At 73.1% G+C, this 230,686-nt stretch carries 178 protein-coding genes, 4 tRNA genes, 2 pseudogenes and 1 riboswitch (1 of these 185 cut by a window edge); of the genes and pseudogenes, 57 read left to right on the top strand and 127 right to left on the bottom strand.

What is annotated here, in order from left to right; genetic code table 11:
* From ACFQBR_RS10220 to ACFQBR_RS10210, 3 genes are all read right to left on the bottom strand, one after another.
* Positions 1–125 carry the 5' end (the start) of an ABC transporter ATP-binding protein gene (locus tag ACFQBR_RS10220; protein ID WP_267950505.1) on the bottom strand. 1,372 nt of this gene lie to the left of the window's left edge, so 125 of the gene's 1,497 nt are visible here — the first part of the coding sequence; it begins with the start codon at positions 123–125; its stop codon lies off the left edge, out of view.
* Positions 126–230: 105 nt separating this feature from the next.
* Positions 231–842: an ECF transporter S component gene (locus ACFQBR_RS10215; RefSeq protein WP_267946427.1), complete on the bottom strand. Its 612-nt coding sequence runs from the start codon at positions 840–842 to the stop codon at positions 231–233.
* Positions 843–952: 110 nt separating this feature from the next.
* Positions 953–1,060, bottom strand: a riboswitch (TPP riboswitch).
* Positions 1,061–1,154: 94 nt separating this feature from the next.
* Positions 1,155–3,281 (bottom strand): transglycosylase domain-containing protein, encoded by a 2,127-nt coding sequence (locus tag ACFQBR_RS10210; protein WP_344176509.1) that lies wholly within the window; start codon positions 3,279–3,281, stop codon positions 1,155–1,157.
* Between the two features lie 974 nt (positions 3,282–4,255).
* On the opposite strand from ACFQBR_RS10210, the gene ACFQBR_RS10205 reads away from it, so the two are divergent.
* The 5 genes from ACFQBR_RS10205 to ACFQBR_RS10185 all read left to right on the top strand — a co-directional run bounded on the left by ACFQBR_RS10205 (position 4,256) and on the right by ACFQBR_RS10185 (position 14,181).
* Positions 4,256–6,226 carry an alpha-1,4-glucan--maltose-1-phosphate maltosyltransferase gene (locus tag ACFQBR_RS10205; protein ID WP_344176427.1) on the top strand — a complete coding sequence of 657 codons (1,971 nt, stop codon included), beginning with the start codon at positions 4,256–4,258 and terminating at the stop codon, positions 6,224–6,226.
* A gap of 107 nt (positions 6,227–6,333) precedes the next feature.
* A complete protein-coding gene (treS, locus tag ACFQBR_RS10200) occupies positions 6,334–8,376 on the top strand; it encodes a maltose alpha-D-glucosyltransferase (protein WP_267946429.1) in 2,043 nt (680 codons plus the stop codon).
* A gap of 1 nt (position 8,377) precedes the next feature.
* Positions 8,378–9,769: a maltokinase N-terminal cap-like domain-containing protein gene (locus ACFQBR_RS10195; protein ID WP_267946430.1), complete on the top strand. Its 1,392-nt coding sequence runs from the start codon at positions 8,378–8,380 to the stop codon at positions 9,767–9,769.
* A gap of 428 nt (positions 9,770–10,197) precedes the next feature.
* Positions 10,198–12,381, top strand: coding sequence for a 1,4-alpha-glucan branching protein GlgB (gene glgB, locus ACFQBR_RS10190; RefSeq protein WP_378552968.1), 2,184 nt, complete (start codon positions 10,198–10,200; stop codon positions 12,379–12,381).
* Positions 12,382–12,756: 375 nt separating this feature from the next.
* Positions 12,757–14,181: an APC family permease gene (locus ACFQBR_RS10185; protein ID WP_344176434.1), complete on the top strand. Its 1,425-nt coding sequence runs from the start codon at positions 12,757–12,759 to the stop codon at positions 14,179–14,181.
* Positions 14,182–14,241: 60 nt separating this feature from the next.
* On the opposite strand, the gene ACFQBR_RS10180 is transcribed toward ACFQBR_RS10185, so the two are convergent.
* The 6 genes from ACFQBR_RS10180 to rpsB all read right to left on the bottom strand — a co-directional run bounded on the left by ACFQBR_RS10180 (position 14,242) and on the right by rpsB (position 19,917).
* Positions 14,242–15,423 carry a pyridoxal phosphate-dependent aminotransferase gene (locus ACFQBR_RS10180; RefSeq protein WP_267946433.1) on the bottom strand — a complete coding sequence of 394 codons (1,182 nt, stop codon included), beginning with the start codon at positions 15,421–15,423 and terminating at the stop codon, positions 14,242–14,244.
* Between the two features lie 106 nt (positions 15,424–15,529).
* Positions 15,530–16,462 (bottom strand): phosphatidate cytidylyltransferase, encoded by a 933-nt coding sequence (locus ACFQBR_RS10175; protein ID WP_267946434.1) that lies wholly within the window; start codon positions 16,460–16,462, stop codon positions 15,530–15,532.
* A 3-nt stretch (positions 16,463–16,465) separates the two neighbouring features.
* Positions 16,466–17,023, bottom strand: a complete 558-nt coding sequence (gene frr / locus ACFQBR_RS10170) for a ribosome recycling factor (RefSeq protein ID WP_267946435.1) — start codon at positions 17,021–17,023, stop codon at positions 16,466–16,468.
* Between the two features lie 60 nt (positions 17,024–17,083).
* Positions 17,084–17,809, bottom strand: a complete 726-nt coding sequence (gene pyrH, locus ACFQBR_RS10165; protein WP_267950507.1) for a UMP kinase — start codon at positions 17,807–17,809, stop codon at positions 17,084–17,086.
* A 183-nt stretch (positions 17,810–17,992) separates the two neighbouring features.
* Positions 17,993–18,829: a translation elongation factor Ts gene (gene tsf, locus ACFQBR_RS10160; RefSeq protein ID WP_267946436.1), complete on the bottom strand. Its 837-nt coding sequence runs from the start codon at positions 18,827–18,829 to the stop codon at positions 17,993–17,995.
* 134 nt (positions 18,830–18,963) lie between these two features.
* A complete protein-coding gene (gene rpsB, locus ACFQBR_RS10155) occupies positions 18,964–19,917 on the bottom strand; it encodes a 30S ribosomal protein S2 (protein WP_267946437.1) in 954 nt (317 codons plus the stop codon).
* 311 nt (positions 19,918–20,228) lie between these two features.
* Between rpsB and ACFQBR_RS10150 the strand changes: the two genes are divergently transcribed.
* Positions 20,229–21,041, top strand: coding sequence for a peptidoglycan DD-metalloendopeptidase family protein (locus ACFQBR_RS10150; RefSeq protein ID WP_378552962.1), 813 nt, complete (start codon positions 20,229–20,231; stop codon positions 21,039–21,041).
* 70 nt (positions 21,042–21,111) lie between these two features.
* Here the strand turns inward: ACFQBR_RS10150 and ACFQBR_RS10145 are convergent, their stop codons facing one another.
* The 18 genes from ACFQBR_RS10145 to ACFQBR_RS10060 form a co-directional block, all read right to left on the bottom strand.
* A complete protein-coding gene (locus tag ACFQBR_RS10145; RefSeq protein ID WP_344176442.1) occupies positions 21,112–21,981 on the bottom strand; it encodes a tyrosine recombinase XerC in 870 nt (289 codons plus the stop codon).
* A 2-nt stretch (positions 21,982–21,983) separates the two neighbouring features.
* Positions 21,984–22,337, bottom strand: coding sequence for a RidA family protein (locus ACFQBR_RS10140; RefSeq protein ID WP_267946440.1), 354 nt, complete (start codon positions 22,335–22,337; stop codon positions 21,984–21,986).
* A gap of 284 nt (positions 22,338–22,621) precedes the next feature.
* Entirely contained in the window at positions 22,622–23,791 is a 1,170-nt protein-coding gene (locus ACFQBR_RS10135) for a DNA-processing protein DprA (RefSeq protein WP_267946441.1), read from the bottom strand.
* An 82-nt stretch (positions 23,792–23,873) separates the two neighbouring features.
* On the bottom strand, positions 23,874–25,397 hold the full coding sequence (locus tag ACFQBR_RS10130) for a YifB family Mg chelatase-like AAA ATPase (protein WP_344176445.1): 1,524 nt from the start codon (positions 25,395–25,397) through the stop codon (positions 23,874–23,876).
* The gene (locus ACFQBR_RS10125) at positions 25,397–25,762 is read right to left on the bottom strand and encodes a YraN family protein (protein ID WP_330158512.1); all 366 of its coding nucleotides are present in this window, start codon (positions 25,760–25,762) and stop codon (positions 25,397–25,399) included. Before ACFQBR_RS10125 ends, ACFQBR_RS10130 begins: the two co-directional genes overlap by 1 nt.
* A gap of 152 nt (positions 25,763–25,914) precedes the next feature.
* The gene (locus ACFQBR_RS10120; RefSeq protein WP_267946444.1) at positions 25,915–26,256 is read right to left on the bottom strand and encodes a DUF2469 domain-containing protein; all 342 of its coding nucleotides are present in this window, start codon (positions 26,254–26,256) and stop codon (positions 25,915–25,917) included.
* A 252-nt stretch (positions 26,257–26,508) separates the two neighbouring features.
* Entirely contained in the window at positions 26,509–27,384 is an 876-nt protein-coding gene (gene lepB / locus ACFQBR_RS10115) for a signal peptidase I (RefSeq protein ID WP_344176447.1), read from the bottom strand.
* A gap of 67 nt (positions 27,385–27,451) precedes the next feature.
* A complete protein-coding gene (gene rplS / locus ACFQBR_RS10110) occupies positions 27,452–27,811 on the bottom strand; it encodes a 50S ribosomal protein L19 (protein WP_267950508.1) in 360 nt (119 codons plus the stop codon).
* 189 nt (positions 27,812–28,000) lie between these two features.
* A complete protein-coding gene (gene trmD, locus ACFQBR_RS10105) occupies positions 28,001–28,765 on the bottom strand; it encodes a tRNA (guanosine(37)-N1)-methyltransferase TrmD (RefSeq protein ID WP_267946446.1) in 765 nt (254 codons plus the stop codon).
* A gap of 11 nt (positions 28,766–28,776) precedes the next feature.
* Positions 28,777–29,289 (bottom strand): ribosome maturation factor RimM, encoded by a 513-nt coding sequence (gene rimM / locus ACFQBR_RS10100; RefSeq protein ID WP_267946447.1) that lies wholly within the window; start codon positions 29,287–29,289, stop codon positions 28,777–28,779.
* 119 nt (positions 29,290–29,408) lie between these two features.
* Positions 29,409–29,651, bottom strand: coding sequence for an RNA-binding protein (locus tag ACFQBR_RS10095; protein WP_073704564.1), 243 nt, complete (start codon positions 29,649–29,651; stop codon positions 29,409–29,411).
* A 1-nt stretch (position 29,652) separates the two neighbouring features.
* Complete coding sequence (gene rpsP / locus ACFQBR_RS10090) at positions 29,653–30,111, bottom strand: 30S ribosomal protein S16 (RefSeq protein ID WP_267946448.1); 459 nt, start codon at positions 30,109–30,111, stop codon at positions 29,653–29,655.
* Positions 30,112–30,355: 244 nt separating this feature from the next.
* Positions 30,356–31,954: a signal recognition particle protein gene (gene ffh, locus ACFQBR_RS10085; RefSeq protein WP_267946449.1), complete on the bottom strand. Its 1,599-nt coding sequence runs from the start codon at positions 31,952–31,954 to the stop codon at positions 30,356–30,358.
* A 197-nt stretch (positions 31,955–32,151) separates the two neighbouring features.
* Positions 32,152–33,357 carry a hypothetical protein gene (locus tag ACFQBR_RS10080; RefSeq protein ID WP_344176449.1) on the bottom strand — a complete coding sequence of 402 codons (1,206 nt, stop codon included), beginning with the start codon at positions 33,355–33,357 and terminating at the stop codon, positions 32,152–32,154.
* Between the two features lie 393 nt (positions 33,358–33,750).
* Complete coding sequence (locus ACFQBR_RS10075; protein WP_267946451.1) at positions 33,751–35,079, bottom strand: ammonium transporter; 1,329 nt, start codon at positions 35,077–35,079, stop codon at positions 33,751–33,753.
* Positions 35,080–35,552: 473 nt separating this feature from the next.
* A complete protein-coding gene (gene ftsY, locus ACFQBR_RS10070) occupies positions 35,553–36,728 on the bottom strand; it encodes a signal recognition particle-docking protein FtsY (protein WP_344176451.1) in 1,176 nt (391 codons plus the stop codon).
* Between the two features lie 119 nt (positions 36,729–36,847).
* Positions 36,848–37,882 (bottom strand): FecCD family ABC transporter permease, encoded by a 1,035-nt coding sequence (locus ACFQBR_RS10065; RefSeq protein WP_330158519.1) that lies wholly within the window; start codon positions 37,880–37,882, stop codon positions 36,848–36,850.
* Position 37,883: 1 nt separating this feature from the next.
* Positions 37,884–38,885, bottom strand: coding sequence for an ABC transporter substrate-binding protein (locus ACFQBR_RS10060; protein WP_344176453.1), 1,002 nt, complete (start codon positions 38,883–38,885; stop codon positions 37,884–37,886).
* Between the two features lie 635 nt (positions 38,886–39,520).
* On the opposite strand from ACFQBR_RS10060, the gene ACFQBR_RS10055 reads away from it, so the two are divergent.
* Positions 39,521–42,169 (top strand): S8 family serine peptidase, encoded by a 2,649-nt coding sequence (locus ACFQBR_RS10055; RefSeq protein WP_267946455.1) that lies wholly within the window; start codon positions 39,521–39,523, stop codon positions 42,167–42,169.
* 190 nt (positions 42,170–42,359) lie between these two features.
* Here ACFQBR_RS10055 and smc read toward each other — a convergent pair whose 3' ends face one another.
* The 10 genes from smc to recG all read right to left on the bottom strand — a co-directional run bounded on the left by smc (position 42,360) and on the right by recG (position 54,632).
* Positions 42,360–45,905: a chromosome segregation protein SMC gene (smc, locus tag ACFQBR_RS10050; protein WP_344176456.1), complete on the bottom strand. Its 3,546-nt coding sequence runs from the start codon at positions 45,903–45,905 to the stop codon at positions 42,360–42,362.
* 366 nt (positions 45,906–46,271) lie between these two features.
* Entirely contained in the window at positions 46,272–46,463 is a 192-nt protein-coding gene (locus ACFQBR_RS10045; protein WP_267946457.1) for a hypothetical protein, read from the bottom strand.
* Between the two features lie 366 nt (positions 46,464–46,829).
* Positions 46,830–47,090: an acylphosphatase gene (locus tag ACFQBR_RS10040; RefSeq protein WP_267950509.1), complete on the bottom strand. Its 261-nt coding sequence runs from the start codon at positions 47,088–47,090 to the stop codon at positions 46,830–46,832.
* Positions 47,091–47,274: 184 nt separating this feature from the next.
* Positions 47,275–48,129, bottom strand: a complete 855-nt coding sequence (gene mutM / locus ACFQBR_RS10035; protein ID WP_267946458.1) for a bifunctional DNA-formamidopyrimidine glycosylase/DNA-(apurinic or apyrimidinic site) lyase — start codon at positions 48,127–48,129, stop codon at positions 47,275–47,277.
* Positions 48,130–48,136: 7 nt separating this feature from the next.
* Positions 48,137–48,892, bottom strand: coding sequence for a ribonuclease III (gene rnc, locus ACFQBR_RS10030; RefSeq protein ID WP_344176459.1), 756 nt, complete (start codon positions 48,890–48,892; stop codon positions 48,137–48,139).
* A 387-nt stretch (positions 48,893–49,279) separates the two neighbouring features.
* Positions 49,280–49,456 (bottom strand): 50S ribosomal protein L32, encoded by a 177-nt coding sequence (rpmF, locus tag ACFQBR_RS10025; RefSeq protein ID WP_121187691.1) that lies wholly within the window; start codon positions 49,454–49,456, stop codon positions 49,280–49,282.
* A gap of 133 nt (positions 49,457–49,589) precedes the next feature.
* Positions 49,590–50,138 carry a YceD family protein gene (locus tag ACFQBR_RS10020; RefSeq protein WP_267946460.1) on the bottom strand — a complete coding sequence of 183 codons (549 nt, stop codon included), beginning with the start codon at positions 50,136–50,138 and terminating at the stop codon, positions 49,590–49,592.
* 349 nt (positions 50,139–50,487) lie between these two features.
* Positions 50,488–50,979, bottom strand: coding sequence for a pantetheine-phosphate adenylyltransferase (gene coaD, locus ACFQBR_RS10015; protein ID WP_267946461.1), 492 nt, complete (start codon positions 50,977–50,979; stop codon positions 50,488–50,490).
* A gap of 479 nt (positions 50,980–51,458) precedes the next feature.
* The gene (gene rsmD / locus ACFQBR_RS10010; protein WP_344176461.1) at positions 51,459–52,040 is read right to left on the bottom strand and encodes a 16S rRNA (guanine(966)-N(2))-methyltransferase RsmD; all 582 of its coding nucleotides are present in this window, start codon (positions 52,038–52,040) and stop codon (positions 51,459–51,461) included.
* Between the two features lie 384 nt (positions 52,041–52,424).
* Complete coding sequence (gene recG / locus ACFQBR_RS10005; RefSeq protein ID WP_344176463.1) at positions 52,425–54,632, bottom strand: ATP-dependent DNA helicase RecG; 2,208 nt, start codon at positions 54,630–54,632, stop codon at positions 52,425–52,427.
* A gap of 425 nt (positions 54,633–55,057) precedes the next feature.
* Here recG and rpmB point away from each other — a divergent pair, with 425 nt between their 5' ends.
* Complete coding sequence (rpmB, locus tag ACFQBR_RS10000; protein ID WP_013151263.1) at positions 55,058–55,243, top strand: 50S ribosomal protein L28; 186 nt, start codon at positions 55,058–55,060, stop codon at positions 55,241–55,243.
* A gap of 138 nt (positions 55,244–55,381) precedes the next feature.
* Here the strand turns inward: rpmB and ACFQBR_RS09995 are convergent, their stop codons facing one another.
* On the bottom strand, positions 55,382–56,041 hold the full coding sequence (locus ACFQBR_RS09995) for a cellulose binding domain-containing protein (RefSeq protein ID WP_267946464.1): 660 nt from the start codon (positions 56,039–56,041) through the stop codon (positions 55,382–55,384).
* A gap of 201 nt (positions 56,042–56,242) precedes the next feature.
* Positions 56,243–57,253 carry a thiamine-phosphate kinase gene (locus ACFQBR_RS09990; RefSeq protein ID WP_344176466.1) on the bottom strand — a complete coding sequence of 337 codons (1,011 nt, stop codon included), beginning with the start codon at positions 57,251–57,253 and terminating at the stop codon, positions 56,243–56,245.
* 140 nt (positions 57,254–57,393) lie between these two features.
* Between ACFQBR_RS09990 and ACFQBR_RS09985 the strand changes: the two genes are divergently transcribed.
* Together ACFQBR_RS09985 and ACFQBR_RS09980 are read left to right on the top strand one after the other, a co-directional pair.
* The gene (locus ACFQBR_RS09985) at positions 57,394–57,627 is read left to right on the top strand and encodes an Lrp/AsnC family transcriptional regulator (protein WP_267946466.1); all 234 of its coding nucleotides are present in this window, start codon (positions 57,394–57,396) and stop codon (positions 57,625–57,627) included.
* A 38-nt stretch (positions 57,628–57,665) separates the two neighbouring features.
* Positions 57,666–58,127, top strand: a complete 462-nt coding sequence (locus ACFQBR_RS09980; RefSeq protein ID WP_267946467.1) for a DUF3515 domain-containing protein — start codon at positions 57,666–57,668, stop codon at positions 58,125–58,127.
* 116 nt (positions 58,128–58,243) lie between these two features.
* Here the strand turns inward: ACFQBR_RS09980 and ACFQBR_RS09975 are convergent, their stop codons facing one another.
* Positions 58,244–58,981, bottom strand: coding sequence for a DUF3105 domain-containing protein (locus ACFQBR_RS09975; RefSeq protein WP_267946468.1), 738 nt, complete (start codon positions 58,979–58,981; stop codon positions 58,244–58,246).
* Positions 58,982–59,070: 89 nt separating this feature from the next.
* Here ACFQBR_RS09975 and ACFQBR_RS09970 point away from each other — a divergent pair, with 89 nt between their 5' ends.
* From ACFQBR_RS09970 to ACFQBR_RS09945, 6 genes are all read left to right on the top strand, one after another.
* A complete protein-coding gene (locus tag ACFQBR_RS09970; RefSeq protein ID WP_344176470.1) occupies positions 59,071–59,808 on the top strand; it encodes a DUF305 domain-containing protein in 738 nt (245 codons plus the stop codon).
* Between the two features lie 353 nt (positions 59,809–60,161).
* The gene (locus tag ACFQBR_RS09965; protein WP_344176472.1) at positions 60,162–61,607 is read left to right on the top strand and encodes a cytochrome ubiquinol oxidase subunit I; all 1,446 of its coding nucleotides are present in this window, start codon (positions 60,162–60,164) and stop codon (positions 61,605–61,607) included.
* Between the two features lie 12 nt (positions 61,608–61,619).
* Positions 61,620–62,690 (top strand): cytochrome d ubiquinol oxidase subunit II, encoded by a 1,071-nt coding sequence (gene cydB / locus ACFQBR_RS09960; RefSeq protein WP_344176474.1) that lies wholly within the window; start codon positions 61,620–61,622, stop codon positions 62,688–62,690.
* 170 nt (positions 62,691–62,860) lie between these two features.
* Positions 62,861–64,600: a thiol reductant ABC exporter subunit CydD gene (gene cydD / locus ACFQBR_RS09955; RefSeq protein WP_344176476.1), complete on the top strand. Its 1,740-nt coding sequence runs from the start codon at positions 62,861–62,863 to the stop codon at positions 64,598–64,600.
* A 122-nt stretch (positions 64,601–64,722) separates the two neighbouring features.
* Complete coding sequence (gene cydC, locus ACFQBR_RS09950; protein WP_355012576.1) at positions 64,723–66,414, top strand: thiol reductant ABC exporter subunit CydC; 1,692 nt, start codon at positions 64,723–64,725, stop codon at positions 66,412–66,414.
* Between the two features lie 88 nt (positions 66,415–66,502).
* A complete protein-coding gene (locus ACFQBR_RS09945) occupies positions 66,503–67,459 on the top strand; it encodes an EI24 domain-containing protein (protein WP_344176478.1) in 957 nt (318 codons plus the stop codon).
* Positions 67,460–67,715: 256 nt separating this feature from the next.
* Here ACFQBR_RS09945 and ACFQBR_RS09940 read toward each other — a convergent pair whose 3' ends face one another.
* The 4 genes from ACFQBR_RS09940 to ACFQBR_RS09925 form a co-directional block, all read right to left on the bottom strand.
* Positions 67,716–68,840 carry a D-alanine--D-alanine ligase family protein gene (locus ACFQBR_RS09940; protein WP_267946474.1) on the bottom strand — a complete coding sequence of 375 codons (1,125 nt, stop codon included), beginning with the start codon at positions 68,838–68,840 and terminating at the stop codon, positions 67,716–67,718.
* A 61-nt stretch (positions 68,841–68,901) separates the two neighbouring features.
* Positions 68,902–70,116 carry a trans-sulfuration enzyme family protein gene (locus ACFQBR_RS09935; protein ID WP_267946475.1) on the bottom strand — a complete coding sequence of 405 codons (1,215 nt, stop codon included), beginning with the start codon at positions 70,114–70,116 and terminating at the stop codon, positions 68,902–68,904.
* An 11-nt stretch (positions 70,117–70,127) separates the two neighbouring features.
* Positions 70,128–71,183, bottom strand: coding sequence for an NAD(P)H-dependent glycerol-3-phosphate dehydrogenase (locus ACFQBR_RS09930; RefSeq protein WP_344176514.1), 1,056 nt, complete (start codon positions 71,181–71,183; stop codon positions 70,128–70,130).
* An 8-nt stretch (positions 71,184–71,191) separates the two neighbouring features.
* The gene (locus ACFQBR_RS09925) at positions 71,192–72,022 is read right to left on the bottom strand and encodes a lysophospholipid acyltransferase family protein (protein WP_267946477.1); all 831 of its coding nucleotides are present in this window, start codon (positions 72,020–72,022) and stop codon (positions 71,192–71,194) included.
* A 217-nt stretch (positions 72,023–72,239) separates the two neighbouring features.
* On the opposite strand from ACFQBR_RS09925, the gene cofC reads away from it, so the two are divergent.
* Complete coding sequence (gene cofC / locus ACFQBR_RS09920) at positions 72,240–72,935, top strand: 2-phospho-L-lactate guanylyltransferase (protein ID WP_352984086.1); 696 nt, start codon at positions 72,240–72,242, stop codon at positions 72,933–72,935.
* A 207-nt stretch (positions 72,936–73,142) separates the two neighbouring features.
* Here cofC and ACFQBR_RS09915 read toward each other — a convergent pair whose 3' ends face one another.
* From ACFQBR_RS09915 to leuC, 3 genes are all read right to left on the bottom strand, one after another.
* Positions 73,143–73,427, bottom strand: a complete 285-nt coding sequence (locus tag ACFQBR_RS09915; protein WP_267946479.1) for an HU family DNA-binding protein — start codon at positions 73,425–73,427, stop codon at positions 73,143–73,145.
* Between the two features lie 350 nt (positions 73,428–73,777).
* Complete coding sequence (leuD, locus tag ACFQBR_RS09910) at positions 73,778–74,374, bottom strand: 3-isopropylmalate dehydratase small subunit (protein ID WP_267946480.1); 597 nt, start codon at positions 74,372–74,374, stop codon at positions 73,778–73,780.
* A 28-nt stretch (positions 74,375–74,402) separates the two neighbouring features.
* Entirely contained in the window at positions 74,403–75,809 is a 1,407-nt protein-coding gene (gene leuC, locus ACFQBR_RS09905) for a 3-isopropylmalate dehydratase large subunit (RefSeq protein ID WP_267946481.1), read from the bottom strand.
* Positions 75,810–75,963: 154 nt separating this feature from the next.
* Between leuC and ACFQBR_RS09900 the strand changes: the two genes are divergently transcribed.
* Positions 75,964–76,647 (top strand): IclR family transcriptional regulator, encoded by a 684-nt coding sequence (locus ACFQBR_RS09900; protein ID WP_276567193.1) that lies wholly within the window; start codon positions 75,964–75,966, stop codon positions 76,645–76,647.
* Positions 76,648–76,893: 246 nt separating this feature from the next.
* On the opposite strand, the gene ACFQBR_RS09895 is transcribed toward ACFQBR_RS09900, so the two are convergent.
* From ACFQBR_RS09895 to ACFQBR_RS09860, 8 genes are all read right to left on the bottom strand, one after another.
* Positions 76,894–77,811 carry a helix-turn-helix transcriptional regulator gene (locus ACFQBR_RS09895; RefSeq protein ID WP_267946483.1) on the bottom strand — a complete coding sequence of 306 codons (918 nt, stop codon included), beginning with the start codon at positions 77,809–77,811 and terminating at the stop codon, positions 76,894–76,896.
* A gap of 249 nt (positions 77,812–78,060) precedes the next feature.
* Positions 78,061–78,324, bottom strand: coding sequence for a hypothetical protein (locus ACFQBR_RS09890; RefSeq protein WP_267946484.1), 264 nt, complete (start codon positions 78,322–78,324; stop codon positions 78,061–78,063).
* 416 nt (positions 78,325–78,740) lie between these two features.
* Positions 78,741–78,816 (bottom strand) — tRNA-Glu (locus ACFQBR_RS09885).
* A gap of 109 nt (positions 78,817–78,925) precedes the next feature.
* Positions 78,926–79,001: transfer RNA gene (locus ACFQBR_RS09880), tRNA-Glu, on the bottom strand.
* Between the two features lie 47 nt (positions 79,002–79,048).
* Positions 79,049–79,120 (bottom strand) — tRNA-Gln (locus ACFQBR_RS09875).
* A 142-nt stretch (positions 79,121–79,262) separates the two neighbouring features.
* Positions 79,263–80,708, bottom strand: a complete 1,446-nt coding sequence (gltX, locus tag ACFQBR_RS09870) for a glutamate--tRNA ligase (RefSeq protein WP_344176483.1) — start codon at positions 80,706–80,708, stop codon at positions 79,263–79,265.
* Positions 80,709–80,770: 62 nt separating this feature from the next.
* Positions 80,771–81,799 carry a GDSL-type esterase/lipase family protein gene (locus ACFQBR_RS09865; protein WP_344176485.1) on the bottom strand — a complete coding sequence of 343 codons (1,029 nt, stop codon included), beginning with the start codon at positions 81,797–81,799 and terminating at the stop codon, positions 80,771–80,773.
* Positions 81,800–81,895: 96 nt separating this feature from the next.
* A complete protein-coding gene (locus tag ACFQBR_RS09860) occupies positions 81,896–82,696 on the bottom strand; it encodes a fumarylacetoacetate hydrolase family protein (RefSeq protein WP_267946487.1) in 801 nt (266 codons plus the stop codon).
* A 320-nt stretch (positions 82,697–83,016) separates the two neighbouring features.
* On the opposite strand from ACFQBR_RS09860, the gene ACFQBR_RS09855 reads away from it, so the two are divergent.
* Positions 83,017–83,856, top strand: coding sequence for a DUF3152 domain-containing protein (locus ACFQBR_RS09855; RefSeq protein ID WP_344176488.1), 840 nt, complete (start codon positions 83,017–83,019; stop codon positions 83,854–83,856).
* Positions 83,857–83,889: 33 nt separating this feature from the next.
* On the opposite strand, the gene cimA is transcribed toward ACFQBR_RS09855, so the two are convergent.
* The 13 genes and pseudogenes from cimA to gatB form a co-directional block, all read right to left on the bottom strand.
* A complete protein-coding gene (cimA, locus tag ACFQBR_RS09850) occupies positions 83,890–85,500 on the bottom strand; it encodes a citramalate synthase (RefSeq protein ID WP_267946488.1) in 1,611 nt (536 codons plus the stop codon).
* Between the two features lie 340 nt (positions 85,501–85,840).
* On the bottom strand, positions 85,841–86,971 hold the full coding sequence (locus tag ACFQBR_RS09845) for a branched-chain amino acid aminotransferase (RefSeq protein WP_267946489.1): 1,131 nt from the start codon (positions 86,969–86,971) through the stop codon (positions 85,841–85,843).
* A gap of 241 nt (positions 86,972–87,212) precedes the next feature.
* Entirely contained in the window at positions 87,213–88,277 is a 1,065-nt protein-coding gene (locus ACFQBR_RS09840; RefSeq protein ID WP_267946490.1) for a 3-isopropylmalate dehydrogenase, read from the bottom strand.
* Between the two features lie 721 nt (positions 88,278–88,998).
* Positions 88,999–90,549, bottom strand: coding sequence for a glycosyltransferase family 2 protein (locus tag ACFQBR_RS09835; protein WP_378552927.1), 1,551 nt, complete (start codon positions 90,547–90,549; stop codon positions 88,999–89,001).
* Positions 90,550–90,563: 14 nt separating this feature from the next.
* Complete coding sequence (locus tag ACFQBR_RS09830) at positions 90,564–92,168, bottom strand: glycosyltransferase family 2 protein (protein WP_344176493.1); 1,605 nt, start codon at positions 92,166–92,168, stop codon at positions 90,564–90,566.
* The gene (locus ACFQBR_RS09825; RefSeq protein WP_344176495.1) at positions 92,165–94,150 is read right to left on the bottom strand and encodes a glycosyltransferase family A protein; all 1,986 of its coding nucleotides are present in this window, start codon (positions 94,148–94,150) and stop codon (positions 92,165–92,167) included. The genes ACFQBR_RS09830 and ACFQBR_RS09825 overlap by 4 nt, the downstream gene beginning before the upstream one ends.
* Positions 94,147–95,088, bottom strand: a complete 942-nt coding sequence (locus ACFQBR_RS09820) for a class I SAM-dependent methyltransferase (protein WP_344176497.1) — start codon at positions 95,086–95,088, stop codon at positions 94,147–94,149. Before ACFQBR_RS09820 ends, ACFQBR_RS09825 begins: the two co-directional genes overlap by 4 nt.
* A gap of 421 nt (positions 95,089–95,509) precedes the next feature.
* Positions 95,510–97,099: a phosphoglycerate dehydrogenase gene (gene serA, locus ACFQBR_RS09815; protein ID WP_344176499.1), complete on the bottom strand. Its 1,590-nt coding sequence runs from the start codon at positions 97,097–97,099 to the stop codon at positions 95,510–95,512.
* Positions 97,100–97,263: 164 nt separating this feature from the next.
* Positions 97,264–98,259 carry a ketol-acid reductoisomerase gene (gene ilvC / locus ACFQBR_RS09810; RefSeq protein WP_267946496.1) on the bottom strand — a complete coding sequence of 332 codons (996 nt, stop codon included), beginning with the start codon at positions 98,257–98,259 and terminating at the stop codon, positions 97,264–97,266.
* A gap of 115 nt (positions 98,260–98,374) precedes the next feature.
* Positions 98,375–98,899, bottom strand: coding sequence for an acetolactate synthase small subunit (gene ilvN / locus ACFQBR_RS09805; RefSeq protein ID WP_267946497.1), 525 nt, complete (start codon positions 98,897–98,899; stop codon positions 98,375–98,377).
* A 20-nt stretch (positions 98,900–98,919) separates the two neighbouring features.
* A pseudogene (locus ACFQBR_RS09800) lies at positions 98,920–100,701 on the bottom strand (acetolactate synthase large subunit); the annotation flags it as partial.
* A gap of 368 nt (positions 100,702–101,069) precedes the next feature.
* Positions 101,070–103,775, bottom strand: coding sequence for a putative bifunctional diguanylate cyclase/phosphodiesterase (locus tag ACFQBR_RS09795; RefSeq protein ID WP_344176502.1), 2,706 nt, complete (start codon positions 103,773–103,775; stop codon positions 101,070–101,072).
* 439 nt (positions 103,776–104,214) lie between these two features.
* Positions 104,215–105,711, bottom strand: coding sequence for an Asp-tRNA(Asn)/Glu-tRNA(Gln) amidotransferase subunit GatB (gatB, locus tag ACFQBR_RS09790; RefSeq protein ID WP_267946499.1), 1,497 nt, complete (start codon positions 105,709–105,711; stop codon positions 104,215–104,217).
* 318 nt (positions 105,712–106,029) lie between these two features.
* On the opposite strand from gatB, the gene ACFQBR_RS09785 reads away from it, so the two are divergent.
* The 4 genes from ACFQBR_RS09785 to ACFQBR_RS09770 all read left to right on the top strand — a co-directional run bounded on the left by ACFQBR_RS09785 (position 106,030) and on the right by ACFQBR_RS09770 (position 112,142).
* Positions 106,030–107,205, top strand: coding sequence for a Cys-Gln thioester bond-forming surface protein (locus ACFQBR_RS09785; protein WP_344182473.1), 1,176 nt, complete (start codon positions 106,030–106,032; stop codon positions 107,203–107,205).
* 410 nt (positions 107,206–107,615) lie between these two features.
* Positions 107,616–108,827 (top strand): thioester domain-containing protein, encoded by a 1,212-nt coding sequence (locus ACFQBR_RS09780; RefSeq protein ID WP_344182475.1) that lies wholly within the window; start codon positions 107,616–107,618, stop codon positions 108,825–108,827.
* Positions 108,828–109,444: 617 nt separating this feature from the next.
* Positions 109,445–110,659: a thioester domain-containing protein gene (locus tag ACFQBR_RS09775; protein WP_344182477.1), complete on the top strand. Its 1,215-nt coding sequence runs from the start codon at positions 109,445–109,447 to the stop codon at positions 110,657–110,659.
* A gap of 298 nt (positions 110,660–110,957) precedes the next feature.
* A complete protein-coding gene (locus tag ACFQBR_RS09770) occupies positions 110,958–112,142 on the top strand; it encodes a thioester domain-containing protein (RefSeq protein WP_344182478.1) in 1,185 nt (394 codons plus the stop codon).
* 83 nt (positions 112,143–112,225) lie between these two features.
* Here the strand turns inward: ACFQBR_RS09770 and gatA are convergent, their stop codons facing one another.
* The 7 genes from gatA to mnmA all read right to left on the bottom strand — a co-directional run bounded on the left by gatA (position 112,226) and on the right by mnmA (position 122,237).
* Positions 112,226–113,722 (bottom strand): Asp-tRNA(Asn)/Glu-tRNA(Gln) amidotransferase subunit GatA, encoded by a 1,497-nt coding sequence (gene gatA, locus ACFQBR_RS09765; RefSeq protein WP_267946503.1) that lies wholly within the window; start codon positions 113,720–113,722, stop codon positions 112,226–112,228.
* Between the two features lie 3 nt (positions 113,723–113,725).
* The gene (gene gatC, locus ACFQBR_RS09760) at positions 113,726–114,025 is read right to left on the bottom strand and encodes an Asp-tRNA(Asn)/Glu-tRNA(Gln) amidotransferase subunit GatC (RefSeq protein WP_267946504.1); all 300 of its coding nucleotides are present in this window, start codon (positions 114,023–114,025) and stop codon (positions 113,726–113,728) included.
* A gap of 76 nt (positions 114,026–114,101) precedes the next feature.
* On the bottom strand, positions 114,102–116,150 hold the full coding sequence (locus ACFQBR_RS09755; RefSeq protein WP_344182480.1) for a putative bifunctional diguanylate cyclase/phosphodiesterase: 2,049 nt from the start codon (positions 116,148–116,150) through the stop codon (positions 114,102–114,104).
* 374 nt (positions 116,151–116,524) lie between these two features.
* Positions 116,525–118,777 carry an NAD-dependent DNA ligase LigA gene (gene ligA / locus ACFQBR_RS09750; protein WP_378552916.1) on the bottom strand — a complete coding sequence of 751 codons (2,253 nt, stop codon included), beginning with the start codon at positions 118,775–118,777 and terminating at the stop codon, positions 116,525–116,527.
* 49 nt (positions 118,778–118,826) lie between these two features.
* Positions 118,827–119,876 (bottom strand): methionine synthase, encoded by a 1,050-nt coding sequence (locus tag ACFQBR_RS09745; RefSeq protein ID WP_267946507.1) that lies wholly within the window; start codon positions 119,874–119,876, stop codon positions 118,827–118,829.
* Between the two features lie 549 nt (positions 119,877–120,425).
* Positions 120,426–121,025 carry a DedA family protein gene (locus tag ACFQBR_RS09740; RefSeq protein WP_344182485.1) on the bottom strand — a complete coding sequence of 200 codons (600 nt, stop codon included), beginning with the start codon at positions 121,023–121,025 and terminating at the stop codon, positions 120,426–120,428.
* Positions 121,026–121,148: 123 nt separating this feature from the next.
* Entirely contained in the window at positions 121,149–122,237 is a 1,089-nt protein-coding gene (gene mnmA / locus ACFQBR_RS09735) for a tRNA 2-thiouridine(34) synthase MnmA (protein ID WP_344182487.1), read from the bottom strand.
* 180 nt (positions 122,238–122,417) lie between these two features.
* Here mnmA and ACFQBR_RS09730 point away from each other — a divergent pair, with 180 nt between their 5' ends.
* Positions 122,418–123,584, top strand: a complete 1,167-nt coding sequence (locus ACFQBR_RS09730; protein WP_267946510.1) for a DUF695 domain-containing protein — start codon at positions 122,418–122,420, stop codon at positions 123,582–123,584.
* Between the two features lie 133 nt (positions 123,585–123,717).
* Complete coding sequence (locus ACFQBR_RS09725) at positions 123,718–125,379, top strand: hypothetical protein (protein WP_344182489.1); 1,662 nt, start codon at positions 123,718–123,720, stop codon at positions 125,377–125,379.
* A 40-nt stretch (positions 125,380–125,419) separates the two neighbouring features.
* Here ACFQBR_RS09725 and ACFQBR_RS09720 read toward each other — a convergent pair whose 3' ends face one another.
* Together ACFQBR_RS09720 and ACFQBR_RS09715 are read right to left on the bottom strand one after the other, a co-directional pair.
* Positions 125,420–127,564, bottom strand: a complete 2,145-nt coding sequence (locus ACFQBR_RS09720) for a hypothetical protein (RefSeq protein ID WP_344182491.1) — start codon at positions 127,562–127,564, stop codon at positions 125,420–125,422.
* A 153-nt stretch (positions 127,565–127,717) separates the two neighbouring features.
* The gene (locus ACFQBR_RS09715; RefSeq protein ID WP_267946513.1) at positions 127,718–128,551 is read right to left on the bottom strand and encodes an ion transporter; all 834 of its coding nucleotides are present in this window, start codon (positions 128,549–128,551) and stop codon (positions 127,718–127,720) included.
* A gap of 425 nt (positions 128,552–128,976) precedes the next feature.
* On the opposite strand from ACFQBR_RS09715, the gene ACFQBR_RS09710 reads away from it, so the two are divergent.
* Positions 128,977–129,528, top strand: a complete 552-nt coding sequence (locus ACFQBR_RS09710; RefSeq protein WP_267946514.1) for a thymidine kinase — start codon at positions 128,977–128,979, stop codon at positions 129,526–129,528.
* Between the two features lie 31 nt (positions 129,529–129,559).
* Here ACFQBR_RS09710 and ACFQBR_RS09705 read toward each other — a convergent pair whose 3' ends face one another.
* The 4 genes from ACFQBR_RS09705 to ACFQBR_RS09690 form a co-directional block, all read right to left on the bottom strand.
* Positions 129,560–130,330 carry a hypothetical protein gene (locus ACFQBR_RS09705; protein WP_344182493.1) on the bottom strand — a complete coding sequence of 257 codons (771 nt, stop codon included), beginning with the start codon at positions 130,328–130,330 and terminating at the stop codon, positions 129,560–129,562.
* Entirely contained in the window at positions 130,323–131,408 is a 1,086-nt protein-coding gene (locus ACFQBR_RS09700) for a C40 family peptidase (RefSeq protein WP_344182512.1), read from the bottom strand. The genes ACFQBR_RS09705 and ACFQBR_RS09700 overlap by 8 nt, the downstream gene beginning before the upstream one ends.
* A gap of 107 nt (positions 131,409–131,515) precedes the next feature.
* Positions 131,516–132,187, bottom strand: coding sequence for a hypothetical protein (locus ACFQBR_RS09695; protein ID WP_344182495.1), 672 nt, complete (start codon positions 132,185–132,187; stop codon positions 131,516–131,518).
* A gap of 19 nt (positions 132,188–132,206) precedes the next feature.
* The gene (locus tag ACFQBR_RS09690) at positions 132,207–134,540 is read right to left on the bottom strand and encodes a TrbL/VirB6 family protein (RefSeq protein ID WP_344182497.1); all 2,334 of its coding nucleotides are present in this window, start codon (positions 134,538–134,540) and stop codon (positions 132,207–132,209) included.
* 534 nt (positions 134,541–135,074) lie between these two features.
* On the opposite strand from ACFQBR_RS09690, the gene ACFQBR_RS09685 reads away from it, so the two are divergent.
* Positions 135,075–135,701, top strand: a complete 627-nt coding sequence (locus ACFQBR_RS09685) for a hypothetical protein (protein WP_378552906.1) — start codon at positions 135,075–135,077, stop codon at positions 135,699–135,701.
* A 431-nt stretch (positions 135,702–136,132) separates the two neighbouring features.
* Positions 136,133–137,956: a serine/threonine-protein kinase gene (locus ACFQBR_RS09680; RefSeq protein WP_344182501.1), complete on the top strand. Its 1,824-nt coding sequence runs from the start codon at positions 136,133–136,135 to the stop codon at positions 137,954–137,956.
* A 24-nt stretch (positions 137,957–137,980) separates the two neighbouring features.
* Here the strand turns inward: ACFQBR_RS09680 and ACFQBR_RS09675 are convergent, their stop codons facing one another.
* The 3 genes from ACFQBR_RS09675 to ACFQBR_RS09665 all read right to left on the bottom strand — a co-directional run bounded on the left by ACFQBR_RS09675 (position 137,981) and on the right by ACFQBR_RS09665 (position 142,584).
* Complete coding sequence (locus ACFQBR_RS09675; RefSeq protein WP_344182503.1) at positions 137,981–139,021, bottom strand: hypothetical protein; 1,041 nt, start codon at positions 139,019–139,021, stop codon at positions 137,981–137,983.
* Between the two features lie 195 nt (positions 139,022–139,216).
* Positions 139,217–141,685 (bottom strand): ATP-binding protein, encoded by a 2,469-nt coding sequence (locus ACFQBR_RS09670; protein ID WP_267946521.1) that lies wholly within the window; start codon positions 141,683–141,685, stop codon positions 139,217–139,219.
* A gap of 239 nt (positions 141,686–141,924) precedes the next feature.
* On the bottom strand, positions 141,925–142,584 hold the full coding sequence (locus tag ACFQBR_RS09665) for a GmrSD restriction endonuclease domain-containing protein (protein WP_267946522.1): 660 nt from the start codon (positions 142,582–142,584) through the stop codon (positions 141,925–141,927).
* A 509-nt stretch (positions 142,585–143,093) separates the two neighbouring features.
* Here ACFQBR_RS09665 and thpD point away from each other — a divergent pair.
* Positions 143,094–143,999 carry an ectoine hydroxylase gene (thpD, locus tag ACFQBR_RS09660; RefSeq protein ID WP_344182506.1) on the top strand — a complete coding sequence of 302 codons (906 nt, stop codon included), beginning with the start codon at positions 143,094–143,096 and terminating at the stop codon, positions 143,997–143,999.
* 161 nt (positions 144,000–144,160) lie between these two features.
* Here thpD and ACFQBR_RS09655 read toward each other — a convergent pair whose 3' ends face one another.
* The 3 genes from ACFQBR_RS09655 to ACFQBR_RS09645 all read right to left on the bottom strand — a co-directional run bounded on the left by ACFQBR_RS09655 (position 144,161) and on the right by ACFQBR_RS09645 (position 149,650).
* Positions 144,161–148,285 (bottom strand): TcpE family conjugal transfer membrane protein, encoded by a 4,125-nt coding sequence (locus ACFQBR_RS09655; protein WP_378552900.1) that lies wholly within the window; start codon positions 148,283–148,285, stop codon positions 144,161–144,163.
* A gap of 18 nt (positions 148,286–148,303) precedes the next feature.
* Entirely contained in the window at positions 148,304–148,627 is a 324-nt protein-coding gene (locus ACFQBR_RS09650) for a hypothetical protein (protein ID WP_267946525.1), read from the bottom strand.
* Positions 148,628–148,699: 72 nt separating this feature from the next.
* Positions 148,700–149,650 (bottom strand): conjugal transfer protein, encoded by a 951-nt coding sequence (locus ACFQBR_RS09645; RefSeq protein ID WP_267946526.1) that lies wholly within the window; start codon positions 149,648–149,650, stop codon positions 148,700–148,702.
* A gap of 453 nt (positions 149,651–150,103) precedes the next feature.
* Between ACFQBR_RS09645 and ACFQBR_RS09640 the strand changes: the two genes are divergently transcribed.
* A complete protein-coding gene (locus tag ACFQBR_RS09640; protein WP_267946527.1) occupies positions 150,104–150,814 on the top strand; it encodes a lysoplasmalogenase in 711 nt (236 codons plus the stop codon).
* Positions 150,815–150,883: 69 nt separating this feature from the next.
* Here the strand turns inward: ACFQBR_RS09640 and ychF are convergent, their stop codons facing one another.
* On the bottom strand, positions 150,884–151,969 hold the full coding sequence (gene ychF, locus ACFQBR_RS09635; protein WP_267946528.1) for a redox-regulated ATPase YchF: 1,086 nt from the start codon (positions 151,967–151,969) through the stop codon (positions 150,884–150,886).
* A gap of 422 nt (positions 151,970–152,391) precedes the next feature.
* Here ychF and ACFQBR_RS09630 point away from each other — a divergent pair, with 422 nt between their 5' ends.
* A complete protein-coding gene (locus tag ACFQBR_RS09630; RefSeq protein WP_344185333.1) occupies positions 152,392–153,363 on the top strand; it encodes an FkbM family methyltransferase in 972 nt (323 codons plus the stop codon).
* 79 nt (positions 153,364–153,442) lie between these two features.
* Here ACFQBR_RS09630 and ACFQBR_RS09625 read toward each other — a convergent pair whose 3' ends face one another.
* Entirely contained in the window at positions 153,443–154,198 is a 756-nt protein-coding gene (locus ACFQBR_RS09625; protein ID WP_267946530.1) for an alpha/beta fold hydrolase, read from the bottom strand.
* A gap of 311 nt (positions 154,199–154,509) precedes the next feature.
* Here ACFQBR_RS09625 and ACFQBR_RS09620 point away from each other — a divergent pair, with 311 nt between their 5' ends.
* Both ACFQBR_RS09620 and ACFQBR_RS09615 read left to right on the top strand, forming a co-directional pair.
* A complete protein-coding gene (locus tag ACFQBR_RS09620; RefSeq protein ID WP_344185331.1) occupies positions 154,510–155,922 on the top strand; it encodes a DNA recombination protein RmuC in 1,413 nt (470 codons plus the stop codon).
* Between the two features lie 231 nt (positions 155,923–156,153).
* The gene (locus ACFQBR_RS09615) at positions 156,154–156,696 is read left to right on the top strand and encodes a DUF6542 domain-containing protein (protein ID WP_267946532.1); all 543 of its coding nucleotides are present in this window, start codon (positions 156,154–156,156) and stop codon (positions 156,694–156,696) included.
* 95 nt (positions 156,697–156,791) lie between these two features.
* On the opposite strand, the gene ACFQBR_RS09610 is transcribed toward ACFQBR_RS09615, so the two are convergent.
* The 4 genes from ACFQBR_RS09610 to ACFQBR_RS09595 form a co-directional block, all read right to left on the bottom strand.
* The gene (locus ACFQBR_RS09610; RefSeq protein ID WP_267946533.1) at positions 156,792–157,067 is read right to left on the bottom strand and encodes an exodeoxyribonuclease VII small subunit; all 276 of its coding nucleotides are present in this window, start codon (positions 157,065–157,067) and stop codon (positions 156,792–156,794) included.
* A 2-nt stretch (positions 157,068–157,069) separates the two neighbouring features.
* Positions 157,070–158,302, bottom strand: a complete 1,233-nt coding sequence (gene xseA / locus ACFQBR_RS09605; protein ID WP_344185330.1) for an exodeoxyribonuclease VII large subunit — start codon at positions 158,300–158,302, stop codon at positions 157,070–157,072.
* A gap of 91 nt (positions 158,303–158,393) precedes the next feature.
* The gene (locus ACFQBR_RS09600) at positions 158,394–158,906 is read right to left on the bottom strand and encodes a DUF3060 domain-containing protein (RefSeq protein WP_267946535.1); all 513 of its coding nucleotides are present in this window, start codon (positions 158,904–158,906) and stop codon (positions 158,394–158,396) included.
* Positions 158,907–159,019: 113 nt separating this feature from the next.
* Positions 159,020–159,772, bottom strand: coding sequence for a DUF8129 domain-containing protein (locus ACFQBR_RS09595; protein WP_378552893.1), 753 nt, complete (start codon positions 159,770–159,772; stop codon positions 159,020–159,022).
* A 294-nt stretch (positions 159,773–160,066) separates the two neighbouring features.
* Here ACFQBR_RS09595 and ACFQBR_RS09590 point away from each other — a divergent pair, with 294 nt between their 5' ends.
* Positions 160,067–161,038: a 4-hydroxy-3-methylbut-2-enyl diphosphate reductase gene (locus ACFQBR_RS09590; RefSeq protein ID WP_267946537.1), complete on the top strand. Its 972-nt coding sequence runs from the start codon at positions 160,067–160,069 to the stop codon at positions 161,036–161,038.
* A gap of 87 nt (positions 161,039–161,125) precedes the next feature.
* On the opposite strand, the gene ACFQBR_RS09585 is transcribed toward ACFQBR_RS09590, so the two are convergent.
* Both ACFQBR_RS09585 and ACFQBR_RS09580 read right to left on the bottom strand, forming a co-directional pair.
* Positions 161,126–161,698: a DUF4245 domain-containing protein gene (locus ACFQBR_RS09585; protein WP_344184955.1), complete on the bottom strand. Its 573-nt coding sequence runs from the start codon at positions 161,696–161,698 to the stop codon at positions 161,126–161,128.
* 178 nt (positions 161,699–161,876) lie between these two features.
* Positions 161,877–162,515 carry a TetR/AcrR family transcriptional regulator gene (locus ACFQBR_RS09580; protein ID WP_267950514.1) on the bottom strand — a complete coding sequence of 213 codons (639 nt, stop codon included), beginning with the start codon at positions 162,513–162,515 and terminating at the stop codon, positions 161,877–161,879.
* Between the two features lie 182 nt (positions 162,516–162,697).
* On the opposite strand from ACFQBR_RS09580, the gene glpX reads away from it, so the two are divergent.
* Positions 162,698–163,720: a class II fructose-bisphosphatase gene (glpX, locus tag ACFQBR_RS09575; protein ID WP_267946539.1), complete on the top strand. Its 1,023-nt coding sequence runs from the start codon at positions 162,698–162,700 to the stop codon at positions 163,718–163,720.
* Between the two features lie 221 nt (positions 163,721–163,941).
* Positions 163,942–165,663, top strand: a complete 1,722-nt coding sequence (locus tag ACFQBR_RS09570) for a hypothetical protein (RefSeq protein ID WP_378552888.1) — start codon at positions 163,942–163,944, stop codon at positions 165,661–165,663.
* 131 nt (positions 165,664–165,794) lie between these two features.
* Here ACFQBR_RS09570 and ACFQBR_RS09565 read toward each other — a convergent pair whose 3' ends face one another.
* Positions 165,795–166,622 (bottom strand): ABC transporter permease, encoded by an 828-nt coding sequence (locus ACFQBR_RS09565; RefSeq protein WP_344184957.1) that lies wholly within the window; start codon positions 166,620–166,622, stop codon positions 165,795–165,797.
* Complete coding sequence (locus tag ACFQBR_RS09560) at positions 166,619–167,596, bottom strand: ABC transporter ATP-binding protein (protein ID WP_344184958.1); 978 nt, start codon at positions 167,594–167,596, stop codon at positions 166,619–166,621. The genes ACFQBR_RS09565 and ACFQBR_RS09560 overlap by 4 nt, the downstream gene beginning before the upstream one ends.
* A 403-nt stretch (positions 167,597–167,999) precedes the next feature.
* Here ACFQBR_RS09560 and ACFQBR_RS09555 point away from each other — a divergent pair, with 403 nt between their 5' ends.
* Positions 168,000–168,377 (top strand): RNHCP domain-containing protein, encoded by a 378-nt coding sequence (locus ACFQBR_RS09555; RefSeq protein WP_267946543.1) that lies wholly within the window; start codon positions 168,000–168,002, stop codon positions 168,375–168,377.
* Positions 168,374–168,790: an RNHCP domain-containing protein gene (locus ACFQBR_RS09550; protein ID WP_267946544.1), complete on the top strand. Its 417-nt coding sequence runs from the start codon at positions 168,374–168,376 to the stop codon at positions 168,788–168,790. Before ACFQBR_RS09555 ends, ACFQBR_RS09550 begins: the two co-directional genes overlap by 4 nt.
* A 114-nt stretch (positions 168,791–168,904) precedes the next feature.
* Here the strand turns inward: ACFQBR_RS09550 and ACFQBR_RS09545 are convergent, their stop codons facing one another.
* The gene (locus tag ACFQBR_RS09545) at positions 168,905–170,101 is read right to left on the bottom strand and encodes a hypothetical protein (protein ID WP_352984023.1); all 1,197 of its coding nucleotides are present in this window, start codon (positions 170,099–170,101) and stop codon (positions 168,905–168,907) included.
* Between the two features lie 164 nt (positions 170,102–170,265).
* Here ACFQBR_RS09545 and ACFQBR_RS09540 point away from each other — a divergent pair, with 164 nt between their 5' ends.
* The 3 genes from ACFQBR_RS09540 to ACFQBR_RS09530 all read left to right on the top strand — a co-directional run bounded on the left by ACFQBR_RS09540 (position 170,266) and on the right by ACFQBR_RS09530 (position 174,546).
* On the top strand, positions 170,266–170,856 hold the full coding sequence (locus ACFQBR_RS09540; protein ID WP_267950515.1) for a DUF1707 SHOCT-like domain-containing protein: 591 nt from the start codon (positions 170,266–170,268) through the stop codon (positions 170,854–170,856).
* A 133-nt stretch (positions 170,857–170,989) separates the two neighbouring features.
* On the top strand, positions 170,990–172,378 hold the full coding sequence (locus ACFQBR_RS09535) for a class II fumarate hydratase (RefSeq protein ID WP_267946546.1): 1,389 nt from the start codon (positions 170,990–170,992) through the stop codon (positions 172,376–172,378).
* A 215-nt stretch (positions 172,379–172,593) separates the two neighbouring features.
* Complete coding sequence (locus ACFQBR_RS09530; RefSeq protein ID WP_378552882.1) at positions 172,594–174,546, top strand: serine/threonine-protein kinase; 1,953 nt, start codon at positions 172,594–172,596, stop codon at positions 174,544–174,546.
* Between the two features lie 61 nt (positions 174,547–174,607).
* On the opposite strand, the gene ACFQBR_RS09525 is transcribed toward ACFQBR_RS09530, so the two are convergent.
* A complete protein-coding gene (locus ACFQBR_RS09525; protein ID WP_378552879.1) occupies positions 174,608–175,264 on the bottom strand; it encodes an aggregation-promoting factor C-terminal-like domain-containing protein in 657 nt (218 codons plus the stop codon).
* Positions 175,265–175,307: 43 nt separating this feature from the next.
* On the bottom strand, positions 175,308–175,997 hold the full coding sequence (locus ACFQBR_RS09520; protein ID WP_344186230.1) for an aggregation-promoting factor C-terminal-like domain-containing protein: 690 nt from the start codon (positions 175,995–175,997) through the stop codon (positions 175,308–175,310).
* 412 nt (positions 175,998–176,409) lie between these two features.
* On the opposite strand from ACFQBR_RS09520, the gene ACFQBR_RS09515 reads away from it, so the two are divergent.
* Positions 176,410–180,534, top strand: a complete 4,125-nt coding sequence (locus tag ACFQBR_RS09515) for an SCO7613 C-terminal domain-containing membrane protein (protein WP_378552876.1) — start codon at positions 176,410–176,412, stop codon at positions 180,532–180,534.
* Between the two features lie 72 nt (positions 180,535–180,606).
* On the opposite strand, the gene ACFQBR_RS09510 is transcribed toward ACFQBR_RS09515, so the two are convergent.
* From ACFQBR_RS09510 to ACFQBR_RS09500, 3 genes are all read right to left on the bottom strand, one after another.
* On the bottom strand, positions 180,607–181,872 hold the full coding sequence (locus ACFQBR_RS09510; RefSeq protein WP_267946550.1) for a PhoH family protein: 1,266 nt from the start codon (positions 181,870–181,872) through the stop codon (positions 180,607–180,609).
* Between the two features lie 351 nt (positions 181,873–182,223).
* Positions 182,224–182,985, bottom strand: a complete 762-nt coding sequence (locus ACFQBR_RS09505; RefSeq protein ID WP_267946551.1) for an isoprenyl transferase — start codon at positions 182,983–182,985, stop codon at positions 182,224–182,226.
* Between the two features lie 92 nt (positions 182,986–183,077).
* Positions 183,078–183,689, bottom strand: a complete 612-nt coding sequence (locus tag ACFQBR_RS09500) for an RNA polymerase sigma factor (RefSeq protein WP_267946552.1) — start codon at positions 183,687–183,689, stop codon at positions 183,078–183,080.
* 317 nt (positions 183,690–184,006) lie between these two features.
* Here ACFQBR_RS09500 and ACFQBR_RS09495 point away from each other — a divergent pair, with 317 nt between their 5' ends.
* Positions 184,007–185,374, top strand: a complete 1,368-nt coding sequence (locus tag ACFQBR_RS09495) for a serine/threonine-protein kinase (RefSeq protein ID WP_267946553.1) — start codon at positions 184,007–184,009, stop codon at positions 185,372–185,374.
* A gap of 31 nt (positions 185,375–185,405) precedes the next feature.
* Here ACFQBR_RS09495 and ACFQBR_RS09490 read toward each other — a convergent pair whose 3' ends face one another.
* The 3 genes from ACFQBR_RS09490 to mca form a co-directional block, all read right to left on the bottom strand.
* Complete coding sequence (locus ACFQBR_RS09490; RefSeq protein ID WP_344184707.1) at positions 185,406–187,484, bottom strand: thioredoxin domain-containing protein; 2,079 nt, start codon at positions 187,482–187,484, stop codon at positions 185,406–185,408.
* 162 nt (positions 187,485–187,646) lie between these two features.
* Positions 187,647–187,922 (bottom strand): hypothetical protein, encoded by a 276-nt coding sequence (locus ACFQBR_RS09485; RefSeq protein ID WP_267946555.1) that lies wholly within the window; start codon positions 187,920–187,922, stop codon positions 187,647–187,649.
* Positions 187,923–187,927: 5 nt separating this feature from the next.
* A complete protein-coding gene (gene mca, locus ACFQBR_RS09480; RefSeq protein WP_267946556.1) occupies positions 187,928–188,806 on the bottom strand; it encodes a mycothiol conjugate amidase Mca in 879 nt (292 codons plus the stop codon).
* A 156-nt stretch (positions 188,807–188,962) separates the two neighbouring features.
* On the opposite strand from mca, the gene ACFQBR_RS09475 reads away from it, so the two are divergent.
* The 3 genes from ACFQBR_RS09475 (at position 188,963) to ACFQBR_RS09465 (ending at position 190,834) form a co-directional block, all read left to right on the top strand.
* Positions 188,963–189,403: a DUF4307 domain-containing protein gene (locus tag ACFQBR_RS09475; protein ID WP_267946557.1), complete on the top strand. Its 441-nt coding sequence runs from the start codon at positions 188,963–188,965 to the stop codon at positions 189,401–189,403.
* Between the two features lie 141 nt (positions 189,404–189,544).
* Positions 189,545–190,045 carry a transcription elongation factor GreA gene (gene greA / locus ACFQBR_RS09470; RefSeq protein ID WP_267946558.1) on the top strand — a complete coding sequence of 167 codons (501 nt, stop codon included), beginning with the start codon at positions 189,545–189,547 and terminating at the stop codon, positions 190,043–190,045.
* Between the two features lie 228 nt (positions 190,046–190,273).
* A complete protein-coding gene (locus tag ACFQBR_RS09465; protein WP_267946559.1) occupies positions 190,274–190,834 on the top strand; it encodes an RDD family protein in 561 nt (186 codons plus the stop codon).
* An 83-nt stretch (positions 190,835–190,917) separates the two neighbouring features.
* Here ACFQBR_RS09465 and ACFQBR_RS09460 read toward each other — a convergent pair whose 3' ends face one another.
* Both ACFQBR_RS09460 and ACFQBR_RS09455 read right to left on the bottom strand, forming a co-directional pair.
* Complete coding sequence (locus ACFQBR_RS09460; protein ID WP_344184706.1) at positions 190,918–192,225, bottom strand: hypothetical protein; 1,308 nt, start codon at positions 192,223–192,225, stop codon at positions 190,918–190,920.
* Positions 192,226–192,465: 240 nt separating this feature from the next.
* Entirely contained in the window at positions 192,466–193,617 is a 1,152-nt protein-coding gene (locus ACFQBR_RS09455; RefSeq protein WP_267946561.1) for an FIST signal transduction protein, read from the bottom strand.
* Between the two features lie 244 nt (positions 193,618–193,861).
* Here ACFQBR_RS09455 and ACFQBR_RS09450 point away from each other — a divergent pair, with 244 nt between their 5' ends.
* Positions 193,862–195,271: a sigma 54-interacting transcriptional regulator gene (locus ACFQBR_RS09450; RefSeq protein WP_344184705.1), complete on the top strand. Its 1,410-nt coding sequence runs from the start codon at positions 193,862–193,864 to the stop codon at positions 195,269–195,271.
* A gap of 301 nt (positions 195,272–195,572) precedes the next feature.
* The gene (locus ACFQBR_RS09445) at positions 195,573–196,745 is read left to right on the top strand and encodes a vWA domain-containing protein (RefSeq protein ID WP_378552866.1); all 1,173 of its coding nucleotides are present in this window, start codon (positions 195,573–195,575) and stop codon (positions 196,743–196,745) included.
* A gap of 188 nt (positions 196,746–196,933) precedes the next feature.
* Here the strand turns inward: ACFQBR_RS09445 and ACFQBR_RS09440 are convergent, their stop codons facing one another.
* Together ACFQBR_RS09440 and ACFQBR_RS09435 are read right to left on the bottom strand one after the other, a co-directional pair.
* Entirely contained in the window at positions 196,934–197,746 is an 813-nt protein-coding gene (locus ACFQBR_RS09440; RefSeq protein ID WP_344183439.1) for a GntR family transcriptional regulator, read from the bottom strand.
* 8 nt (positions 197,747–197,754) lie between these two features.
* Positions 197,755–198,486: a GntR family transcriptional regulator gene (locus ACFQBR_RS09435; RefSeq protein WP_267946565.1), complete on the bottom strand. Its 732-nt coding sequence runs from the start codon at positions 198,484–198,486 to the stop codon at positions 197,755–197,757.
* A 304-nt stretch (positions 198,487–198,790) separates the two neighbouring features.
* Between ACFQBR_RS09435 and ACFQBR_RS09430 the strand changes: the two genes are divergently transcribed.
* A complete protein-coding gene (locus tag ACFQBR_RS09430) occupies positions 198,791–199,030 on the top strand; it encodes a hypothetical protein (RefSeq protein ID WP_344183441.1) in 240 nt (79 codons plus the stop codon).
* Positions 199,031–199,232: 202 nt separating this feature from the next.
* Here ACFQBR_RS09430 and ACFQBR_RS09425 read toward each other — a convergent pair whose 3' ends face one another.
* The 3 genes from ACFQBR_RS09425 to ACFQBR_RS09415 all read right to left on the bottom strand — a co-directional run bounded on the left by ACFQBR_RS09425 (position 199,233) and on the right by ACFQBR_RS09415 (position 202,762).
* A complete protein-coding gene (locus ACFQBR_RS09425) occupies positions 199,233–200,378 on the bottom strand; it encodes a cystathionine gamma-synthase (RefSeq protein WP_344183443.1) in 1,146 nt (381 codons plus the stop codon).
* A 100-nt stretch (positions 200,379–200,478) separates the two neighbouring features.
* Positions 200,479–201,219 (bottom strand): acyltransferase, encoded by a 741-nt coding sequence (locus ACFQBR_RS09420; RefSeq protein ID WP_344183445.1) that lies wholly within the window; start codon positions 201,217–201,219, stop codon positions 200,479–200,481.
* Between the two features lie 175 nt (positions 201,220–201,394).
* Entirely contained in the window at positions 201,395–202,762 is a 1,368-nt protein-coding gene (locus ACFQBR_RS09415) for a cystathionine beta-synthase (protein ID WP_267946569.1), read from the bottom strand.
* Between the two features lie 375 nt (positions 202,763–203,137).
* Here ACFQBR_RS09415 and ACFQBR_RS09410 point away from each other — a divergent pair, with 375 nt between their 5' ends.
* The 3 genes from ACFQBR_RS09410 to ACFQBR_RS09400 all read left to right on the top strand — a co-directional run bounded on the left by ACFQBR_RS09410 (position 203,138) and on the right by ACFQBR_RS09400 (position 206,118).
* On the top strand, positions 203,138–204,190 hold the full coding sequence (locus ACFQBR_RS09410; protein WP_344183447.1) for an SGNH/GDSL hydrolase family protein: 1,053 nt from the start codon (positions 203,138–203,140) through the stop codon (positions 204,188–204,190).
* Positions 204,191–204,333: 143 nt separating this feature from the next.
* Positions 204,334–205,554, top strand: coding sequence for an acetyl-CoA C-acetyltransferase (locus tag ACFQBR_RS09405; RefSeq protein ID WP_344183449.1), 1,221 nt, complete (start codon positions 204,334–204,336; stop codon positions 205,552–205,554).
* Positions 205,555–205,866: 312 nt separating this feature from the next.
* Positions 205,867–206,118, top strand: coding sequence for a DUF4287 domain-containing protein (locus tag ACFQBR_RS09400; protein WP_267946572.1), 252 nt, complete (start codon positions 205,867–205,869; stop codon positions 206,116–206,118).
* Between the two features lie 118 nt (positions 206,119–206,236).
* On the opposite strand, the gene ACFQBR_RS09395 is transcribed toward ACFQBR_RS09400, so the two are convergent.
* The 3 genes from ACFQBR_RS09395 to pruA form a co-directional block, all read right to left on the bottom strand.
* A complete protein-coding gene (locus ACFQBR_RS09395) occupies positions 206,237–207,169 on the bottom strand; it encodes a Bax inhibitor-1/YccA family protein (protein ID WP_344183452.1) in 933 nt (310 codons plus the stop codon).
* Between the two features lie 327 nt (positions 207,170–207,496).
* On the bottom strand, positions 207,497–208,423 hold the full coding sequence (locus ACFQBR_RS09390) for a proline dehydrogenase family protein (protein WP_267946574.1): 927 nt from the start codon (positions 208,421–208,423) through the stop codon (positions 207,497–207,499).
* Between the two features lie 146 nt (positions 208,424–208,569).
* Entirely contained in the window at positions 208,570–210,195 is a 1,626-nt protein-coding gene (gene pruA, locus ACFQBR_RS09385) for an L-glutamate gamma-semialdehyde dehydrogenase (RefSeq protein WP_267946575.1), read from the bottom strand.
* A 142-nt stretch (positions 210,196–210,337) separates the two neighbouring features.
* On the opposite strand from pruA, the gene ACFQBR_RS09380 reads away from it, so the two are divergent.
* Positions 210,338–212,161: a helix-turn-helix domain-containing protein gene (locus ACFQBR_RS09380; RefSeq protein WP_344183454.1), complete on the top strand. Its 1,824-nt coding sequence runs from the start codon at positions 210,338–210,340 to the stop codon at positions 212,159–212,161.
* 316 nt (positions 212,162–212,477) lie between these two features.
* Here the strand turns inward: ACFQBR_RS09380 and ACFQBR_RS09375 are convergent.
* The 7 genes from ACFQBR_RS09375 to ACFQBR_RS09345 form a co-directional block, all read right to left on the bottom strand.
* Positions 212,478–212,554, bottom strand: a tRNA-Leu gene (locus ACFQBR_RS09375).
* A gap of 147 nt (positions 212,555–212,701) precedes the next feature.
* On the bottom strand, positions 212,702–214,078 hold the full coding sequence (locus ACFQBR_RS09370) for an NAD(P)/FAD-dependent oxidoreductase (protein WP_267946577.1): 1,377 nt from the start codon (positions 214,076–214,078) through the stop codon (positions 212,702–212,704).
* A 328-nt stretch (positions 214,079–214,406) separates the two neighbouring features.
* Positions 214,407–215,405, bottom strand: a complete 999-nt coding sequence (locus ACFQBR_RS09365) for a Ppx/GppA phosphatase family protein (protein ID WP_267946578.1) — start codon at positions 215,403–215,405, stop codon at positions 214,407–214,409.
* Positions 215,402–216,016, bottom strand: a complete 615-nt coding sequence (locus ACFQBR_RS09360) for a DUF501 domain-containing protein (RefSeq protein ID WP_267946579.1) — start codon at positions 216,014–216,016, stop codon at positions 215,402–215,404. Before ACFQBR_RS09360 ends, ACFQBR_RS09365 begins: the two co-directional genes overlap by 4 nt.
* An 88-nt stretch (positions 216,017–216,104) precedes the next feature.
* On the bottom strand, positions 216,105–216,476 hold the full coding sequence (locus ACFQBR_RS09355; RefSeq protein ID WP_267946580.1) for an FtsB family cell division protein: 372 nt from the start codon (positions 216,474–216,476) through the stop codon (positions 216,105–216,107).
* 183 nt (positions 216,477–216,659) lie between these two features.
* Positions 216,660–217,943, bottom strand: a complete 1,284-nt coding sequence (gene eno / locus ACFQBR_RS09350) for a phosphopyruvate hydratase (RefSeq protein WP_344183457.1) — start codon at positions 217,941–217,943, stop codon at positions 216,660–216,662.
* 104 nt (positions 217,944–218,047) lie between these two features.
* Positions 218,048–218,623, bottom strand: coding sequence for a TetR/AcrR family transcriptional regulator (locus ACFQBR_RS09345; protein ID WP_344183459.1), 576 nt, complete (start codon positions 218,621–218,623; stop codon positions 218,048–218,050).
* A 133-nt stretch (positions 218,624–218,756) separates the two neighbouring features.
* Between ACFQBR_RS09345 and ACFQBR_RS09340 the strand changes: the two genes are divergently transcribed.
* Positions 218,757–219,965: an FAD-dependent monooxygenase gene (locus tag ACFQBR_RS09340; RefSeq protein ID WP_344183461.1), complete on the top strand. Its 1,209-nt coding sequence runs from the start codon at positions 218,757–218,759 to the stop codon at positions 219,963–219,965.
* Positions 219,966–220,116: 151 nt separating this feature from the next.
* On the top strand, positions 220,117–221,571 hold the full coding sequence (locus ACFQBR_RS09335) for an FtsW/RodA/SpoVE family cell cycle protein (protein ID WP_344183463.1): 1,455 nt from the start codon (positions 220,117–220,119) through the stop codon (positions 221,569–221,571).
* Between the two features lie 10 nt (positions 221,572–221,581).
* Here the strand turns inward: ACFQBR_RS09335 and ACFQBR_RS09330 are convergent, their stop codons facing one another.
* Together ACFQBR_RS09330 and cysC are read right to left on the bottom strand one after the other, a co-directional pair.
* Entirely contained in the window at positions 221,582–222,328 is a 747-nt protein-coding gene (locus tag ACFQBR_RS09330) for a nucleoside triphosphate pyrophosphohydrolase (RefSeq protein ID WP_267946585.1), read from the bottom strand.
* A 53-nt stretch (positions 222,329–222,381) separates the two neighbouring features.
* On the bottom strand, positions 222,382–223,950 hold the full coding sequence (gene cysC, locus ACFQBR_RS09325) for an adenylyl-sulfate kinase (protein WP_344183465.1): 1,569 nt from the start codon (positions 223,948–223,950) through the stop codon (positions 222,382–222,384).
* A gap of 346 nt (positions 223,951–224,296) precedes the next feature.
* Between cysC and mfd the strand changes: the two genes are divergently transcribed.
* Positions 224,297–227,905 (top strand): transcription-repair coupling factor, encoded by a 3,609-nt coding sequence (mfd, locus tag ACFQBR_RS09320; protein WP_344183467.1) that lies wholly within the window; start codon positions 224,297–224,299, stop codon positions 227,903–227,905.
* 123 nt (positions 227,906–228,028) lie between these two features.
* On the opposite strand, the gene ACFQBR_RS09315 is transcribed toward mfd, so the two are convergent.
* Positions 228,029–229,771 carry a cell division protein PerM gene (locus tag ACFQBR_RS09315; protein WP_465264164.1) on the bottom strand — a complete coding sequence of 581 codons (1,743 nt, stop codon included), beginning with the start codon at positions 229,769–229,771 and terminating at the stop codon, positions 228,029–228,031.
* A gap of 150 nt (positions 229,772–229,921) precedes the next feature.
* Between ACFQBR_RS09315 and ACFQBR_RS09310 the strand changes: the two genes are divergently transcribed.
* Positions 229,922–230,485 carry a DUF1707 SHOCT-like domain-containing protein gene (locus ACFQBR_RS09310; RefSeq protein WP_344183469.1) on the top strand — a complete coding sequence of 188 codons (564 nt, stop codon included), beginning with the start codon at positions 229,922–229,924 and terminating at the stop codon, positions 230,483–230,485.
* Positions 230,486–230,546: 61 nt separating this feature from the next.
* Here the strand turns inward: ACFQBR_RS09310 and ACFQBR_RS09305 are convergent.
* A pseudogene (locus ACFQBR_RS09305) lies at positions 230,547–230,686 on the bottom strand (succinate--CoA ligase subunit alpha); the annotation flags it as partial.

Raw genomic sequence — 230,686 nt, 5'->3', positions numbered from 1 at the left:
AGGGTGGACTTGCCCGCCCCGGAGGCGCCGAGCAGCAGCACGCGCTCACCGGGCTCGACCGTGAGGTCCACCCCGCGCAGGGCGTACGACTCGCGGCCCGCGTGGCGCCACCCCCAGCCGGACAGCTCGACGCGTGCGCCGCCCCCTCCGGGGGGCCGGAGGGGGGACGGTGCCGCGGGGTGCTCCGCGGTCGCCCCCGAGGGGCCGCGGCGGTCGTGGTCGGCCACGGGTCAGCCCCTGGCCGACGGGAAGGGGGCCAGCGCGCCCGACCTGGCGAGCGCGGTGGTGAGGAGGCGGGCGCCGACGCCCGCGATGACCGCCGAGCTGATCACGACGATGACGCCGTAGACGAGCTGGAAGTGCAGGGGCCAGGTCACGTTGTAGACGAGGTTGTCGCGGACGGCCGGGGAGAGGCCGGCGGCGGCCGCCGCGAGCACGGCCGCGCCCATGCCCCAGCGCCGGTAGCCGAAGGCGAGGAAGACCAGCTCGGGGAGGAGGCCCTGGAGCGTCCCGTCGATGATCACCATGACCCCCCACTGCGTCCCCAGCACCGCCGACACCAGGGAGGCCGCGATCGAGGTGAGCAGTGCCGCGCCGGGCTTGCGGACGACCAGTCCGCCGAGGACGCCGGAGATCAGCCACATTCCGTAGACCGCCGCCTGCGCGGGGGGAAAGCCCACGAAGAGCGGGGTCGTGACCGACCAGACGATGTTCCAGAGCCAGAAGACGACGCCGACGGCGACGCCGATCACGGCCGCAACGACGATGTCGACGGTGCGCCAGCCGCGCAGCCGTCCGAGGACGTCGCGCCAGAATCCGGTACGCCCGGTCTCGGTGCTCATCAGGTGGTGTCCCTTCGTCGGGGTGGACGAGGGCCCATGTGGCCAAGAGCGACGCCGGAGGACGTGCCGCGCGCCGGGTCCGTCCCGGGTGCGCGGGAGCACGCCGCCGGAGACGGGTTCCTACGACTTCCTTCGCTGGCATGACCCAGATCAGGTGTGTAAGGGTCTGCGGCCGGGTGCCGCACTCTCAGCGCTCACGCGCTCCCCTGTCGGTTTCCCTCCATTATGCGTCAACAACGGGGGCCGCGGGGTGTTCCCTCCCCACGGCCCCCGTTTCCGACCCCGTCCGACCGCGCCCGCCGGCGGGCGCGGTCAGGCGTCGCCCTCGTCGTCCCCGCCCTTGGGAGGCGTCGCCGACGGGTTGCCGAACGCCTTCGGCGAGGGGGCGAAGCCCTCGGCCGGCAGGTCGGCCGTGGCCCCGCGCATGGTGGCCTGCCAGATGGGGCCCGGCAGCGTGCCGCCGTAGACGATGCCGTAGTAGCGCCCGCCGATCGTCACGCCCTGGAGCGGGTTCTCCTCGCCTCCGCGCATGTCGCCGACGACCACGGCCGACGCGAGGTTCGGGGTGTAGCCGGCGAACCAGGCGTAGGCGGCGTTGTCGGTGGTGCCGGTCTTGCCCGCGGCGGGGCGGTCGAGGCCGAGGCCGTTGGCGGTGCCGCCCTTGAACGTCTGCTGGAGCAGGTGGTTGACCCCGTCCGCGACGTCGCGCTCGACCCTGCCCTCCTCGCAGTCGGTGCGCGCCTCGACTTCCCGGGTGCCCTCGGCGCCCTCGCGGCCGATCCGCACGGAGACCACCGGGACGGGCTCGCAGTAGGTGCCGCGGGCGGCGAACGTGGCGTACGCGTTGGCGACGGTCAGCGGGGACACCTCCTGGTCCCCCAGGGTGAAGGAGCTCCAGACCCCCAGCGGTTGGCCGTCGGCGCGGTGGATGCCGACCCGCTCGGCCATCTCCGAGGTCTCGCAGAGGCCGACGCGCTTCTGGAGCTGCGCGAAGTAGGTGTTCACGGACCCCTTGGTCGCGCTGATCATGTTGTGCCGGCCGCCGTCGCTCTCCCCGGCGTTGCTCACGCTCCACCCGGACATCACGCCGCCGTCGCAGTTCTCGAGCCCTCCGACCGAGACGCTCTCGGGCGAGGAGAAGCTGGTGCCGTAGCCCAGTCCGGAGTGCAGGGCGGCGGCCAGGGTGAACGTCTTGAACGTCGACCCCGCCTGGTAGCCGAGCGAACCGCCGGCCTCGCTGTCCACCGCCAGGTTGATGGAGGTCGTGCCGAGCGCCTCGTCGTCGAACCCGTAGCGCAGGTTCTGCGCCATGCCCCGGATCCGGCCGGTGCCGGGCTCGACGACGGCCTGGGCGGAGAACTTGGTGGACTCCTCCGCCGGGACGTACCGCTCGATGGCCTCCTCCGCGGCCCGCTGCGTCTCCCCGTCGAGCGTGGTCCGCACGGTGATGCCGCCCTTGGTGAGCGCCTCGTCGCGCTCCCCCTGGAGCTCCCCGAGGATGTCGGAGCCGCGCAGCCAGCGCATGACGAAGTCGCAGAAGAACGGCTGCTCCGAGTGGTAGCAGCTGCCTCCGCGCGGGGTCGGGTCCAGTGCGAGCCCCCGGCTCGCGTACTCCTCGACCTGCGCCGCGTCCAGGTGCCCGGTCGCGCCCATCCGCTCCAGCACCAGGTCGCGGCGCTCGCGCGCGGCCTCGCGGTTGTTGAGCGGGTCGTAGAACGAGGGGCTGCGCACGAGCCCGACGATGGTGGCGGCCTGCGCCGGGTCCAGGTCGGCGGCGGAGACGGAGAAGTACCGCTGGGCCGCCACCTCGATGCCGTACGCCCCCGCCCCGAAGTAGGCGAGGTTGAGGTAGCCCTCCATGATCTCGTCCTTGGTGAGGCGGTCCTCGATGTCGATGGCGTGGCGCAGCTCCAGCAGCTTGCGGCCCAGGGTCTGCTCGCTGGCGCGCTCCACCTCCTCCTCGGTGGAGGCCTGCTCGATGAGCAGGTTCTTGACGTACTGCTGGGTGATGGTGGACCCGCCCTGGGTGTCCCCCTGCGCGGTGCGCATGGCGGCCCTGATCACGCCGCGCAGGTCCAGTCCGGAGTGCTCGTAGAACCGGTCGTCCTCGATCGCCATGAGAGCGGCGGGCACCCACGGGCTGACCGCGTCCAGGGACACCACCTCGCGCTCGCGGTCGGCGACCTCCGCGATCGGGTTGTGGTCGACGTCGGTGAGGAGCACGCGCTCCGCCAGCGGGGAGATCTCCAGGTCGCTGGGGAGGGCCATGAAGGCGGCGGCCGTGTCCCTTCCGATCAGCCCCAGCCCGCCCACCCACGGCATGACCAGCGCGGCGGTCAGGAGACCGGCGACCGCTCCCGTGCCCGTGAGGCGCAGGACGGCGTCCTTGCGGCCTCCGTCCGGGCGGTCGCCGTCACCGGCGCCCCTCCCGTGCTCCACCGCGTCGCCGAGTGCGGTCACGCGCTCCCGGAGCCGGTCCACCAGGGGGAGAACGGCCCGGTCGGCCCACCTCCTCCAGCGCGGCGCCCCGGAGGCGCCTCCGGCGGCCGCGCCGGGCCCGCCGGCCCCCCGGCCACGGCGGCCGGGGCTTCCCGCCTCCCGCGCGTGCCGCGGGGCCCGGCCCCCGTCCTGGCCCCGCTCCCCCTGCGGAGGACCGTCCTGGTTCGGCTCCGTCACGTCGCCCCCCTCGGCCGTGTGACGCCCCGTCCGCGTCGCGCGCGCGGAGACAGGGCACTGCGACCTCCACGCTCGCAGGGGTACCGCAAAGCCCGGGAGGCCGAATCGGGCGTGTCATCGAAAAGCTTGCCCAATCCGCGGCAAAGCGCCCGGCCCCGAAGCACCCGCGGGAGGCCGCGAAACGGGTGCGCGGTCCACTCGTCATCCGGGCGAAACAACCTCGGCGGACGGCGCCCGAGGCGAGCATGCCCGAATTCGCGACAAAAGGGCCCCGGGCGATCATTCCGACACACCCGGATGTCCGGAATACAGCCCGGCGAACCCCGGGTGCATTCGGTGATCCCTACCCAGGACGGCCCGCCACCCAACACGACCGACGAATTTTCCGTCCTTTCACCACAGACCATCAGAAAACAACCACAGAGGCACCTGAATCCCCCGGTTGCTTATGACTGATATGTACGGTTTACCCAGGTGAAACCCGACAAATACCAGGCCCCAAGCCTTCCGGCCAGTGTGATGAGGAACACACAAATTATCCGGCCCCGACACTCCGCCAAACACCACAAGAGGGCAGACGATAGACAGCAGAGGGAACCGAAGCCGTAATCCGGACAGTTTCCGTTCCGGATCTTCGTTAACTCCGTCTTGCGTCGGATTAACAACAGGTTATTTTTACCTGCCATAAACCGCTCGCGCCCAGAAACGCCCGAACCACGACAATTACGGTGTAGCCAGTGATCGGACGCCTGCCCATCCTCGACATCTCTCCAGACAACGACCTCGGTCCGGTGAAAGCAGTTCCCGGGGAACGCTTCACCGTGGGGGCGACGGTCATCCGGGAGGGCCACGACTCCCTCGCCGCAGGGGTCGTCGTGTACTCCCCCCGGGGCCGCCGCGAACGCCTCGTGCCCATGCGCGAGCACGCGCCCGGCACCGACCGCTACGAGGCCGAGATCAGCCTCCCCTCCGAGGGGACGTGGTCCTTCTCGGTCGAGGCGTGGACCGATCCCTTCACCACCTGGCACCGCGTCGCCCGGGTCAAACTCCCCCTGGGCCAGGACACCGGGCCCGTACTGGAGGAGGGGGCCCGGCTGCTCGCACGCGCCGGCCGGCGCGTGCCCCGCAACCCCGCCCTCACCAGGGCGGCCGAGGTCCTGAGGGACGCCTCGGCGGACCCGCTGGACCGCTTCGCCGCGGCGATCACCCCCGAGGTCCTGGACGGGATGGAACGCCACCCGATCCGCGAGCTGGTCACCAGGTCCGGGCGCACCGGGGTCGTCGTCCACCGCGAGCGGGCGCTCTTCGGCTCCTGGTACGAGTTCTTCCCCAGGTCCGAGGGAGCCCAGGTCGACACGGCCCCCGGGCAGGAGCGCTCGGGGACCTTCGCCTCCGCCGCCAAACGCCTGCCCGCCATCGCCGGCATGGGCTTCGACGTCGTCTACCTGCCCCCCGTCCACCCGATCGGCACGAGCCACCGCAAGGGCGCCAACAACGCCCTGTCCGCCGGTCCCGGCGAGCCCGGCTCGGTGTGGGCGGTCGGGTCCGCCGCGGGGGGCCACGACGCCGTCCACCCGGACCTGGGCACGCTCGCCGACTTCGACGCGTTCGTCGGCGAGGCCGCCGAGCACGGCCTGGAGATCGCCCTCGACCTGGCCCTCCAGTGCTCCCCCGACCACCCGTGGGTCACCGAGCACCCCGAGTGGTTCACCACCCGGGCCGACGGCTCCATCGCCTACGCGGAGAACCCGCCCAAGAAGTACCAGGACATCTACCCCCTCGACTTCGACAACGACTTCGAGGGCCTGTACACGGAGATCCGGCGCGTCGTCCAGCACTGGATCGACCACGGGGTCCGGATCTTCCGGGTCGACAACCCCCACACCAAACCGGTCGCCTTCTGGGAGCGGCTGCTCGCCGACGTGGCCCGGGAGCACCCCGACGTGCTCTTCCTCGCCGAGGCCTTCACCCGCCCCGCCATGATGCGCACCCTGGCCAAGGTCGGGTTCCACCAGTCCTACACCTACTTCACCTGGCGCAACGGCAAGGAAGAGATCACCGACTACCTCACCGAGCTCACCGGGGAGACCGCCCACTACCTGCGCCCCAACCTCTTCCCCTGCACCCCGGACATCCTCAACGCCTACCTCCAGCACGGCGGACGGCCCGCCTTCGAGGTCCGCGCGGTGCTGGCGGCGCTGCTCTCCCCCTCCTGGGGCGTCTACTCCGGCTTCGAGCTGTGCGAGAACACCCCGGCGGCCCCGGGCAGCGAGGAGTACCTGGACTCGGAGAAGTTCCAGTACCGGCCCCGCGACTGGGCCGCGGCCGAGGCCGCCGGGGAGTCCATCAGCGGGCTCATCACGCGGCTCAACGGGCTGCGCCGCTCGCATCCGGCCCTGCGGGAGCTGCGCAACCTGCGCTTCCACCACGTCGACCGGCCCGAGCTGATCTGTTTCTCCAAGCACCGGCCCGGAGCGGGGCCCGGCGACCCCGACGACGCCGTCATCGCCGTCGTCAACCTCGACCCGCACCACGCCCACGAGGCGACCGTGCACCTGGATCTGCCGTCCATCGGCCACACGTGGGAGGAGGAACTCGAGGTGACCGACGAACTGACCGGTCGTTCCTACACCTGGGGCGCGGACAACTACGTCCGCCTCGACCCCGCGACCGGGCCGGCGCACGTGTTCACCGTCAACGGCAGATAGCGGCCCCGGACCACGGACCGGGGCCGGCGGGCCACCCCCGCCGGCCCCCGCCCGTGCCCGGAACGCCCGTTGACCCGATGTCGAACATTCTTGGTGGGGAGCAGCAGATGAGCAAAGACGAGCACGGCCCCGGCGGACGCGTACACGCCGAACACGGTCCGCTCGCCCCGGCCACCGGGGCCGCCACCGGCCCGCTCATGTCCTCCGGCGGCACCGGTGACCCCTACTGGTACAAGCACGCCGTCTTCTACGAGGTACTCGCCCGGGGGTTCTTCGACTCCAACGGCGACGGCACCGGCGACCTCGCGGGGCTGGTGCAGAAACTGGACTACCTCCAGTGGCTCGGCATCGACTGCCTCTGGCTGCTGCCGATGTACGAGTCCCCTCTGCGCGACGGCGGATACGACATCTCGGACTACTTCAAGATCCTCCCCGAGTTCGGCCGCACCGCCGACTTCGTGGAACTCCTCGACGAGGCGCACCGCCGCGGCATCCGCGTCATCACCGACCTCGTCATGAACCACACCAGCGACCAGCACCCGTGGTTCAAGGCCTCCCGGGAGGACCCCGACGGTCCGTACGGGGACTTCTACGTGTGGTCGGACACCGACGACCGCTACGACGGGGCCCGCGTCATCTTCGTCGACACCGAGACCTCCAACTGGTCCTACGACGAGGTGCGGGGCCAGTACTACTGGCACCGCTTCTTCTCCCACCAGCCGGACCTCAACTTCGAGAACCCCGCCGTCCAGGAGGCCATCCTGGAGGTTCTGCGCTACTGGCTGGACCTGGGCATCGACGGGTTCCGCCTGGACGCCGTGCCCTACCTGTACGAGCGCGAGGGCACCAACTGCGAGAACCTCAAGGAGACGCACGAGTTCCTCAAGCGCGTGCGCGCCGAGGTGGACCGGCTCTACCCCGACCGCGTGCTGCTGAGCGAGGCCAACCAGTGGCCCTCCGAGGTCGTCGACTACTTCGGCGACTTCGGGTCCGGCGGCGACGAGTGCCACATGAACTTCCACTTCCCGCTGATGCCGCGCATGTTCATGGCGGTCAGGCAGGAGCAGCGGTTCCCGATCTCGGAGATCCTCGCCCAGACCCCGCCCATCCCGCGGAACTGCCAGTGGGCGATCTTCCTGCGCAACCACGACGAGCTGACCCTGGAGATGGTCACCGACGAGGAACGCGACTACATGTACGCCGAATACGCCAGGGAACCCCGCATGCGCGCCAACGTGGGGATCCGGCGGCGGCTCGCGCCCCTCCTGGACAACGACCGCAACCAGATCGAGCTGTTCACCGCGCTGCTGCTGTCCCTGCCGGGCTCGCCCGTCCTCTACTACGGCGACGAGATCGGCATGGGCGACAACATCTGGCTGGGCGACCGCGACGCCGTGCGCACGCCCATGCAGTGGAGCTCGGACCGCAACGCCGGGTTCTCCAAGGGCGACCCGGCCCGCCTGTACCTGCCGTTGATCATGGATCCGGTCTACGGCTACCAGGCGCTCAACGTGGAGGCCCAGCGCGACAACCCCGGCTCGCTGCTCCACTGGACCCGCCGGATGATCCAGATCCGCAAGCGCCACCCCGTGTTCGGCACCGGGGAGTTCACCGAGCTGAACGCCACCAACCCCGGCGTCCTGGCGTTCATCCGCGAGCACGGCGACGACCGCATGCTCTGTGTGAACAACCTGTCGAGGTTCCCGCAGCCCGTCGAGCTGGACCTGTCCCGCTACGCCGGGGTCAGCCCGGTGGAGTGCGTGGGGGGCGTGCGCTTCCCCGAGATCGGGGAACTGCCGTACCTGCTCACCCTGCCCGGCCACGGCTTCTACTGGTTCCAGCTCCCCGCGGACCACGAGCCGGCGGGAACGGACGGTGAACGGGACGGGCTGCCCTCCTACGGCCTTCCGGCCGCCGGGGTCAGCGTGCGCACCGCCTTCGACGCCGCCGGACGCCCGGCGGACCCGCCCGGCGCGGAGCGCCGCGCCACAGCCACCACGACGTCCAGCGCCCCGGCCGGTACCGTGCCCGCGCTCCGCGACGGCGCGCCCGGGACCCCCGCCCGGCCCGCCGCCGAACCGGCCGCCCCCGGCCCGGTACCGGAGCCGACGGACCGGGGCGGTGGCGGGAAGGGAAACGGTCCTCTCTGACATGTCCCAACTCGAAGAGCTCCTGGCAGCCTGGCTGCCCCGGCAGCGCTGGTTCTCCGGCAAGGGGATCCCCATCCAGCAGATCCGGATCGAGAGCAGACACACCCTGGTGACCACGGGACCGGACGGCCCCGGCCTCGACGTCCTCGTCGTGCGGACCGGCCAGCGCGGGCGCAGCTCCCGCTACCAGGTGCTCCTGGGCTCGCGTCCGCCGGGCTCCCTGCCGCCGGACCTGGCCCGTGCAGCCATCGGCGTGTGCCGGGCCGCCTGCGGGAGGCCGAAGGCGGTCTACGACGCGGCCCACGACGCACAGCTGACCGGTCTCCTCCTGGAGCGGTTCGCGCTGCCCGCGGCCCCCGGCCTCTCCGGGCAGGTCCGGTTCCGGACCCTGCCCGGGGAGCGGATCCGCACCGGTTCGCCCGGGCGGATGCTCACGGGGGAGCAGTCCAACACGTCGCTGGTCTTCGGACAGGACTACGTCCTGAAGACCTTCCGCAGACTCTGGCCGGGCCCCAACCCGGACCTGGAGCTCAACATGGCGCTGTCCGGGTCCCCGTACGCGGCCCGGCCGTGCGGGTGGATCGAGGCCGACCTGCCCGGGTACGCGACGCCCACGACCCTGGCCATGCTGCAGACGTTCATCCCGCAGGCCGCGGACGGGTGGGTGCTCGCCACCGCCGGCGCGCGCGCCCTGCTGGAGGGGGCGGGAACCGACCGCGAGAGCGCCTTCGCGGGGGAGGCGGCGCGGCTGGGACGCACCACCGCCCGGGTCCACCGGTCGCTCGCGGGGGCCCTGCCCACGGACGTGCTCTCCCCGGCGGGGGCCGGGGAGCTGGCGCAGGCCATGGTGGAGCGGCTGGCGACGGCCGGCGCCGAGGTACCGGAGCTGGCCGAGCACGCTCCCCGTGTGATGGCGGCCTACGCCGACTTCGCCGAGGTGGACGAGCCCCTGCCGATCCAGCGCATCCACGGCGACTACCACCTCGGCCAGGTCGTCCGCACCGGGGAGGGGTGGGTGCTCCTCGACTTCGAGGGCGAGCCCACCATGCCGGTCCGGGACCGCCGGCGCCTGTCCAGCCCCCTGAGGGACGTGGCGGGGATGCTCCGCTCCTTCGACTACGCGGCCGGGTTCCTGCTGGTGGGGCACCCGGACGACCCCGAACTGGAGTGGGCCGCCCGCGCCTGGGCCCGGAACAACCGGGAGGCCTTCTGCCGCGGCTACGCGGACGGGGGCGGACCTGACCCGGACAAGCACCTGGCGGTGCTGCGGGCGTTCGAGTTCGACAAGGCCGTGTACGAGGTCCTGTACGAGGCCCGGAACCGGCCGAACTGGCTGCGGGTGCCGCTGGAGTCCATCGCCGCCGCGGCCGCGGCGCCGCCCGTGCCCGGATAGCCCGGGGCGGCCCCTCCCGTTCGGGGGGACCGCCCGCACACACGACCACGACCCGTGACGACCGACCGCAACGAGCACTACGGAGCCGTATGACCTCGGCCGACAGCACACCCGCCGCCGCGAAGACGGGGACCTCCGCGAAGACCGCGGGGACCGCCGCCCCGAAGGGGACCGCGGCGGCGAGGACCACCACAGGGAAGGCCGGAAAGGCCGCGTCCGGGACGGGGAGGACTGCGGGGGCGGCGAAGGCCGCCGCGCGCGTCCCCGCGGCCGGGGCCCCCTCCTCCGCGGGGCCGGAGCCCTCCGGCGGGAGGCCCGCACCGGGGAACCGGGGGACGAAGGCCGCCGGGAAGGGCACGGGGAGGGTCCCCGCGAAGGCGGCCCGCGGGCCCGGGACCGGGGCTCCCGCCGCCCGGCGGAGGGCCGCCGTGCCGGACCCCGCACTCCCGTCGGCCCTGGACCGGCTGGTCGAGGGCCGCCACCACGACCCGCACTCCCTGCTCGGCCCGCACGCCGAGGGCCGCGGGACCGTGCTGCGGGCCCTGCGCCCCGGCGCGCTGGACGTGCACGCCGTGCTCCGGGACGGCTCCCGGGTGCGCCTCGAACACCTGCACCGCGGGGTCTTCTCCGGCGAGGTGTCCGGGAAGGGGCTCGGGTCCCCGCCCGACTACCGGATCGCGGCCCGCTACGCCGAGGGGGCCGCCGAGCACGTGGCCGCCGACCCGTACCGGTTCGCCCCGACCCTGGGCGAGCTCGACCTGCACCTGATCGGCGAGGGCCGCCACGAGGAGCTGTGGAACGCCCTCGGCGCGCACACCCGGGTCGAGGACACCCCCATCGGCGAGGTGCCCGGCACGGGGTTCGCCGTGTGGGCGCCGGACGCGCGCGGCGTCCGCGTGATCGGCGACTTCAACCACTGGGACGGCGTCGGATCCCCGATGCGCAGCCTGGGCTCCTCCGGTGTGTGGGAGCTGTTCCTGCCCGGGGTGGGCGACGGAGCCCTGTACAAGTTCCAGGTCCTCGGCTCGGACGGGCACTGGCGGGACAAGGCCGACCCGATGGCGCGCCGCACGCAGGTGCCGCCGGCCACCGCGTCGGTGGTCACCACGTCGTCGTACTCCTGGGGGGACCAGGCGTGGACGGCCGAGCGCAAGGGGGTGGAGCAGCACCGGGCCCCGATGAGCGTGTACGAGGTGCACCTGGGCTCCTGGCGCCCGGGCCTGGGCTACGTCGAGCTGGCCGAGCAGCTGGTCGCGTACGTGACCGACCTGGGGTTCACGCACGTGGAGTTCCTACCGGTCACGGCGCACCCGTTCGACGGCTCCTGGGGCTACCAGGTGACGTCGTACTACGCGCCCACGCCGCGCTTCGGGTCGCCGGACGAGTTCCGGTACCTGGTGGACTCCCTGCACCGGGCCGGGGTGGGCGTGCTCCTGGACTGGGTGCCCGCGCACTTCCCCAAGGACGACTGGGCTCTCGCCCGGTTCGACGGGACCGCGCTGTACGAGCACCCGGACCCGCGGCGGGGCGAGCACCCCGACTGGGGCACGCTGATCTTCAACTACGGGCGGACCGAGGTGCGCAACTTCCTCGTCGCCAACGCCCTGTACTGGCTGGAGGAGTTCCACGTCGACGGCCTCCGCGTGGACGCGGTGGCCTCGATGATCTACCTGGACTACTCCCGCGACTCCGGCGCCTGGGAGCCCAACGTGTTCGGCGGGCGGGAGAACCTGGAGGCGATCGGGTTCCTCAAGGAGCTCAACACCACGGTGTACCGGCGCAACCCGCACGTCGCGATGATCGCCGAGGAGTCCACGGCGTACACGGGCGTGACGACCCCGGTGGACCGCGGAGGGCTCGGCTTCGGGTTCAAGTGGAACATGGGGTGGATGCACGACACCCTGGAGTACGTCAAGAAGGAACCGGTCCACCGCAAGTACCACCACGGCGACGTCACGTTCGCGATGGTCTACGCGTACAGCGAGAACTACGTGCTGCCCCTGTCCCACGACGAGGTGGTGCACGGCAAGCGTTCGCTGTTCAACAAGCCGCCCGGCGACGAGTGGCAGCGCTCGGCGACCCTGAGGGCGCTCCTCGCCTTCATGTGGTCGCACCCCGGCAAGCAGCTCCTGTTCATGGGCGGGGAGATCGCCCAGGGGGACGAGTGGTCGCACGAGGAGGGCGTGCCGTGGTGGCTCCTCCAGTTCGAGCACCACGCGGGCGTCCAGCGCCTGGTCAAGACCCTGAACGACCTCTACCGGCCCAGGGCGGCGCTGTGGTCCCGGGACACCGACCCCGCGGGGTTCCGGTGGCTGGACGGCGGCGACCACGAGGGCAACACGCTCTCGTACCTGCGCCACGGGGACGACGGCTCGGTGCTGGCCTGCGCGGTCAACTTCTCGCCCGTGCCCCGTGGGGACCGGCGGATCGGCCTGCCGTCCGGCGGCCGCTGGAACGCGGTCCTCAACACCGACGAGACGAGGTTCGGCGGCTCCGGGCACGCCGCCCCGGCGCACGTCGACGCCGAGCCGACCCCGTGGCACGGCCAGCCGCACTCGGCGCCGATCACCCTCCCGCCCCTGGGAGCGGTCTGGTTCGAGCCCGAGCGGTAGGCGCGCGCCGGCTCCGCCGAACGGCCCCGGCCGCCCGTGGGGGCGGCCGGGGCCCGGCCTCGCCCGCCACACGGGTCCGACACGTCGCGGCGGCCGTCCGGGGCCGCCGACGACCGCCCTTCCGCGCACACCCGCCGTGACCCGCACGGCCCCGCCCCCGAGCGCCCCGCGACCGACCAGGCGCGACACCCGAACCTCCGGCCACTGTGCGTGACTCCATGGCCGCCCTCTCCCGTCCGGCATGACAGAGGATCATCGGATCTTGCGACTGCCTGGACAACAGGGCGGGAGAATATGTCCGGAACGACACCTTCACTCTGATCCGCCGACGTGCTTTTGTGTCCCCCATCACAGGCACGAGCGTTGGGATCGCCCATGACCGACAAGCGCCAGAACTTCGTCCGGGTCCTGGGAAGGGGTGACGTGCTCGCGCTCGGCTTCGGCGCGATGATCGGCTTCGGCTGGATCGTGCTCGTCGGCGACTTCATCGGCGCGGCGGGCAGCCTCGGCGCCGCCCTCGCCTTCGTCATCGGCGGCGTCGTCATGGCCTTCGTCGGCCTCACCTACGCCGAACTCGTCTCCGCGATGCCCCACGCGGGCGGCGAGCACCACTACGCCATGCGCGCCATCGGTCCCAGGGGCGCCTTCGCCGCCTCCTGGGCCATGGTCCTGGGCTACGTGTCCGTGGTCGCCTTCGAGGCCGTCGCCGTCCCCCAGACCCTCGTCTACCTCTTCCCCGGCATGGGCGTCGGGCACCTGTGGACCGTCGCGGGATACGACGTGCACGCCGACCTCGTCGCCGTGGGCGTCGTCGTCGCCGTGCTGATGACGGCGGTCAACTACGTCGGCATCAGGCCGGCCAGCGCCTTCCAGGTCGTGGCCGTGCTGTTCCTGGTCGCCGTCGGCGCGGTCATGCTCACCGGGTCGTTCGTCGGCGGCTCCGCCGAGAACATGGAACCCCTGTTCACCGGCGGCGTCCCCGGCGTGTTCGTGGTGCTGGTGGCGGTCCCGTTCCTGTTCGTCGGCTTCGACGTCATCCCCCAGTCCGCCTCCGAGATCAGGATCCCGCACCGCATGGTCGGCACGCTGCTGGTGGTCTCCGTGTTCTGCGCGACCGCCTGGTACGTGATGGTCGTGCTCACCGCCGGCGCCGGGCTGTCCGCCGCCGAGCTCTCCGCGTCCGAACTGGCCTCCGCCGACTCCGTCGCCGCCCTGTGGGGCAGTGACGCCATGGGCGACCTGCTCGTCCTCGGCGGCATCGCCGGACTGCTGACCAGCTGGAACGCCTTCCTCATCGGGGGCAGCCGCCTCGTCTTCGCCATGGCGGGGGCCCGGATGCTCCCGGCCTGGTTCGGCCACCTGCACCCGCGCTTCCGCACGCCCTCCAACGCCGTCCTGTTCATCGGGGCGCTGTCCCTGGCGGCCCCGTTCTTCGGCCGCCCGATGCTCGTCTGGCTCACCAACGCGGGCGGCATGAACATCGTCGCCGCCTACATGCTGGTGGTCGTGAGCTTCCTGGTGCTGCGCCGTCGCGACCCCGCCATGGAGCGGCCCTTCACCGTCCCGGCCGGTGTGCCGGTCGGCGTGACCGCCCTCGTCCTGTCCTTCGGGCTGTTCCTGCTGTACCTGCCCGGCATGCCCGCCGCTCTGGGCTGGCCCCACGAGTGGCTCATGGTCGCCCTGTGGTGGGCGGCGGGCGCCGCGCTCCTGTGGCGCCTCCCCCGGATCGCCCCCGGCGCGGACGCCGAGCGCCGCCTGGTCGAGGCGATGGACGCCCGCGCCGGCGCTCCCCGCACATGAGGACGCGGTCCTCCCGGCCGGGAGGACCGCGTGCCGGGTCCGGCGGCGCCCCGTCGCGGTTCAGGCCCCGCGCCCGTGCCACGCGGTCAGCCGGGAGACGGCCTCGTCCAGGACCTCGTCCCTCTTGCAGAACGCGAAGCGGAGCAGGTGCGCCCCCTCCTCCTGGTGGTCGTAGAACACCTGGGCGGGCACCGCCGCGACACCGGCCCCGGCGGGCAGGGCCCTCGCCACGTCGAGCCCGCTGCCGAACCCGAGGGGGCGGATGTCGGCCATCACGAAGTAGGTGCCCTCGGACACGTTCACCTCGAACCCGGCGGCGGCCAGGCCCGACGCGAGGCGGTCGCGCTTGCCCTGGAGGGCCGCGCGCTGGGCCGCCACCCACTCCCACTCGCCGTCGATCGCGTCCGCCACCGCCAGCTGCAGCGCGCCGTTGGCGGAGAAGGTCAAGAACTGGTTGACCGTGCGCACCGCGCTGACCAGCGGCTCCGGTCCCATCACCCAGCCGGTCTTCCAGCCGGTGACGGCGAACATCTTGCCCACCGAGGACACCGACACCGTGCGCTCCCGCATACCCGGGAGGGTCGCCAGCGGCACGTGCGGCCTGCCGTCGAAGGTCAGGAACTCGTACACCTCGTCGGTGAACGCGATCAGGTCGTGCTCCCGGCACACCCGCGCGATCTCCTCCAGCTCGTCGGGGGTGAAGACCGTGCCGGTGGGGTTGTGCGGCGAGTTCACCAGCACCATGCGGGTACGGGGCCCCACGGCGGCGCGCAGCTCCTCCGGGTCGAAGGTGAACCGCCCCGAGACGGCGTCGGGGCGCAGCGTCACCGACCTGCGCACACCCCCGGCCAGGGTGATCATCGCGGCGTAGGAGTCGTACATCGGCTCGAAGACGATCACCTCGTCGCCGCGCTCCACCAGGGCGAGCATCGCGGCGGCGATGCCGGCTGTAGCCCCGACCGTGATGTAGACCTCGCTGTCGGGATCCAGTTCGATGCCGTAGTGGCGGGCCCGGTACCGGCTCACCGCCTGCCGCAGCTCCGGCCTCCCCGGCCCCGGGGGGTACTGGTTCACCCCCTCCAGGACACGGCGGGAGGCGCCCTCCAGCAGGGAGCGGGGACCGTCGGTGTCGGGGAAACCCTGTCCCAGGTTGACCGACCCGGTCTCCATGGCCAGGCGCGTCATCTCGGCGAAGATCGTCTCGCCGTACACGCGCATTCGTTCGATCAGCGGTTCTTCCACCCGACGAGCGTATCCACACGCCCCGCCACCGGCCACTCCCGACCGGGGACGCCGAGGGGGCGGACCCCCCGGGTCCGCCCCCTCGACACGGTCCTCCGTGCCTCCCCTAGAGGAGGAGGCTGAGCACGATCCACACCACGGGACCCGCGATGAGGAGCGAGTCCAGCCGGTCCATCAGTCCGCCGTGGCCCGGCATGAACCGGCCCATGTCCTTGACCCCCAGGTCGCGCTTGAACAGCGACTCGATGAGGTCCCCGACCGTCGCGGCGAGCACGACGGCCAGACCCAGGACCGCGCCGACCCACCAGGGGCCGTCCAGCATCAGCGTCACGCACAGGGCGCCGGCGACCGCGCACCCCACCACGGAGCCGCCGAAGCCCTCCCAGGTCTTGTTCGGGCTGATCACCGGCGCCATCTTGTGCCGGCCCAGCATGATCCCTGCGAAGTAGCCGCCGATGTCGCTGGAGATCGTCACCACGATGAACGTCACCAGCCGGTACTGGCCGTCCTCGGGATGCGAGACGAGCAGCAGCCACGTGCCCAGGAGGAACGGCAGGTACACCAGGGTGAACAGGTTCGCCGAGGCGTCGGCGACGAACCCGTCCGCCCCGCCGCGCAGCCGCCACACCAGCACGATGATCGCGGTCAGGGCGGTGGTCCCCGCCAGCCACTCGGTCCCCCCGAAGTAGGCGGCCACCTGCATGGCGACGCCGCCCACGGCCAGGGGTACGAGGGCGAGGGTCGTGCCCTTGCCCGCGAACGCCCGGTTGAGCTCCCGCAGCCCGATCAGCACCCCCAGGGAGGTGATGATCGTGAACAGCTGGGGCAGGGGGAAGATGGAGAAGAAGACGAGAGCGCCCAGGACGCACCCGCTCGCGATGGCCACCGGGAGGTTGCGGCCGGTCTTGACCGGCTCGCCCCCCGGCTTGTGCAGCACGAAGCGCTGGCCGGCCCTGTCGGGATCGTCCTGCGGTCCCGCGTCGGGTCTGTGCTCCGGTGAGTGGTCATCGCCTCCGGAGCCGCTGGAAGAAGTCGTCACCGGCTAGACCTCGAGCAGTTCGGCTTCCTTGTGCTTCAGCACCTCGTCGATGGCCGCGACGTACTTCTGGGAGAGCTCGTCCAGCTCGGCCTGGGCGCGGTGCGCCTCGTCCTCGCCCAGCTCGCCCGACTTCACGGCCTTCTCGAAGGTGTCCTTGGCACGGCGGCGGACGTTGCGGATCGAGACCTTGGAGTCCTCGGCCTTGGTCCGCGCGACCTTCACGTACTCCTTGCGGCGCTCCTCGGACAGGTCCGGGAACACCACGCGGATGACCTGGCCGTCGTCGGACGGGTTCACCCCGAGGTCGCTGTTGCGGATGGCGTTGATGATGTCGGTGCGCGAGTTGACGTCGAACGGGGAGATGACCACCATGCGCGGCTCCGGAACCGAGAAGGAGGCCAGCTGGTTGATCGGCGTCCGGGCACCGTAGTAGTCGACGGTGATCTTGTTGAACGTGGCCGGGGTGGGACGGCCCGTGCGGATCGTCGCGAAGTCCTCCTTCGCGACGGTCACGGCCTTCTCCATCTTCTCCTCGGCCTCGAGGAGGGTCTCTTCGGTCATGTGGCGCTCCCGGTTCTCGGCTGTGGTGTTCGTGGCTTCTTGGCGGCCCTGGGGCCGGTGTCAGGCGGTGGTCGGCCCCACGATGGTGCCGATCTTCTCACCCCGGACCGCGCGCAGGATGTTGCCCTGGCTCATCAGGTCGAACACCACGATGGGCATCCCGTTGTCCATGCAGAGGCTGACCGCCGTGGCGTCCATGACCTTGAGGCCCTTCGTGAGGACCTCGTTGTAGTTCAGCTTGTCGAACTTGACCGCGTCCGGGTTGCGCTGCGGGTCGGAGTCGTAGACCCCGTCGACCTGGGTGCCCTTGAGGACGGCCTGCGCGCCGATCTCCAGTGCGCGCTGGGCGGCGGTGGTGTCGGTGGAGAAGAACGGGGCGCCGAGACCGGCGCCGAAGATGACCACGCGGCCCTTCTCCAGGTGGCGGATGGCGCGGCGCGGGATGTAGGCCTCCGCGACCTGGCTCATGTGGATGGCGGTCTGCACCCGGGTGTCCACACCGAGCCGCTCCAGGAAGTCCTGGAGGGCGAGGCAGTTGATGACGGTGCCGAGCATGCCCATGTAGTCGGCGCGTCCGCGCTCGATGCCGCCCTCGGTGAGCTGCGCGCCGCGGAACATGTTGCCGCCGCCGACGACCACGGCGACCTGGATGCCCTCGGAGACCGCCTCGGCGATGGACTCCGCCACGTACTGCACGACCTCGGGATCGATGCCCAGTCCGCCCCCGCCGGCGAACGCCTCCCCGGAGAGTTTGAGCATCACGCGCTTCCAACCGGAATCGTGCATCGCCGGTTCGGTGATCGTCGCTTCGTTCACGGCCTGTGGCCTCCCTTGTCGTCCCCGAGTGGCACAGGGTCCCCCGAGTGTTCCTGCTGAGGGCGGACAGGGAGCGCGTGCTCCGAAATCCGCCCATATCCACCGAAGGTGCCGGGGAGTAGTCTCCCCGGCACCTCCATCATCTCAAAGCTCTTAGGCCTGGCCGACCTTGAAGCGGACGAAGCGCTTGACGGTCACGCCGGCCTCGTCGACGACCTTCTGGACGGACTTCTTGTTCTCCTTGACGAACGGCTGGCCGAGCAGCGTCACGTCCTTGAAGAAACCGTTGAGGCGGCCTTCCACGATCTTGGGGATGGCCTGCTCGGGCTTCCCCTCCTCGCGGGTGGTCTGCTCGGCGATGCGGCGCTCGTTCTCCACGACCTCGGCGGGGACGTCGTCCTTGCCGATGTACTGCGGGGCGAGGGCGGCGATCTGCTGGGCGAGGTCCTTGCCGACCTCGGCGTCGGCCTTGTCCAGCTCGACCAGGACGCCCATGGTCGGGGGCAGGTCCGGGTCGGACTTGTGCAGGTAGCTGGCGACGTAGACGCCGTCGAACTTGGCGAAGCGGCGGAACTCCAGCTTCTCACCGATCACGGCGCCCTTGCCCTCGATGAAGGTCTGGAGGCTCGTGCCCGGCTCGATCTCGGAGGCGGCCACGGTCGCGAGGTCGTCGCTCTCGTGCGCGGCGACGAAGTCCGCGACCTGGTTGGCCAGCGCGATGAACTGGTCGTTCTTCGCGACGAAGTCGGTCTCGCAGTTGAGCTCGATGAGGGTCGCCTTGCCCTCGGAGTCCTGCTTGAGGACGACCATGCCCTGGGCGGCAGTGCGCTCCGCGCGCTTGCCGACGTCCTTGGCACCCTTGACGCGCAGGGCCTCGACGGCCTTGTCGATGTCGCCGTCGGCCTCGGTCAGGGCCTTCTTGCAGGCCATCATGCCCGCGCCGGTCATGTCGCGCAGCTTCTTGACGTCCGCGGCGGTGAAGTTCGCCATGACTGTTCTCGGATTCCCTTGGAGTGGAGAGTCTGTTCGGAAAGAGGAGCGGAGCCTGGACGTGCACCCCCGGTGCCGCCCCGCCCGGAGGCGGGGCGGCACCGGGGGTGTTCCGTCGTCCCTGGGACCGCTGACTACTCGGCGGAGCCCTCGGTGGACTCCTGCGCCGGGGCCTCGGCCGGGGCCTCAGCCGGAGCCTCGGACTCGATCGCGGCCTCGACCTCGGGCTTCGGGGTCTCGACCGGGGCCTCGGTCAGCTCCTTGTCGACCTCGGGGGCGTCCGCGTCCGCGGCCGGGGCGGCCTCGGTCTCGGTCTTGCCCTCCAGGAGCTCGCGCTCCCACTCGGCCAGGGGCTCCTCGGCGGCCTTCTGCTCGCCCGTGCCCTCGGAGGCGCCGGAACGGGCCATGAGGCCGTCGGCCACGGCGTCGGCGATCACGCGGGTCAGCAGGCTGACCGAGCGGATGGCGTCGTCGTTGCCCGGGATCGGGTAGTCGACCTCGTCCGGGTCGCAGTTGGTGTCGAGGATCGCGACGACCGGGATGTTCAGCTTGCGAGCCTCGCTGATCGCGATGTGCTCCTTCTTGGTGTCCACGATCCAGACCGCGCTGGGCACGCGGGACATGTCGCGGATACCGCCGAGGGTGCGCTCCAGCTTCTCCTTCTCACGGCGAAGGTTGAGGAGCTCCTTCTTCGTGAGCGCGGAGCCGGCGACGTCGTCGAAGTCGATCTCCTCCAGCTCCTTGAGGCGCTGGAGCCGCTTGTGGACGGTGGAGAAGTTGGTGAGCATGCCGCCCAGCCAGCGCTGGTTGACGAAGGGCATGCCGACACGACGAGCCTGCTCGTCGATGGCCTCCTGCGCCTGCTTCTTGGTACCGACGAACAGGACGGTGCCGCCGTGGGCGACCGTCTGCTTGACGAACTCGTAGGCGCGGTCGATGTGCGCCAGCGACTTCTGGAGGTCGATGATGTAGATGCCGTTGCGCTCCGTGAGGATGAAGCGCTTCATCTTCGGGTTCCAGCGACGGGTCTGGTGCCCGAAGTGGACGCCGCTCTCCAGGAGCTGGCGAGTCGTCACGACTGTGGCCATGACTGGTCCTCCTTGCGGTGGCGGAGAGAGTCTCTCCGCCGTCGGTTGTGCCTGACGCCCCGGCCGCACCGCCATCCCGCCGAAGCGGGGTGGACCGTAGGTACGACCCCTCCGTGAGGAGGCGCGTGGACGTGCGTATTGTGATCGGCCCGACGGGCCACGGACGATTCTATCCTCAGCCGGGCACACACCGGACCTGTGCTGCGCCTACGAGTGACCCCGCGCCCCCGTCCGGCGCCCCGGGGCCGGGGTTGTCCACAGTTGCCGGCAAGCCCCTGGCGGCCCCCGTCCCCCTCCCCGACCCTGGAGGCATGGACCTCTCCCACCTCCTGCTCCCGCTGCTGTTCGCCTCGCTCCTGTGGTCGCCCGCCGCCCCCGCGGCGGGGGACACCGGCTGGCGCTGGCCCCTCTCCCCGGCCCCCGGGGTGCTGCGCCCCTTCGACCCTCCCGAGCAGCGCTGGCTCCCGGGGCACCTGGGCGCGGACCTGGCCGCCGAGCCCGGGCAGGAGGTGTACGCCGCGGGTTCCGGCCGGGTGCGCTTCGCCGGCACGGTGGCCGGGACACCCCTGGTCAGCGTCGCCCACGGGGACCTCCGCACCACCTACCTCCCGGTGGAGTCCGACCTGGCGCGCGGCGACCCTGTCTCCGCCGGGGACCTCCTCGGCGTCCTGGCCGCCGCCCCACCCCACTGCCGCGACCGCCCCTGCCTGCACTGGGGCCTGCTCCGCGGCGACGACTACCTCGACCCGCTCGGCCTGCTCGGCCTCGGCGAGGTCCGGCTCCTTCCCCTCGGTCCGGCCCGGGCCGGACCCCCGCCGGCCCGGTGGCCCCGTGCGGCCGGCGCCCTTCACTCCTGCCGCCTCCGCTCCGGCGGTGCGGCCCCGGGGACACGGGTCGGGCGCGGGCGCGCGTCCCGGAGGCGCTCCCGGCCCGGCGGGCGCGGAGTGGCGGATTTCGCACCGGCCGGCGCCCCTGGGCCCCTGGAAAGGGGGCGGTCCCGCGAGTCGGCCGGAGGCGAAGGAGCGCGGCAGCCGTCCCGCACCCGCCGGTGGGCCCCGGGGAGGCGCGCCCCGGAGACGGGCAGAGGACTCTCCGCCCGCGCGCGGATGCGATCGCCGGGGTGATGAGGGCGGGCACGGCCGGGACGCAGCCTCCGCCCGCACGCGGGTGCGGCCGACGGACACGGTGGTCCGCTCAGGCGCGGGGGTGGGCCCGGCGGTAGGTGTCGCGCAGGCGCTCCACGGACACGTGCGTGTAGATCTGCGTGCTGCGCGGGCTGGCGTGGCCCAGGAACTCCTGCACGCTGCGCAGGTCGGCCCCGCCGTTGAGCAGGTGCGTGGCGGCGCTGTGCCGCAGTCCGTGCGGGGCCCCGTCCGCGCCGGCGGCGCGCAGGTACGCGTGCACGTCCTCACGGGCCTGGCGCACCCCCAGCCGGCCGCCGCGCGCGCCGACGAACAGCGCGGCGCCGCCGACGGCCGAGGCCATCTCCGGCCGTCCGCCGGACAGCCACGCGTCGAGGGCGTCCAGCGCGGGAGCGCCCACGGGGACCGTGCGCTCCTTCGCGCCCTTGCCCAGGACGCGCACCGTGTCGCGTTCGCGGTCCACGTCGGCCAGGTCGAGGGCGCACAGCTCGGCGACCCGCACGCCGGTGGCGTACAGCACCTCCACCACCGCCCGGCGGCGCAGGTCGAGGGGGGCGTCCCCCGGGGGCCGGGAGAGGGCCGCGGCGGCCTGCCCCTCGTCCAGCACCGCCGGCAGGGACCGCCGCTGGGAGGGGCCGGACAGGCGCGGGCCGGGATCGGCCGCCAGCACCCCCTCGCGGTGCAGGTATCGGGTGAGGGCGCGCACGGCCGCCACGCGGCGGGAGACGGTGGCTCGACTCGCCCCCGCGTCGCGGGACCGGGACAGCCAACCGCGCACCAGGAGCACGTCCAGGTCCTCGACCCGGTACCCGTTCTCCTCCAGGAAGGCCAGCAGGGAGCGCAGGTCGGCGAGGTACCCGCGCACGGTGTGGGGTGAACGGCCCAGCTCGCCGGACAGGTGGGCGGCGAAGCGGTCCAGCACGCTCACTCCCGGGGCAGGCAGGCCACGCCCTCGATCTCCACCAGGTACCTCGGGTTGACCAGGCCGCTCACCTCCACCAGGGTCCCGGCCGGGCGGTGCTCCCCGGGAAGGCAGTCGACCAGGGCGCTGCGGAACTCGTCGAGGTCGGCGATGTGGCGGAGGTAGTAGGTGAGTTTCACCAGGTGTCCCAGGTCCGCCCCGTGGCGGGCCAGGACGCGCTCCATGTTGCGGAAGACCTGCCGGGTCTGTCCCTCGACCCCTCCGGCGACGTCCCCGTCGGGGGCCTCGGGGGTCTGTCCGGAGACGAACAGCAGCGGGCCGTCCGCGAGCACGACGTCACTGTACGGTTTGGCCATGGCGGAACCCTACCCGCCATCGCGCCCCGCTATCCGTGCCCGGTTCGGCGCCCGCCGAGCCGCCCCGCGCGGCTGCGCCGCAGCGGGGCCCCGCCCGGCGGCGGCCCCGAGCGGCAGGCCCCGGTCGGCGGGAAGCCCCTGGGGCGGGCTGCCCCACACCGCAGAAGGGCCGTGCGGCGCGAGGGTCCCCACCGCAGGCCCCGCACGGCAGGCCCCGCGCGGCAGCCGCCCCCTACGGTCAAAGGCCCTCCCCTCCGCGGGGCACGGAGCCGCGGCCTCCTCCGTCAGCGCGGCAGCCGCCATCCGGCCCGGCACCGTTCGACCAGCCCCGCCGCGGCCAGCAGCCCCAGGGAGCGCATCGCGACGTCCAGGGAGGTCCCGCTCGCGGCGGCGACCACCGCGGGACCGGCCCCCGCCCGGGGCACCGCTTCCAGCACCCGGGCGCTCTCCGCGTCGAGGTGGGCCGAGACCCGCACCGGTCCGCTCTCCGGAGGCAGCTCCCCCACCGCGCCGACCTGGGCAACGACATCGTCGGCGCAGGTGACACAGCCCGCCTGCCAGTCGCGGAGGAGGACGTGGCAGCCCACCGACATGGCGGAGGTGACCGGACCGGGCACCGCCATGAGCACCCGGTGGAGTTCGACGGCGTGCGAGGCGGTGTTGAGCGCGCCGCTGCGCCTGCCCGCCTCCACGACCACCGTTCCCGGGGTGAGCGCCGCGATCAGCCGGTTGCGGATCAGGAAGTCCTTGGCCCGGGGCGTGGCGCCGACCGGCCTCTCGCTCACCAGCACCCCGGTCCGCGCGATGTCCGCGAACATGCCCGCGTGGCCGCGCGGATAGTCCACGTCCAGCCCGCAGGCCAGTACCACCACGGTGCTCCCGTTGGCGTGGGCGGCCCGGTGCGCGGCGCCGTCGATCCCGTACGCGCCGCCGGAGACCACGACCACGTCCTGCTCCGCCAGCTCGTAGGCCATCTCCGCCGCCACGTGCTCGCCGTAGGCCGTGGCCGAGCGCGCGCCCACCACGGCCACCGAGCGCAGGCACAGGTTGCGCAGGTCCCCGCCGCCGCGTACCCACAGTCCGTGCGAGCGGCGACCGCCGGGGAGGTCGAGGCCGTCCAGCCTGCCGGGCCACTCGGGGTCGCCCGGCGCCACGAACCGGATCCCGGCCGCCGCGGACTCACCGAGCAGCCCGTCGGGGTCGACCCGGGCGGCGGCCGCGCTCCACCCGTCCCAGCGGCGGCGCAGCCGGGCCCACGCCTCCGGGTCGGGGTCCTCGTCCTCCTCCACCGGCACGGACGGCGGGGGCTCCCCCGCCACCAGCCCCGCCCACACCCCGGCCGCACCGTGCTCGGCGAGCATCGCCCCCAGCCACAGGTCCCCCGGCGGCGCGACCGCCGTCAGACAGGCCCGCGCCCGGGCGTCGGCCTCCCCCTGCCAGTCCCGTACGGTCACCGTGTTCCCCTTCCACCCGTGTCCGCTGCGCCCCTCCGGAGCGCACCGGCCCGCACCCCGGGGCGCGGATCGCCGCCCCGCCTCACCATGCCCGCCCGGTCCACAGCGCGAAGGCATAGGCGGTCTCCTCCTCCCCCGGGCGGTCCCGCTCCGCGAGATCGGCCAGCGTCCACGCGACCCGCAGGGCCCGGTCGACCCCGCGGGCGCTGATCTGCCCGGCGTCCATGGCCCGTCCGAGGACGCGCAGCGCGGCGGGCTCGACCGGGAAGTCCCGGCGCAGCCGCGCGCCGGGGATCGCCGCGTTGGTGGTCCAGGGCGTGTGCGCCAGCCGTGCGAGCGCGCGGGCGCGCGCCCTCTCCACCCTGGCGGCGACCACGGCGGAGGACTCCGCGAACGCGCGGTCGGCGAGCAGCTCGGCCCTCGTCACGGGTTGCAGGTCGACCTTGAGGTCGATCCGGTCCAGCAGCGGCCCGGACAGCCGGGAGAAGTACCTGCGCCGCTCCCCCGGCGGGCAGGTGCACATGCTGCCCGGCCTGGCGCAGGGACAGGGGTTGGCGGCCATCACGAGCTGGAACCTGGCGGGGAAGGTCACCGTGGAGGAGGCGCGGGCCAGCACCACCTCCCCCCGCTCCAGCGGCTCGCGCAGGGAGTCCAGCACCCCCCTCCCGAACTGGGGCGCCTCGTCCACGAACAGCACTCCCCGATGGGCCTTGGACACCCAGCCCGGCCCGGGGTGGCCGCTGCCCCCGCCGATGATCGACGCCCGGGAGGAGGTGTGGTGCGGGGCGGCGAACGGGGGCCGGGTGACCAGGGGCGAGCCCCGGGGGAGCATCCCGGCGACCGAGTGGATGGCGGTGGCCTCCAGCGCCTCGGAGGGGCGCAGTCCGGGCAGGACGGTCGGCAGGCGCTCGGCGAGCAGGCTCTTGCCCGTGCCCGGGGAGCCGAGCATCATGAGGTTGTGCCCGCCCGCCGCGGCGACCTCCACCGCCCGGCGCGCCACCGGCTGGCCCAGCACGTCGGCCAGGTCCGGCCCGGGGTCGTCCGGCTCCCGGGCACAGGGCGCCTCCGGCCCGGCGGCCTCCTCCGGGAAGAACTCCCCGCGCAGCCACTGGCACAGGTCCATCAGGCTGCCCACCGCGGTCACCTCCACGTCGGGGACCAGGCGGGCCTCGGCCGCGTTGCCGCGCGCCACGACGAACCCGCGGTAGCCCTGCTCGGTGGCGGAGACCATCGCCGGAAGGACGCCGAGCACCGGGCGCGCCCTCCCGTCGAGTCCGAGCTCGCCGATGAGGACGGTGCCCGCCAGGCGGTCCGGAGGCACCGCGCCCGTGGCGCACAGCACGGCGGCGGCGATGGCGAGGTCGAAGAGGCTGCCCGCCTTGGGGAGGCTGGCCGGGGACAGGCTGATGGTGATCTGACCGCTGGGCCACTCCTCGCCGCTGTTGGCCACGGCCGCGCGGATGCGGTCCCGGGCCTCCCGCAGCGCGGCGTCGGGGAGCCCCACGAGCGTCACCCCGGGGTCGCCGCCGCCCAGGTGCACCTCCACCTCGACGATGTGCCCCTGGACCCCCAGCAGGGTGATGCAGTGGGCGCGGGCGAGGGTCATCACGTCATCCCCCGCTCGTGGGAGACGAACACGCGCCCGCCGGTGATCAGGACGCAGACGCCGTCCACCCGGAGCGACGCGGCCGGGACCCGGTGCCGGGCCGCCCACGCCCTCCCGAGGCGGCGCAGACGGCGCCGCTTGTCGGGTGTGATGGCGTCCACGGGGTGCCCGTACCGCACGGAGGTCCGGGTCTTGACCTCGGCGACGACCAGGACCGGTCCGTCGCGGGCCACGATGTCGATCTCCCCCGACGGCGACCGCCAGTTGCGGTCCACCACCCGCATGCCCGCGCTCCGCAGGAAGACCGCGGCGAGGTCCTCCCCGCGTCCGCCCAGTGTCCTCCGGTATCCGGCCCACCTGTCCACGGTCGACCACCTCCCGTTACCACGGTGGGTGATCGCCGCCCGGCGCGCCAGGGGGAGTTCGTTCCTGTGGACGAACCGCACGCGGCCCCGGGCACGAGGGCCGCGGCGGGGAGCCGCCCCGGGGACCGGTCATGCCCGGGGCACGGTTCGGGTCAGGGCAGCTCGGGACCGCCCCGGCCGCCGTCCGCGGGAGGCATCTCCAGGTCGGACTTCTGGATCTCCTCGACGTTGACGTCCTTGAACGTCACCACGCGCACGTTGCGGACGAACCGCGCCGGGCGGTACATGTCCCAGACCCAGGCGTCCTCCATCACGACCTCGAAGTACATCTCCCCGTTCTCGGTCGAACGCGGCTGGAGGTCGACGTTGTTGGTCAGGTAGAACCTGCGCTCGGTCTCCACGACGTAGCTGAACAGCCCGACGACGTCCCGGTACTCGCGATAGAGCTGGAGCTCCATCTCGGCCTCGTACTTCTCCAGGTCCTCAGAACTCATCCACGCGCTCGCTTTCGTCGCACTCTCCGGTCGTGGTGTGCCGGTCTCCTCATCACGTGTACACCGCCACCGCCCCGGTTGTTCCCCGCGTGGGAGGACCCACGCGTCGGGGGGACATCAAGACGCTCCGAGATCCATCATGCGTCACGGAACGGACTTCTGGGCCCCGTGGAACAGATTTCCTTCGACGGATCGGTCACCGGAACCCTCCGGAGGTCCCGATCCGTCTTCGGACCGGGACCCGTCACGGCGTCACCCGGCCGCGGCGTCGACGGCCTCGAAGCTCTCCGGAACGCCCAGACCGCCGACCTGGTTGAACGGCCAGATGATGACGAACGCCCGGCCCACCACGTGGTCGATCGGGACGGCGCCGCCACCGGGGTTGTTCTGGTTGAGGCGGGAGTCGTAGGAGATCGCCCTGTGGTCCCCCATCAGCCACAGGTGCCCCTCGGGCACCTCGACCGGGCCGAACTCGGTGTGGCTGGCCACGCTTCCCGGGTACAGGTAGGCGTCCTCCTCCAGGGGGACGCCGTTGACCAGGATGCGGTTCTGCTCGTCGCAGCACTCCACGGTGTCGCCGGGGAGCCCGATGACCCGCTTGATGTACTCCTTGCCCGTGGGCGCGGCGCCCAACTGCTGCTGCACCCAGCTGAAGGCGCCCGCGACGGGGTTGGTCGGCTCGGGCACGGTCACGGTGTTCGGGTCGTCCCACGACCCGTTGCCGTTGAAGACGACGACCTCGCCGCGCTCGATGTCGCGGATCTGGTAGACGACCTTGTTCACGAGCACCCGGTCGCCGACGAGCAGCGTGTTCTCCATCGATGTGGAGGGGATGTAGAACGCCTGCATCACCCAGGTCCTGATCACGAACGCCAACACCACGGCGATCACGATCAGGATGGGGAGTTCCTTCCAGAACGACCCCTTCTTCTCACTGCTCTGGGACTTGCTCATCTCGGCGTCCGCCTTCTCCTCCGGCTCCTGACCAACGACTTCGGAGACACCACTGGCTCCCGAGTCCTCAGGGACTCGGGAGCCAGTGGCGGAGCTTCGCTCCTCCGGGCCGGGCCGGGCGGAATCCTCGTCCTGGACCCCGTCCGCGCCGGGATCCCTCTCGTCTTTGCTCATCGAGCCGAAGCCTATCCTGCCTCCCGTGCGGGAAGAGGGCCGTTCGGCTCCGAAAGGGAGCGGAAGACTACTTGGAGACGGGCTCGCGGCGCTCGCGGATGCGGGCGGCCTTGCCGCGCAGGTCGCGCAGGTAGTACAGCTTGGCGCGACGCACGCGGCCGCGGGCGGCGACCTCGTACTTCTCGATGGCCGGGGTGTGGATCGGGAAGGTGCGCTCCACGCCCACGCCGTAGCTCACCTTGCGGATGGTGAAGGTCTCGCGGTTGCCCGAGCCCTGACGGCGGATGACGACGCCCTTGAAGACCTGGACACGGGTGCGGGTGCCCTCCGTCACGCGGACGTGGACGTTGAGCGTGTCACCCGGGCGGAACTCGGGGACGTCGGTGCGGAGCTGAGCCTTCTCGAGCTCCTGGATGGCGGTGTGCATCTCGCGATTCCTCATCGATAGCGCTCCGCGCCCTGTCCCCGGCGTGGTGCGGGGAGGGTTGCGCGGGCGAGGGCCCGTACGGGTCTGGACATTCGGACCACCCGGTGACCGTCACAGAGGCCGACGTCGTGCCGCCGGCATGCGGATGCCATGGGTCACCAAGGGGGAACCCACCCAGTTTGCCACATGTCAGGTGGCTTCCCGAACGGCCTCCTCGGCGAGGACCTCCCGGTCACGCCGGTCGAGGGCCTCCTCCGGCATGGCGCCGACCAGGTCCGGCCGGTTGCGCGCGGTCTTGCGGAGCGCCTGGTCGCGGCGCCAGCGGTCCACGGCCCCGTGGTTGCCGGACAGCAGCACGGGCGGCACCTCCTGGTCCCGCCACATGACGGGCTTGGTGTACACCGGCCCCTCGACCAGGTTCTCCATGCCGCCGGAGGCGAAGGAGTCCTGGACCGCCGACTCGGTGTTGCCGAGAACACCCGGCAGCAGGCGGGTGATCGCCTCGACCATCACCAGCGTCGCGGACTCGCCCCCGTTGAGGACGTAGTCGCCGATGCTGACCTCCTCGACCGGCATCCGCAGGGCGGCGTCCGCGGCCACCCGGGAGTCGATGCCCTCGTAGCGCCCGCACCCGAAGACCAGCCTCTCCTCCCCCGCCAGGCGCTCGGCGTCCGCCTGCCGGAAGGGGCGGCCGCTGGGTGTGGGCAGGATCAGGCGGGCCGGGGCCCCGGCCACGACCTCGTCGAGCGCCTCACCCCAGGGTTCGGGCTTCATGACCATGCCGGGGCCTCCCCCGTAGGGGGTGTCGTCCACGGTGTTGTGCCTGTCGTGCGTCCAGGAGCGCAGGTCGTGGACCCGCACGTCGAGGAGGCCCGAGGCGCGTGCCCTCCCGATCAGGGAGAGGTCCAGGGGGGCGAAGTAGTCGGGGAAGATGCTGATGATGTCGATGCGCACTGCGCGCCCCTTCAGTCGGCGAGGTCGAGCAGGCCGGGCGGCGGGTCGATGACGATCCGGCCCCCGGCCACGTCGACCTCGGGCACCAGTGCGGCGACGAAGGGCACCAGCACCTCGCCGCCGCCTGGGGTGGCGACGACCAGGACGTCCTGGGCGTGGTGGAGCACGTCGTCGACCGTGCCGACGGCCTCGCCCCCGGTGGTCACCGCGGCCAGGCCGATGAGTTCGTGGTCGTGGAACTCGTCGGGGTCGTCCAGGGGGGCGATGTCCCGTGAGTCCACGAACAGCAGGGTGCCGCGCAGCGCCTCGGCGGAGTCGCGGTCGGCGATCCCCTTGAAGCGCACCAGCAGCCGGTCGCTGTGGCGACGGCTGGACGCGACGGTGAGCGGTCCGGCTCCGGCCGGGTCGGTCTCCATCACGGTGCCGTCGGCGAAGCGGGCCGCCGGGTCGTCCGTCCGCACGTCGACGGCGACATCGCCCCGGATACCGTGCGCGCGGCCGATCCGGCCCACAACGAGTCGCATGGGAGGTTCCGTCCTTCCGCCCGTCCCACCGTGGAGACGGGAAAACTGTGCCCGGGGCAGGTGCCCCGGGCACAACTACGGGGCGCCGACCGGTCGTGGTCGGCGCCCCAAGAGGCGCGTCAGCGCACTTCGTGCAGGTCCAGCAGGTCCACTCGGACGTAGCGGCCCCCGGCGAGGGAGCCGATCACGGTCCGGAGTGCCTTGGCGGTGCGGCCGTTGCGACCGATCACCTTGCCGAGGTCGTCGGGATGGACCCGGACCTCCAGGACTTTGCCCTTGCGGAGCCGCTTGGCTCTCACCTGGACGTCGTCGGAGTTCGCAACGATCCCCTTCACGAGGTGCTCAAGCGCCTCTTCCAGCACGTCAGGCCTCGCCCTCGGACTTCTCGGCCTCGGCGGTCTCGGCGGGCTTGTCGGCCGCCTTCTCCGCCTTCTTCTCGGTCTTCTTGGCCTTGGTCTTGCCCTCGCCGCCGGGGAGCACGAGCTCCTTCAGCGCGGCCTGGAAGGCGGCTTCCTTGGCCTCGGGGTCCTTGGCCTCGGCGACCTGGAGCGGAGCCGGGGCGGGAAGGCCCTTGAACTTCTGCCAGTCGCCGGTCTTGCGCAGGAGGACCTTGACCGCGTCGGAGGGCTGGGCCCCCACGGACAGCCAGTACTGCGCCCGCTCGGAGTCGACCTCGATGAGGCTCGGGTGCTCCTTGGGGTGGTACTTGCCGATCTCCTCGATCGCCTTGCCGTCACGCTTGGTGCGGGCGTCGGCGACGATGATGCGGTACTGGGGCGTACGGATCTTGCCCATACGCTTGAGCTTCAGTTTGACAGCCACTGGAGTGGTCTTCTCCCGATGAACGGTGTTCGGCGCCCGGCGGCGAAACCACGTGGGGTTGCAGTACCCGCCAAGGCAAGACGTGGGTGGCGGGTTAGTTAGAGGGCTGACCCGTCCACCGTTAGTCGACTACTCATTGTGCCAGACGCGAGCGTGTTCCTCGGACAGGACACAGGCGCCCGCGTGGCCCCGCCGACGCGAACGGCCCGCCCCCTCTCCGGGGACGGGCCGCCTGTGGTCTCCGCTACTGCTTGGGCAGCTTGAAGTTGGACAGGTCCGGCATGTTGGGTCCGCCGAAACCGGGCGGGAGCGTGGGCTGCCCGCCGCCGCCTCCGCCGAGGCCCGGGGGCAGCTGCGGCATCTGCTGGCCGCCCTCCTCCTGGCGCTTCTGGCGCTCGGCCGCGCGCTCGGCCTCCTGCTGGCGGGCCTTCATCGGGTTGCCGCTGCGCTGCTTGCCCTTCTTGGCCTTCTTGGCCTGGGCCTTGGCCTTCTTGCGGTTGCCGCCGCCGACCCCGGGCATCCCGGGCATGCCCGGCATCCCGCCGTTCTTCATCTTGCGCATCATCTTCTGCGCCTCGAAGAAGCGGGTGACCAGGCCGTTGACGTCGCTGACCTGCGTACCCGAGCCGTTGGCGATGCGCAGCCGGCGCGAGCCGTTGATCGACTTGGGGTTGGCCCGCTCGCCCGGCGTCATCGACTGGATGATCGCCTGGATGCGGTCCAGGTCCTTGTCGTCGATGTTGTCGATCTGGTCGCGCATCTGCCCCATGCCGGGCATCATGCCGAGCAGGTTCCCGATCGGGCCGAGCTTGCGGACCATCGACATCTGCTGGAGGAAGTCGTCCAGCGTGAAGTCGTCGTCCGAGGCCATGGTCGAGGCCATCTTCTCGACCTCGGCCTCGTCGAACGTGCGCTGCGCCTGTTCAATGAGCGTGAGGACGTCACCCATGTCCAGGATGCGCGACGCCATCCGGTCCGGGTGGAAGAGGTCGAAGTCCTCCAGCTTCTCGCCGGTGGACGCGAACATGATCGGACGGCCCGTGATGTGCCGGATGGACAGGGCCGCACCGCCGCGGGCGTCACCGTCGAGCTTGGTGAGCGCGACCGCGTCGTAGCCGACGCCGTCGAGGAAGGCCTGGGCGGTGTTGACCGCGTCCTGGCCGATCATCGCGTCGACGACGAAGAGGATCTCGTCGGGGCTGACGGCGTCGCGGATGTCGGCGGCCTGCTGCATCATCTCGGTGTCCACACCGAGGCGGCCCGCGGTGTCGATGATGACGACGTTGTGGTTGTTGCGGCGCGCGTGCTCGACGGAGGCCCGGGCGACCTCGACCGGGTCGCCCACGCCGTTGCCGGGCTCGGGAGCGAACACCGGGGTCCCGGCGCGCTCACCGACCACCTGGAGCTGGGTGACGGCGTTGGGGCGCTGGAGGTCGGCGGCGACCAGCAGCGGCGTGTTGCGGTCCGCCGACAGCCACTTGGCGAGCTTGCCCGCCAGGGTGGTCTTACCGGCGCCCTGGAGGCCGGCGAGCATGATCACGGTGGGCGGGTTCTTGGCGAACCGCACCTGCCGGGTCTCGCCGCCGAGGATCTCGACGAGTTCCTCGTTGACGATCTTGATGACCTGCTGCGCCGGGTTGAGGGCCTTGGAGACCTCCTCGCCGCGGGCGCGCTCCTTGATCCGCGAGATGAACTCGCGGACCACCGGCAGCGCGACGTCCGCCTCGAGCAGCGCGAGACGGATCTCCCGCGCGGTCGCGTTGATGTCCTCCTCGGACAGCCGCCCCTTGCCGCGCAGCGAGGAGAAGACCGATGTCAGCCGGTCGGAAAGCGTCTCGAACACGAGTTTGGCCAGTCCTTCGTCTCGTAAGTGGTTTCCCAGCCTACCCGCCCACCGCCGCCGGACAGTAGTCCGAGGCCGCGGGGCCGGGAACGGGGTGAGGGCGGGGCCCGTGCGCCCCGCCCTCCCTGTCGTCGCCTGTCTCCGCCACCGCGCCCGTACCCGGCCGCCGGTCCGCGGACCGGCGGGGGCGCGGGGCGCTAGTTGCCCCCGTCCTCCGCGGACTCCTCCTCGGAGGGGGCGGCGCCGCCGGCCAGCGTGGCCTCGCGCTGCTCGGTGAGGGCCGCCAGCATCTCCTCCTGCTGGCCGCCGGTCAGGCCGCGGGTGGAGAGCTGGGCCTCACCGTCGATGGTGTAGGTCTGCTGGGTGGAGCTGACGATGTTGTAGTCGGCGCTGCACGAGAGGTCCAGGGTCGCGCCCGCCTCCAGGGTGCCGCCGTCGTCGCAGGTCTGCTCGCCGATGTCGGCGTTGGTGAAGGTCACGTCCATGCGGACGGTCACCTCGCCGCTGCCGTCGCCGCCCGCGTCCCGCACCGTTCCCGACCAGGTGCAGTTGGGCCCGTCCTCGCAGTTCATCTCGGGGTTGCCGTCCCAGCCCACCTCGATCCGGGCGTCCCGGGACCCGGTCAGGTCGTCCTCGGCCGTGGTGATGATGCCGTCGTAGAGCTCCTCGACGGCTGCGGTGTCGGCCTCGGCCAGGTCCAGCCGGACCTGGGGGCCGGTCTCGGCGCCCTCGGGGACGAGCTCCTCGACGGCGATGCGCTGGACCTGCTCGGTCTCCGCGTTGATCCAGACCTGGTTGCGCTCGCCGGCGAGGTCGATCCGGTAGGTGAGCGTGCCGTCCAGGTTCTCCTCGACGGCCTCCTCCGAGTCCAGCTCGATCGCGGCCAGGGTCGCGGAGAGCTCCGGCGGGGCCAGGGTGGTGCTGGGATTGAGCCCGGCCTGGGCCGCCGAGGAGCGCACCCAGTTCTCGTTGAAGTCGTCGAAGTCCGGACCGAAGACGCCCTGGTCGAGCCAGAAGTCCTCGACCGCGCGGATGAAGAGCTTGCCGTCGGCGGCGAGCACGTCCGCCTCGACGCTGTTGGCCCGGATGGTCCCGCTCGTCGCGCCGGTGTCGGCGACGGTGAGCGAGGCGTCACGGACCTCGGAGGAGCCGACGGTCTCCGCGACCTGCCCGGTGGCGGTGAGCGCCGGGTAGGCGGCCAGGTCCGCCAGCGCGCTCTCCAGGAGGGGCGCCGCGGCCACCGGCTCGGCGGGTTCGGGACTGGGCTCCTCCTCGCCCCCGCCGGGGCGCAGGCTGCTCAGGTCGATGGAGCACGCCGTCAAGCCGAGAACGGCGATCGCGCTCGTCGCGGCAAGCGCGGAGCGCCTGGCCCTGCGACCCCTGAAGTGACTAACCGGCGCCATCTTGCCTCCTGACCCCGACCTGTGGGGCACTGTACGAATCAGCGTGAGTTTCCGGGTGGGCGGCGGGACGACCGGCCCGAGACCCGTCATTGGCGTGGGACGCGGATGCGCGGCGCCTGGTTTCAACCCGGCGCCGCCCGAAGGGCGCCGATACGCACCTGTGATTCGGCCGGCGTCCCCGGCCGGGCGCACCCGTCCCGCGGCATGACAGCCGCACCGCTCAGAGGGTACCGAACCAACACGCAGGCCACGGCCAATACCGGCCTATGAATGCCCATATATGCCACGAAGCACTATAGAAAACAGAAACGGGACCGACGGGGATCTCTCCCCGCCGGTCCCTGGCACCTCACCGCGTCAACGGTGCAGGGCCTCCGGCCTCCACGCTGAGGACTAGGCCTTGACCTGCGGTGAGGCCGCCTCCCCGCCCGGAGGCGTCGGCGGGGAGACAGCTTCTGCCTCGATCTCGTCGAGCTCCTCGAAGGCGTAGGCCGACTCGGCGTGCAGCTCGTGGTCCAGGCCGTTGGTCTCGACCTCCTCGGTGATGCGGAACCCGACGACGAGGTCGATGACCTTGGCGATGACCCAGGTGACGACGAAGGAGTAGATCATGACGCCGACGACCGCGACGACCTGGACGGCCAGGAGGCCGATGCCACCGCCGTAGAGCAGGCCGTCCGAGCCGCCGACCACACCCGCGGCCACGAGTCCGAGGACCACCGACCCGATGATGCCGCCGACCATGTGGATGCCCACGACGTCGAGCGCGTCGTCGTACTTGAACTTGAACTTCCAGCTGATGGCGTAGGCGCACACGGCGCCGGACAGCGCGCCGACGGCGATCGCGCCGAGGGGGGTGACGTTCGCGGCGGCCGGGGTGATGGCCACCAGGCCGGCGATGGCGCCGGAGGCGAAGCCCAGGGCGCTGACCTTGCCGTAGCGCAGGCGCTCGACGAGCATCCAGGCCCCGGTGGCGGCGGCCGTGGCGACCTGCGTGTTGACCAGGGCCAGGGCTGCGGTCTCGTTGGCCGCGTAGGCGGAGCCGGCGTTGAAGCCGAACCAGCCGAACCACAGGAGCGCCGCGCCGAGCAGCACGAACGGAAGGTTGTGGGGACGCATCGACTCGGAGCCGAAGCCCTTGCGGCGGCCGAGGACGAAGGTCAGGGCCAGCGCCGCCGCGCCGGCGTTGATGTGGACCGCGGTGCCGCCGGCGAAGTCGATGACCTCGTAGCCGCCGATGGTCAGGCCGCCGATCCAGCCGTCGCCCCAGACCCAGTGGGCGACGGGGAAGTAGACGAGCAGGGCCCAGACCGGGGCGAACAGCATCCAGGCGCCGAACTTGGCGCGGTCCGCGATCGCGCCGCTGATGAGGGCCACGGTGATCACCGCGAACATCATCTGGAAGCCGGCGTCGACGAGCAGCGGGTAGCCGCCCTCGCCGTCGGCCGCGGGCTCGATCTCGCCGATCAGGTTGCTGAGCCCGACGTAGTCGAAGCCACCGATGAACGCGTTGAGCGGACCGCCGTCGGAGTAGGTGAGCGAGTGGCCCACCACGACCCAGAGGACGCTGACGATCGCGATGCTCGCGAAGCTCATCAGCATCATGTTCAGGACGCTCTTGGCCCGCGACATGCCTCCGTAGAAGAAGGCCAGGCCCGGGGTCATGAGCATCACGAGCGCTGCGCTGATGAGCAGCCACGCCGTGTTGCCGGTGTCAATCATTACGTCGCCTCCGTAGGACGGGCGGGGGATTGTGTCTGTGAGGGCGGCGGTCAGCGAGCGCATCATCGGGCCCGATGCAGATCACCACGCAGGCAACTGTCCGACCGGGGTGTTTCTCCCCGGGACCCGACGTGTTGCGCAGGGGTAAAAGGACAGCCAGAAGTGTTAACGCACCATGAACCGAACCCCCAGCACGCCCGAACGCACGTGCACCGGCACAGAGCGACCCCCGTCACATCAGCCGAGGGAGACCAAATGGTCACTCTCGGTCATATCTCACGCCCGTGGGGACGGCGCCGTCAAGTAGGCGGCGTTCGGTGTTTCACCGGCGTGTCGATCGCATGAAACGGGCCGTCGCGGCGCCGGTGTCCGGGTACGGCCGGGTTCGCGCCGTGTGGACACGGCTGTGGCCGGGCACCCGGTCGGGTGGCCGGCCACGCTCGCGGATCCGCCCCGGCGACGGGGGAGCCGCCTCAGCCCAGGATGGCGTCCACGAAGACCTCGGGGTCGAAGGGCGCCAGGTCGTCCGGCCCCTCCCCGAGCCCGACCAGCTTGACCGGCACGCCCAGCTCGCGCTGGACCTGCACGATGATGCCGCCCTTGGCGGTGCCGTCCAGCTTGGTCAGCGCGATGCCCGTGACGTTCACGACCTCGCCGAACACCCGGGCCTGGCGCAGGCCGTTCTGCCCGGTCGTCGCGTCGAGGACCAGGAGCACCTCGTCGACCTGCGACTTCTTCTCCACGACCCGCTTGACCTTGCCCAGCTCGTCCATCAGGCCGGTCTTGGTGTGCAGGCGCCCGGCGGTGTCGATGATGACCGTGTCGGCGCCCTCCTCGATGCCGCGCGAGACGGCGTCGAAGGCCACGCTCGCCGGGTCCGCGCCCTCCTCCTTGCGCACGACCGGGGCCCCCACGCGGCTGCCCCACGTCTGGAGCTGCTCGGTGGCGGCGGCGCGGAAGGTGTCGGCGGCGCCGAGCACGACGCTGCGCCCGTCGCCGACCAGGACCCGGGCCAGCTTGCCGGTGGTCGTGGTCTTCCCGGTGCCGTTGACCCCGACCACCATGATCACGGCGGGGCGGCCGTTGTGGGGTTCGGTGCGCACGGTGCGGTCGGCGTCCGTGCGGATGTGCGCGAGGAGCTCCTCGCGCAGCAGCGCCCGCACCTCGCCGTGGCCGCGGCTGCCGAGCACCTTGACGCGGGTGCGCAGGCTCTCCACGATCTGGGAGGCGGAGGCCACGCCGATGTCGGCGGTGATGAGGGTGTCCTCGATCTCCTCCCAGGCGTCGTCGTCCAGGGTGTCGGAGGAGAGGAGGTTGAGCAGTCCCTGCCCGAAGGAGCTCTGCGACCGGGCCAGCCGCGCGCGCAGGCGCACCATGCGCCCCGCGGAGGGCGGCGGGGTCTCCAGCTCCGGCGCGGCGGGCTCGGCGGCCGGGGCCTCCGGCGGGGCCTGCGAGGGAGGCGTGCGGACGGTTCCGGAGTCCCTGTCCCGGTCCTCCTCGACGGCGGTCGCCCCGGCGGCCCCCGTGGTCTCGGGTCCGGGTTCCTCCTTGCCCGGCTTGACCGGGCGTTGGGTCCTGACCAGGAAGAACCCGCCGACGGCCAGGAGCACGACGGCGATGACGATGGCGGCGATCAAGGTGATGTCCATAGCGTGCACCAGTCTCCCAGAGTGTTCGACGCGTTCGCGTCACGGCCGGGTGGCGTGCCGGGAACGAACGGTGCGCGGGGTCCGCGGCCGGTGTCCGCGAGTGCCCGCGCCATCGCGCCTCAGGTACTGCGGTGGCGCGTGGTGCGCAGGATGAGAACGAAGAAGGGCGCGCCGAGAAAAGCGGTCACCACGCCGATGGGGAGCTCGGCCGGGGACACCAGGGTCCTGGCCACGATGTCCACCAGGACGAGGAAGGCCCCGCCGAACAGCACGGTCACCGGCAGGATCGCCCGGTAGTTGGACCCCACCAGCCGGCGCACCACGTGCGGGACGACGATCCCGACGAAGCCGATCAGCCCGCTCACCGACACCGCGGCGGCCGTGGCCAGCGACGCCGCGCCGATCACCACGATGCGCACCGCCGCCGGGTTCAGGCCCAGGCTGACCGCCTTGTCGTCGCCGAGGGCGAGCATGTCGAGCAGGTAGCCGCACAGCAGGAGGACGGCCAGGCCGACCACCGCGTAGGGGGCGATCAGCCGGACGTCGTTCCACCCGTCGCGGCCCAGCCCGCCGAGCAGCCAGGCGTAGATGCGCTGGAGCTGGTCGACGCCCATCTGCTGGACCAGGGTCTGGGCGGCGGAGAGGAAGGACGACACGGCCACGCCCGCGAGGACGAGGGAGGCCGTGCCACCGCCCCCCGCGGTGGACCCGAGCAGGTAGGCGGCCGCCACGCCGAGCAGGGCCCCGACGAAGGCGGCGACGGGGACCAGGGCGCGCGGCGAGCCGCCGAGCTCCTGCCCGAACACCATGACCAGGGTCGCGCCGAGCCCGGCCCCGGCGGCGGCGCCGAGGAGGAAGGGGTCGGCGAGGGGGTTGCGGAACACGCCCTGGTAGGCGCCGCCCGCCGTGGCCAGGAGGGCGCCGACGATCGCGCCCATCACCACGCGGGGAAGGCGCAGCTCCACGAGCAGGGCCGCCTGCCGCTCGGTCAGGGGCGACTCCACCCCGAACGGCAGGAGGCTGAGGAGGTGCCGGACGATGTCGGCCGCCGACAGGGAGGCCGCTCCGGCGGAGATGCCGAAGAGGCCGGCCGCGACCAGCGCGACCGCTCCCACGGCCGCCCAGCCGACGGGGACGCCGACACCGCCCTTCACGCTAGTTCCCCGCGTTCTCGGTCACGGCCTCGCCGACCAGCTCGGCGAAGTCGACGACGCGAGGTCCCCAGCGGGAGGCGATGTCGGCGTCGAGCAGGTAGACGGCGTCGTTCCGCACGGCGGTGACGGTGTCGAAGGCCGGACGCCCGGCGACGTCCTCGACCGTGGACTCGTCGCCGTAGGACAGGAAGACCATGTCGGGGTTCTCCTCGACGATGTACTCCTGTGACAGCTGCGGGTACCCGCCCGCGGAGCCGTCGTCGGCCGCGTCGGCGATGTTGACCAGCCCGAAGGACCGGTAGATCTGCCCGACGAAGGTCTCGGAGGTGGCGGAGAAGGACGTCTCGTCGAGCTCCTGGTAGAAGGTCAGCCCGGCGCCGTCGGCCGTGTCGCACACGCCCTCGACGACCGCGTTGAACTCGCTCTCGACCCGGTCCGCCTCGGCGTCGGCCTCGGCGGTGCGGCCGGTGGCGTCCCCGAGCAGGCGGATCTGCGCGTAGGTGTCCTCCAGGTCCTGGGCGGCGTCGATGACGAGGGTGGGGATGCCCACGGTCTCCAGCTGTGAGGCGGTGTCCTCGGCGCTGCGGGCGAGGACGACCAGGTCCGGGTCGTACTCGGTGACGGCCTCGACGCTGGGCTCGAAGCCGCTCAGCGCCGTGGTGGGGGCCTCCTCCGGGTAGTCGGAGTACTCGTCGGCGGCCTCGACCTGGTCGCCCGCGCCGATGGCGAAGAGCATCTCGGTGTGGCTGGGCGACAGGGAGACGATCCGCCGGGGCTCCTCCTCGAGGGTGACGTCGCCCGTGGCGCCGGTGAGGGTGACGGGGAAGGTGCCGTCGCCCACGGTGGGACGGTCGGGATCGGCCTCGGGGGCGCCGCAGGCGGCGGGCGCGGCGTCGGTCGTCGGCTCGGCCTCGGGCTCACCGTTCTCCGCCCCGCCGCCGCAGGCGGTCAGGGTGAGGGCGGCTCCGAGGAGGACGGCGGGGAAGGGGCGTGGGATCCGCACGGTGCTCCTTGCGGGACGGGGGAAGGAGCACGGTCCTGGCGGAGACTGGCCTGTCCTTCCCACGAGGACGGGTGAGTCGATGCCGGGAGGCGACCTGGCTCGTCCCCGCCGGGGCGGGGCTCCACAGTTGCGGGACAGCGCCGGATTGGACGGCCCCGCAGGGCCGCTGTACCGGACTTCGCTCCTTCGACACCGGACGGGCCGCCCGGAGGCGGCCCGACGTCCCCAGCCTACTCGCGTCCCCCCGGCTCCTCGCTGGCGGGCCGGTGGCCGCCCCGGCCTGCGTCTTCCCCGCATCTGCCCCGCACGGACAGGGGTCTGCGCAGGGCGACGGAACTCCGTACCAGAATTCCTTTTATCCCAATACGCGGGAAAAGTGAATTCATGTCCGTTTATGAACCTCTCGTGAAACATCAACCCCTGGTGCAACTTGGATCCACCATGTGGCCATATTGAGTCTTCGCGAACATTGACACATTCATGGCACACGGCAATGATCTCGTTGCTATGCGCGCCGATCAAACGAACAAGGACATGAAGCGGCGTATCCCCCTGAGCACCACATATGTCCTTAGTGGGGTATTCCGCTCCCCCGGTGTCCAGCGGCGTGCACCGAGAAGGGATGTGTTGACAAGGTGGTACCCCACCGATCACGCCTGGCGGCGCTCGCCGGGTTGACACTCGTGGCGGGCCTCGCCGCCTCCACACCGGCGAACGCCGACGAGGTCTCCGAACTCGCCCCCCTCCATCCCGCGCCCTCCTCCGAGAACGGTGAACTGACCCACCAGGCCAACGGCCTGTGGTTCATCGAGCTCGAGAGCCCGCCCACCACCGAGGGCACCTCCCCGGCGACGGTGGACGGCGAGCACGAGGACTTCCGGGCCGAGGCCGAGGAGCACGGCCTGGAGTACACCGAACGGCACTCGTTCAGCGAGCTGTGGAACGGCCTCTCCGTCCGCATGGACGACACACAGGTCGGCACCGCGCGGGAGATCCCCGGCGTGAGCGCCATCCACCCCGTCCTCACCTACCGGATCCCCGAGACCGGCGAGAACGTCCCCGACCTGGACACCGCGCTCCCCATGACGGGGTCCGACATCGCCCAGAACGAACTCGGGCTGACGGGCGAGGGGCTCCGGGTGGCCATCATGGACACCGGCGTCGACTACACCCACCCCGACCTGGGCGGGGGCGGGTTCCCCAACGACCGCGTGGTCGTCGGGCACGACTTCGTGGGCGACGACTTCAACGCCGGCGACCCCGCGTCCGTCCCCGTCCCCGACGACGACCCCCAGGACTGCAACGGGCACGGCACGCACGTCGCCGGGATCGTCGGCGCCGAGGGCGGGGTCACCGGTGTGGCGCCCGCCGTCGAGTTCGGGGCCTACAAGGTGTTCGGCTGCACGGGGTCCACCACCTCCGACATCATGATCGCCGCCATGGAGCAGGCCCTCGCGGACGACATGGACGTGCTCAACATGAGCATCGGCTCCTCGCACTCCTGGCCCCAGTACCCGACCGCCGTCGCCTCCGACAACCTCGTCGACGAGGGCATGGTCGTCGTCGCCTCCATCGGCAACGAGGGCGCCACCGGCCTGTACTCGGCGGGCGCCCCCGGCCTCGGCGAGGACGTGATCGGCGTCGCCTCCTTCGACAACACGCACATCCAGGCCGCGTCCGTGACCGCCAACCCGAGCGGCGAGGCCCTCGCCTACATGGAGATGGGCGCGGCCGAGCCGCCGCCCGCCTCCGGCGACACCGACGAGCTCGTCCACGTCGGACGGGGCTGCACCGCCCTGGGCGACGAGGTCGCGGACCTGGAGGGCCGGACGGCCCTGATGGTGCGCGGCGAGTGCACCTTCGCCGAGAAGTACGACGCGGCCCTCGACGCCGGCGCCACCGGCGTCGTCATGTACAACAACGTGCCCGGCATGTTCGCCGGCGGCGGCATCGTCGACCGGGGCGCCTTCTCGATCGGTGTCTCCGACGAGGCCGGCGCCCACCTGCTGGAGCTCCTGGAGGGCGACGAGCCCGTCACCCTCACCTGGACGGGCGAGGACATCACCATCCCCAACCCGACCGGCGGGCTGATCAGCTCCTTCAGCTCCTTCGGCCTGGCCGCCGACCTGTCCCTCAAGCCGGACATCGGCGCCCCCGGCGGCCTGATCAACTCCACGTACCCGATGGACCAGGGCGGCTACGCCACCATCAGCGGCACCTCCATGTCGTCGCCGCACGTGGCGGGCGGCGTCGCACTGCTGCTGCAGGCGCGCCCCGACCTGGACTCGCACGAGGTGCGCACCGTCCTCCAGAACAGCGCCGACCCGAAGGCGTGGTGGGGCAACCCCGGCCTGGGCCACCCCGACAACGTGCACCGCCAGGGGGCGGGCATGCTGGACGTCCCCGGCTCCGTGCTCGCCACCACCACCGTGACCCCCGGCAAGCTGTCCCTCGGCGCCACCGGGGAGGCCGTGACCGAGACGGTCACCATCACCAACGACGGTGACGGGGAGGCCACGTACGAGCTCTCCCACGAGGCCGCCCTGGGCACCCACGGCGACACCTTCGCGCCCGGCTACAACGACGGCTCCGCCGAGGTGGCCTTCGACAGCGACTCGGTGACCGTCCCCGCCGGGGGGTCGGCCGAGGTGCGGGTCACCGTCACCCCGCCCGCCCAGGACTTCGAGCAGATGATCTACGGCGGGTACGTCACCGTGTCCGAGACCGGCGGGGAGACCTACCGGGTCCCGTACGCCGCCTACAACGGCGACTACCAGGAGATCGAGGCCATGACCCCGATCAGCGACGGGTCGGGCGTGGTCGCGGACCTGCCGTGGCTGACCAGGATCACGGAGTGCGAGGCCTTCTCCGGCCTGGACTGCGCGAGCGACAGCGGCGGCACGTTCGAGAACCAGCCGGACGGCGCCTCCTACACGATGGAGTGGGTCGACGGCCTTCCCGACGTGCCGTACGTGATCGCGCACTTCGACCACCACGTCACCAGGCTCGACATGGTGGTCATCGACGAGCGCACCGGCCGCCCCGTCCACCCCGACCGCAACGTGGGGGTGTCGGTGGACTACGTGCACCGCAGCGCGACGAGGACGTCGTTCTTCAGCTACCCGTGGGACGGCACGGTCGTGGACAGGCACGGCCGGATCACCGACGTGAGGGACGGCTCCTACCGGCTGGAGGCCCGCGCGCTCAAGGCGCTCGGCGACCCCGACAACCCGGACCACTGGGAGACCTGGACCTCCCCGGTCATCACCATCGACCGCGGGTAGTCCCGCACGCGCCACGGGGCCGTCCTCCCCCCGGGGAGGGCGGCCTCCGCCGTGTCCGGCCCCCGGCCCGCCGGCGCGGACCGGGCCGGGACACGAACGCGGGCACCACGGCGACGACCGCCGTCCGACCGCCCCCGGGCCGCGGGGACGCCACGGGCGGGCGGAGAGGGGTGCGCGGCCGGAACCGGCCTCAGGCCGGGCGCACGAGCTTCTGGCTGATGACCTGCGAGATGCCGTCGCCCTGCATCGTGACGCCGTACAGCGCGTCGGCCGCCTCCATGGTGCGCTTCTGGTGGGTGATGACGATCAGCTGCGACGAGGCGCGCAGCTCCTCGAAGATCACCAGCAGCCGCTGGAGGTTGGTGTCGTCCAGGGCCGCCTCGACCTCGTCCATCACGTAGAACGGCGACGGGCGCGCCTTGAAGATCGCCGCGAGGAACGCCACCGCGGTCAGGGACCGCTCCCCGCCGGACAGCAGGGACAGCCGCTTGACCTTCTTGCCGGGCGGCCGGGCCTCGACCTCGATGCCGGTGGTCAGCATGTCCTCGGGCGAGGTGAGGAGCAGGCGCCCCTCGCCCCCCGGGAACAGTCGGCCGAAGATCGCCGCGAACTCGCGCTCCACGTCCAGGTAGGCGGACGCGAACACCTCCTGCACGCGGGCGTCCACCTCCTGGACGATGTCCATCAGGTCGCGCCGGGTCTTCTTGAGGTCCTCCAGCTGCGCGTTGAGGAACGCGTGCCGCTCCTCCAGGGCGGCGAACTCCTCCAGGGCCAGCGGATTGATCTTGCCCAGCTGGTTGAGCTGGCGCTCGGCGGCCTTGGCCCGCTTGGCCTGCACCTCGCGCACGTACGGCAGCGGCACGGCCTCCTCGCCCGCGTCGGCGGGCGGCGGCACGGGCACGCGCGGACCGTACTCGGCGACGAGTGTGGGCACGTCGACGCCCAGCTCCTCCATCGCCCTGGTCTCCAGCTGCTCCAGGCGCAGGCGCCGTTCGGCGCGGGCCACCTCGCCGCTGTGCGCCGAGCTGGTCAGCTTCTCCAGGTCGACGGACAGCTCGCGGACCCGTGCGCGCACGGTCCTCAGCTCGCCGTCGCGCGCCTCCTTCCCGGCCTCGGCGACGGCCCGCTCGTTCTCGGCGGCCGCGAGGGACACGGCGATCCGCTCCAGGGCCAGCCGCGCGCTCTCGGCCACCGCCCGGGCGACGGTGGCCTGCGCGGCGCGGGCCCGCCGGCGCTCGACGGCGCGCTCCATGGCGCGCCGCTCCTCGAAGGCCTGGGCGCGCAGCTGCTCGGCGCGCCCGGCAATCGACCGGGCCCGCTCCTCGGCGGTGCGCACCGCCAGGCGGCGCTCCATCTCGGTGGCCCGGGACCGCGAGGCCCGGACGGCGAGCTCGTCGCGGGTCTGCGCGTCGGGGGCGTCCTCCTCGATGGAGGCGGCCACCTCCTCGGCCTCGGCCAGCTCCTCCTCCAGCCGCGCCAGCTTCTCGGCGTTCTCGTCCCTCGCGGCGGAGGACGTGGCCGCGGCGGCCGCGTAGCGCTCGGACTCCGCCTCCGCCGAACGCGCCTGGCCGCCGAGCTTGCCCAGCCTCTGCGCGGACTCGTTGCGCTTGCGGTCGCTCTGGCGGCGGCGGGCGGTGAGCTCGTCGGCCCGGGCGGCCAGGTCGGCCCGTTCGCGCTTCTTGGCCTCGAGTTCGGCGGCGATCCGCTTGGCGCTCTCGGTGGCCGCCTCCAACCTCTCCCCCGCCTCGTCCACCGCGGCCTGGACCTCCAGGAGGCTGGGCGCCCCGGCGGAGCCGCCCTGCACCAGCGCCTCGGTGAACAGGTCGCCCTCGGGGGTGACGGCCCGGACCCCGGGCAGGGCGGCGACGAGGGCGCGGGCCGCGTGGACGTCGTCGGCCAGGGCGGTCCGGTCGAGCAGCGCGGTGACGGCTCCCCGGAGGTGGTCCGGGACCACGACGGCGTCGACGGCGTACCGGACGCCGGCGGGCAGTACGGGCCAGGTCTCGCGGGGCGCGGAGGGCACGGCGTCGGCGACGACGACGCCCGCGCGGCCCGCGTCGCGGTCCCGGAGGAGTTCGAGGGCGGCGACGGCCGTGTCGGGGGACTCCACCGCGACGGCTCCCGCGGCCGCGCCGAAGGCCGCCGCGACCGCGGTCTCGTGTCCGGGGTCGACCTGGACGAGTGCGGCGAACCCGCCCAGCATGCCGGGCAGGCCGGAGTCGAGGAGGGGGCCAGCGCCGTCCTTGTGCGCCAGGCCCAGCTCGAGGGCCTCCTTGCGGGCGAAGAGGGCGGAACGCTCGCCCTCGGCGGTGCGCTCGGCGTCGCGGAGCCGGTTGAGGTCGGTGTCGGCCGCGGAGAGCTGACGGGCCGCCAGTTCCTGTGCGGAGTCGAGTTCGGCGTCGCCCTCGTCCAGCCCGGCGGACTCCTCGGCGGCCATCTCGTACTCCGCCTGCGCCTGTCGGGCGCGCTCCGCGGCCTGCCGGGCGGACTCCTCCAGCCTCGTGGTCTCGTCCTCGTCGGAGGACAGCCGGCCGCGCAGGCCCTCCACCCGGGCGGACAGGCGGACGAGGCCCTCGCGGCGCTCGGAGGCGGCGCGGGCGGCGGCCTCCAGCCGCTTCTCCTCGCGGTGCAGCGCGTCCTCGGCGGCGGACCGCTCGGTGACGGTGGCCTCCAGGGCCTCGCGGGCCTCCTCCAGCCGGGTGAGCAGCTCCTCCTCCTGGGCGGCGGCCTCCTCGGCCTCCGTCTCCAGTTCCTCGGGGTCGCGGCGGTGGACGGGCTCGTCCGCGACGTCGGCCAGGTTGCGGTGGCGCTCGTCGGCGAGGCCGCGCACGGCGTCGAGCCGCTCGGTGAGGCGGGAGAGCGCGTGGTAGGTCTCGGAGGCCTGGGCGAGGGCGGGCGCGGCCGCGGTGGCCTGGGCCTCCAGCTCGGTCTCGCGCTCCTGTGTCCGGGCGAGGGCCGTCTCCGCCGCCTGGCGCCGGGTGAGGACCTCCTTCTCGTCGGCCTCCTCCTTGGCGAGCTGCTCGGTGAGGGTGACGATGTCGTCGGCCAGCAGGCGCAGGCGCGCGTCGCGCAGGTCGGCCTGGATGACGGCGGCCCTGCGGGCCAGCTCGGCCTGGCGGCCCAGCGGCTTGAGCTGGCGGCGCAGCTCGGCGGTCAGGTCGTTGACGCGGTCGAGGTTGCCCTGCATCGCGTTGAGCTTGCGGATCGCCTTCTCTTTGCGCTTGCGGTGCTTGAGGATGCCGGCGGCCTCCTCGATGAGGGCGCGGCGCTCCTCGGGGCCGGCGTGCAGGACGGTGTCCAGCTGCCCCTGGCCCACGATGACGTGCATCTCGCGGCCGATGCCGGAGTCGCTGAGCAGGTCCTGGATGTCGAGGAGGCGGCAGGTGTCGCCGTTGATGGCGTACTCCGAGCCGCCGTTGCGGAACATGGTCCGCTTGATGGTGACCTCGGTGTAGTCGATGGGCAGGGCGCCGTCGGTGTTGTCGATGGTGAGGCTGACCTCGGCACGGCCCAGCGCCTGGCGGGTGGAGGTGCCCGCGAAGATCACGTCCTCCATCTTGCCGCCGCGCAGGGACTTGGCCCCCTGTTCCCCCATCACCCAGGAGAGCGCGTCGACGACGTTGGACTTGCCCGAGCCGTTGGGACCGACCACACAGGTGATCCCGGGCTCGAAACGCAGGGTGGTGGCCGACGCGAACGACTTGAAGCCGCGCAGCGTCAGATTCTTCAGATACACGCACACCTCCCACGGCGCTCACCTGCCATTCACGGCACGACCATCCAAGGGTGCCACGAAGCGGTGACCGCGGGGGGTGGTTCCGGCCGACGTCCTCCGATGGAATCGGCCGCTGACCTGGGTCGGGGCCGGGATCGGGGGAGGGGGGATGTCCGGCGGACACGGAGGGTTGTGACAGGGTCCGCCGGGTACAACGGTAAAGGAAGCCGCAAGGGAAAGGAAAATCTGCGGCGTGCGGGCTCTCGCCGGACCGTGGTGGCCGACGGGTTCCTCAGGGACGCCTGGATGACGCGTTCGGCGCCCCCGCCGGTGAACGGAACATCCCGGAAACGGTCGGCCTGTCGGCCGGTACGTCGGTGGCGCGGGTCAGGCGAGCGCGGGCTCGCGGTCGGTCGCGCCGGCGGCGACATCGGTGACGGCCATGTTGAGCTGGTCGTTCTGTGCCTGAAGGCGGCTGATCTCGTCCTCGAGGTCGCGTACCCGCTTCTGCAGCCGCCGCATCTCCGAGACCATCCGAGGGTCGGAGCCGCCGACGTGGCCAAACAGAGCCTTCGCCATGATGTAGGTCCTCCACACTGAGTGACCAGTGGATTCTGCGCATGCGATGTCCCGCGGGATTTCCAACTGGAGTTGTCCTCTACGCGGGTGGAAGGTTGCGCGATGTGCCTTCCAGAGTCTCACTCTGCGCGCCGCCGGTCAAGATTGGATTACGACAGTACGTAACGACCACAACCCAGCGAGAGACGATCTGGGCACGTGGTGGCGCACGATTCAAACGTGACGACCCCCGGCTCCGCCGGCGTGTGCGGGCCTCCAGGGGTCCCGCACGATGATCGCCCCACACCCCCCGGAACCCTTGCCACGAGCCCTCTGGGCCGCCGCGGTTCCGCGGTGTGCTCGAATCGCGTTACGCCTCCAGCATACTCACCGCTCGACGAAACCGGTGAACCTGCCCCCAGCCGGAGCCCAACGTTCGACCACGGAGTCCACACGACCGGGTGTACCGCCGCCCCGGAGATGGCCAAGAAGGCGTTCACAGGCATCCCTCGGGCCTTCGGCGACCACCTCGACCCGGCCGTCCTCGAGGTTCGTGGCGGCCCCGGTCAACCCCAGTTCAAGGGCGCGAGCACGCGTCCACCAGCGGAAACCCACTCCTTGGACGTGTCCCCGCACCCAGGCGGTCATCCGCACGGATGCGCTCTCGTTCCCCACGGTCCGACCTGCTTCCTTACCCGACAGACAGAGTTCTCTCACCGACACGCCCAAGGTCCGGCACCGGGACGTCCAGGACCCCGTCAGGAGCACGGCAAGAGTGCTCCCGGAATCCACCGGGTCACCCGCCGGGCCCGTGCCCTGGTCCCGTGTCCCCTCAGGAGCGCGGTCGCGGCCGCTTCTGGCAGCGCGGACAGCTGAACGAGGAGCGGTTCATGAACGCCTCGCGCACGATGGCCGTGCCGCAGCGGCCGCACGGCCGGTCCCTCCGCCCGTAGGCGTTGAGCCCGCGTGAGAAGTAGCCGCTCTCCCCGTTGACGTTGACGTACAGGCCGTCGAAGGTGGTCCCTCCCACCTCCAGCGCCTCGGTCATCACGTCGCGCGCGTGCCCCAGCAGCTCCGTCGCCCGGCCGCCCGACAGGGCCCGCGTGGAGTGCGCCCAGTGCAGGCCGGCCCGCCACAGCGCCTCGTCCGCGTAGATGTTGCCGACGCCGCTGATGAGCGACTGGTCCAGCAGCGCCCGCTTGACCTCGGTGTCCCTCGCGCGCAGCGCCCGCACGAACGCCTCCGGGACGAACGCGGGGTCCAGCGGGTCCAGGGCGATGTGGTCCACGGACGACGGCACGTCGACGCGCTCGCCGGGAACGTCCACCATCACGTGGCCGAAGGTCCGCTGGTCCACGAAGCGCAGTTCGGCGCCGTCCGAGAGGGGCAGGCGCACCCGCAGGTGACGCTCGTCGGGCTTGCCCGCGGGCTGGACCAGCATCTGCCCGCTCATCCCCAGGTGGGCGAGGAGCATCTCGCCGCTGTCCAGGACGAGCCACAGGTACTTCCCGCGCCGGCGTGCCGACGTGGGGACACGGCCCTCCAGACGGGCGGCGAAGTCGGCGGCGCCGGGCTCGTGGCGCCGTACCGACCTGGGGTGCAGGACCTCGACGGCGCCGATGGAACGGCCGACCGCGTGTTCGGCCAGTCCGCGGCGGACGACCTCGACCTCGGGCAGTTCGGGCATGGCCGCCTCAGCCCCGTCCCTCGCCGGAGGGGTTGTCCCCGGCGGTCTCGGCGGCCCGTGCCTCGGACCTGGCCTTGATGGCCTTCCACGCGGACTCGGCGGCCTGCTGCTCGGCCTCCTTCTTGCTGCGGCCCTCGCCCAGGCCGTAGCTCTCCCCCGCGACGCGGACCGTGGCCCGGAAGGTCTTCTGGTGGTCGGGGCCGCTCTCGTCCACGTGGTACTCGGGGACGCCGAGCATCTCGGCCGCGGTGAGCTCCTGGAGGGAGGTCTTCCAGTCCAGGCCCGCCCCCAGCCCGGAGGCGGTGGCGATGAGCGGGTCGAAGAGCCTGTGCACGAACTCCGACGCCACGTCCAGACCCCTGTCCAGGTAGACGGCGCCGATGATGGCCTCGAGGGTGTCGGCGAGGATCGAGGACTTGTCCCGGCCCCCGGTGCCCTCCTCGCCCCGGCCGAGGCGGATGTAGGCGCCGATGCCCAGGCCGCGGGCCACGTCGGCGAGCGCGCGCATGTTGACGACGGCGGCCCGCAGCTTGGCGAGCTGCCCCTCGGGCAGGTCGGGGTGCTTGCGGAAGAGGGTGTCGGTCACCACCAGGCCGAGCACGGAGTCGCCCAGGAACTCCAGGCGCTCGTTGGTCGGCAGCCCGCCCTTCTCGTAGGCGTAGGAGCGGTGGGTCAGGGCCCGGAGCAGGATCTTCGAGTCGACCTCGACCCCGATGGCCCGATGGAAAGCCCGGGCCTCGGAGACGGAGAGTTGGCTAGCCACTCGTTCACTTCCCTGTTCGTACGCGCCGTGGAGCGGCGCGCGGACGGCTGGAGTCGGGTGTGGACCCCGCGGCCCGTCAGGGGTGCTCGAAAACGAGGTGACCGTCGCGGGAGCGTCCGCTCCCCCGGCAACCACCACGAACTCGGGAACCCGAGGGGCCCGGATCTCTGGTGTGGTGCTCGGTGTTCCTGTTGCTTGTCGTCGTGTGCCCGCTGTCTCTGGGATCACTCTACAAACCCCGGCGCCGCGCTGTCTCGCGAGCGCCCGCCCGGTCAGGGCGCCGGCGGCCTCCCCGCCCCGGCAAGCACGACGGGGCGGACCCGTGGAGGGTCCGCCCCGAGATGAGTCGGGAATCGGGTACCGGGACCCGAAGCCTGTCATCCGCGCCTAGGCCGGGTTGATGACCTGGCGGTTGTTGTAGGTGCCGCACGTCGGGCACGCGATGTGGGGCTGCTTCGGGTCACGGCAGCGCGGGCAGTTGACCAGCACCGGGCGCGAAGCCTTCCACTGGGAACGGCGGGTCCGGGTGTTGCTCCGCGACATCTTCCGCTTCGGGACGGCCACTTCAATCCTCCTGGGTCACCCCCGCGCGGTCGCGGGAGGTCGCTTATCTGGTCACCCCGCGCGCTGTGGCGGGGAGGGTGTGCTCCGGTCGTCGCCGGCGCCGACAGGCGCCGTCCGCGATCGGTTCACGAGCTCATCGTTCGCCGGGGTCGTCCGCGAGATCGCGGAGCGCCTCCCAACGGGGGTCGACGTTGTCACCGTGGCCGTGGTCGGGGCCGACCTCGGCGAGTTTGGCCCCGCACTCGGAGCACAGGCCGGGGCAGTCCGGTCCGCACAGCGGTGAGAGTGGGAGCGCCAGCACGACGGCGTCTCGGACCACCGGTTCGAGGTCGAGCAGATCGCCCTCTAGATAGTAGTCCTCATCCTCGTCGGCCGCGTCCTCGTCCGCCCCGGAGACCTTGTCGTCCTCGTCGCCGGGGTAGCGGTACATCTCCTGGAAGCCCGCCTCCATGTCGTCGGACAGGGGGTCGAGGCAGCGCGAGCACTCCGCGGTGAGCTGGCCGCGCACGGTGCCGGTGACGAGGACGCCCTCCATCACCGCCTCCAGCCGCAGGTCCAGCTCGACCTCGCTGCCCTCGGGCACGGCTGCCATCGCCGTCGCGAACGCCTCGGGGACGGTCACGATGCGGTTGACGGTCCGCATCGACCCCGGCTGGCGGCCCAGCTGGCGGGTGTCGACCACGAACGGGTCGCGAGGATCTAGACGAGACAGGGTAATCGCGCTTTCACGAGAAGACGGGTCGCCGGGCGCGCGGAAGGCGTCGTGACGACGGCCGCGACCAGCGCGAGCGCACACCGAGAACCGGCGACGCCCATGGTCAAACCCTGATCCTACCTATCATGTCCCCGACCACCCAAATCAGGCCCCGATCAGCGCTGTGCCAGGGCCTTCCGGAACAGGGTCGGGCGCCGTCCGCGCCGCCGCGGGGCGGGACCGGGACCCGCGCGTGCGGCGGATCCGCGTGGTCCGCCTCCACCCCGGGGTGAGGGCGGGCCGGGGCGCGTGCGGCGGATCCGCGGGCCGGAGCCCCTCAGCCCTGGGAGTCCCTCTTCGCGTACTTCTCCCGCAGGCGGCCCTGGACGTAGGGGGTGACCAGGCTGGAGACGTCGCCCCTGTGCTGGGCGATCTCGCGCACCAGGCTGGAGGACAGGAACGAGTACTGGGGGTTCGCCGTCATGAACACCGTCTCCACACCCGAGAGGCGGTAGTTCATCTGGGCGATCTGGAGCTCGTAGTCGAAATCGCTGACCGAGCGCAGGCTGCGCACGATGGTCTCGATGCCGTTCTCGCGGCAGAAGTCGACGAGGAGGCCGTCGAACTCGCTGATCCGGACGTTGTCGAACTCCGCGGTGCCCTCCTCCAGCATGTCCAGCTTCTCCGGGACGCTGAACAGCCCGCGCTTGTTGACGTTGTTGAGCACGGCGGCGACGACCTCGTCGTACTGCTTGGCCGCCCTGCCGATGATGTCGATATGACCGTAGGTCACCGGGTCGAAGGACCCCGGACAGACGACACGGCGCACGGTGGATCGCCCCTCTCAAGAACTACCTTCGGGTAACGCGATGGTAGGGGCTCACTCCTGCGCCAATCCGGGCAACACCCACTTAGTGTCCGCATTCACGCACGGTCCGGACTCTCGTGCGCTTGTCGCACGACAACCGCCCCGGACTCACCCCCGCACCCGGGGACCCCTACCCCGCATGTGCGAAAACAGACACTCTGCCCGCTTTCGACCGGTTCTCGCCGTGGCCGGAGGCGCTCGTGGGGGCGGACGGGGGTGTGCGGGAACGCGCCGGGGAGGGGTGCGGAACCGCGGGAACCGGGGGCGGGGCGCCGCAGGCGTCAGTCGAGGGCGGTGGAGGGTGACGGGCCCTGGAGGAACCGCGCCGCAGGCGTCAGTCGAGGGCGGTGGAGGGTGACGGGCCCTGGAGGAACCGCGCCGCAGGCGTCAGTCGAGGGCGGTGGAGGGTGACGGGCCCTGGAGGAACCGCGCCGCAGGCGTCAGTTGAGGGTGGTGGAGGGTGACGGGCGGGCGTACCAGAGAACCGCCTCCCCGTACCCGCGGCTGCGGTCGAGCTCCAGCCCCGGGGGCCACGCGGGTTCGGCGCCGCGCTTGGAGCGCTCGACGACGACGAGGGCGTCCGGGGTGAGCCAGCCGCGCCCGGCGAGGTCACCGAGGACTCCGGCGACCTCGTCGTCGGTGACGGCGTAGGGCGGGTCGGCCACCACGAGGTCGTAGGGCGCGCCGGGGTTGTCCTGGCCGACGACCCGTTCCACCCGGTCGGACGCCAGGCGCGCTCCGGAGAACCCGAGCACCGCGATGTTGTCCCGGATCACCTGGGCGGCCTTGCGGTCGGCCTCCACCAGCAGCGCGTGGGCGGCGCCGCGGGACAGGGCCTCCAGGCCGATCGCCCCGGAGCCCGCGTACAGGTCCAGGACGCGGAGGCCGTCGAGCGGGCCGAGGTCGGACCGGGCGGAGGAGAACAGCGCCTCGCGGGCGCGGTCGCTGGTGGGGCGGGTGTTGCGGCCGTCGGGCGCGGAGATGCGCCGTCCGCGGGCCGTCCCGGCGATGATGCGGGTCATGCCCCCACGGTAGCGGCCGGGGGCGGCGGGCCGCGGTGCCGACCGGGGGCAGCACGGTGCGGGCGGAGCCGGCGGCCCCCTGATACCACGGTAGGCCGGTCGGCGGGGCCCCGCCAGACCCGTCGCCCGCCTGTGGACGGGCGGGTCGGCGGGCGGGGCCCGGTGCGCCGCAGGGGCCGGGACTCCGCCGGGGCGGAGCCGGATCCCGGAACCCCACGGGGGCGGGCCGCGTCCGGGGGGCCACGCCGGACGGGGGCGGGCCCGGACGCCCGGCGGGTCGCGCCGGACACGGGGCCGGGGCGCGGCGGAGCGGAGTGTCCCGTCCGGGGCAGGAGAACCCCGGACAGCCCCGGCCGCCTCGCGCCCGGCCCCTCGCCTCCCCGGTCAGGTCTTGTCGAGGTACTCCGCCCGCTCCTCCGGGAGGAGCGCCTCGAGGGCCTCGGCCAGCGGGGGGTGGGCCTCCAGCCCGGGGTCCTCGGCCACGTAGGCGGTGGCCTCCTCCCGGGCCTCGCCGATCAACTCCTCGTCCTTGAGCAGGGTGAGCATCCGCAGGCTGGAGCGGGCCCCCGACTGGGAGTCGCCCAGGACGTCGCCCTCGCGCCTCATCTCCAGGTCCACGCGGGACAGCTCGAACCCGTCGGTGGTCGCCGCCACGGCCGCCAGCCGCTCCCGGGCCGGCGAGCCCTCCTCCGCGTCGGTGACCAGCAGGCACAGCCCGGGCAGCCCGCCCCGCCCGACCCGGCCCCTCAGCTGGTGGAGCTGAGAGACCCCGAACCGGTCCGCGTCCATGATGACCATCACAGTGGCGTTGGGCACGTCCACGCCGACCTCGATGACGGTGGTGGAGACGACCGCGTCGGTCTCCCCCGCGGAGAAGCGGCGCATGACGGCGTCCTTGTCGTCCGGGGCCATCCGGCCGTGCAGGCTCTCCACGCGCAGACCGGAGAGCGGGCCCTCCGCGAGCCGGGCCGCCACCTCCAGCACGGCGAGCGGGGGGCGCCCGCCGGGGGCGTCCCCCTCCGGGGCGGCGCCGACCTCCTCGCCGGCCTCCCCGGCGTCGTCGTCGCCGATCCTCGGACAGACCACGAAGGCCTGGTGGCCCTCGGCCGCCTCCTCCCTGATGCGTTCCCAGCCCCGGGTCAGGAAGTGCGGCTTCTCCGCGGCGGGCACCACGTGCGTGGAGACGGGGGCCCGCCCGGAGGGCAGCTGCGTGAGGGCGACCACGTCGAGGTCCCCGTAGACGGTCATCGCGACGGTGCGCGGGATCGGCGTGGCGGTCATCACGAGCACGTGCGGACGGCCGTCCACGGCCTTCTCCCGCAGGGCGTCGCGCTGCTCCACACCGAACCGGTGCTGCTCGTCCACCACCACGAGCCCCAGGTCCGCGAAGGACACGTGCTCCTGGAGGAGGGCGTGGGTGCCGACGACGATCCCCGCGGCGCCGGAGGCGGCGTCCAGCAGGGCCTCCCTGCGGGCGGCCGCGTTCATGGAACCGGTGAGCAGGGCGACCCTGGTCGCGGTGTCGGCCCCGTCGATCTGCCCGGCGCGTCCGAGGGCGCCGAGCATGGCGTTGACGGAGCGGTGGTGCTGCTGGGCGAGGACCTCGGTGGGGGCGAGCATGACCGCCTGGCCGCCGGAGTCGACCACGCGGAGCATCGCGCGCAGCGCCACCAGGGTCTTGCCCGCGCCCACGTCGCCCTGGAGCAGGCAGTGCATGGGGTGGGAGGCGTCGAGGCGCCGGGCGAGGCGTTCGCCGACCTCCCTCTGGCCGTCGGTGAGCGTGAACGGGAGCTGTGCGTCGAAGGCGTCGAGGATCCCCCCGTCCGCCCCGGGCCGGGGCTTGGCCGGCAGCTCCTCGGCCTGCCTGCGGCGGCGGGCGAGCGCGAGCTGGAGCACGAACGCCTCGTCCCACTTGAGGCGGCGCCGGGCCGCGCCGACGTCGGCCCACTCCGCGGGCCGGTGGATGCGGCGCAGCGCGTCGGCGACGCCGAGCAGCCCGCGGCTCCCGCGCAGCCCGGGGGGGAGCGGGTCGGGGAGGCTGTCGACGTCGGCGAGGACGGTGGCGACCGTGCGCGCGATCGTCGTGGAGTCCAGGCCCTTGACCGCCGGGTACACGGGGATGAGCTCGTCGGCGTAGGCCTGGGCCCGCTCGTCCGTGTCGCCCTCCTCGTCGAGGAGCTCGTACTGGGGGTGGTCGAGCTGGCGGCGGCCCTTGAAGGTGGACACCCGCCCGGAGAACATGGCCAGCCGCCCGGGGACGAGCGCGTTCTGGTGGTACGAGCCCCGGTTGAAGAAGGTCAGGTGCAGGCGGCCGGTGCCGTCGGTGACGGTGGCCTCCATCATGTCCATGCGGCGGCGCCCCTGCCTGGCGGGGACGGTCCGCCTCCTCGCGTCCAGGACGCGGGCCTGCACGGTGACCTCCTCCCCCTCGCGCAGCGCGGCGAGGTCGGTGAGGTCGCCCCGCCGGTCGTACCTGCGCGGGTAGTAGCGCAGCAGGTCACCGAGGGTGTGCAGGTCGAGCTTCTCGGCGAGCGCCTTCGCCGTCTTGCCCCTGAGCGGTCCCCTGCTCAGCGGTTCGTCCCAGGTAGTCACGTCTGTTCCCGTCCCGGCGTCTCTGGATCGCTGGTCACCGCAACGGTAGACCCCCGCTGCGACGCTCGGGCGCCCACCGCGTCGTCGTCCGCCGGGATTCCGGGGGCCGGCCGTCGGCGGGCCCCGTCGGCGGCCGGGCGTCCGCCCCACCGGACCGGGGTATACTCGTCAGAGTTCATCGCGTTTTCGCCATGCCCGCCATGGGGGATTCGATGCGCCGGTGGGTGCTGGGGTCCTCGACCACACCACGTTCCACCGTTGCGCGTACGGGCGCTGGCCAGCGGTCTGATCCGTGTACGGCCTTGTCCTTCGTGTACTCTTCCACGGTTGGCGTCCGCGCCGACCTGTCCGCCCGACCTCTCCCGGTCGGATGAATCTTCGCGTGCGGCGACGTGCGCGATCCTGAGCGCTTGAATGGAGTTACCGTGGCTTCCGTATGCGACGTTTGCGGCAAGGGACCAGGGTTCGGTAACAGTGTTTCCCACTCGCACCGTCGCACCCGCCGCCGCTGGAACCCCAACATCCAGACTGTTCGCACCCGTGTCGGTGGCACGCCCAAGCGCGTGAACGCCTGCACCTCGTGCATCAAGGCCGGCAAGGTGACCCGCTAGGGTCCCCGCACCGCTGCATGTTCCTCGATGGCCCTCCGACCAAGGTCGGGGGGCCTTCGTCGTGCCTCCGCCCCGACGGTACGGGACCGGACGCGGTGGCCCGGCCGCACGGGGGCGGCCGTGCTCCGGCCGCCGGGGTCACAGCTCGCAGACGTGCCCGTTGAGGGAGCAGCGCACCGGGCTCTGCGGAACGCCCAGGGCCTCGAAGGTCAGGGTGGCGGAGGCTCCCGGGTCCAGCCCGTCCCGGTCCCCGGGCTGGCGGGCGAGGATGCCGTCGTCGATCGGCTCCCAGTCGGCGTCGGTCACGTCGGTGATCTCGGCGCTGTCGAAGGCCAGGGCCAGTTCCCAGGCGTCGAGCCTGGTCCGCGAGGTGTTGGTGACGGTGACGTGGCCGGTGAACCCGGCCGACGTCGTCCCCAGCACCTGGTAGGCGACCGTGGTGGGCTCCGCGCCCGCCTGGTTCTGCGGGACCCGGGGCCGGTCGGCGGCCGACTCGTCCCCCTCCGTCCCCGGGGAGGCGTCGTGGGTCGGCTGGGCCCCGTCCTGCGTCCCCGGCGTCCGGCTCGACCCCGGCGCGCCGCCGAACTGCAGATAGATCTGCGTGGTGCTGTAGCCGAACAGGATCAGCCCGAGGATGACACCGGAGACGACGAGCACGTTGAGGAGCCGGGGCGGTTCGACGCGTTTGGGCACCGTGCTCTCGATGAGGCCGCCGAGCCGTCGCAGTGCGCCGACGTCCGTCGGCTCACTGCGGTGCGCACCCCGCCGGGTGCCGTTCTGCCAGCCATGGCGCCCCATAAACCGCCTCTCGACGCTCCGCTGCCCGCCCGTCGCCCTCGGTCACGCCGGGATGTCTTCTCCGCCCGTTCCCGGGCCGCTCCTCATGGGGCTTCCCGGGGCCGCCGCGCCACACGGACCCGGGCGGTCAGCCCGGAATGAGACGCGGGCCGCGTTGGCAAAGCCTAGCGTGACAGCCAAACAGGACAAATCCAAAGGGGCTCACCCTTCGCGGAAATGATCCCAGCCCCTGTTCCGGGGCGCACGCCCGTCCACTGTGACAGGGTTCTCGTCCCCCGCCCCGCCACCGGCCGGCGTCCCTGCCGCGGGATCGGTGACCGACCCGATCCGGTGCCAGTGGCCCGGCAGGGCGGTGCCCGGGGGGAACGCCGCGACCAGCGCGTGGTCCTCCCCTCCCGCGACCATGAGGGCGACCGCGGCCTCCGCCGCCGCCCCGGGCCCCTCGGCGCCGAGGACGGCGACCGCCTCCAGGAGCGCGGGGTGGGGGCGCAGCGCCGCCGAGTCCAGGTCGATGCGTACGCCGCCGGCCCGGCAGACGTGCCCGAGGTCCTGCACGAGGCCGTCGCTCACGTCGAGCATGGCGGTGGCGCCGAGCCGGGCCGCCTCGACGCCCCGCGCGTAGGGCGGGCTGGGGCGGCGGTGCTCGGACAGGCACTCGGCCGGGCCGTCGATCCCCCGTTCCAGCAGGGCCAGGCCGGCGGCGGACAGCCCGAGGTGACCGGTGTAGGCGACCACGTCGCCCGGCCGGGCCCCGTCCCGGCGGACGGGCGCCCTCCCCTGGAGGTCGCCGAGGGCGGTGACGGCGATGGTGAGGGTGTCCGAACCGACCATGTCGCCGCCCACGACGGCCCCGCCCGCGACCGCGCACTCGTCGCGCACACCGGCGGTGAACTCCTCCGCCCAGGCCACGGGGAGGTCGGAGGGGGCGGCGAAGCCGATGAGGAGGCCGGTGGGACGGGCGCCCATCGCGGCGATGTCGGCGAAGTTCTGGGCGACGGCCCGGTGGCCGACGTCCCGGGCGGTGGACCACTCCCTCCGGAAGTGGCGCCCCTCGACCAGCAGGTCGGTGGTCGCGACCGTTCGGCCGTCGGGCGCCGCGACGACCGCCGCGTCGTCGCCGGGTCCGAGGATTACATCGTCCGTCGTGGGGAATTGGCTCGTCACGCGCGTGATCAGAGCGAACTCCCCCAGGCCCCCAATGGTGTTCTGCACAGGGATCAGGGTACGGTGACGCTCCGGCGCAGCGGTCCGGACCCACGTCCGTCATCCGTTCGTCATCGGCCGCACCCCCGGCTCGGCCGGGAACCGCTCACCGCCCACCGCTCACACCCGGCGCACACGAAGGAGTTCTCATGGTGCAGGCATACATCCTGATCCAGACCGAGGTCGGTCAGGCTGCGGAGGTGGCGGAGCGGATCCGGGGCATCGAGGGGGTCGAGACGGCCCACGACGTGACCGGGCCCTACGATGTGATCGTCCAGGCCGAGGCCTCCGACATCGACTCGCTGGGCACCCTCGTGGTGGCGCGGATCCAGCGGTTGGACGGGATCGCCAGGACCCTCACCTGTCCCATCGTCAACATCTGACGCGCTCCGCCGCGTCGGCGGCACCCCGGGGGTTGCTTGTGCTGAAGCGGTTCGCCGGAGCGGCTCTGGCCGTCGCGCTCGTGGCCACGGGCTGCGGCGCACAGACCGTGCGGATGGAGCCCCCCGAGGCGGACGAGGCGACCGCGCGGACCTGCGCGGGGCTCGTCGAGGCGCTGCCGGACACACTGCTGGAGGCCGAGCGCGCCCGGGTGCGCCCCGATTCGGAGCTCACCGCGGCCTGGGGCGACCCGGCCATCGGACTGCGCTGCGGGGTCCCGCGGCCCGTGGTCCTCGCTCCGGACTCCCTCCTCCAGGAGGTCAACGGCGTGGCCTGGCTGCCCCAGCCGGAGGACGCCCCCACCCTGTACACGGTCGTCGGGCGCGAGGCCTACGTCGAACTGTCGGTCCCGCCGGCCCACGGCGCCCCGGCGGGGGCGCTGAGCACGGTCAGCGACCTGGTCTCCGAGCACGTCCCGCCCCTGCCCGACGGCGAGCTCTGACCGGTCCCGGACACACGGGCGGGGGCCGCCGGCGTACGGCGGCCCCCGCGGTCGTCGGACCCGGCCGAGGGGCCGGGTCCTCCTCTCAGGCGTTCACGGAGCGGACGGGGACGCCGTCACTCCTCTTCCTCCATGGGCTGCTCCTCGGAGCCCTCGGCCGGCGCGTCGGGGTCCTCCTCGCCGGAGCCCTCGCCGCCCTCGGCTCCCCCACCGGTGAGCAGGGACTCGACCTCGGCCGCCGTCTCCGCGACCTGGCCGGAGCAGGAGGCCCCCGGCTCGGGCACGTCGGTGCCGCGCTCGTAGAGGCGCACGAACCGCTGGAGCATCTCGTCGTCGGCGGTCTCGGCCGTGATCTGGCGGCCCCAGCTCGAGGCGACGATCGGCGCCTCCATCTCACCCTCGTAGGGGCTGATGACGAGGTAGTCGCCCGCGCTGTACATGCCCACCAGCTGCTCGACCTGGTCCTCGGGGAGGCCGGGCTCGTAGTTGATCCACACGGCGCCGTGCTCCAGGGAGTGGACCGCGAACTCGGGGGTGACCGGCTCGGGGTACACGCCGCAGTTCTGCCAGGCGCTCCAGTGGTCGCCGCCCACGGGCGGGGACTGCTCGTAGTCGACAGGCTGGCCCGTCTCGACGTGCTCGTACGAGGGGACCTCGTACTCGGCCACGTTGGACACCGACCGGCTGCGGACCTCCATGAAGACGAGGAAGGCGATCAGGCCCACCACCAGAACCACAGCGGTGACGACCCCGGAAATGGTAAGGATCTTACGGCGGCGCTCCTCTTTGAGGCGTTGCGCCTTGAGCTCGGCTGCGCGTTGGCGGCGCTCCTCCGCCGTCTTCTTCTTTGCCACGGGGTCTCCTGAGGTGGGTGGTGACATAAGGGACTTATCTATCCTCTACTTTGGCACCACAGTTGGGCGATTTGACCAGGATGGTTCCTATGGAACAGACGAACGGCCCCGATTCGGGAGCCACCGACGGCGTCGGGGACGCCGACGGAACCCCGGACGGGGACGAGCACTCCCGGGCGGAGCGGCTCTCGGAGGAGGGCGCGTCCCCGCAGGTGTCATGGCGTTCGGTACCGACCTGGACCACGGTGATCCTCGTCGCACTGGCCCTCGCCGCGGGGTATCTCCTCGGGCGCCCGTCCTACCCGCTGGACACGGGGGCGGACGCCGGATTCCTGCGTGACATGAGCGCTCACCACGCCCAGGCGGTGGACATGTCGATGGTCATCCTGGACAAGACCGAGGACCCCGAGCTGCACACGGTCGCCACCGACATGACCCGTACGCAGCAGGCGCAGATCGGCATCATGCAGGGCTGGCTGATGGCCTGGGACCTGCCCGCCCGGGGGGCCCAGCCTCCGATGACCTGGATGGAGGGGCACGACCACGGCGACGGCGGCGGGGAGGTCCCCGACACCATGCCGGGTCTGGCGAGCCCCGAGGACCTGGAGGCCCTGGAGGACGCCGAGGGCGTGGAGGCCGAACTCCTGTTCCTCGAACTCATGATCGCCCACCACCGGGGCGGCATCGAGATGGCCGAGGCCGAGGTGGACCTGGGCGGCGAGGAGATGGTCACCCGGTTCGCCCAGGGGATGATCGACGCCCAGCAGTCGGAGGTGAACCTCATGGAGGGCATGATCGACGAGCGGAGCGGCTCCGGCGGGGACTGACCGACCGCTCCCGCACACGACGACGGCGCGCACCCGGCCACCGGGGCGCGCCGTCGCCGTGTGCGGCCCCCTCCCGACCCCGCGGGAGAGGGCCCGGCGCGGCGTGTGCCCAAGCACACAAGGACTCTCCCCCCTGTGCCGACGGGCGGCCGGAGCAGGGAACCGCAACCGAATCACCGCAGGTCAGGCCGATTTCGCTCACCCGGGGCCGGTGCGGCGCGATCCGCGTGCGCCGCCCCGGGCGTCCACCGAGACGCGGACCACACGCGATTGCCGGGGGCCTGCAGAGGCGACGACACGTCGTAGCACTACATTGTGTAGTACTACCGGAGGTCGGTACCTGAGAGGTGGGCATGGAAGCTCTTGAACTCGCGAGGTGGCAGTTCGGTGTCACCACGATCTACCACTTCCTGTTCGTTCCGCTCACGATCGGACTGTCGTTCATCGTGGCCGTGCTCCAGACCCTCTGGTACCGCACCGGCAGGCACGAGTACCTCCAGGCGACCCAGTTCTTCGGCAAGCTCTTCCTGATCAACTTCGCCATGGGCGTGGTCACCGGCATCGTGCAGGAGTTCCAGTTCGGCATGAACTGGAGCGAGTACTCCCGGTTCGTCGGCGACGTGTTCGGGGCGCCCCTGGCCATGGAGGCCCTGCTCGCCTTCTTCCTGGAGTCGACCTTCATCGGGCTCTGGATCTTCGGCTGGCACCGGCTCCCGCGCGGCGTCCACCTGGCCTGCATCTGGATGGTGGCGGTCGGCACCAACCTGTCCGCCTACTTCATCCTCGCCGCCAACGCGTGGATGCGGCACCCGGTCGGCTTCACCGTCAACCCGGAGAACGGGCGCGCCGAGCTCAACGACATCTGGGCCGTCCTCAGCAACGACCAGGCCTGGTCCACCTACCTGCACACCGTCTCGGCGGCGTTCATCACCGCCGGCCTGTTCGTCGTGTGCGTCAGCGCCTACAAGCTCTGGCGCAACCAGCGGCACGGCGACACCGGCACCGCGGGCGTCACGCCGCCCAGGAGCGACTTCGCCCTCTTCCGCGGCACCCTCAAGGTGGGCCTGGTCTTCACCCTCGTCGCCGGGGCGGTCGTCGTCTTCTCCGGCGACCACCAGGCCAAGCTCGCCGCCGAGTACGAGCCCATGAAGCTCGCCGCCGCCGAGGCCCTGTGGGAGACCGAGGAGGGGGCCCCCTTCTCCGCCCTGGCCGTCGGCGACACGGAGGAGCGCTATAACCCCATCGACGTCACCGTTCCGAACGTGCTCAGCTTCCTCGCGACCGGCACGTTCGACGGCGAGGTCCACGGGATGAACAACCTCCAGCAGGCCTACGAGGAGTACTACGGCCCGGGCGACTACACCCCCAACGTGTTCGTCGTCTACTGGTCCTTCCGCCTGATGATGGGCTTCGGCCTCTCCGGGGTCGCCGTCGCCGCCCTGGGCCTGTGGCTCACCAGGGGCAGGGAGCGCACCCCGACCAACCGGTGGTTCTACCTCGCGGCGATGCTGTCCCTGCCCGCCGCCCTGGCCGCGAACATCTTCGGCTGGGTGCTCACCGAGATGGGCCGGCAGCCCTGGACGGTGCACGGCTACCTGCTCACCGCCGACAGCGTCTCGCCCGGGGTGAGCCTCGGGACCGTCGCGATGAGCCTGAGCATCTTCACCGCCGTCTACGGGCTCCTGGCCGTGGTGGAGGTCGGACTGCTGGTCAAGTACGTCAAGGCCGGACCCTCCCACCTCGTCCCCGCCCTGGAGAACGACGAGGACGAGTCCGAGATCCCGCACTTCAGCTACTAGGAGCCACGGACCATGGAACTCCCCGTCATCTGGTTCATCGCCATCTCGGTCCTGTGGATCGGGTACTTCGTCCTGGAGGGGTTCGACTTCGGGGTCGGCACGCTCCTCCCGTTCATGGGCAGGCGCAACTCCGTCGACCGCCGGGTCGCCATCAACTCCATCGGCCCTGTGTGGGACGCCAACGAGGTGTGGCTGCTCACCGCGGGCGGCGCCATGTTCGCCGCGTTCCCCGCCTGGTACGCCTCGCTGTTCAGCGGCTTCTACATCCCGCTGTTCGCCATCCTCATCGCCCTGATCCTGCGCGGCGTCGCCTTCGAGTACCGGGGCAAGCGCGACAGCGACGCCTGGCGGACCTGGTGGGACCGGGCGATCTTCTTCGGCAGTGCCGCACCCGCCCTGCTGTGGGGCGTCGTGTTCGCCAACATCGTGCGGGGCGTGGCCATGGACGCCGACCACATCGTCACCGCCTCCCTGCCGGACCTGCTCAACCCCTACGCCCTGCTCGGCGGTCTGACGACGCTGTCGCTGTTCACCCTGCACGGGGCGATCTTCCTGACCCTGAAGACCGACGGGCCGGTGCGGGCGCGCGCCCGGCGGGCAGCCCTGGGCACGGCCTGCGCGGCGGTCCCCGCGGGCGCCGTCTTCCTGCTGTGGACCCAGGCCGCGTACGGCCACCCGTGGACCCTGCCGCTCGTCGTCGTCGCCGCCTCCGCCCTGGTGGGCGGGGTCGCCGCGGCCTGGAAGGGGCGCGAGGGGTGGTCGTTCGCGTTCACGGCGCTGACCGTCCTCACCGCCGTCGCCGCGCTCTTCGGGGCGCTCTTCCCGAACGTGCTCCCCTCCACCACCGACCCGGCGTTCAGCCTGACCGTGGACAACGCGTCCTCCGCCGACTACACGCTCACGGTGATGACGTGGGTGGCGGTGGTCTTCCTGCCGCTGGTGCTCCTGTACCAGGGCTGGAGCTACTGGGTGTTCCGCCGCCGGGTGACCGGCGCCTCGGTGACCGGGGAGAGCGTCACCGCGCCGGACGGACCGGGGCGCGGGGACGGGGCTGCGGAGCCCCGGAGGACCCCCGTCGCCTGACCCTCGGGGCGAGAGCCCCGCACCGCGGTGCTCCCGGCCCGGCGCGGGGCTCCCCGCCGGGCCGGGACGCCCCGGTGGATACTGGCCCGGAGCCCGCACCGCGCCACCGTGTGAGAACCGCACACCCCGGGTACCCGCGGGACCCGGCCGAGACGACGAGGACCGCACGCATGAAACCCCTTGATCCGCGCCTGGTCCGCACCGCGAGCGCGGTCCGGGTGCACCTGGCGGTCTCCGTGGTCAGCGGAGTGCTCATCACGGGCCTGATCCTGGCCCAGGCATGGCTGCTCGCCCGCGCCGTCACTGGCGCCTGGCAGGGCGAGGGCCTGGACTCGCTGGGCTGGGCGATCGGCGGCGTCGCCGCCATCGCCCTGGCCCGGGCGCTGCTGTCCTACCTGGCCGAGACCTCCGCCCTGTACAGCGCCGCGCGCACGAAGTCGCAGCTGCGCCGCCGCCTGGTGGCGCACGTGACGGGGTCCGGCCGGGTGTGGACCGCCGGCCCCGGCGCCGAGGACGGCCAGGGGTCGCCGAAGGCGGGCGAACTGGTGACCCTGGCGACCAGGGGCCTGGACGCCCTGGACGACTACTTCGCCCGCTACCTCCCCCAGCTCGTCCTGGCGGCGATCGTGCCGTTCGCCGTCCTGGCCGTCGTGTTCCGGGCCGACTGGATCTCCGGGATCGTCGTCCTGGTGACCCTTCCGCTGATCCCGGTCTTCATGGCGCTGATCGGGATGCACACGCAGGCGCGCACCGACCGGCAGTGGCGGCTCCTGAGCCGCCTGGGCGGCCACTTCCTCGACGTGGTGGAGGGGCTTCCGACCCTGGCGGTGTTCCGCCGCGCCAAGGCGCAGGCGGCGATCATCCGCCGGGTCGGCGAGGACCACCGCCGGGCGACGATGGGAACGCTGCGGGTCGCGTTCCTGTCGGCGTTCGCTCTGGAGCTCCTGTCGACCCTGGCGGTGGCGCTGGTCGCCGTCGAGGTCGGCCTGCGCCTGCTCGGCGGCCACATGGACTACCAGACCGCCCTCCTGGTGCTGATCCTCGCACCCGAGGCGTACCTGCCGCTGAGGGAGGTCGGCGCCCGGTTCCACGCGAGCATGGAAGGCGTGGCCGCCGCCGAGCAGGTGTTCGCCGAACTGGACCGCAGGCGCGGCGGGGGGACGGAGGAGGGCTCGGCTCCCCCGGCGACCGGCCGGGCCGCGGCCGCGGCGGGCGGCGACATCCGCTTCGAGGGCGTGGGGATGGGCTACCCGGGCAGGGACGTGCCCGCGCTGTCCGGGTTGGACCTGGAGGTCGCGGCCGGGGAGCACGTGCTGCTCACCGGGCCCAGCGGCTCGGGGAAGACCACCCTCCTGTCACTGGTGCTGCGGTTGACCGAGCCCACGGCGGGGCGGATCAGCGTGCGCGCGCCCGGCGGCGGGTGGGAGTCCCTGGACGGGATCCCGGCCGACGACTGGAGGCTCGGCGTCGCGTGGGTGCCCCAGCACCCCTACCTCTTCGACGTGTCCGTGGCCGACAACATCCGGCTCGGCGCCCCCGGAGCCTCCCCGGAGCGGGTGCGGGAGGCGGCCCGGCTCGCCGAGGCCGACGCCTTCGTCCGCGCCCTGCCCGACGGCTACGACACCAGGCTCGGCGAGCGCGGCGCACGGCTGTCGGCGGGGCAGCGGCAGCGGATCGCGCTGGCCCGGGCGATGTGCCGCGACGCCCCGCTCGTGCTGCTGGACGAACCCACCGCCCACCTGGACCCGGAGAACGCGGCGGCGGTGCGCACCGCCGTCGCCAGGCTCCTGGAGGGGCGGACCGCCGTCATCGTCGCCCACGACACCGGTTGGGCGCGCGGCTTCCCCGGCGACACCCTGCGGACCGTGACGCTGCCACTGCCGACCCGGGAAGGGAGCGTGCCGCGATGAACCGCGACGACGCCGACAACGCCGGAGCCGCGGGGGCTCCCGGGACGGATGCGCGGACCGGCCCCGGCGGGGACGCCCCGCCGCTCCCCGGGGGCGGGCGCCGGCGCGACCCGCTGTGGCGGATGGCCGCCCTGGCCCGGCCCCGCGGCGCGAGGTTCGCCCTCGGGGTCCTGCTGGGCGCCGCGGCCACCGGCGCCGGGGTGGCTCTGCTGGGGGTCGCCGCGTGGATGCTCGCCACCGCGGCGAACCATCCCGGCATCACCGCGCTGGGCTTCTCCGTGGTCGCCACCCGTGCGCTGGGCGTGGGCCGCGGCGTCGCGCGCTACCTGGAGCGGCTGGTCACCCACGACGCGGCGTTCCGGACGCTGGCCGAGGTGCGGGTGCGGGTCTACGAGCGGCTGGCCGCGACCGAGCCGTTCGGACGCTTCCGCTCCGGCGACCTGGTCTCCCGTCTGGTCAACGACACCGAGGCCACCCTGGACCTCCTGGTGCGCGGGCTGACGCCCCCGCTGATCTCCCTGGTGACCGGCGGCGCGACCGTCCTCTTCCTGACGGCGGTGTACGTGCCGGGCGGACTCCTCCTGGCCGGCGGCCTGCTGCTGGCCGGGCTCGCGGTCCCGCTCGCCGCCGCCGCGCTGGGCCGGGAGCCGGGCCGGCGGCAGGGCAAGGCGCGCGGCGAGCTGTCCACCGCGCTCGTGGACACCCTGCACGGGGCGCCCGACCTGGTCGCCTACGGCGCGATGGACCGGCAGGTGGAGCGGGTCGACGCCGCCGACGCCGAGCTGACACGCCTGGCGCAGCGGGACGCGGCGGTCCTCGGCCTCGGCGCCGGGGCGTCCGCGCTGATCACCGGGCTGACCGTGTGGGGAGCCCTGTTCCTCGGGGTGGCCGCGGTGGAGGGCGGCTCGCTGAGCGCCGTGTCACTGGCGGTCCTGGTACTGACGACCCTGGCGGCGTTCGAGATCGTCGCCCCCCTGCCCGCCGTCGCCGCGAAGCTGGGGGCGATCCGCGCGAGCGGAGCCCGCCTGTTCGGGGTGCTGGACACCCCGCCCGCCACCGCCCCGCCCACCCGCGCGGGCCTCGACCCCGGCGGCGACCCGACGGTGCGGGTACGTGACCTGCGGGTGCGCTACGGGCCGGACGAGCCGTGGGCCCTGGACGGGGTGGACCTGGAGATCCCCGCCGGGTGGACGGTCGCGGTGATCGGTCCGAGCGGGGCCGGCAAGAGCACCCTGGCGTCGGTGCTGCTGCGGTTCCGCGACCCCGACGGCGGCCGGGTGGAGCTCGGCGGCGAGGACATCACGACGTACCCGGCGGACGAGGTGCGCGGGATGGTGTCCGGGGTCCCGCAGGACCCGCACGTGTTCGCCTCGACCCTGCGGGAGAACCTGCGGCTGGCCCGGCCGGAGGCGGACGACGGCGAGTTGTGGGAGGCGCTGCGGCGGGCGCGGCTGGCCGACGACGTCGCGGCGACCCCGAAGGGGCTGGACACACAGGTGGGCACGCACGGCCTGGGGTTGAGCGGCGGGATGGTGCAGCGGCTGGCCCTGGCCCGCGCCGTGCTGGCGGCGCCCCGCGTGCTCGTGCTGGACGAACCGACGGCCCACCTGGACCCGGACACCCGCGACGCGGTGGTGGACGACCTGCTCGCCGCCGCCGAGGGGTTCTCCACCCTGCTGATCACGCACGACATGACGGGTCTGGACCGGGTGGACCGGATCTACGTGGTGCGCGACGGGAGGGTCGTCCAGCACGGGACGCACGAGGAGCTCGCGCGCGCGGAGGGCTGGTACCGCGACGTCGGCTCGGGCTGACCCCGCCGGGACCTCCGCGCGGGGCCCGTCCGCGCGGAGGTCCCGGCCCGGATCTGACACCCGGGCCGGGTTCCTCTAGTGTTCCCCCGTGGCCAATCCTGTACGTGAGTTCTTCGGCGGCGTCGGCGTCCTGGCACGCGGCTTCGTCCTGCTTCTGCGCAAACCGCGCCTGTTCCTGCTCGGGGCCCTGCCCGCCCTGCTCACCTCCCTGGTGTTCCTGGGCCTGCTGGTCCTCCTCGTGGTGAACCTGGTCGACCTGGCGGCCTGGGCGACGCCCTTCAGCGACGGCTGGGACCCCTTCTGGCAGGGGCTCCTCCGCGGAGCCGTGTCGGTCGGCATCCTGGCCGGGACGGTCCTGCTGATGGTGGTGACGTTCACGACCGTGACCCTGACGCTCGGGTCGCCCATCTACGACAAGATCACCGAGCTGGTCGAGGAGGAGCTGGGCAACGCGCCCGAGGAGCCCGACGAGTCGCTGATGGCGTCGATGTGGCGTGCCGTGCGCCAGTCGCTGGTGATCGTCGCGGTGTCCCTGCTGGTGTCGGTGCTCGTCCTCGTGGTCGGCTTCGTCCCTCTGGTGGGGCCCGTGGTCGGCCCGGTGCTGGCCGCCCTGCTGGGCGGGTGGCTGCTGGCGATCGAGCTCCTGGCGAGCGCGTTCGACCGCCGGAGGCTGACGACCATCCGCGACCGCAGGGAGCACATGGCGAGGCGGCGGATGCGGGTGCTGGGCTTCGCGGTGCCGACCTACCTCCTGCTGGCGATCCCGTTCGTGGCGGTCGTGGTCTTCCCCGCCGCCACGGCGGCCGGCGCGATCCTCACCCGCGACTTGGTGCCCTCCGGACCTGCCGGGCTCGCGTCCGGACAGGACGGGCGGGGCGGGCAGGTCGGACCGGGTGGGCAGACCGGGCCGGGCGGGCAGGCCCTCGGCGGCCCGGCCGGGAGCACGCACCGGGGAGCCCCCGGTACGGAGGGAACCCGGCCGCCCCGGGCGTACCCGGGCGACCGGGGCCCGCAGCACCCGCCCCGGGGACCGCACCCGGGCTGAGCCCGGCCGGTCGCAGGTCGGCCCGGTCGTCCACAGGTGAGGATCGGGCCTGGTCGGAGGCGCGGTGCGCGCTTAGGCTGGATCCGGGGGACCCGCGCCTGCCGTCGGGAGGCGGTGGCTCCCCCGGATCCCAGTCTCCCGGGCGAGCCGCAGGCGGGCAACCGACCGGTCACCCGCCTGTGGACGGTGTCGGGACGCGTCACCGCCCCCGTGCGCGTGCCCGCTCCGGGGGCTCCGCGCCCCTTCGCCCCGCCCGCTACCTCAGGCCGGGGGCGCGGCGCAGCGCCGAGGCGATCATCCGCTCGATCAGCGCCGCGTAGTCCACACCGGTGGCGGCCCACATCTGGGGGAACGCCGAGGCCGGGGTGAACCCGGGCATCGTGTTGAGCTCGTTGACGAGGATCTCGCCGTCCTCGGTGTAGAAGAAGTCCACACGGGCCAGGCCCTCGCAGCCCATCGCCTCGAACACGTCCGCCGCCATCGCGCGCAGTCTCGCCGTGGCCTCCTCCGGGATCCGCGCCGGGATGGTGAGGCTGCTCGTCGAGAGGTACTTGGCCTCGAAGTCGTAGAAGTCGAACCCGTCGGCGACGTGCACCTCGGCCGGGAAGGACACGTCGGGGGTCCCGCCGTCCTCGGCCTCCAGGACGCCGCACTCGATCTCGCGGCCGACGACCTGCGCCTCCACCAGCACCTTGGGGTCGTGTTCCCGGGCGGCCTCGACGGCGGCGACCACGGCGTCGGCGTCCGAGGTGTCGCGCACCTTGGTGATGCCGACGCTGCTGCCCGCGCGGGCGGGCTTGACGAACACGGTGGCACCCAGCTCGGCGACGTCGTCCAGCACCCGCTTGCGCTCCGTGCGCCACTGGCGGTCGGAGATCGCGACGAAGTCGCTGGTGGGGATGCCGTTGCCGCGGAGCATGGCCTTCATGAAGACCTTGTCCATGGCGGCGGCGCTGGAGAACACCCCGGCGCCCGCGTAGCGGACCCCCATCATCTCGAACAGCCCCTGGATGGTGCCGTCCTCACCGAAGGGGCCGTGCAGCAGCGGCAGGACGACGTCCACCTCGGCGAGCCGTTCGGGGCCCTTCTCCGGGTTGACGACCATCAGCTGGCCGGCCGCGTCGAAGGGCAGGGCGAGGTCCGCGCCGTCCTCGGGGACGGTCGGGAGCGCCCGGGTGGCCTCGTCGATGCGCAGCCGTTCGGGATCGCCCGAGGTCAGCACCCAGTTGCCCGTCCTGGTGATGCCGACGGGCACGACCTCGTAGCGGTCCCCGTCGATGACGGACAACACGCTTCCCGCGGTGACGCAGGAGATCTCGTGTTCGGAACTACGCCCGCCGAAGACGACGGCGACCCGAATCTTGCGCTGCTCGGACGACATGCTGCCTGACCTTATCTCGCCAACTGATGGAACCGGAACCGGGAGAGATACCCGTGATGTGTCAGTTTCCCCCGTCGAGGGCCCGGAGGGCGTCCTCGATGAGGTCCTGGGGGTCCTCCAGGCCGATGGAGAACCGCACCGCGCCCGGGGAGATGCCCGCGGCCGCCAGTTCGGCCCCGCTCATGCTGCGGTGCGAGGTGGAGGCGACGTGTCCGGCCAGGGTGTGCGTGCCCCCGAGCGAGGCCGCGATGGTCGCCACGCGCAGGCGGTCGGCGAAGGCCGTACCCGCCTCCCGCCCGCCGACCGGGTGCACGGTCACGACCGCTCCGCGTCGCCCCGCGTCGAACAGCTGGTCCGCGAGCGCGGACTGCGGGTGCGAGTCGAGGGAGGGGTGGTCGACCCGCTCCACGAGGGGGTGGCCCTCCAGCGCCGCGGCGAAGGCCGCCGCGGTCTCGCACTGGCGCTGCACCCGGAGCGGCAGCGTCTCCAGGCCGCGGTGGAGCAGGTACGCCTCGTCGGGGGCGAGGCAGGGGCCCAGGTCGATGCGCGCCGAGCGGATGCGCCCGATGAGCTCCGGCGAGGCCACGGCCACCCCGCCGGTGGTGTCGCTGTGGCCGCCGATGTACTTGGTGGCGGAGTGCACCACCACGTCGGCGCCGTGCTCCAGGGGCCGGCAGACCGCCGGTGACGCGAACGTGGAGTCCACCACCAGCGCGGCCCCCGCCCCGCGGGCGATCCGCGCCAGGCCCGGCAGGTCGGACACGGTCATCGTGGGGTTGGACAGCGTCTCGGTGAACACCACGCGGGTCCGCGGACCGACGGCGGCGCGCACCGCGTCGAGGTCGGTGATGTCCACGAAGTCGGTGCTCACCCCGAACCGGCGCAGGAGCCGGTCCAGCAGCGAGTGGGTGTTGCCGTAGATGGAGCGGGAGGCCACGACGTGCGCGCCGGCCTCGGTCAGCGCCAGGAACACGGTGCTGAGCGCCCCCATGCCCGAGGAGAAGGCCTGTCCGCGCACGTCCTCCTCCAGGCCCGAGCCCTCCAGCGCGGCCACCGCGTCGGCGAACGCGTCGACGGTGGGGCTGTCGATGCGGGCGTACGAGTAGCCGGGGGAGGCCCCCGCGAGGACGTCCGCGTACTGCTGGGAGGTGTCGAACGCGTAGGTGGTCGCCCTGTGGACCGGCATGCGCATGGGGCGCTCCTGCGGAACCGGCGCCCCGGGGAGGGAGACCGCCCGGGTGTGCTCGCCGCCGCCGGACCCTGCTGTGTGTGACATCGTGCTCGCTCTCAGACCCCGTAGCGTTCCGGCTTGCTGGTGCGCGACATGAACGCCACCAGCGCCTCGGCCGGGCTCAGGTCGTGGTGCATCATCTTGACGACGGCCTCGGTGATCGGCATGTCCACCCCGTTGGCCCACCCGAGTTCGAGGACGGACTCGGAGGACTTGACCCCCTCGGCGGTCTGCCTGGTCTCCGCCACGACCTGTTCGAGGGTCTTACCCGCGCCCAGTTTCTCACCGAAGGTCCGGTTCCGCGACAGCGGCGAGGAGCATGTCGCGACGAGGTCCCCCATGCCCGCGAGGCCGGACAGCGTGTGCTCGTCGGCGCCCAGGGCCACCGCGAGGCGGGTGGTCTCGGCCAGGCCCCGGGTGATCAGGGACGCCTTGGTGTTGTCCCCGAACCCCATGCCCTCGGCCACGCCCACGGCGAGGCCGATCACGTTCTTCATCGCACCGCCGATCTCCACCCCGACCAGGTCGGTGCTGGTGTAGGGACGGAAGTACGCCGACTTGAACAGCGACTGGAGCCGCACGGCCGTCTCCTCGTGCGGGCACGCGACGACGGCGGTGGCGGGCTGGCGCTCCGCGATCTCCCGGGCCAGGTTGGGGCCCGACACGACCGCGATGCGCTCCTCCGGGTACTCCAGCACCTGGGCGATGATCTGGCTGACGCGCAGGCAGGTCCCCAGCTCCACGCCCTTCATGAGGCTGACGACCACCGCGTCCTCGCGCAGGTGCGGCCGCCACTCGACGAGGTTCGCGCGCAGTGTCTGCGAGGGGACCGCCAGCACGACCACGTCGGCCCCGGCGAGCGCCCCGGCGGCGTCGGTGGTGGCCCGCAGCCGGGGGTTCAGGCCGATGCCCGGGAAGTAGTCCGGGTTCTCGGAGGTCTCGTTGACCGCGTCCACGACGGACGCCCTGCGCCCCCACAGCACGACCTCGACGGGCCTGGCGCCGGGGTCCCGCTCCCGGGCCAGGTCGGCGGCGTCCGCGATGATGTTCGCGAACACGGTGCCCCAGGAGCCCGCGCCGAGAACGGCGATCCTCACGTTGTCGGTACCCATCTGCCCCGTCACGTCCCCGCGCTGCTCTTCCCGTTGTCGCCGCCGCCCGCGGCGCCGTCACCCGTTCCGCCGTCGGCGTCACCGCCGGTGAGCCGCTCGGCCCGCTTGGCCTCGGCGGCCTCCTCCCGCGCCCTCTTGAAGTCGAAGGGGATCGCGGGCGGCTCCTCCCCGCGGATCTGCGCCTGGAGCGCGGTGATGTCGCCCATGATGAGCTCGGTGGCCTCCTTGAGGACCGTCGCGGTCAGCGGCCGGCCCTCGAACCGGGACAGGTCCACCGGCGGCCCGGCGCGGAAGTCGATGCGCTTGCGCGGGAACAGGCTGGGCTTCTTGGCCCCGTACGGCAGGAGGTTCTGCTCGCCCCAGTGCGCGACCGGGACGACCGGCACGCCCGTGGTCAGCGCCAGCCGCGCCACCCCGGTCTTGGCGGTCATCGGCCACAGGCCCGGGTCGCGGGTGCAGGTGCCCTCCGGGTAGAAGATCACCGAGGAGCCGTCGCGGGTGAGGGCGACCTCCGCCTCGTGGAGCGCCTTCACGGCGTCGGTGCTGCCGCGCTTGATCGGGATCTGCCCCGTGCTCCTGGCCACCGCGCGCACCACGGGGATCTTCATGACCCCGTCCTTCATCGTGAAGGTCGGCCAGCGGCGGGCCCCGATGTAGAGGAAGTGCGCGACCGTCAGCGGGTCGGCCATCGAGAGGTGGTTCGCGGCGATGATCACCCCGCCCCGGGCCGGGACGTTCTCGGTGCCCTCCCAGGTCGGCTTGGTGATGAACCACAGCACGAACCTGACGATCCGGGAGACGACCGCCTTCACCCACCGCGATTCTCGTTGCTTGGCCACGGGACTCCTCACTTCATCGCTCCCGGCCCGTCCGGGCCGCGGAGCACAACCGGTTCAGTGTAGGACGTGGCGGAACCCTCCCAGGTGCCCCCGCCGGACCGGCCCGGGAAGGGCCGCCAGGTCAAGGCTCCGACACGCCACAGGGCGCCCGCGCCGCGCCTCCCCCGAGCGCCTACCCTCGTGACTGTCGTGGCCGATTCGACGTCCCGGGGGAAGCGTGACCGGCTTTGGAGTACGGGGCGGGGCGCCGCGCCCCGGGGTGCGCTGGTCCCTCGTCGTCCCAGTCAAGCACCTCGGCCGCGCCAAGACCCGACTGGCCCTGGCCGCCGGGGGGCTCCGCGAGGACCTGGCGCTGGCGATCGCCTGCGACACGGTCGAGGCGGCCCTGGCCTGCCCCGGCGTGGAGGCCGTGTTCGCGGTGACCGAGGACCCCCGGGCCGGCGCCGAGCTGACCGGCCTGGGCGCGGTCGTGGTCGGCGGCGAGCCCGGCACCGGGCTGAACTCCGCCCTGGCCCACGGGGCCGCGGCCGCACGGCGCAGGCGGCCCGGGGCCGGGGTGTGCGCCCTGTCGGCCGACCTGCCCGCGCTGCGCCCGGACGAGCTGGGCCGGGTCCTCGCCGCGGCGGCCCGCCACGGGCGCTCGTTCCTGCCGGACGCCCCGGGTGTGGGGACGACCCTGCTCGCGGCGGCGCCCGGGCACCCCTTCACCCCCGCCTTCGAGGGGGCCTCGCGTGCGCGGCACCGGGACGGGGGCGCGCACGAGATCGCGCTCCCGGACGTGGCGTCGGTCCGGCGGGACGTGGACACCCCGGAGGACCTGTGCGACGCGGTGGGCCTGGGGGTGGGTCCGCGGACCCGTGAGCTGTGGGAGACGGTCGCGGGCAGCTGCCTGCGGTCGCAGGGCGCGCCCTGACGCCCCTGGGGGCTCCGGGAGGGCCCGTCCCGCGCTCGTGGGACCTCTGAGACGCACAGAACGTCCTGTGGCGCGTGTGACCGCCCTCCGGGCGTGCCTCCCGCCGTCGGGAGCCCGGTACGCCTTCGCCGCACCCGGAACAGAGATCCGCCCGGGCTCCCCGAAGGGAACCCGGGCGGACTCGGCCCGTCGCCGTGTGGCGGTGGGCTACTTCTTCTTGTCCCCGTTGACGAGGGCCTTGAAGTCAGCGCCGGCGCGGAACTTCGGAACGAAGCTCGCGGGGACGTTGATGGTGGCCCCGGTGGCCGGGTTGCGCGCGGTGCGAGCCGCGCGCTCGGACTTCTCGAAAACGCCGAAGCCCGTGATGGCGACCTTGTCGCCCGACGCCACGGTTGCCTGAATGGTCTCAAGCACAGCGTTGACCGCTTCGGTCGCGGTCTTCTTGTCTCCGAGACGATCGGAGATCGCGTCGATCAGGTCACGCTTGTTCATAAGGTTCCTCCGGTTCCCCCTTGCTCGCACGAAATTAGGGGAAGCAGAGGCCCTTACACAAATACAAACGCCTACGGGCAAGGCGTGTCGGCGCCTTCCCCACCTGCGGGGGAGCCTCACGGAGGGTGCGGTCTGGACCGGTGGAGCCCGGGACTGCGGTCCCTTTTGACCCCTTCTGTAGCTCTCAAATGCCTACGTATAACCGGATTCCGGGCAGCAGACACGCCGAGCTTAAGGACAGCGGGAACGTAAGCGAACGCTCACACCAAGTAAAGGTAAAATATTTCTGGGCCGGGGGTGTGCTGCGTCACACGACGCCTCGATCCCCGGCCCAGAACACGATCCGGCCCCTACAGGGTCACGGGGAGCCACGGCTTCCGGGTCGCCTCGAAGGCCCCGACCTCGTCGGTGTGGCGCAGCGTCAGGGCGATGTCGTCCAGCCCCTCCATCAGCCGCCAGCGGGTGTAGTCGTCGAGCTCGAACGGCTCCTGCACCCCGGCGCCCGGGGAGCGCACCTCGCGCTCGACGAGGTCGACGGTCACCTCGGTCGCCGGGTCGGCCTCGACGGCCTTCCAGATGCGCTCGATGACCTCCTGGGGCAGCAGGACGGTCAGCAGCCCGCCCTTGAGCGAGTTGCCGCGGAAGATGTCCGCGAAGCGCGAGGACAGCACGGTCTTGAAGCCGTAGTCCTGGAGCGCCCAGACGGCGTGCTCGCGGGAGGAGCCGGTGCCGAAGTCCGGGCCGGCCACCAGCACGGACGCGCCCTCGTACTCGGGGCGGTTGAGGACGAAGTCCGGGTCGGACTTGCGCCACTCGGCGAACAGGCCGTCCTCGAAGCCGGTCCGCGCGACCCGCTTGAGGTAGACGGCCGGGATGATCTGGTCGGTGTCGACGTTGCTGGAGCGCAGCGGCACGGCCCGACCGGTGTGGACGTCGAACTTCTCCATGGGGAGGTCTCTCCTAACGGGTCAGGGGCTACAGGGCGGCCAGGTCGGCGGGCGAGGACAGGGTGCCGCGCACGGCGGTCGCCGCGGCGACCTGCGGCGACACCAGGTGGGTACGCCCGCCGCGGCCCTGGCGGCCCTCGAAGTTGCGGTTCGAGGTCGAGGCGCTGCGCTCGCCCGGCTTGAGCTGGTCGGGGTTCATGCCCAGGCACATCGAGCAGCCCGCCTCGCGCCATTCGGCGCCGGCGGCCTCGAAGACCTCGCCCAGCCCCTCCGCGTTGGCCTGCTCCTTGACCCGCATGGACCCGGGGACCACGAGCATGCGCACCCCCTCGGCGACCCTGCGGCCCCGGATGATCTCGGCGGCGGTGCGCAGGTCCTCGATGCGGCCGTTGGTGCACGAGCCCAGGAAGACGGTGTCCACCCGGACCTCCCGCATCGGCGTCCCCGGCGCGAGGTCCATGTAGGCCAGGGCCTTCTCCGCGGCGGCGCGGGCCGAGGGGTCCTCGTAGGAGGCGGGGTCGGGGACCTCGGCGTGCAGGGGCACGCCCTGGCCGGGGTTGGTGCCCCAGGTGACGAACGGGCTGAGCTCGTCGGCGTCCAGGACGACCTCGGCGTCGAAGACGGCGCCCTCGTCGGTGCGCAGGCTCTTCCAGTGCTCGACGGCGGCTTCGAAGTCCTCGCCCCGGGGGGCGTGCGCGCGGCCCTCGATGTAGTCGAACGTGGTCTGGTCAGGGGCGATCATCCCGGCGCGGGCGCCCGCCTCGATGGACATGTTGCACACGGTCATGCGGGCTTCCATGGACAGGGCCTCGATGGCCTCGCCCCGGTACTCGATGACGTAGCCCTGGCCGCCGCCGGTGCCGATCTTGGCGATGACGGCGAGGATGATGTCCTTGGCGGACACCCCCGGCCGCAGCGTTCCGTCGACCGTGACCGCCATGGTCCGGAAGGGCGCCATGGGCAGGGTCTGGGTGGCCAGCACGTGCTCGACCTGGCTGGTGCCGATGCCGAAGGCCAGGGCCCCGAACGCGCCGTGGGTGCTGGTGTGGCTGTCGCCGCAGACGATGGTCATCCCGGGCTGGGTGAGGCCCAGCTGGGGGCCGACCACGTGCACGACGCCCTGCTCGATGTCGCCCATCGGGTGCAGGCGCACGCCGAAGTCGGAGCAGTTCTTGCGCAGCGTCTCGACCTGCTTGCGGGAGACGGGGTCGGCGATCGGGGCGAGGAGGTCCTGCGTGGGGACGTTGTGGTCCTCGGTGGCGATGGTCAGGTCCGGGCGCCGGACCTTGCGGCCGGCCAGACGCAGCCCCTCGAAGGCCTGGGGGCTGGTCACCTCGTGGACCAGGTGGAGGTCGATGTAGAGCAGGTCCGGCTCGCCGTCGGCACGTCGGACGACGTGCTCCTCCCAGACCTTCTCGGCCATCGTGCGTGCCATGGGCGGTCGCCTCTCTCGTGTCAGACGTGTCGGGCTCGTCTCGGTGTGCCCTGCGCGGACTGCGGGCCGACTTGCATTCCATATTTCGAGACGGCAATATCAAGCCATGGACAACTCTAGCTCATCCAGCGGCGTCGGTGTCCTGGACAAGACCATGTCCGTCCTCGACGCCCTGGAGTCCGGTCCGGCCTCCCTCGCCCAGTTGGTCCAGATCACCGGACTGGCACGGCCGACCGCGCACAGGCTGGCCGTCGCCCTCGAACGGCACCGCATGGTCTCCCGGGACAGCCAGGGCCGGTTCGTGCTCGGCCCCCGCCTCGGCGAACTCTCCATAGCGACCGGGGAGGACCGCCTGCTGGCCGTCGCGGCCCCCGTCCTCGTGCAGCTGCGCGACCTGACCGGCGAGAGCGCCCAGCTCTACCGCCGCCAGGGCGACCTGCGGGTGTGCGTGGCGGCCTCCGAGCGGAGCAGCGGCCTGCGGGACACGGTCCCCGTGGGCAGCGAGCTCCCCATGAACGCCGGTTCGGCCGCCCAGGTCCTCCTCGCCTGGGAGGACTCCGACCGCATACGGCGGTCGCTGGTGGGCGCCCGCTTCACCGCCGCCAGCCTCGCCCAGGTGCGCCGCCGCCGCTGGGCCCAGAGCGTCGCCGAGCGGGAGCAGGGCGTGGCGTCGGTGTCCGCCCCGGTGTCCGGCCCCGGCGGGCGCGTGATCGCCGCCGTCTCGGTGTCCGGCCCGATAGAGCGCCTGACCCGCTCCCCCGGCCGCATCCACTCCCAGGCCGTGCTGTCGGCCGCAGAGAAGATCAGCGAGTCGCTGCACACCGAGGTCGCCCACTGACGCGCCCCACCGTCCGCAGGCCCTTCCCCCGGGTCGACCGGAGGACGGGGCCCGCCCCTCCGCCGGAGCCGACCCGCCTCGAACAGGCGACCGCGCCCCCGGTGCTCCGGGCGGCGCGGTTCCGCGTCCGGGGCCGGTGCGCACGGGCGCTCCGCGGTCCCCTGGGGGCCGCCTGCGGCCCCGGCACGGCACCGGCCCGAAGACCGGGCACGTCGGTCCGCGCCCGGGCCGGTCCCGCCCCGACCGTCAGGCGCCCACGAGGTCCATGGGCGAACGGGCCGAGATCGTGGCCGTCTTCGTGGACGCCCCCTCGGCCGCCACGGTGAACTCGCTCTCCGGGGACAGGGCGATCATCCCCAGCCAGTCGCGCACGGTCATCCCGCGCACCAGCTCGGTCGGCTTCGCCGCGCCGCCCTCGCCGTCGACCATGACCAGGGCGTGGATGCGGTTGGTGACCGTGGCGAGCACGACGGGGTGGTCGAACGACTCCAGCCGGCGGAAGACGTCCACGGCCTCGTCGCCGGGCGAGCAGACCAGGATGGTGTAGCGCCCCCGGGGATCGCGCACCCGGGGGTTCTTGACCAGGTAGTGGATGAACTCGCGGGTCGTGCGGGCGTGCGCGGCGAGCAGCTTGGACACGCGCCGCACGTCGGGGCTGTCGACGTGGCGCACGAGGGCCAGCTCGACCTTGCGCGTGGTCTGGAGGAGCCAGTCGATCTCGGTGGCCTCCGCGCGGGTGGGGCGCAGTTCGCCGTCGTCCAGGCCGATCCCGCCGAGCCACGCGTTGACCTCGGACCACAGCCACACGGAGGAGCGGCCGACGGTCGCCTCCGGCGCGGGGAACGGGACGCCGTCCCGGCGCTGGCCGCGGGTCCACTGGGTGACGTTCTGCCTGGTCCGGCCGGTGAGTTCCGCGATGTCGGAGACACCGACGAGCTCCCGGTCCAGACGGACCAGCCGCACCCGGGGCGCCGTGGCGTGGACGCGCTCCATGAGCGCCCTGGCCGCGGTGACGGCGTCGGGCCCGGCCCCGGCCACGGTCAGCCGGGTCACCCCGTGGGAGGAGGAGACCACCGCGTCGAGGTCCTCGGTGAGGGTGTGGACCGAGTCGTGGTCGTCCAGGGTGATCCCGTCGACGACGAAGACGAACTCGTACTCGGCCATCGGCCCCGCCCTCCTCCGTCGCACCGCCCCGCGCACCGGGGACCGGGGCGCGCCGGCCCCGCGTCGGCGTTGACAAACGTCAACAACAGGGTACCTGCCGCGGCGTGATCGCACCATGCCCGGGACGGGGCCGCCGCCGCGGCCCGCACCCGCCGTCCGCGGCCGGCCCCCGGGACGCGCCGCCCGCTCCGCCGAGGGGCCGCCCGCTCCGCCGAGGGGCCGGCCGCCCCGCCGGCTCCCGCGCCGGGATCACCCGCGGGGGCCGCTCGCACCGCGCCGGGGGTCGTCCGGGGGCATGGGGCAGCGCCGGGCCTCCTGCCTGATCCGGCGTGCGGCCCGGCCGGAGTCCCTCGGCGTCCCGGGAACCTGGATGCGGGTGCAGCCGCAGTCGCAGTACAGGCGGCCCCAGTGGCCCTCGCGCCTGAGCACCCACCCCCGCTCCCCCAGCTCCTTGAGGACCTCCCGGACCTCCTTGTCCTGGTGGCGCCCGGGACCGAGCTCACGGCCGGTCACGGCGCACCGCCTCCCCGCGGGGAGGGGCGTGCGGCCCGGTCGGCCGTCCGGGGGGAGAGGTCGCTCTTCATACGCTCCGACAGGGGGTTGGGCGGTCGGGGAGACTGCGCCGCCCCAGTATTCCAGGGGCGGCCCGCCCGCGCGGGCACACCCGGGCCACGCGCGGCGGCGGCGAACGGTTTCCGCGCCCCCGGCCCCGGTCCCCGCACGACCGGAGCGCGGGCGGGCGGTGGTTTCGGGGCAGACCTCGGCAGGAGGTCCGCGGCGCCGGGGACGGACGGCTCCGGGAGGCCGCGACAACGGTGGTGCCCCACGGATCCGACCGGCGTCCTGCACAGGCGGCGGGCCCTGAGGCCACGGCGAGGGGGGCGGCCCCGGACGCACGAAAGGCCCCATCCTTGCGGATGGAGCCTGACTGGTACCCCCGAGCGGATTCGAACCGCCGTTACCGCCTTGAGAGGGCGGCGTCCTAGGCCACTAGACGACGGGGGCCGGACGGGTCGGAGTAGGACCGCGAAACCACGATACCCACACCAACCGGACATCGGTGACATGCACCGACCCAGAAAAAAACTCCCACACCGTGGGAGTCTCTCCCTGTTGGTACCCCCGAGCGGATTCGAACCGCCGTTACCGCCTTGAGAGGGCGGCGTCCTAGGCCACTAGACGACGGGGGCGCACCGGATCAGAGATCCGTGAGACTCACGGAGACCGCAAGTCTGCGCTGGGGTACCAGGACTCGAACCTAGACTAACTGAACCAGAATCAGTCGTGCTGCCGATTACACCATACCCCAGTGCTCTGGGAGGACCCGGTAGCTTCCGCTTCCCTGTCCCCCTCGGCGACGTGGATAACTCTAGCGGACATTCGGAGTGGTCGCGAACCGAATGCGGGGCGGCCGGCCTGTGGCTCCGACCACCCCGGACCGGGGTCCGCGCCTACTCGGACGCGGAGGCCTCCTGGGCGCGCAGCTTGGCCAGCGCGGCCTCCAGCCGCGCCCGCACGCGCTCGCGGCCGAGCAGCTCCAGCGACTCGAACAGCGGCAGTCCGACCGTCCGCCCGGTGACCGCGACGCGCACCGGGGCCTGCGCCTTGCCCAGCTTCAGGCCGAGCGTCGCGCCGGTCTCCTCGGTGGCGGTCTTGAGGTCCTCGGCGGTCCACGGCAGCCCCGGGTCGGCGAAGCGGGACAGGGCGGCCTCCAGCATCTCCGCGCCGACGCCCGGCTTCATGGCCTTGGCCCAGCTCTTCTCGTCCTCGACGGGCTCGGGGAGGAACAGGAAGTCCACGTTGGGCACGATCTCGCTGAGCACCGCCACGCGGCTCTGCGCGAGCGGTGCGACGGCGGCGAAGACCTCGGGGTCGTAGTCGGCCGGGTCCCACGGCGCGGCGTCACCGGTCAGCCACGGCCGGCAGCGCTCCGCGAACTCCTCGGCGCTCAGCGCGCGGATGTACTCGCCGTTGAACGCGCGGAGCTTCTTCTCGTCGAAGAAGGCGCTGGAGCTGTTGACGTCCTCGATGCGGAACAGGGGCACCATCTCCGACCACGGCATGATCTCGCGGTCCTCGCCGGGGGCCCACCCCAGCAGCATGAGGTAGTTGACCATCGCCTCGGCGAGGTAGCCCTCCTCCTGGTAGGACTCCAGGGCCACCTTGTCACGGCGCTTGGACAGCTTCTTGCGCTGCTCGTTGACGATGACGGGCAGGTGCGCCCACACCGGCGGGGTCAGGCCCAGCGCCTCCCACAGCAGCTGCTGCTTGGGGGTGTTGGACAGGTGCTCCTCGCCGCGGACGACCTGGTTGATGCCCATCTCCACGTCGTCCACGACGTTGGCCAGGACGAACAGCGGCGAGCCGTCGGCACGCGCGATCACGAAGTCCTCGATGGCGGAGTGCTCGAACTCCACCCGGCCGCGGATCCGGTCCTCCACCACGGTGGGCCCGCCGTCGGGCACGCGGAAGCGCAGCGCGCGGCCGGGGCCCGGCTCCAGGCCGCGCTCACGGCAGTGGCCGTCGTACCCCAGGTTGGGGTTGTCGCGCCGCTCCTGCACCTGCTCGCGGGTGCAGTCGCAGTAGTAGGCGCGGCCGTTCTTGTACAGCTCCTGCGCGGTCTCGCGGTGCTTGTCGGCGTAGGCCGACTGGAAGTAGGGGCCCTCGAAGTGCGGGTCGTCCTCGCCGATGCCGAGCCAGGCCAGCGCACGGACGATGCCCTCGGTCCACTCGGGACGGTTGCGGGCGGCGTCGGTGTCCTCGATGCGCAGCACCATGCGCCCCTCGGAGCGCTGTTGGGCCAGCGCCCAGTTGAACAGTGCGGATCGGGCGCCGCCGACGTGGAACATGCCCGTGGGGGACGGGGCGAAGCGGGTACGAAGCGAAGTCTCAGTCACGCAGCCCAGCGTATCCGTGGTGTGCGGGGGCCCGGGGGAGGTCCGCCGGCGGCCGGACGGCCTCACTCCTGCGCGGGCCTGACCGCCAGGGGCCTCGGGAAGCCGAAACCGATCCCGTACCCCTGGGCCAGGGCGTCCGCGAACGCCGCGGCGATCTTGGTCTCACCGCCGGCGTTGGGGTGGGTGCCGTCGTAGGTGTCGGCGGCCGCGTCCCAGGACTCCCTGCCCGCGACGTCGAGGCTGATCACGGGCGAGGTGTCCGTGGACAGGTCGGCGGCGACCTCGCGGACGAGCTCGTTGTAGGCGTAGACCCGCAGCGCGAACCCCTCGTCGGACTCGGCCAGGGCGATGGGGAGGGCCTCGGCGATCACGATGCGCAGGTGCGGGTTGCCCGCGCGGGCCGACTCCACGTAGCCGCGCAGCCGGTGCTCCATCTCCTCCATGGTGACGGGCCACAGCAGGTCGTTCACGCCGAGCATGACGCACAGGACGTCGGGCCGGTGGACCCGGACCTCCTCCCCGATGGAGGCCGCGGCGTCGCGCAGGGTGCGCCCCCACAGGGCGTTGTGGTTCTGGTCGAAGTCGGGGTCGCGGTACTCGACGGTGTCCGGGTCGCCGTCGGCTCCGGGCCAGACGACCCCCTCCAGCCCCTGCGGCTCCCCGGGGGAGGGGCCGGAGGGCTCCTGTCCCGGGCGGTCCGCCGGGGCGCCGTCCCCGCCGCCCTCCTCGTAGCCCTCGGCCGGGTCCTGCGCGGGGCTCTCCACGGCCTCGTCCCCGGTCGTGGGGACGGGCAGGATCATCTCCCGGGTGGCGGGATCGGTGTAGGGGCCGACGAAGTCGAGCCCCTCCACCTGCGGGGCGAGGTGGTTCCACAGGTGGTAGCGCCAGGTCCGGTCGCCGTTGGCGCCCTGGGTCATCGAGTCGCCCGCCAGCATGATGCGGCGCGGGTGGTCCACTGGTCCCTCCGCTTCCCGTACGGTCTCGCCGCCGTCGTCGCGCACGGCGGTCCAGTAGAAGGTCCCCGCGACCAGGAGCACGGCCGCGAGCGCGCCAGCGAGGACGAGGGGGCGGGGGTGTCGGGGGGTCGTCACGTGTGGGCCTTCCGCTGGTCCGTGGGCCGGCGGCGGGGCGCGCCGCCGGCCCCGTGGTGGGACGGTGTTCCGCGGGCTCCCGGCCGCGGAGCCCGGTCAGTCGCGGGCCACCACCCGGTTGCTGATGGTGCCCAGCCCCTCCACCGTCACCGAGACCTCCTGGCCGATCCGCACCGGCCCCACCCCGGCCGGGGTGCCGGTGAGGACCACGTCACCGGGGAGGAGCGTCATGAAGGAGGTGACATAGGCGATGATGTCCGGGATGTCGTGGATGAACTGCGAGGTCCGCCCGGACTGGCGGACCTCCCCGTCCACGGTGGTGGTGAGCGCCAGGTCCTGGGCCTCCTCGATGCTCAGCCCGGTGGTGATCCAGGGCCCGATCGGGCAGAAGGAGTCGAAGCCCTTGGCCCGCGTCCACTGCTTGTCCTTCTTCTGGAGGTCGCGTGCGGTGACGTCGTTGGCGACGGTGTACCCGAAGATCACGTCCTTGGCGCGCTCGCGCGGCACCTCCCGGCAGGGCCGCGAGATGACGATGGCCAGCTCGCCCTCGAAGTCGACCCGCTCCGAGACCGAGGGGTGGAAGATCGGGTCGTTGGGACCGGCCACGGAGGTGGACGGCTTGAGGAACACGACGGGCTCGTCGGTCGACTCGCCCGTGACGTCCTTCATCTCCGCGACGTGGTCGGCGTAGTTCTTGCCGATGCAGACCACCTTGGTGGGCAGGACCGGTGAGAGCAGCCGGACGTCGGAGAGCCTGGCCCTCTCACCTGTCAGTTTGATGTCGCCGAGGAGAGGGTGTCCGCTCAGCCGCGCGACGAACTCCTCCCCACTGTCGGAATCGGTGTCGATCAGCCCGAAACCGACCTCGTCCCCGACCGCGAACCGTGCGATGCGCACCTGGTGCCTCCCAGCAGCCCCGTTGTCTCTCTTGCGGTTGAAGCGTATCCGCGCGCCGGGGCCGGGGTGCGGGCGGGACTCGGTCCGGAACCCCGGCGGGCCAGGACCGGAACCCGGGGTGCGACGGTCCGCAGGCCTCCGTGCGCACAACGGCCGAGCTCCGGGACACCGGGGTTCCCCGGATGCCCGCCTGGCCCGAACTCCGGGTGAACTCTGGCATGCTGGGTCCGATATCCACTGTCGAGAGGTTGCTCGTCGTGCCCACGTCCGCTTCGCCCACGGGCCGGTCCCGTGCCAGGCACCGCCGACGCCGGTACCCGATGGGACTGGCACTGGGCCTGTGCCTGGTCTCGGGTGCCTCGGCCGTGCTCATGATCAGCGTGCCCGCGCCGCCGTCCGACCTCGACTCCCCCTCGGAGACCTCCGCCACCGCCCCTGTGGGCGACGGCGTTCCCGACGACTCCGGCGACCCCAGGGCCTCGGCGGAGGAGTCCGGGCAGGTGGACAGCGCCTCCGGGCAGGGCCAGGAGACCTCCCCCTCCCCGGAGGACGCGGAAGAGGAGGAGCCCGTCCTCCTCCGCTCCGTGGAGGAGGAGGTCGACAGCGCCGACGGCGAGATGACCGTGATGGAGGGCGAGAGCGACGTCATGGGGGACGGCCCCCTGACGACCTTCGCCGTGGAGGTCGAGGACGGGCTCCCCGGCAAGGCCGAGGACTTCGTGGCCGCCGTCGAGGAGATCCTGGGCGACCCCCGCAGCTGGGGGGACGACGGGGAGCGCTCGCTCCAGCGGGTGGACGGCGACGACGCCGACATCCGGGTCCTGCTGGCCGCGCCGGACACCGTCGACCGCATGTGCGCCCCGCTCAACACCAACGGGTACGTCTCCTGCGCCAACGGCAACCGGGCGATCATCAACCAGAACCGCTGGGTGGGGAGCGTCCCCCACTTCGACGACGACCTGGAGACCTACCGGATCTACCTGATCAACCACGAGGTGGGGCACACCCTGGGCCACGGCCACGTCAACTGCCCCGGCGAGGGCGAGCCCGCCCCCGTGATGCAGCAGCAGACCCTCGGCCTCCAGGGGTGCGAGGCCAACGGCTGGGTCCACCCGGACAACGGGCCCGCCGACGGGTCCGACGAGGACCCCGACGACTGACCCGCCGCCGCGCGCCCGCCGCGGGCCGTCCCGTCAGACCTGCGGATAGCCCTGCCGGAGGAGTCCGTAGGTGACGGCCTGTTCGAGCGCCGCCCAGGACGCGTCGACGACGTTGGGGCCGACGCCCACCGTGGTCCACTCCCCCGCCCCGTCGCTGAAGGACACGAGGATGCGGGTGACGGCGTTGGTACCCGAGGTGCCCTCCAGGATGCGGACCTTGTAGTCCGTCAGCTCCAGTCCGGCCAGGGCGGTGTAGGCGCCCTCCATGGAGCTGCGCAGCGCCCGGTCGAGGGCGTTGACCGGACCGTTGCCCTCGGCGGTGGCGATCACGCGCTCGCCCTTGACGAGCAGCTTCACCGTGGCCTCGGTGAGGCTCTCGTAGCCGTTGGACAGGGAGTCGGCGCCCGTGGCCGGCCTGCGCTCGGTGATGACCCGCCACGACTCGGTGTCGAAGTAGCGGACCGGGGAACCGAGCTCCTCGCGCAGCAGCAGCTCCAGGGAGGCGTCGGCCGCCTCGAAGCTGTACCCGGAGAGCTCCAGGGCCTTGACCCGCTCCACGACCCGGCCGGCCAGCGCCCGGTCGCCGGAGAGGTCCAGCCCCAGCTCCTGGGCCTTGAGCTCGATGGAGGCCCGTCCGGCCATGTCGGAGACGAGCATCCGCATGGTGTTGCCGACCAGGGCGGGGTCGGTGTGCTGGTACAGGTCGGGGTCGACCTTGATCGCCGAGGCGTGCAGCCCCGCCTTGTGGGCGAACGCCGACACCCCCACGTAGGGCTGGTGGGTGTCGGGGGTGAGGTTGACGATCTCCGCGACGGCGGTCGCGACGCGCGTCATCTCCGGCAGGCAGCCGTCGGGGAGCACGTCGAGGCCGCGCTTGAGGGTGAGGGCGCCGACCACCGAGAACAGGTTGGCGTTGCCGACCCGTTCCCCGTAGCCGTTGGCGGTGCACTGCACGTGGGTGGCCCCGGCGTCCACGGCGGCGAGGGTGTTGGCGACGGCGCAGCCGGTGTCGTCCTGGGCGTGGATGCCCAGGCGTGCGCCGGTGGCCTCACGGACCTCGGTGACGACGCGGGTGATGTCGCCGGGGAGCATGCCGCCGTTGGTGTCGCAGAGGACGACGACGTCGGCCCCCGCCCCGGCGGCGGTGCGGACCACGTCGAGGGCGTGGTCGGGGTTGTGGTGGTAGCCGTCGAAGAAGTGCTCGCAGTCCACGAACACGCGCTGGCCGTGTTCGCGCAGGTGGGACACCGTGTCGGCGATCATGGCGAGGTTCTCGTCGAGGGTGGTGCGCAGGGCGCGCTCGACGTGCCGGTCGTCACTCTTGGCGACAAGGGTGACGACCGGCGCGCCGCTGTCGCGCAGGGCGGCCACCTGGGGGTCGTCGGCGGCCCGCACACCGGCCCGGCGGGTCGCGCCGAACGCGGTGAGCTGCGCGTGCCTCAGCGTGAGCTCTCGTGAAGCCCGCTGGAAGAACTCGGTGTCCTTGGGGTTCGCCCCCGGCCACCCTCCCTCGATGAACGCCACCCCGAAGTCGTCCAGCAACTGCGCGATGGCCAGCTTGTCGGAGACCCGCAGGTTGATCCCCTCGCGCTGGGCTCCGTCGCGCAGCGTGGTGTCGAAGACGTGGAAACTGTCGTCCCTCATGGGCGGAACTCCCGAAGGTGGATGCTGTGGTGTGGCCGACCGGCCCCCGCCAACAAAAAAGACCCCCCGTGGACACGAGAGGTCGGCGCGCTGGCGAGGTACGTCGGTCAGCCAGCGCGCCTCACGATAATGAGAACCTGAGACGGCATGAGGTCAGTGTGCCACAAGGCGGCCGGGTCCTCCGTGTTCAGCGGCCGATTGTCCCATTGTTCGAGACGGGAGTTTCTCGGAACGGACGTTTCACCCCCTCGGACCGCGGCGCCGGGACACGCCGGGGCGTACGCGCTCCCGGGGAGGCGGCGGGCCGCCCCCGTCGGGACGGCCCGCGCGCGGTCACGCCCTAGGCGTCACGGCCCGAGAACTTGGTGATCCAGCCGTGCTTGTCGGCGCGCAGCCCCGTCTGGAGGCCCACCAGCTCCTCGCGGAGGCGCATGGTGACCGGTCCGGGCGTGCCGTCGCCGACCGTGAACGCGCCCTCGTCGCTCTTGACGAACCCGACGGGCGTGATCACGGCCGCGGTGCCGCAGGCGAACACCTCGGTGAGCTCCCCCGACTCGGCCGCCTCGCGCCACTCGTCGGTGGAGATGGGGGCCTCCTCCGCCGGGATGCCGAGGTCGGGGGCCAGGGTCAGCAGGGACTCACGGGTGATGCCGGGCAGGAGGGTGCCGGTCAGCGGGGGCGTGCGCAGGCGCGCGTTCTCACCCGAGCCGAACACGAACCACAGGTTCATGCCGCCCATCTCCTCGACCCAGCGGTGTTCGCGGGAGTCGAGCCAGACGACCTGGTCGCACCCCTTCTCGACCGCCTGGGACTGCGCGAGGAAGCTCGCCGCGTAGTTGCCCGCGAACTTGGCCGCGCCGGTCCCGCCCGGGGCCGCGCGCGTGTAGTCCTTGGACAGCCAGACGGTCACCGGCTTGACGCCGCCGGAGAAGTACGAGCCGACCGGGGACGCGATCAGCAGGTAGAGGTAGCTGCGGGACGGGTGGTTCACACCCAGGCCGACGTCCGTCGAGATCATGAACGGGCGCAGGTAGAGGCTGAAGTACTCCTTGTCCGGCACCCAGGCGCCGTCGTGCTGGAGGAGCAGGTCGATGGACTCGAGGAACAGCTCCTCGGGAAGCGCCGGCATGGCCATGCGCGCCGCGCTCCTGTTGAGCCGGGCGGCGTTGGCCTCGGGACGGAACGACGCGAGCGAGCCGTCCGGGTGGCGGTAGGCCTTGAGTCCCTCGAAGATCTCCTGGGCGTAGTGCAGGGCCGATGTGGCCGGGTCCAGGCTCAGCGGGCCGTACGGCTCCAGCTTGGCGTCGTGCCACCCCCGGCCCTCGGTGTAGCGGATGGTCACCATGTGGTCGGTGAACACCTGCCCGAAACCGGGATCCTCCAGCAGTGCCTCCCGCTCCTGCGGGGTCTTCCGCCGGTCGGAGAGCTGGATGTCGAACGTCAACCCCGCTGTGGTGGTGTCGTTGTTCATGTCGTCGGTGGTCCTCTCGGGTGCAACAGGTCGGCAGCGCCGCCGACCTGGAATCCAGTCTGGCGGAAGAGCGCACCCGGTGCCAGGGCGGACCCTGGGGCCCGGACACGGCGACAGGCGCGCTCGGGTTGTTCCGGGCGCGCCTGCCGGTGTCGGTCCCAGGGACCGTGCCACCCGTCGAGCGGGTGGCCCCTTGCCGTCGGCCGCGCCTCGGAGAAGGGCAGGGCCGACGGAACGTGCGTCAGCCCTGCTCGGCTACTCGCGCGGCGAGGTCGTCGCCGACCTGGGCCGTGGATCGCGAACCGCCGCCCTGGGCGCGGGTCTTGAGGTCTGCGGCGACCGCGTTCTCGATGCGGCGGGCCGCCTCGGGGACCCCCAGGTGGTCGAGCATCGTCGCGGCGGACAGCACCGTGGCGGTGGGGTCGGCCTTGCCCTGGCCCGCGATGTCGGGCGCGGAGCCGTGGACGGGCTCGAACATGCTGGGGAACGTGTTGTCCGGGTTGATGTTGCCGCTGGCGGCCAGGCCGATGCCACCGGTGATGGCGGCGCCGATGTCGGTGATGATGTCGCCGAACAGGTTGTCGGTGACGACCACGTCGAAGCGCGCGGGCTGGTTGACGAAGAACATCGACGCGGCGTCGACGTGGCAGTAGTCCACGGCGACCTGCGGGTACTCGGAGCCGACCTCCCGCACCACGCGCTGCCACAGCTCGCCGGCGAAGGTCAGGACGTTGTCCTTGTGGACCAGCGTGAGCTTCCTGCGCGGTCGGGACGCGGCCTTCTCGAAGGCGTAGCGGACCACGCGCTCCACGCCGAAGCGGGTGTTGACGCTGTCCTGCGTGGCGACCTCGTGGGGGGTGCCCTTGCGCAGCACGCCGCCGGCTCCGGCGTAGGGGCCCTCGGTGCCCTCGCGGACCACGAGCATGTCGATGTCCTCGGGGCCCACGCCCGCGAGCGGACTGGCCACCCCCGGGTACAGGCGGACCGGGCGCAGGTTGACGTAGTGGTCGAAGTCGAAGCGCAGGCGCAGCAGCAGCCCGCGCTCCAGCACCCCGCTGGGCACGGACGGGTCGCCGACCGCGCCGAGGTAGAGGGCCTCGTGTCCGGCCAGCTCGGTCCGGACCGATTCGGGCAGCGTCTCGCCCGTGCGGTGCCAGAGCTTCGCGCCCAGCTCGTACTCGGTGGTCTCCACGGCGAGGTCCTGCTGGGCGGCCGCGACCTCCAGCACCTTGAGCCCTTCGGCCACGACCTCGGGGCCGATCCCGTCTCCGGGGATGACGGCCAGTTTCACGGTGCGAGCTGCCATACGGACTGCCTCTGCTTCGGGTACGACCCCACCGGGCATTTCTCAGATGGTGAGATCAGATTGAACACTGGATGAGACAACCTTACCGGCCCGGGAGACCCGGGGCGTCCCGCCCGCGCGATTTTGCGCCGCGGGCCCGGACCGTCCCCCGGACCCCTCCCCGGGGCGGGGCCCGCGCGGCGCCGCCGGGGCGGCGGTCCCCGGAACACGACCGCCCGCCGGGCGCCGGGGCGCCCCGCGCGAGGGGTCGGCGGGCTCAGGCCCGGCGGTTCAGGGCGTCCTGGAGGGCGCGGTTGAGCTCGTCCTCGGAGTCGGGCGCGGTCGGGTACTCGATCATGTCGTACATGCGATCCTCCGGATGCGTTGCGTGACCGGCCCTGGGAACGGCCCGGCCACGGGCCTTCGCGGTTGCGCCCTGCGGCGCCGCGCGCTCTGCGGCCGCGGCCCGGCGGGATGGCGCCGAACGGCGGTGGAGCGCGGAACGTGGGCGGCGGTGCCCACCGGAATCAGGAGCTCGCCCCCGGCGGGATCGTCTGCCGGAATCGCCGACGCGGGCCCCGGTCGGAGCGGGCGCGGCACTGGGTGGCGGCGTGCGGCGGTGGAGCCGACGCCACCAACTCCTAGGACTTCAGAATATCGGATGTCCAACTATATGACCAGCAATTCCCACGATGTGAGACACGCTGGTGTCGCCGCAGTTCAACCGGGCGGCCCGACTCCGTCACGGCCCCTGCACGCGCGCTCCCCGGGCGGTCCGGCCGAGCAGCAGCCGCACGCCGAAGCCGCGGACGAGCACCCGGATACGGCGCTCCCAGCGGTCGGCGGCGGCGCGGTGCCGGTCGGCCGCCCTCTGCGCCCGCCTCATCCGCCTGTGCCAGTCGGCCGGCGGCCCCTCCCCGCCGGGGCGGTCCGCCTCCAGGACCTCGGCCGGGTCGACCTCGTGCTCGCCCCACAGTTCGGCCACCGCGGCGTCGAGGTCCGGCCCGGAGGCCCCCAGGCGCCGGGCGCGGGCGAAGGCGGCCGTCCGCTCCAGGCGGAGCGCGCCCGCACCGCGTACGCGGACGAGGCCCGCACCGCACGCGTCCGCCGCGGCGGCCAGGGCGTCCACGGCCCCGGGGCGCACGGGCGCCCCGGGCGGAACCAGGAGCCGGAACGGGACGTCCGGGTCCGCCCGCGGCGCCTCCTCGGCGAACACCACCCGCGACTCGCACCGGAAGGCCTCCCGCACCAGCCTCGGCTCCGCGTCCGGATCGTCCAGGACGGCGTGCCTGCCGGACGGCACGTCCCGCCACGGCCCCACCAGCGTGATCCGCACATCCGCCGCGTCACCCCCCAGCAGGCGCTCCACCGTGTCCGACACCGCCTCGAACCGGGCCCCCGCCACCTCCACCACCACCTCCGCGAAGGGCACCTGCCACTCCCGGCGGCGCGGGGCCCGGCGGGAGCGCAGGAGCGGGACCCTGTCCTCCAGGCGGAGCCGGTGGACTCGGGCGTCACCGTCCTCCCTTCCGTCCCCCCGCGGCCCGCCGGGGCCCCTGACCCCCGCGGCGGGCTCCGGGACGAACACCGCGCCCCGCTGCGCCAGCCGGTACGCCAGGTGGTCCTCCCCTCCCACGAGCGCGGCGGGGCCGCTCCCCCCGCACTCGGCCAGCAGCCCGCCCCGCGCCGACCAGGCCGACCCGGCGAGGGCGCGCCACCCCCGGTGTCCCGCGTTCCCCGGTCCCTCCGAGGGATCGCGGTCCCCGGAGGCCGCGGCCTCCGGTCCCGGTCCCCCGTCCGGCTCCGGGGAGGCCGCCCCGCTCAGCACCACGAGGTGGTCGGCGAGGTGGTGCCAGCGCATGTGCGCCTCCACGTGGGTGCGGCCGACCTCCGTTCCGGCCTCCAGCCACAGCACCGCCGCGTCCGGGGAGGACTCCGCCACCGCCCGTACCGCGTCCTGCGGCCCCGACCGGCCGGGGCCGGCGGCGACGGTCCGCGTGTTCCCCGGGCGGACCTGCGGCAGCCGGACCGGTGTGCCGCCGTCGGCCACCACCACGACCTCCGTGAGCCGCGCCGGATAGGTCTGCGCGGCCAGCGACGCCAGCGTCGGGCCGAGCCTCCCCCGCGCGCCGCACGCCCGGACGACCACGACGGCGTCCAGCTCCGGCTCCCATCCGCCCGGGCCCGGCGGCTCCGGTGCCGGGTGGTCGTTGCGGCGGACGCGGGCGGGGCCCGCCCCGTTCCGTCCCGCCGGCGCGCCGACGCGGCCCCGTGTCCCGACCTTCTCCGCCATACCGCCGATCCCCCTCATCCGATGACCCGGCGCACGAACCTGCCGCCGCGGGTGCCCGTCAGCCAGCGGTACCTGCGCTCCAGGCGTCCGGCCCTCGCCTCCTGCTCCGCGGCCTTCCGCTCGGCGAGCGCCAGCGCGCTCCGCCAGTCCTCCGGGGGGTCGGGCGGCCGGTCCTCCTCCGTGAGCAGCTGGGATTCGCCGTCGATCCAGTGCACGGCGCTGACCTCTCCGACCAGGGCCTCGACCTCCTCCGGCCGGTCCGCCAGCCGACGGGCCCGGGCGAACGCCGCGGTGCGCTCCAGGCGGGGTCCGCCGCGGTCGCTCCCCGGGACCACGGCGCGGAGCAGCCCGGCGCGGGCCCTGTCCGCCTCCTCCACCATGCGGCGGACGGCGTGCCGGGCGAGCGGCAGGCCCGGGGGGAGGAGGAGCCGGAACGGGACGTCCGGGTCCTCCCGCGGCGCCTCCTCGGCGAACACCACCCGCGACTCGCACCGGAAGGCCTCCCGCAGCGCCGCCGTGTCGGGGCCCGGACCGTCCGGGACGGCGCGCCCCCCGGAGCGCGCACGCCGCCACGGCCCCACCAGCGTGATCCGCACATCCGCCGCGTCACCCCCCAGCAGGCGCTCCACCGTGTCCGACACCGCCCCGAACCGGGCCCCCTCCACCTCCACCACCACGTCCACGCAGGGCACCTGCCACTGCCGGACGCCCGCGCCCCGGCGTACGCCGAGCCGGGGGACGCGGTTGCCGACGAAGGGGACCCTGTACCGGACGCCCTCCGCCTTGCGGAGCTCCATCTCCGGGAGGCCCAGGTGCCAGCTGCTGCTGTCGAGTTCCGGGACGAACACCGCGCCGCGCTGCGCCAGCCGGTACGCCAGGTGCGTGTCCTCTCCCAGGAGCAGTTCGGGGTCGGTCCCCCCGCACTCGGCCAGCAGCTCCCGGCGCACCGAGCCGGTGCCCCCGATGAAGTAGGAGAACGCCTCGTATCCGGCGGTGCGCAGGTCCTCCTTGCGGTCGTAGGCCCTGCGCAGCCACGCCAGTTCCTCGCCCGGCCCCTCGACCAGGGCCTCCGGTTCCCCGCGGCCGACGGCGTCGGCCACCTCCGCCGGGCTCGGCAGTCCCGTCCCGTGGCCGACGCACCGCAGGTGGCCGGTGACCACGAGGTGGTCGGCAAGGTGGTGCCAGCGCATCTGCGCCTCGACGTGGTCCCGGAAGGCGATCATGTCGGCGTCGAGGAACAGGACCACGTCCGCGTCCGTGGCGGCCGCGCCGGTGTTCACCGCGTGCCCCCTGCCCCAGCCCCCGGGCCGGGCCGGCACGATCCGCGTGTTCGCGGGCCGGACCTCCGGCAGCCTGAGCGGCGGGTCGCTGCCGTCGTCCACGACCACGACCTCCGTGAGCCGTGCCGGATAGGTCTGCGCGGCCAGCGACGCCAGCGTCAGATCGAGCTTCTCCTGCCCGCCGAACGCCCGGACGACCACGCCGACCCCCAGCTCGGGCTCCCACGCGCCCAGCCCGGGCAGCTCCAGCACCGAGTAGTCGTTGTGGCGGATCAGCGGCCGCGGCCCGCGCTCCCCCCGCCCGCGGCGGTCGAGGGCGCCCTCCCGGACGAGCGTCATCCCCTGCTCCCCTCCCTCACGGTCGGCTCTCCACGGAGCTCCCGCGGCGCCGCCCCTGCGGGGGCGTCCGCGGCCTCGGACTCCAGGAGCGCGCTGGGCCGCCATCCGCGGCGCCGCTCCGCGCCGTTGCGGAGGAAGTGGCCCGCGCCGACGTCCCAGGTGTGTCCCGAAGCCCTGCGGCGCAGGACGTAGTTGAGGCCGTGGCCGCGGTAGACGCGGCCGCCGAGGAGTTCGATCCCGGCGAAGAGGCCCGTGTCCTCGGCCGTGCCCACCGGCGGGAAACCGCCGACCTCCTCCACCGCCGTGCGGTCCATGAGGAGGGTTCCCCCTGCGGCCCGCCGCCACAGGCACTCCGTCGGGGCGCTCCGCCGCACCGTCAGGTCGAGGGTCTCGAGGTAGACGAACTCCGCGGCGCTGCCCACGACGTCGGCGCCGGAGTAGCGACGCGCCAGCACCAGGTCGGCGAGGTGGTCCGGCCCGTACCAGTCGTCGTCGTCCATCTTGGCGACCGCCGAGCCGCTCGCCCGGGCGATCCCCTCGTTCAGCACCGATCCGAGGACCGCGTCCGGGTCGGGCCGGAAGACCTGCAGGGCGCGGCCGGTCCTCCGGAAGGCGGCCGTCGCCTCCCGGACCCCCGGGGCGTCCTCGCCGAACCCGTGCAGCCCGAGGACCAGTTCCACCTCCACACCGCGCTGGCGGGCCACCTGGCGCAGCGCGAACCCGAGCATCTCCGGCCGCCGGGTGCACAGCACCACCGACACCGCCGGGTCGGGCGGTCCCCCGACGCCGGCCGCCGCCCCCAGGTCCCTCCACCGCGCGCGCACGCCGTGGGTTCCCAGGGCCGCCCGGCGCAACCGGACGCTGTGCTCCTCCCGCACCAGTCCGTCCGCGAGCTCGTCCGCTCCGACCGAGGCGACCAGCGCGCACAGGTCGGCTCCGAGGCACCGGGCCCACGGCGGCACCGGGCCGCCGACGAGCGGGACCCCCGCCGCGGCCAGCCCCGCCACCGCCCGCACCGCCGCCAGCGGACCGCTGTGCCGCCCCCACTCCACGTCCACGGCGCGCAGGTCCCGCAACCGGGCGACGTCCACGTCGGTCACGGTGCCGTCCTCGGGCACCCGCCACCGCACCGATCCTCCCGAGACCAGGACCCAGCGCCCGCCCCGGGAGACCAGGCGTCCCACCTTCGGGCCCGCCCGGCCGACGAACCCGGTCGGGTTCACCGTCCGCTCGTCGACGGGCGGCACGTCCTCCACCCGGAAACGGCCGTGGACCGTGCCGCCCGGCCGCCCCGCGGCCGCCCACGAGGACTCCTCCACGCTCAGCCGGCGGACACCGCCCCCCCTCGCGCCCTCGGGGACGACGGGGCCGCCGGGCTCCGCGGGCCCCACCCGCAGCACCACGTCCGCCTTGCGGGGATCGGCCACCCGGGCGCCGCCGGGGCACCACAGACCCGCGTCCGCGCCCAGCACCGACACCGCCGGGACCGGTGCGGCCCCCGGCCGGCCGCCGACGACCCCCCGTGCCAGGGCACCCGCCACCCTGTGCACGGACACGGGGTCCTCGAAGCACGCCTCGCACGACCAGCCTCCGCAGGCCAGGCGCCGCACACGCAGCTCCAGAAGCTCCGACCACTCCCCCGGCGCCGGCGCCACCGGGACCGGAGGCCCCTGGTGGGAGGGGACCTCCAGGAGGACCACCACCACGAACGGCGCGGGCGGCAGGACCCCGAGGGGGACCAGCGCCCTCCTCAGGTCGGTCGCCGTCGCGGCGACGACGGCGACCACGCCCGCGTGCGGATCCGCCGGTCCGCCTCCGGCCCCGGGCTCCCCGACGACGACCCGGTCCAGGTCGACCGCCCTGTCCCCGGCGCCGAGGGCGAGCTCCCCGACCGCTTCTGCGGCCGCGGCGCCGGTGTGGCAGACCAGGGTGGGGAGGGAGCCGCGGAGCCGCAGGGCGTCCGCGAGCTCTCCCCCGGTCACGAGGCGGCCCGGGCCCGCACCGCGTCCGCGGAGGCCCCTGCCCCGAGGACGGCGTCGGAGCGCTCGGCCGACGCCCTCCCGCATCCCGGGCCCCGGGCCCCGTGGTCCTCCCCGGGGATGACCAGCGCGCCCGGGGCGCAGCGGTCGAAGAGGTCCGGGACCGCGTCGACCTCCGTCGCCCCCGTCACGCGGGTGAGGTGCAGGAGGTCGATGCCGTGCAGTCCGTCCAGGTCCGAGGCGCCGCGCACCTCGACGACCCCGGAGAGCCCGTGCGCCGCGACCATGGCCCGGACCAGGCCCGCGCACCGGGGGTCGCTCTCCAGCGCCACCAGCCTCCCGGCCCGGAACCGGCGGAGCGCCAGGCCCAGCCAGAGCGTGGACGCGCCGCTGCCGACCTCCACCACCAGGTGCGGACGCCGGTCCCGCACCGCCCTGACGACCCGCTCCACCGTCTCGGGGGAGACCCCGTCCTCCCCGGGCGCCGGCATGGGCGCGTCAGGACCCAGGAGCGCCTCCAGCTCGCGGACGGCCCTCCCCTCCGCCGGGGTTCCCGGCTCCCGCACGGCGGGGACCGCACGCTCCCCGCCGCCTCCCGCGGACGCGTCGCACAGTGCGTGCACCGATTCCTCCATCCGGGCGAGGCGGCCGGTCAGGTCGTCGGCGCGGGCGAAGAGCTCGCTCCGGTTCTCCCCCGCGATCTCGGCGATCTCGCGCGCGTGCCGGTCGAACCTCAGCCGGAGCGACCGCAGCTGCGCGGTGTTGCGCCGCACGAGGACCGCGAGGAGCCCGACCGCGCCGAAGGCCCCGGACAGGGCGGTGAGGTGGAGCGCGGACCGGATGTCGACCACCCCGTACACGAGCATCACCAGGAGCGTTCCCGCCCAGGCCGCCACGGCCGCCCCCAGCGCCACCGCGAACCGTCGACGTGGAAAATGCAATTCAATCCCCCCGGCATCGAGTCGAACTATGGAGGCGGAATCCAGGACAGCGACCCCGCCGACACCCGAACCCGTTCGAGAAGGACTCCACAAGCGCGGATCCGGACGGACACGAGCACCATGACCAGCGATATCCTTGCACAGGAAAAGAAATAACCTTCACATAACACGAGGCCGGATCCCCCTTCGGCCCTTCTACGCACACCCATCAGGCACACCTGGGACATTTCCCAAGGAAATTCAGAAAAGGTGACATCCGTGGCCAGGAACGGCTTTTCTCCCCCGTTGTCGCGGGGCGCCGCACCGGCCTTCCTCGCGTAGGGCGCCGCGCACGGAAAAGGGCCGCTCCCACCGATCGGTGGGAGCGGCCCTCCAGGCTGTGCCGTGGTCGCGGCGCGGCCCCGCGGTCCTGCCGCGGGCCCTAGTCCTCCAGGTCGATCTGGCGGCTGATGTCCGCGTCGATCTCGCCCGAGATCGACGACAGGATCTCCTCGGGCACGGCGGAGTCGACGGTGAGCGCGATCAGCGCCTTGCCGCCCTCCTGGTCCCGGATGACCTGCATCCCCGCGATGTTGACGTCCGCGTCGCCCAGCAGGGCGCCGACCTTGCCGACGACGCCGGGGCGGTCCTCGTAGGCCAGGAACACCATGTGCTCGGCCAGGCCGATCTCCATGGTGTAGTTGTTGATCTCGACCAGCTTCTCGATCTGGCGCGGGCCGGTCAGGGTCCCGGACACCGACACCCGGGTGCCGTCGGCGAGGACGCCGCGCACCGAGATCAGGTTGCGCCAGTCGCTGCTGTCGTCGCTGGTGACGAGGTTGACCTCGACACCGCGCTCCTTCGCGAGCAGGGGGGCGTTGACGAACGTCACCGTGTCCTCGACCACGTCGGCGAACACGCCCTTGAGGGCGGCCAGCTCCAGGACCTTCACGTCGTGGGCGGCGATCTCGCCGCGCACCTCGACGTCGATGCGGCTGGCGATGGTGCCCGCGAGGGAGGTGAAGACCCGGCCGAGCTTCTCGGTGAGGGGCAGGCCCGGCTTGATCTCCTCAGCCACGCCGGTGCCCTGCACGTTCACGGCGTCCGGCACGAACTCGCCCGACAGCGCCAGCTTGACGGAGCGCGCGACCTGCGTGCCGGCCTTCTCCTGCGCCTCCTCGGTGCTCGCGCCCAGGTGGGGGGCGACCACGACGTTCTCGAACTCGAAGAGCGGGCTGTCGGTGCAGGGCTCCTTGGCGAACACGTCGATGCCCGCACCGGCGACACGGCCGTCCTTCAGGGCCCGGTACAGCGCGTCCTCGTCCAGGATGCCGCCGCGCGCGGCGTTGATGACGCGCACCGTCGGCTTGACCTTGCTCAGCGCCTCGTCACCGATGAGGCCCAGGGTGTCCTTGTTCTTGGGCAGGTGGATGGTGATGAAGTCGGAGCGCTCCAGCAGCTCGTCCAGCGTGGTCATCTCCACACCGATCTGCGCCGCGCGGGCGGGCTGCACGAACGGGTCGTACGCGATGACCTTGGTCCCGAAGGCCGACAGGCGCTGCGCCACGAGGGCGCCGATCCGGCCGAGGCCGACGACGCCGACGGTCTTCTCGTACAGCTCGACGCCGGTGTACTTGGACCGCTTCCACTCGCCGTTGATGAGGGCGTTGTGGGCCGGGGCGGTGTTGCGGGCGCTGGCCAGCAGCAGGTTGATGGCCTGCTCCGCGGCGCTGATGATGTTGGAGGTCGGGGCGTTGACCACCAGGACGCCCGCCTTGGTGGCGGCGTCCACGTCCACGTTGTCCAGGCCGACGCCCGCGCGGGCGACCACCTGGAGCCGGGAGGCCGCGGCCAGGGCCTCGGCGTCCACCTTGGTCGCGCTGCGCACGATCAGGGCGTCGACGTCGGCGAGGGCGGGCAGGAGCTCGGACCGGTCGGCGCCGTTGACGTGGCGCACCTCGAAGTCCTCTTCGAGCAGCGCGATTCCGGCGGGCGAGAGTTCTTCCGCTACGAGTACGGCGGGTTTGGGCACAACGGTTCCTTTTCGGGTGGTGCGACCCGATCGCGCAGGTGGTTGGCACTGCCCGGATCGGGTGGGACGGCCGATCAAAAGTCTACTGCCCGGGTAGGGAAGCCCGACGGGGGCAGGTGGTGTAGTCCACCTGCCCCCGGTTCACGGGGTCCTCGCCCGGTCCCCTAGGCCTTGAGCCAGCTCATCAGCGGACGCAGTTCGGCGCCCACCTTCTCGATCTTCTCGTTCTGCTCGGCCTCGCGGCGCTTCTTGAAGGTCGGCTGGCCGGCGTCGAACTCGTCCATGAGCTCCTTGGCGTAGGAGCCGTCCTGGATCTCGCCGAGGATCTTGCGCATCTCCTCGCGGGTCTGCTCGGTGATGACGCGCGGGCCGCGGGTGTAGCCGCCGTACTCCGCGTTGTCGGACACCGACCAGTTCATCTTGGAGATGCCGCCCTCGTACATGAGGTCGACGATCAGCTTGAGCTCGTGCAGGCACTCGAAGTAGGCGATCTCCGGCTGGTAGCCCGCCTCGACCAGGGTGGCGAAACCGGCCTTGACCAGCTCCTCGGTACCGCCGCACAGCACGGCCTGCTCACCGAACAGGTCGGTCTCGGTCTCCTCGGTGAACGTCGTCCGGATCACGCCCGCCTTGGTGCCGCCGATGCCCTTGGCCCACGACAGGGCCAGGTCCCAGGCCTGTCCGCTGGCGTCCTTCTCGACCGCGACCAGGCAGGGCACGCCGCGCCCGGCCTCGAACTGGCGGCGGACCAGGTGGCCCGGGCCCTTGGGGGCGACCATGGCCACGTCCACGCCCGCGGGCGGCTTGATGAGGCCGTAGCGGATGCTGAAGCCGTGGCCGAAGAACAGGGCGTTGCCCTCCTCCAGGTTCGGCGCGATCTCCTCGGCGTACAGGTCCCGGTGGATGTGGTCGGGGACCAGGATCATGATGACGTCGGCCTCGCGGGTGGCCTCCGCGGGGGTGACGACGCGCAGGCCCTCCTCCTCGGCCTTGGCGCGGCTCTTGGAGCCCTCGGCGAGGCCGACCCGCACGTCCACGCCCGAGTCGCGCAGCGACAGCGCGTGCGCGTGCCCCTGACTGCCGTAGCCGATCACGGCGACCTTCTTGCTCTGGATGAGCGCGAGGTCCGCGGCGTCGTCGTAGTACATCTGTGCTGCCACTTGGGAATGCTCCTTGTTCTTGCGTACGTGTGGGGTCGGGGTGGGCGGTCGTCCGCGCCCGCCGGTCGGTCGGGAGGGCCCGCGGCTCCGGCGCCCTCCCGGGCGCCCGGCGGTCTCAGGCGCTGCGGTCGACGGTGCGGAGGGAACGGTCGGTGATCGACCGCGGCCCGCGGCCCAGGGCGACCAGCCCTGACTTGACGAGCTCCCTGATGCCGAACGGCTCCAGGTTCCTCACCAGGGCATCGAGTTTCTCCGGGTCGCCGACGGCCTCGATGACGACGACGTCCGGGCTGACGTCCACGATGTGCGCGCGGAACAGCTCGGCCGTCTGAAGCACATGGGTGCGGCTCGACGCGTCGGCCTTGACCTTGACGAGCAGGAGCTCGCGCCGGACCGACGCGGTGGTGTCCATCTCCACGATCTTGACGACGTTGACCAGCTTGTTGAGCTGTTTGGTCACCTGCTCCAAGGGGTGGAGGTCGCAGTTGACCACGATTGTCATCCGGGACAGTCCTGGGTACTCGGTGGTGCTGACACTGAGTGAGTCGATGTTGAAGCCGCGGCGGGAGAAGAGGGAGGAGGCGCGGGCGAGGATACCCGGGGTGTCCTCCACCAGAACGGAAAGCGTGTGACTGCTCATGGTGGTTCGGCCTTCTCCTCTTAGTCCTCGTGTTCCCAGTTCGGCGCCATGTCGCGCGCGTACTGGATGTTGTCGTTGCTGACGCCGGGGCCGACCATCGGCCAGACCATGGCGTCGTGGTTGACCGTGAAGTCCACGACGACGGGTGCGTCGTCGATCGCCATGGCCTTCTCGATGGTGGCGTCGATGTCCTCGGCGCGCTCGCAGCGCAGGCCGACACAACCGTACGCCTCCGCGAGGCGGACGAAGTCGGGGATCCGGACCTTCTCGTCCCGGGGCGAGGTCTGGAGGTCGGTGTTGGAGTAGCGGCCCTCGTAGTAGAGGGTCTGCCACTGGCGGACCATGCCCAGGTTGCCGTTGTTGACCACCGCGACCTTGACGGGGATCCCCTCGATGGCGCAGGTGGCCAGTTCCTGGTTGGTCATCTGGAAGCAGCCGTCGCCGTCCACGGACCAGACGACCCGGTCGGGGTCGCCGACCTTGGCGCCCAGGGCGGCGGGGACGGAGAAGCCCATGGTGCCGAGCCCGCCGGAGTTGACGAAGGACCCGGGGCGCTCGTAGTCGATGAACTGGGCGGCCCACATCTGGTGCTGGCCGACGCCCGCGACGTAGGTGGCCTCCGGGCCGGCGATCTGGCCCAGGCGCTGGATGACGGCCTGCGGGGAGAGGCTGCCGTCGTCGGAGGCCTCGTAACCCTTGGGGTAGGTGGTGCGCATGCGGTTGAGCTGCTGCCACCAGGCCTCGTAGTCGCCCTGCCGGCCCTTCTCCTGGTCGGCGCGGACGGCCACGACCATGTCCGCGAGGACCTCGCGGCAGTCGCCGACGATGGGCACGTCGGCGTGGCGGTTCTTGGAGATCTCGGCCGGGTCGATGTCGGCGTGGACGATCTTGGCGTCGGGGGCGAAGCTGTCGAGCCTGCCGGTGACGCGGTCGTCGAAGCGCGCGCCCAGGGCGACGATGAGGTCGGCCTTCTGGAGGGCCCCGACGGCGCTGACGTCGCCGTGCATCCCGGGCATGCCCACGAACTGCGGGTGGCTGTCGGGGAAGACGCCCCGGGCCATCAGCGTGGTGACGACGGGGGCGCCGGTGATCTCGGCGAGGACGCGCAGCTCGGCCGCGGCGCCGGCGCGCAGGACGCCGCCGCCGACGTACAGGACGGGGCGGCGGGCCTCGGCCATCATGCGGGCCGCCTCGCGGACCTGCTTGCCGTGGGGCTTGGTGACCGGCCGGTAGCCGGGGAGTTCGAGGCGTTCGGGCCAGACGAAGTCGGCGGAGGCCTGGAGCGCGTCCTTGGAGATGTCGACCAGGACCGGCCCGGGGCGTCCGCTGGAGGCGATGTGGAAGGCCTCGGCGATGGTCCGGGGGATGTCGCGGGCGTTCTTGACCAGGAAGTTGTGCTTGGTGATCGGCATCGTGATGCCGCAGATGTCGGCTTCCTGGAAGGCGTCCGTGCCGATCATGGGGGCTGCGACCTGCCCGGTGATGGCGACCATCGGGACCGAGTCCATGTGGGCGTCGGCGAGGGGGGTCACCAGGTTGGTGGCGCCGGGCCCGCTGGTGGCCATGCACACCCCGGGCCGGCCGGTCGCGTAGGCGTAGCCCTCGGCGGCGTGCCCGGCCCCCTGCTCGTGGCGCATGAGGATGTGGCGCACCTCGGCCGAGTCGTAGAGCGGGTCGTAGGCCGGGAGGATGGCACCGCCGGGAATCCCGAAGACAGTGTCAACGCCGACCTGCTCCAGCGACCTGATCAGCGATTGGGCGCCGGTCATCTGCTCGGTCATCTCAAGATCCTTCAGCGAGGTTCCAGAGCGGTGCTGGGGCTCTGGCTTGGTGGGTCTGGTCCCTGCCTGGCAATAAAAAAACCCCCACCGCCCTGTGGCGGTTGAGGGGTGGCGCGCAGCAGAAGAAACTCAGTGGGCTGCGCGCCGACCAAGTACGAGGATCAGGGAGGTGTTCTGCACGTTGACCACATTGGCCGACGGAGGGGCCGCCCGTCAACAAGAACGACATAATGTCTCATTATGTGAGACTCATATGTCAGCATGCGACCGCGCCCCTCGCTGAGAAGCCCTTCTGAACTGGACCAACCACCACAAGACCCCCACCGCGTGTAACACAGAACACGTGGCGGGGGTCGTGTGCGACCGGGGGTCGGGGGGCGCGTCCGGGGTCAGAGGTTGACCCCGGCCTCCCCCCCGACGAGGGACTCGACGCCGCTCGCGGGCATCGGACGGGCCACCAGGAAGCCCTGGCCGTGGTCGCAGCCCATGGCCCTCAGCTGCTCCAGCTGCTCGGGGCGCTCGATGCCCTCCGCCACCACCTGCACCCCCAGGTCGCGGCCCAGCTGGATGATCGTGTGGGTGAGCAGGGTGACCGTGTCGTCGCGCCCGAGGTCGGCGATGAAGGACGGGTCGATCTTGATCGCGTCCACGCTGAGCCGCCGCAGGTGCGCCAGCGACGCGTAGCCCATGCCGTAGTCGTCGATGGCCAGCCGCACGCCCAGCTCCCGGAGCTCCGCCAGGCGCTGTACCGCCTCGCCGCCGTCGTCCAGCAGGACCTCCTCGTCCACCTCCAGGGTGAGCACGTCGGAGGACAGCCCCGTCTCGGCGAGGACGCCGGCCACCGTCTCCATGAAGCGGGGCGACAGGACCTGCTTCACGGACAGGTTGACCGACAGGCCGATGTCCCAGTCCGAGAGCCGCCACACCGCGACCTTCTCGCACGCCTCGCGGAGGATCCACTCCCCCAGCGGCACGATCAGCCCCGACTCCTCGGCGGCGCCGAGGAACGCGTCCGGACCGACCGCCTCCCCGTCGCGGTCCCAGCGCACCAGCGCCTCCACCGAGGTCACCTGGGAGGTGCCCAGATCGACGACCGGCTGGTACTCCAGGAAGAAGTCGCCGTTGGCCAGCGCCTCGCGCAGGCGTATCTGCAGCTCCAGGCGGGAGACCACCATGTCGTGCATGTGGGCGGCGTAGACCTCCACGTGCCCCGCGCCGCGCTCCTTGGCCCTGGTCATGGCCACGTCGGCGTTGCGCAGCAGCTCGCCGCTGTCGGTGGTGGGCTCCGCGAAGGCCACCCCCGTGCTGGCGGTCAGCATGATGTCCCGGTCGGCCACCTGGAAGGGCTCGGAGGCGATCACGCGGCCCAGGCGCTCGGCCAGGTCGACCACCCGCTGGGCCCGGGGCACCCCCTCCACCAGGACCGCGAACTCGTCGCCGCCCCACCGGGCCAGGGTGGCGTTGGAGTCCACCTCGGCGCGCAGCCTGCGGGCCGCCTGGCCCAGCAGGTGGTCCCCGCGCACGTGGCCCGCCGAGTCGTTGACGGACGTGAACCCGTCCAGGTCCAGGAAGATCACCGCGATGTCCTCGGTGGGCTCCTCGCTGATCGCCCTGTGCGCCAGCACGTCGCTGGCCCGCTCCTCCAGGTACGCCCGGTTGGGAAGCCCGGTCACCCCGTCGTGGAACGTCAGGTGCTCCACCTCGTCCTGGAGGGCCACCTGCGCGCTGATGTCGCGGGTGGTCACCAGCAGGCGGTCGGGCTCCCCCGGCTGCTCGTACAGGGAGGCGGTCGACTCGGTGTGCCGCCAGGTCCCGTCGGCGGCCCGCACCCGCAGCCGCAGGTGCACGCCCTGCGAGCCGCGCTCGGTGAACAGGTCCGTGACGGCCTTCGTGCGCGCGAGGTCCTCGGGGTGGATCAGCGCGGTGACGGGCGCGGCGAGCACGTCGTCCAGGCGGTAGCCGAACGCCTCGGCCGTCCCCGGGCTGACGTAGAACACGCCCCCGTCCCGGTCGAGGATGAGGATGACGTCCCCGCTGTTGCGCGCCAGCTCGTGGAAGTGGCCCTCGCGGTTGCGGACCATGCGGGCGAGGGTCGCGTTCTCCTCCAGCATGCCCAGGACCCGCACCAGGAGCACGATCACGGCGGTCCCCGCCGCCAGCGGGAGCACCGGGGCCACCCCGGACAGCCGGACCCCGGCCACCGTGAGCACCACGGCGGCGACGGCCACCGCCCCCACAGCCGCCAGCTCGGGCGCGAACCGGTACAGGCCCCTCCCCGTGATCCGGCGGGGATCGGCGCCCGGCCGGTGCTCGATCAGCCACGGCAGGGCGCCCAGGAGGGCGAAGCCCAGGAACTTGATCGGGTGCTCGACGCCCCCGGCGATGGGGACCCCGGTCAGGCGGGTGAGCGCGCCGATCATGTCCGAACCGGCGATGACGATGAGCGCCCCGATGGCCAGCAGCACCGCGCGCCGCGTGCTGTGCGGCGACATGAACACCAGCGGGACGAGCAGGCACAGGACGACGATGTCGGCGACCGGGTAGACCAGGGCGAACCCCAGGAACCCGGCGCCCTCCCCGAGCTCCTCGTAGAGGGGGGAGAACAGCAGCAGCCACACCACGGAGAACACCGCGGCGGCGCACACGTAGCTGTCGGTGATGTGGCGCATCGCGGTGCGCAGTCCGCCCGGCCAGGGGGCGAACCGGGTGAACCCCACCACGAAGAGTGGCAGCGCGGCGAGCGCGAAAAGATCACCCAGAGTGAGCGAGAGCACCGAACTGGAACTGAAGAGCCGGGTCAGACCGTGAGTGACGCCACCCGCGCACCAGGCGAGCGCGGCGAACCCGAGGTGCCGCAGCGCGGCCGGGCCGTCGGCCCCGTCGACGTGCGCGTCGCGGTCGGCCCCGGTCGCCGCCCAGCGCCGCGAGGCCAGGAGCAGGGAGAGTCCGGCGGCGCCCGCGGCCAGCGCCGTCGGCCACTCGGCGAACGCCGCGGTGACGGTGGTCGACCCCAGCGGGACGAACGCCGCCGCCACGTAGACCAGGAACAGCACGCCCAGGCCGAAGGTCCACAGACGGCGTGCCCGGGTTCCCATCACCGACCTCCCCGCGGGCGTGTCGCGACCGTCGCGGCACGCAGCCGCCGTCGCGCTCTCTCCTCGTACATGGAGCACCCACCTCGCGTCGTTCGAGTACCGGCGCGGCACAGCGCCAGGTACCGCGGTCTGCCGCCCGGGTTCTCGCGGGACCGGGACGAGCCCGGCGGCGGGGCGGCCGGAGCGACCGCGCACGCCCCCGTGCGTCGCAACCCTACGCAACCAAGGTCACACAGCGATTGAGGACCGGATGAGAGATGACGACAGAATGGTGACTCGGAGTCACCATGGCGCGCGGGCCTCGCGCCGCGCGCGCGACGCGCCGTGGGCCCGCCTCCCGGCCCGCCGCGCCCCGGCGGCGCCAGGGCCCGCCGCACGGCGGGCGGACCGGCTCCGGGAGGGACCGGGCCGGTCGTCGCCCGACCGGCCCGGAAGGGGGTCATGCCCCGGCGAGCCTCTCCAGGATGAGCTCCCGGGCGCGTCCGGCGTCGGCCTGGCCCCGGGTCGCCTTCATGACGGCGCCCACCAGGGCGCCGGCCGCGGCGAGCTTGCCGCCGCGCACCTTGTCGGCGGCGTCCGGGTTGGCGGCGATGGCCTCGTCCACGGCGGCGCCCAGCGCGCCGTCGTCGCTGACGACCTGGAGGCCGCGCGCCTCGACGACCTCGTCGGGCCCGCCCTCACCGGCCAGCACGCCCTCCACGACCTGGCGGGCGAGCTTGTTGGTCAGCGTGCCCTCGGAGACCAGGGAGATGATCCGCGCGACCTGGGCGGGCGTGATGGGCAGGGCGCCCAGCTCGACCTCCTGCTCGGTGGCGCGGCGGGACAGCTCGTTGAGCCACAGCTTGCGCGCCTCGGCGGACGGGGCGCCGGCGACCACGGTCGCCTCGACCAGCTCGATCGCACCGGCGTTGACCAGGTCCCGCAGCTCGGTGTCGCTGAGGTCCCACTCGGCCTTGACCCTGGCGCGCTGGGCGGCGGGCAGCTCCGGCAGCGTGGCGCGGAGCTCCTCGATCCACTCCTCGGTCGGGGCCACCGGGACGAGGTCGGGGTCCGGGAAGTACCGGTAGTCCTGCGCCTCCTCCTTGGAGCGGCCGGAGATGCTGCGGCCGGTGTTCTCCTGGAAGTGGCGGGTCTCCTGCACGACCCTGTGCCCGGCGTCGAGGACGCCCGCCTGGCGCTCGATCTCGGAGCGCACGGCGCGCTCGACGGAGCGCAGCGAGTTGACGTTCTTGGTCTCGCTCCGGGTGCCCCACTCGGCGGTGCCGACCGGCTGGATGGACACGTTGACGTCGCAGCGCATGGAGCCCTCCTCCATGCGCACGTCGGAGATGCCCAGGGAGCGGACCAGGTCGCGCAGCTCGGCGGCGTAGGCGCGCGCCACCAGGGGCGCGAGTTCGCCGGTGCCGGTGATGGGCCGGGTGACGATCTCCAGCAGCGGGATGCCCGCGCGGTTGTAGTCGACGATCGAGTAGGTGGCGCCGTGGATGCGGCCGGTCGCCCCGCCCACGTGGGAGGTCTTGCCGGTGTCCTCCTCCATGTGGACGCGCTCGATCTCCACACGGAACTCGCGCGGGCCGTCGGGGGTGTCGACGGTGACGTCGAGGTGGCCGTCCACGCAGATCGGCTCGTCGTACTGCGAGATCTGGTAGTTCTTCGGCATGTCCGGATAGAAGTAGTTCTTCCGGGCGAACCGGCCCCAGGGCGCGATGGAGCAGTTCAGCGCCAGACCCAGGCGGATCGCGCCCTCGACGGCCTTCTCGTTGACCACCGGGAGGGAACCCGGGAACGCGAGGCAGACAGGGCAGACCTGGGTGTTCGGCTCCGCGCCGAAGCCGGTGGGGCAGGAGCAGAACATCTTGGAGGCGGTGCCCAACTCGATGTGGGTCTCCAGACCGAGGACGGGCTCGTACCTGGTCAGCGCCTGCTCGTAGGCCACCGGGGTGGGTTCGCCACCGCTCTTGGCAGGGCTAGGAGTTACCGCGTGGGCCATCGCCGCAAACCCGTTTCCGTAGAGGACATACCTTCCAGGTCAGCCTACCGAGCGCCCGGGGGTGGAGTGCCCGGCCCCGCGCCGCAGGCGCGCCCGGGGCGCCGTCCGCCCCCGCGGATGTCACGGCGAGTACACGATTGGGCCGCTGTCCAGGCGTCGACCGATCACCCAGGGTGCTTGAGCGACTAGTCTGTGTTCCCCAGGAAGATGATTTCGCCGGTCGGCCCCGAGGGCCCTCCGCCCTTCGCACGGGAGCGCAAGAGCATGTCCGGCATCCTGCGTCGGTGCGCCGCGCTGCTGGCCTCGGCCGCCCTGACAGGCGCTCTGGTCAGCGCACCCGCCGCCGACGCCGACGACTTCTCACGTGTGGACCGCGACCCCGTCGAGGGGGCGGCACTCGTCCTCGCCGACGGCCAGGAGGTCGACACGGCGCTCTTCAGCCTGCGCGTGGCCGACGAGGCCTCGGTCCGCGCCTACGCGGCCCGGGTGGAGGAGGAGGTCCGGCCGCGCACCGCCTACGTCGAGTCGGCGTGGTCGGACAACCCCGGGTGGACGGGGACGGGGTCCGACCCGTCCCCCGCGCCCGCCGACCGCGCGAACTGGATCGTCTCCCACTCCTACCCGGCGGTCGACCTCGGCCTCCTGGCGCAGGTGACCGGCCTGCTCCAGCTGGACGAGGCCGGGGCCATCGCGGCCACCCAGGCCGCCCTGTGGCACGTGCTGGAGGGGGCGGAGCCGGACCGCTCCGCGAACGACCTCGGGGTCGTCGCCCTCTACGAGTTCCTGGTGGCGGGCAGCGGGGCGGCGGCCGACCACACGACCGCGCGCTCACTGGAGCTCTCGCCCTCCCACGTGGAGGAGGTCGCGCCCGACGAACCCCTCGGCCCGCTCACGGTGCACAGCTCCGCGGCGGACCCCGTGCAGGTCTCGGTCCGCGGCGCTCCGGCGGCGTGGCTGGTGGACGGGGCCGGCGACCAGGTGACCCAGGCGGACGACGGCGCCGAGCTCTTCCTCGACGTGGACCCGTCGGTCCCGGCCGGGGTGGTGACCCTGCACCTGCTCGGCCAGGACGTGTCCCTGCCGGAGGGGCGTCTGTTCACCGGCCGGGACGGCGTGCGCACGCAGCCGCTGATCACCGCCGAGGAGGTCTCGGCGACGAGCTCGGCCTCCGCGACGTTCACCTGGCACCCGGAGCAGACGGCGGAGCCGAGCCCCGAGGAGACCCCGGAGCCCGCGCCCTCGCAGGAGCCCCCGGCCCTCGGCGAAGCCCCCGACGAGGCTCCCACCGGGGTCGAGGCCCCCCCGGGTGCGGATGACCGAATCCCCGGGGAGGGCTTGGCGCGCACCGGCACCTGGCTGTCCGGGCTGCTCATCATCGCGGGCGCCCTGGTGGTATCCGGCCTGCTCATCCTGGTTCTGGGCCGCAAACGTCGCGGTTGATCCCACAACTCACGCCTGTCTCACGGTTCCCGATCCATAACTTCGGGTCATAATGCGGATTTGTCCGGGTCGGTTTTTTTCCTGCCCGTATCACGTCACATTTTCGTCGAACCGGGTTGGAAGTGGCCAAGCGGGTCGCTAGTATCGGCCGGGCGGTTGGCATTCCACGGCGAGCGCGGCCCGCTCCCGCGTCACAGCGAGCCCCACCGGACGATCGCGCCCACCCCACACGGCGCCGCGTCCCCGACCCCGACGTGGTGACCCCGGAAACGGGCGAGCGAACACGGCGAATCCAGAACCTCCCCTGAACGCGTCGTGCGCCGTTGTCCACCGCAACCGTCCCACCGGCCCGTTCGGCCTCTTGGACGGGCACTCCATCCGGTTACCCCTAGAAGACACCGGGACACAACTTGACTAACTCCTCATTCCCCCGCACCGTCGGGCGCGCGGGCCTGGCGGCCAGCGCCGCGGCGTTCCTGGCCCTCGGCCTCGCGGCCCCCGCCTCCGCCGAGCCCGTGGAGACCTACGAAGGTTCCGTCCGCGGCCAGTACATCGGCAACGCCGAGAACGGCACCCGGGTCAACATGGACGGCGGCGGTGCGCGCACCAGCCTGTTCAACCTGGAGCTGGAGGACGGCACCCTCCTCACCACGTACTGCATCGACTACCACACCAACATCGTCGGCGATGCCTGGTACCGCGAGGACAAGTGGGAGAACTACCCCGGTCAGGGTGACTTCGCCGAGCCCGGCAAGGTCCACTGGATCCTCCAGTACGGCTACCCCGCGCTGAGCGCGGCGGAGCTGGGCGCCGAGGCCGAGTTCGAGGGCCTCAGCGACGCCGACGCCCTGGGCGGCACCCAGGCCGCCATCTGGCACTTCAGCAACGGCATGACCCTCGACGGCGACAACAGCGAGGGCGTCACCGCCGTCTACGAGTACCTGGTCGGCGCGGCCGAGGACCTGCCGCAGACCGTCGAGCCCGACGCCGCCCTGAGCATCACCCCGGGCACCGCCTCCGGCACCGCGGGCGGGACCGTCGGCGAGTTCACCATCGAGACCAACGCCTCCGCCATCCCGGTCGACCTGCAGGCGCCCGAGGGCGTGACCCTGGTCGACATCGAGACCGGCGAGGCCGTCGACACGGTCGACAACGGCGACACGGTCGGCTTCTCCGTCCCCGAGGGCACCGCCCCGGGCGAGGCCTCCTTCTCCCTGGAGGCCACCGCGACCGTCGCGACCGGCCGCCTGTTCAAGGGCGAGTCGGACGAGCCCACCCAGACCCTGATTACCGCCCAGGGCGGCCAGACCACGGTCACCGCCTCCGCGTCGGCCACCTGGGAGGAGGGCGGCGAGACCACGCCCCCCACCGACGAGCCCAGCGAGCCGACCGAGGAGCCCAGCGAGCCGGAGTCCCCGGCCCCGACGCCGAGCCCCAGCGAGACGCCCAGCGAGACGCCTTCGGCCCCCGCTGACGACAGCAACGAGCCGACCCTGCCGGTCACCGGTGGCGCGCTCGCCGGCCTGGTCGCCGCGGGCATCGCCGCGCTCGGCGCCGGCGGTGGAGCGATCTACCTGAGCCGCAAGCGCAAGGCCGCCAACGCCGCGGACCTGGAGGGCTAGTCCCCTTCAGCCGCCTCCGGGCGGTGGCGTCCGAGGGCCCGTCCCCGTGGGAGACCACGCGGGCGGGCCCTTCGCGTGTGCGGGTGGGAAGGCGGGGGGGACGGTCCGGGGCGGGACGCCGGGCGCGGGTGGGGCGGTGTGGGACCGGCGGGTGGATCCGGCGGGGGTCGGGCGGGACGGGGCCGCGCGGGCGGTGCGGGAGCGGGGCAGGGTGGGGGCGGGCAGCGCTAAGCGGGCGGGCCCCGGGGACCCCCCTGTTTCCACGCTATGGCCGAGCTCACGCTCCCGCCAGATCTGTTTCCCGGGTGTGGACAACCGGAGAGGGCGCTCCGACGTCTTCATTGTCGGACCCCTGCGGCCACACCTGTCCGGGCGTGCGGATGCCGCCGCGCCAGGTCGGCGCCGCCGGGACCGCACCACGAACACCGGTCTGACACACACCTCTTCTGCCGGGCCCCGGGAGCTCCGGGCGCCCCACGGCCCCGGCCCTGCCGGCCCTCCGTCCCGGGTCAGGGTCCTCCCTCCGCTCCCACGAGTCCGGACGTTCCGGCCGACAGCACCGCCGCGCACCCCGCCGCTTCCCCGGGCCGCCCGGCAGAACCACGACAGGACATGATGTGACGCACTTCCCCCGCGCCGCCGGCCGCACGGCCCTGGCCGCCTCCGCCGCCGCGTTCCTCGCCTTCGGCCTGGCCGCCCCGGCCGCCGCCGACCCCGCCGAGACCTACGAGGGCTCCGTCCGCGCCCAGTACGTCGACAACGCCCAGACGGGCGAGACCATCACCGTGAACGGTAGGAGCGTCGGCACGAACCTCTTCAATCTCGAGCTCGAGAACGGCACGGTGCTCACCACGTACTGCATCGACCTCGAGACGGACATCCGCGGAGGCGCCTGGTACAAGGAGGACGCCTGGGCGAACTACCCGGGTGAGGGCGACTTCGCCGAGCCCGGCAAGGTGCACTGGCTCCTCCAGAACTCCTACCCCGCCGTGAGCGCCGCCGCCCTGGCCGAGGCCGCGGGGGCGAACTCCCGCACCACCGAGGCCCAGGCCCTCGCCGCGACCCAGGCCGCGATCTGGCACTTCACCAACGGCGCCGAGCTCACCCGCGCCCACGGCAACACGACCGCGATCTACCGCCACCTCCTCGAGGCGGCGGAGGACCTCCCCCAGGAGCCGGGCCCCGCCCTGAGCGTCACCCCCGAGACCGCCTCCGGCACCGCGGGCGGGACCGTCGGCGAGTTCACCATCGCCACGAACGCCACCGGCGTCCCCGTGACCCTGGCCGCGCCGGACGGTGTCGAGCTGGTCGACCTGGCGACCGGTGAGTCCGTCGACACGGTCGACGACGGCGACACGGTCGGCTTCTCCGTCCCCGCCGGCGCCGACGCCGGCGAGGCCTCCTTCTCCCTGGAGGCCACCGCCCGCGTCGAGACCGGCCGCCTGTTCAAGGGCGAGGAGGCGGACCAGCCCACCCAGACCCTGATCACCGCCGAGGGCGACGAGACCACCGTGTCCGCCTCCGCCTCCGCCAGCTGGGAGGGCGGCGGTGAGACCGCGCCTCCCACCGAGGAGCCGTCGGAGGGGCCCACCGAGCAGCCGTCCGGGGAGCCCACCCCGCCGGAGTCCCCGGCCCCGAGCCCCAGCGTCGAGCCCAGCGACACGCCCTCGGCCCCCGTCGACGACAGTGACCGGCCGAGCCTGCCGGTCACCGGCGGGGCCCTGGCCGGACTGGTCGCGGCGGGCATCGCCGCGCTCGGCGCCGGCGGTGGAGCGGTCTACCTGAGCCGCAAGCGCAAGGCGGCGGCCGGCGCCGAGGACCTGGACGCCTAGTCCTCCTCCGGCCGCCTCCGGGCGGCCGTGGCCGAGGGCCCGTCCCCGTGGGAGACCACGCGGGCGGGCCCTTCGGCGTTCACACCGTGACCGCTTCCGGACACACCGCGATAATCCCGCCTCACCGGGTTGGAGGCGCGGGTCCGGGTCATTAGCATCGGCCGGGTAGGCCCCTCACCGCGACCGGAACTCCCTGCGCGCCCCCGCTCCCGTGGCAGTTCCTCCCCCTCTGCCCTCCCGTGCCGCACCGGCCTCCGGCCCCGGGCCTCCTCGGCACGGCAGCACCTCAGGAAGCGATGTGACGCACGTGCCCATCCCCCGTCCCGGTCCCGCACGCCCCGTCCTCGCGGTCGCCGCGGTCTCGGCGCTCGTCCTCGGCCCCGCCGCCCCCGCGGCCTCCCTTCCCGCCGAACCGGCCGTCTACTCGGTGCGCGGGCAGTACACGGGCGTCGCCGAGCACGGCCACGCCGTCACCATGAGGGGCGAGACGTACACGACCACGAGCACGTTCAACGTCGACCTGGAGGGCGACCAGCTCCTCACCGCCTACTGCATCGACTTCCGCACCGGCATCGTCGGCGATGCCTGGTACCGCGAGGACCGGTGGGACACCTACCCCGGCAGGGGCGACTTCGCCGAACCGGGCAAGGTCCGGTGGATCCTCCTCAACTCCTATCCGGTCACCGGCCTCGGGGAGCTGCGCGAGGACACGGGCATCGCGGGCGTGGACGCGTCGGAGGCGCTGACCGCGACCCAGGCGGCGATCTGGCACTTCAGCAACGGCCTCGACCTGGAGGAGGTCCACCAGGGGCCCGAACTGGAGGCCGGGGTCGTCGAGGGCGACGTCGTCCGGCTCTACGACCACCTCGTGGAGCACGCGGAGGAGACACCCGACGAGCCGGGGTCGGCGCTGACCGTCAGCCCCGACCGCGGCTCCGGGCTGGCCGGCGGGACCGTCGGCGAGTTCACCGTGGAGACCAGCGCTGAGGAGGTCCCGGTGACCGTGGACGCCCCCGAGGGCGTGGAGCTGGTGGACCTCGGGAGCGGGGAGCCGGTGACCGGGGTCGGCGACGGCTCCACGGTCGGTTTCGCCGTTCCCGCGGACGCCGGGGCGGGCGAGGCGACCTTCACCCTGGAGGCCGAGGCGACCGTCCGGACCGGGCGCCTGTTCAGGGGCGAGTCGGACGAGCCCACCCAGACCCTGATCACCGCCCAGGACAGCGAGATCACCGTGTCGGACTCCGCCTCCGCGGCCTGGGACGCGCAGGGCGGGACCCCGCCTCCGATCGAGACCTCCGAGAGCCCCGCCGGGGCGGCCGGCGGCACGGACCCCGCGGACCGCGACGAGCGGCCGCTGGCCCTGACCGGTGGCGCGGTCGCCGCCCTGGTCGCGGCCGGTGCGCTCGCCCTGGGGGCCGGGGCGGTGCTCCTCCTCCTGGCCCGCAGGCGCAGGGCAGCGGCGGGGACGGGAACCGCTGACTAGGGCCGCGCGGCCGGAGCCGGAGACGCGTGTGCCCGCCGCCCCCGGGAGGGGCGGCGGGCACACGGGGCGCTGCCGTCCGGCCGCTAGGCGACCGCGTACGGGCTGCGGGCGATCAGGGCGCCGTCGCGCTCGGTGAGGGCGCGCTCGACGGCCGAGGCCACCCGGTAGGTCCGGTCGTCGGCCAGCGGCGGAGCCATGATCTGGAAGCCGACGGGCAGGCCGTCCTCGGGGGCCAGGCCGCACGGGACCGACAGCGACGCGTTCCCGGCCAGGTTGGACGGGATCGTGCACAGGTCGGCCAGGTACATGGCCATCGGGTCCTCGGAGCGCTCGCCGATCGGGAACGCCGTGGTCGGCGTGGTCGGCGAGACCAGCACGTCGACGCTCTCGAACGCGGCGTCGAAGTCGCGCTTGATCAGCGTGCGCACCTGCTGGGCGCTGCCGTAGTAGGCGTCGTAGTAGCCGCTCGACAGGGCGTAGGTGCCCAGCATGATGCGGCGCTTGACCTCGGGGCCGAAGCCCTGGGCCCGGGTCAGCGACATGACCTCCTCGGCGCTGCGCGTGCCGTCGTCGCCCACCCGCAGGCCGTACCGCATCGCGTCGAAGCGGGCGAGGTTGGACGAGCACTCGCTCGGGGCGATGAGGTAGTACGCCGAGAGGGCGGCGTCGAAGCTCGGGCAGGACAGCTCCACGATCTTCGCGCCCAGGGACTCCAGGAGCTCCAGGGTCTCGTGGAAGCGCCGGCGCACACCCGGCTGGAAGCCGTCGCTGTCCAGCTCCTTGACCACGCCGACGCGCAGGCCGTCGACGTCGCCCAGGCGGGCGGCGTCCACGACCGGCGGGACCGGGGCGTCGATCGAGGTGGAGTCGCGGGGGTCGTGGCCGGAGAACGCCTCGTGGAGGAGGGCGGCGTCGAGCACGTTGCGCGCGAACGGGCCGGGGGTGTCCAGGGACGAGGCGAACGCGATCATCCCGTAGCGGGACGCGCCCCCGTAGGTGGGCTTGGCCCCGACCAGACCGCACACGGCGGCGGGCTGGCGGATGGAGCCGCCGGTGTCGGTCCCGGTGGCCAGGGGCGCCTCGAACGCGGCGACGGCCGCGGAGGAGCCGCCGGAGGAGCCGCCCGGGATGCGGTCGGTGTCCCACGGGTTGCGGGTGACCTTGTAGGCGGAGTTCTCCGTGGAGGAGCCCATCGCGAACTCGTCCATGTTGGTCTTGCCCAGGATGACCAGGCCGGCCTCGCGCAGGCGCGCGGTGACGGTGGCGTCGTAGGGCGGCTGCCAGCCCTCCAGGATCCTGGAGGCGGCCGTGGTGGGCATGTCCTTGGTGGTGAACACGTCCTTGTGGGCGACGGGCACGCCCGCGAGCGGTCCCAGTTCCTCGCCGGCGGCGCGGCGGGCGTCCACCGCGCGGGCCTGGTCGAGGGCGGTCTCGCGGCGCACGTGCAGGAAGGCGTTGATCTCGCCGTCCACCGCCTCGATGCGGTCCAGGTAGGCGGTGGTGGCCTCCTCGGAGGACACCTCGCCCCCCTTGATGGCCGAGCCGAGTTCGGCCGCGGTCAGGCTGATGACGTCGCTCATCGGCTACTCACCCTCTCCGAGGATCCGCGGGACCCGGAACCGCTGTTCCTCCACCGCCGGGGCCCCGGCCAGGGCCTGCTCGGGGGTGAGGCCGGGCCTGGCCTCGTCGGGGCGGTAGACGTTGGTCAGCGGCAGGGCGTGCGAGCTGGGCGGGATGTCGCCCTGGGCGACCTCCTGCACCTTGGCCACGGCGGTGAGGATGTCACCGAGCTGGGCGGCGAGCGTGTCGAGCTCGCCCTCGTCGAGCGCCAGCCGCGACAACCGGGCGAGGTGTGCGACCTCATCGCGGGTGATGGCGGTCATGAATGCGAACCGTTTCTTCGGCGGAAGGACTATCGGGTCAATCCTATGGCGTTTTCCGGGGGCGCCGCCCTCGGTGTCAGACGCGGCTGTCGGCCGGGGCCCCGCCCTCGTGGGCGGCCACCCAGGCGACGACCTCGCGGGCTGCCAGCGGGGGCGAGTAGTGGCTCCCCTGCGCGGCGTGGCACCCGGTGGACCGGGCCGCGAGGGCGAGGGCCCGGCTGCGCACGCCCCCGGCGGTCGCGCGCATGCCCAGAGCCCTGACCAGGGCGATGGCGGCCCGCACGACGGTGTGGCCGTTGTCGGGCCCGTCCACGAGGCGTGTGGTGAAGGACTCGTGGATCTTCACCTCGTCGAGGGGGAGCCCGGCGAGCTGGGCCAGGGTGAAGTGGCCGGTACCGAAGTCGTCGAGGGCCAGGCCGACGCCGAGCGCGCGGAGCCGGTGGACGGCGGCCGTGGCGGCGTCGGCGTCGGTGATGAGGGCGTGCTCGCCGATCTCCAGGACGAGCTGCTCGGGCGGCACCCCGTGCTCGCGCAGCGCGGCGGCCACGGTGGACGGGAGTTCGGGGTCGAGGAGTTCGCGGACCCCGAGGTTGACGGAGACGGGCAGGCGGATCCCCTCCCCGCGCCACTGGGCGGCGCGGGCCAGCGTGATGTCGAGGACCTGGCCGGTGAAGGCGCGGAACAGGTTGGACTGCTCGACCACCGGCATGAACTCCTCGGGGGCGAGCAGCCCCCGGGTGGGGTGGCGCCAGCGGGCGAGGGCCTCCAGGCCCACGGGCCGCTCGTCGTCGAGGGACACCTTGGGCTGGTAGTGCATCTCCAGCGCTCCCTCCGCCAGGCCCCGCCGGAGCTCGCTGTAGAGGCTGAGCCTGGCCGTGGAGTTGCGGTCCTTGCCGGGGTCGTAGCACTCGACCCCGGTGCGGGCGGCCTTGGCGACGTACATGGCGACGTCCGCGCGCTGCATGAGGAGCGGGAAGTCGGGCGCGTCCCGGGGGAAGAGCGCGATCCCGATGCTGGCCTCCAGGTCGAAGTCCATGCCGTCGAGGCGGACGGGCTCGGCGAGGGCGCCGCGCAGGCGGGCGGCGACCTCGCGGGCGGCGGAGGTGTCGCCGACCTGGGGCAGGAGCACGGCGAACTCGTCGCCGCCGAGCCGGGCCACGAGGTCGCCGGGGCGGACGCTGTGGGTGAGCCGGTAGGCGACGGTCTGGAGGAGGCGGTCGCCGGTGGGGTGGCCGAGGGTGTCGTTGACCTCCTTGAACCGGTCGAGGTCGAGCAGGAGGAGGCCGACGCCGCCTTCCCGCTGGTGGGCGTGGGCGATCTCCTGGCGGGACCGGTGGGTGAGGAGCTTGCGGTTGGCCAGTCCGGTGAGCTCGTCGTGGTTGGCCTGGTGGTCGCGCTTCACCGACAGCATGGCGCTGGTGTAGAGGGCTCCGAGAGGGAAGGCGAAGAGGGGGACGTAGAGGACCGAGTGCGCGGTGGCGACGACGACGAGCGGGGCGAGGCTGATGAGGACGCCGCTGACGTAGAACTGCTGGCCGATCCCCTTGAACATGACCTGTCTGAGCGGGACGCGTTCGTGCATGGCCACCGCGCAGACGACCAGGACGCGGTTGACGGCGAAGTAGGCGGCCCCGGCGAGGGCGACGGCCACGAGTTCCCCCGCCGCGGGGGCGGGGCCGTCGGCGACGAGTCCGGGCAGGGCGAGGCGCAGGACGGCGTCGGCGACCCCGAGGGAGAGCGTGTACTGGGCGGCGTTGAAGGCGGTGCGGTGGGGGGCGTGGCCGCGCGCGAAGCCGGCCACGGTCGTGGCGGCCGCCTGGACGAGGGCGGCGACGGGCAGGCCGAGGAGGAGGACGAGCGCGAAGGAGAACGGCAGCGACGTGGGGGCGCCGCTGCCGGGGGCCTGCCCGGGCATGGAGATGGGCCGCAGTTCGCCGAGGACGATCATGCAGAGCAGGACCCAGGTGAGGGGTTCGACCGCGAGGCCGCGGAGCTCGCCGAGGCCCAGGCCGAGGCTGGAGACGACGAGCAGGCCCGCGCCGGCGACCGTGGTGCCCAGCATGTAGAGCCAGAGCGGTGTCCCGGCACGGGGACCGATGTCCCTGGTGCTGATGGGGTCCTTCATCCGTGGTCCTCGCGAGGGGCCGTGGGCCGGCGGCGGCGCGGCGCCGCCGGTCCCGCGCTCGGGGTTCCCGCGGTCCGGCCCCCCTCATGACCGAATCGCGGTTTTAGATGCGTCCACATCCAACGTGTCCGTGTCCAGCTTACGCGGCTTCGTCACCAACTGTCGCTTGCCCGGAACTATCAGTTAACCAAGGTGTGGGCCGCGCGGGGTGGGGGACGCACAAAATGGAACCCCGACCCTCCGCGGCCCCGGGTGGTGACCAGCCGGTTCACGGGGCCCGGACACGGGTTCGCCCCGGTCCGGCCTGCCCCCGCCGCCCCACCGCACGCGGGGGCGCGGGGCCGCTTTCCGGACCGGGGCGCGGAGCGCCGCCGCTAGGCGTCGGCCCCCTCCGCGGCGGGGGCCTCCGCCGCGTCGGCGGCGCCGTCCTCCGGCGAGCGGTTGATCCGCACGCCGACGGCGGCGTCGGCGCCCTCGTCCAGCAGCACCCGGAACCCCTGCTCGTCCAGCACGGGCACACCCAGCTTGACGGCCTTGTCGTACTTGGACCCGGGGCTGTCCCCCACCACCACGAAACCGGTCTTCTTGGACACCGACGCGGTCGCACGGCCGCCGCGCTCGGCGATCGCCTCCTTGGCGCCGTCGCGCGTGAACCCCTCCAGGGAGCCGGTCACCACGACGGTGACGCCCTCGAGGAAGCGCGAGCCGAACTCCGGCTCGTCGTCCTCCATGCGCACGCCCGCCTCCGCCCACTTGCGGACGATCTCGGTGTGCCAGTCCACGGAGAACCACTCGCGGATCGACGCGGCGATGGTCGGGCCGACGCCGTCGACCGAGGCCAGCTCCTCCTCGGTGGCCCCGCGGATGGCGTCCATGGAACGGAAGTGGCGGGCCAGGTCCTCGGCCGCGCGCGGGCCGACGTGCCGGATCGACAGTGCCACGAGGACCCGCCACAGCGGTTTGGCCTTGGCCTCCTCCAGCTGCTCGAACAGCTTCTCGACCGTCTTCTTGGGCTCGCCCCTGAGGTTGGCGAAGAAGGACACCACCTTGGGGTCGCCGGTCTTAGGGTCGGTCTTGGGCTCGGTGGTGTCCGGGTCGAGCACGTGGGTGCGGATGGGCAGCAGCTGGTCGACGGTCAGGTCGAACAGGTCCCCCTCGTCCCGCAGCGGGGCCTGTGCGGGCTCCAACGGCTGGGTCAGGGCGGTGGCCGCCACGTAGCCGAGCGCCTCGATGTCCAGGGCCTTGCGGCTGGCGATGAAGGCGACCCGCTCCCGGAGCTGTCCGGGGCAGGAGCGGGCGTTGGGGCACCGCAGGTCGACGTCGCCCTCCTTCTGCTGCCCGAGCGGGGTGTCGCACTCGGGGCAGCGCTCGGGCATGACGAACTCGCGCTCGCTGCCGTCGCGGCGCTCCAGGACGGGGCCGACGATCTCGGGGATGACGTCGCCCGCCTTGCGCAGCACCACGGTGTCGCCGATGCGCACGCCCTTGCGGGCGACCTCCTGGGAGTTGTGCAGGGTGGCGAACTCGACCTCGGACCCGGCCACGACCACCGGCTCCATGACCCCGTACGGGGTGACGCGCCCGGTCCGGCCCACGCCCACCTTGATGTCGACGAGCCGGGTGGTGACCTCCTCCGGCGGGTACTTGTAGGCGATCGCCCAGCGCGGGGCGCGGCTCGTGGAGCCGAGCCTGCGCTGGAGCGCGAAGTCGTCGACCTTGACGACGATGCCGTCGATCTCGTAGGCGGGCTCGTGGCGGTGCGCCGCGTAGTACGCGACGTACTCGCGGACCTCCTCCATGGTCCCCACGACCTTGTAGCGGTCGCTCAGCGGCAGGCCCCACTCCCCCAGCAGGGCGTAGGCCTGCGACTGGCTGGTGAAGGCGACGTCCTTCCCGCCGCCCGCGGGGACGTACGCGCCCACCCCGTGCACGATCATCGACAGGGGGCGGGTCGCGGTGACCCGGGGGTCCTTCTGGCGCAGCGAGCCGGCGGCGGCGTTGCGGGGGTTGGCGAAGGGGGTGTGCTCGCCGGTCTCGGTGATGCGCTTGTTGAGGGCCTCGAAGTCCTCCACGGGGAGGAAGACCTCTCCGCGCACCTCCAACAGCTCGGGTGCGGGGCGCACGTCCTCGCGCAGCCGCTCGGGGACGACCCCGATGGTACGGACGTTGAGGGTGATGTCCTCGCCCACGCGGCCGTCGCCGCGGGTGGCGGCGCGCACGAGGCGGCCCTTCTCGTAGACCAGGTCGACCGCGAGGCCGTCGATCTTGAGCTCGCAGAGGTAGGCGCCGACCGGGACCTCGGCCGCGGAGCGCTCGCCCCAGGCGTTGAGCTCCCCGGTGTCGAACGCGTTGCCCAGGCTCTCCATCCGCACCAGGTGCTCGACCTCGGCGAAGTCGACGCTGATGGGGGCGCCGACCTTCTGGGTGGGCGAGTCCTGCGTGGCGAGGACGGGGTACCGGTCCTCGATGCCGCGCAGCTCACCCATGAGGGTGTCGTACTCGGCGTCGGAGATGATCGGGTTGCCCAGGTAGTAGCGGTAGCTGTGGTCGTCCAGCTCCCGGCACAGCTCCTCGTGGCGGGCGCGTACCTCGTCGGGGATGTCGGTGGTGTTGTCGAGCGCGCTCACTCGCTGCCTTTCTGCTGCTCTCGTGCTCACCTGTCGCGGTCGCGGACTTCTAGGACGCCTGTCTGCGGGGCTCGTCCCGCAGGACCCTGGCGCCGGCGCGCGCCGCCGTGAGGGCCGCGCGCGCGTGCCCCGGGGAGGCGCCCGCCAGTCCGCACGTGGGCGTGGTGACCACCGCGCGGGAGAGCAGGTCAGGGGTGATTCCCAACCGGTTCCAGAGGTCGCGAACAGGATCGACGGTAGCGGCGGGGTCGGACATTCGGGCGGTCTGCGCCGGGGTGGCGTCGGTCGTCGGGACCACCCCCAGGAGCAGCCCCGTGCCCGCCTCCACGGCCGTCCCGACCATCTCGTCGTGGTCGCGCGTGAGGAGGAGCGCGTCGAGGCTCAGGGCCTCGGCGCCGCTGCGCCGCAGGAGGTCCAGGGGCGCGCCGGGGTCGCAGCAGTGCGCCGCGGGGACGGCTCCGGCCCCGGAGATCCCGGAGAACAGGTTTCGCAGGACGTCCTCCGCGCGCACCCTGTCCACGGGTCGCAGGCGGCTGAGCCCGCTGGCGGTGGGCAGGGAGCCGAGCAGGACGGCGGGCAGGGAGGGTTCGTCGACCTGGACGAGGAGCCGCGCGCCGGGGACGCCCCCGCGGACCCGGTCGATGTGCGCGAGGACGCCTTCGAGGTGGGACTCGGCGAGATCGCGGCAGGCGCCGGGGTCGGAGACCAGGCGCTGGCCGTTGCGCAGCTCGATCGACGCGGCGAGGGTCCAGGGGCCGGCGACCTGGATCTTGAGTGTGCCGGTGAACGCGTGGGCGTGCTCGGTGAGGGCGTCGAGGTCGTAGGACATGAAGCCGGTCGCGCGGGCGAGGTCGCGCCCCGGGGTGTCGGCGACACGCCATCCGCTGGGCTGCACCTCGACGGGAAGGTCGACCAGGAGCCCGGCGGTGCGGCCGACCATGTCGGCCCCCACACCGCGTTCGGGGAGCTCGGGGAGGTGGGGGAGGGCGGGGAGTTCGCCGAGGATCGTGCGGACGGCCTCGTCGGGATCGTCTCCGGGCCAGGAGCCGACCCCGGTGGAGGAGGCGTTCGGCCAGGGGTAGGACTGCTGTTCGCTCACGTTGCCCAAGGTTAGGGCAACGGGAGGCGGGGGGTGTTACCGCCGACCCGCACGGGCGTGGTGCGGGTCGGCGGTCGGCACGGCGGTCACCGTCCGCCCCCGTGGTCCGGCGGGGACCCCCGGCGGGGGCTCCGTCCTTCTGCGGGGGGTGATGGCGTGGTCATCGGTTGCCGCCGGGGCGGAAGTGCCGGCGGGGCCGGGGTGCCGGGTTCGGCCCGGGACGGTTCCGGTTCCGGTGGTCGGTCCTGGCGCCGGGGAGGCCCGGTCCGGCCGGACCGGGCCTCCCCCCGCCGGCGGGGGGCGCGGTGAGGGCGCCGAGCGGCAGGGGCGGAACGGTCACGGCGGGGGTGGCGGGGGTGGTGGTACGGGCTCGCACAGGTCTCCCTCTCGTACAGCTTTGTTTGTAGTACTCCATGTGAAGTGGTTCGAATGTAGTACTACAGACAGAGTGGTGTCAACGCCTTGGACGCGGGAACCGCCCGGACACGGCGAAAGGGGCCCGACCGCGCAGGTCGGGCCCCGGGGAGGAGCTGTCGGGAGGGAGAGGCCTCAGGAGGGCCGTGCGGCGACGGCCTGCGCCTGGTCGGCGTCCTGCTCGTCGCGCGCGCCGGCGGCGTCCGGAGCGGTCCCGGAGGCAGGGGGGCCGTCGGCTCCCCCGTCCTCCGCCCCGCCCCCCGAGCGGGCGCGGGCACGGCGGCCCCGCACGACGAGGAGGGCCACCAGGGCGCAGGCGGCGGCCACGACGCCCAGTGCGGTCCACGGCGAGCTCAGGAAGAGCTCCAGCCAGGTGCCGACCACGCCGCCGATGATGACGCCCCACAGGCCCGCCCAGACGAGGCAGCCGACGAACATCGCCGCGAGGTAGCGCGGGAAGCGCATGCGCATGGCCCCTGCGGAGAGGTTGACGGCGGTCTGCACGCCCACGGTGCAGAAGCTCAGCGTCACCACGGGCGCGCCGTAGCGGTCGATGCGGCGCCGCGCCGCCTCCAGCCGCGGGCCGAGCGCGGCGCCCATGCGGCTCCGCGTCACGCCCGCCCCGAGCCCGCGGCCGATCCAGTACGTGGCCTGGGCGCGGCACAGGATCACGCCGAGCAGCGTGAAGTAGACGATCCAGAAGGGCTGGCCGTCGAGGAAACCGAATTCTGGCATGGGCGAGCTCCCTAACCTCGGCCAGTAACTATGCTATGCCTAACCTAACTTCGGCAAGGGGTCGCAGGTCACCCGTCGGGGCTCCGTCCCGCTCCGGCCGGGCGGGACCCTTCCGGGGCCGCCTCAGACGGAGGCCGCGGCCCGGGAGGTGGAGGAGATCGTCGCCGAGCCGAGCACGGTGTCCCCCTCGTAGACCACCACGGCCTGCCCCGTGGCCACGCCCGTGGCGGGCTCGGCCAGCCGGACGACCAGCTCAGCGCCCTCGGCCCCCTCGCGCTGCCACACCGTCGCCGGGTAGACCTCGCCGTGGGCGCGCAGCTGCACGCGGCACTCGATCGGCTCCGCCGGAGGCAGGCTGCCGCTCCAGACGGGCCGCACCCCGGTGATCCCGTCGACGCGCAGGGACGTGCGCGGCCCCACCGTGACGGTGTTGCCCACCGGCTCGATCGAGAGCACGTAGCGCGGGTCGGGCGCGCCGCCCAGCCCCAGGCCCTTGCGCTGGCCGATCGTGAACGTGTGGGAGCCGTTGTGCGTGCCCACGACGTTGCCGTCCTCGTCCTGGATCGGGCCCGGCCTCTCGCCGATGCGCCGGTTGAGGAACCCCGCCGTGTCGCCGTCGGCGATGAAGCAGATGTCGTGGCTGTCGGGCTTGTCCGCCACGGACAGCCCCCGCCGCTCCGCCTCGGCCCGCACCTCGTCCTTGGTGCAGTCCCCGAGGGGGAACATCGCGTGCTCCAGCTGGCCGGTGTCGAGCACGCCCAGCACGTACGACTGGTCCTTGGCCCGGTCGACGCTGCGCACCAGGCGGCCGTCGACCTTGCGGACGTGGTGGCCGGTCGCCACGGCGTCGAAGCCCAGCGCGACCGCCCGGTCCAGCACCGCCTCGAACTTGATCTTCTCGTTGCAGCGCAGGCACGGGTTGGGCGTGTTGCCCGCCTCGTACTCGGCGACGAAGTCCTGCACGACCTCCCGGTCGAACTCCTCCGACATGTCCCACACGTAGAAGGGGATGCCGATGACGTCCGCCGCGCGGCGGGCGTCGTGGGAGTCCTCCACGGTGCAGCAGCCGCGCGCACCCGTTCGGTAGGACTGTGGGTTCTTGGAGAGCGCCAGGTGAACGCCGGTGACGTCGTGGCCCGCCTCGGCCACCCGGGCCGCGGCGACCGCGGAATCGACCCCGCCGGACATGGCGGCCAGTACACGCAAAGTCATAGTGGCTCCAGCGTATGCGCCCGCCGGGGGTCGCGGCCACGGGTGCCGGGGGACACCGGCCGCGCCGGGCGGGCGGCCCGCGGCCCCCGGCGGGCCCGGGCGGTACGCGGCGGGGCGCCGCCGGGGACGCGCCCGCCGGTGAGGGCGAGGGTGGTCGCGCGGTTCTGCGAAAATCGTGACATGGCTCTGTTCCGTCGTCGCCGCTCCGCCGACTCCACCACGTCCGTCACCGCGTTCTGGGACGCGTGGCCCTCCGTACGCGACGCCCTCGCGGGCGCGGCCGACGCGGACCGGCCCGCCCCTTCCGAGGTCTCCGAGCGCGTCACCGCGCTGGTCCGCGCGATCCACCCCGACCTGGACTGGGAGGTGGGCCCCGCGCCCAAACGGCAGGGGGGCCTGGACGACCTCGACCTGTCGGCGGACACCGACCCCGACAAGCTCCTGGAGCAGCTGGCGGCCCTGGACGACCCGTCCAAGCTGACCGACGGCCCCGCCCACGCCCTCACCCTGCGCCCCGGCGCGTCCGAGGAGGCGCGCATCCTGTCCGAGCGCTGGGCCCGGTCGGCCCCCGAGGACGCCGAGTGGCTGTTCCGGCCGGTGCGCCCCGCCGACCACGAGCGGCTGTCCTCCGTGGTCCGCTGGGACGACCACGAACTGGACCTGTCGCACGTGTCGGTGTCCATGCGCGTGAACCAGGGGACCGGGCGGATCGAGGTGGGCGTCTACCACCCGGACAACATGTTCCTGTCCCAGGAGACGCGCGAGGGCGTCGCCGAGCACGTGGCCCTGCTGGCGCTCGGCGAGGACGACCTGGTGCGGTGGATCGGCCTGACGGCGCCGCTGGACGAGCCTCCCCTGGACCCGCTGCCCCCCACGTCGATGCCGTCCGTGGTCCGGCAGATGGCCGACCTGCTCGGCGGCTCCGGCGGCTGGGCGACCCTGCACGGGCGCATCCCCATCCAGGGCGCGGTGGAGATCATGCTCCGCCACCCGCTGACCCGCCGCGACTTCCCGGCGTTCTCCCTGTTCGTGCAGGTCGTCGTGCCGTACACCCACGCGGACGAGGACAAGCTGCCCACCGGCGCCTCGGCCTCCGCCCTGGCCGACCTGGAGGCCCGTGTCTCGGACGTGCTCGGGGACAACGGGGCGCTGTTCATGCAGCAGACCGTCGGCGGCCGGCGCGACTACCGCTACTACCTGGACCCGGACTCGGGGGTGCTCCCGGACTTCGAGGCCGTCCTGAAGGACTGGCCGGAGGGCGAGGTGAAGCTGCGCAGCCAGCTGGACCCGTCCTGGTCCCAGTTCAACGCCGCGCGCCGGCCGTTCCGCCGCCAGCTCGGGGAGTAGGCCCCACCGCGGGGAGGGGCCCGGCGCCCTCCCCGCGGCCGGGCGGCCCGGGAAGTGCGTCCCGCGGGGCCGGACCGCGCCCGCCGCGCCACTACCCTGGTTCGCCACGGCTCCCGAGGGTCTAGGGACGACTTTGACCGACTCCCCGTACGTACGCGCCAACGCCGGCCCCGACGCGCACCGCTGGCAGACCTTCGCCGACACGCCCGTGGTGCTGGCCCTGGCCCGCACGTTCACCTCCGCAGTGCGGGTCCTGGAGGGCCTCGCCGTGTTCCGCGGCGACACCCGGGTGCGGGTCGTGTTCGCGTTCGACGGCGGATCCGCGTTCAGCGCGGGCACCGAGCGCCTCCTGGCCGGCGCCGAGGTGGGCCTCGTCCCCTGGGAGTCGCGCCTGGACGTGCGGCCGCGCCTGGTGGTCACCGCCACCGAGAACGTCGACCTCGCCGAGTTCACGTGCCCCGTGGTCGTCCTCCCCCACGGCATCGGCTTCCAGAAGTACGTGCCCGACCACCGCACCGGCGGGGTACGCCTCTCCGGAGTGCCCCGCCACGAGTTCCACGACGCGCGGAACGTCCATCTCGTCCTGTCCCACCCCGCCCAGAGGGAGCAGCTCCGGGCGGCCCGCGTCCCCCTGGCCGAACACGCACGGGTCGTCGGCGACCCCGCACGCGACCGGCTCGAGGCGGGGCGCCGGATGCGCGAGCGCTACCGGGCCGGGCTCGGCGTGGGCGCCGACCAGCGCCTGGTCGTCGCCACCTCCACCTGGGGCCCCGAGGGCCTGATCGGCAGCCGCCCCCGGCTGCCCGGCCGGCTCCTGGGCGCCCTCCCCCACGACGACTACCGGGTCGCCGCCGTCCTGCACCCCAACATCTGGTTCTCGCACAGCCCCTGGCAGGTGCGGCACATGCTCGCCGACGCCCTGGACTCCGGGCTCCTCCTCATCCCCCCGCACGCCGGGTGGGGCGCCGCGCTGGTCGCGGCGGACTGCGTCATCGGCGACCACGGGAGCGTGACGCTGTACGGCGCCGCGCTCGACCACCCCCTCCTGCTCGCCGCCCCCGGCGCCGAGTCCGTCCCCGGCACGGCCGTCGCCGAGCTCGCCCGGACCGCCCCCCGGCTGGCCGACGAGGGCCTGCGTCCGCAGGTGGAGGCCGCCATCGACGGCCACCGCCCCGGCCGGCACAGCGGCGCCGCGGAACTGGCCTTCGCCCACCCGGGGGAGGGCGGCCGCCGCCTGGCGGAACTCCTCTACGGGCTGCTCGGCCTCCGGCCCCAGGCGGGGGACGGCACCGACCGGGCCCTGCCCGCGCCCGAACCCGACCCGGCGGGCCGCCCGCCGCGCTCCTTCGAGGTCCACGGGAGCGCCGAGGGGAACGGGGAGGTCTCCCTCGAACGCTTTCCGAGCGCCACCCGCCACGTGCCCGGCTCCCGGCCGGGAGCCGTCCGCCACCTCTCCGCCTACGAGACGGAGGAACGCCACGCCCTGGTCAACGCGGCGTCCGTGGTCTGCCGGGACCCGGCCTCCCGGAGCGACCCCGAACGGTGGTCGCGGACGGCGCTGGAACAGCAGCCCGGGGCGCTCATCGCGGCGGCGGACACCGAGGAGGGCACCCGGGTGGCCGTCCGGGACGGCCGCAGGCTCCTGGTGCGCGCGGACCCGCGCCTCGATCCGGTCCTGGCCGCGGGCGCGGTGTACACGCTGCTCGCGTCCTCCCTCCCGGCCACCGGCCACCACAAGGTCAGGGCCGGTCCGGTGCCGCGCGACTGCGTGATCGAGGCCGCCGGCCCCCCGTGAGCCCCGGCGCCGCCGGGCCCGCGGTCGGTCCGGGCGGTCCTCAGTCCCCGGGCCCGGCGGGTTCCCGCGCACGGTCGCGCTCCCCGGACGCACGCTCCTCCACGGCCTGGGCGCGGGGGCTGCCGACCTCCCGGAACAGCCGGAGCGCCTCCGCCCTGTGCCGGCGGGCGTCGCCCGCCGCGCCGAGCCCGTCCAGCACCTCGGCCAGGGCCTCGTGCGCCTCCGCCTCGTAGTAGCCGAGGTGCGCCGTGAGCGCGGAGAACCCCTCCACGGCCAGGTTCAGGGCCGCCACGGCCTCCCGGTCACGCCCCGCCGCGTGGTAGGCGCGCCCCAGCGCCGTCCTGGCGCGGGCCGCCATCCGGTCGTCCGGCCCCTCCGGCAGGGCGAGCAGCCGCCCCACCGCGTCCTCGAGGTCGGCCACCGCCTCCTCCGGGCGCCGGGCCGCGAGCCGCGCGGCGCCCCGGAACAGGATCGCCAGCGCCGTGCCGCGCACCGCGTGCGGGCTCCCGCTGGCCCGGTTGTGCCGGACCGACCGGTCGTAGGCCTCGATCGCGCCCGCCGGGTCGTCCTTCTCCAGGAAGCGGCCGTAGAACTCCCACACGGACCCGCGCAGCAGCTCGTCCTCCACGTCCTCGACCAGCTCGACGGCCCTGAGGATCCTCTCGCGGGCCAGGTCCTCCTTGTGGAGGTCCCGCAGCGGCCGGGAGACGAGGGCGCCGAGCCGGGCCTCGGCCGCGGCGTTCCCGACCATCCTGGCGGCGTCCGCGCCCGCCGTGCCGGTGGCCTCCCAGTCGTGCAGGTACCGTTCCTCCAGGTACAGCGCGGTCGCGAGTTCGGCGAAGCGCCACGTGTGCTCGTGCAGTCCGGCGTCCGCGCAGCCGAGCACCACGGCCACCAGGGTGGGGCGCTCGCGGGACAGCCAGCCGCGCGCCAGCTCCGCGTCTCCCCCGAAGGGGTCCTCCTCGCCCTCCAGCAGCCGGTCCAGGTCCACCACCCTCAGCCTCTCCCCGCGGACGAGCCGCTCCGCGAAACCCAGCGAGGCCAGGTACGCGTCGAGCATGAGGCGCAGCCTCTCCCGGCGCCCGCGCTCGGGCTCCTCCTCCGCGAGCTCCCCCGCGTGGACGCGGAGGAGGTCGTGCTCGAAGCCCAGGCCGTCGCCGTCCTCCTTGACCAGGCGCGCCGTGACGAGTTCGCGAAGCGCCCCGGCGTCCCCCACCCGGGCCGCGATCCGGCGGTCGAACCGGGAGCCCGGCCAGGAGCCCAGGGCGCGGTACAGGGCCGCCGCCCGTGGTGACAGCCCCTCGTAGGCGGTCCGGAAGAACACGTCGAGGTTCCCCTGGTCGTCACCGATCGCCCTCAGCATCCGGCGGGCCCCGTCGACGCGCGCGACCAGGGCGGCCGCGCTCCCCGGCCCTCCCGCGTCGAGCTGGCCGCTGACCAGGACCAGCGCCAGCGGCAGCCCTCCGCACACCTCCAGCAGCCGCTCCAGGGCCCCGGGGTCCTCCTCGGCCAGGGGGTGCGCCACCAGCCGCTCCACGAGGACGAGGGACGCCGCGCGGTCGAGGGGCCGCAGGTCGGTCGTCCTCGCGTGGTCGGCCCACTTCAGCTCACGGAGGTCGGCGCCGTCGTTGGAGACGAGGACCAGACTCCCGCGCCCGCTCGGGACCAGGGCGCGCACCTGCGCGGGCTCCCACGCCCCCTCGACCACGACGAGGAGCCGCCTGTCGTGGGTGTGCGTGCGGTACGCGCCCGGCCAGAGCCCGGGGTCCTCGGGCAGGGCCGACCTGTGCACCCCCAGGACCTGGAGGAACTGGGCGAGCGCCGCGGCGCCGTCCTCCTGCCTTCCCCGCGCGTACCTGAAGGTCAGCTGGCCGCCGGTGAAGTAGTCACCGGTGGTGTAGGAGATCATGCGCAGGAGTTCGGTCTTGCCGATCCCGCGGGGTCCCCCGTACACGACGACCTTGGGCGGCGCGTCGGGGTCCATGTGCCCGCGCGTCCAGCTCTGGCACTCCTCGTGGTTCACGAAGTACGGCGTCGGGGGCTCGACCTGCCGGGGCACCGGGGCCCGGTCCGGCGCGGAGTGGAAGTGCACCCCGCCGCCGATGCTGCCCGCCTGGACGGTCTGGCCGCGGTTGTCCCGTTGGGAGTTACGCGTCTCGTGAGGCCCGGGGGCGTCGGCGCTCATTCGTCTCCTGCGTGGGCGTGGTCACCGGTCGTGCGTCACCCTACCCAGCCGGACCCCGCCGCCACGCCCCGATGACCGCCTCCGGCCGCGCCGGGCGCCGCGCGGCCCGGACGCGGACAGGACACGGTCCGGCCGGAAGGCGGGCCCGGCCGCCTAGAGCCCCGAGGCGGGCTGCGCGGCGCCGCCCTCCCGGCCGAGGGGCTGTTCCGGGACGGGACCGCCGTCGCGCTCGACCAGCATCCGGTTGAGCCGCTCCACCTGCTGCCCCAGCTCCGTCAGACGGGCCATGACGGCCTCGTGCTGGACCTCCTCCATCTCCTGGTCCTCGACCCAGCGGCTCTCGTTCACCTCCTGCTCCATGGAGGTGACGATCACGCCGATCACCAGGTTCAGCATGATGAACGCCGTCAGCACGATGTACAGGACGAAGAAGATCCACGCCATCGGGTGCTCCTCCAGCACCGCGTCGGAGACGTCCGGCCAGTTCTCCGTCGTCATCAGCAGGAACATCGTGTAGAGCGACGTGCCGAGGTTCCCGAAGAACTCCGGCACCTCCTCGCCGAACAGCTGCTGGGCGATGATCCCCGAGGTGTAGATGACCACCAGGAGCAGGCCTATGACCGTCCCCATCCCCGGCACGGCCTTGAACAGGGCGGTGATGATGATCCGCATCTGCGGCACAGCGGTGATCACGCGGAGGATCCTGAGGACCCGCAGGATCCGGAGCACCGCGAACGGCCCGGTCGTCGGAACGAGGGAGACCGCGACGACGAAGAAGTCGAACCAGTTCCAGGGGTCGCGGAAGAAGTCGCCCCTCCAGGCGTAGACCTTGAGGGTCATCTCGACGACGAACACGCCGATGACGACGCGCTCGGCGATGAGGAGATACGGAAGTGCGGAACTCCCATAAGTGGCCCATCCCAAAATCACGGCATTGATCAGGATCACCACGAGCATCACATTGGAGAACCATCGGCTCTCGACCATCCGGGTGACCTGATCACGCCGCAACGTCACTTCCCCCTCCGCAATTCCACCCCGAATTCGGACACTGAAGACCTGAATATATCGAAGTGGACTCGACAGTTTCCCCGCGCACCCTCCCGCGGGGCGGCGCCACCGAAGACGGTACGCCCCGCGGCGGCACGGAGCCCGCAACGGAGCACCGGCGGGGATCGCGTGGAACATCCCACACACCGGACCGCGCCGCCGACCGCCCCGGAGGGCGCGCGACCGGGATCCCGTCCCCGGAGGGGGCTCCCGCTCCGGGCGGACGTCCCCGCCTGCCCGGCGGGGCGCCGGAGGGCCGGTGGTGATTCGGGGGGAGCGGCCGACCGCTGATATCTTCACAGCCGGCCACGGCAGGAGTCCGAGCCGTCGACGGCCCCGGCGCCCGCGACCCAGGAAGAGACATGGCGGAGCTGAAGTACTTCACCGGTTCGATGAACTCGGGCAAGAGCACGATGGCCCTCCAGGAGCACCACTCACGTGGCGGCGAAGGGGTGCTCTACACCAAGCAGGACCGGGCCGGAGCGGGCATCATCTCCTCCCGGCTCGGGCTGGAGTCCCCCGCGGTCGAGGTCGGGGACCACCTGGACCTGTACGACGACGTCGCCGACCGCAAGGCCCCGTACGTCATCTGCGACGAGGCCCAGTTCCTGTCCCACAAGCAGGTGGGCCAGCTGGCCGGCGTCGTGGACGGCATGGGGATCGACGTCTACTGCTACGGGATCCTCACCGACTTCCAGGGGCAGCTGTTCCCGGGCTCGAAGCGCCTGGTCGAGCTCGCCGACAAGATAGAGGTCCTGCCGGTCTCCGCCCGGTGCTGGTGCGGCGGCCGGGCCACCCACAACGCGCGCGTGGTGGACGGGGTCATGGTCTACGAGGGCGCCCAGGTGCACATCGGCGGCAACGAGTCCTACGCGACCCTGTGCCGCCACCACTTCATGGCCGGCGTCGCCTGACCGACGACATCCGAACAGCTACAGCACACAATCATTCTGGAATCCAGAACTGAAAACCATACCCGAGGAAGTTCGCAATCTTCCTTGCCTCGTTTTCAAACTCGTTCTCCGAGACTCCGTCAACCAAAGCATCCGACTGGGCATCGAAGCGAATCTGGTACACCGCACTGTTGGCCTGGACAACAGCGATATACACTGGCTGCCCCTGATCTCCAGTTCCATAAAACGAATAGGACGTCTCCCCGAATCCTGCATCCCCCTCGGTTTCCACGTCCGCCAAATCATTCGAGACACGGGAACGAACTTCTTCGAACCGCAGCGATGCCACCTCTTCGGATTCCTCTCCCTCGACGGAATCGATGACCGCCTCATAGGAAAAGCGAAAATCCCAAGGCGAAGAATTAGAAGTCGGCGTGATCGTCCAGTGGCAATCATCCCGGACGACCCTCTCGGCTCCCTCGATCTGCGGATCGCCGCCAGCTGCGGTGTCGACGAAGTTCTCTCCTTCGTCCTGACGCGTTGTCGTAATAGTGGACAGGTGGTTCAGGTTGTCCTCGCAAACATTCATCTGCCCCTCCCCCAGTGAGGAGCGAGGTTCACCGATCTGCTCTGCAGGACCTCCGCTGGGACCATCAGGTTCGGCTTGCACTTCGGATGACGCGAAGTTGAGGAAAAGGCTGGCAACCCCGACGAGGACACCGAAGACCCCGAAAGCCGCCAGGCTTCCGCACCCGAACACCGCGGCGGCGGCCCTCCACCCGTGCAATCCCTGCTTCGCGGGCGGTGCCTTCTCGTCAACCACGGTTATCCTGCGCCTCCAACTGGGCCCTCACATCCGGGTGCTCGAGCGGCCGGGTGAATCCCACGATGTCCGAACGATTGGGGTCATCGTACTCGCGCACCGCGATCGGTCCACAGTTCGTGCACCAGGCCTCGACCATCAGCCCGTCGCCGATGACCATCGCCATATGCCCCGGCCCCGGCGGCTCCCCCGCACGGGTCACGTCGAAGAAGACCAGGTCGCCGGGCTGCTCCTCCCCCATCGGGATCTCGGGCCCGAAGTTCCACTGGTCCTGGGAGACGCGGGGAATGGTGACGCCGATGCTCTCGTAGGCCTTCATGGTCAGTCCGGAGCAGTCGTAGCCGTCGGGACCGGTGCCGCCCCAGATGTAGGGCTTCCCCCGCTGGTCCAGGGCCCAGTCGACGACCGCCTGGGTCAGCTCGTCCGGGGCGCTTCCGATGAACTGTCCGTCCTGGTCCAGCTCGCACAGGACGGCCGTCCGGATGGAGCCGCTCGTGTCGAACTCCCCTCCCGCGTACTGCTCGGCCCACTCCAGCACGTCGTCCACGTACCACCAGGCGTGGTTGTAGCCGAAGATCGCCTGCCGGACGTCGTCCTCCAGGCCGTGTGCGATCAGGTAGTCGGCGGCGGCGGGGATGGCGTCCGCCGGGTCGTAGACGTTGACGATCCCGTCCCCGTTGCCGTCGACGCCGTACCCGTTCTCCGGGCGCTCCTCCACGGCCTGGACGGGTTCGCCCCCCCAGCTGTTTCCCGCCGCCGACCCGTCGAGGGAACCGAACTGCATCGGTCCGGCCGCCCCCCAGTCGTTGTGCCCCTCGGTGATCCCGGGCCCCTCCCAGCGCCCGTGGTGGGACTCCACCTGGCCGACCCCGGCGAGGATGTTCCAGGGGATGCCCTTCTCCTCCCCGACCTCCTGGTAGATCTCCAGGTAGTTCTCCGGGATGGAGTCCATGGCGTAGCCGCTCGCGTCGGGCTGCTCCGCGTCCGCGTTCGGCGTGCAGACGAGCCCGCTCGCCAGCAGGGAGCCGACCTGCTGGGTGGACGTCGTGATGACCGGGATCACGAACATCGCCAGCATGACCGTCAGGGCCACCGCGACCACCGCGGTCACGCCCACCCAGAGGCCGGCCGCGCCCCGGTCGGACGGGGCGGACGGAGAGGACTTGAAGAGGGGGGACACGTGGGCTACTCCTCCCCGAACTGGCCCGCGTCCGCGGGCTGGAAGTCGAAGACCTGCCAGGCGCCGCCCCCGCGGACGACGGTGATCGCGAACTCCCCGAGCTCCTCGTCGAACTCGGCGTCGGCGGTCTCGGTGATGGACTGGGCCGTCACGACGAAGGTGATGGAGTCGCTGCCGTAGGTGCGCACGGAGTCGACCTCCGCCCTGCCCTGCGCGACGGCCTCCGCCTCGGACATCTCCTCCCAGAACGCCCCCGCCCTGCTCGCGTCCACGAGCACCCGGGCGTACTCGTCGGTCGCCAGGGCCTCCATCGAGGCGTAGTAGGACTCGGGGGAGCCCGTGTAGTCGATGGTCCCGTAGGCCTCGGCGAACGTCCGCGCCGTCGCCCCCGCCGCCCTCAGCTCCTCCTCGGTGAAGGGGAACCAGTCGAGGACGTCCACGTCCTCCTCGGCCGTGGTGTCGATGGGGCTGGGCTCCACCGTCGACAGCCCGCCGGGGGCCGCCGGATCGGTCGCTCCGCTCGGGGACGCCCCCGGCTCCTCCGGAGCGGCGGCGGGGTCCTCCTCGTCGCCGCCCCCGAAACCGCCGAGGCTGAGGTACAGCCCGAACACGACCAGCACCGCTATCAGACCGATGAAGACAGCACGCTGAGCGCGTTCAGGGAGAGGGTTGGGCATGGTTCGGGGCCTTTGTCCGTCAGTCGTCGTTCAGCCAGAAGGGGACGTCGCGTTTGCGGTCCCGCGTGCCGGAACCCCGGCTCTCCCCCCAGAACGGGGTGATGGGCGCGTTGTCGCGGCGCTTGTCCGAACCGGTCAGCCAACCGCCGTCGCCGTCCCCCCGGCCGCGCCCCTCGTTGGAGGGTGCGGGGCGCGCCGGACGCTGCGGCGCCTGCCGCTCGCGCCTCTCCCTGGGAGCGCCCCAACGGGATCCGCGCGCGTCCAGGCCGCCACGGGCCGGGGTGTCCTCGCGTCCGGCGAAGATGCCCCGACCGGTGCTCGGCTCGGGCCGGTCGGAGCCGGCCGCCCGGCTGTTCCCGGAGACGGGGGAACCGCCGCCGAGAACGGAGCCTCCGCCACCGCCGCCGTCACGCCGGTCGGAGCCGCCCCGGCTGCCGTTCCCGGTGCCGAACACGCCCGCCCACCCGCTGTCGCCGGTGCCGGTGTAGCCGCCGCTCGGGCGGGGCGGGATCGATCCGGACCGCGCACCGTCGAGGCTCGGCGCCTGGTTCCCGTCGCGCGCCCCGCCGGAGGGGCGCGGTCCCACCCCACCGCTGTTGCTCCTGTTGACGTTCAGCGGCGGGGCGTCCCCGTCGCCCCGGACCCGCCCGTATCCGCCGCCGCGGGCTCGGACCCCGTCCGCACGCACCGGGACCCCGTCGGCCGGGACCTCGTCGCCGAGGCCCGTCTCCGCGGCGGTCGGGGGGACGCCCCCTCCGCCCGCGGGGACGCCGGCCGCTCCCGCGGCGATCTGCGGGGCCCGGCGCAGGCCCCACGCCTGCGTCTTCAGGTTGGCGATCGGCGGAAGGACCACGGCGCTCCTGCTGAGCGCCTGGCTCTGGGCGGCGTCGCTCACGATCCTCGAGGTGAACGTGTTCGCGTTGACCGAGGCGAAGAGGTAGACGAAGGGCTTGCGGTAGACGAACAGCGCCACGGTGAAGAGGGCGAGGAGGATCATCTGCAGTCCCCAGCCGAGGCTGGTGGACATGACCATCCCGTAGCACATGACCAGCAGGGAGATCAGGAGCACGACGAAGATCTGTTTGAGCAGGAACCCGATCATCAGCTCCACCCAGCGCAGCAGGACCATGCGCCCGTACCCGGGATGGATTCCGATGAGCAGGAACACCGGAGCGAACAGGAAGAGGATGAGGAAGGCGATCTTCAGGACGATGAGGGCCACGGAACCCGCGAGGATCAGCCCGCCGGCGAAGACCGACGCGAAGAGCGCGAGTGTCGCCACCCCCAGGCGGCTGCCCTGGTCCTGACCTGAGAAGAGCGGGTAGACACTGGGGAAAGAGGATTCGACACTCGAAGATATCTCTTCGTAGGACGCCTGCTTCTCTTCAACGAGAGGTGTCGCCTCGACTTCCCCGTCGGCGATCTGTTGCTGCTCGATCCTGTTGATTCCCTGAGCTGCGATCAGATCCGTAGCATGTTCCTGCGCGGCAATCTCAGCAATATCACCGTTACCGAACTGTCCCGCGACCCACGGCTGGCAGACCAGGCTCGACCAGAGCATGTCGGCGTTGCGCCGCACCTGGAAGTCCGACTCGGACTCCCAGTCGGCCCGTTCGGGCGCCTCTGCTCCCGGCGGACACGCCCCCGACCCTCCCCCGTAGGGCACCTGCCCCACGGTGCTGGTCACCAGCTGGCTGCCGGAGTTCACCAGTCCGCCGGCCATGCTCATGATCTGGGCCGGGTTGATCATGATCCACAGCCCGAGGGCCGTGGCCCCGATCATCCAGATCGTCGACTCGATGGTGAGGGTCATCCGCTTGCGGATGAGACCGAACCACCCGAGCCACAGTGCGCCCAGGATGACGACGGTGGGGATGAGGGGGCGCCAGATCCCCTCCCTGAGGGTGACGACCACGTTCTCGACGAGTTCGTTGAAGCTCGCGAGGAGACCGTCCGAGGTCGCCGCCTGGTAGACGGTGATCGTCGACTGATTGATGGTCTTCGACAGGTCCCACGCGGTGTTGGCGAGCGTGGCCTGGGCCCCGTTGCTGATCCCGTCGACGCACGATTCGGTGATCATGTGCCACTGCTGGCCGGCGGTGCCGTACTGCCCGTACATGCTGGCGTCGGGCGGCAGCCCGTCGGGGGCCCCCGCGATGGCGGACTGCGATTGCGGGGGTACCAGGAGCCCGTCGGATCCGCTGCCCGCGGACTCGGGCAGCGGCGCGGGCTCCCCGGGGCAGAGCGGGTTGGCCTGGGCGCTGGTGAGCGGTAGCAGCAGGAAGCCGGAGAGCATCAGGAACGTCATCAGGAGGCGTCGCCATCCCCGCCGTCGGACGTTCTGATGCGTCATCTGCTGGCTCCTGCGTCGTGTGTTCGTGCGGGGACGATGGCAGACACAGGGTCCTGCCGGTGGTCGCACACGCACGCGTGCACAGCTCCGCGCGCGGCCGTGCGCGACCGCAGGACCCCCGCATGTCTTTACCCCATCTTCTATGGTGCGCCATCACCGGGCCGGGGGATGGGTACAACGCGACTGGATTTCCGATTCCCACCCTCCCGACACCCAGACCAGCGTGTACAAAAGTCACCATTCCGCATGTTTCCGCAGGTAGAAGACATGAACGGCCTTCCGAAACTCCCAAAAACCGCAAGGCCACAATTTTCTCTCCACCAGGCGACTATGAGGGGCATCACACTCGGCTTCTAGGCCAGAAGTGGACACCCTGCCACCAATCGGACTGGCACCCGGTTCCACTCCGGTCTTCTGCGGGCCCCCGAGCTGTCATTGGCGCCCGGCCGAAACCACGCGCCCCACCGAACCGCCGAACCGGTCCACGGCTCCGCCGCCGGACGAACCCGCACCGACACGCACGGAGGACGCAGCATGACCGCTCCGCGACCAGGCCCGGCCGACCCGACCCGCGGCCCCGGAGGGCCCGCGGGACCGCCCCTCCCGGCGGGGAGCTCCACCGTGCTCCTCGTGTGCGCCGTCCTGTACCCGCCGGCCGCCACGGGGGTCCTCCTCGTGGTGGGCGCCTTCGCCCTCTTCACGGCCACCACCGGCGCGGCGGCGTCCGCCGCCTGGGCCGGGGCCGGGATCGCGGGGCTCGCCGCGGCCCACGCCGCCCTGTACGCGGTGCTGCGCGGCACGGGGCTCCCCCGCCCCGGCGCCACCGCCGTCCTGCTGACGGCGTCCGTGGCGCTGGCGCTGGCCCAGACCGCTCTCATGTACCCCTGGTTCGGCGTCGGCCCGGCCTGGGGGCCGCCGCTCGCCGCCGCGGCCCAGGGGGCGGCCGCCGCACTCGTCCTGGTCTCCGTCCGCGGTCGCGCGGTCGCGTGGGCGGCGGCCGCCCTGTGCGCGGTGGCCCTGCTGCGCCTGCCGGTCGCGTGGGCTCCGGAACCGGCCGTTCCCCGCGCGGAGGCGGCGCACCACGAGCCGGCGGCCGTCGGCCTTCCGCACGGGGACCCGCGGGAGACGGCGGAACAGCCCCGAATTCATCACCAGGAGTGAGGAGGAGTATCCCTGGGTGACGAAAAGAAAAGGGGGCGTGTATCGGAAGGAGCTCCGTTCCGAGGAGTTGCGGCGGGGAGCGCCCGGACGCCGAAACATGGCCAAGGTCAGTAATGGCCCTGACCAGGACGCTCTTGTGTTCGAGCGGCCCCTCTCCCCGGTCGGGGCCCGTTCGCCGAGGATTCCGTCGCACCGCACCGGTACCGTGGTCACTGTCCCGGAAGGCCCCTGACCCCCTCCCCGGAACGACACCCCTCGGCAGTGACCGCTTTCGGTCACCTGCCGTTCGCGCCCAGGGGTGGAGGGCCTTGCCGGATTACAGTGAGAAAGCTTCAGAAAACGGCGGCGAGCACCGCAAGGCGCGGCGGCAGGGCCTTTCTTGGATAGATTGGCCGCGCATCGTCCCCCACCGCCAGAAGGGATGCGCCCCTATGCCCACTCCCGGCCGTAGCACCGTCGGCCGTTACGAGCTGCGCGAACGACTCGGCGCTGGCGGAATGGGCACGGTGTGGCACGCCTGGGACCCCTCCCTCCAGCGCGACGTGGCCGTCAAGGAGGTCCTCCTCCCCGAGGGCATGGACCCGCAGGACCGCGCCGAGGCCCGTGCGCGCACACTGCGCGAGGCGCAGGCGACCGCCAGGATCACCAACACGTCGGTGGTCACCATCCACGACGTGCTCGAACACGACGACAGCCCCTGGATCGTCATGGAGCTGCTGAGCGGCGCGTCGATGCAGCACCACCTGGACCGCCACGGTCCGATGCCGGTGGAGCAGGTCGAGGAGGCGGCGAGGTCGCTGCTCGGCGGCCTGAGGGCGGCGCACGCCGCGGGGGTCACCCACCGCGACGTCAAGCCCGCCAACATCATGCTCACCGACGACGGCCGTACGGTCCTGACGGACTTCGGTATCGCGAACGTCGACGGCAGCGCCGCCCTCACCCAGACCGGCGTGTACATCGGCTCGCCCGAGTACATGGCGCCGGAGCGGTTCGAGGGTGAGCGAGCCCTGCCCGCGTCCGACCTGTGGAGTCTGGGCGTCACCCTGTACTCCCTGCTCGAGGGTCACACCCCGTTCAAGCGGGACAGCATCACGGGGATCATCAGCGCGGTGCTGACAGCGCCGATGCCGCCGCCGCTGTCCGTGCCGGGATACGGCGAGGACCCGGCGAGCGCTCCGCTGAGGGCGCTCATCGGGGCGCTGCTCGACCGTGACCCGGCCCTGCGTCCCGACCCGGCGGAGGCCCTGGCCCTCCTGGCCCGGGAGAGACGGGCGTACACGGGCGGCGCGGACCCCGCCCCGGACACGGGTCCGCAGAGCGCCCCGGGCGACGGTCCCGCGCCCGGCCCCGGCGGCGCCGGCGCGGGCGTGACCCGGTGGCAGGAGTCCGGCCCGAGCGGCGCCTACCCGGCGCAGCGGCAGCCGACCGGCGGCCACGCGGCCTTCCCGGACACCCTGAGGCCCGGGGCCCCGGGCGGCCCCACGGTGCCCGGCGTGATGGGGATCCCGTCGGTGTCCGGTGGCTCGGGGCCCCAGGAGCCCCAGGGGCCGCCCGCGCACACGGGGGTGTCGGGCGGCCACCCGGCACACCGGCCGAACCCCGCGGGTCCCGCCGCGCCCGGGGCTCACGACACCCCGCACCCCATGACGGCGCCCGGCCGCCCGTACCGGCAGCAGCCGGCCGGGCGGTACGGGGCGCAGGCCCCGCACGCGCCCGCGGCGCCGGGGACCGGGCACTTCACCCTGAACGGGAGGCCCGCCGCCCCCGGGCACGGCTCCGGTCGCGCCGGTTTCACCCCGGGGAGCGGTGCGCCGCCGGCGCCCGGGGGCCGGGGGACGTGGGCGCACGGCGCGCCCGCGGCGGGCAGGCCGGTGCAGGTGCTCGTCGCGGCGGTGATGCTGGCGCTCAACGCCGCCTACCTGCTGTTCCTCACCGTGCTGTTCGCGGCCGAGGCCGTCAACGGGGGCCCCACGGGCTGGGGCACGGTACTCCTCCTGGGCCTGTGGGGGTCCTACTCGGTCATCGGGGCGGCCGGGGCGGTCCTGCGCTCACGCCTCGTGTTCGGGGCGGTGGTGATCGTCCAGGGCATCGCGGCGATCGGGTTGTTCTTCGGCCTGTTCTCGGTGCTGATCTACAACCCGGAGCAACTGGCGTTCTACGTGCTGCTGCTGGTGTTCAACGTGGCGATCGGCGGCCTGCTGCTGCTCCCGCAGCGGGTGCGGTCCCACTTCGGGTTCGGCGGGGGCGTCGCCTGAGCGGGTCCGCGACCGCGCAACGCCTCATTCGGGGGCGGTGAGCAGCCTGTCGGCCGTGAGCATGCGCTCGACCCGCTCGTCGCGCACCCTGCGGGCCGACTCGGCGGTGGCGCACAGCTCGGACACGTCCGCCGAGGCGGTGCCGAGGAACCCGGCGGACACCCGGTGGTCGACGTAGTCGGCGGTGGAGTCCACCGCCTCCTGGCACTGCTCCCACTCCCGGTGGGCGGCCACCGCCTGCTCGACCAGGACCCCGTACGCGGTGATCTGGGCGACCCGGGCGCGGACCGCGTCCTCGACCGCGCCCAGGTGCTCCCGCTGGGGTCTGAGCGCGTCCCGGACCCTGGGCGACGACGCCCGCTGCCACCGGCGCGCGTGGGCGCGGCGCAGCTCCCGCTGCCGGGCGAGGAGGGAGGCGATCCGCCACTCCTGCTCGCGGAGGACCGCCAGCGCCCGGTCGGTGTCCAGCGCGTCCGCACCGAGGTCGGCCCGGGCGTCCGACACCAGGTCGATCGTGCGCTGCACCTCCGCGACCAGGGCGCGGTCGGCCTCGGTGAGGTCGTCGGACAGGACCACGAACTGCTGTCTGGGCCCCTCCACGGCCCGTCCGGCGCCCGACGTGAGGGCGTCGGCGGCGACCATGGCGACGAGGACGCCGAACAGCGCCCAGGGCATGCCCGGGAACGGGTCCTGCGGGACGACGTCCGTCAGCCACACCGGGGCGGCGGCGACGGCGCCGGCCCCGACGAGGGCCCCCGTGGCGCGCACCGCGGGGCGGGCGTCCCCGCGGCAGGCGAGGGCGGCGACGTAGGCGACCAGGCTGATGCTGACGATCACCATGCCCAGGTACCAGCCGGCGGTGAACAGGGCCAGTGCCGTGGTGAACCCGACCCCGAGCAGCTGGACGCCGCCCTCCCTCAGCCGGGCCCGGCGCCCTGTCGACCCGGTGTCGTACCGGCGCGGGAAGCGGTCGGGCGCGCGCGCCTGCCAGGTGACCTCCTCCCGCAGCTCCTCGGGCAGGGAGGGGTCGATGACGGGTCGCGGCCGGATGACGTCCTCACTCATGGGCGGTCCCTCGTGAGTGGTGGGTCTGTCGGGAGGCGGGGCGGGGGCGGGCACCCGGGGAGGAGCCCGACAAAATAGGAGATGCCCACCCCGGGGCCGCCCCGAACCTGCCGCCCGGGACGCCTTTGCCGCGCCCGGCGCCCGGCCCGCGGGGGGCCGCCGCCACCTGCGGGTCCCGTCCGCGACGCGGACCCGTCAGACCGGTTCGTCGTGTCCGGCCGCCACCAGGTCGTCCTCCTCCCCCGGGCGCTGCCGGGTGGGGTTGGTGTCGAGCCAGCGCAGCAGCCGGTCGGAGACGAGGTCGACGCCGATCCGCCCGGCCCGGCCGTCCAGGTCCCGGAACAGGCACTCGCCGTTGCCCAGGTTGCGCAGCACCGCGAGGTGGTCCTCGGTGGGATCGACCCCGAGCAGGGCCATGACGCTCTCCACCTCGAAGCGCTCGCTGGAGCGGAACGCGAACACCGAGGAGAGGCAGTTGGTCACCTGCTCGTTCAGGAGGTCCCCGGCGTTCTGGGAGACGAGGATGAGCGCCGTGTTGCGGGAGCGACCCATCCGGGAGACCTCGGGGACGAGCTTGGCGCCCTCGGGGGTGGAGGTGACCGCCCACGCCTCGTCCAGGAAGATCGCCTTGGGCAGGTGGCGGTCCAGGCCGTTCATCAGGCGGCGGGCGAACTGGGACACCAGGTAGAGCAGGGCGACGGAGAGCCTCTGCTCGTAGGAGTAGTCGTCGCGGCCCACACCGGAGTCGGGCAGGGTGAGCCCGCCCAGGGTGAAGACGGTGGTCCAGCCCTCGGTGTCGATCTGCGTCTCGCCCTGCGGGTCGAAGCACAGCGAGGCGAGCCGCATCTCGGACATGGACTGCAGGACCGCGCCCAGGTTGCGGGAGGCGGCTCCGGGCGAGGAGACGAGGTGGTCGACGACCTTGGCGAGGGAGGGGCGGGGCTGGTTGGCGACGGCGGCCACCGCCTGGATCATGGCGGACTCGCGCTCCTCGCTCATGCGGGGCAGCAGGAGCCGCAGGGTCTCGGTGGCCATGGTCTTCTTGGCGGCGAGGTCGTCGCCGAAGGCGAACGGGTCGAGCAGCCCGGGCTGGGCCGATCCCAGCGACATGATCCTGGCCTTGCGGCCCCGGCGCCGGAGGAGCTCCACGAGCGACTCGGCGTCGCCCTTGGGGTCGATGGCGGCGACGGTGACGCCGCGCAGGGCCAGCTGGTAGATGAGCAGGAGCGCCAGGGTGGTCTTGCCGCCGCCGGGCTCGCCGGTGATGGCGATGGCGGTGGGGCGGTTGCGTGCGGCGGCGACCATCGGGTCGAAGTGCACGATGGAGCGGGCCCGGCCGATGCTCTCGCCGATGTAGGGGCCGACCCAGCCGCCCCCGCTGCGGTCGACGCGGTCCCCGACCTCGACGGTGGCGGTGGGCATGCCGCCCGCGATGGTGCGCAGGGGCTGGCGCTGGGCGTACGCCTGGAGCCGGATGCGGTCACCGGGCAGGGACTCGTTGAACAGCGAGAACTGGTCGCCGGTGGAGTTGATGACGTCGATGCCGATGTCGCGGTAGTGCTCGACGACGGCCTCGACCTGCTGGACGAGGAGGCGTTCGGTGGGCGCGGACACCATGAGCCGGTGCCAGCCGTAGACGAAGGGCAGCCGCTCCTTGGTGATGCCGTGCTCCAGCATGCGGGCGGCGTCGATCTGCTCGGCGAGCGCGATGGGCGCCTCCACCCCTGCCTCGCGGATGTGCGCGTCCATGTCGCGGGCGTGCGCGAGCTTGCGGCCGACGTCCTTGGAGGCCTTGGCCGGCGGGATGAGCTTCATCCGCAGGGACACCTCGACCGGGAAGGGGAGCGCGTCGGCGTGGTGCAGCCACGGTTCGCCGTCCGGGAAGGGCATCAGGTCGGGGAAGCGGGCGAACGACAGGAACGCGACGTAGGTGGAGCCGGAGGGCTGTTCGAGGCGGAGCATGGAGCGGCCGTTGTGGACGACCCCGTCCACCAGCGCCTCGATCTCGCCGCGCCCCCAGGTGCGGCGGCCGGCGGCGGAGGGCCTGACCTCCTCGGCGGAGCCGCTGACCGAGTGTCTGACGAGCCACGCGATCTCGTCGGAGGTGGCGTGGCGCGCGTGGAGGGAGCTGGCCGCCAGTGCGCGGCCGAGCCGCTCGGACTGGTCCGTCCAGCGGGCGATCTCCTTGTCGTCCACGGCGTCGTCGTTGATGCCGAGGACCTCCTCGGTGCGCTGGTAGGCGCCGAACACCTGGGAGAACAGGCCGAGGCCGGTGCCGGAGCCGCGCAGGCCGAGGCGGACGCCGAGGTAGACCTCCTTGGTCCAGAAGTCCTTGGCCCACACGTGCCGGTACATCTCGTCGAGGTAGTCGTACCAGCCGGGGCCGGAGTCGGAGGTCCCGTCCAGGCTGGTGGCCCACTGGGCGGCCGGGTAGGTGCGGTGGGCGACGCGCAGGTGGACCTCGGCGTCGTTCATGCGGATGGCGGCGAGGGCGATGGTGATGTTGGTGGCCAGGGCCTGGCGTTCCTCGGGGGTGGTGAACTCGTACGACACCGTCGGGAGCCGGAAGTAGGCCCAGGCCTCGCTGTCGCTGAAGAGCACGCGGTCGTCGAAGTAGCGGACCGTGAGGCGGGTCGCGCCGCGGGTCCCCCTGGTACCGGTCATCTCTGAGCCCTTCTGGTCGCGTCGCGTGTCGGGGTGCGCCCGGACGGCGGACGCACCCGGGCCTGCCGCCTGTGCCACCCTCCATAGTGGAGCATCGTGCCGGGGCCGTAGAAGCGGACGGGGTTACGGCGCGCCAGAATCCCCGCGAAAACGTGACTCGCGCCCGTACGGGAGGGCCCGTCCCCCCGCGGCGGGGGGACGGGCCCGGGCAACCGCGGTCACGCGGCGGCGGTCGCCGTTCAGCAGGCGGAGTCGAGGGTGCCCTGGATGGAGGACTTCTCCGCGGAGGTCACGGTGAGGTCGTACACGTACTTCACGTTGATCCAGGACTTGACGTAGTCGCAGTGGACGGAGGTGTTGGTCGGCATCCACTGGGACGGGTCCTTGTCGCCCTTGGAGCCGTTGCTGGACGGGGTGGCGAGCCACAGCTGCGAGCTGGTGACGTCGTTGGCGAAGTCGGCGCGCCGGGACGTGGACCAGTCGGCCGCGCCGGTCTTCCACGCCTCGCTCAGCGGCACCTGGTGGTCGACGCTGATGTCGGACGGCTCGTCGTACACCCAGGAGTCGTCGAAGGCGCTGTACCAGCTGCCGGAGGTCGGCTGGCAGTCGTCGTCGGTGACCACGTCGTGCCCGTCGCGGAGCAGGACGACCTGGCGGGCGGTACAGGGGCTGTCGACGACGTTCCAGTGCGGGAAGAGGCTGCGGTCGTAGCCGGTCTGGGGGCCCTTGGCCGCGACGGTCAGGGAGCCGAGCTGGGTACGGGCCTCGGAGGTGCTGGGGATGTTGGGCGGCAGGACGTGGTCCGCGGCGGCGGGCGAGGACCATCCGATGACGGCGGCGAGGGCCGCCGCGGCGGCGGCCGCGAGTACGCGCGGGACCGCGCGGGGGAAGGGGGTCACGTTATTTCTCCTCTTGAGCGGGTCGAGGAAACAAGGACCCCACTACTGTGGGGTAACGGCGCTTTCCGCGCCAGTCCCGGACAGGGAATTCGCACCTGTTCGGAAGTGACGTCCCCGCGTCCGCCCCCTTAATTTTGAACCATGCTCTGTACCATATACTTGTGAACCAGATCACAAGGAAATCGCCCTGGGTGACGGCGTGTTTCGTTGTCTGTGACGGCGACACGGCCACCTGCGCGGATGTCCGGGCATGCCGACCGGGGACACCGAGGGTGACGGAGGGCAGGTGGGCCCGGAGGATCCGAACGCCGGGGGCGGGCGGGGGACCGTGCCGGGGAGAGCGCGATTATGCGTTTCAGCCCATAAGTAAAACGGTCCTACCCGGAAATGTAAACGACAAACACGGGAGCCTTCGGCCATTCAGGAAATCCGGGTCGATATTTGTTAAGTTCGCATGTCGTAGGGAACGCCGTCTACCTCAGAGAGGACGAACCCCACGGGGACAGGCCATGACTCTCCTGATAGACATACCGACCGCGGACGAGTACCCGACCCGCAAGGCCCACGAACCCGCACTCCTGTACCGCAGGTCCCCCACCGTGTGGGGGTCTGCCGACGGCGGGCCCTTCTCCGCGGAGGAGATCGCGGACTACGACCAACGCGGCTACACCCAGATCGACTCCCTCGTCAGCGGCGAGGAGGTCCAGGCCTACCGCGCCGAGCTGGAGCGGCTGTCGGCCGATCCCGGCCTCCGGGGGGACGACCGCGTGGTCGTCGACCCCGAGTCGGGCGGCGTCCGGTCGGTCTACGCGGTGCACGAGTTCAGCGACGTCTTCGCCGAGCTCGTCAACGACCCGCGCCTGGTCGAGCGGGCACGCCAGATCCTGGGCTCGGACGTGTACGTGCACCAGAGCCGCGTCAACCACAAGCCCGGCTTCGGCGGCGGCTCGTTCTTCTGGCACTCCAACTTCGAGACGTGGCACGCCGAGGACGGCATGCCACGGATGCGGGCGGTGAGCTTCTCCGTCGCCCTGACCGAGAACCACCCCCACAACGGCGCCCTGATGGCCATCCCCGGCTCGCACCGCACGTTCGTCTCGTGCGTGGACCCGGCCCCGAGCCCGCACCACCGGACCCCGCCCAAGACGCGGGGCGTCGGCGTGCCCGACGAGAGCTCGCTCTCGCTGCTCGCCCACCAGCACGGCATCGAGGTGCTGACCGGTCCCGCGGGCGGGGCGACCGTCTTCGACGCCAACTGCATGCACGGCTCCGGCGACAACATCACGCCGCACCCGCGGTCGGACGTGTTCGTGGTGTTCAACAGCGTCGAGAACGCCTGCACCGCGCCGTTCGGCTCCTCGGGGCCGCGCCCGGAGCACATCGCCTCCCGGGACTTCACCCCCGTGGGCCGCTGAGCCACCGCCGCGCGGACGGGCCCCGCTCCTGCCCGCGCGGCGGTTCGCCCTGTCCCCGTGCCGTAGCGGCGCCCGGAGCCCGTCGAGGGCTCCGGGCGCCGTTCGTCTTCCGGCCCCGGCGGCGCTCCCTGTAGGGGAGCGCCCGGGGCCGGGCCCGGCCGCTACCGGACGAGCGCGTTGACGAGGACGCCTCCGAGCGCACCGTGGGCGCGCTTGGTGGCCGGGCGCAGGGCCCCGACGTCGATCCTGGTGTAGGACGAGCCGAGGTGGTCGTCCCACGGGATGCGGACGATGGCCCGGCAGCGCCCGCGCGCGACCCGCTCGGCGGCGTCGACGTCCTTGAGGCTGCGCTTGCTGACCCCGTTGACGACGAGCACCGAGTTGGCCCGCAGCGCGTTGTAGCCGTTGCCGTCCAGCCAGTCGAACGTCATCGAGACCGCCCGTTCGGCGTCGGCGTTGGCCGGGGCGACCAGTACCAGGCCGTCCGCGACCGGCAGCGCCCGCGCGACGCCGGTGGCCGCGGGGTCCAGCAGGGTGATGCCGTAGAACGAGCCGAGCAGGGACGCGAGCTGGCCGTAGTCGCGGTCGTCCAGGGTCTGGACGTAGGGGTCGTCCAGGGTCTGGACGACCTCCAGGCCGGTGCCCGACCGGCTGGTGTAGCCGCTCATCCGGGCGTAGTCGCCGATCGCGTCCGCGTTGGCGAGCAGGGCGGTCAGGGTCTCCGGGGTCTGGGCCCCGACCCTGCGGGAGAGGCCGTTGGGTCCGGGGTTGACGTCGACCGCGACGACCAGGTCGTCGCGGTGCGCGGCCAGGGTGTGGCCGATCATCAGGGTGGTGACCGTCTGCCCCGCCCCACCGGTGCACCCCAGGACCACGAGGCCGCGCGGGCCCTCCAGCGGGGTGCGCAGCCGCTCGATGTCGCTGGGGGGCAGGTCCGAGCGGACGGGCGCCGCCCCGCCGGTGACGACCTTGGCGAGGCGTCGCCAGCCCCGGGTGCCGCCGGACTCGCTGCCGCCCGGCTCGCCGCGGAGGGGCTCCTCCGGCTCCCTGACGGGCTCGGAGGGCCGGGGCCGCTGCGACGGGACGCCGTTGGGCGTGTCGCCCAGGCTCTCCTGCTCGCCCGTGCCGTGGTCGAGTTCCAGCTGGGGCCGGGGGTCCCGGACGGACGGCTCGGGCTCGTCGCCCGGGACGGGCTGCCCGAAGAGCTGGCCGAGCTTGCGGGCGTTCTGGGCGACCCGGTGGAAGACGCCGTCACCGGGGTCGGCGCCGTCCGCGGACTCCGGGTCCGGGCGGGGGTCCTGCCCCGTGTCGGACGCCCCGGCCCCGTCGCCGGCCTCCCGGGCCGCGTCGGCGGGCGCGGCGGTGCCGGTGCCGCCGGGTTCCCCCGTCTCCCGCGACCACAGGTCCTCGGATCCGGGGCCCTCCGCCGCGAGGGCGTCGGCCATGCTGGGGTTGCCCCTGGGGTCGCGGGCGGCGCTCTCGTGCCCGTCCGCGTCGGCGGGGGCGTCCCGCTGATCCGGTGCGGAGGTGTCCTCCCGGGCGGGCGGCACGTCCTCCGCCGCGCCGGTGGCGCGCATGGTCCACCTGGTCCGCGGGGCCGCCTCGGCGGCGGCCTCCGCCCCGGAACCGGCCGCCTCGGAGCGGGCGATCTCGGAGCGGGTCCCCGCCGGGCGTACGCCGTCGGCGCGGCCGTCCTCCCCGCGCCCGGCGTCGCGGACCGCGGCCGCGCGGCGGCGGGCCAGGGCCGCGGCCTCGGCCTCCTCCAGGTCGGAGACCGTGCGCCGGCGCGCCGTTCCCGTGCCGGGGTCCGCGCGCACGTTGCGGTCGGCCCGCTCCGGTTCGTCGCGGACCTCGGCGAAGCTGACGAGCTCGCCGGTCCCGTGGTCGAGCTGGGTGGGCGGTTTGGCCCCCTCCTCCGGGGCGTCCGGCTCCGGGACCGCCTCCGTCGGCCCGGCCGTCTCCGCCTCCTCCGGTTCCGGCGCGCGACGCACCGGCTCCGCGGCCTCCGTCCTGGCCGCCTCCGCGCCGGGGTCGTCGGCGGGTCCGGACACGGCGGCGCCGTCCTCGCGCAGCTCGCCGGCCGGGATGACCGGGTTGCCGCGGTCGCCGACCTTGGGCTGGTCCGGGTGGCGCTTCTTCCCGTCCTCGAACCACTCGCCGGGGTCGCGGGGGGCGTCCCGTTCGGTGGTGGGGACGGCGTCGGCGAACTTGGGACGGGGCGGCGCCGGGGTGTCCGCCGTGATGAGGTGCCGGTCGAGCACCGACATGTGCGCGTCCCACTCCGGTCCCCGGCCCTCCGGCTCCTCCTCCGGCCTCCGGGGCATGGCGTCCTGCTCGCCGGTGCCGTGGTCCAGTTCCGGGGCGGGGACCGCGGCCGCGGTGCGGGCCGCCCCGGCACCGTCCGCGGCGTCGGCCGCGGGCCCCGTTCCGTGAGGCTCCGGGGGGCGCGGGCTCCGGGTCTGCGCCTGCTCCCGTGCGACCGGGGCCTGCTGGGTCTGCGGGGCCTCGGTGACCGTGGCGGAGGCGGCCGGAGCCCCGGGTTCCGCGGTGTCGTGGGCGGCGTCGCCGGTGGCCCGCGCGTCCTGGCCGGAAGCCGGACCGGTCCCGTGTCCCGGTGCCTGCCCGGCGTCCACGCGGTCCGCCTCCGCCGGTGAGGCGGCGGCCGGGGGCAGCCACGGCACGGCGGTCTCCGCGGCGGGCCGACCGGTGGCGGCCGCGAAGCGGACCGCGTAGTCGGACAGGTCCGCGTGGTCGGCGGGGCCCTCCTCGGCCCGCTCCTCGTCCAGGTCCCACGGGGCGGCGTGCGGGCGTCCCCGGCGGCGCGGAACCCGGGGCCCCTCGGGGGCCCGGTCCCCTTCGCCGGGGGCGGGTGCGGTCCCCGCTTCGGGGAGGCCGATTCCCTGGGCCCGGACGGGGCGCTGCTCCTTGGGGCCCCGTTCGCGCACCTGCTCTGTGCGGCGCTCCTCCAGGTCCTTCGCGACCCGGATGCCCTGGGTGCGGCCGCGCAGGCGCCGCGCGGCGGGGGTGTCGTCCTGCGGTTCGGGGTCGGGGGCGGACATCACCTCCTCGGCACGGCGGCGCTCCCGTCCCGGTCCCCGGTTCCCGGCGACGGCGTCGGCGACCTCGTCCCGGCTGAGGGCGCCGGTGTCACCGAGGGAGTAGGCGTTCTTGGAGGTGAGGCCGACGGGGGTCTCGCCGGAGGAGGCGCGCAGGTTGGCGAACCACGCGTCGCTGTCGCGCTGTTCGTCGTTCTCGGTCCGGTGGACCGGCTCCTCGTCGAACGCGTCCCGTTCGCCGTCGTCGCCGCTCCCGGCCTCCTCCGGGGCGGCGGGGCGCTCCGGTCGCAGGCCCCACCCGAAGTAGTTGAGCACGCGGCGGCCGACCCCCCGGCGCGGCCCGTCGGGGCCGTCCGGCGTGCCGGGGTCCCCGTGGGACCCCGCGGAGGCCTCGGACGCGTGGAACTCCTCGCCCCGGTCGTCCTCCGGAGCCCGGTCACCGGGTCGCGCGAGGGACGCGACGGCGACCGGTACGCGCTCCTCGCGCGCGGGGGCCCCGGCGTCCCCGGACTCGCCGGTCCGTTCCGGCGCGGTCCGCTCCCCCGGGAAGGCGCCCCGGGAGGGCGCGGCGGGCGCGCTCACGGCGGAGGCCGGGAGCAGGGGCGCGGCGGAGACGCGGACCGGCTCGCGGTCCCCGCCCCCGGAGCCCCTTCCCGCCGCGGCGGACGCCGGCGCCTCCTCGACCGCCGGCGCGGACGCGGAGACGCGTTCGGCCAGGCCGGGCAGCGGGGGCGCGGCCGCGGGCACGGGGCGCACGTCCGTGGTCTCCTCGGCCGGGACCGCGGCGGGGGCGGCCTCCACCGCCCGGCGCCCGGCGCGGCGGCGCCTGGGCACGGCCAGGGGGCCCGCCTCGGGGTCGCGGTGCCACACGCGCACCGCCACGCGGACCTCGGAGGGCTCGTACTCGGGGGCCAAACGGGTGTACACCCTGGCCTCGGCGAGGAAGCGCGCCTGGGAGATGAGCAGCTCGGTGAGCCGCTTGCCCTCGATGACCGGCCGCGTCGCCAGCACCGTGATCACCCCGGGGGGCACGACCCAGAGCACCAGGTGCCAGCCGTTGCCGAACGCGAAGGGCGCGTTGAGGATGCTGAGCAGGACCACCCAGAGCGCGAACACGCCCAGGGCGACCCCGAACGTGCCCACCGGGAGCGGCATGGGCAGCCGGAAATCGTAGAGCTTGTACAGCCGCTTCTCGATACGCCAGATGTTGGTGTACGTGGGCAGATCCACGTTCCCGGCCTCCCTCGCCTATTCCGTCGATACGCCCATCGCTCGGGCGAGCGCCACTGCGATGACCTCGATGATGCCGGGGACGTAGAACACGATCCCGATGAAGATCGCCAGGATGATGAACTGCGCGAACCGCGTGATCTCCCTCGTGAACAGGAAGAACACCGCCACGATGGACACGATGACGAGGAAGAGGGGCCCGAAGAAGCCGCGCAGGAAGTCGGCGAGGCCCCCGGTGTCGGGGGCGTTCTCCGTCGGGGTGGTCTCGACCGCGAGGGTCAGCAGGTCGGTGGCGCCGACGGCATGGAACACGTCAGGTGTGGATGACAGCAGGGGGAGCATGTCAGGCGCCGTCCTCCGCTGTCGTGACCGGTGTGCTCATGGTTCTTCTCGTCTCCTTGCCTACTGGCCCCGTCACCCGCCGAACGAGCGAGGGGCTCCCTGGATGTCGCGGACGTGCCACTCGGAACCGGAGTCGACGACCGTGACCAGGTAGTTCTGCGTCACCCGCCCGGCTTCGGCCCCGTCGGGGGCCGGAACGCTCCACGTGACCGTCGCCGCTACCTGTCGTACGTCATCATCCCCGTTCGGGGACTGTGATGGCACCGCCATATCGGACAGTTCGACGAATTCCAGGCTGTTCTCCGGAAGTGGGGCGATGGTGACGCCCGGTTCGACGTAGCGCTCCAGGTGCGCGGGCTCCCCCGCGTAGGCCTCGAAGAAGCCCGGCAGCACCTCCGTGAGCTGTTCTGCGGCCTGCGGGTCGGTCTCGAAGGAGGCGTCCTCCGGCAGGCTCGCCCGGCTGGGCGGGGCGAGGAAGGCCGGGGCGCCGGCCACCACCAGGGAGTCCCCGTCGGCGTAGACGGGCACGTCCAGGCGCATGGGTTCGCCGTTGACGTCGGCCCGCACGATGATGGAGGCGTTGTGGTCGTCGTGGACGTCCACGGCGACGACGGTGAGGTTGTCCCCGGTGAGGCTGTCGGCGGGGACCTCGAGTCCGGCCGCCTCGCCCTCGGGGACGAACGCCGCCAGGGCCGACAGGCGCGCCTCGGTGTCGGCGGTGTCGAGGTAGGCGTCGGCGAACCGGAGCCCGAAGGCCGCGGCCGCCGTCTCCGGGTAGGCGGGCTCCTCCGCCTGCTCGGGTTCCTCGGACGCCGCGGGCAGGGCGAACCCCCCGCGCAGGGGGAACCAGATGCCGTTGAAGACGACGACGATGATGAACGCCCACAGGACGGCGCGTCCCACGCCGACCCACCAGCGCCCGCCCGACCCGGCACGGGGCCGTCGGGTTCGGGGGGCGTCGAACTCCATCTCGTCGCCCTCCCGGTCACGTACGGCGGTGCCGCGTCGTGACGCCTTCGCCATCCCCGCCTCCTGCACACAGTTCCGCGCCGCCCGCTTCGGACGGCGTATCCGCCACGCCCTTGTCTACCCCATCCCTATAGTGAGGCATTGTGGGGGTTGGGAGCGGCCTCCGTGACTCCGCGTTTCCCCGCCAACAGCGCATTGCGCGCAACGGTAGAACTTCCCAAAAGGTGCATACCACAGCAATGGTTCATGGAACTCAAGGTGGGGCTGTGCACGTCGGCGCAGTTTTGGTTGGGCCGGAAAGCGATTAGTCACTCGGCAGGGAGCAAGTTCTGTCCTCCGGGGGCAGGAAACCGTTGACGGGATGTAACCGGGATCTCCTTCGGGAGGGTCCGAACCCCCTCCGAGGACCCCGGGGACGCCACCGCGGCCCCACCCCTCCCACCGCCCCCGCGGCGGGCGCCCCGGGGCCAACCCGGCACGGTGCGGTGCGGCGCCTAGGATGGCGCGATGCTCCCCCGCCGCCCCCTCGCACGGGCCCTGCTGGCCCTCTACACCGCGCTGTCCGCCGTCCACCTCGTCGTCCAGTGGTACGGCGCCGACGACTGGTCCCGCCCGACACAGGCGCTGCTGATGCCCGTCCTCGCCGCCGTCCTCCTCGCAGAGGCACCCCGGCCGGGCGCACGCCTCGCGGTCCTGGCCGCGACCGCCCTCGGCCTCTCCTGGCTCGGCGACACCGCGCCCGCACTGGCCTCGGGCGACACCGCGTTCCTGCTGATGGTGGGGTTCTTCCTCGTCGCGCAGGTCGTGTACGCCGTCGCCTTCGCGCCCCTGCGGTCGGACAGCGTCCTCCACCGCCGCCGGGCGCTCCTCGTCCCCTACGCCGGAGCCGTGGGGGCGCTGACCCTGGCCTGCGCCCCCGGCGCGGGAGACCTGCTGGTCCCGGTGCTCCTGTACGGACTCTGCCTGGGGGCGGCGGCGGTCCTCGCCACCGGGGTGCACCCGCTCGCGGGGGCCGGCGGGGCGCTGTTCCTCGTCTCCGACGGCCTGATCGCCCTCGGGGCGTTCGTCCCCGGGTTCGGCCTCCCCGGGGACGGCTTCTGGGTGATGCTCACCTACACCGCGGCGCAGGCGCTGCTCGTGCTCGGCGTCCTGGCCCGGCTGCGGACACCGGACCGGACCGCCCCCGTGCCGGGCGCGGCGCCGGCCGACAGCGCGTGAGGGGCCGCGCGCCGCCGCGGTCACGGCGGTGCGCGGCCCCTCACGGGTGCCGCGGGGTCCCTGGTCCGGTCAGACGTTGAAGCGGAACTCGACCACGTCGCCGTCGGCCATCACGTACTCCTTGCCCTCCATGCGGACCTTGCCCGCGGCGCGGGCGGTCTGCATGTCGCCCGCGGCCACGAGGTCGTCGTAGGAGACCACCTCGGCCTTGATGAAGCCGCGCTGGAAGTCGGTGTGGATGACGCCCGCGGCCTCGGGGGCGGTCGCGCCCTTGCTGATCGTCCAGGCGCGGGCCTCCTTGGGCCCGGCGGTCAGGTAGGTCTGGAGCCCGAGGGTGTCGAAGCCGACCCGGGCGAGCTGAGCCAGGCCCGACTCGGACTGCCCCAGGGACTCCAGGAGCTCCTGTGCCTCGTCGTCGTCCAGCTCGGCCAGCTCCGCCTCGATCTTGGCGTCGAGGAAGATCGCCTCGGCGGGGGCGACGAGGGCCTGGAGCTTGCCGCGCAGCGCCTCGTCGGCGAGCTCGTCCGTGTCGAGGTTGAACACGTAGATGAACGGCTTGACCGTGAGCAGGCTCAGCTCGCGCAGCCGGTCCAGGTCGATGCCCTCGGCGGCGGACAGCGACGTGCCGCCGTCCAGGACCTCCTGGGCCTGCCGGGCGGCCTGGAGCAGCTCCTGGGCGCCCTTGTCCTTGGCGTTGCGCTTGGCGTCCTTCTCCAGGCGCGGGAGCGCCTTCTCCAGGGTCTGGAGATCGGCGAGGATCAGCTCGGTGTTGATGGTCTCGATGTCGCGGGAGGGCTCGACGTCGCCGTCGACGTGCGTGACGTCGGGGTCGTCGAAGGCCCGGATCACCTGGCAGATGGCGTCGCTCTCGCGGATGTTGGCGAGGAACTTGTTGCCCAGGCCCTCACCGGTGGAGGCGCCGCGCACGATGCCCGCGATGTCGACGAAGTCCACCGTCGCCGGGAGGACCTTGGCCGAACCGAAGATCTCGGCCAGCTTCCCGAGCCGGCCGTCGGGCACGCCCACGACCCCGACGTTGGGCTCGATGGTCGCGAACGGGTAGTTCGCCGCCAGAGCGTCGTTCTTGGTCAGGGCGTTGAAGAGGGTGGACTTGCCGACGTTGGGCAGGCCGACGATCCCGATAGACAGACTCACAAGGCCCGAGTCTATGCGGACCGGCGGGTGGGACGGTCCCCCGCCGCCGGAAAGCGGCACCGATCACCGAAACACGCTGCACAGGGGACGCTGCTCACAGTAGGTTCGTTCAACGTCTCCGGGGACCGGGGGCGGAAACCGTCCGGGCGGTCGTGTGCCGCGCACCCGGGCACCCGCACCCCGCGTCCCCGGTCGAAACACGGCCGCTGACACGGGGGAGGCGGCATCCGGTGGACGTCCGGTCCGTGCCGGGCGGGGGCGACGAGGGCCACAGGGGCACGGTGGGCTCCTCGACCGACCCGGCGCAGCGGGCAGGCGGCACGTCCGGGGGTACCGCGCGGCGGCGCGGCCCCGCCGCGGGGGCGGCGGGGCCTTCCGCTCACCCTCCTCTGCCGCGGCCACGTTCCTGGGGGAGGACAACTGTGGTCACCGAACAACTCCGGGCGCTCGTGCGCCGCTACCCGCTCGTCCGCTTCGCGACACGGCAGATCCGCGTGCGCCTGCCCAGACGGCTGGGCGGCCTGGACCCCGCGCACGTCCCGCCGTGGAGCCGCAGCTTCACCTTCGCCCTCCCGCGACTGGCGTCGGACACCCGCGGGGCCGGGCCGGACAGCCTCACCCTGCGGCTCCCCGGGGACCTGACGGTGCCCCGGCGCCTGGCCGCGTTCGGCCTGGCCCGCCACGAACCCGACAGCCTGGCCTGCTTCCTCGCCATGCTCGGCCACACGCGGCCCGGGGCGGTGCTCGACGTCGGGTCGGGGGTGGGGGTCTACTCGGTGCTGGCCGCCGCGCGCAGCAGCCGGCCCGTGTTCGCGTTCGAGCCCACGCCCGAGATCGCCTCGGCCGCCCGCGCGGTGTCGTCCTCCGCGGACCTGGGGTTCTCGGTGGTGGAGCTGGCGCTGAGCAACCACAACGGCACCGCCCACCTGCGCCGGGCCAGGAACAACGACATGTGCAACACGCTGGTGCACGCCGCCCGGGGGGACCTGTCCCACATCACCGTGGGGGTGAGCACCCTGGCCCGGTGGAGCGAGACCGCGTCCGCCGCCCCGGCGGTCGTGAAGATCGACACGGTCGGCACGGAGCCCGACGTGGTCGCCGGGGGGCTGGAGGTGCTGCGCCGGTACCGGCCGTGGATGCTGGTCAAGGTCCGGCCGGACCGGGGGGTCGAGGAGCGGCTGATGGCGCTGCTCGACCCGTTGGAGTACACGTGGTACCCGGTGAGCGGGAGGCCGCCCTACCGGCCGCGTCCGGAGATCGCCGGACGGGCCTCACCCGCCACGGAGCGGATGTGGCTGTTCACGCCGCAGCCGGTCCCCGCCGGTTTCTGGACGTCGGTGGCCGGTTGGCGTGAGGCGCTCGGGGCCTGCTCCCCGGACTCCAGGAGCGCCTGAGGGGCAGGCACGGCCCGCGCCGGGCCCCTCCCGGCCGCGGCCCCGCGGCCGGGCCGCGGCCGGGAGGGGCCCCGGTCGGCTACAGCCGCGCCCGGGCCGCCCCGGCCACGGCCCTCCGGGGGGACGGCGCGCGGCCGCGCACCCAGCCGTCCAGGGCGTCGACCAGGGCCGCCGGTTCGTCGCGGTGGACGCAGTGGCCCGCCCCCTCCACGACCCGTACGGTGAAGCCGCGCTCGGCGAGCTCCCGTGCCGCCCGCGGGTCGACGGTGATGCCGTTCCCCGCGCGCAGGACGAGGGAGGGGACGGCCGGCCTCTCCGGGAGGAAGTCCCTCCCGGCGACCTCCGAGGCGACGAAGTCGAAGAACGCCGGGTCGAAGGAGGCGAAGCCGCTGAGCTCCTTCTCGACGTCGGCGTCGCTCCACCTGGGGTTGAGCTGGCGCACGCCCTCGACGTCCGCGGTGGCGAACACCCTGCGCATGCGCTCACCGGCGTCGTCGGCCATGGGCGGGAGCCGGAACGCCGGGTCGACGTAGACCGCCCGGCGGGGCACGAGCCGCTCGACGGCCAGGGAGAGCGCGACCCCGCCCATCGAGTGGCCGACGACCGCGTCGAGCCCGGTGGGGAGGGAGTCCGCGAGGTCGTCCCCGAGCGCCTCGACGCTGTAGGGGCCGCGCGGACTGCGCCCGTGGCCGCGCATGTCCACGCCGAGCACGCGGTGGCCGCGTGCGACGAGTTCGGCCTCGACGGCGTGCCAGGTCCCGTGGTGTGCCATGGCCCCGTGGACGAGGGCGATGGTGTGGTCTCCGGTACCGCTGCTGTAGGTCTCCAGTCGCATGGGAGGGGGCCTCCTCGGATAGGGGGACTGCGGGGATCGGGGCCGGTGCGGAGTTCCGGCCTTCGCGTTCGGACCTCCAGGGTCTCGAAAACTTTTGCACAAGGAAAGAGGATGTCCGGATGCGGACTCGGGTCCGCGACCTCCCACCGCTCCCCGGAGCCCCGGACGGCGCCGCCGCCTCCGGACCGGTCCTCCGGGCCGTGCGGCCGCACGGCCCCGGGCGGCGGACATGCCGGACTTGGTCGGCCTGCCCGCCGATGTCCTGCGTGGCGGGGAGACCGGGGCGCACGGCGGCTGGCACCATGTGCGCCATGGACGGTCTCGCACTCGTACTCATGCTCCTGGTCGGCCTGGCGATCGGCGTCGCCGTGGGATGGATCCTCGCCCGCGGGCGGGAGGCCGAGGCCCGGGCGGAGGCCCGGGCCGCCGAGGAGCGGGCGGCCTACGTCGAGGAGCAGCTCGGCGACCGGTTCCGCGCCCTGTCCGCGCAGGCCCTGGACCAGACCAACCAGCGCTTCCTGGAGCTCGCGGAGGGACGCCTGCGCGCGGTCAGCGCCCAGGCCGGCGGCGACCTCGACGAGCGGCGGCGGGCGGTGGAGCGCATGGTGGAACCGCTGACCGAGACGCTGAACCGGGTGGAGCGGCAGCTCAGGGAGGTGGACGCGGGACGGGTGGCCGCCCACGCGGAGCTGGCCAAGCAGGTGGAGTACGTGCGCGAGGGGTCGGAGCGCCTGGGGGAGCAGACCCGGTCCCTGGTGACCGCGCTGCGGCGGCCCGAGGCGCGCGGCCGGTGGGGCGAGCTGCAGCTGCGCCGGGTGGCCGAGCTGGCGGGAATGGGTCCCCGCTGCGACTTCGAGGAGCAGGCGGCGACACGGGACGGGTCGCAGCGCCCCGACATGGTGGTGCGCCTGGCCGGGGGCAAGAACATCGTCGTGGACTCCAAGGTGCCGCTCTCCGCGTACCTGGACGCCGTGGAGGCGGGCCGGGAGGAGGCCGCCGAGGAGCGCCTGCGCGCCCACGCGCGGCACCTCCGCACACATGTCGACCAGCTGGCGGCCAAGTCGTACTGGGCGGCGTTCACCCCGGCGCCGGAGTTCGTGGTGCTGTTCATCCCCGGCGAGGCCTTCCTGGCCCCGGCCCTGGAGCACGACCCCGGCCTGTTGGAGCACGCGATGGCGCGACGGGTCCACATCGCCACGCCGACGACGCTGATCTCCCTGTTGCGGACGGCGCAGTACGCGTGGCAGCAGGAGGCGCTGAGCGAGAACGCGAGGGCGGTGTTCGACCTCGGCAAGCAGCTGCACGAACGGCTGGGCACGCTGGGCGGGCACGTGGAGACCCTGGGCCGGGCGCTGACCCGGACCGTGGGCGCCTACAACCAGACGGTGGGGTCGCTGGAGAGCCGCGTGCTCGTGACCGCCCGGCGGTTCGGCGAGCTGGGCCTCGTGGACGGCGAGCTGGACCGGCCGACCGGCGTGGAGGAGCGCCCGCGCACGGTGGCCGCCCCCGAGCTGTCGGGGTACGGGGCGGAGGCGTTCGGTGAGGACGGGCACGCGCTCGGCGGACCGCTGCCGGACGGCCCCGCGGGGCGTGACGGGGTCCGCGGGGCGGCTCCCGGAGCGGGAGACCGGGAGAGCTCGGATTTCGACGGTATTCGGCATGTGGGTAACAAGAGCAATGGTTCGACCGGAAAAGAACCCCGAAAGAGCGTGCACGGGACATGAATCCGCAGGTCGGCGCAGGTCCGACAATCCGCCCGAGGACAACTCGGGCGAGCACCTCCGGAGCGACAGAACCGCCGTGCGCCATGCTGGTGTCCCACGAGTGGGAGGCGTGTTCGCGACGGAAGGGGCAAGTGACCGAAATGGCGACACGTTCCCCGGAAAAGACGCCCTACGCTTACTAGAAGTGACACACTAAACACTGTGAGCAACACACTTGGGAGGCGAACGGCTATGCCCCCGCGGAAGGCGGACGGTCCGGAGCCCGGGCACGCACCGTACTTCGTGCGGCCCGAGGGCCGCGGCCGGGGCGCGCGGAGCGCCCGGAGGAGAGCGGGCGCCGCCCCGGGCGCCCCGGAGGGGAACCCCGTGCGCCGGCCTCCCCGCCTGACCGGTCGGGGCGGCGTCCTGGTCATCGCCGTGCTGAGCTTCGCCGGGACCATGATCGCCCAGTGGTCGGGCACCCCCGCCGTGCCGGGCATCGCCTTCACGGTCGCCTGCCTGGCGACGGCGTCCGCGGTCCGCCCCGCCGACCTGCTCTCGCTGTCGGTCAGCCCGCCCCTGGCGTTCTTCGTGGCGGTGGCCGCCGCCGAGAGCGTGCTGGCCCTGGGCAACGAGGGGTTCGCGCGGGTCCTGCTCCTGGGCCTCGCCTCGCGGCTGGCCGAGGCGGCCCCCTGGCTCTTCCTGGGCACCGCGCTGGTCCTGGTCATCGGGGTCTTCCGCGGCCTGCCCGGCAACCTCCGCGACCTGGGCGACGAGCTCAACGGCCGCGGGTAGCGCCGGGCGCGTCCGGGCGCCCCCCGGGGGGCGGGCCCCGCTCCCCCGAGGCGCACTCCCACCGCGCACCGGTCAGCCGCCGGGGCCCGCGCGGATCAGAAGGGCGTGTCCCCGTCCGCCGGGGGGTCGTCCTCCCGGCGCTCGTCCATGGCGGCGGCCATCTTGGCCCGGGCGCCCTCCAGCCACTGCTCGCACACGCGGGCCAGCTCCTCGCCCCGCTCCCACAGGGCCAGGGACTCCTTGAGGCTGAGCCCGCCCGACTCCAGTCGGCGGACCACCGTGTTGAGCTCTTCGCGGCTCTCCTCGTAGCTCAGCTCCGGCACGGCGGCCCCGCCGTCCTTGCCGTCGGTCTTCGTGCCCTTGGCGGCCATCTCTACTCCCCCTCGGTGGTGTCTTCGGTGTGGACGGACTCCACGGTGGCGGTCAGGCTGTCCTCGGCGAACCTCACCCGCAGGGACTCCCCCACGTCCGGTTCCGCCGCGGAGCGCACCACCGACCCGTCCGGGCGCTGCACGACGGCGTACCCGCGTGCCAGCGTCGTGGCCGGGGACAGGGCGTGCAGACGCGCCCTCGTGTGGCCGAGGCCCTCGCCGGCCCGGTCGAGCGACAGGGTGAGGCTCCGGCGGGCCCGGTCGCGCATGTCCGCGACCTGCTCCGCGAGCCGGTCGATCTCCCGGACGGGGCTGGCCAGGACCGGACGGGACCGGATGCCCGAGAGCCAGGAGAGCTCGCGCTCCAGCGCGCCCGTGAGGACCCTGCGCCCCCGGTCGCGCAGCTGCCTGATGATCTCCAGCTGCTCTCCCACGTCGGGGACGGTCTTCTTGGCCGCGTCGGTGGGCGTGGAGGCGCGCACGTCGGCGACGAGGTCCAGGAGCGGGGTGTCCTGTTCGTGGCCGATCGCGCTCACCACGGGCGTGCCCGCCGCCGCGACCGCCCGCACCAGCGCCTCGTCGGAGAACGGCAGCAGGTCCTCCAGGGAGCCGCCGCCCCGGGCGATCACGATGACGTCGACCTCCGGGTGCGAGTCCAGCTCCTTCAGGGCCTCCAGCACCTCGCGGACCGCACGGTCGCCCTGGACGGCGACCTGTCGCACCTCGAAGCGGACGGCGGGCCACCGGCGGCGGCCGTTCTCCAGCACGTCGCGCTCGGCCGCGGAGTCGCGTCCGCAGACCAGCCCCACCGTGGCGGGGAGGAAGGGCAGGGGCCGCTTGCGCCCCTCGTCGAACAGCCCCTCCGCCGCCAGGGTGCGCCGCAGCTGCTCCAGCCTGGCCAGGAGTTCGCCCAGGCCCACGTGGCGGATCTCCAGCGCGCGGAGCGAGAAGGTGCCGCGCACCTCGTAGAAGTCGGGTTTGGCGTGCACGACGACGCGCGCCCCCGCCTCGGGGGACGGGCTCTGCGCGTCCAGCACCGAGGTCTGGCAGACCACCCGCACCGACACGTTCGCGACCGGGTCGCGCAGCGTGATGTAGGCCATCCGCCCCCGGCGGTTGAGCTCGGCGATCTGCCCCTCGACCCAGATCCGGCCCAGGCGGCCGATCCACTGGCCGACGGCGTTGAGGACGACTCGTACCGGTTGCGGCGCCTCGGCGGAACTCTCCATGCCCATGGCAACCGAGCCTAGGGGAGGCCGGGGACAGTTCCGGGCAGGCCGGTCGCCGGGCGCGGCCGCGCGCCGTGGCGGCCGCGCCCGGCTCCGGTCAGCCCTGCGCGTCCCCGCCCGCGGACACCGTGTTGTCGATGCCGATGTCGGTGATGTCGGGTTCGCCCTCGGCGTGGTGGACGGTGTTCTCGGCACCGGTCACGTGGATGGACTCGGCGCCGCCGACGTGGACGGTGAGGGAGTTGCCCGTGACGGTGACCGCGCCGCACTGGCCGTTGAGGACGACCTCCGCGCCGCTGGCGGTCACGTTGACGTCGCGGCCCTCGCAGTCCTCCGTGACGCTGCCCTCGACCGACGCGATGTTGATGTCGCCGGTCCCGTCGTCGATGGTCACGCCGCCGCCCTCGTCGAGGGTCACGTCGCCGTCCTGGTTCCCGACCGTGACGTCGCCGTCCGAGTCGACGGAGACCTCTCCGTCCTCGCTTCCGACGGAGACGCCGTCGGGGTCGACGCTGACCTCCTGGTCGGTGCCGGGGATGCCGACCGAGCAGCCGGTCAGCCAGAAGGCCGCCGCAGTGAGGAGCGCGGCGGTGGAAGTCGCGGGACGCATGGTCGTAGCCCTTCAAGCGGGAAGCGCCGTGGTGCGCTCGTCAGTAGGACGTTCCCCGCCCCCGTGTGGTTCCGCCGGGTCGCGGCACAGGCGCCTGCCGGGCCCGCCGGCTGCTACGCCCCGGCTTCCAGCTTGGCGATGCGGTTGTCGTACATCTTGATGAACTCGGTGCGCCCTCCGTGCGCGACCTCGTAGGCGCGCAGGTCGCGGACCTGCTCGATGGTGAGCTTGCGCAGGCGCGCCCGGACGGACGGGAGGGTGAGCTCGTCGTAGGTCGGCACGGCGAGGTCCTCGACGGCGGGGGCGGCCTCCTTGCGGACCTTCTCCAGCACCTCGTCGCTGGCGACGGTGGTGTGCGCCTCCGCGGCGGCCAGCTCCTCGGCGATGGCCGGGGCCTCCTCGGGGACGTCCTCGGTGGCCGGGACGACGGGCTCCGTGCGGACCTGGGCCCCCTCCTCCTCGGAGGTCTCCGCCTTCTCGGAGGACTCCGCCTTCTCGGGGGACTCCGCCTTCTCGGGGGTGGCCTTCTTCTCGGCGGTCCCGGACTCCGGAGCGGGGGTCGCCCCTGCCCCGGGGGCCTTCTCCCCGGGGGCCTCCGCCGACTCCGCGGCGGGCGCCGCAGCGGCGGGCTCGGGGGGCGAGGCGGGCGCCTTCTCCCCGGCCTCCGGCTCCGCGGCGGCGGGCTCGGGGGGCGAGGCGGGCGCGGCGGCGGGCGCCGGGCTCCCGGCGGCGGCCTTCTCCCCGGCCGCCTCGGCGGCGGACGGGGCGGCGGTGTCCGCGGGCTCGGCGGGGGCGGCCGGCTTCTTGCGCCCGAAGATTCCCTTGGCCAGGGTGATCAGTTTCGTGGCGATCGTCGGGTTCGACATAGGACGGGGGCTCCTGGGTGGTCTCGGCGGTGGGGTCGGCGGCACGCGTCCAGCAGACCGGGCAAGGCCGAGTCGGGGCGAACCGCCTGTGACAGATGCGATGGTGAACCAGGATAGAGGAGGGGGAACACCGCGAGCAGGGGATGGGCGAACGATTTCGCCACTTCGATCCACGACCGGACACATCCTGTTGCGATACCGTCACCTTGGCCCCGGTGGGGCGCGGATATCCCCGTAACGGTGCCATCGCCCACACCAGGGTCGTACACGGACCAAGCCACCTAGGATGTACGCATGACTGCGATGACGACTGCCACGAACCAACGCCGTGTGCTCCTCGCCAACCCCCGGGGTTACTGCGCCGGTGTCGACCGCGCGGTCATCACCGTCGAGAAGGCCCTGGAGCAGTACGGCGCCCCGATCTACGTGCGCAAGCAGATCGTGCACAACACCCACGTGGTGCGCACCCTGGAGGAGCGCGGCGCGATCTTCGTCGAGGAGACCGAGGAGGTGCCCGAGGGCGCCATCGTCGTGTTCTCCGCGCACGGCGTCTCCCCCGCCGTCCACGAGGAGGCGGGGAGGCGGCAGCTCAAGACGATCGACGCGACCTGCCCGCTCGTCACCAAGGTCCACAAGGAAGCCAAGCGCTTCGCGGCGGAGGATCGCGACATCATCCTCATCGGCCACATCGGCCATGAGGAGGTCGAGGGCACCAGCGGTGAGGCCCCGGAGCACATCCAGATCGTGGAGAGCCCGGACGAGGTCCACAAGGTCCGGGTCCGCAACCCGGACAACGTCTCCTGGCTGTCCCAGACCACCCTCTCGGTGGACGAGACCACCCAGACGGTCGACGCCCTGCGCGAGAGGTTCCCGAACCTGCTCGACCCGCCCAGCGACGACATCTGCTACGCCACCTCCAACCGCCAGGACGCCGTCAAGGCGATGGCGCCCGAGTGCGAGCTGGTCATCGTGGTCGGCTCCGACAACTCGTCGAACTCGGTCCGCCTGGTCGAGGTCGCCCTGGACGCGGGCGCCGACGCCTCCTACCTGATCGACAACGCGTCCCTCATGGACGAGGCCTGGCTGGAGGGCGTGACCACGGTCGGCGTCACCAGCGGCGCGTCCGTGCCGGACATCCTGGTGCGCGAGCTGCTCGACAAGCTCGCCGGGCACGGCTACGGCTCCGTCTCCCCGGTGACGACCGCCGACGAGACGCTGACCTTCTCGCTGCCCAAGGAGCTCCGCCGCGACCTGCGCGCCGAGTAGCCCCGGCCCCTGCATGCCGAACGCCCGGCGGGTGCGCCCGCCGGGCGTTCGCCGTGTCCGGGTCCGGAACGACCTGCGGACCAGGGCCTAGCCCTCGGGGGACTCCGAGGGCTCCGCGTCCCCGCCGCCCTCCGCCGCGGGGAGGTCCTCCAACCCCTCGGCCAGGTGGGACAGTTCGTCGAGTTCGGCCGAACCGGAGACGACCAGGGTCACGCCCTCCTCCCGCAGGACCAGGGCGCCCCAGTCCTCGGAGTCGTAGTGCTCCCACTCGCGTCCGCCGACCGCGACCGTGCCGACCTGCTCGGCCTCCTTGACGCGCTCCGCGACGACCTGCTCGGGGTCGGCGTCGCTCTGGGTGAACATGGCGTGGCTGTCGGCCGCCGTGGCGAAACCGACGCTCCACTCGACCGGACCGCTCACGTTGAGGGTGGAGCTGGTGGGCGTCCACCCCTCGTCGGTCAGCTCGGCCGAGGGCGCCCTCACGGGGTAGTCGGCGGCCTCCCCCAGGACGTCGGCGTCCGGCCGGTAGTCCACGGTGGGGATGTGCTCGCCCGAGCGCGTGGAGACCACGAACGCCATGATCAGGACGATGCCCACGAGGATCCCGAGGGAGATGGCGTAGTTCTTGAAGGTCGCGCTGGACCGGCTGTACTCACTCATGACAGGGTCCAGCTTGCCGCAGGTCCGGGGCCTTTCCGACCCGGGGTGGGCTTAGCGGCGCGCACCCCCGGCCCCGCGGCGGCCCTGTCCGGCCCCCGGGTCCGGCTGTGCGAGCGGGGTCGGCGCGGCGAGGGGCAGCCCGGCGGACGCGGGCCCGGAACGGTCCGCGGAAGACCGCCTAGGCCTCGGGTTCCGCGGTCCGGTGCCGTGGTTCGAGCCGGGTGAGCAGACCGGTGATGTCGTCGGCGAGCCTGCGCGCCTCGGCGTCGTCGCGGCGCACCACCTCGGCCACGGCCAGCAGCATGGCCCCGCTCACGACGATCAGGAGGGCCTCGTCCACCGGCTCGTCCGCCTTGCGGAACAGCGCCACGTTGCGGTCGGTCCACTGGGTGAGCCGTGACCGCAGCTGGTGGTCGAACCCGGGAGGGCCGTCACCGCTGAAGAACAGGCGGGTCGTGTCGCCCTCCTCGATGCATCCGAGGAGGTAGGCGTGTGCGGCGATGTTCATGAGCCGTGTGGGATCGCTCTCACCGCCCGCCCTGGCCTCCACGACCGCCTGGTGGGTCCGCTCCTGCTGGCGCTGCTGGAACTCCTCGTACAGGGCGAGGTAGAGGTCCGCCTTGCCGGTGAAGTGGTGGTAGAGGCTCCCGACGCTGGCCCCCGCCACCGAGACGACCTCGCTGACACCGGCCTTGGCGAAACCCACCGTGTGGAAGACCTGGGCCGCCGCCCTGAGCAGGGCGCTGCGGGTGGCCGCTCCGCGTGGGGAGACCCGCGCGGGCTTCACCAGCTTCTCCGGCTTGTCCGTCTTGTCCACTGTCACACCCTCACTCCAGTCCGGCCGCTCCGGTCCGGATCCCGCCAGAGTAGACCTTCGCGCCCTCCGGACGACCGGCTCGGGCGGCCGCGCGGGTACCCGGGGCCGCTCGGGGATCACGTCGGGTGACTACCCTAAGACCTGTCCCCCCGCCCTGTTCCCTGTCGGAAGGTGTCACGTCCATGTCGCAGCCCAGTAGCCCGTCCGCGCAGCCCGCGGCGCCCGACCGCAACCTCGCGCTGGAGCTGGTCCGCGTCACAGAGACCGCGGCGCTCGCCGCCGCCCGCTGGGTCGGCAAGGGCGACAAGATCGGCGCCGACGGCGCCGCCGTGCGCGGCATGCGGCACATGATCAGCACCGTGTCGATGAACGGCACGGTCGTGATCGGCGAGGGCGAGAAGGACAACGCCCCGATGCTCTACAACGGCGAGCGCGTGGGCGACGGCGGCGGCCACGACTGGGACGTGGCCGTCGACCCCGTCGACGGGACGACCCTGACCGCCATGGGCATGCCCAACGCCATCGCGGTGATCGCGATGAGCCCGCGCAACACCATGTTCGACCCGTCCGCGGTGTTCTACATGGAGAAGCTGGCCGCGGGCCCGGAGGCGGCGGACGTGGTGGACATCGCCGCCCCCGTCGCCGACAACGTCCGCGCGGTGGCCCGCGCCAAGGGCAAGTCGCCGCAGGACGTGACGGTGGTCATCCTCGACCGCCCCCGCCACAAGCAGCTCGTGCAGGACGTGCGCGACGCGGGCGCCCGCATCAAGTTCATCAGCGACGGCGATGTGGCCGGCGCGATCATGGCGGCCCGCGCCGGCACCGGCGTCGACCTGCTCCTGGGCATCGGCGGCACCCCGGAGGGCATCATCACGGCCTGCGCCATGAAGTGCCTGGGCGGCGTCATCCAGGGCCGCCTGTGGCCGAAGGACGACGACGAGCGCCGCAAGGCCCTCGACGCCGGGCACGACCTGGGCCGCGTGCTGTACACCGACGACCTGGTCTCGTCCGACGACGTGTTCTTCGCCGCGACGGGCATCACCGACGGCGAGCTGGTCGGCGGCGTGCGGTACGAGTCCTCGCGCGTCATCACCGACTCCCTCGTCATGCGCGGCCGCAGCGGCACCGTCCGCCAGGTGCTCAGCGAGCACCGCCTGAGCAAGCTGTCCGCGTACAGCGGCGTGGACCTCACCTCCGCGCCCTGACCCGGCGTCCCGGGCCCGGACACCCCTCGTCCGGCGCCCGGGCCCGGCGCCCGGTGGCAGGATCCCGCCGCTCCCCCGGCCGGTGGGGGCGGCGCGGGCGCCCTCTCCCCGACCGGCCGTCCGAAAGTGGCGCGGAACGCGAACCACACCGGGGTGGACAGGCATCAGACCCGGCGTTGGCTGCGCGGTCGCGCGCGAAGAATTCCCCCGTCGGAGGTCCGATGTCCCACCCCGATCCCTCACAGCAGCCCCAGTGGCAGCATCAGCCGCCCGGGCGGCCCGGGCAGGGTTTCCCTCCGCCGCAGGGCCCCGTCCCCGGTCAGCAGTACGCCGCCCCGGGCGTTCCGGGCGGCGTGCCCGGCGCCCCGGGCGGCGTGCCCGGCGCCCCGGGCGGCGGTGTCCCCGGGGGCCCGCCCCCCGGCCAGTACTCCGGCGGGTACGGCCCGCCTCCGGGCGGTGGCGGCGGGCGCAACCGCTGGCTGATCCCCGCCGCGGCGGGCGTGGCGCTCGTCGTGATGGGCGGAACCGTCTGGGCCACCGTCTCCCTGGTGAGCTTCGGCGGTCCGCAGCCCGAGTCCGTGCTCCCCGGCAGCTCCGTCGCGTTCGGCAAGGTCGACCTGGCGATCGACGGGTCCCAGGCCATGGAGCTGATCCGGTTCGTCGACCAGCTCCCGGCGGAGATGACCGAGGAGATGGACGAGCCCGACGGCGACATGACGGAGCTGTTCGCGGAGGTCTTCGTCGAGGCCTTCCCCGAGTCCCGCCAGGCCGACGTGGAGGAGTGGATCGGCCAGCGCGCCGGCGTCTCCGTGTGGCCGACCGCCGACGCCGCGGCCGAGGTCGACGAGGGCTCCGGCCTCGCGATGGCGCTGGCGCTGGCGGTCGAGGACGAGCGGCGCGCCGAGGAGGAGCTGGCCTCCCTCGCGAGCGGCGACGACACCCTCCACTTCGAGATGACCAACGGCTTCGCCCTGCTCTCCACCTCCGAAGCGGCGCTGGCCGACCGGGCCGCCCAGGTGGACGAGCACGGGTCCCTGGAGGACTCCGACGTCTACTCCGGCGACGTGGCCGACGTGCCCGGCGGAAGCCTGGCCGTGGGCTGGACGGATTTCACGCGCCTCATGGAGGTGGAGGGCGTCGCCGCGGAGATCCAGAGCGGGATGGCCGCCGAGACCGGTGAGGTGAGCGGCCGGGCCACCGCGTCGCTGCGGATCGACGGCGACTACCTGGAGGCGCGGGCGGACGTCTTCGACTTCGAGGTGGACAGCGCCGACCTGGCCTGGCTGGCCGAGACGCCGGGCGCGAGCGTGGCGGCGATGGAGTCGCTGCCGGAGAGCACCGTCATGGCGTTCGGCGCCAGCGGCCTGGACACGGCTCTGACCGACGCCTACGAGAGCGACGAGATCCCGTTCCTGAGCGGCAGCGGCGAGATGCAGGAGATGGAGCGCGAGTTCAACGCCATGGGCGCTCCGCTGCCGGAGGGCTTCACGAACCTGCTGGGCTCGTCCACGGCGTTCGGCGTCACCGGCATGGACCTGGACAGCTTCTTCGGCTCGGCCTACGGCGGCGGCGAGGAGTTCTCGTTCCAGTACCGCGCGGTCGGCGGCGACGAGGGCGTCCTGGGCGACTTCGTCGAGAACGTGGCCGCCTCCGACCCGTACGCCACTCCCCCGGGTGTGGGCACCGACGGGGACGCCGTCGTCGTGGCGAGCGGCAGCAGCGCCACCGGGCGCCTGGGCGACGACCCGGTGTTCCAGCAGACCATGCAGGAGATGGACGACGCCGTGGTCGCCGGCTACTTCGACATGCGCCAGGTGCTGACGGACACCGAGGTGCAGAACCCCGCGGAGTGGGGGGCGATGGGCCTGGCCGTGAACGTCACCGAGGAGGGCCGGCGCAGCGGCGTCGAACTGCGCTGGTCCCCCAGCGGCGGCGGCGAGTGAGCCGGCGCGCGACCCGGTAGGGCGCGCGGGGCGGCAGGACGGACGGCGCGGGAGCCCCTTGGGGACGGCCCCGCGCCGTCCGCGTGCCGCAGCCCCCGGGGACGGGGCGGCCCGCCCCGTCCGGGGTGTTCTCAGCCGACGACGCGCCGTCGCATCTGGAAGCCTGCAAGGAACCACATCAGCACGATGAACCCCAGCAGCACCCCGACGTGGAGGAGCGCCGCACCGGCGCCGAGCCCTCCGAACACCGAGCCGCGGATCAGCTCGACCGCGTGGTAGAGCGGGTTGGCCATGGCGGCGCTCTGCACCCAGGCGGGCAGCTCCGTGAGCGGGAAGAACGTGCCCGCGACCAGGAACAGCGGCGTGAACAGGCCGCTGAACACGTAGTCCATGGACCGCACCGACGTGATCACCGCGGAGATCCAGATGCCGAAGAGCGCGAACGCGAACCCGGCCAGGAACGCGATGAACGGCACCAGGAGCATGCCCGGGCCGGGTCGGAGCCCGAAGCCGACGGCGACCAGCAAGGGGACGCAGCCGTACACGCCCGAGCGCATCGCCAGCCACAGGGCCTCGCCGGTGACGAGCTCGCGCACGTCCACCGGGGCGGCGAGGATGCCCTCGTAGGTGTGCAGGAAGCGCCGCTTGATGAAGGTGTTGATGACGGCGGGCATCATCGACTGGAACATCACGGACACCGCCACGATGCCGGTGCCGAGGAAGTCGATGTAGCTGAACCCGGCGAGGGTGCCGATGAGGGCGCCCATCCCGAATCCGAAGCAGAGCAGGTAGAGGGTCGGCTCGACGACGGCGGCGAACGTGGTGGCGCGCCAGGACTGGCCGTACAGGATCCACTCGCGGGCGACGACGCCGAGCACGGCGTCGGCCTCGATCCCTCCGGGGCGCGCGTGGACCTCGGGCCGGGCGTCGTCCCTGGCCCGGTCGTGCTGGATGCTCATTCGACGCTCTCTCCGGTCAGGGTCACGAACACGTCCTCCAGGGTGCTGGCCCGGCGGTGGGGGGTCCCCAGCCGGTCGCGGAGGGAGTCGGGCAGCTCCTCGGCGCGCAGGACCGACAGGGTGACGCCGGTCCGGCGGGTGGTGAAGCCGTGCTCGCGGACGCGGCGTTCGAGGACGTCGGCGCCCTCGTCCCCCGGGGTGTACTCCTCGACGGTGGAGCCCGCGTACTTGGCGACGAGGTCGGCGGGGGTGCCGCGCTCGACCACCGCGCCCTTCGCCATGAGCGCCACCTCGTCGGAGAGGCGTTCGGCCTCCTCGATGTAGTGGGTGGACATCAGGACGGTGACGCCCTCGTCGCGCAGCGCGGAGATGACGCCCCACAGGTCCTGGCGCACCTGCGGGTCGAGGCCGACGGTGGGCTCGTCCATGAGGACGAGCTCGGGTCTGTGGAGGAGGGCGCGGACGATGAGGAGGCGGCGGCGCATGCCCCCGGACAGGTCGTCCACGAGCGTGTCGCCCCGGTCGCCGAGCTGGGCGAGGCGCATGGCGCGGGCGACCGCCTCCTTGCGCCGGGCGCGCGGGACCCGGTAGAGGAAGGAGAACATCCGCAGGTTCTGCTCGACGGTGAGCTCCTCGTCGAGGTTGTCGTGCTGGGGGACGACGCCCATGCGGGCGCGGGCCCACTTGGACTCGGCGGGGATCGGATGCCCGAGGATGCGGATCTCGCCCTCGTCCGCGAGGGACTGGGCGGTCAGCATCTTCATGGTCGTGGACTTGCCCGCGCCGTTGGGGCCGAGGAGTCCGAGGACGACGCCCTGGGGGACCTCCAGGTCGAGCCCGTCGACGGCGGTGAGCGTCCCGAAGCGCTTGACGACGCCGCGGAGCAGCAGTGCGGGCACGTCCGGCGGGGGTGCGTCGCCGGGGGTGGAGGACGCGCTCCCGGGCAGGCGGCGGCCGGGCACAGGTGTGGTCATGGCCCAACCGTAGGCACCGGGTGCCCGGAATTCCAACGGGTTTACGCCCGCCGCGCGGCCGCCGCACGGCCTGTTCGCGCGCCCCCGGAGGCCGGGCGCCGCAGGCGGGGGCCGCCCCGGCGCCCCCCGCGCCGCGCCCGCCCCGGAGGCCGCGGAAAACCCGTTGCGCCCGCTCGGAGCCCCTGCCTACCATCGTCACTTCCGGGCCGGGGAGCCCGGAACCGGAGACGATTCCCGGGGGCCGACGCCCCACGGGTCAAGGACAGGTGTTGATGAACCGGAACGCGCCGAGCGCGCCTCACATCCCTGCGGGCCCCCGCACCGTCTGACGCGGCGCCCCTTCCGTCGAGAAGCGCTCGGCCTGCTCCTGCTGCCTCGTACCACTTCCAGCAAGGAGTTCCGGGTGTCCACCACCGATTCACCGTATGAACCCAGCCCCACCCTGCGCACCAGCACCTTCACGTGCCTGCGCTGCGGCCTGTCCGTGTCCGCCCTCGCGCCCGGGGGAGAACGGCGCGACCACTGCCCGAGCTGCCTGACCTCGCGCCACGTCGTCGACCAGGTCCGGGGCGGCCGCTCCGACTGCGGCGGGCGCATGGTCCCCGTCTCCGTCGCGGTCGTGCGCGACGGGGCCTGGATGCTCGTCCACCGCTGCACGCTGTGCGACGAGCTGGCCGGGAGCTCCGTCTCCCGGGACGACAACCACCTCGTCCTCATGAGGATCGCGGTGCGGCCCCTCGCCGACCCGCCGTTCCCGCTCGACCTGTTCGGGGAGGTGTGAGCGTGGGACGGCGCAACGTGCGTGACCGGCGGCCCCAGCGGGCGAAGACCGTCCGGCACGCCGCCGGCGAGTCCGGGTCGTTCCGGTGCGCGGGGTGCCGTCTGGAGGTCCCCCTCGCCGCACCGGGGACCAGCCACCGGAACCACTGCCCGAACTGCCTGGCCAGCCTGCACGTGGACCGCCGGATTCCCGGCGACCGCGCCGCGGACTGCCGGGGCAGGATGGTCGCGCTGAGCCTCTCCTCGCGTCCCGACGGGGAGTGGATGCTCATCCACCGCTGCGTTCGCTGCGGCGAACTCGGCTCCAACCGCGTGGCCGGGGACGACAACCCCCGCGCCCTGGTCCGGTTGGCGGTCCGCCCGCTCGCGGCCGCCTCCGACGCGGTGGCGAGGCGGGTGCTGCTCCGCCTGTAGGGGCGGCGCCGACGGGGTTCCGGAGGCGCCGCGGGCGGGTCGGCCGGGAACAGGCCGGCCCGCCCGCGGCGCTCGGGCCGGCCGCCACGCCGGCCGCCGGCCCGCGTGCGCCTCTCAGCCGCCCAGGGGCGTGAAGGGGTCGGGGGTCCCCGCCGTCCACCGGTTCAGGTGGGCGACCCCGGTCTCCAGCGTGACCCCGTCCCCGGTGCGCCGGCCGCGTTCGACGACGTAGAAGCGACCGTCGTCCAGGGAGACCAGGCCGTACTGGCCGCCGGTGTCCCAGCCCCGGACCCCCGACTCCCCGTGGAGCATGCCGTCCCGGCGCAGCGGGAGCAGCAGGCCCTGCTCGTCGTCCTCCTGGCCTCGGACCGTGCCCCGCACCGGGGGCCGGGAGCCGTCGACCACGAAGAGGGAGTAGTTGGGGAAGTGCGGCTTGACGCCCTCGTAGACCGCCATGAACCAGTCGCCGGTGCGCGCGTCGTACTCCAGGTTCTGCACGCCGTAGGTGGTGTTTCCGGTGTACACGAAGTACTTGCCCCCGACCCGGGGCGGGCCGCTGGTGTGGGGGGCGTCCTGGTCGAGCGGGCGCTCGTACCGCCTCCACGAGGAGGTGTCGTACTGGAGCAGGACCTGGTGGTCGTTGTCGGCGCGCCCGGGGTGGGAGTAGACGCCGTAGGCGACCGTCAGCACCTCGCGGCCGCCGCCGCGGCCGAACTCGGGGCCGAAGGCCACCCCGTCGATGCCGCTGGACCCGTAGCGGTGGTCGGCCGTGTCGGCGACGTTGCCGTCGAACACGCCGTCGCCGTCCATGTCCGCGGTGTAGTCCTCGACGACCTCGTCCAGGTGGACGGTGGTCAGGACGCGGTCGTCCTCCGCGTCCATGCCCGGCCGCGTGATGCGGTCGCCGTCGAAGATCGCGATGTAGAACGCCTCGGCCGCCTTGTACTCCAGCGATCCGTAGACGCGCCCGTCCCGGTCGTTGAAGTCGAGGTCGCCGAGGTGGCCCGTGAGGCCGGTGACCGTGCCGATCACCCGGCCGTCCAGGTCGGTCTTGACGACGGTGTCGGTGAAGGAGAAGTACATGTGCCCCTTCTCCTCGTCGAGCGCGGCGCCCTGGACGTGCCCGGACGGCCACGCGCCGCCGTCCACGGACAGGGGCGGCCCTCCCCCGGGCTCCCGCTCCCGGGAGTCGGCCGCCGCCGTGGCGGGCGCCAGCACCGCCGCCACCGCGAGCGCCGCCCCGAGCGCGCCCGCCGCCCGGGCCCCTCTCCTCCAAATACCGGTTCCGCGCATCCCGCTCCCGCCCTCCACGCCCTCACCGTGTGCTGTCGGTAGGAAGCTATGCGCGTCCGGTGAACCGCGCGAGACCCCCAAGGGAACCCGGCGCGCACAACTGCGGGAGCCGCCGCCCCGCGGGGCCGCGACCGCGTCCCGGTCCGCCGGGCACGCACTAGGGTGGCGGTGTGAGTGAGGAAGTGTCCCCCGAGCGGCTCCGCGCCTCCGACACGGACCGCGAGCGCGTGCTGAAGGCCCTGCGCGACGCCGCCGCCGACGGCCGCATCGACCTGGAGGAGTTCGAGGAGCGCTCCTCACTCGTGCACGGGGCCCTCACCCTGGGCGAGCTCCCCGGGATCACCGCCGACCTCCTCCCCGTCGAGCGCCAGCCCATCCGCCTGGACCCGCAGCCCCTGGTCGGGCTGTTCGGCAACACCGCGCGCCGGGGGCGCTGGGTCGCCTACCCGGGCGAGTACGCGGTCGCCGTCGTCGGACGGGTGGAGGTGGACATGCGCGAGGCCCTCCTCATGCACAACCACCACCGGATGACCGTGACCGCCGTCCTGGGCCGTGTGGAGATCGACGTCCCCGAGGGCGTCGAGGTGCGCCTGACCGGCTGGTCGTTCCTGGGGCGGCGCACCACCACCGCCCGCCGCTCCGGCATGTCCGACCCCCCGGTGCTGGAGATCGACGGTTTCTCGCTCTTCGGGGTGGTCCGCGTGCGCGCGCCGAGGCGCCGCCGCTTCCTCGGCCGGCTCCGCCGGGCGCCCCGCCGCGGCATCGGTTCCTGAACGCGCCCGCTTCCACCTGCGGCGATGTCAACATGACGCGTGCAACACCGCCAAGCCCGGGTGAGGTGACGGTGTGCCCGGATGCGTCTGGCAGGCTTTGTGTCACAGGTTTTCCCAGGAGAGATGGGTTGCAATGAGTGAGTTCCGTATCGAGCACGACTCGATGGGTGAGGTCAAGGTCCCGGCCGAGGCCAAGTGGCGGGCTCAGACGCAGCGCGCCGTCGAGAACTTCCCGATCTCGGGCCAGGGCCTCGAAGGCGCCCACATCGCCGCCCTCGGCCAGATCAAGGCCGCCGCGGCCAAGGTGAACGCCGAGCTCGGCGTCATCGGCGAGGACCTCGGCAAGGCGATCCGCGAGGCCGCCCTGGAGGTGGCGGACGGCAAGTGGAACGACGAGTTCCCGATCGACGTCTTCCAGACCGGTTCCGGCACCTCCAGCAACATGAACACCAACGAGGTCGTGGCGACCGTCGCCAAGGAGCGCACCGGCCTCGACGTCCACCCCAACGACCACGTCAACGCCTCCCAGTCGTCCAACGACGTGTTCCCCTCCTCCATCCACATCGCCGCCACGGCCGCCGTGCAGAACGACCTGGTCCCGGCGCTGCGGCACCTGGAGGGCGAGCTGTCCCGCAAGGCGGAGGAGTTCGCGTCCGTCGTCAAGAGCGGCCGCACCCACCTGATGGACGCCACCCCGGTGACCCTCGGCCAGGAGTTCGCCGGGTACGCCGCCCAGGTGCGCTACGGCGTGGAGCGCCTGGAGGCCTCCCTCCCGCGCGTGGCCGAGCTGCCGCTCGGCGGCACCGCCGTCGGCACGGGCATCAACACCCCCGAGGGCTTCTCGGCCCGTGTCATCGCCGAGATCGCGTCCCACACCGGCCTGCCCCTCACCGAGGCCCGCGACCACTTCGAGGCGCAGGGCGCCCGCGACGGCCTGGTCGAGCTGTCCGGCCAGCTGCGGACCGTCGCGGTCGGCTTCGCGAAGATCGCCAACGACATCCGCTGGATGGGTTCCGGCCCGACCACGGGCCTGGGCGAGATCTTCCTGCCCGACCTCCAGCCCGGTTCCTCGATCATGCCCGGCAAGGTCAACCCGGTCCTGTGCGAGGCCGTCCTCCAGGTGTCCTCGCAGGTCGTGGGCAACGACGCGGCGGTGGCCTTCGGCGGTGCGAGCGGCAACTTCGAGCTGAACGTGCAGCTGCCGATGATCGCCCGCAACCTGCTGGAGTCGATCCGGCTGCTGTCCAACGTCTCGCGGGTGTTCGCCGACCGCTGCGTCGCGGGCATCGAGGCCAACGCCGAGCAGTGCCGCGTCTACGCCGAGTCCTCGCCGTCGATCGTCACCCCGCTCAACCGCTACATCGGCTACGAGGAGGCCGCCAAGGTCGCCAAGCAGTCGCTCAAGGAGAAGAAGACCATCCGCGAGGTGGTCCTGGAGCGCGGCTACGTCGAGGCGGGCAAGCTCACCGAGGAGCAGCTGGACGACGCCCTCGACGTGCTGAAGATGACCAACTCCCGGTAGGCGGGGGCCGTCCCCGCGGGCGGCGGTCCGCGGTGTCCACGGGGCGCTCCGCGCGGGCGGGGCGCCCCGCCGCCGGGCGGCGACCGGTCCGCGGGGGCGACGGCCGTGCGGCGCTCCGGTTCCACTCACCTGCCCCCCGGGAACCTTCCACACGCGGGAGGCGTCCGACATCCTTGTCAGAGCACCCGAAAGGCCCGCCTTCGAGAGGGCAGTACATGTCGAGCAACAGCGACAGCGAACAGATCGTCGCGGACCGCTACATCCTGCGCCGTGAACTCGGACGCGGCGGTATGGGCGTGGTCTGGGAAGCCTTCGACCCGTCCCTGGACCGCGTCGTCGCGATCAAGCAGGTGCTCCTCCCCGACCACTTCACCGACTCCGAGCGCGCCGACGCGCACGGGCGGGTCCGCCGCGAGGCGCGTTCGGCGGCGCGCATCAGCCATCCCACGGTGATCACCGTCCACGACGTCTTCGAGTACGACGGCGACCCGTGGGTGGTCATGGAGCTCGTGGAGGGCGGGTCCCTCCAGGACCGGCTCAACGAACAGGGCGCCCTCCCGCCCGACACCGTCGCGGAGATCGCGGAGTCCCTGCTCAAGGCGGTGCAGGCGGCGAACGCGGCCGGAGTCCTGCACCGGGACATCAAGCCGGGCAACATCATGATGTCCCTGGACGGCCGGGTGATCCTCACCGACTTCGGCATCGCCACCATGGAGGGCGGTCCCAGCATCACCCGGACGGGTGCGCTGATCGGCTCCCCGGAGTACATGCCGCCGGAGCGCCTGGAGGGCGGGCCCGCGGAGCACCGGGGCGACCTGTGGAGCATCGGCGTGACCCTGTTCGCGGCGGTGGAGGGCACGTCGCCGTTCCGCCGGGACAGCCTCACCGCGGCCATCGCCGCCGTCATCTCGGCGCCCCTTCCGCCGATGACGCGTGCCGGACGGCTGGAGCCGGTCATCACCGGCCTCCTGGAGCGCGACCCGGACCGGCGGCTGACGGTGGAGGGCGCGCTGGCGCTCCTGCGCGGGCAGGGGACCTCCGGCGGGGGCGTCGGCCCGGCGGGCGCCGCCGGAGCCGCCGGAGCCGCGGGGGTCGCGGCGGGCGCGGCGGGCACAGGCCCCGGCACCGCCCCGGGCGCCGGCGGCTCCCCGTACGCCCACGGTTTCCGGAGCGGCGGGTACCCCGCTGCCGGGCCACGGACCGGCGGCCGCTCCACGGGCCCCGGGACGGCCGGCCACGGCCCGGGGACGCCCCTCCCCCAGGGCCGGCCCCGTCCCGCGGGTCCGGTGACGCCGCAGACCCCCTTCCCGCCCGGCCGACGCCCGGCCACCCCGTACGGGCACTCCGGCGGGGGCGGCACGGGCGGCCGCGGAGGCGCCACGGGCCCCCTCCACTCGGGGGGCCACGGCGGCTCCGGGCGGTCCGGTTCCGGGAGCGCCTCGACGGCCAGGGTGCTGTTCGGCGTCGGCGCCGGCCTGCTGGCCCTCCTCCTCGTCTCCGTGGTCGCGGTGGCCGTGGTCCTGAGGTCGGGCGGCGCCGCGGGGGAGGCCGCCCCCCAGGAGGCGCCGACGCAGGGCGGCGCGCCTCCGGAGGAGCCGTCCCCGTCCGCGGAGCCCGGCGGCGGCAGCGGCGGCGAGCAGGCCGCCGCGGCCGAGGGGGACGACGGCGGGGAGCCGCCCTCCTACGACGAGCTGGACACGTTCAGCTCGCAGTGGTTCGACGTGGCCCACCCGGCGGGCTGGGAGGTCGACGACAGCGAGATCGACAACAGCCTCGCGGTGTTCGTCGCCCCCGGCAGGGACCACCAGGTGTGGGTGACCGGGTGGACGGAGGAGGAGTTCACGGGGACGAGCGCCGAGTACCTCCGGCAGACCAACGGCGGCACCGACGCGGACCAGGACATCACGACGGACTACTCCGAGCTGGAGCTGGAGGAGTTCGACGAGGACGACTACGGGGAGGGCTGGGACGTCGCGATGGTGGAGTCCGACTTCACCAACGAGTCGTGGGCGACACCTGAGCGCCGCTTCTGGTCCTACGCGATCAGCGTGGACCACGAGGGCAGCAGGGTCTTCTACATGGTGAGCGTCAACGTCCCGCGCGAGGACGGGGACTTCTACGACGACCTCCACGAGGAGGTCGTGGAGACCTTCACCCCGCACCTCTGACCGGGCCCCGGGCACACGACGGCCCCCGCGGTGTCCCGCGGGGGCCGTCGTGTGCCCGGGATCAGTACCAGCCGATGGACTGGGAGTGGGCCCACGCCTCACACGGGGTGCCGTAGCGCCCCTTGATGTAGTCGATGCCCCACGCGATCTGGGTGGCGGGGTTCGTCTGCCAGTCGTCGCCGTGGGAGGCCATCTTGCTGCCGGGCAGCGACTGGGGGATGCCGTACGCGCCCGAACTCGGGTTCGAGGCGGTGTGGTTCCAGTTGCTCTCCTTCTCCCACAGGGGTTCGAGGCAGCCGGAGAACTGGTCCGCGCCCCAGCCCTCCGCGAGGACCATGTCGAGGGCGATCGACTTGGGGTCCCCGGTGAACTCGGGAACCTCCTCCTCTTCCTCCTCTTCCTCTTCCTCCTCGATGTCGCTCCCGTCGCCCTGGGCCGTTCTGACCCCGGCGCCGAGGGCGGCCTCGCTCTCTCCCCGGGCCTGCTGTCGCAGCTCCTGGAGTTCTTCCTGCGTCAGCTCGGCGGAGGCGAAGAACTCGTCCTCCCCGGTTTCGGTGTCGGCTGCGGATTCCTCGCTGTCCGGAACGGCGGCGCTGGCCGCCATTTCCGGGTCGACCCCGTCGTCCGCGAACGCGGAGACGGCGAACGTCGCACCCGCGACGAGGGTCGCCGCACCGATCACCGCTGTACTGCGCAGCGACATTCGGTTGAGTAGCACGATTGCCTTTCCCAAGAGGGGGTTATTGGCAGGGAAAGCCCCATTAATACCAGTTGTTCGCCTGGGAGTGGGACCAGGCGCCGCAGGGGTTCCCGTACCGGTCCTTGATGTAGTCGATGCCCCACGCGATCTGGGTGGCGGGGTTCGTCCGCCAGTCGTCGCCGTGGGAGGCCATCTTGCTGCCGGGCAGCGACTGCGGAATGCCGTAGGCGCCCGAACCCGGGTTCTCCGCGGTGTGGTCCCAGTTGCTCTCCTTCTCCCACAGGGGTTCGAGGCAGCCGGAGAACTGGTCCTCGCCCCACCCCTCCGCGAGGACCATCTCCAGGGCGATCTCCTTAGCCGAGCCCGCCGGGACGGCGGCCGCGCCGCCGCCGGAGGGGTCCGCGGGGTCCGCGCCGCCGCCGGAGGCGGTGGCGCCGGGTTCGGGCTCCGGTTCGGGCTCGGGGATGTCGCTCCCCGTCCCGCTGGCGGACCGGAGGCCCTCCTCCGCGGCCGCCGCGGCCTGCCGGCGGCTCTCCTCGCGCTCCTCCCCGCCGACCGCGGAGGGCTCGGCGAAGAAGTCGTCGGCGCCGCCCCCGGACTCCTGGTCGGGGACCACCGCGGCGGACGTGAGCCGTTCGGGCTCCACCGCCCCGGTCTGCGCGAACGCCGCCACCGTGAAGGCGCTTCCCGCGACCACGGCCGCGGCTCCGACGGCGCTCGCACGGCGCAGTGAGGTTCGGTCGATCAGCAAGGAGTGGCCCTTTCGCGTAGACGCACACGTGCCTTCGTGGGGCTGTTCGTGTGCGGTGCTTCGCCGCCGCTGACCACGTGGCCCGGACTGTGCGCGGAGGGGACGGGTCTTCTTCCGTTCGACCGACCGCGGCGGGGGACTTCCACGTGGGAGGGAGTGTTCTGTGCAGCGGACTCAGCCTGCATCATCGTCACGGCCAAGTAACGCCAGTTTTACTATGCCTTGGGTCACATCACGGAATGTGCCTGTATTGCGGCCCTCTGACCTGCACATCGCCACGAAGAGTCAAGTTCCGGTCAAGCGGTTCCACGTGTGCTCCACGTCTCCGCACCGGGGGACGCGGCTCTCGTCACCGCCCGGTCTGAGTACGTGTACCGATGCGCGCGGGCGGGGCCGGGGACAGGATGGCGGTATGAACGCCCCAGGATCCCCACCGTCCCCCGCGGGTCCACGGCTCCACTGCCCGGACTGCCGCGCCCCGCTCCCGGCCGGCGTGCGCGCGTGCCCGCGGTGCGGACTGGCACTCGTCGGCGACACCGCCCGGCGCCTCTGGCTGATCGACTCCGAGATCGCGGAGATCGACGGCCGCAGGCACCGCCTGCTCGGCGAGCGCGCCGTCACGATGCGCCTGCTGCGCCGCGAGTCGCTCCCGGGGCGGCCGGGCACGCCCCTTCCCGGGCGCGCCCCCGCCGACGGCCGCCCCGGAGCCGTCCGGGCCGAGGCCGGCCCGCGGCCTCCGCTCGGCTCCGCCGCCCCGGGGGGCCCGGCCCCCGCGTCCGCCGGACACGGCTCCGAGCCCGTCGGCGAGGTCACCCGGCGCTCCGCCCAGAACGTCGTCCTCGGGCTGGGCGGCCTCCTCGTCGGCATCGCCGCCCTGGTGTTCGCCGTCTGGTCCTGGAGCGACCTGGGCACCGGCGCCCGCGCGGGCGTCCTCGGCGCCACGACCCTGGCCTTCGCCCTCCTGGCCCTCCCGCTGCACCGGCGCGGCCTCAGGGCGACCGCCGAGACCTTCGGAGCCATCGCCGCCGCCCTGCTGTGCGTCGACGCCCTCGCCCTGGGCCTGCTCCTCTCCGACCGGATCTCCAACGGGCCCGGCTACTCGGCCGCCGCGCTGGCGGCCGTCGGCGCGCTGACGGCGCTCTACCCGCTCCTCGTGCCGCTGCGGTCCCCGCGCGTCGTCGCCGCGCTCGTGGCCCAGCCGGTCCCGGTGCTGCTGGTGGCGGCGGCGCCCGGGGACGGGCTCCTGCCCTGGACCCTGCCCGCGCTCGCCGCCACCGCCCTCGCCGACCTGCTGCTGGTCCGCCTGCTCGGCGGCCCGCGCGGGGGCGTCCCCGTCCGCACCCTCCACGTGACCGCGACGGTCCTGTGGGGGTTCTCCCTCGCCCTCTCCGCGGTTCTCGTGCTCGCGGTCCCCGCGGCCGGCGACGCCGGCTCCTGGTGGGCCCTGGCGGCGGCCCTGCTGGTGTCCGGCGTGACGGGGCTGCTGTTCACCCGGCGCCCGCTGCCCTCCCTCCCCCCGGCCGGCGCCGGGCCGTCGGCGGTGCACGCCGTCGTCGCGCTCCTCGCCCTGGGGGCGGCGCCCCTGGCGGCCGGGCCCGCCCACCTCCCCGTCCTCCCGCGCGTCCCGGGCACGTTCTGGTCCGAGGCCCCCGGCACCGCGACCGCCGCGGCCGCCGGGGTCCTGGGGCTCACCGGTCCCGGCGCGCCCCCGCTGTCCGGAGCCGCCTGGCTGGCGGCCGTCGCGGCCGCCGCCGTCCTCGCCCTGGCGGCCACGGCCCTGCTGCGCCGCGACCTCCTGGCGCACACCTCGGCCCTGGTGGCCCCGCCGACCCTGCTGGCCGTCCCCCTGCTGCTGCCCCTGCCCCTGGCGGTCGCGGTCGTGTGGGCCCTGCTCGTGGGCGCCGCGCTGGTCCTCGGCACCGCCCTCCTCCCCCGGCGGGGCGCGGGCCGGGTGTCCGCGGCCTCGGGGAGCCTCACCGTCGCCACGGGGGTCCTGTGGTCCCTGCCGGACCAGTACACGTCCCTGGCCGCGCTCCTCCTGGCGGGCGCGGTCCCGCTGGTCGGCCTCCTGCTGTTCCGCCGCGCCGACCGCGCGGGCGACGCCCCCGCCTCCCTGTACGGGGCGTGCCTGCTGCTGTGGGCGCTGGCCCTGGCGGCCGGGACGGTCTTCCTGGCGGCGCTGACCCTCGGCGGGGACGCGGCGCGTCCCGCCTGGTGGCTCCTCGCCGCCTCCACCCTGCTGGCGGGCGCGACCGCCCTGCTGTTCGGCAGGGTCCGCCGGCCGTTCGCCTCCCCCGCGGCCGGAACGGCGCCCGGAGGCGGTCGTGCGGCGGCCCGGACCCCCGCCCCGGACACCGCCGACCCCCGGACGGCCTTCACCCTGTTCGGCCTCCTGCTCCTGCCCTCCGCCCCGCTGCTCGCCGGAGGGGGCCGTGCCCCCGGGCTGGCGGCGCTCCCCGGCCCGTACGCCCCCTGGACCGCCCCGGCGTCGGCGATGCTCGACCCCGCCCACCGGGTGCTGGGGCTCTCGGCCCCCTCCGGGACGGCCGCCGCGCTGGGCGCCGCGCTCGGCGTGCTCGTCGCCGGCGCGCTGGTGGTGGCCCTGGTCCTCGTGGTCGACCGGAGGTGGACGGTGACCGCGGCCTCGCTCGCCGCACCCACCTCCCTGGTGCCGCTGCCGGTGCTCCTGGGCCTGCCGTACGCGGCGGCGGTGGTGTGGACGGTGTTCGTGGGAGCCGCGCTGCTGCTGGGCGTCACGCTCTCCGGCCGCTCCGGACTCGGCTGGGTGCCGACGGCGACCGGTTCGGCGACCCTCGTGCTGGGCCTGCTCTGGTCGCTCCCCGAGTACCGCACGACGCTGTCGGCGATCGTGCTGGTCGCGGCGGCCTCCCTGGTGTCGGCGCTGCTCCTGCGCCGCGTGGACTCCCCCGGAGCCGCGGCCCGCACCGCGCCCCTCGTCCCGGGGGCCCTCTCCCTCCTCGCCGGCGGGGCCTCCCTGGCGGCCTCCTTCACACGGCCGGGGCCGCCCGAACCCGTGGCGTGGTGGTTGTCGGCCGCGGCCCTGCTGTGCGTCGGCGCCGCCTCGGTGGCCTCGGCCCGGCCGCACCGCCCCGGGGCGCCCCGGCCGGCCCTCGGCCCCGTGCCGCGGCCCGCGCTCCGGGCGGCGCCCCTCACCCTGCTCGGGCTCCTGCTGCTGGGGGCCGTCCCGCTCGTGGCCGGTCCCCGGTCGCTGCCCGCGCTCGCCGCGGCCTCCCGGGCGTACCCCCCGGGGACGGCCCCGCTCCCGGCCCTGACGGACCCCGCGTACGCCGTCCTCGGCCTCGCCCCGCTGCCGGGACCGGTCGCCGCGGCGGCGGTCGCCGGGGTCCTGGTGTCCGGGCTGCTCTCCGTCGGCGCGGTCGCCGTGCTGGCCCGCAGGTGGACGCCGCACGCCGTCGCCCTGGTCGCGCCGCCCGCGCTGGCCCCGCTGCCCGTGGTCGCCGGCGCGCCGTTCCTCCTCGCCCTGCTGTGGGTGCTGGCGGTGGGATCCGCTCTCGTGGTGTGGTCCGCGCTGCTGCGGGACGGGCGCACGAGCCCGCTGCCGGGGCTGACCGGCCTCCTCACCCTGGCGCTGGGGCTGGGCTGGGCGCTCGCCGAGGAGCACACGGTCGCGGCCGCGCTGATGGCCGCCGCGGTGGTCGCGTCGGTGGCCGCCGCACTGGCGCGGACGCCCGTCCCGGCCCTGGGCGGCACCGCGGCCGCCACGGCCCTCACCGGCGCGTTCGCCCTCGCCCTGCCCCTGGCCCTGGACGCGCCGGCGGAGTACGCGGCGCTGGCGCCCATCGCCCTGGTCGCCGCCGTGGCCGCGGTCGTGCCGAGGCTGCGCGGGGCGCTGGTGCCCGCCGCGGAGGTCCCCGCGTGCCTGTGGGCGGTGCTGGCACTGGCCGTCTCCCTCGGCGCGGGGGCGCGGCCGGAACTGGTGGCGCTCGCGCTGGCCCTGGTCGGCGTGATCGCGTCGGCCACCGCCGTGCGGCCCGGCCGGTCGGGGTTCGCGGTGGTCGGCGGCCTGCTGATGTTCGCCGCCCTGTGGACCGCGCTCGCGGCGTGGGACGTGACGGTGCCCGAGGCGTACACGGCGCCGCCCGCGTTCGCCGCCCTGGTCATCGGCTGGGAGTGGAGCCGCAGGGCGCCCGCCCCGCCGTCGAGCTGGGCCGCCTACGGCGGCGGTCTGGCGCTGCTGTTCCTGCCGACGGTGGTCCTGGTGCTCACCGGGGACGGCATGGCGTGGCGGGTGCCGGCCGTGCTGGTGCTCGGGGTGGCCGTCACCGTGTGGGGGCTGGCGGGACGGCTCCGGGCGCCCCTGGCCCTGGGAGGGCTGGTGCTGGTGGCCACGTCGGCGCGGGCGTTCGGGCCGCCCCTGTGGGACCTGGCCCGGCTCGCGCCGAACTGGGTGCCGTTCGCGGTCGTGGGCCTGCTCCTCCTCGCCGTCGGCGCCCGCTACGAGGCGAGCCTGGCGAGGCTGCGGAGCCTGGGGCGGCTGGTGTCGGGCATGCGCTGAGGGGCCGGAACCGGCACGCGCGGACGGCGGTCCGGGCCCGGCCTCCCCGGCCGGGCCCGGACCGCCCTCGCGTCAGTTCTCCAGCAGCTCGGTGACCAGGGCGGCGATCGGGGACCGCTCCGACCGGGTCAGGGTGATGTGTGCGAACAGCGGGTGGCCCTTGAGCTTCTCGATCACCGCGACCACGCCGTCGTGGCGCCCCACCCTCAGGTTGTCGCGCTGGGCGATGTCGTGGGTGAGCACCACCCGCGAGTTCTCCCCGAGCCGGGACAGGACGGTGAGGAGCACGCCGCGCTCCAGTGACTGGGCCTCGTCCACGATCACGAACGCGTCGTGCAGCGAGCGGCCCCGGATGTGCGTGAGCGGGAGGACCTCCAGCATCCCCCGGTCCACGACCTCCTCGATGACGTCCTCGCTGGTCACGGCGGACAGGGTGTCGTGCACCGCCTGGCCCCACGGTGTCATCTTGTCGTTCTCGGTGCCGGGCAGGTAGCCGAGTTCCTGGCCCCCGACCGCGTACAGGGGCCGGAACACCATCACCTTGCGGTGCTGGCGGCGCTCCAGGACGGACTCCAGCCCGGCGCACAGCGCCAGCGCCGACTTGCCGGTGCCCGCGCGCCCGCCCAGCGACACGATGCCGACCTCGGGGTCGGTGAGCAGGTCGAGGGCGATCCGCTGCTCGGCGCTGCGCCCGTGCAGACCGAACACGTCCCGGTCCCCGCGCACCACCTTGACCGACTTGTCGGGCCGCACCCGGCCGAGCGCCTTGCCCCGCTCGGACACGAGCACCAGCCCTGTGTGACAGGGGAGCTCCCTGGCCTCCTCGATCTCACTGGTACCGCTCTCGAACAGCTCACCGATCTGGTGGGCGGGCACGTCCAGTTCGGCCATGCCCGTCCAGCCGTGCTCGATGGCGAGCTCGGCGCGGTACTCGTCGGCCGGGAGGCCGATCGAGGCGGCCTTGATCCGCATCGGCAGATCCTTGCTCACCAGCACGACGTTCCCGCCCTCCTCCTGGAGGTTGCGGGCCACCGTCAGGATCCGGGTGTCGCTGTCGCCGAGCCGGAAGCCCGCCGGCAGGATCTTCGGATCACTGTGGTTGAGCTCCACACGGAGCGTTCCGCCCTGGTCGTTCACCGGTACCGGGACGTCCAGTCGGCCGTTGGCGACCCGCAGGTCGTCGAGGCGGCGCAGCGCGTTGCGAGCGAAGTACCCGAGTTCCGGGTGGTGTCGCTTGCTCTCCAGCTCGGTGATCACCACCACGGGGATGACCACCTCGTGCTCGGCGAACCTGGCCATGGCCATCGGGTCGGCGAGCAGGACACTGGTGTCGAGCACATGGACGCGCCTTCCCCGGCCTACCTCCGTGTGGGGGTCGGCGGGGGACTGGGTGTCACGGCGATCGGTCGAGGAACTAGCCACTCGTTCTCCCCTTGGGCACCGCGGGGGCGCCCTACTGTCACGGGATCATGGAGGACCGGGACCTGGCCCCAGAGGGCCGGGTCCGGCCCTCCTCGTCGACGTTCCGCGAGGGCGGAGGAGATCAATGAGCCGGGGCCTCCCGAACGGGTGGATGCACACCACCCGCTTGTTCCGACGCTACGCGCCCGCGACCCCGTTTCCAAGGGTCCCGCCCCGCCGCGCGGTGAACACCGCGTTAATGGGCAGGCCGACCGGGGGGACCGGGGGTCAGGAGCCGAAGCGCCGGTTGCGCGCGCCGTAGGAGCGCAGTGCACGGAGGAAGTCCACCCTGCGGAACGCGGGCCAGTAGACCTCGCAGAAGTAGAACTCCGAGTGCACGCTCTGCCACAGCATGAAGCCCGAGAGGCGCTGCTCCCCCGAGGTGCGGATGAGCAGGTCGGGATCGGGCTGGCCGCGCGTGTAGAGATGCCGTGCGATGTCCTCGATGTCCAGGCGCTCGGCAAGCTCCTGGATACCGGTGCCCTTGGCCGCCTCCTCGTGGAGGAGGGACCGAACCGCATCAGCGATCTCACGTCTACCTCCATACCCGACGGCGACGTTGACAACCAGGCCGGGGTTGCCGGATGTCGCCTCTTCCGCCTCCTTCAGGGCGCGGGCGGTGGAGTCGGGCAGCACGTCGAGCGCGCCGACGGGGCGCGTGTTCCACCCCTCCTCGCGGAGCCGGGCGATGGTCTGCTCGATGATGCGCACCAGCGGGCCCAGTTCGGACTCGTCGCGGGTGAGGTTGTCGGTGGACAGCATCCACAGGGTGACCACCTGCACACCGACCTCGTCGCACCAGCGCAGCACCTCGAAGATCTTGTTCGCGCCGGCCTGGTGGCCCTCCTCGGCCGCACGGAGGCCGCTGCTCTTCGCCCATCGGCGGTTGCCGTCCATGGCGACACCGACGTGGCGGGGAATCTCCTGGCTGGTCAGCTGGCGTTCGAGCCGCCGCTCGTAGAGCCAGTACAGGGGGTCTCGGAGCCCCATTGGCGAAACCTCTCAGAGCTGGATCAAAGACAGCACACTCCTGTGAAGGATGTGCCGACGGGGATTCCTCCAGAGTAGTTCGCCCCGGGGCGCTACGTCACAGCCAGGGACTTGCGCACGTGCTTGCGGCCCTGGTGGATCCGGGACTTGACGGTGCCCAGGGCGAGGTTGAGCTCGGAGGCGATCTCGTTGTAGTCCATCTGGCACAGGTCGCGCAGGACCAGGGGGGCGACCAGGTTGGGGCGGTCCTTCTCCAGCTGGTCCAGTGCCTCGAGGAGGTCGATGCGGGAGCCGGCGATGACGCTGGTGGTCCGGGGGTCGCGCTGGTGGGGCATGCGCTCGGCCTCGGTGGGGAACTCGGCGGACCTGCGCTTCATCGACCGGTAGGTCTGGCGGGCGGAGTTGGAGACCACCGTGTACAGCCAGGTGGTGAAGAGTGAGTCGCCCTTGAAGCTGTCGATCTTGCGGGCCACGCGGAGCAGCGCGTCCTGGCAGGCCTCCTCCGCGTCCTGGCGGTAGGGGAGGAAGCGCGCGCACCGGCGGAGCACCTCGGGCTGGATGCGCCGGAGGAGGTCGTCCAGGGCCGCGGCGTCGCCGTGCTTGGCCCGTCGCGCGAGGTCCTCCAGCTCCTCGTCGACGTTGCTCGCCACCCGCCGCCGGGGCGCCGGGGTCTCCTCGTTCTCCGTGTGGTCACTACTGCGCATGGCTGGTCTCTCCCTGACTGACGGCGGACGTCCGGCCGTCCTGTTCGGACGCGTGTGCGCCCATCGGTTACGAGGGTCACACGTCAACGGGACGTCCACGGATCCCCTTCGGCTCCGTCCTCGCGAAGCTTCGCATCTCGCCGCGACCATTCGCATGGCGCACAGAACCCGTCGGGGGCTCCCCCCAGTTTCCACGCCACGGGGGTCTCGGCGCTACCCGGAGAGGGGATCATATCCGCGGGAGACAACATGAAGGCGTAGATGGTGTATTAGTGGGCAACGAACGCGTATCCACCCCCCTAGACACCGAGGCGGAAATGAGCCAACCGGAGGCCTTCGGACGGTACCGCGTCATCCGGCGCCTGGGTTCCGGCTCCTTCGCCACGGTCTGGCTGGCGCAGGACGATCTGCTCAACTACCCGGTGGCCATCAAGGTACTCGCCGAGAACTGGGCGCACCAGATGGACATCCAGCACCGGTTCCTGGAGGAGGCGCGCATCCTGCGCCAGACCGACTCCACGTGGCTGGTGGCGGTGCACGACGTCGACGTGCTGCCCGACGGGCGCCCCTACATGGTGATGACCTACGCCGACCAGGGAAGCGTGACCGACCTCATCCGCCGGGGCCAGCTGCCCCTGGACGAGGCCCTGCGGCTCCTGACGGAGATCGGCCAGGGCATCACCGTGCTGCACAACCACGGCACGATCCACCGCGACATCAAGCCCTCCAACGTCCTGCTCCAGTCCTCCCCCGTGGGGCAGCGGGTCCTGGTCGCGGACCTGGGGTTCGCCAAGGCCATCGACGAGGCCTCGGGGTTCACGGCGGCGGCGGGCACCCCCGGCTACATGTCGCCCGAGCAGAGCATCCCCGGCGGCGACCTGGACGTCCGGTCCGACGTGTACTCGCTGGGCGCGGTCGCCTACGAGCTGATCACCGGGCGCCCGCCCTCCCGCCCGCCCGTCAAGGTCCCGCCTGGCCGGATCCGGCCAGGCCTGCCCCGCGCCCTCGACGAGCTCATCCTCTCCGCGCTCTCGGTGGACCGGGAGAGCAGGCCGGCGGACGCCAAGACCTTCACCGACCGCGTCAGGGCGATCCGTACGGAGCCCGACCTGCCCAAGGCGGACCCGTGGTGGCAGCGCTACCAGATGCCCTGGCGGCGCACGGTCACCCTGGCGGCCTCCCTGCTGCTGGTGGCGGCGGGCGCGACCGCGTCCACCGGCGCCCCGGGCATGGCGCTGACCACGGTGAGGGACGCCAGCCAGAACATCCTCGTGAACGTGCCCTCGGTGTGGGCGCGCGAGTTCCACACCGACCTCGCCGCCGGTCCGGCCGCGGCCGGGGCCGGCGCGGGACCGGGGCTGCTGGTGGCGACCGACGCGGACGACTGGCACTCCACCGAGGTGCCCTCCTACGGGGTGTACGCGACGGTGATGCCCGGCTCCCGCAGGCTCAGCGGCGTCTCCGGGGCCGACCCGTGCGGGGGCTCCCCGGAGGAGCGCGAGCTGCACACCCCCACCTGGGAGGGCACCGTGTGGGACTGGCCCGAGTGCAACGGCGGCGGCGCGTTCACCAGCGCCGCCGTGCACCAGCCGGGCGTGCCCACGACCGTGTACATGGAGATCCGGCAGCCCGCCTACCGCCCGGACGTGGTGAACGACATCATCGGCGGCACCCGGCTGGTCTGACCGGGGGGCGCGTGTCCGCGCCCCCCGGCGGTCAGGGCGTCCGGGAGAGCAGCTGGGCCCGGAGCTCCTCGGGCGAGGTGACCGGGAGCTTGCAGACGAACCCCTCGCACACGTAGGCGGTGGGAGCTCCTCCGACCCGCACCCGGTCGCGCAGCAGCGGCACGCCGCCGTCGTCGAGGCCGTCGCCCCGGGACAGCGCCGTACCGAGGGGCGCCCAGGTCAGGGCGGTGCGCACCAGCTCCTCCGTCCGGGGGTCGCCGGGGTCGCCGACCACCGCGACGGCGCGCGGCCCCGACAGTGCGGCCTCGCCCGCGGCCAGGCCCCACCCGGCGAACCGCGCCGCCTTCTCGGCCAGCAGTGCCACCGGCGCCAGGGCGCCCTCGGCCGCCGTCCTGTGTCGTTGCGAACCGGTCAGCGCGGCGTGGGTCACGAGCGCGGACGCGGCGGCGGAGCGCCCCGAGGGGGTCGCGTTGTCGGTGGGGTCCTGCGGGCGGCTGAAGAGCTTCTCCGCGTCGTCCGCGGTGTCGAAGAACCCGCCCGCGCCGTCGCCGAAGTGCTCCAGGACGGCGTCCAGGAGCTGTCCGGCCCCGTGCGCGTAGCGCGGATCGCCGGTCACCCCGTGCAGGGCCAGCAGACCCTCCGCCACGTCGGCGTAGTCCTCCAGGACCCCGGCGCTGCCGCCCGCCCTTCCGTCCCGGGACGTGCGCACCAGGCGGCCGTCCCGCAGGTGGACGGTGAGCAGCAGCTCCGCCGCGTCGCGGGCGGCCTCCACCAGGTCGGGGCGCTCCAGCAGCGCCCCCGCCTCCGCCAGTCCGGCGATCGCCAGCCCGTTCCAGGCGGCCACCACCTTGTCGTCGCGGGCGGGAGCGACCCGCTCCGCCCGGGCGGCCAGCAGGGCCTCGCGGACCCGCTGGAAGCGCCACGTGTCGGCGGGAGGGACCGGCAGCCGGAGCACGGAGGCGCCCCGCTCGAAGGTGCCCTCCTCCGTCACCTCGAACACCCCGGCCGCGAAGGCGGCGTCGTCCGCGTCCAGGACCTCGCGCAGCTGGGCGGGGGACCACACGTAGTAGGTGCCCTCCTCGCCCTCGCTGTCGGCGTCCAGCGCCGAGGCGAACCCGCCCTCGGGGGTGCGCAGGTCGCGCAGCATCCAGTCGGCGGTCTCCTCCGCCACCCGCAGCAGCAGGGCGCGGGTGGCGGGCTCCGAGGTCCCGGCGCCCCGGCGGACGGGGCGCCGACCCATGCGGAGGTAGGCGCGCAGCAGCAGCGCGTTGTCGTACAGCATCTTCTCGAAGTGGGGCACCACCCACGCGCGGTCCACGGAGTAGCGGGCGAACCCGCCTCCGAGCTGGTCGTACAGGCCGCCCCGGGCCATGGCCAGGGCGGTGCCGGTGGCCATCAGCCGTGCGGGGGTGGCCTCGCCCGGGGTCCCGGCGCCTCCGCCGGAGGCCCCCTCTGCGGGGAAGGGCCGGGTGCGCTCGTCCTGCGCCGTGAGGAAGGACAGCAGCATCGACGGCGGGAACTTGGGCGCGTCGCCGAAGCCGCCCTCCGCGCTGTCGTAGTCGCGCACCAGGGCGTGGACGGCCAGGTCCAGCTGGTCGGCGGAGGGCGGCGGCGCGGAGGGCAGGGTGCGCGGGGCGCCGAGCGCGTCCACGACCCGCTTGCCCTGGTCGAGGAGTTCGGGGCGCTTGTCGCGCCAGGCGGTCGCCACGCCCTCCAGCAGCCGCTGGAAGTGGTCGCGCGGGAAGTAGGTCCCGCAGTAGAACGGGGCGCCCTCGGGTGTGGCGAACACGGTCATGGGCCACCCGCCCTGGCCGGTCATGGCCTGGGTGGCCTCCATGTAGACGGCGTCGACGTCCGGGCGCTCCTCGCGGTCCACCTTGACGTTGACGAAGTGGGCGTTCATGCGCGCGGCGGTCGCCTCGTCCTCGAAGGACTCGTGGGCCATCACGTGGCACCAGTGGCAGGCCGCGTAGCCGACGGAGACGAGCACGGGAACGTCGCGCCGGCGCGCCTCCGCGAAGGCCTCCTCACCCCAGGGCCACCACTCCACGGGGTTCTCGGCGTGCTGCAACAGGTACGGGCTGGTCGCTTCGCTCAAGCGGTTGGACATGCCCCCACTGTGCCACCCGCGGCCCGGGTCCGCCCGGTTCGCCCCGGAGCGGGAGCCCCCCTCCCGGAAACCGCCCCGCCGGGTCATGGCGGGGAACGGTCCCCGGGGAGCGCTCCCGCCGCCCCGGGGCCCCGCGGGACCGGCCGCCGGGCTCCCGGGGCGTCAGGCCCTGGGCTCCCCGGCGCCGTCGGGGGCGGCGGAGGCGGCCACCCCGGCCGCCCCGTCGTCGGAGGCCCGGGCGGTGCCACCGGCCTCCGGCGACCCGTCGCCCTCCTTGGGCAGGGCGCGGAGCTTGCCCGTCAGGCTCCTCATGAGGAAGTACAGCACGACGCCGATCGCGAAGATGACGAGGAAGCCCATGACCCCGGGTGTCACGGTGTTCTTGTCCAGCGAGAAGTCGTTGGCCGCCACCGCCGCGGAGGTGAGAAGGGTATTCATGCCGCTCATACTCTCACTGCTTCTCGGACACCCGCGAAGAGGTCCTTCTCAGGGACCTCGGTGTCCACCAGCGAGCGCACCAGGTGGTAGTCCTCGGTCGGCCAGGCCTCGGCCAGGACCTCGTTGGGGACGGCGAACCAGAAGCCGTTCGGGTCCACCTGGGTCTCGTGCGCCTTGAGCGCCTCGTTCGCGACGTCGAACTGCTCGCTGCAGTGCACCCGGGTGGTGATCTCCCACCTGGGGTACTCGCGCTCGTTGATCCGCTTCATCCAGTCCTCGAAGGGGTTCTCGATGCCGCGCTCGGCCAGGACGGTCGCCAGTGCCTCGAACCGCTCCGGCGGGAACGAGACGAAGTAGTACAGCTTCAGCGGCTGCCAGGGGTCCCCGGCCTCCGGGTAGGCGTCGGGGTCGCCCGCGGCGTCGAAGGCGTGCATCGACACCTTGTGGGTCATGATGTGGTCGGGGTGCGGGTAGCCGCCGTTCTCGTCGTAGGTGAGGATCACGTGCGGGCGGAACCGGCGGATGGACTCCACCAGCGGCGCGGAGGCCTCCTCCACCGGCAGGGTCGCGAAGCACCCCTCCGGCAGCGGCGGCAGCGGGTCGCCCTCGGGCAGGCCGGAGTCGACGAACCCGGCGAACTCCTGCTGGATGCCGAGGATCTCGCGGGCCCGGTTCATCTCCTCGCGGCGGACCGCCGCGATGTTCTCGCGGATCTCGGGACGCTCCATGGCGGGGTTGAGGATGTCGCCTCGTTCGCCACCGGTCATGGTGACGACGAGCACGTCGACGCCCTCGTCCACGTAGCGCGCCATCGTGGCCGCGCCCTTGCTGGACTCGTCATCGGGGTGGGCATGGACGGCCATAAGCCGCAGGCGCTCGGACAACGAAGGGTTCTCCTTGACTCGGTGAACACGGGCACGGGGCGTGGCTGTCCGGCCTCCCCGGGGCACGGCTTCGACGACTCACGCACGGGCCGCGTAGGGGGGCTGGCAGGTCGGGGATATCTTAGACAACACCGTCCCCTTGTTCGGAGATTCCCGATGCAGCCCACCCCGGAAGAAGACGCCGTGAACAGTGCCGACACCCCGGCCGACACGGCCGAACCCGTCGCGCCCGCGCTACGCAGGCACCACGGCAACGGCCCCGTCTTCTTCGTCATCGCGACCGTGTTCGCGGTCCTGTGCGCGGTCGGCTGGGGCTACTCCGTGATGAGCTACAGGGGGCTCGGGGGCGGCGTGTACCACCAGGTGGTCTCCTACTCCCTGGAGTCCCCGGACGAGGTCACGGTCAACTACGAGGTGAACAGCCGGGACGGGGCCGAGTGCCTGATCGTGGCACTGGACGAGCAGCACGTCGAGGTGGGGCAGAAGCGCTCCGAGGCGGAGGCGGGGAACCGGATGGTCACCGCGACCGTTGAGACGGTTCGTCAGGCTTCCGCGGTACAAGTGGCCTCGTGCAGGGAACAAGGTTCGCAGGACTGATCGACCGATCCCTCCCCGCACTGGTCCCCGGTGCCGCCGCCACGCCTGCGAGATCCCTTGTGCCACCACACACGGTGATATTCTCGTAAGTTCAGCTTCGGCCGCCTGGTGGCCCTTGCTACTAGTACACAAGGAGTTCCAGTGACCCAGACCCGCGATGACAACGTCACCTGGCTCACCCAGGAGGCGTATGACCGGCTCAAGTCTGAGCTGGACACCCTGTCGGGCCGTGGGCGGATCGAGATCGCGGAGAAGATCGAGGCCGCCCGCGAGGAGGGCGACCTCAAGGAGAACGGCGGCTACCACGCCGCCAAGGAGGAGCAGGGCAAGATGGAGGCCCGCATCCTCCAGCTCACCGGGATCCTGCGCACCGCACGCGTCGGCGAGGCCCCGCGCACCGAGGGCGTGGTCGGCCCCGGCATGACCGTCACCGTCAAGTTCGACGGGGACGAGGAGGAGGTCACCTTCCTGCTCGCCTCCCGCGAGGAGAGCGGTTCTCCGATCGACGTGTACTCCCCGAAGTCCCCTCTCGGGTCCGCCATCAACGGCAAGCGCATCGGTGAGAGCGTGAGCTACACGCTCCCGAACGGCAAGAGCCTGGGGGTCGAGATCATCGACGCCGTCCCCTACAGCGGCATGTGAGGCACAGGCGGAACAGGTTGGGGGGCGGCCGACGGCCGCCCCCCGCCGCGTTCGGGGAGTCCCGCGCCGGCCGCGCGGACCGGTGCGGTCGGAGGTTCTGGGGCGCCGCGACGCATCCGTCCGGGCTCCCGGCGCGTCGTAGTCTCTGAGTACCGGGAGGCCCGGCGGGTCCGGCCCGCGGCCTCCTGCGCCCTTCCCCGACCGACGAACAGAGGAACCGACCCCGCGATGCCCACCCCCCACTGGAACCCCCAGGAACCCCGGCCCGGTTCGTACGTCCCGACCAGCGGCTGGGGACCGGCGTCCGCGCCCCCGGGCGCCGACCGGGGAGGACCGGGGACGGTCGGCCTGGGGCGCCGCCTGGCCGCCCGAGCCATCGACTACGCGCTGGTGGTGGTCGCCGCCTGGGCGTTCTTCCTCTTCATGGCCCTGGTGACGGCGGTGCTCACCCTGGGCGCCGACACCACCGACGCCCAGGGGGAGCTGTGGGCCCTGCTGTTCTTCTTCGGCTGGGGCCTGCTCCTGTTCTTCTACGACTGGCTGTACCTGGTCGCCTGGGGGCGGACGATCGGCAAGATGGCGGTCGGCATCAGGGTGGTGAGCGCCGCGGACGGGGGGAGGCTCACCCAGGGCCAGGCCCTGGGCCGTGCGGCGTTCTTCGGCCTGCCCCAGACCCTGCCGCTGGTGGGGAACCTGTTCTCCCTGGCGGAGGCGCTGCCCATCCACTTCGACCCCCGGTCCCGCGCCCTGCACGACAGGGCCGCCGGGACGGTCGTCGTCCGCGTCTGAGCCGGGGGCGGCCCGGGTCCGCCCCGGCGCGGTCCGCGGCTTCCGGCGGAGGCCCCGGGGCGCCGGGGCCTCCGTGCCGGGGGCTACCGGCGGGCGCAGTCGGGGGCGTCGGCGCCGCCGTCGGCGAACGCCGCGGGGACGTAGTTGCCGGGGCCGATCCGGTACCAGGCGCTGCTGGTCCCGAACGGGCCCGTCGCCTCGTCCCCGACCGTCTGGCAGGCGACGTCGACGTTGGCCTTGTGCGCCGCGAGCCCCACGGGGTCGTGTTCCAGGCCGGGGCCGCCGCGCACGACCACCGGGTCGCTCTGGGTCACCGTGGTGATCTCCGCGCGCTGCCGGTAGTCGGCGGTCCACAGGTAGTCGACCTCCACCCAGGCGTTGGTGGGGAGCTGGAGCCCCTCCCGGAAGGCGCCGTCGGCCAGGTCGATCCCGGCGGGGTTGCGGACCTTGCGCCCGAACCCGTCCAGTCCCCCGTTGTACCCGTCCGTGTACGCCGCCTCCGCCTGGGGCAGCCCCCGCTCCAGGTCGTTCCAGGACTCGCGGTCCTCGTTCCAGTGGTCGTCCCCGGTGTTCCAGGGGCCCACGTCCCAGACGGGGAGGTAGGAGCAGCGCGGCTCGTGCTCGGGGGTCTCGTTCTTGCCCTCGGGACCCAGGGCTCCCGTGGTGCACACCCGCACCGTGTACTCGCCGCCGCCCCGCGTGGCCAGGCCTCGACGGGAGGGCAGGGCCACGAAGTGGTCGTCCTTCCGGACCGTGTGGCCGTTGGCGGTGGTCCCGCCCACCAGGCCGATGCGCGTCGCGAAGAGCCGCGCCGAGAACGGTTCGGCAGGCCGGGCTCCGTGGGCGCCGCCGTCCCGCTCCCCACCGCCCGGTCGGCCCGCGCCGCTCGCGAGCGGGCGCACCCGCAGACCGGTGAGGGCCGTGTCACCGCCCTCGACCTCCACCCGCAGCTGCACCTGGGTGACGTCCTCGGGCAGGGTCACCCGGCCGCCGCTCCCCGGTGCGGGGTACCACTCGGTCCACATCCCGTCCGGGCGGACCCCCCGCACCTCGGCCAGGAGGTGCTCGACGTCGCCGTCCGCCCGCACCCGCACGTCGACGGAGTCGGTGGGCCCGTCCAGGGCCTGCTCCGGGAAGGTCGCCAGGCCCGTGCGGCCGCGCTGCCCCTCCCTGCGCAGCGAGGCCCCGCCGCCGTCCGCCTCACCGACGTCCGTCCGCAGGGCGCCCGACTCCAGCACCAGGCCGACCCGGTCCGCGGAGTCCAGGTCCTGTCGCAGCCAGCCGCCCTGCGCGAAGGCGGGCGCCGGCGCCGCGAGGGGCACGAGGAGCGCCGCGGCGCCCAGGGCCGCCAGGGTCCGGGCGGTGGTGCGCTCGCACCGTCTGTCCGACATCTGTACCTTCCCTCACCAAACACCGAGAGTGATCAAATCAGTAACTCTCAGTAAGAGCCCTGGTGTGCGCACACTCAAGGAGCTTGTGGCGGGTGTTGGTGTTACGGCAGTAAAAGTCCGGCTCGCAGCCCGGGGGCGGCCGTGGGCCGACCAAGGCGCTGCCGGTCCCGGCGCCCCGGCCCGCCACGGACACGGGGTCACGGCGGAGGAACGGGGCCGCGGACCCCTGCGGCCGACGCGCTAGGCGAAGGCGAGCAGGCAGGCGGTGAACCCGTGCACGTGGTTGACGCCGCCGACCGGCCCGATCTCCCCCGCCGCGAAGAAGCCGGCGACGGCCTCGACGCCCAGCACGCGGTGCACGGCGAGGACGTCGTGGTCGGCGTGGGGGAAGAGCGCGGCCCCGCGGCCGTTGCAGGAGAAGAGCAGTCCGGCGCCGACGGCGTGCTCCGCCCCGAAGTCGGCGAGCCGCCGGGCGAGGTCCTCGTCCGCGGTGCCCGCGTCGCGGACCTGGAAGCGGACGGTCTGGCCGACGTCCACCATGTCGCCGACGGTGAGCCCGCCGAGCTCGGGATCGGCCCCGACCACGCTGCGGATCAGGAAGTCGCCCTGCCCGTGGTGGTCGGCGTACTCGTCCATGGCGATGCCGAGGTGCAGACCGTGTCCGGCGAGTTCGCGGTCCTCGTCCGAGAGCTCCTCGACGAGCTCCTCGAGCTTGTCGTAGGCGTTGACCCCCGCGAGTTCGAGGATGAGGTTGCCCTCGGACTTGGTGACGGTCATCGCCGGGCCGACGGGGCGGCAGCCCTGGCTGACGACGGTGCCGAGGACGTTGGCGCCGCCGAGCAGGAGGCCGATGGCCCCGTGCTCCGCGACGTCGCCCTCGCAGAACAGGCGGACGGACTCCTCCCCCCGCATGCCGTCGGCCATGCCCCCGACGAGGGGAAGCCCGTTGAGCGCGACCGTGGACTCGCGCACGAACGCCTGGGTGGGGAACTCGTAGGGGTTGGTCAGCAGGATGGCGGCCCGGTCGTCGGGGCCGGGCTCGCGCATGCCGACGACCGCGAGGTGGTCGCCCTCGATCACGGTGTCCAGGCGGAACGGGGTGATCTCCACCCCGGGCAGACCGGCGCACCACACGCTCACCGAGCCCTGCCCCTCGACGCCGCGTCCGCCGCCGATGACCCCGGTGGAACTGCACCCGAGGGTGGTCGCGCCCCCCGCCAGAGCCATGACGCGCTTGCCCGCGAGGGTGACCTCCTCGGGGTCGGCGCCGCAGACGAAGAAGCACACCAGGTCGGCCGCCCCGTCGACCTGCTCCAGAGCGCCGAGGACGGCGCGCTCGGCCGCGTTCACGAGGTCGGCCCCCGTCGTCAGTGCATTGCCGAACCGTGCCACCAGCCGCCACCTCCGGTTTCACCGGCCGCCCGGGCCGTTCGCAGGACTCCACCGTCACGTCCCATTCTTCCATCCCGGCGGCCACCGGGGGATCTTCCGGTGAACAGGGCCGGGCACCGGCACCGGTGGCGGGGCCGCCGGACGGGGACGCTCTGATCGGGGTCCCTTTCCCCAGCCGGGCCGCGGAAACCCCGGGCGGGGGATACTCCCGTCACCCCGCCCCGGTTGCGGATAGGTTCGGAGGGTGAGCGCACCCCCCGAACTCCCCCGGACCCGCGCGGCGCTGCGCGAGTACGGCCACGTCCACCGTTCCGTCTCCGCCGAGGTGCGGGAGAACCTGCTCCGCCTGATGGGCTCCGGCGGACCTCGCTTCCCCGGGGTGCTCGGCTTCGACTCGACGGTGCTCCCGCAGGTGGAGCGCGCCCTGCTGGCCGGGCACGACCTCGTGCTGCTCGGCGAGCGGGGGCAGGGCAAGACCCGGCTGATCCGCTCCCTGGTGGGCCTGCTGGACGAGTGGTCCCCGGCGGTCGCCGGGTGCCAGGTGAACGACCACCCCTACGCGCCGGTGTGCCCGGTGTGCGTGCGGCGCTCGGCGGAGGAGGGGGACCGCCTGCCCGTGGTGTGGCGGCACCGGCGGGAGCGGTACGGGGAGAAGCTCGGCACCCCCGACACGGGCGTGGGCGAGCTCGTGGGCGACGTGGACCCGGCCCGGCTGGCCGAGGGGCGCTCCCTGGGCGACCCGGAGACCGTCCACTACGGCCTCGTGCCGCGCGCGAACCGCGGCGTGTTCTGCGTGAACGAGCTCCCCGACCTGCCCGCCCGCGCGCAGGTGGCCCTGTTCAACGTGCTGGAGGAGCGCGACCTCCAGGTGCGGGGCTACAGCCTGCGGCTCCCCCTGGACCTCCTGGTGGTCGCGAGTGCCAACCCCGAGGACTACACGAGCCGGGGCCGGATCGTCACCCCGCTCAAGGACCGCTTCGGCGCGCAGGTGCGGACCCACTACCCGCTCACGCTGGAGGACGAGCTGGCGCTGGTGCGCCAGGAGGCGGTGCTGCCGGAGGGCACGGCGGTGCCCGCCCACGTGTGGGAGACCGCGGCGCGGTTCACCCGGCTGGTGCGCGCCTCCAAGCGGGTGGACGCCAGGTCGGGGGTGTCCGTGCGCTTCGCCGTCGCGGCGGCCGAGACGGCGGCGGCGTCGGCGCTGCGCCGGTCCGCCCTGACGGGCGGGGAGGCCCCGGTGGCGCGCGTGTGCGACCTGGCGGCGGCGGTGGAGCCGCTGCTGGGCAAGGTCGAGTTCGAGCTGGGGACCGAGGGCCGGGAGCCGGAGGTCCTGCACGCGCTGCTGAGACGGGCGACGGCGGAGGCGTTCCGGGAGCGGCTGGGCGGGACGGACCTGTCCGCGCTCGTCGAGCGGTTCACCGGCGGCGCCACCGTGGAGTCCGGCGACCTGGTGGGCGCCGCCGAGCTGCTGCGCCGGGTCGGCGCCGTGCCGGGGCTCGCGGCGATGATCGCCGGCGCCGCCCCGGAGTCGGAGGACGGCCCGCCCACGCCCGGCCTGGCCGCCGCGGTGGTGGAGTTCGCGCTGGAGGGCCTGTACCTGGAGCGCCGCCTGTCCAAGGACGTGCTGCCCGGCGGCGGGGTCTACCGGTTCTAGGCCGTGCCCCGCGGGTCGTTCCGGGCCCGCGTCCGCCGGGCTGCCTCCCGCCGCGCCGACCGCGCCCGGACAGCAGGCCCGGGCCGGCCCTCGCCGCTCGTCCAGCGGGAGAGGGCCCGGCGACCGCTCGCGGTGGTCGGCGCAGGCGCCGAGCCCGCCGGGAGCACCCGCGGACCACGCCCCGGGCGGCCCGGCGCGACCGCTGGTCCACCGGGACCGGCGCCGCCGGAGCGCGCACCGGGCGTAGGGTCGTGGCCGACGCGCCCGGTCGGTGGGCCGGGAGGATCGGGGGGCGGCACGGGTGAGGTTCCGGTACCGGGAGTACGACGGCGGACCCGATCCCCTGGACGGGCCGGAGGAGGAGCCCCGGCCGCCGGAGGGGACCGCCGCCCCGCACGAGAGGCCGGTCGGCGGCGCGGACCCCGCCGCCGGGCCGGAGCCGCTGGAGTCCCCGGCCCTGGAGGGGGTGCGGATCAGCTACGGGGAGGACGGGCCCGCGGCCCCGGACGGAACGGCCGCCGTCGCCGCCGGCGGGTGGGGGGACGGCTCCTCCCGCCCGCAGGTGCCCGGGGACCCGGCCGCGCCGGAGGACGGCGCCGGGAGGGACCGGTCCCGGCCGGAGCCGCCGGGCTGGGGACCGCGCGAGATCCGTCGGCTGGGCGAACTCGCCCTGCGCGACATCGAGGCGGCGGGGCGCCGGCGCGGCGTCCGCGGCGGCGGCCTCCGGGGCGGCGCCGGACCGGGCGGCGAGGCGACCGGCGGCCACCTGCCCCGCGACGAGGCCGGGGACCTGGCGCTGGACGCGGTCGCCACGGCGCGCGAGGCGGTCCTGCGCCGGGCGCGGCCCGGGGAGCGCTCCGCGGTCCTGCGCCCGCAGGACGTGCGGGTGGTGGAGACCGAACCGGCGGAGGCCGCCGCCGTGGCCCTGCTGGTGGACCTGTCGCACTCGATGACGACCCGCGGGCTGCACGGGGCCGCCACCGGGACGGCCCTGGCCCTGGACGCGCTGGTCCGGGTCCGCCGTCCCCGGGACAGGCTGCGGCTGGTCGGGTTCGGGGACAGGGCTTGGGAGATGACCCCGGCGGAGCTGGCGGCCCACGACTGGAGCCGCGTCCCGGGCACGAACCTGCACCACGCGCTGCGGCTGGCGCGCGGCCACCTGCGGCGCCACCGCGACCTGCGCCCGCAGGTGATGGTGGTGACCGACGGGGAGCCGACCGCCCACCTGGGCGAGGACGGCGGCGCGCGGTTCTCCTGGCCGCCGGATCCCCGCACCGGGGAGCTGACGCTGGCCGAGCTGGACGCCGCGCTGCGGGAGGGGGCGGAGGTGGCGTTCTTCGTCCTGGCGGACGATCCGCGGCTGCGCGCGTTCCTGGAGCGCGTGGAGCGGTGCCGGGGCGTCCGGGTGGTGCGCGCCGACGCCGGGGGGCTGGGCCCCCTCGTGGTCGACCGCTACCTGGGGCGCCGGGGCTGATCCTGCGCCCGGGGGCGCACGGACCGGCGGCGCCGGGCAGGGGTGCGGCGCCCCGGCCGGTCCGGGGCGCGGAGGGCAGGCCGTGCGGAGGGCAGGTCGTGCCACCCGCGCCGTCCCGCGGGCGGCGGGCCCCGTTCGCGGGGTCCGCGCCGGGCGGTCCCGCCGTGCCCGGGCCGCGGCCGCGCGGGTCAGCGCTCGAAGATGTTGACGTCCGAGGCCATCAGCAGGAGTTCCTCGGGCGCCCGGCCCCCGGAGTAGAGGAGCTGGTGGCGGTTGGCGGGCATGACCGTCTCGGTGAACCTCAGAGGGGTCTCCCCGTCGTAGGCGACGCGTTCCTGGACGAGCAGGGGGATCCCCGGTCCCAGGCCGAAGGACTCGGCCTCGTCCTGGGAGGGCATCCGGGCGCCGACGATGTCCCAGTTCCAGTCCTCCCGGTAGCCGAGCTCCTGGAGCACCGCCGCCACCCCCTGCTCCAGCCGGTCGGGGGACATGAGGGGGGTGTTGTTCGCGATGCTGAAGGGGAAGTGGGTCACCTGGGACTGCCACAGGCTGCCCTCGACGAACCGGTCGGAGGCCCGGATGACGACCAGCCCCCCGTGGGGGCCGTCCCCCGCGTCGCCGCGGCGGAGCCGCCTGGCCACCTTGGGCCGCATGGTGTCGAGGCTGACCTTGATCTTCTCGTCGATCTGGTCGTATCCGGCCTCGCGCAGGTGCGGCTGGTAGCCGGCGTCGAAGCGTTCGGAGTCGCTGCCGCCCGTGATGGGGGTGGCGAGGTGGACGATGGGCCGGTGGTCGGCGACGAAGGCCCCGCGGCCCGCCTGGATGGCGATGCGGCCCTCGTCCTGGAGGATCCGCATGCCCAGGCGCGCGGTGGCGCGGGAGACGTCGAGCTGCTCGGCGAGCTCCTCCTCACCCGGCAGCCGTTCTCCCGGTTTGTAGTCGCCCCTGGTCAGCGCCGCCCGCAGGTGGTCCGCGACCTCGGTCTTCCTCGACGTGCTCATGCGTGTGCTCAGTCCCGGCGGTAGGCGTTCATGTTGCCGTGTTCGTACTGGTAGCGGATGCTGTGCCCCGCGTAGACCGTCTCCACCACGCGGATCGGCCTCTCCTCCGAGAGGTCGGTCCTGTGGACCTCCAGCACCGGTACCCCGGGCGGGAGTTCGAGCTGCCCGGCCTCGTGGGGGCTGGGCATGCGGGTGGTGAGCTCGTCCACGAAGCCGACCTGGCGGTGGCCGTGGTCGGCGAGCACGGCGAGGGCGCTCTCCACGTCCTCGGGCAGCATGAGCGGGGTGCCGTTGACGAGGTCCATGGGGTAGTGGGCGGAACTGACGGAGCCCGAGATCTCACCGGAGAACCGGTACATCCGGCGGACGACCGTCATGTCGCCCTCGGGCACGCGCAGGCGGCTCGCGATGTCGGGGGTGGCGCTGAGGAGCTGGAGCTCCTCCAGCATCTGGCCCGTCATGCCGGATTCGTTGAGCCCGGCGGAGCCGTCCCTGGTGCGGTTGGCGTAGAAGGTCTCGGGGACGACGTCCTGGACGAAGTGCCCCCTGCCGGGCCGGCTGACGATCAGGCCCTGGTTGCGCAGCATGCCCAGGGCCAGCCTGATCGTGTTGCGGGAGGCGTCGAAGCGCTCCTCGAGCTGCTTCTCCGAGGGCAGCTGCCCGCCGAGCGGCAGGCTTCTCTCCTGGATCTCGCGCCTCAGAGTCCGCGCGATCTGTCGATATCTGCTTTCTGCCCGCATAAGTCAGCCCTCGCTGGGGTACTAGACCAACAACCTAGCTTGTACCAACAAGGTGATCGGTACACCAACCGAACAGGTCCATCCGGTTCTGCTGAACCTATCGTAGGTGAAGGCCACCCCCAGTACACGGTGTCGCCGCCGATGAGACACCCGAAAGAGCAGCGCACGGCGGACCGCAACCCGCCGGGCCGCACACCCGAGCACCACCGACAACGGATACAGCACTCGTGAGACACCACCTCGCGCCCCCTCACCCCGCACGGGGGCGTGCGAAGCACTAGAGACTTCCCCTGAGGAGACCAGCATGATCCCGATCGCCGTCACACTCGTCGGAGTCGTCCTTCTGGGCCTGGCCGTGGGCTTCCTGCTCGCCGTCTCCATCGGCATCCGCCGCCGGGACAGCCGGGGCGCCTACCGCTCCCTGCGGGGCGACGACCCCATCGCCCTCTCCCGCACCGGCAGCCTCGTCGTCGGGCTCCGCTTCACCAACGAGAAGCCCGACGGGACCGCCCCTCCCCAGGACCGCGCCTCCACCCCGGCCTGAACCGGGAGGCCGTGAACGGCCGCACGGTGCACCCGCCGCACGGCGCGGGGGCACACCGGTCGACAGCCCTTCGGGGCACCGCGGCGGCGGGCCCGCAGGAGAGCCCGCCGCAGAGAAGCCACGGCATCGGGGACGCGGCCCCGGAGACGCGCCGTGACGGGCCCGGCGGCGACGCCGGAGGGCCCGCACGGCGGATAACCCCTTACTCCCCCAGGGCCTGGAGCAGGTCCGCCACCAGGTCGGCGCCGGACTCGATGCCCACGGAGATCCGCACCAGGTCGGCCGGGACCTCCAGCGGGGAGCCGGCGGTGGACGCGTGCGTCATCCGCCCGGGGTGCTCGATCAGGGACTCCACCCCGCCCAGGGACTCGCCCAGCGTGAAGACCTCGGTCCGCTCGCACAGCTCCAGCGCGGCCTTCTCCCCGTCGCGCAGGGCGAAGGAGACCATCCCGCCGAAGGCCCGCATCTGCCGCTCGGCCACCTTGTGCCCGGGGTGGGCGTCCAGCCCGGGGTAGTAGACCCTGCGGACCGCGGGGTGGCCCTCCAGCACCGCCACGACCTGCTCCGCGTTGGCGCTGTGCCTGTCCATCCGCACACCCAGGGTCTTGACCCCGCGCAGGGTCAGCCAGGAGTCGAAGGGCCCCGGCACGGCGCCCATGGTGTTCTGGTGGAAGGCCAGCCGCTCGCCCAGCTCTGCGTCGGAGACGACCAGGGCGCCCCCGACCACGTCGGAGTGCCCGCCCAGGTACTTGGTGGTGGAGTGCACGACCACGTCCGCGCCCAGGGTCAGCGGCTGCTGGAGGTAGGGCGAGGCGAAGGTGTTGTCGACGACGTGCAGCGCGCCCGCGTCGTGGGCGATCTGCGCGACCGCCTCGATGTCGGTGATGTTCAGCAGGGGGTTGGTGGGCGTCTCGGTCCAGACGACCCTGGTCTCGGGCCGGACGGCCGCGCGCACCGCCTCGGGGTCGGACTGGTCGACCGCGTCCCACCGCACGCCCCAGCGCTCGACCACCTTGGAGACGAGGCGGAACGTGCCGCCGTAGGCGTCGCCCGGGATGACGATGTGGTCGCCCGGCGACAGGACCGTGCGCAGCAGGGTGTCCTCCGCCGCCATCCCGGAGGCGAACGCGAGGCCGCGCGTACCGGCCTCCAGCGCCGCCAGGCACTCCTCCAGCGCGGCGCGCGTGGGGTTGCCGGTGCGGGAGTACTCGTACCCCTGGCGCAGCCCGCCCACCCCGTCCTGGGCGTAGGTGCTGGTCTGGTAGATCGGCACCACCACGGCGCCGGTCCCGGCGTCCGGTTCCTGCCCCGCGTGGATGGCCAGTGTTTCAAACCCGTCGAACTTCATGGGGCCACAATAGTGCCCGCGGCCTCCCCGGAACCCGTGTTCAGCTGGGCCGGAGCGCTCCGGACGGGGCCCTTCGCCGGGGCGTTCCGCCCGGCCGGGGTCAGACCGGCGGGAAGCGGGTGGCGGACCCCGGCGCCGGCGGCTCCACCGGGATCTCCGGGGGCAGGCCGGCGACGGGGGTGGGCACCCGGGTGGGGGTCCCGGTCTCCCGCAGCGGGGGCTCCCACCCGAGTTCGGCGTCGTAGGTGCGCACGACCTTGCCGGGGACGCCGGCGATGACGGCGTGGTCGGGGTAGGCGCCGGGGCGGACCACCGTGCCCGCCGCCACGACGGAGTTGCGTCCCAGGTGGACCCCGGGGAGGATGACCGCGTTCGCGCCGATCCAGGTGCCGTCGCCGATGCTGACGGGGTCGTCCACGGGCCACTGGAGGCCGACGGGGATCTCGGTGTTGGCGTAGGCGTGGTTCTGGTCGGTGATGTAGACGTAGGGGCCCGTGTACACGTGGTCGCCGATGTCCACGGACTTGTGGGCGACGATGTGGGAGCCGCGGCCGATGGCGCAGCCCGACCCGATCCGCACGACGGAGCCCTCGCCCAGGTCGTAGTCCGGGCCCATCCCCGCGGCGAGGGTCATGTCGCCGCCCAGGACGGTGTGCACGCCGATCTCGATCCAGGGCTCGCCGTAGAGGGTGGCCGTGGGGAAGGCGATCGCGGAGCCCGTCCCGAAGCGCGCGAACTTCCGGGCGGCCGCGGAGCCGGCGCGGATTTCGGCTCTGGTCCGGGCGTAGGACCAGACGGAGCGGATGATCCAGGACAACAGCCGAGACACGCGTGCTCCCATTTATTACCTGCCAGTAATACTGCCGCGAACATTAGCAGTGTCCGAGTATGCGTCGATATGCCCGGGACTCACACACCGGGGCCCCCGGACGCGTCGCGGAAGACGCGTCCGGGGGCCCCGGAGGCCCTGCGGTCGTTCGGCCGCCCGCCGGAGCGGGCGCGGCGGGCGCCGCCCGCTAGCCGGCCAGGTGGGCGAGCAGGTCCTGGCGGGTGAGAATGCCCACCGGCTTGCCGTCGCGCAGCACCACCAGGGCGCCGGAGCCGCGCAGCAGGCGCACGCAGTCGCTGACGGGCGTACCGGTTCCGACCGTGGCGAGCGGCTTGCCCATGTGCGTCTCGACCGCGTCGTCCAGCTGCGCCCGGCCGTCGAACAGCGCGTCCAGGAGGTCGCGCTCGGCGATGGAGCCGACCACCTCGGCGGCCATGACCGGGGGCTCCTCCTTCATGACGGGGAGCTGGGAGACGCCGTACTCCCGCATGATCGCGACCGCGGTGCCCACCGTCTCGTCCGGGTGGCTGTGCACGAAGTCGGGCAGCTCGCCGCCCTTCTCCCCGAGCACGTTGCCGGCCGTGGCCTCCTCCGTCTCGGCGGTCAGGAAGCCGTAGTCGGACATCCACTCGTCGTTGAAGATCTTGCCGAGGTACCCGCGCCCGCCGTCGGGGAGCAGCACGACGATGACGTCGTCGGGGCCCGCGTCCTTGGCCACGCGCAGCGCGGCCTCGACGGCCAGCCCGCAGGAGCCGCCCACCAGGAGGGCCTCCTCACGGGCGAGGCGGCGGGTCATCAGGAAGGAGTCCTTGTCGCTGACGGCCACGATCTCGTCGCACACGGAGGTGTCGTAGGTGCCGGGCCAGATGTCCTCGCCTACGCCCTCGACCAGGTACGGGCGGCCCGTGCCCCCGGAGTACACCGAGCCCTCGGGGTCGGCGCCGACGATCTTCACGGAGCCCCCGGAGACCTCCTTGAGGTACTTGCCGGTGCCGCTGATGGTCCCGCCGGTGCCGATGCCCGCGACGAAGTGGGTGATCCGGCCCTCGGTCTGGTCCCAGATCTCGGGGCCGGTCGCGTGGTAGTGCGACTCGGGGTTGTTCCGGTTCTCGTACTGGTTGGGCTTCCAGGCGCCGGGGATCTCGGCGGCCAGCCGGTCCGAGACCGAGTAGTAGGACTCGGGGTGCTCGGGGGCGACCGTGGTGGGGCACACCACGACCTCGGCCCCGTAGGCGCGGAGCACGGACAGCTTGTCCGGCCCGACCTTGTCCGGGCACACGAAGACGCAGCGGTAGCCCTTCTCCTGCGCGACGATCGCCAGGCCGATGCCGGTGTTGCCGGAGGTGGGCTCGACGATGGTCCCGCCGGGCCGGAGGTCCCCGCTCTTCTCCGCCGCCTCGACCATGCGGAGCGCGATGCGGTCCTTGACCGAGCCCCCCGGGTTGAAGTACTCGACCTTGGCCAGGATCGTCGGCGCGAGCCCCTCCGTGACCTTCCGCAACCGGACGAGAGGGGTGTCCCCCACCAGGTCGATCAGTGAGTCGTGTACCCGCACTTGTGCTCCCTCGGCATCGTGGCGACCGGGTCTTCGGCCCGCCTGGTCCTCGCCCCGGCGGCGAGTCCGGGGCCGTGGGCCGGTCCGGCCCGTCTCACCCCGACTCTAACGTTTCCCACCAGGGGGTTCGGCGGGCGGAATACGGCGCGGACCCGGTGCCCGCGCACGTCCGGGGGCGGCCCTCCGCCGAGGCCGCGGAGGGGCTGCCGGTGCGCACGGTGCGCGGACGGGGTCGCCCGGACGCCCGTTCCCCCTCACCCCGGGGTTCGGACGGTGTGCCGCCCGGGTACGTGACCCGGGGGTTCCCCGCCGGTAACCTCGCAGGTAACCGGCTCGCCCCAGGGCAGGCGGGTCCGAGGACTCGGAGGTCGTCCTGTGCTGCGAGCCGCACGCGCACGGCGGATCGCCGCTGCCACCGCGTTCGGTGGCGGCGGGCTCACACTCGTGGGGGGCGGCACGGTCGCCCTCCTCTACCTCCAGGCGAGGCTGGCCCGCCGCGCGGTCGGCACGACGCGGTGGGACCGGCCGGTCGTCAACGGCGTCTACGGCGGGGGCGGGGGCACGCCGCTCCGGATGCTGATGATGGGCGACTCCACCGCCGCCGGGTTCGCGGTCGCCAGGGCCGACCAGACCCCCGGCGTCCTGCTCGCCTCCGGGATCGCGGCGGCGTCGGAGCGCCCGGTCCGCCTGCGCTGCACGGCCTCCCCCGGCGCCACCTCCGCGAACCTGTCCGCCCAGGTCGAACGCGCACGGGCCCTGGAACCGGGTTCGCGCTACGACGTCGCGGTGGTCTTCATCGGCGCCAACGACGTCATCCGCCGCATCCGGCCCAACGACGCCGTCGCCCGGCTGCGCGAGACCGTGCAGGCCCTGGTCGGCCGGGGGACCGCCGTGGTCGTGGCGACCTGCCCGGACCTGGGCACGGTCCGCCCCATCGGCTGGCCGCTGCGCTCGATCGCCCGACGCGCCTCGCGACAGCTCGCCGCGGCGCAGACGATCGCCGTGACCGAGGTCGGCGGCCGCACCGTGTCCCTGAGCGACATCCTCTCCGACGACTTCCGGACGGACCCTTCATCGATGTTCGGGCCCGACCGATTTCATCCGTCAGCTCGCGGGTACGCGCAGGCCGCCTGCGCCGTCCTCCCCTCCGCATGCGCCGCCCTCGGGCTGCTCCCGGAACTGGAGGAGGCCCGTCGCACACGCGGCATCCTGCCGGTGGACCGGGCGGCCGTGGTCGCCGCCGAGACCCCGGGCACGGAGGTCTCGCGCGCGGCGTCCCACGTCGACGGACAGGCGCCGGGGACGCGCGGGCGCTGGGCCGCGCTCATCCGGAGCCCCTTCCGGCTGCGGGCGAACGGCGACCGCGAGGAGCGCCCCGCGGAGTTGGGGGCGGGGGACGCCGGACGGCCTTCGGACGAGCCCTCCTGAACGCCGACCCCGGGTGGCGGGCGGAGGCCCCGGACGGGTTTACTGGTCGGTAACAAGACATGCTGTGACCTGTCCCGGCGCGCCGACCGCCGGGTCCGGACCCACAGCCCGCACGCAGCACCTCAACGATAGGGACGAAGCCCATGCCCGAAGCAGTCATCGTCGCCACAGCCCGTTCCCCGATCGGCCGCGCCTTCAAGGGCTCGCTCAAGGACATCCGCCCGGACGACCTGACCGCCCAGATCATCGGCGCCGCCCTGGCCAAGGTGCCCCAGCTCGACCCCTCGGGCATCGACGACCTGATGCTCGGCTGCGGCCTGCCCGGCGGCGAGCAGGGCTTCAACATGGCCCGCATCGTGGCCGTCCAGCTCGGCCTGGACACCGTCCCCGGCACCACCGTGACGCGCTACTGCTCCTCCTCGCTCCAGACGACCCGGATGGCCTACCACGCCATCAAGGCGGGCGAGGGCGACGTGTTCGTCTCCGCCGGCGTCGAGACCGTCAGCCGCTTCGCCCACGGCAGCAGCGACAACCCGCAGAACGAGAACCCGCTCTTCGCCGACGCCAAGGCGCGCACCGAGAAGCGCAAGGAGGGCGGCGCCGCGGCCTGGACCGACCCGCGCGAGGAGGGCGCGCTGCCCGACGCCTACATCGAGATGGGCCAGACCGCCGAGAACGTCGCCCAGATCACCGGCGTCTCCCGGCAGCGCCAGGACGAGTTCGCGGTGCGCTCGCAGAACCTCGCCGAGAAGTCCCTCGACAACGGCTTCTGGGAGCGCGAGATCACCCCGGTGACCCTGCCCGACGGCACCGTGGTCAGCACCGACGACGGCATCCGCCGCGGCACCACCTACGAGAAGGTCGCCGGCCTCAAGCCGGTGTTCCGCCCCGACGGCACCGTCACCGCGGGCAACGCCTGCCCCCTCAACGACGGCGCCTCCGCCGTGGTCGTCATGAGCGACACCAGGGCGGCGCAGCTGGGCATCACCCCGCTGGCCCGCATCGTGTCCACCGGCGTGACCGGCCTGAGCCCGGAGATCATGGGCCTGGGCCCGGTCGAGGCCTCCCGGCAGGCCCTCGCCCGTGCCAACATGGCCATCGGCGACATCGACCTGGTCGAGATCAACGAGGCCTTCGCCGCGCAGGTGCTGCCCTCCGCCGACCAGCTGGGCATCGACATCGACGGCACCCTCAACGTCAACGGCGGCGGCATCGCGGTCGGCCACCCGTTCGGCAGCACCGGCGCCCGCATCACCGGCACCCTGATCAACGGCCTCCAGTTCCACGACAGGACGTTCGGTCTGGAGACCATGTGCGTCGGCGGCGGCCAGGGCATGGCGGCGATCTTCGAGCGCCTCAGCTAGGCCTTCCCGGGGGCCGGCCGCGCCGGCCCCGCCGAGGTTCCCCGTCCCCCTCCTCACATCGGGGGAGGACGGGGAACCTTCGTGCATATGTGGGCATTTGCGACACTTCACCCATGGACGTCGAAGGGCTTCCCCTTCGCCGGACCACGGGCGATTACGCACCTGCACATCCGCGATCGTCTGTCATTAGGCTCCGGGCAAACGTTCCCGCACCGGCAAGGTAAAAGCTGGCGACCGGGTCTTGTCCGGAACGTGTTCCTGATGCAGGGTCGCAGGTAAGTGCCACACACCACAGCGCTGCCGGAGGTGCCTATGTCGGTAACCCACTCGCCGGAGGTCCACGCCAAGCTCATCGAACGCATCCCGGTCGTCACCGGCCGGGGACTCCACGAGTGGTTCGCCGCCCTCGACAAGGGACCGGGACTGCTCCGCTGCCAGGACAGGTCCAACTGGCTCGCGGACGAGTACGAGCTCCCCCAGTGGTATGCGCAGGCCATCGTGCTGGAGCACGACCGCCGCCGCAGGAACCGTTCGATCCCCGCACCGCGCGGCGAGAACGCCTGACCACGGGTCCCGCGTCCGAACACCGCACGCGACACGACGAAGGGGCCGCCACCCGGAACACCCGGGTGGCGGCCCCTCGCCACGCGACGAAAACCTGTCGGCCGCCGGCCGACGGTCGCTACTCGGCGAAGATCGTCTTGATCATCCAGAGCAGGCGCAGGATCTCGATGTAGAGCCAGACCAGGGAGACGGTCAGGCCGAAGGCGAACTGCCAGGCGAACTTGTCGGGGATCCCGGCGTTCAGGCCCTCCTCGATGCCCCGGAACTCCAGAGCGAGGGTGCAGGCCGCGATGACGACGAACACGAGGCCGACGACCAGGCCCAGCGGGCTGGGCTCGCGGATGCCGATGCCGCCGGAGATGAAGAAGCTGGCCACGAAGTTCACCAGCATGAGCGCGGCCGCGCCCAGGGTGGCGTACATGACGACCTTCATGAAGCCGTCGGTCACCTTGATGATGCGGAACTTGTACAGCGCCAGCATCACGGCGAACACGACGACCGTGCCCAGGACCGCCTGGGTCACGAGGGCGCCGCCCGCGCCCGCGTCACCGGTCGTCGCCTCCAGGGACGAGGCCAGGAGCGCGGAGAGCCCGCCGACGAGCAGACCCTCCAGGGCCGCGTAGGCGAGGATCGCGACGGGGTTGGTGATCTGCTTGAAGGCGATGACCAGCCCGAGCACCAGGCCGCCGAGGGCGCCGACGATCATCAGGCCCATGGTGAGGCCCGGGGCGAAGGGGTCGAAGAGGAAGTAGTTGACGACGGCGAAGAGCGCGACGACACCGAGGGTCATCCCGGTGCGCACGACGACGTCGTCGATGGTCATCCGCTGGCCGCCGGCGCCCTGGACGGGACCGCCCGGGTACCCCTGCTGCGGGTAGCCCTGCTGGGGGTAACCCTGCTGGGGGTACTGCTGGCCGTAGCCCTGCTGCGGGTACGGTTGTCCGTACCCCGGCTGACCGTAGCCCTGCTGACCGTACCCCTGGTGGGGGGCCCCGGCCGGGGCCTGCTGAAGTGCCCGCTTGAGGACGGGGTTGGAACTCCGCATCCGCATGTCTAGTAATGGCCTTTCACGCGTGGATTGCTGCCCACAAGGTAACGTACGGGACCGACACGGGGTTCCGCAGGACAGGTCACCGTTGGGAAACGGGGCGGGCCGCCGACGGCGGTGCCGCATCGCGCGGAAGAGGCCCCTCCCGGGCCGGCCGCTGCGGGACCGCGGCCCCGGGCGCGGCCGTGCCACACCCGTCCGCAGGCCCCGCGTTCGATCGTCGGAGCCCCGGCAGCGCACGTGGTCGCCCCGGGGCCCGTGTCGTCCGGACAGCACCCGGGCCCGTGGCCGGGATGCCGTCCGGCCACGGGCCCGGGGTCGAACGCCGGGCTAGTTGCGGGTCACCAGCGAGCGTGCCAGGAAGAGCACGTTGGCCGGGCGCTCCGCCAGGCGCCGCATGTAGTAGCCGTACCACTCGGTGCCGTACGGCATGTAGACGCGCATCCTCTTGCCCTCGGCGGCGAGGCGGACCTGCTCGGCGTCGCGGATCCCGTAGAGCATCTGGTACTCGTAGTCGTCCGCCGAACGGCCGTTGGCCTCGGCCAGGGAGCCGGCGATGGCGACCATGCGCGGGTCGTGCGAGGCGACCATGGGGTAGCCGTCGCCCTCCATGAGGACGCGCAGCGCGCGCACGTACGCCTTGTCGACCTCGGCCTTGTCGCGGTACGCGACCGAGGCGGGCTCGTCGTAGGCGCCCTTGCACAGGCGCACGCGCGAACCGGCGCCGCTCAGGTCGCGGCAGTCCGCGACGGTGCGGCGCAGGTAGGCCTGGAGCACCGCGCCAGTGGACGGGAAGTCCTCGCGCAGCTCCCGCAGGATCCCCAGGGTGGAGTCGACCGTGGTGTGGTCCTCCATGTCGAAGGTGACCGTGGTGCCGATCGCCTTGGCCGCCTCGGCGATCTCGCGGGCGTTCTCCAGGGCGATCTTCTCGCCGTCCCTGTCGAGGAACTGGCCCACGGCCGAGAGCTTGACCGACACCTCGGCCCGGTCCCCGAGACCGGCCTCGCCGAGCGCGGCGAGCAGGTCCCGGTAGGCGGTCACCGTCGCCGCGGCCTGCGCGGCGTCGGCGGTGTCCTCCCCCAGGAAGTCCAGGGTGACGTAGCGGTCCCTGGTCAGGTCCTCGATCGCGGGGAGGGCCTCCTCCATGGTGGAGCCCGCCACGAACCTGTGGACCATGGCCCGGGTCATGGGGGTGCGCTCGACGACGGTGCGGACCTTCGCGGACCTGGCGGCGAGCAGAAGGGGCTTACGAAGCATGGTGACCTCGAAGAAGACGTGCGCGGGCCTGTGGACCCGCGCGGACGGGGCAGCGGCCGGGGGGTGTCCCCGCGGTGCCGGTGGATTCCTCGGGGGGCTGGAGGGGTCCGCACCCCCTCAGGACGGGAGGGGGTGCGGAACCGTGGCTACCCCTGGTGGGGGTAGGAGGAGACCGTCGGCGCGACGAACGTCTCCTTGATGGCGCGCGGGCTGGACCAGCGGGACAGGTTCTGCGCGGAACCGGCCTTGTCGTTGGTGCCGGAGGCGCGTCCGCCGCCGAACGGCTGCTGGCCCACGATGGAGCCGGTCGGCCGGTCGTTGACGTAGAAGTTGCCCGCCGAGAACCGCAGCGCCTCGGTGGCCCTGGCGATCGCGGAGCGGTCCTTGGCCAGGACCGCGCCGGTCAGGGCGTAGGCGGAGCCCTCGTCGACGATCTTGAGGATGTCGTCGAACTCGTCGTCCTCGTACACGTGGACGGCGATGACCGGGCCGAAGTACTCGGTGCGGAACACGTCGTTGGTCGGGTCCGTGCCCTCGATGATGGTCGGGCGCACGAAGTAGCCGACGGAGTCGTCGGCGGTCCCGCCGGCGATGATCTCCAGGGTCGGGTCGGACTCGGCGTCCTTCAGGACCTTGGCCAGCTTGTCGAAGGAGCGGCGGTCGATGACGGCGCCGATGAAGTTCGACAGGTCGGTCACGTCGCCCATCGTCAGGGCCTCGGTCTCGGCGACCAGGTCGTCGCGCACCTGCTCCCACACGGAGCGGGCGACGAAGGCGCGCGAGGCGGCCGAGCACTTCTGGCCCTGGTACTCGAAGGCGCCGCGGACGATCGCGGTGCGCAGGACCTCGGGGTCGGCGGAGGAGTGCGCGACGATGAAGTCCTTGCCGCCGGTCTCGCCGACGATGCGCGGGTAGCTGCGGTAGGAGGAGATGTTCTCGCCGACGCTCTTCCACAGGTGCTGGAAGGTCTTGGTCGAGCCCGTGAAGTGCACACCGGCGAGCTCGGGGTCGTTGAGGGCGACGTCGGAGACGGCGAGGCCGTCACCGGTGACCATGTTGATGACGCCCGGGGGCATCCCGGCCTCCTCCAGGAGGCGCATGGTCAGCTCGGCGGCGAACTGCTGGGTCGGGGAGGGCTTCCACACGACCACGTTGCCCATCAGGGCCGGGGCGGTGGGGAGGTTGCCCGCGATGGCGGTGAAGTTGAAGGGGGTGATCGCGTAGACGAACCCCTCCAGCGGGCGCTGCTCCATGCGGTTCCACACGCCGCGGACGCTCAGGGGCTGCTGGGCGATCAGCTCGCGGGCGTAGGAGACGTTGAAGCGCCAGAAGTCGATGAGCTCGCAGGCCGCGTCGATCTCCGCCTGCTGGGCGGTCTTGGACTGGCCGAGCATGGTGGCGGCGTTGATGGTGGCGCGCCAGGGGCCGGCGAGCAGGTCGGCGGCGCGCAGGAGGATGGCGGCGCGGTCGTCGAAGGACATCGCGCGCCACGCCGGGGCGGCGGCCTTGGCCGCGGCGACGGCGGCGCGGGCGTCGTCGTGGGTCGCGTTGCGCATGGTGCCCAGGACGGCGGCGTGACGGTGCGGCTGCACGACGTCGATGGGCTCTCCGCCGCCCATGCGGCTCTCGCCGTTGATGCGCATCGGAAGGTCGATGCTCTCCTTGCCGAGCTCCTCCAGCTTGGCGACGAGCTCTTCGCGCTCGGCGCTGCCGGGCGCGTAGGACAGAACGGGTTCGTTCTGCGGCAGCGGGACGTTGGTCACGGCGTCCATGGGCACCTCCCCAGTTAAGAATGTCCCTGAAACGAGCAGGGTTGAGCTGACTCAACGCTCTCAGAACAAGACCGTGCGAACCTTGTGGGGCAGGCCACTCTTTGCCCGCCTTATTTGTTCACTGGGACAAAATGGGACTCATATGAGCACTGACACCCCACCACCGGGCCCCTTCCACCCCTCTGACGGCGAACCGCACCGGACGGAAGTGCGGACGAGCGTCTTCGCAGGTCACTCCGCCCACGACGAGGAGGGTTCCACCGGGGTGCCCCTGCGCAGACTGCTGCTGGCCCTGGGCGACCCCGTCGCGGACGTCGCGGCCGCGCCGGGGGGTCTTGATGTCCAGGTGGACAATGTCGTCATCCTCGATCCGGAGGACCGCGCGGAGGTCCGCGAGGGCGACCTGGTGCTGCTGATCGGCGCGCGCGGAGCGGCCGCGCGCCGGCTCGTCCGGACGCTGGCCGAGCAGGGCGCCACGGCGGTCGCCGTCAAGACCGGCGGGCATCCCCAGGACGAGGCGCCGTCGTCGGGCGGCCGGGCGGGGCGGCCCAGGCCGGGCGCGACCGATGAGCTCCAGGCGCTGCGGAGCGAGGCGCGCGAGGCGGGGATCGCCCTGCTGGCGGTCCGCGCGGAGGTGCGGTGGGACCAGTTGCAGGCGGTCTGCCAGAGCATCGTGGACGACGCCCGGCTGACCGCCGTCGAGGACCTGGGCGAGTCCAGCGGCGACCTGTTCTCGATGGCGCAGACGATCGCCCAGCTGACCGGTGGCCTGGTGAGCATCGAGGACGCGGCCAGCCGGGTGCTGGCCTACTCCAGCGGCGCGGAGGTGGACGAGCTGCGGCGGCTGTCGGTGCTGGGCAGGCGTGGACCGGAGTCGTACCTGGCGCTGCTGCGCGAGTGGGGTGTGTTCGCCAAGCTGCGTGCCGGCGAGGAGGTGGTGCGCATCGAGGAGCACCCCGACCTGGGCATCCGCCGCCGCCTGGCGGTGGGCATCCACGCCGGACGGCAGCCGCTCGGGGCGATCTGGGTGCAGGAGGGCGCGAGCCCGCTGGCGGAGAACGCCGAGGAGGCGCTGCTGGGGGCCGCCCGCACCACCGCGCTGCAGATGATCAGGCAGCGCAGCCAGGCCAGTGCGGGGTTGCGGCTCCGCGAGGACCTCCTGTCGAGCCTGCTGGAGGGGAGGATCGACGCGGGGGCCCTGGCCGACACGGTGGAGGTGCACGCCGACCGCGGCGCGCTGGTGGTGGCGTTCTCGCTGCTGGAGGCTCCGGACGGAGCCGGCGAGGAGCGTCCCGACCGGCCCGCCCGCGAGCTGCGCCGGCGCCGGATGATCGACCTGGTGTCGGTGCACACCGCCGCGTACCGCCGCAGCGCCCTGGTGACGGAGCTGGGCGGCCGGGTGTACGTGCTGCTGCCGGACCTGGAGCGCGGCAGGGAGGGGTGGCGGGGGGTGGAGCAGTCGGTGCTGGCACTCACGCGCAAGACGGTGGCGGCGGCGCGCGCGGCCCTGGGGGCGCGGGTGCAGGGGGCGGTGGGGTCGCTGATGGAGCGGCTGGCGGACGTGCCGGACTCGCGCGCCGAGGCCGACCGCGTGCTGGACGCGATGGGCCGCGACCTGGAGCGGCACCTGGACTGGGAGGTGGCGACCATCTCCGACGTGCGCTCGCGGGTGCTGATCGGCGAGACGCTGGCCCGGTTGCGGGAGGACCCGTCCCTGCGCGACCCGAGGGTGAGCCGGTTGATCGAGTACGACCGTGCGGGCGGCGCCGACCTGGTGCACTCGCTGCTGGCCTACCTGGAGGCGTTCGGTGACGCGCGGGCGGCGGCGGAGCGGCTGCACATCCACCCCAACACCCTGAGGTACCGGGTGCGCAGGGCCGCCTCGGTGAGCGGGATCGACCTGGGCGACCCGGGAGAACGGCTGTTCACGCAGCTGCAGCTCCTCATGGAGCAGCAGACCCCGTAGCCCCACGCCCTGCCCGGGGGTGGCCGGTGCAAGCCGACCCCGCCCCAGGGGTTGCGAGTGAGGGCTCAACCCCGCCCCAGGGGGTTGTGCGTGAGGGCGCCGCCGGGGTGCTGCAGGACGAGTCAAGCCGCGAGCGAGGAACGAGCGACAGGCGCAGACGAGGACGAAGCACACCGGCCTCAAGGCGCCCGAACCCCGGGGCAAAGCGAAGCGGAGCCCCCAAGCAAGCACAGGGAGCACACCGGCCTCAAGGCGCCCGAACCCCGGGGCGAAGCGAAGCGGAGCCCCCAAACAGCAAGAGCCCCAAAAGCAACACTGGTACCCCCGGTCGGACTCGAACCGACACTTGTGACCCTTTTAGGGGGCCTGCCTCTTCCATTGGGCTACGAGGGCGAACCCATCATACCGGCCGGGTCGATTGCCCACTTTGCTTTGGCTTGGCCGGTTATGGTCACGAAAAGACCGGCTCCCCTGGGGAAACCGGTCGTTTCGTGTGTTCGGGCTGGGCCGCGCGGGCGGGAGTCGCGCGACCGGGCCGGATCAGCTGACCCGGCGGAGTCGGCCGTCCTCGATCTGCGGCCGGCTGGCCTCCTCGAAGGCCTGGCGGGGCTCGGCCATCTCCGGGAGCGCGGCGAAGTCGCGGCGCAGGAAGAGGGCGAGCGTCCAGTCCGACAGCACGCGCATCTTGCGGTTGAAGGTCGGGACCGCGAACAGGTGGTAGGCCCGGTGGGCGTACCAGGCGAGGCGGCCGTTCAGCTTGATCACGCCGAACAGCTGGGCGGCGCCCTTGTGCAGGCCCAGCCCGGCGACCGCGCCGAGGTTCTTGTGCTTGTAGGCCTTGAGCTCGGTGTTGCGCAGCGAGGCGATCACGTTGTCGGCGAGCACCGGCGCCTGGCGGACCGCGTTCTGGGCGTTGGGCGGGTAGTAGCCGCCGTTCCCGTCGGGGACCTGGGCGTTGTCGCCGCCGGCGAAGGCGTTCTCCACGCCGTTGACGGTGAGGAACTCGCTCGTGTCCACGTGGCCCTTGGGCCCGAGGGGCAGGTCGCTGGCGGCGACGACCGGGCTGGGCTTGACGCCCGCGGTCCACACGAGGGTGCCCGCGTCGAACTCGGTGCCGTCGCTGAGCTTGATGTGCTGGTCGGCCGCCGACTCCAGGAAGGTCTTGAGCCGGACGTCGATGCCGCGGCGGCGCAGCTGGTTGAGGGCCTTGTTCCCGACCTCGGGGCCGACCTCGGGCAGGATCTTGTCGGCCGCCTCGATGAGGTAGAACCGCACGTCGTCGAGGTCGATCGACTGGTGGAGGCGGACCGCGTCGCGGACCATGTCCTCCAGCTCGGCGATGGCCTCGGCGCCGGCGAACCCGCCGCCGACGAAGACGAAGTTGAGCGCCTTGCGCCGGGTGGCCTCGTCGTCGGTGGAGTCGGCGATGGTGAGCTGGTTGAGGACGTGGTTGCGGAGGTAGGCGGCCTCCTCCACGGTCTTGATCCCGATGCCCCACTCGGCCAGGCCGGGGATGGGCAGGGTGCGCGAGACGGCGCCCGCGGCCATCACGAGGTGGTCGTAGGCGATGGTCTCGGGCTCGCCGACGTTGGGCTCGTAGCGGACCTGGCGGTCGGCGTGGTCGATGCGCACGACGCGCCCGCCCAGGACGCGGACCCGGTCGAAGACCTTGCGCAGCGGGACGACGACGTGGCGCGGCGAGATGTTGCCGGACGCGGTCTCGGGCAGGAAGGGCTGGTAGGTCATGTAGGAGTTGGGGTCGATGACGGTGATCCGCGCCTCGCCCGCCCCGAGCTTCTTCTCCAGCCGCCTCGCGGTGTACATCCCGAGGTAACCGCCGCCGACGATGAGGATGTGCGGGATCTCCGCTTCGTCCCCTCCGCCGTGTACCAGCCGGTAGTTCCTGCTCTCGGTCATCGCATATCCGCCCTAAAGGTTTCTGTCGCGCCCGTCCGGGGCCGCGAAGGTCTCGCGGTCTCCGGTCGCCCGCTCTCGCGTTCCAGCGGGGCACCACCCCGTCGTGGTGGGTACCCGTACTTTTCGGGTGGTGCTTGTGCATTCTTTCACAAGCACCTACCGACAGAGAAGGTTCACATCTGATCACCTTCCGACCACTTGCCCACCTGCATGCCTTGCGTTTATGCAGGTCAGAGTGGTTGTGAAAGCATTCACAAGGGTCTTCCGCAGTGATGCGTCTCACCCGGGGGACCCTGTTCGGGGGTCCCGAAAGGCCCTTGCGGAACGCCTACGCCTGGACCACGAGGCTCCAGGCGACACCGTCCAGGATGTCGTGCTCACTCGTCGTGAACGCGTCCGCCCCCGTGCGGGCGAGCACCCGCGACAGGACGAGCGCGCCCGCGCCGATCACGTCCACCCGGCCGGGGTGCATGACGCCGATCTCCGCACGCTCCGCCGAGGTCGCCGCGAGCAGCTCCCCGGTGATGCGGTCGAGGTCCGCCGCCCCCACGCGGGAGTGGTGGATCCGCTCCGGGTCGTAGGCGGGCAGGTCCAGGGCGATACCGGCGACCGTGGTCGCGGTTCCCGCGACGCACACCACCGATCCCGCCTCGCGCAGGGGCACGACCCGCTCGACCTCGTCGAGCGCCGCGTCGATGTCGGCGGTGGCCGCCGCGATCTGCTCCGCCGTGGGCGGGTCGTCGCGCAGGTGCCGCTCGGTCATGCGCACGCAGCCGATGTCCACCGACAGCGCCGCGCGGACCAGCTCGCCCTTCTCGGCCTCCTCCGGGCCCGTCCCCAGGACGAACTCGGTGGAGCCGCCCCCGATGTCCACCACCAGGAACGGCGGGGCGGGCTCGCTTGTTCCCCCCTCGGCCGCCTCGGCGTCGAACTCGGCCGTGGCCCCCACGAACGAGAGCTCTGCCTCGTCCAGGCCCGTGACCACCTCGGGCTCCACCCCGAGGATCTCGCGGACCCCGTCGATGAACACCTGGCGGTTGGCCGCGTCCCGGGTCGCGCTGGTGGCGACCATGCGCACCGCGTCCGGCCCCAGGGCGATGCCGTGCGCCTCGATGGCCTCGGCGTAGCCGCGGAGCGCCTCGAAGGTCCGCTCCAGCGCCTCGGGGGAGAACTCGCCGGTCCGGTCGACGCCCTCGCCCAGCCGCACGATCTCCATGCGCCGGTCGACGTCGACCACCTGGACCTCGTCGCCGTCGATGTGGACCACGTCGGCGATCAGCATCCTGATGGAATTGGTTCCGCAGTCGATGGCCGCGACACCGCTCATGACCCGTTCCCCTCACTGCCCTCTCGGGCGTCCTCGTCGACGCACACGCACGGTCCCCTGTCCCACCACTGCGGGAGCTCCTCCAGCGCCTCGGCGCCGAAGGGGTTGGTTCCCGGCGCGGCGAGCTCATGGCCGACCAGCGCGTGCAGGCACTTGACCCGGGTGGGCATGCCGCCGGTGCTCTGCATCCCCTCGGGGAGCGGCTCGACCCCGTCCAGGCGCGCCTGCTCGGCCCGCTCCTCGATGTAGGACTCGTGGGCCCTGGTGTAGGCCTCGGCGAGCCCCGGGTCCGTCGCGAGCCGGTCCTGCATCTCGCGCATGCGGCCGGAGTTCTCCATCCGGCCGATGGCCGACGCCGCGCGCGGGCACGTCAGGTAGTACAGCGTCGGGAAGGGGGTGCCGTCCTCCAGGCGGGGCGCGGTGCGCACCACGTCGGGGAGCCCGCACGGGCAGCGGTGCGCGACCCCGCGCACCCCGCGCGGGGTGCGGCCCAGCTGGAGTTCGATGGCGGCGATGTCGCGTGCGGCGACCGGGTTCTCGGAGTGCCCCTCGGGAGGGGCGCCCGCCGGTCCGGCGGCGCGCCCGGGCACGGGCTGATCAGCGGAAGTCATGGCGAACCCAGCATAGGGCCGCCCCCGCACCCCTGCCGCCCGCGGGGGGCGGGCCCCGGCCGGGACCCGCCACGCGCCCCGGGGCGGGTCAGAGCCCGTCGTCGGGCGGCGGGCTGTCCGCCTCCTCGACCGAGCGCCACAGCGTGGTGAACCACGGCTCGCTGGGACCGGTCTCGGCCTCGTCGTCGTCCTCGGAGTCCGGCGGGATGACGATGTAGGCGGTCTCGCCGGGGTACTGGTAGTGGAGCCGCGCGCGGGCCTCCCGTTCGACGTATTCGTCCTGGGTGAGCTCCCGCTCGCGCTCGCGCAGGTCGAGCACGCTCTCCTCCATGCGCGCGCGGTCCTCCTGGAGCTGGGCGATCTGCGCCCGCTGCGCGACGTACTCGCGCAGCGGGTAGGCCAGGCTCAGTGCGATCACGCACACCACGAGGGCCAGGATCGCCGCACGGCTGGTGAGCATGGGCCGCACCCCGCCGGTGGTGCGGCCCGTGCCCTTCCCGGCCCCCCTGCCCTTGGCGGAGCCGGTTACGGCGCTCTTCCGCCCCGTCCTCCTCCGGGCAGCCCTGCCCGCCGGCCTGTCGGCTTTGGACGCCTTCCCGGCCTTTGGGGGCGGCTGCTTGGATTCGCGGGACACTGGGGCAGACTAGCCGCGCTTGGCGAAGCGCGGGAAGGCCGACACGCCCGCGTAGACGGCGGCGTCGTCCAGTTCCTCCTCGATGCGCAGGAGCTGGTTGTACTTGGCGACGCGCTCGCTGCGGGCCGGGGCGCCGGTCTTGATCTGGCCGGCGTTGGTGGCCACCGCGATGTCGGCGATCGTGGTGTCCTCGGTCTCGCCGGAGCGGTGGCTGATCATCGCCGTGTAGCCGCTGCGCTGGGCCATGGCGACCGCGTCCAGGGTCTCGGTCAGGGTGCCGATCTGGTTGACCTTGACCAGCAGCGAGTTGGCGGTGTCGGCGAGGATGCCGCGCTGGAGCCGCTCGGGGTTGGTGACGAACAGGTCGTCGCCGACCAGCTGGACCTTGTCGCCGAGCTCGGTGGTGAGGGCCTTCCAGCCCTCCCAGTCCTCCTCGTCGAGGGGGTCCTCGATCGAGACGAGCGGGTAGGCGTCGACCAGCTCCGCGTAGTACGCGGCCATGTCCGCGGAGGTGCGGGCCTTGCCCTCGAAGGTGTAGACGCCGTCGTTGAACAGCTCGGTGGCGGCCACGTCCAGGGCGAGCGCGATGTCGGTGCCGGGGGTGTAGCCGGCCTTCTCGATGGCCTCGACGATCAGGTCGAGGGCCGCGCGGTTGCTGTCCAGGTTGGGGGCGAAGCCGCCCTCGTCCCCCACGCCGGTGCCCAGGCCGTGGGCCTTCAGGACCGACTTGAGGGAGTGGTAGACCTCGGTCCCCCAGCGCAGCGCCTCGGAGAACGTGGGCGCGCCGATCGGGGCGACCATGAACTCCTGGATGTCGACGTTGCTGTCGGCGTGCGCGCCGCCGTTGAGGATGTTCATCATCGGCACGGGAAGCACGTGCGCGTTGGGACCGCCGATGTAGCGGAACAGCGGCAGCCCGGCCTCCTGGGCGGCGGCCCTGGCCACCGCCAGGGAGGCGCCCAGGATGGCGTTGGCGCCGATCCGGGACTTGTCCGGGGTGCCGTCCAGGTCGATGAGCGCGCGGTCGATGATGCGCTGCTCGTCGGGCGCGTGGCCGAGGAGCTCGTCGGCGATCTCGTCGTTGACGGCCGTCACGGCCTTGGTCACGCCCTTGCCGCCGTAGCGGTCTCCGCCGTCACGCAGTTCGACTGCCTCGAACTGGCCGGTGGACGCGCCGCTGGGGACTCCCGCGCGCGCGATGGTTCCGTCGTCGAGCAGAACCTCGACCTCGACCGTCGGGTTGCCCCGCGAGTCAAGGATCTCTCGCGCCTGTACTGCCTCGATGGACGCCACGGTCTCTCTCCGTCTCTTGGGGTTTCTCGGACCACTGGTTCAGGACCCGACACGAGACTAGCGACACCGACCGCCGCCGGGTGAGGGCACCCGGCCGAATTGGTCTAGTCCTTAGAGGAGATCCCGGCCACCAGGGCCGCCAGGGCGATGTCGAGGGCCCTCTCCCGGTACGCGAGGGCCTCCTCCGCGGAGAGCATGACGGAGATGTCCTGGATCCCCCCGAGGGCGATGACCGCGCCCATCCTGGCGGGAGTCCCGTGCCCGGGTCCGACCAGGAGGCGGTCGAGCCGGCGCCGCCAGGCCACGACGGCGTCGATGAGCCCGATGTCGGCCAGGGAGCCGACGTCGTTGAGGACGGCGACCAGCAGGGTGCTGTGGCGCACACAGATGTCGAAGTAGTCGCCGAGGAGCTCGCGGGCGCGGTCGGACATCCCCTCCGTGGCCTCCCCCGGCTCGTCCCCGTACTCGGCGAAGAGGTCGCCCATGTCCTGCTCCAGGGGCTCGACCAGCGACCTGAGCAGGTCGTTCTTGGACGGGAAGTGGTAGTACAGCGCCGCCTTGGTAATGCCGAGGCGCTCCGCGATCTCGCGGAGGCTCGTCTTCTCGAACCCCTTGCGGGCGAACAGGTCCAGTGCCGCGGCCTGGATCTCGGCCTTGGTGTCGCTCTGCGCTCTGGGCACCCGTGTCACTCCCGTTCACTCGCCGCCTGGTCCGCCGAGTCTAACCCGTACCTTCCGACCGGTAAGTTACTTGACGCACGGTAAGTAGCTGCCTAACGTGTCCCGCAAGGCATCCGAAGGAGCGTGAACCCCCGTGACCGCCGTACAGAACGTCCTGATCTCCGGCGCCGGCATCGCCGGACCCGCCCTCGCCCACTGGCTCCACCGGTACGGCATCGCGCCGACCGTCGTCGAACGCGCCCCCGCGCCCCGCTCCGGCGGCTATGCCGTCGACGTGCGCGGCGTCGCCCTGGACGTCGCCGAGCGCATGGGCGTGCTCGACGGCATCGCGGAGCACGGCACCGGCATGGCGTCCGCGTCGTTCGTCGACGCGCGCGGGCGCCGCATCGCCGACTTCACCCCCTCCCAGGCCCGCACGGCCTCCGAGGGGCGGTCCCGCGAACTCCTGCGCGGCGACCTGGTCCGGCTCCTGCACGAACCCACCACCGCGTACACCGAGTACCTGTACGACGACACGGTCACCGCGCTGGAGCAGGCCCCCGAGGGCGTGCACGTGTCCTTCGCGCACGCCGCGCCACGCGTGTTCGACCTGGTGGTGGGGGCCGACGGCCTCCACTCCACCACCCGTGCCCTCGCCTTCGGCCCCGAGGGCCCGTTCCGGAGGTTCCTGAACGCCTACATCAGCATCTGCACCGTGCCCAACCACCTCGGCCTGGACCGGGAGGTCCTGCTGCACAACCTCCCCGGGCGGGCGATCGCGCTCTACCACACACCCCGGGCCGAGGGGGCGAAGGCGATGTTCCTGGTGTCCACGCGTTCGGAGGCCGGGATCGACCGCCGACCGGCCGGGGAGCAGAGGCGGTTCCTGCGCGAGGCGTTCGCCGGGGCGGGGTGGGAGGCGGGTCGCCTCCTGTCGGAGACGGGGGCGGCCCCGGACTTCTACTTCGACTCCGTCACCCAGATCCGGGCCCGCAGCTGGTCCGCCGGCCGGGTGGTCCTGCTCGGCGACGCCGCCCACTGCCCCTCCCCCGCGTCGGGCCAGGGCAGCAGCCTCGCCCTGGTCGGCGCCCACGTGCTCGCCGGCGAACTGGCCCGGCACGACGCCCCCGCCGCGGCGCTGGCCGCCTACGAGGCCCGGATGCGGCCCTTCGTGGCCGCCAACCAGGCGATCGCCGACGCGGGCCTGGGGTTCCTGGCCCCGCGGACCCGGACGGGCATCGCCGTGCGCAACGCGCTGGTGCGCGCCGCCCCGCTGCTGTCCCGGGTCGGGGGCTTCGACTCCAAGCTCTCGACGGCGGCCGAGGCCCTGGAGCTGGACGCACCCGCGCCCGCGCCGGGCTGACCCGCCCGTGCCGTCAGGGCTCGGCCCGCCCGGACGGCACGCCTCGGGGGCCGGGACGGCTCCCCCGCCTATAGTGCAGGGGCGGAGTACCCGGCCGGGCCGGGGAGCCCGGCCCGGGCGCCCGTGCCCCGAGGTGGACGGCGGAACGACAGTGGGCGATTCCGAGACCGGACCGGTGTCCGCCGACGGAGCCCTCCGCCCGGTGCCCCGCCGGGGGTCCGAGCTCGTCCTGCTCGCGGCCGGGCTCGTGACGGTCGCGGCGACCCTCCTGACGGCGTCCCTGTCCGTCACCGGCGGCGCCGAACCAGTCCTCGGCCTCTACCTGGCCGTCCTGTGCGCCGGGGCCCTCTCCCTCCACCTCCTGCTGCGCCGGGTCGCGCCCTACGCCGACCCGGTCGTCATGCCGGTCGCCACCGTCCTGAACGGACTGGGCGTCACCATGATCTGGGTGATCCAGACGACCCGGGCCGCGACCGCCGGGGAGCACGGGGACGCCGACCGGCAGGTGGTGTGGACCGTCGTGGGCATGGCCCTGTGCGCCGCCGCGGTGGTGGCCGTGCGACGCCCGCAGCGGCTCACCATGTACACGTACGTGATCGCGGGCGCCGCCCTGCTCCTGCTCCTGCTGCCGCTGTCCCCCCTGGGCCACGAGGTGCTGGGCGCCCGGCGGTGGATCGGCCTGGGCCCGTTCACGATGCAGCCCTCGGAGTTCGCCAAGGTGCTCCTCGTCCTCTTCCTCGCCTCGTACCTGGGCCGGCGCCGCGAGGTGATGGCGCTGGTCACCCGCACCGTCAGGGTCGGCCGCCTCAAGGTGTTCAGCGTGCCCCGCGCACGCGACCTGGCGCCCATGGCCGTGGGCTGGGGCCTGGCGATCCTCCTGCTCGTGGGCACCAGGGACCTGGGGACGTCGCTCCTGCTGTTCGGGACGTTCCTGGCGGTGCTCTACGCCGCCACCGCCCGCAAGTCGTGGGTGCTCATCGGCCTGGTGGCCTTCTCGGCGGGCGCGTACGCGGCGTACCTGATGTTCGGGCACGTGCGCAACCGCGTGGACATCTGGCTCGACCCCTTCGACGAGGAGGTGTACAGCCGCCCCGGAGGCAGCTACCAGATCGTCGAGGGCGTGTTCGCGCTCGCCGAGGGCGGCCTGACCGGGACGGGCTTCGGAGGCGGGGCCGTCCAGGAGGTCTTCGCCGCCGACAGCGACCTGGTCCTGGTCTCGGTGGGCGAGAAGCTGGGGCTCACCGGCCTGATGGCCGTCCTCCTCCTGCTCCTGATCCTGGCCGAGCGGGGGTTCCGCATCGCTCTGGGCTCCCGGGACTGGTTCCTGAAGCTGACGGCCCTCGGATACGCCTTCCTCACCGCGTTCGACGTGTTCATCGTGCTCGGCGGGGCGACCCTCCTCATCCCCCTGACCGGTATGACCGCGCCGTTCCTGTCGGCCGGGGGGTCGGCGCTGATGGCCAACTGGGTGATCGTCGGCCTCTGGCTGACCATCGGCGAGACGGCGCGCCGGCCCCGGGCGGGCGGCGCGGAGCGCGACCCCGCCACGGAGGCCTTCCGCACGCGCGCCCTGCCGCCCCCTCCCCCGGAGGCCCGCCCGGGGTGACGCGGGGGCGCTAGACGCCGGCCGCGTCCCAGTAGGAGCGCCACTCCGCCGCGGACAGGTCGCGGGGCTCCCTGCCGTCGGCGCGGGCCGCCTCCTCGGCGGCGCGCACGCGCGCGTCGAACCTGCGGGACGCCGCCCTGAGGTCCGTCTCCGCGTCCCGGCCCCGGGCGCCCTCCGCCGCCACGGCGGCGAACAGCCCGCCGCCCTCGGCCCCGTCGTCGCCCACCAGCTCGGCGGGGAAGCCGTTGCGGACCGCCCTCCTCTGGAGCTCGTGGGCCAGCAGCACGGCGGGCTGCGCGAACGGCACCCCGTCCAGGACGGAGGGCTTCGCGCCGTTCCCGCCCGCCTCCGCCTTGGCCGCGCGCTCGGCCGCCTTGATGGCCTCCCAGTCGGCCCACACCTCGTCGACGCCCGCCACCTCGGCCCCGCCGAACACGTGCGGGTGGCGGCGGGTCATCTTGTCGATGATCGCGTCCGCGACGTCGTCCACCGTGAAGCGCGCCGGGTCGCCCTCGGGGCGCTCGGCGGCGACGGCCGCGTGGAACACCACCTGGAGCAGCACGTCGCCCAGCTCCTCGCGGAGCGAGGCCAGGTCGCCCTCCTCGATGGTCTCCAGGGTCTCGTAGGCCTCCTGGATCAGGTACTTGGCCAGCGACTCGTGGGTCTGGGAGCTGTCCCAGGGACACTCCCTGCGCAGGGTGTCCATCACCTCCACCAGGCGCAGTACTCGGTGCCCGGTCGGCTGGGGGTCGGTCATCTCGGTCCTTAGCTGTCGGGATCCTGCCACTGCTCGTCCTGCGCGCCCGCACCCTAGCCGGGCAGCCATCCGCCCTCGCGCAGGGCCGCCATCACCTCGGCCACGGACTCCGCCGGGTCGCCGCCGGTGTCCAGCACCAGGTCGGCGTCCCCGGGCTCCTCGTAGGGGTCGGAGATCCCCGTGAACTCCGCGATCTCCCCCGCGCGCGCCTTGGCGTAGAGCCCCTTGCGGTCACGGGCCTCGCACACCTCCAGGGGCGTCGCCACGTGCACGAGGAAGAAGTCCCCGAACTCCTCCACCATCGCCCGCACCTCGGCCCGGCCCGCCGCGTACGGGGCGATCGGCGCGCACACGGCCACCCCGCCGTGCCGGGTGATCTCCGCGGCGACATAGCCGATGCGGCGGATGTTGAGCTCCCGGTCCTCCCGCGAGAACGTCAGCCCGCTGGAGAGCATGCGCCGGACCACGTCCCCGTCCAGCAGGGTCACCGTGCGCCCCGACCTGCGGATGCCGTCGCCCACCCCGCGCGCGATCGTGGACTTGCCCGAACCCGACAGGCCGGTGAACAGGATCGCGACCCCCCGCTTGGTCCGCGCCGGGCGCAACCGCGCCAGTTCGGCGCCCACGCGGGCCGGGGTGAACCAGGCGGGAAGCTCGCGCCCGTGCGCCAGCTCGGCCTCGACCTCCTCGTCCGTCGGCTCCGGGACGGCGTGCGCGGGGTCCACGCGGGTCAGGGGCTGCCACAGCCCCTCGGACGAGTCGTAGCGCCACGGCTCCGGCTCCAGGACCGTGAGCGGCGGACGCCGGGCCATCACCCGCTCGACGTCCGGTCCGCTCCCGCCGGTCACCGCCAGCATGTGGGTGGCGCCGTAGGCGGCGGCCACGTGCGCGGCCAGCGCCACGTCGCGCACGCCCCAGCTGCCGCCGAGCGCGCCCTCGGTCCGCGCGGCGCCCCTCGGCAGGGTGCACACGACGAACGCGGTGCGCCCCGGCAGCAGCGGTTCGGCGGCCAGGACCGCCGTCGCCATGCCCTCGTCCTCCAGGCCCGTCTCGACGATCACCAGCACCTCGGCGCGGGCGCCGCCCGCCGCCTCCCCGAGGGCGTCGGCCTCCGCGCGGATCTGGTGCAGGACCCGGTGGTGCAGGGGCCGGTCGGTGACCACCGCGAGCAGCGACCCGCACGAGGAGGGTTCGAGCTCGCGCTGGCCCCGCACCTCCGCGGGCGAGGACCGCAGCTTGCGCAGCACCCCGTACATGGGCGGCCGCAGCAGCGCCACGTCCCCCGCCAGGCGGTGGACGCCCTCCGCCTCCCAGTGCTCGGTGACGGTCAGCTCGGCCAGCGGCGCGCCCTCGGGGTCGGCGAGGGTCAGCGCCGCGGCCCCCGCCAGCGCCTCCGGCACCTCCAGGGTGACCGGAACCGGCCAGGGGCGTCCGTCGGGCAGCCGCCCGGAGCGCTCCACCGACGCGGCCTCGTCCCGCGTCATGAAGCCGGGCAGCGGGTAGGCGCCGTTGAGGATCAGCTCCAGGTGGGCGAGGCCGTCCGGACCCGGGACGAAGACCGGGGCGCCCGACCGTCCGCCGCCGCCCTCCGGCGCGCTCCCACGCCTGATCGCACTCACCACGAGGTTCCTCTCCTACGGTGTTCCGGGAATCGCCTCTAGCGTATGCCCGACGCCCCCGGCCGCCCCGCCCGCGTCGCACGGAGCGCGGCGCGGACGGCGGGGGAGCCGGAATAGAAGCACCCCACCGGCGGTTCCACCGACTGTGCACCGCCCCTCCGGCGCCGGTTGCCGCCGGGGGCGGCACGGGCGAGCCTGCGGGGCCTTCGTCCACACCCCGCCCGCGCGAAACCTCCGGACTCGATAGTCTGAGGGGTGCCGGGCGTCCACTCCCGCAGCCGCCTTCTCATCGTGCAGGCCGCGACCACCGCCTGATCCGGACCCACTTCCACTTTCAGTTTCTGGTGCTATGAGCCTTATTGGACTTCTCGCCGACGTCTCCAGGGACCCGGCACTGCACAGCGCGATCGAGGCCGCCCGACGCGGCCTCGATCCCCACCTCGACCTCGTCGCGCCGGCCGCGCTGCGCCCCTTCATGGTGGGCGCGCTGGCCGCCGACGCCCCCGTGGGCGCGGGTCGGCCCGTCCTCGCCGTCACCGCCACCGAGCGCGAGGCATCGGACCTGACCGACGCCCTGTGCTCGCTGCTGCCCGACGACTCCGTCGCGCTCTTCCCCGCCTGGGAGACGCTCCCGCACGAGCGGCTCTCCCCCCGCTCGGACACGGTCGGACAGCGTCTCGCCGTCCTGCGCCGCCTGGCGCACCCCGACCCCGCCGACCCGCTCACCACCCCGCTGAGGGTGGTCGTCGCCCCCGTGCGCAGCGTCCTGCAACCGCTCGTGGCCGGACTGGGCGACCTGGAGCCGGTCCGCATCCGCCCCGGCGACGAGGCGTCCCTGGAGGACGTGGTCACGGCCCTGGCCGACACCGGCTACGCCCGGGTCGACCTGGTCGAGAAGCGCGGCGACATGGCCGTGCGCGGCGGCATCCTGGACGTGTTCCCGCCCACCGAGGAGCACCCTCTGCGGCTGGAGTTCTGGGGCGACACCGTCGAGGACATCCGCTACTTCCAGGTGGCGGACCAGCGGTCCATCGCCCCGCGCGAGGGCGACGAGGGCTCGCGCGCCGGCGCCGCCTCCGGGCTGTTCGCACCGCCGTGCCGCGAACTCCTGCTCACCGACACCGTGCGCGACCGCGCACGGGCCCTGGCCGAGGAGCACCCCTCCCTCGCCGAGATCCTGCACAAGATCGCCGACGGCGTCTCCGTCGAGGGCATGGAGGCGTTCGCGCCCGTGCTAGCCGAACGCATGGAGCCCTTCTTCACCTACCTGCCCGAGGGCGCGATGGTGGTGGGCTGCGACCCCGAGCGCATCCGCACCCGCGCGGTGGAGCTGGAGGCCACCAGCGCCGAGTTCCTCGACGCCTCGTGGATCAACGCCGCCTCCGGCGGCGAGGCCCCCATCGACCTGGGCGCGTCCGCCTACATGTCCGTCGCCGAACTGCGCGCCGCCGCGGCCGGGCACGACCTGCCCTGGTGGGGCCTCACGCCCTTCAGCGCGGGCGACGAGGGGGGCGCCTCCGAGGAGGACGACGCCGTCGTCGTCGGCGCCGCACCCGCCGAGTCCTACCGCGGGGACACCGAGCGCGCCCTGGCCGACATCAAGGGCTGGCTGCACGACAACTGGAGCGTCGTCCTGGTCACCCAGGGCCACGGCCCCGCCGAGCGGCTGGTCGCGATGCTGCGCGACGCCGGCCTGGGCGCCGCCCTCGCCTCCGACCTGGCCGACCCTCCCCCGCCCGCCGTCGCCACCGTCACCACCGGGCTGGTCGACCACGGGTTCCTGCTGCGGACGGTCCACACGGTGGTGCTCACCGAGACCGACCTGGCCGGACAGAAGTCCTCCACCCGCGACATGCGCAGGATGCCGAGCAGGCGGCGCGGCACCGTGGACCCGCTCCAGCTCAAACCGGGCGACTACGTCGTCCACGAGCAGCACGGCGTGGGCCGCTACCTGGAGATGGTCAGCCGCCAGATCCAGGGGGCCACCCGCGAGTACCTGCTCATCGAGTACGCGCCCTCCAAGCGCGGCCAGCCGGGCGACCGCCTCTTCGTCCCCACCGAGCAGCTCGGCGAGGTCACCCGGTACGTGGGCGGCGAGGCCCCCACCCTGTCCAAGATGGGCGGCGCCGAGTGGAGCAAGGCCAAGAGCCGCGCCCGCAAGGTCGTCCGCGAGATCGCCGGCGACCTCATCCGCCTGTACTCGGCCCGCCAGGCCTCCCCGGGCCACGCGTTCGGTCCGGACACCCCGTGGCAGCGGGAACTCGAGGACGCCTTCCCGTACGTGGAGACGCCCGACCAGCTCGCGGCCATCGACGAGGTCAAGAAGGACATGTCCCGGTCCGTCCCCATGGACCGGTTGATCTGCGGCGACGTCGGCTACGGCAAGACCGAGGTCGCGGTGCGCGCCGCGTTCAAGGCGGTCCAGGACGGCAAGCAGGTGGCTCTGCTGGTGCCCACCACGCTGCTGGTGCAGCAGCACATGTCCACGTTCACCGAGCGGTACGCGTCGTTCCCGGTCACCGTCAAACCGATGTCGCGGTTCCAGACCGACGGCGAGGTCGAGGTGACCCGCGAGGGGCTGCGCAGCGGCGAGGTGGACGTCGTCATCGGCACGCACCGCCTGCTGTCGTCGGAGACCCGCTTCAAGGACCTGGGCCTGGTCATCATCGACGAGGAGCAGCGCTTCGGCGTGGAGCACAAGGAGGCCCTCAAGCGGCTGCGCACCCAGGTCGACGTGCTGGCGATGTCGGCGACGCCGATCCCGCGCACCCTGGAGATGGGCCTGACCGGCATCCGCGAGATGACCACGATCCTCACCCCGCCGGAGGAGCGCCACCCGGTGCTCACCTTCGTGGGCCCCTACGAGGACAAGCAGATCACCGCCGCGATCCGCCGCGAGCTGATGCGCGAGGGCCAGGTGTTCTTCGTGCACAACCGCGTGGCCTCCATCGACAAGGTCGCGGCGAGCATCAAGCGCCTGGTGCCGGAGGCCCGGGTGGCCTACGCGCACGGTCAGATGAACGAGCAGCAGCTCGAGAAGGTCATGGTCGACTTCTGGGAGAAGAACTTCGACGTGCTGGTCTCCACGACCATCGTCGAGTCCGGCCTGGACGTGCCCAACGCCAACACCCTCATCATCGACCGCGCCGACACCTACGGGCTCTCGCAGCTGCACCAGCTCCGCGGCCGGGTGGGCCGCGGGCGCGAGCGCGCCTACGCGTACTTCCTGTACCCGCCGGAGAAACCGCTGTCCGAGACCGCCTACGAGCGCCTGGCCACGGTCGCCCAGCACACCGAGATGGGCGCGGGCATGTACGTGGCCATGAAGGACCTGGAGATCCGGGGCGCGGGCAACATCCTGGGCGCGGAGCAGTCCGGCACCATCGCGGGCGTGGGCTTCGACCTGTACGTGCGCATGGTGGGCGAGGCCGTGGCCGAGCTCAAGGGCGATCCGGACGCGGTCGAGGAGATCGAGACCCGGGTCGAGCTGCCCATCAACGCGCACATCCCGCACGACTACGTTCCGGGCGAGCGGCTGCGGCTCCAGTCGTACAAGCGGATCGCCGGCGTGGGCAGCGAGGAGGACATCCTCGCCGCGTACGAGGAGCTCACCGACCGGTACGGGCCCCCGCCCCAGCAGGTGGACAACCTGATGGCGGTGGCGCGGTTCCGGGTGCTCGCCAAGTCGGCGGGGCTCTCGGACGTCGTCATGCAGGGCAACCAGATCAGGTTCTCCCCGGTCGACCTGCGCGAGTCGCAGGAGCTGAGGCTGCGGCGGATGTACCCCAAGTCCCTGCACAAGGAGACGACGCGGACCCTGCTGGTGCCGGTGCCCAAGGCCGGCGGCCTGGGCGGCAAGCCGCTGCGCGACCTGGAACTCCTCAAGTGGTGCAGCGACCTGGTCAACGCCGTCTTCGAGCCGCACAGGAAAGCCGGCCGGAGCACCCCGGCCCAGTAGCCCGGACCCCGGCCGGGGCGTCCACGGAGGCGTCGGCCGGGACGGCTCCCGTCCGAGCGGCCTCCACCGGAGGCCGCCGGACCCGCCGCCGTGCGGCGGTCCGGTGCGGCACCGCCGAACGGGTCAGTGCCCGGGGGCGTCCACGCCGCCGGGGTCCGCCTCGTAGGTGATGCCGTACATCTCCTCGTCCTCGCCCGGCCTCCGCCGCCACCAGCGGCCGCCGGAGGCGCGGCGGGCGTCCTTCGCCTCCCGCCTCTCCCGGCGCCGGTGGTCGCGCAGTTCCCGGCGGGCCTCCTTGCGCGCGCCGCGCTCGGCGCCGCGGTCGACCGTCCGGGCGGCCCGCTCCCGGTCCCTGGCCGCCCTCAGCTCCCCGGGGGTGGCGGGAGAGGGCTCCGGGTCCGGCCCCGCCTCCTCCCCGGCGTCCCCGACGCCCTGGCCGTCACGGCGGCGCAGCGGCGTCACCGTCGCCAGGCCCTTCCCGACCGGGACGTCCGGTGGCAGCTCGACCACCGGCCGCGGCTCGGCCCCCGGCCGCACGGGGGCCCGCGCCCCCTTCTTCGCGGCGCCCGTCCCGGACTCCGTGGAGCCGGGGGACTCCGTGTCCTTCCCCAGCCGCAGCTTGCGCCAGTACCACCAGTTCGCGATCCAGGCGGCGACCGCCGCGGCCACCCCGACCTCCAGGGCGGCGACGAGGCCCACCTGCCACGCCGACGGCCCCACCTCGCTGAGCCGCTCTCCCCCCAGGGGCCCGCCCGCGATCTCCGCCATGGCCGCGCACAGGATCCCCGTGGTCACACCGCACACGAACCCCCACAGGGGGGCCGCCTCGCCGACCGCGTCCGGCGCACTGCGCTGGGTCAGGACACCGCCCACCGCGCCCGCCGCGAACGGCAGGGCCAGCGCCACCAGGGACACCGCCGGAGCGGCCCCGTCGTCCGGCAGGGCGGCCAGCATCGGGAACACCGGCAGGGCGCCCACCGACACCCCGGTCGGGGCGACGACGGTACCCGCGCCCATCGCGAACCCCGGCCCCAGCGCGTAGCAGACCGCGAACACCACCGCGTTGGGCAGGTACGCCAGCTGGATGACCACCAGCAGCACACCGCCGACCACGCCGGGTCCCAGCACCCTCGTCGTCTCGACGGCTTCCGGGAAGGCGAACGCCAGCGCCGCCGCGAACAGCAGCAGCCCGCCCAGCAGGAGGGTGCCGGTGGACGCGAGCAACCCCACCAGGAGGGACCTCGGCCTGGCGGGCATCAGCTCCAGCAGGTCCCGGACCGCCACGCCCTTGTCGCGCATCAGCTGGCGCAGCGCCCCCAGCCCGGCGGCGAGGAAGGCGATGGCGAACCCCATGACGAGGGCGCGCGGCATGCTGGGTTCGATCGCCTCGGTGCGCGCCACCAGCGCCAGCGTGCCGGCGATCGCCGCGTAGGGGCCGGCGACGGCCACCGCCGCCCCCCACACGTACCGGAGCCGCAGGATCTCGCAGGAGCGGGCCAGCCACCGGCCCGACCGGTACAGCAGCAGGCCCGGCAGCAGGACCAGCCCGAGCGGGAGCAGGGCGATCTGCCCGTCGGGCACGGTGAACGACACGTGGTGGCCGACCAGCCAGGCCAGGACCGCTCCCTGGAGGATGTCGACGATGTCCTCGCCGAAGGTGTCGTGCGGCGCGGCCACCCAGCCGATGATGGTGAGGGTGACGATGGCGGCCAGACCGCTGCCCGCCGCCGTGGCTGCGGCGATGCCCCCGGTCGCGTAGAGGGGCCTGCGCTCGTCGGCGGCCTCCGGCGCGGAGGCTTCCGCGGCGGTGGCCCGCGGGCGCTTCGGCGGTCGGCCTCGGTCGGGGGGAGATCCTGGCGTACTCACCCGACTTATGCTGCCAGGGACCGGAATGCTCCGCGGTATCCCGCCGCGCGTGTCGTGCGCGCGTGTGCGGCGGCGCCGGTGGAACCGTCGGCGTCCGGCCCCCGTCGTACGGAGGGAGACAGGTTTCACCCCCGCTGCGGACGGACACCCATGGCAGGCACCGACCCCGACCGCTACCGGCTCTCCGACCGGGAGCGCGACGAGGCGCTGGAACGGTTGCGGACGGCTCTGGAGGAGGGCCGTCTGGACCCCGAGGAGCACGGGGCCCGCGCCGGGGCGGTGCTGGAGGCGGTCGCCAACACGGACCTGGTCCCGCTCTTCGAGGACCTGCCCCCGGAGTCCCGGCCCAGCGCGCTCGCCGTCCCCGGGGACGCGGAGCCGGGGGACGGGCGCCCGCCCACGCCTGCCGGGAAGGCCGCCCTCCCGCCGGCCCGGCGGGAGGGCGGGAAGGGCTCGTCCGACCGCCGCAACCGTCCCCACACGGGCGGCCTGGTGATCTGGGGAGGGATCATGTTCGTGCTCTGGGGGGTGCCGTCCATCTCCAGCGGCAACACCGGCGCCGTGTTCGCGTGGCTGTTCTTCCTCCTGGTCCTCCTCGTCCCGGGCGCGGTCGTGGCCACCGTGCAGACCGTCCGCGGCAGGTCGGACGGCGGTTCGCGGGCCCTCTCGACCAGCCGGACACGCGAAAACGGCTCCGCCCCACCCTCCGGATGAACCGGCGGTGGGGCGGAGCCGTCGAAGCGGTCACCCGTCGGGGCTGCTCCCGGGGCGCGTGCTAGAACAGCTCGCGCACCAGCTTGGCAGTCTCGCTGGGGGTTTTGCCGACCTTGACGCCGGCGGCCTCCAGGGCCTCCTGCTTGGCCGCGGCCGTGCCCGCCGAACCCGACACGATCGCGCCCGCGTGCCCCATCGTCT

Source organism: Nocardiopsis tropica (assembly GCF_042660575.1).
Lineage (GTDB): Bacteria > Actinomycetota > Actinomycetes > Streptosporangiales > Streptosporangiaceae > Nocardiopsis > Nocardiopsis tropica.
Note: the sequence above shows the minus strand (reverse complement) of the source record. Positions and strands in the feature narration are given on the sequence as shown.

What these genes read in the sequence shown, in the direction of transcription:
- ACFQBR_RS09360 (WP_267946579.1), bottom strand. Translation starts at nt 216,016, where the DNA reads ATGACTTCCGCTGATCAGCCCGTGCCCGGGCGCGCCGCCGGACCGGCG.
- lepB (WP_344176447.1), bottom strand. Translation starts at nt 27,384, where the DNA reads ATGAGCAAAGACGAGAGGGATCCCGGCGCGGACGGGGTCCAGGACGAG.
- ACFQBR_RS09365 (WP_267946578.1), bottom strand. Translation starts at nt 215,405, where the DNA reads ATGAGCGGTGTCGCGGCCATCGACTGCGGAACCAATTCCATCAGGATG.
- ACFQBR_RS09680 (WP_344182501.1), top strand. Translation starts at nt 136,133, where the DNA reads ATGCCCACTCCCGGCCGTAGCACCGTCGGCCGTTACGAGCTGCGCGAA.
- ACFQBR_RS09645 (WP_267946526.1), bottom strand. Translation starts at nt 149,650, where the DNA reads ATGGCGAAGGCGTCACGACGCGGCACCGCCGTACGTGACCGGGAGGGC.
- ACFQBR_RS09715 (WP_267946513.1), bottom strand. Translation starts at nt 128,551, where the DNA reads ATGGTCGAGAGCCGATGGTTCTCCAATGTGATGCTCGTGGTGATCCTG.
- ACFQBR_RS09785 (WP_344182473.1), top strand. Translation starts at nt 106,030, where the DNA reads ATGTCCGGCATCCTGCGTCGGTGCGCCGCGCTGCTGGCCTCGGCCGCC.
- ACFQBR_RS10130 (WP_344176445.1), bottom strand. Translation starts at nt 25,397, where the DNA reads ATGACCCTCGCCCGCGCCCACTGCATCACCCTGCTGGGGGTCCAGGGG.
- ACFQBR_RS09995 (WP_267946464.1), bottom strand. Translation starts at nt 56,041, where the DNA reads ATGGGGCGCCATGGCTGGCAGAACGGCACCCGGCGGGGTGCGCACCGC.
- cydB (WP_344176474.1), top strand. Translation starts at nt 61,620, where the DNA reads ATGGAACTCCCCGTCATCTGGTTCATCGCCATCTCGGTCCTGTGGATC.
- ACFQBR_RS09430 (WP_344183441.1), top strand. Translation starts at nt 198,791, where the DNA reads ATGATCCCGATCGCCGTCACACTCGTCGGAGTCGTCCTTCTGGGCCTG.
- ACFQBR_RS09530 (WP_378552882.1), top strand. Translation starts at nt 172,594, where the DNA reads ATGTCGAGCAACAGCGACAGCGAACAGATCGTCGCGGACCGCTACATC.
- ACFQBR_RS09565 (WP_344184957.1), bottom strand. Translation starts at nt 166,622, where the DNA reads ATGAGCATCCAGCACGACCGGGCCAGGGACGACGCCCGGCCCGAGGTC.
- ACFQBR_RS09675 (WP_344182503.1), bottom strand. Translation starts at nt 139,021, where the DNA reads ATGAGTGAGGACGTCATCCGGCCGCGACCCGTCATCGACCCCTCCCTG.
- ACFQBR_RS10040 (WP_267950509.1), bottom strand. Translation starts at nt 47,090, where the DNA reads ATGACCGCCTGGGTGCGGGGACACGTCCAAGGAGTGGGTTTCCGCTGG.
- ACFQBR_RS09440 (WP_344183439.1), bottom strand. Translation starts at nt 197,746, where the DNA reads ATGAGCACGTCGAGGAAGACCGAGGTCGCGGACCACCTGCGGGCGGCG.
- ACFQBR_RS09855 (WP_344176488.1), top strand. Translation starts at nt 83,017, where the DNA reads ATGGGACTGGCACTGGGCCTGTGCCTGGTCTCGGGTGCCTCGGCCGTG.
- ACFQBR_RS09485 (WP_267946555.1), bottom strand. Translation starts at nt 187,922, where the DNA reads ATGAATACCCTTCTCACCTCCGCGGCGGTGGCGGCCAACGACTTCTCG.
- ACFQBR_RS09515 (WP_378552876.1), top strand. Translation starts at nt 176,410, where the DNA reads ATGAACGCCCCAGGATCCCCACCGTCCCCCGCGGGTCCACGGCTCCAC.
- ACFQBR_RS09935 (WP_267946475.1), bottom strand. Translation starts at nt 70,116, where the DNA reads ATGTCACACACAGCAGGGTCCGGCGGCGGCGAGCACACCCGGGCGGTC.
- rpsB (WP_267946437.1), bottom strand. Translation starts at nt 19,917, where the DNA reads ATGGCCACAGTCGTGACGACTCGCCAGCTCCTGGAGAGCGGCGTCCAC.
- ACFQBR_RS09590 (WP_267946537.1), top strand. Translation starts at nt 160,067, where the DNA reads ATGACTGCGATGACGACTGCCACGAACCAACGCCGTGTGCTCCTCGCC.
- ACFQBR_RS10185 (WP_344176434.1), top strand. Translation starts at nt 12,757, where the DNA reads ATGACCGACAAGCGCCAGAACTTCGTCCGGGTCCTGGGAAGGGGTGAC.
- rsmD (WP_344176461.1), bottom strand. Translation starts at nt 52,040, where the DNA reads ATGACCCGCATCATCGCCGGGACGGCCCGCGGACGGCGCATCTCCGCG.
- rimM (WP_267946447.1), bottom strand. Translation starts at nt 29,289, where the DNA reads ATGCGACTCGTTGTGGGCCGGATCGGCCGCGCGCACGGTATCCGGGGC.
- ACFQBR_RS09610 (WP_267946533.1), bottom strand. Translation starts at nt 157,067, where the DNA reads ATGGCCGCCAAGGGCACGAAGACCGACGGCAAGGACGGCGGGGCCGCC.
- ACFQBR_RS09500 (WP_267946552.1), bottom strand. Translation starts at nt 183,689, where the DNA reads ATGCGCAGTAGTGACCACACGGAGAACGAGGAGACCCCGGCGCCCCGG.
- ACFQBR_RS09465 (WP_267946559.1), top strand. Translation starts at nt 190,274, where the DNA reads ATGCCCACCCCCCACTGGAACCCCCAGGAACCCCGGCCCGGTTCGTAC.
- ACFQBR_RS10150 (WP_378552962.1), top strand. Translation starts at nt 20,229, where the DNA reads ATGGACCTCTCCCACCTCCTGCTCCCGCTGCTGTTCGCCTCGCTCCTG.
- ACFQBR_RS09690 (WP_344182497.1), bottom strand. Translation starts at nt 134,540, where the DNA reads ATGACGCATCAGAACGTCCGACGGCGGGGATGGCGACGCCTCCTGATG.
- ACFQBR_RS09595 (WP_378552893.1), bottom strand. Translation starts at nt 159,772, where the DNA reads ATGTCGAACCCGACGATCGCCACGAAACTGATCACCCTGGCCAAGGGA.
- treS (WP_267946429.1), top strand. Translation starts at nt 6,334, where the DNA reads ATGAGCAAAGACGAGCACGGCCCCGGCGGACGCGTACACGCCGAACAC.
- ACFQBR_RS09720 (WP_344182491.1), bottom strand. Translation starts at nt 127,564, where the DNA reads ATGAGCGCCGACGCCCCCGGGCCTCACGAGACGCGTAACTCCCAACGG.
- ftsY (WP_344176451.1), bottom strand. Translation starts at nt 36,728, where the DNA reads ATGGACATCACCTTGATCGCCGCCATCGTCATCGCCGTCGTGCTCCTG.
- ACFQBR_RS09895 (WP_267946483.1), bottom strand. Translation starts at nt 77,811, where the DNA reads ATGGCCGAGTACGAGTTCGTCTTCGTCGTCGACGGGATCACCCTGGAC.
- ACFQBR_RS09615 (WP_267946532.1), top strand. Translation starts at nt 156,154, where the DNA reads ATGCCCCCGCGGAAGGCGGACGGTCCGGAGCCCGGGCACGCACCGTAC.
- ACFQBR_RS10120 (WP_267946444.1), bottom strand. Translation starts at nt 26,256, where the DNA reads ATGAGTTCTGAGGACCTGGAGAAGTACGAGGCCGAGATGGAGCTCCAG.
- ACFQBR_RS09310 (WP_344183469.1), top strand. Translation starts at nt 229,922, where the DNA reads ATGGCAGGCACCGACCCCGACCGCTACCGGCTCTCCGACCGGGAGCGC.
- ACFQBR_RS09685 (WP_378552906.1), top strand. Translation starts at nt 135,075, where the DNA reads ATGACCGCTCCGCGACCAGGCCCGGCCGACCCGACCCGCGGCCCCGGA.
- glpX (WP_267946539.1), top strand. Translation starts at nt 162,698, where the DNA reads ATGTCGCAGCCCAGTAGCCCGTCCGCGCAGCCCGCGGCGCCCGACCGC.
- ACFQBR_RS09460 (WP_344184706.1), bottom strand. Translation starts at nt 192,225, where the DNA reads ATGTCGGACAGACGGTGCGAGCGCACCACCGCCCGGACCCTGGCGGCC.
- ACFQBR_RS09505 (WP_267946551.1), bottom strand. Translation starts at nt 182,985, where the DNA reads ATGGGGCTCCGAGACCCCCTGTACTGGCTCTACGAGCGGCGGCTCGAA.
- gatA (WP_267946503.1), bottom strand. Translation starts at nt 113,722, where the DNA reads ATGAGCGACGTCATCAGCCTGACCGCGGCCGAACTCGGCTCGGCCATC.
- ACFQBR_RS09930 (WP_344176514.1), bottom strand. Translation starts at nt 71,183, where the DNA reads ATGGGTACCGACAACGTGAGGATCGCCGTTCTCGGCGCGGGCTCCTGG.
- ACFQBR_RS09650 (WP_267946525.1), bottom strand. Translation starts at nt 148,627, where the DNA reads ATGCTCCCCCTGCTGTCATCCACACCTGACGTGTTCCATGCCGTCGGC.
- ACFQBR_RS09915 (WP_267946479.1), bottom strand. Translation starts at nt 73,427, where the DNA reads ATGAACAAGCGTGACCTGATCGACGCGATCTCCGATCGTCTCGGAGAC.
- ACFQBR_RS09710 (WP_267946514.1), top strand. Translation starts at nt 128,977, where the DNA reads ATGGCGGAGCTGAAGTACTTCACCGGTTCGATGAACTCGGGCAAGAGC.
- thpD (WP_344182506.1), top strand. Translation starts at nt 143,094, where the DNA reads ATGACTCTCCTGATAGACATACCGACCGCGGACGAGTACCCGACCCGC.
- mnmA (WP_344182487.1), bottom strand. Translation starts at nt 122,237, where the DNA reads ATGACTTTGCGTGTACTGGCCGCCATGTCCGGCGGGGTCGATTCCGCG.
- leuC (WP_267946481.1), bottom strand. Translation starts at nt 75,809, where the DNA reads ATGGCACGCACGATGGCCGAGAAGGTCTGGGAGGAGCACGTCGTCCGA.
- ACFQBR_RS09390 (WP_267946574.1), bottom strand. Translation starts at nt 208,423, where the DNA reads ATGCTTCGTAAGCCCCTTCTGCTCGCCGCCAGGTCCGCGAAGGTCCGC.
- ACFQBR_RS09435 (WP_267946565.1), bottom strand. Translation starts at nt 198,486, where the DNA reads ATGCGGGCAGAAAGCAGATATCGACAGATCGCGCGGACTCTGAGGCGC.
- mfd (WP_344183467.1), top strand. Translation starts at nt 224,297, where the DNA reads ATGAGCCTTATTGGACTTCTCGCCGACGTCTCCAGGGACCCGGCACTG.
- leuD (WP_267946480.1), bottom strand. Translation starts at nt 74,374, where the DNA reads ATGGAGAAGTTCGACGTCCACACCGGTCGGGCCGTGCCGCTGCGCTCC.
- xseA (WP_344185330.1), bottom strand. Translation starts at nt 158,302, where the DNA reads ATGGGCATGGAGAGTTCCGCCGAGGCGCCGCAACCGGTACGAGTCGTC.
- ACFQBR_RS09570 (WP_378552888.1), top strand. Translation starts at nt 163,942, where the DNA reads ATGTCCCACCCCGATCCCTCACAGCAGCCCCAGTGGCAGCATCAGCCG.
- ACFQBR_RS09425 (WP_344183443.1), bottom strand. Translation starts at nt 200,378, where the DNA reads ATGAAGTTCGACGGGTTTGAAACACTGGCCATCCACGCGGGGCAGGAA.
- ACFQBR_RS09755 (WP_344182480.1), bottom strand. Translation starts at nt 116,150, where the DNA reads ATGAAGGACCCCATCAGCACCAGGGACATCGGTCCCCGTGCCGGGACA.
- gatC (WP_267946504.1), bottom strand. Translation starts at nt 114,025, where the DNA reads ATGACCGCCATCACCCGCGATGAGGTCGCACACCTCGCCCGGTTGTCG.
- ACFQBR_RS09330 (WP_267946585.1), bottom strand. Translation starts at nt 222,328, where the DNA reads ATGACCGACCCCCAGCCGACCGGGCACCGAGTACTGCGCCTGGTGGAG.
- ACFQBR_RS10140 (WP_267946440.1), bottom strand. Translation starts at nt 22,337, where the DNA reads ATGGCCAAACCGTACAGTGACGTCGTGCTCGCGGACGGCCCGCTGCTG.
- ACFQBR_RS09970 (WP_344176470.1), top strand. Translation starts at nt 59,071, where the DNA reads ATGGAACAGACGAACGGCCCCGATTCGGGAGCCACCGACGGCGTCGGG.
- tsf (WP_267946436.1), bottom strand. Translation starts at nt 18,829, where the DNA reads ATGGCGAACTTCACCGCCGCGGACGTCAAGAAGCTGCGCGACATGACC.
- ACFQBR_RS09900 (WP_276567193.1), top strand. Translation starts at nt 75,964, where the DNA reads ATGTCCGTCCTCGACGCCCTGGAGTCCGGTCCGGCCTCCCTCGCCCAG.
- ACFQBR_RS09985 (WP_267946466.1), top strand. Translation starts at nt 57,394, where the DNA reads ATGGTGCAGGCATACATCCTGATCCAGACCGAGGTCGGTCAGGCTGCG.
- ACFQBR_RS09420 (WP_344183445.1), bottom strand. Translation starts at nt 201,219, where the DNA reads ATGGGAGCACGCGTGTCTCGGCTGTTGTCCTGGATCATCCGCTCCGTC.
- ACFQBR_RS10215 (WP_267946427.1), bottom strand. Translation starts at nt 842, where the DNA reads ATGAGCACCGAGACCGGGCGTACCGGATTCTGGCGCGACGTCCTCGGA.
- ACFQBR_RS09395 (WP_344183452.1), bottom strand. Translation starts at nt 207,169, where the DNA reads ATGCGGATGCGGAGTTCCAACCCCGTCCTCAAGCGGGCACTTCAGCAG.
- cydD (WP_344176476.1), top strand. Translation starts at nt 62,861, where the DNA reads ATGAAACCCCTTGATCCGCGCCTGGTCCGCACCGCGAGCGCGGTCCGG.
- ACFQBR_RS09495 (WP_267946553.1), top strand. Translation starts at nt 184,007, where the DNA reads ATGAGCCAACCGGAGGCCTTCGGACGGTACCGCGTCATCCGGCGCCTG.
- ACFQBR_RS09535 (WP_267946546.1), top strand. Translation starts at nt 170,990, where the DNA reads ATGAGTGAGTTCCGTATCGAGCACGACTCGATGGGTGAGGTCAAGGTC.
- ACFQBR_RS09795 (WP_344176502.1), bottom strand. Translation starts at nt 103,775, where the DNA reads ATGGGAACCCGGGCACGCCGTCTGTGGACCTTCGGCCTGGGCGTGCTG.
- ilvN (WP_267946497.1), bottom strand. Translation starts at nt 98,899, where the DNA reads ATGAGCAGTCACACGCTTTCCGTTCTGGTGGAGGACACCCCGGGTATC.
- ACFQBR_RS09560 (WP_344184958.1), bottom strand. Translation starts at nt 167,596, where the DNA reads ATGACCACACCTGTGCCCGGCCGCCGCCTGCCCGGGAGCGCGTCCTCC.
- ACFQBR_RS09640 (WP_267946527.1), top strand. Translation starts at nt 150,104, where the DNA reads ATGCTCCCCCGCCGCCCCCTCGCACGGGCCCTGCTGGCCCTCTACACC.
- ACFQBR_RS09355 (WP_267946580.1), bottom strand. Translation starts at nt 216,476, where the DNA reads ATGCTCACCAGCCGTGCGGCGATCCTGGCCCTCGTGGTGTGCGTGATC.
- cimA (WP_267946488.1), bottom strand. Translation starts at nt 85,500, where the DNA reads ATGAGGGACGACAGTTTCCACGTCTTCGACACCACGCTGCGCGACGGA.
- ACFQBR_RS10195 (WP_267946430.1), top strand. Translation starts at nt 8,378, where the DNA reads ATGTCCCAACTCGAAGAGCTCCTGGCAGCCTGGCTGCCCCGGCAGCGC.
- ACFQBR_RS09740 (WP_344182485.1), bottom strand. Translation starts at nt 121,025, where the DNA reads ATGCCAGAATTCGGTTTCCTCGACGGCCAGCCCTTCTGGATCGTCTAC.
- ACFQBR_RS09670 (WP_267946521.1), bottom strand. Translation starts at nt 141,685, where the DNA reads ATGACCGGTACCAGGGGGACCCGCGGCGCGACCCGCCTCACGGTCCGC.
- ACFQBR_RS09845 (WP_267946489.1), bottom strand. Translation starts at nt 86,971, where the DNA reads ATGAACAACGACACCACCACAGCGGGGTTGACGTTCGACATCCAGCTC.
- ACFQBR_RS10075 (WP_267946451.1), bottom strand. Translation starts at nt 35,079, where the DNA reads ATGATTGACACCGGCAACACGGCGTGGCTGCTCATCAGCGCAGCGCTC.
- ACFQBR_RS09840 (WP_267946490.1), bottom strand. Translation starts at nt 88,277, where the DNA reads ATGGCAGCTCGCACCGTGAAACTGGCCGTCATCCCCGGAGACGGGATC.
- ACFQBR_RS09405 (WP_344183449.1), top strand. Translation starts at nt 204,334, where the DNA reads ATGCCCGAAGCAGTCATCGTCGCCACAGCCCGTTCCCCGATCGGCCGC.
- mutM (WP_267946458.1), bottom strand. Translation starts at nt 48,129, where the DNA reads ATGCCCGAACTGCCCGAGGTCGAGGTCGTCCGCCGCGGACTGGCCGAA.
- ACFQBR_RS09400 (WP_267946572.1), top strand. Translation starts at nt 205,867, where the DNA reads ATGTCGGTAACCCACTCGCCGGAGGTCCACGCCAAGCTCATCGAACGC.
- ACFQBR_RS09700 (WP_344182512.1), bottom strand. Translation starts at nt 131,408, where the DNA reads ATGCTGGCGATGTTCGTGATCCCGGTCATCACGACGTCCACCCAGCAG.
- ACFQBR_RS09835 (WP_378552927.1), bottom strand. Translation starts at nt 90,549, where the DNA reads ATGGCGGAGAAGGTCGGGACACGGGGCCGCGTCGGCGCGCCGGCGGGA.
- ACFQBR_RS09695 (WP_344182495.1), bottom strand. Translation starts at nt 132,187, where the DNA reads ATGCCCAACCCTCTCCCTGAACGCGCTCAGCGTGCTGTCTTCATCGGT.
- ACFQBR_RS09940 (WP_267946474.1), bottom strand. Translation starts at nt 68,840, where the DNA reads ATGTCGTCCGAGCAGCGCAAGATTCGGGTCGCCGTCGTCTTCGGCGGG.
- ACFQBR_RS09380 (WP_344183454.1), top strand. Translation starts at nt 210,338, where the DNA reads ATGAGCACTGACACCCCACCACCGGGCCCCTTCCACCCCTCTGACGGC.
- rplS (WP_267950508.1), bottom strand. Translation starts at nt 27,811, where the DNA reads ATGCACACCGCCATCCAGGAGCTCGAGAAGGCTCAGCTCCGCACCGAC.
- ACFQBR_RS09600 (WP_267946535.1), bottom strand. Translation starts at nt 158,906, where the DNA reads ATGCGTCCCGCGACTTCCACCGCCGCGCTCCTCACTGCGGCGGCCTTC.
- ACFQBR_RS09585 (WP_344184955.1), bottom strand. Translation starts at nt 161,698, where the DNA reads ATGAGTGAGTACAGCCGGTCCAGCGCGACCTTCAAGAACTACGCCATC.
- ACFQBR_RS09490 (WP_344184707.1), bottom strand. Translation starts at nt 187,484, where the DNA reads ATGTCCAACCGCTTGAGCGAAGCGACCAGCCCGTACCTGTTGCAGCAC.
- cydC (WP_355012576.1), top strand. Translation starts at nt 64,723, where the DNA reads ATGGCCGCCCTGGCCCGGCCCCGCGGCGCGAGGTTCGCCCTCGGGGTC.
- ACFQBR_RS09620 (WP_344185331.1), top strand. Translation starts at nt 154,510, where the DNA reads ATGGACGGTCTCGCACTCGTACTCATGCTCCTGGTCGGCCTGGCGATC.
- ACFQBR_RS09370 (WP_267946577.1), bottom strand. Translation starts at nt 214,078, where the DNA reads ATGACCGAGAGCAGGAACTACCGGCTGGTACACGGCGGAGGGGACGAA.
- ACFQBR_RS09475 (WP_267946557.1), top strand. Translation starts at nt 188,963, where the DNA reads ATGCAGCCCACCCCGGAAGAAGACGCCGTGAACAGTGCCGACACCCCG.
- ACFQBR_RS09625 (WP_267946530.1), bottom strand. Translation starts at nt 154,198, where the DNA reads ATGCGACTGGAGACCTACAGCAGCGGTACCGGAGACCACACCATCGCC.
- ACFQBR_RS10080 (WP_344176449.1), bottom strand. Translation starts at nt 33,357, where the DNA reads ATGGCGCCGGTTAGTCACTTCAGGGGTCGCAGGGCCAGGCGCTCCGCG.
- ACFQBR_RS10045 (WP_267946457.1), bottom strand. Translation starts at nt 46,463, where the DNA reads ATGGCGAAGGCTCTGTTTGGCCACGTCGGCGGCTCCGACCCTCGGATG.
- ACFQBR_RS09965 (WP_344176472.1), top strand. Translation starts at nt 60,162, where the DNA reads ATGGAAGCTCTTGAACTCGCGAGGTGGCAGTTCGGTGTCACCACGATC.
- frr (WP_267946435.1), bottom strand. Translation starts at nt 17,023, where the DNA reads ATGACCGAAGAGACCCTCCTCGAGGCCGAGGAGAAGATGGAGAAGGCC.
- ACFQBR_RS09830 (WP_344176493.1), bottom strand. Translation starts at nt 92,168, where the DNA reads ATGACGCTCGTCCGGGAGGGCGCCCTCGACCGCCGCGGGCGGGGGGAG.
- pyrH (WP_267950507.1), bottom strand. Translation starts at nt 17,809, where the DNA reads ATGCACGATTCCGGTTGGAAGCGCGTGATGCTCAAACTCTCCGGGGAG.
- ACFQBR_RS09730 (WP_267946510.1), top strand. Translation starts at nt 122,418, where the DNA reads ATGGCTCTGTTCCGTCGTCGCCGCTCCGCCGACTCCACCACGTCCGTC.
- pruA (WP_267946575.1), bottom strand. Translation starts at nt 210,195, where the DNA reads ATGGACGCCGTGACCAACGTCCCGCTGCCGCAGAACGAACCCGTTCTG.